Source organism: Nocardiopsis sp. MT53, assembly GCF_019598965.1.
Classification (GTDB): Bacteria; Actinomycetota; Actinomycetes; order Streptosporangiales; family Streptosporangiaceae; genus Nocardiopsis; species Nocardiopsis changdeensis.
The window spans coordinates 2735723-2959058 of record NZ_CP080599.1; the positions used below are offsets into that span (position 1 = coordinate 2735723).

Below are 223336 nucleotides of genomic sequence, written 5' to 3' on the forward strand. Positions count from 1 at the left end.
GCGAGCTGGCCCGCGCCATGATCGCCGACGGTGCCGACCGCATCGTCGCGGACGCCTTCGCGGAGAGGGACGCCCCGCCCGCACCCTGAGCCGGAGCCCGCCGACGGGCACGCCCGCCGTTCCCGCCCGCGTCCCGGGACACGGGCGGGAACGGCGGCGGCACGGTCCAGTGGCAACCCCATCCAGTGGCAGCACAGAGGAGTCACGTGAACGCCAACGCCAATCCTTCGCCGGAGGAGCGCGCAGCCGTCCGACCCGGGCACGTCGCCCTGGTCGGTGCCGGGCCGGGCGGGGCCGGGCTGCTGACCCTGCGCGGCGCCGAGCTGCTGCGCGACGCCGACGTGGTCATCACGCCGCGCGAGCCCGCCGCCGAGGACCTGGCGGGCTTCCGAGAGGAACTCCTCACCCACTGCCGCGAGGACGTCACCACCGCCCGGGCCGAGGACATCGGCGACGTCGACGCCTTCGCCCTGGCCCGCGCCCGAGAGGGCCTGCGGGTGGTGCGGCTCTACTCCGGCGACCCGTTCTTCGGCTGCCGCGGCGCCGAGCTGGTCCTGGCCTGCCGGGAGGCGGGCGTCGAGGTGGAGGTCGCCCCCGGCGTCTCCTCCGTCACCGCCGTCCCGGCCTTCGCCGGCATCCCTCTGATGGGCCACGGCACCCCCGAGGTTCGCATCCTCAACGCCCGCGCCCGCGGCGCCGAGGTGGACTGGCACGAGGCCGCCGCGAGCGACGCGCCCCTGCTGATCCTGGGGGGCGACGCCCCCGCGGAGGAGCCCGCCGAGTTCCAGGGCCCCGGGTTCGACGTGCTGTGCAAGACCCTCATCGCCGGGGGGCGGCCCGCCACCACGCCGGTCGCCGTCGTCCGCGCCGGGGGCACCACCCGCCAGACCACCGTGGCCTCCACCCTGGGCCGCCTGGTCGCCGAGCTCAAGGCCAAGGACGCCAAGGGCCACCACCTCACCGCCCCGGCGATGATGGTCGTCGGCGCCCCGGCCGGCCGCCACGCCGAGCTGTCCTGGTACGAGGGCCGCCCGCTGTTCGGCTGGCGGGTGCTGGTGCCCCGCACCAAGGAGCAGGCCGCCGCCCTCTCCGAGCAGCTGCGCGACCACGGCGCCGTGCCCGAGGAGGTGCCCACCATCTCGGTGGAGCCGCCGCGCACCCCGCAGCAGATGGAGCGCGCCGTCCGCGGCCTGGTCACCGGCCGCTACCAGTGGGTGGCCTTCACCTCCGTCAACGCGGTCAAGGCGATCCGCGAGCGGCTGGAGTCCTACGGCCTGGACGCGCGCGCGTTCGCCGGGGTCAAGGTCGCCGTCGTCGGCGAGGCCACCGCCCGCGCGGTCCGCGAGTTCGGGATCCAGCCCGACCTCGCCCCGCCCGACGACGCCCAGTCCAGTGCCGGGCTGGTGTCGGTGTGGCCGCCCTACGACGCCGAGATCGACCCCATCGAGCGGGTGCTGCTGCCGCGCGCCGACATCGCCACCGAGACCCTGGCCGCGGGCCTCACCGACCTGGGCTGGGAGATCGACGACGTCACCGCCTACCGGACCGTCCGGGCGGCGCCCCCGCCCGCCCCCGTCCGAGAGGCGATCAAGGGCGGCGGTTTCGACGCGGTGCTGTTCACGTCCTCCTCCACGGTGCGCAACCTGGTGGGGATCGCGGGCAAGCCGCACAACACCACCGTCATCGCCGTGATCGGCCCCGAGACCGAGAAGACCGCCATAGAGTTCGGACTGCGGGTCGACGTCGTGGCACCCAAAGCCTCCGTTTCGGCCCTCGTGGACGCGCTTTCGGAGTACGGTGCGGCCAAGCGCCGTGAGGCGATCGAGGCGGGCAAGCCCGTTCTCAAGCCGAGCCAGAAGCGCCGCGGACGCCGCCGCAAGCTCTGAGCCGCCCCCGTCACCAGCACGAACCAGCCTTCCTCAGGAGTACCCATGGACACCACCGGTCGCGAAGCGGCCTACCCCGCCGCCCGGCCGCGCCGCCTGCGCCGGGGCCCGGCGCTGCGCCGCCTGGTCGCCGAGACGCGGGTGCTGCCGGAGAACCTGGTCCTGCCGCTGTTCGTCAAGGAGGGGATCGACGAGCCGGTCGCGATCTCGTCCATGCCGGGCCAGTTCCAGCACACCCGCGACAGCCTGCGCCGGGCCGCCCACGAGGCGGCCGAGGCCGGGGTCGGCGGCGTCATCCTGTTCGGCATCCCCGCGCACAAGGACGAGCGCGGCTCCGCGGCCGACGACCCGCACGGGATCGTCCAGGAGGCGCTGCGCGACCTGTCCAAGGACGTGGGCGACGCCCTGGTGGTCATGGCCGACCTGTGCCTGTGCGAGTACACCTCGCACGGCCACTGCGGCCCGCTGGAGGCCGACGGGCACGTGGACAACGACCTGACCCTGGAGCGGTACGCGTCCATCGCCGCCGCCCAGGCCGAGGCGGGCGCCGCCGTGGTCGCCCCCAGCGGCATGATGGACGGCCAGGTCGCGGCGATCCGCGCCGGGCTGGACCGGGCCGGGTTCGCCCAGGTACCGATCCTGGCCTACGCGGCCAAGTACGCCTCCTCGTTCTACGGCCCGTTCCGGGAGGCCGCCGAGGGCGCGCCGCAGTTCGGGGACCGGTCCGGGTACCAGCAGGACCCGGCCAACGCCCGGGAGGCGCTGCGCGAGGTGGCCCTGGACGTCGCCGAGGGCGCGGACATGGTGATGGTCAAACCGGGCCTGGCCTACCTCGACATCATCGCCAAGGTGGCCGAGGCCTCCCCGGTGCCCGTGTCGGCCTACCAGGTCAGCGGCGAGTACGCCATGATCGAGGCGGCGGCGGAGCGCGGGTGGATCGACCGCGAGCGGGCGATCCTGGAGACCCTCACCTCCTACCGGCGGGCGGGGGCCGAGCAGGTGCTCACGTACTGGGCGACCGAGGCGGCACGCCTGCTCCGGTAGCGCGACCGGTTCGCCCACCCCGGTCGCGGTCGCCGGGTGCGGGTCCGGGTTCAGGACCGCACCTGGAACACCGAGAACACCGGGGAGGGCTCCATGGCCGATGTGTTGTACCGACGGAAGCGGCGTCCGGCGATGGACGGCATGGTCGACGCCGCGCTGGGCTACGCCGCACTGGGCTGGCCCGTGGTGCGGGGCGCCGCACCGGGCGAGGACCGCGCCTGCAACTGCGAGCGGCTGGGCTGTCCGGACCCGGCGGCCCATCCGGCGACCATGGCCTGGGGTGTGGAGGCCAGCACCGACACCGACACGATCCGCCGGTGGTGGGCGGCCGACCCCGAGGCCAACGTGATCCTGCCGACGGGGCGGGTCTTCGACGTCTTCGACGTGCCGCGCGAGGCCGGCGTGATGGCGCTGGCGCGGATGGGCCGGGCGGGCGTGCCCGCGGGCCCGGTGGCGGCGCTGGGGTCGCGGTACCTGTTCTTCGTGGCGACCCGGTCGCCGGTCGACGAGGACGAGTGGTGGTCCTGCCACCTGGACTGCGTCCCCGAGGCGATCGAGGACATGCCGGGCCTGCGCTGGCACTGCCGGGACAGCTTTGTCCTGGGTGCCCCGTCCCGGCTGCCGGGCGGGGGCCGGGTGAGCTGGATCCGCACTCCGCGCGACTCCGGCGGCTCGGTGGTGCTGCCGGACCCGATCGCGGTCCTGGGCATCCTGGCCGACGCCAGCGAGGAGTTCGGCGACACCGGCCGCTGACGGCCGGCGGGCGGGAGCGGCGCGCTCCCGCTCCCGTGCGCGGCGCCCCGGCACGCGGTACCCCCGGGGGCGGTGCTCCTGTGCAGGGTGGCGGCGGAGGACGGGCGACGGGCCCGGCCGCGGGCGGCGGGCGCACACGGTCCCGGGAGCCCGCGCGGCCGCGGACTTTCGCTTTCTTTCGGTGTTTTCGGGGTCTTGACAATCCACGCGCGACCCCTATCGGTAACACCATTGTTCGGGCAGTTGTTCACTTGTGTCACACGGTTCACGCCATTATCGCGTCGACCTGCGAGCTTAATGCCCGTTCACCTGGAGTTTCGCGATGGGCTGCCGTCCCATCCGGCACGAAATCTCTTTTTCATTCGCTGTTTACATATCACCATTGCGTGGCTACTCTCGTGGGAGCGCTCCCGAACAGAGCGCTACCGCCCTCCCTGGCCCCAGCGGCCCGCCTGCCCCCGACCGCTCCGTCGCCCGACCGGGATTCCCGCCCTTCATGGGAGCGCTCCCGGACCCGGGTCGTCCCCGCCGGAGAAAAGCCATGCCCCGCTCCCCGCCATTCCCACGGCCATGCCTCGGATTCCCCGCAGTCGTCGCGTCCCGCGCGACACCATCTTTCCTTTCCCTACGGATCACCCCCCTCCGCAAGGAAGAAGCAGAAGATGAGAAGAATCCACAGTGCCGTGACACCCGGACCGTCGCGCGCACGCAGAGGGCCGGCCGCCCTGTCCGCCCTTGTGGTGGGCACCGCTCTGGCCGTCGTCCCCGCCTCCCCCGCCAGCGCCGAAGCCGGCTGTGCCGTCGACTACACGGTCAGTGACTGGGGCTCGGGCTTCACCGCGAACGTCGAGATCACCAACCTGGGCGACCCGGTCGACGACTGGACCCTGGAGTGGTCCTTCCCCGGCAACCAGCAGATCGGCAATCTGTGGGGCGGCACCCACACCCAGAGCGGGGCCAACGTCTCCGTCTCCGACGCCGGGTACAACGCCGCCATCGCCACCGACGGCTCGGTGTCCTTCGGGTTCAACGCGAACTACAGCGGCTCGAACGCGGCCCCGCTCGCGTTCGAGCTCAACGGCGTCCTGTGCGACGGCGCGGTCGACCCCGACCCGGATCCCGACCCCGATCCCGACCCGGATCCGGACCCCTCCGGCCGCGTGGACAACCCCTACGTCGGGGCCGACGTCTACGTGAACCCGATCTGGTCGGCGAACGCCGCCGCCGAGCCCGGCGGTGAGGCGGTGGCGGACCAGCCCACCGGTGTGTGGCTCGACCGCATCGGCGCCATCGAGGGCAACGACAGCCCCACCACCGGTTCCATGGGCCTGCGCGACCACCTGGACGAGGCCGTGGAGCAGGCGGGCGGCGAGCCCCTGGTGTTCCAGGTCGTCATCTACAACCTGCCCGGCCGCGACTGCGCCGCCCTGGCCTCCAACGGCGAGCTCGGCCCCGACGAGATCGACCGCTACAAGAACGAGTACATCGACCCGATCGCCGACATCCTCGCCGACTACGAGGACACCGAGCTGCGCATCGTGACCACGGTGGAGATCGACTCGCTGCCCAACCTGGTCACCAACGTCACCCCGCGGCCCACCGCCACCCCCGAGTGCGACGAGATGCTGGCCAACGGCAACTACGTCGAGGGCGTCGGCTACGCCCTGGCGACCCTGGGCGCCATCGACAACGTCTACAACTACGTGGACGCCGGCCACCACGGCTGGATCGGCTGGGACAGCAACTTCGTCCCGTCCGCCCAGATCTTCTACCAGGCCGCCAACGCCGCCGGGGCCACCCCCGACGACGTGCACGGCTTCATCGCCAACACCGCCAACTACTCGGCCCTGGAGGAGGAGAACTTCTCCGTCGACCAGACCATCGGCGGCGTCCCGGTCCGCCAGTCCGACTGGGTCGACTGGAACTACTACGTCGACGAGCTGAGCTTCGCCCAGGCACTGCGCCAGGAACTGGTCTCCCAGGGCTTCTCGTCCGACATCGGGATGCTCATCGACACCTCCCGCAACGGCTGGGGCGGTCCCGACCGGCCCACCGGCCCGGGGCCCGAGACCGACGTGAACGCCTACGTGGACGGCGGCCGCTACGACCGGCGCATCAACCCGGGCAACTGGTGCAACCAGGCCGGGGCCGGACTGGGTGAGCGCCCGCAGGCCGCACCCGAGGCCGGGATCGACGCCTACGTGTGGATGAAGCCGCCGGGCGAGTCCGACGGTTCCAGCGAGTTCATCGAGAACCCCGAGGGCAAGGGTTTCGACCGGATGTGCGACCCCACCTACGAGGGCAACGTGCGCAACGGCAACAGCATGAGCGGGGCGCTGCCCGACGCCCCGATCTCCGGCCACTGGTTCTCCGCCCAGTTCCAGGAGCTGCTGGACAACGCCTACCCGCCGCTCGACTGACCGGAGGCGGCCACCGGCCCCGCGGCCGGTGACCGCCCCTCCCGACTCCGGCGGCCCCCGGGCACCCTCGAGCGGACGCACCGCCCGGGCCGTCGGTCCCCACCCGGTCCCCTCCGCCTCTCGGGGACCGGACGCCGGGCGGGGATCCCGGAACGATCCCCGCCCGGCCCCACACCACCCGAACCCCCCTCTCGGTCCCGCCGCGTGCGGGTGGCGTGGCCCCGCCATGCCCGCCCGCCCCCGGGGCCGGTGAGGGGGACCCACCCAGGAGACGCACGTGCACACCCCCCGCACGCGCCGCCGATGGCGCAGACCCCTCTCCCTCCTCGCGGCCACCTCGCTGGCGGCCGCCCTGCTGCCGGCCTCGGCCGCGCACGCCGCCCCGCTCTGCACGGTCGACTACACCGTCACCAACGACTGGGGCAGCGGCTTCACCGCCGACGTCACCCTCACCAACCACGGCCCCGAGGTCTCCCCCTGGAGCCTGGGCTGGGACTTCCCCGGAAGCCAGCAGGTCACCAACGCCTGGAACGCCACGGCCACCCAGTCCGGCGCCTCGGTCACCGCCACCGCCCCCGCCTGGTCGCCCGGGCTGGCCACCGGCCAGAGCGCCTCCTTCGGCTTCCAGGGCACCGGCTCCGGGGCCGCCCCCACCGAGTTCACCCTCAACGGGACCTCCTGCGAGGACGGCGGCGAGGAGCCCGGGCCGGAGGACGGCGAGATCGTCGTCTCCCCGGCGAGCGTCGCCGTGGACCCGGGCGGCTCGGCCTCCTTCGACGTCCACCTGTCCGCCGCCCCCGAGGACGACGTGGCGGTGGCCGTCGAGCGCACCTCCGGCTCCGACACCCTCTCCCTCACCGCCGGGAGCGCGCTCACCTTCACCGCGGACGACTGGGGCGAGGCCCAAGAGGTCACCGTGGCCTCCTCCGGGAACGGCGAGGGCGAGCCCGCCCAGGCCGTGTTCACCGTGGCCGCCGAGGGCTACGACCCCGTGACCGTCACCGTGCGGGAGCGCTCCGGCGCAACCAACGCCTACGAGGCCGAGTTCCTCGAGCAGTACGAGAAGATCAAGGACCCGGCCAACGGGTACTTCCGGGAGTTCGACGGACTGCTGGTCCCGTACCACTCCGTGGAGACCCTGATCGTGGAGGCGCCCGACCACGGGCACGCCACCACCTCCGAGGCGTACAGCTACTACCTGTGGCTGGAGGCCACCTACGGCCGCGTCACCGGTGACTGGGAGCCCTTCAACGCCGCGTGGGCGTCCATGGAGGCGTTCATCATCCCGGGCACCGCCGACCAGCCCACCAACGCCTCCTACGACCCGTCCTCGCCCGCCACCTACATCGCCGAGTCCACCGACCCCGCGGACTACCCGATGCCCCTGGACCAGGGCGTCCAGGTCGGACAGGACCCGCTGGCCGACGAGCTGAGCAGCACCTACGGGACCGACGAGGTCTACGGCATGCACTGGCTGCTGGACGTCGACAACACCTACGGGTTCGGGTTCTGCGGCGACGGCACCGACGACGCGCCCGCCTACATCAACACGTTCCAGCGCGGCTCCAACGAGTCCGTCTGGGAGACCGTCCCGCACCCCTCCTGCGAGACGTTCGAGCACGGCGGCACCAACGGGTACCTGGACCTGTTCACCGACGACTCCACCTACTCGGAGCAGTGGCGCTACACCAACGCCCCCGACGCCGACGCGCGCGCCGTCCAGGTCGCCTACCAGGCGCACACCTGGGCGAGCGAGCAGGGCAACGAGGGCGCCATCGCCGACAGCGTCGCCGACGCCGCCCGCATGGGCGACTACCTGCGGTACGCCATGTTCGACAAGTACTTCAAGGAGGTCGGCGACTGCGTCGGGCCCCAGGCCTGCGCCCCCGGCAGCGGCAGGGAGTCCGCGCACTACCTGATGTCCTGGTACTACGCCTGGGGCGGCGCCCTGGGCAGCGCCCAGTACCCCTGGGCCTGGCGCATCGGCGGCTCCTCCGCCCACCAGGGCTACCAGAACGTCATGGCCGCCTACGCCCTCTCCGAGGTCGACGCCCTCACCCCCGAGTCGCCCACCGGCGCCGACGACTGGGGCACCAGCCTCGACCGGCAGCTGGAGTTCCTCCAGTGGCTCCAGTCCGCCGACGGCGGCATCGCCGGCGGCGCCACCAACAGCTGGGAGGGCGACTACGGGCAGCCGCCCGCGGGCACCCCGACCTTCTACGGGATGTTCTACGACGAGAAGCCCGTCTGGCACGACCCGCCGTCGAACCGGTGGTTCGGGTTCCAGGTCTGGGACATGGAGCGCGTCGCCGAGTACCACCGCATCACCGGCGACGAGCGCGCCGGGGAGATCCTCGACGCCTGGGTGCCCTGGGCCATCGCCAACACCACGGTCGGCGCCGACGGCGAGTTCGCCATCCCCGCCGACATGGAGTGGAGCGGCGCCCCCGACACCTGGACCGGCACCTCCACCGGCAACCCCGGCCTGCGGGTCGAGGTGGTCTCCCACAACCAGGACGTCGGCATCGCCGCCGGGCTGGCCAAGACGCTCATGCACTACGCCGCCGCCACCGGCGACGCGCAGGCGCGCGAGGTCGCGGAGGGCCTGCTGGAGGCGCTGCTGCACCACCAGGACGACCTGGGCGTGGCGGTGCCCGAGGTGCGGGCCGACTACCAGCGGTTCGACGACCCGTACGACTCGCCCGACGGCGGGGTGTACGTCCCCGACGGCTGGACCGGCACCATGCCCAACGGCGACGTGATCGACTCCGACTCCACGTTCGCGTCCATCCGTTCCTTCTACGAGGACGACCCCGACTGGCCCGAGGTCCAGGCCTACCTGGACGGCGGCCCGGCGCCCGAGTTCACCTACCACCGCTTCTGGGCGCAGGTGGACGTGGCGACCGCGCTGGCGGTGCACGGGGAGCTGTTCGGCTGACCCTCCCGTCCCGCTGATCCGTCCCACCGACCCCCGCGGCGGCCGTTCGACGGCGGCCGCCGCGGGACCACACGGGGGAGGGGCCGGGTCCGGCCCCGGTCCCTCCCCGCTCCCCGACCCCCTCCGAAGAGTTCCCGCCGCCCCGAGGAGCGACCGATGAAGACGACCACGCGGCGCCGCACGGCGAGATTCCTCGCCCCGGTGTTCGCCCTGGCCCTGGCCCTGTCGGCCGGGTCCCCCGCCCAGGCCGAGGACCCGTCCCTGCGCGACCTCGCCGACCGGCACGGTCTGCGCATGGGTGTGGCGGTCTCCGCCCACCTGCTCGACAACGCCCGCTACGCCGAGATCGCCGCAGAGCAGTACAACTCCGTCACCCACGAGAACGAGCTGAAGTGGGAGACCGTCCAGCCCCAGCGCGGGCAGTTCAACTGGAGCGGCGGCGACCGCCTGGTGGACTTCGCGCAGGCCAACGGCCAGGACGTGTACGGCCACACCCTGGTCTGGCACAGCCAGCTGCCGTCCTGGGTGGCCGACGGCGGGTTCAGCGCCCCCGAGCTGGAGGGGGTGATGGAGGAGCACATCTCCACGGTCGTCGACCGCTACGCCGACGACATCAGCCACTGGGACGTGGTCAACGAGGCGTTCAACGAGGACGGGAGCTTCAGGGACACGGTGTTCTACCGGACCCTGGGCGAGGACTACATCGCCACGTCCCTGGAGATGGCGCACGCGGCCGACCCCGACGCGCGGCTGTTCATCAACGACTACAACGTCGAGGGGATCAACGCCAAGAGCGACGCCCTCTACGAACTGGCGTCCTCCCTGCTCGACCGGGGCGTGCCCCTGCACGGCGTGGGCCTGCAGTCGCACCTCATCGTCGGACAGGTGCCGTCCAGCATGCAGGCCAACATCCAGCGGTTCGCGGACCTGGGCCTGGAAGTGGTCGTCACCGAACTGGACATCCGCACGAACACCCCGGCCTCGGAGCAGCAGCTCCAGGCGCAGGCCGCCGACTACACGCGCGTGTTCCAGGCGTGCATGGCCGTGGACGGCTGCGGCGGCGTCACCGTGTGGGGCGTGGGCGACGCCAACTCCTGGATCCCGGACGTGTTCCCCGGGCAGGGCGACGCGCTGCCCTACGACCACCAGTACCAGCCCAAGCCCGCCTACTGGGCGATGCACGAGGCCCTGGGCGGCGACGGGGGCCCCGGGCCGGGGCCCGGCCCCGGCGACGGGGACTGCTCGGTGACCTACACCGTGGTCAACCGGTGGAACCAGGGCGCCGTCATCGACGTGACCGTCCGCAACACCGGGACCGCGGCCGTGGACGGCTGGAGCCTGGCCTGGACCCGGCCCGCCGGCCAGCAGATCACCTCGGCCTGGAACGCCACCGTCACACAGGACGGGAGCGCGGTCACCGCCGAGGGCGTGTCGTGGAACCGGACGCTGCCGCCCGGCGGCAGCGTGACGTTCGGGTTCCAGATCGCACACCAGGGACAGGCGGACGCGCCGAGCGGGTTCGAGCTCAACGGCGCCGCCTGCGACTGACCGGCCCCCCGACCCCCGGGGCCCCGCCCCCCACCACGGGCGCCCCGGGCCCGGCGCCCCGGGGGCCGGACCTCCTCCACCCGGCCCCCGGGGACCCACCCCCCGACTCCGCCCCAGACCCCGCCACCAGCCCCCCGGAGAACCCCATGCGACCGTCCCCGCCGACCGCGCGCCCCCGGGCCGCACTCGCCCTCGCCCTGGGCACGGCACTGACACTGACCCTCTCCCTGGTCCTCGCCCTGCTCGCCCTCGCACCGTCCGCCGCCCGCGCCGACACCGGCTTCCGGGTCGAGGACGGGCGCCTCGTCGACGCCGCCGGGAACGACTTCCTGATCCGCGGTGTGAGCCACGCCCACACCTGGTACCTCCAGGAGACGGGCTCCTTCGCCGACATCAAGGAACAGGGGGCCAACACCGTCCGCGTCGTCCTGAGCAGCGGACAGCGCTGGACCGAGAACGGGCCCGCCGACGTGGCCAACGTGGTCTCGCTGTGCAAGGCCAACCGCCTGATCTGCATGCTCGAGGTCCACGACACCACCGGCTACGGCGAGCAGTCCGGGGCCGCCACCCTCGACCAGGCCGTCGACTACTGGCTGCGCGTCCAGGACGTCCTGGAGGGCGAGGAGGACCACGTCCTCGTCAACATCGGCAACGAGCCCTACGGCAACAACGACGCCGTCAACCAGGGCTGGGCCGACGACACCATCGCCGCCGTCGGGCGGCTGCGCGACGCCGGGTTCGAGCACACCCTCGTCGTGGACGCGCCCAACTGGGGCCAGGACTGGCAGGGCATCATGCGGCGCGACGCGCCGCTGGTGGCGGCCGCCGACGACAACACCGTCTTCTCGGTCCACATGTACGGCGTCTACCAGCAGGAGTCCACGGTGGTCTCCTACCTGGAGCACTTCGCGAACGCGGGGCTGCCGCTGATCGTCGGCGAGTTCGGCCACGACCACAGCGACGGGAACCCCGACGAGGACGCGATCATGGAGCACACCCGGCGGCTGGGGCTCGGCTACATCGGCTGGTCGTGGAGCGGCAACGGCGGGGGAGTGGAGTACCTCGACATGGTCGAGGACTTCGACCCGGCCCGGATCACCCCCTGGGGCGAGCGGATCTTCCACGGGCCCGACGGCATCGGCGAGACGTCGGTGGAGGCGCCCGTGTACGGCGGGGGCGGCGAGCCCACCGACCCGCCCACGGACCCGCCGACCGACCCGCCCACGGACCCCGAGGGCGAGTGCACGGCGGAGTTCCGGATCACCAACGAGTGGCAGGGAGGGTTCCAGGCCGAGGTGGAGGTCACGGCGCACACCGCCCTCACCGGCTGGACCGTCGCCTGGACCGCGCCCTCGGGGCAGAGCGTGTCCCAGTCGTGGAACACCGACCTCACCGCCTCCGGCGGCACCGTGACCGCCCGCAACGCCCCCTACAACGGCGGCCTCGCCGCGGGCGCCGCCACCACCTTCGGACTCATCGGGAACGGCCCCGCCGTCGTCCCCGATCCGACGTGCGCCGCGGCCTGAGCGGCCGCGCCGCCCCCGGCCGGGTGCCCGCCCGGCCGGGTCCCCCACCCGAAAGGAAGAACACCGCAGTGGAAAGGACCCGTATCCGCAACCTGCTGACCGCAGGGGTGGCGCTCGGAGCGCTCGCCGTCGGCTACTCGGTGGTGGTCGCGCCCGAGCCCGCCCAGGCGCACGGCGCGTTCACCTACCCCGCCTCCCGCACCTACGCCTGCTTCCAGGACGCCACCGGAGGAAGCTCCGGCGGTGCCCTGGACCCCACCAACCCGGCCTGTGAGGACGCGCTCGCCGAGGGCGGCGACTACCCGTTCTGGAACTGGTTCGGCAACCTGATCAGCAACTCCGACGGGCGGCACCGCGAGTTCGTCGCCGACGGCGAGCTGTGCGGGCCGACCCCGCAGTTCAGCGCGTTCAACGCCGCCCGCGACGACTGGCCGGCCACGCAGCTGCAGGCCAACACGACCGTGGAGTTCCTCCACAACGCCTGGGCCCCGCACCCGGGCACGTTCTTCACCTACGTCACCGAGGCGGGCTGGGACCCGAACCAGCCGCTGACCTGGGACGACCTGGAACTCATCGACACGGCCGTCAACCCGCCGCTGCGCAGCGGCGGCGAGGCCGGGGCCGAGTACTACTGGGACGTGGACCTGCCCGACCGGTCGGGACGCCACGTCGTGTACTCGGTGTGGGAGCGCTCGGACAGCCCGGAGGCGTTCTACAACTGCTCCGACGTGGTGTTCAGCGGCGGCGGGGACCCCGGTCCCACCGATCCGCCGGACCCGACCGACCCGCCCGAGCCCACGGACCCGCCCGAGCCGACGCCGGAGCCGACGGACCCGCCCGAGGGCGAGTACTGCACGGCCGAGTACCGGATCCTCAACGAGTGGTCCGGCGGCTTCCAGGCGGAGGTCGAGCTGACCGCCGGCGAGGAGGGCGTCGACGGCTGGATGGTGGACTGGGTGTTCGCCAACGGCCAGACCGTCTCCAGCCTGTGGAACGGCACGGTCGTGAACCACGGATCGCACCACGAGGTGCGCAACCTGCCGCACAACAGCCTGTTGGAGCCGGGCGAGAGCACCACGTTCGGGTTCACGGCGAACCACCCGGGCGGCGTGAACATCGTCCCCCTCCCGGATTGCGGTCCCGACTCCTGACCCCCGACCCCTGACCACCGCCACCCGCAGGGCCCGGACCGCCGCAGCGGTCCGGGCCCTGCCCGGTGCGGAGGCCGGCCGCCGCACCCGTTCCGGGCCGCGCCCGCCGGCGGCTCAGAAGCCCCCGCCGCCGCCTCCGTCACCTCCTCCGCCCCCGCCGTCCCCTCCGCCGTCGCCGCCGCCCCAGCCGCTCTCGCGGTCGCCGTGGTGCGCGCCGGCGAAGTTGAAACCGCCCCCGTCGCCGCTGCCGCCACCGCCGCCCCTGCGCCGGGGGGCCGGGGCCGTCTCGTACATGCGCAGGTCCCGCCACTGGGGCAGGCCGCTCTCGCCGAACAGGGCGCAGGCCATGACCACGGAGTCGGGGTCGCGGACGTCCCACCTGAAGCTGCGGCCGGGGTCCAGCGCGGCGTGCTCGCGGCGGGCGCGGCGCAGCCGGGCCGCCCCGGCCCGGCTGACGTACCGGCCGCCGGCGGTGAGGACCGCGCCCAGCGTGGTGGCGGCGACGAGGACCAGCGAGGCCTCCAGCAGGTTCCCGGTCGCCTCCGCCGGGAGGTTCATGACCGCCGCGACGGCGACGGGCACGGAGAGGAAGGCGAACACACAGGGCCAGAGCTTCAGGGGGCGCTGCCACCTCTGCCACAGGTGGCCGCGCCGCCGCAGGCTCCGCTCCATGCGCTCCAGGACCGCGGCGACGGCCGCGTCGTCCACGAGGAGCCCGAGACAGTGGCGGGAGGGCACGCGGCGCAGCGCCTCCAGGGCCGCGGCGTCGAGCGGGTGGCCGGGGGCACCGGCCGCCTCCGGGAAGCGCAGCCCCGAGTCCCCGGCGCCCTCGGCCGCGGACGGCCCGACGGCGACGTGTCCCGAGGCGAGCAGCGCGGTGACCGCCGTGGCGACGGCCCGCGAACGGCCCCGGAGGAGGGCGAGCTCGCGCGCGTCCGGATCGGGGGAGAGGCGGCGGTTCCGGGGGACGGCGACCAGGCCCTGGTACAGGCCGAGGACGGTGAGGACGAGGGTGGCGACGATGACGGGCAGACCAGGGGACACGGGGGACCTCCGCAACGCGGGGAACGTCGGTGGAGGCGGGACAGGGCCTGTCCCGTATGTTCCCCGCCCGCACCTCTTCCAGGCCCCGCCGCCCGGCACGATCCGGCCCGGGCCCGGGCCCTCGGGGTCCTGGACCCGGGTCAGCCCTTGAGGGCGTAGAAGTGCAGGGGGGAGTTCGGCGCGAACCCGATCCGCGGGTACATCGGCGCCCCCGCCGCAGTCGCGTGCAGGGTGGCGCGGACCAGCCCGGTCGCCCGCGCGCCCTCGTACAGGGCCTTGCGCGTCACCGCCTCCCCGTACCCCCGGCGCTCCCACTCCGGGGCGGTGGCGACCAGCACCACGAAGAGGCGCCCGTCCGTCTCCACCGCCCCCGCGCAGGTCACCGGGACACCGTCCCGCAGCCCCAGGTAGGCGTACACCCCGTCCTTCCACAGCGCCGACCCCAGCAGCCCGTCCCGGCCGTCCTCCAGCGGGAACCCGTAGGCCCGCGAGTTCAGGTCCGCGTACGCCCGCAGGTGCTCCTCGGTGCCCACCCGGACGAACTCCAGCTCGGGGTGGGACGGCGCGGGCAGTGACGGCAGGTCCCCGGCCATCCCGGTCCCCGGGAAGGCGAACTCCAGCCCCGCCCGTTCGACGGCGCCCCGCAGCCCGGCGCGCGCCTGCTCGGACAGCAGGTCCTCGAAGAGCCACAGGAACCCCGGGCGCCGCTTCGCGCGCATGACGCCGGCCGCCCGCGCCAGCCGCTCGTCGAGCAGCCCCGGGTCCGCGTCGACCTCGGTCAGCGTCACACAGTTCCAGAAAGCGAACCGGCTGTCGGCCCAGCGGACCGCCACACCCGGCAGGTCGCGCACGTCGGCCCCCGGATCGCGGTCGAGCACCAGCGCGCGCCACCCCGCGGTGAGCTGCTCCATCGACTCGACCGACTCCGCACGACCCGCCATCCCGGCTCCTGACACTTCGAGGGCATTCCACGGAACACGATCGCGCGGGGAGGGAGGGTTACCGGCCGGTTCCACCGATCCGTGACCCGGCGCGCCGGGGGACCCGGGACGGCCGACCGGGGGCATGAAAAAGGAGGGGGTCTCAAGGACGCTTCCCTCCACTCTCAATGTATAGCGCACCCCCGGCCTTGCGGCAAGACCCCCCTCATGCCCCACAATCGACCTTCGTGACGACACGCCATGTTCCGGGGGACCACGTGAATCCGCAGGCCACGAGCCTTTTCGAGCTGCCAGAGAACCTGGCGGCCAAAGCCGATCCGGCGCTCATCGCCGACGACGAGCGCCACTTCGCCGACATCACGCGCAGCCTGGCCGAGACCATCGCCGACCTGTCCGCCCGCCTGGACGCCGTGCGCCTCGCGCCCGGCGGTAAGGGCCGCATGGTGATGGACCGGGACATGGAGGTCCACCGCCTCTCCAACCGGCTGCGCACCCTGCGCCGCTTCGGCCTGGACCTGTGCCTGGGCAAGGTCGTCCCCGCCGACGGCACCGAGCCCGTCTACATCGGCCGCCTCGGCCTCACCGACCCGGACGGCCGCCGGCTGCTGCTGGACTGGCGCTCGCCCGCCGCCGAGCCCTTCTTCGCCGCCACCCACGCCGACCCGCGCGGCCTGGAGAGCCGCCGCCGCTACCGCTGGACCCGCGGCCGGGTCACCGACTACTGGGACGAGGTGTTCACCGAGGAGGGGCTGGAGGGGCACCACGCCGCGCTCGACGACCAGTCCGCGTTCATCGCCAGCCTGGGCGCCACCCGCTCGTCCCGGATGCGCGACGTCCTGGGCACCATCCAGGCCGACCAGGACGCCATCATCCGGGCCGGGTCCGCCGGGGCCCTGGTCGTCGACGGCGGCCCGGGCACCGGCAAGACCGTCGTCGCCCTGCACCGCACCGCCCACCTGCTGTACTCCGACCCGCGCCTGGGGCACCGGCGCGGCGGCGTGCTGCTGGTGGGCCCGCACCAGCCCTACCTGTCCTATGTGGGCGACGTCCTGCCCAGCCTGGGCGAGGAGGGCGTGCAGACCTGCACCATCGCCGACCTCGTCCCCGAGGGCGGCGCGGTGGCCGGGGAGAAGGACCCGGAGGTGGCGCGGCTCAAGGAGTCGGCGCGGCTCGTGGACGCGATCGAGCCCGCCGTCCGGTTCTACGAGAGGCCGCCCAAGGAGGGCCTGGACATCAGGACGCCGTGGGCGCAGGTCCGCCTCACCGCGCAGGACTGGGAGGAGGCGTTCGACGCCGTCGAGCCCGGCACCCCGCACAACGAGGGGCGCGAGCCGATCTTCGACGCCCTGGTCGCGATCCTGCTGGACAAGCACGACCGGGACGAGGAGGGGGTCTCCCCGGAGATGCTGCGCCGCGTGCTCCAGCGCGACCGGGAGCTGATGACGGCGCTGTACCGGGCGTGGCCGCTGCTGGAGTACACCGACATCGTCGGCGACCTGTGGTCCGTGCCCGCCTACCTGCGCATGTGCGCCCCCTGGCTGGAGGCGGACGAGGTGCGGGCGCTCCAGCGCGCGGACGCCCAGGCCTGGACGGTGTCCGACCTGCCGTTCCTGGACGCCGCCCGGCTGCGCCTGGGCGACCCCGAGGCGTCCCGGATCCAGCGCGGCCAGCGGGCGGCGGAGGCCGCCCAGCGCGAGCGCATGTCGACCGTCATCGACGACCTGGTCGCCGCGGACGACGACGGCGAGGGCGTGGTGACGATGCTGCTCCTGGGGGACATGCAGAACAGCCTGGTGGACGACTCCGTCCTGCCGACCGCCGACCGGGACGCCCTGGCCGGGCCGTTCGCGCACATCGTGGTGGACGAGGCCCAGGAGCTGACGGACGCCCAGTGGCGGATGCTGCTGCTGCGCTGCCCCTCGCGCAGCTTCACGATCGTGGGAGACCGCGCCCAGGCCCGGCACGGGTTCACGGAGTCGTGGCGGGAGCGCCTGGAGCGCGTCGGCCTGGACCGGGTGGAGATGGCCTCGCTGAGCATCAACTACCGGACGCCGGAGGAGGTCATGGCCGCCGCGGAGCCGGTCATCCGCGAGGCCCTGCCGGACGCGAACGTGCCGACGTCCATTCGCGGCTCGGGCGTGCCGGTGGCGTACGGGGCCCTCGCGGAGCTGGACGCGCGGCTCGAGGAGTGGGAGGCGCGGAACCCGGAGGGCGTCGCCTGCGTGATCGGCGACGCGGCGTTCCAGGCGGCCTTCCCGGAACGCCCGCGGGTGCGGTCCCTGACCCCGGAGCTGGCCAAGGGCCTGGAGTTCGACCTGGTGGTGCTCGTGGACCCGGACGGGTTCGGCGAGGGCGTCGCGGGGGCGGTCGACCGGTACGTGGCCATGACCCGCGCCACCCGGGAACTGGTCGTCCTCACCGGCCCCTGACCGGGGCCGGCGGGCCCCGGGTCAGGCGGGGGAGGGGCGCAGCAGCACGAACGGGTTCCCGTCGGGGTCGGCGCAGGCGGACAGCCGGCCGACCCCGGGGGCGTCCTCGGGCGCCATGTCCACCCGGCCGCCGGTCTCGGGGACCAGGGCGGCGGTGGCGTCCACGTCCTCGACCTGGAACACGGGGTGCCAGTCCCCGCCGCCCAGGGACTCCGCCGTGCCGGGGTCGACCTGCGCGATGCCGCTGTGCGCGCGGTCCTCGTCCAGGCCCTCGGGCCTGACGGTCAGGTAGGTGTCCCCGCCGGGCAGCTCGAAGGGGCCGAACTCCCAGGGGAAGAGCCCGCCGTAGAACCTCCGGGCGCCCTCGGCGTCCGGGGTCCACAGCTCGGCCCAGACGAGGGTCCCGGGCTCGTCCACGGTCTCCATGCCGGGGAAGGAGAGCGGCTGCCAGAGGGCGAACCGCACCCCCTGCGGGTCGGTGCACTGCGCCATCACGCCCATGCCCATGACGTCCATCGGGGGGAGGTCGACCGTGCCGCCCAGCTCGGCGACGCCCCGGACGTACTCCTCGGCGTCGGGGGCCTGGAAGTAGAGCGTCCAGGAGGGCCGCTGCCCCTCCTCCATGAGCGGCCCGGCGCCGCCCACGGTCCGCCCCCCGGACTTCAGGAGCAGGTAGCCGCCGGTGTCCGGGCCCGCGGACTCGGCCTCCCAGCCGAACAGGCCGCGGTAGAAGGCCAGGGACCTGTCGAGGTCGGAGGCGCTCAGCTCGATCCAGCAGGGGGAGCCGGGGCGGTAGTCGGTCGTGATCATGGCGGTGGCCTCCGGTGGTCGGGTGCGTTGCGCGGTGCCACCTGCGAGTCTCACCCGGACCGGCCACAAGGCGGGGGAGGTCGGCGGCAAAGTTCGCACAAGCCCGGGGAGGGTTCCCCCGCGGCCGTGCTCAGTTCCCGTCCGCGCCGCCGGACCCCTCCGGCCGGGGCGGGTACGGTCCGCCGCAGGTCCCGCGCCGTTCCACCGGGCCCGGGGGAGGAGCGGGGGTCAGCGCCGGTAGAGGGCGAACAGCGGTTTCAGCCACAGGAGCTCGCCCGGCCGGTGGTCCCGCGCGGGGCGCAGCCGGGCGGCGACACCGGGGGCCTGCCTGCGCAGGTAGCGGCGCCCCTTGCGGGCGTGGAAGGTGGTGGAGGCGATCTTGACGACGGGGAAGGAGTCGATCATGGGGAGGGTGAGGGCGATGTTCTCCCAGGTGCTGGTGGCCTTCTCCTCCAGGAGGACGTCGCCGGGGTCCACGCCGAGGCGCCCGACGGCGTAGTCGGCCATGACGGCGGCCTCGGAGCGCCCGGCCCGGGGACGGCGGGGGCTGGTGCCGGTGAAGACCAGGACGCTGCGCCCGGCGCGGGGGTCGCGCGAACGCAGGGCGATCCGCGTGCGGTAGCGCTGCACCAGGCCGGGGCGGTCGCCGCGCCGGCTGGGGAAGCCCAGGACGACGATCGCCTCGTCGGCGCCGGGGGAGACGGGGGGAGCGGCGGCCGGGTAGTCCTGCCGGGAGACCCGCCACAGGGTCCATTCGCTCCAGAGGAGGACGGCCCCGGCGGCGGCCGCGGCACCGAGCAGCAGGCGTGTGCGGTTCATGGGAGGGAACCTACCGGTGCCGCCCGGGCCGTCGGCTCAGCCCTGCGCGTTCGCCTTCCACTCCTCGGCGAGGAGGCCGAACAGCACCTGGTCCAGGAACTCGCCCAGGACCCAGGACGAGGAGCGCAGCACGCCCTCGCGGACGAAGCCGTTCTTCTCGGCGGCGCGCATCATCGCGAAGTTGTCCTCCAGTGTTTCGATCTGGAGGCGGTGCAGGCCGCGGACCGCGAAGCCGTAGTGGCAGAGCACCGCGACCACGTCGGTGCCGTAGCCCCTGCCGCGGGCGGAGGGGCGCAGGCCCATCCCCAGGTGCGCGGAACGGCTGTGGCCGTCGATGCCCCACAGGGTGGCGGTGCCGAGCAGTTCGCCGCCGTCCAGGTCCACGACGGAGAACGTGGCCATGTCCTGCGCCGTGTCGTCCACGTTGACCAGGGAGTGCTTGGAGCCGGGCATGACGGGGCGCCATGGGCTGCCCTGGACCCGCGAGTGGATGACCACGTCGTCGTAGAGTTCGGCCTGGAGGACCGGGTTGTCGTCCTCGTGCCGGGCCCGCAGCCCGACCTTGGTACCTGTGAGCATGGGGGACTTCCTACCGGAGCGCCTCGGGCGGCCGCAACCGTATTAGACCTCTGTGTCCTTTTCGGGTGGCGCCGCGTCCGCCCTCCCGCCCCGGGCGCCGGTCACGTCACCTTTGCCCTGACGTTCTCCTACCTTGGCGCCGAACCGGGCAGTGGCATCCGACCGGCAACGAAAACGGGAGGCATCATGATCGCGAAGCTGTCCGAACTCGGCGTCACCTCCGAGATGGCCTACGCCGCCGGCGTCGCCAGCATCGGCGCGTCCGTCCTGAGCTGGGTCGTGTCCAAGAAGAAGGAGGACGCCGGCACCGACCGGGCGGACCGCTGGGGACTCTTCGTCGGCGAGTGGGCACCGACCTTCTTCGCCCTGGGCATCGCCCTGCGCCTCGAAGAGAACAAGTGACCATGGCACCTGTTCCCGGGCGCGGCCCGTCTTGACGGGCCGCGCCCTCCGTGCGCCCTCCATGCGGGCCCCGGGCCCGGAGCGGCTCAGATGATCCCGCGCTCCCAGCCCACCCGCACGGCGGCGGCGCGGTCGCCCACCCCGAGCTTCTTGTAGATGTGCAGCAGGTGCGTCTTCACCGTCGCCTCGCCGATCCCCAGGTGCCTGGCGACGGCACCGTTCGTGAACCCCTCCGACACCAGCCGCAGCACGTGCACCTCCCGGTCCGTCAGCTCCGCCTCGTACCTGCGGCCCGCCAGCGCCGCGAGCGCCGCCGCGGTGAGCACCGGCCTCCCCGCCGCGACGTCGTGCACGGCGCGGACCAGCTCCGCGCGGCGCGCGTCCTTGAGCAGGAACCCGTCGGCGCCCGCCGTCATCGCCCGCCGCACGTCCCGGTCGGTGTCGTACGTCGTCAGCACCAGGATCCGGGGCCGCGTCGGATGGGCCCCGCGCAGCTCGGCGATCGCCTCCACCCCGTCCCCGCCGGGCATCCGGAGGTCCATCAGCACGACGTCCGGGTCGCTCGACCGCACCACCGCGACAGCCTCCCGCCCGTTCGCGGCCTCGCCGACGACCTCGATGCCCTCCTCGCCGCCCAGGATGCCGGCGAGCCCGTCCCGGACGATCGGGTGGTCGTCCGCCACCACGACACGCACCGCGCCCACCCCGCTCACACCGGCACCGCCGCGACCACCCGGCACCCCTGTCCCGCCCGGCTCTCGACCTCGAACGCCCCGCCCACGGCGGCGACCCGGCCGGCCATCCCCGCCAGCCCCTGCCCGCGTCCGCGCGCGGCGGCCGCGGCCGGGTCGAACCCGGCCCCGTCGTCGGTCACCGTCAGCTCCACCCATCCCTCCCGTTCCCCGCGCCGCCCGAGCACGAGCCGCACCGTCGAGGCCCCGCTGTGCCGGGCCGCGTTCGCCAGCGACTCCTGGGCGACCCGCAGCAGCACGTCACCGTGCCGGGCGGAGTCCGGCGCCCCCTCCACGTCCAGTTCCGCGACGATCTGGTGCGTGCGCGCCCAGTTCCTCGTGAGATCGTGCAGGGCCTCGGTCAGCGTGTGCCCGGACAGCTCCCGCGGCGCCAGCGCGCGCACCGCCCGGCGCGCCTCCACCAGGCAGTCCCTGGCCGCGGTCTCCGCCCGTTCGATCCGCTCCCCGGCGGGCGGGTCCACGGGGCCGATGGCCTCCAGTTGGCTGATCACACCGATCAGCCCCTGCGCGACGGTGTCGTGGATCTCGCGGGACAGCCGGGCGCGCTCCTCGCCGACCCCCGCCTCACGCGCCTGTTCGAGGAGCCGGTGGTGCAGCGCCAGGTTCTCCTCGTGCACCGCGGCGAGTTCGAGCGCGACGCGCTCGCGCTCCGCCACCTGCCGCTCCCGCTCCCGGGCGAAGTGCAGCATGAGCATGCCGATCCCCACGTTGACCGCGGCCAGCGCCAGGTACAGCCACGGCAGGTCGGACACCCCCGGAATGCCGCCGCCCTGGCCCACCGCGGTGACCAGCCCGGTCGCGACCGCGGCGACGACGACCTGGCGCCGGCGCAGGTACCGGTCCGCGTCCAGGTACCCGGCGAACGCGGCGATGCAGACGAACGGGTTGAGCAGGGACGCCACCAGCGTGACGGCGAGGTTCGCCGCCACCGCCACGACCGCGACCCTCCCGCCCTGCGCGATCCGGTCCCCGTAGCGGAGCTCGCCGAGGCGGGCCGCGAACAGCACCGCGGTGGGGACCAGCGACCAGGCGAACACCGCCGGTTCGATCACCGGGCCGGTGATCGCGGCGCCGAAGAGCGCCGACACCACCGGGAGCGCCGAGGGGACCAGCCGGACCAGGGACGCCCACCTCGGGAGCGGGCCCCCGGGCCCGGCGCTGTCGCCGTGGCCTGTCGGGTCCGCCGCACCGACGGCACGTGACGCGGTGTTCATGGCAGCATTCTCCCCGCTCCCGGCGCCGCCCGGAAGCGCCCGCGGGTCCACCGATCGGTGGATGCCGCGGACGCCGATCGGCCGAACCGGGCGGGCGTTCCGGCTCCTAGCGTCGTGTGCATGACCCCTCACACGGCGGGCGCCGGGTCAGGCTCGGCGCGAACCCGCATCCACGGCCTCGACGCGCTGCGCGCGTTCGCCCTGCTGCTCGGCATCGTGCTGCACTCGCTCCTGCCCTTCGCGCCGGAGATGCCCTGGCTCGTCAACGACACCCGCACCTCGCCCGCCGCGTTCGTGGGCGTGTACGTGATCCACCTCTTCCGCATGGCGCTGTTCATGATGCTGGCGGGCTACCTCGGCCGCATGGTCCTGACGCGCCGTGGAACCCGGGCCTACCTGCGGGACCGCACGGTCCGCATCCTCCTGCCGCTGTTGGCCTTCTGGCCGGTCTCGGTGTTCTCGCTCGGCGTCCTCGCCACCGTGGCCGCGGCGCAGGGCGGGGGAGCGGCCCCCGAGCCCCCGCCGAGCGACGCGCCGCCGGTGCTGCTCATGTTCACCCCGGGGCAGCTGTGGTTCCTGTTGGTCCTGTTCGAGGTCGTCCTGATCGTCCTCGCCGCGCGGGCCGCCCTGCTGCGGCTGCTGGGCCCGGACCGCGCCGGGCGGTGGTCCGCCCGGATCGGCGGCCTGCTGGCCGCTCCGGGCGGCGTCCTGCTGGCGGCGGTGCCGTACGCCGCCGCGCTCATGGTCCAGGGGACCGACCCGGCCCAGGGGATCAACGCGCCCGTGACGGTCCTGCCGGAGGCCGCGCCGCTGATCGGGTACCTCGGCGCCTTCCTGGCCGGCTGGTTCCTGCACGCCTCGCCGGGCTCGCTCGCCCGGCTGGCGCCGCGCTGGCCGCTGCTGCTGGCCGCGGCGGTCCTCGGCACGGTGTCCATGCTGCTGCCGGTCGCCGCGGGCCTGCCGCTCGCGGTCGGGTCGGGGCTCGTGGCGCTCACCGGCCTGCTGTGGACCTACGGCCTCACCGCGCTCATGGTCAAGGTGTTCTCCCGGGAGCACCCGGCGATCCGGTACCTCGCGGACGCGTCGTACTGGATGTACCTCATGCACCTCCCGCTGCTGGTCGCCATCGAGGTCCCGCTGGCCGGCCTGGACTGGCCGGTCGCGGCCAAGCTCCTGCTGAACTGGGTGGTGACGACGGCGCTGCTGCTCGGGAGCTACCACCTGCTCGTCCGCCGCACCGCGCTGGGCCGCTGGCTGAACGGCCCGCGCCGGCGTCCCGCCGCCGTACTCCCGACGGGCTCCCGCGGTACGTGAACCGCCGCCCCCGAACGCGGATCACACCGGTCACGAACCCTCCGGCCGGCGTCGTCCCGGCCTCCCCGGGGCCTGCCGGAGGGGACACCGGGCGGATAGGATGCGGCGAATCGAGAGTGCACGGCGCCGTGAACCCCGTCTCCGGTTCCCGGAACGAGAACGGAGAAACGTGGCCAGCAGTTACGACTACCAGCTTCCGTTCCACATCAACCAGGTGTGGGACATGCTCCCCCACGCGGTGCAGCGCACCAGGGGGTCCTCGACCCGGGGCAACCCGATGCCCGGCGGCGGTTACCGGTACACGTTCTCCACCGACTTCAACCTGGTCAGCTACGGGCACAACGTGTACATCGAGCTCTCGCCCCACCCCCAGGGCACGAACCTCCGGGTCACGCCCAAACTGAAGTTCGGCCTCGTCGACTTCGAGGGCTCCGACATCGCGGCCAGCCTCCGCGACCACCTCTTCAACATGCTCCGGCACCAGGGCGGCAGGCCGCCCGGCCCGGGCGCGCCCGGCCAGGCCCCGAACGGCCAGGGCCGTCCCGGACCCCCACCCGCGCACGGCGGCCACGCCCCGCCGCCGCCCGGCCACGGCCGGCCCGGGCCGCCGCCCGCCCAGGGCGGCTACGGCCCGCCCCCGGGTACGGCCACCCCGGCCCCCCGCCCGGGCACGGCGGCTACGGGCCTCCCCACGGCCAGGGCGGGCACGGCCCGCGCCGGTAGCGGAACGGGACACGGCCGCGGCGCCCGCCGCGGCCGTTCGCCGGTCCGGTCCCGGGAACGCCGGCGGCGTCAGCCGCCGGCGCCGAGGCCGCGCGCCCAGCCCTCCCCCGACGACCGCCCGGCCGCGTCCGGGTCGTCCCCGGCGGCCCGGTAGAGGCGTGTCAGCCCCGAGGTCACGATGGGCTCGACCTGTTCGAAGGACAGGACCCCGGTCGCGAAGAGCATGCACGCGCCGTGCCCGAGCATCCACAGCTCATGGGCGAACGCGCGCGGTTCGACACCGGCGTCGAACCGCCCCGCCGCCACAGCCCGTTCCACCGCGTCGACGAGGTGGCCGAGCGTGGCGTCCGCCGCCCGGTCGTCCGGCAGCGGCAGCGAGCCGTCGAACATCAGCGTGTACAGGTCGGGGTTGTGCCGGGCCGAGGCCGCGTAGGCGGCTCCCGCCGCGGCCAGGTCGCCGACGGGGTCGTCCGTGGCGGGAAGCGCCGCCAGGCGGGCGGCGAGACGGCCGAACCCCTCCTGGCGCACCGCCCCGAGCAGGCCGGGCATCCCGTCGAAGTACGTGTAGACGGCCATGGTGGAGACCCCCGTCCCTGCGACGAGGCCGCGCAGGCTGACGGTCTCGCGGCGGGCGAGCATGCCCGCGGCGCGCTCGATCAGCAGGCGGCGGACTTCGGGGCGGGCGGGACGGACCACTTGCCCATTCTATATCAGTGCTATTGAATAGCGCTGTTATCGAATGAGGAGGACACCGTGCCGGTCCAGCTGCTCAACCCGTCCGCCCTGCCCCGGCCCGAGGCCTACGCCCAGGTCTCGATCGCCGAGGGCTCCAGGCTGGTGTTCGTCTCCGGGCAGGTCGCGCGCGACGCCGACGGTAACCCGGTGGGGGAGGGCGATCTGGCGGCGCAGAGCGAACAGGCCTACGCCAACGTGCACGCGGCCGTCACCGCAGCGGGCGGGACCTTCGCCGACATCGCCAAGCTGACGGTCCACGTCGTGGACTGGAAGCCGGAGAAGACGGCCCCGCTCGTCGAGGGCGCGATGCGTGCGGCGCGGCGCCTGGGCTTCGACCCCGTCCGACCCATCACCCTGCTGGGCGCCGCGGCCCTGGGCGAGCCCGATCTGCTGGTCGAGGTCGAAGCGGTCGCCGTGCTGCCCTGACCGGGGGAGCGGACGGTCCGGCGGGCGCGCCCGGGTTCAGCCCCGCAGGCCCTCGTCGAGGAGGCGGCGGAGCACGCTCTGACGGGTGCGGCCGCCGAGGTCGCCCGCGGGGAAGCGCCGTGCGACCTCGCGCAGCCCCGGCGGCGCGTGCCCGATCGCCCAGCGGACCTCCTCCTCGCCCACGGTCGGGTCCCCGCCGGCGGCGGCCTCCCGGGCCAGCGCCAGGTACAGCGCGGGCCCGTGGATGTGCTTCACCTGGTGCGGCGTCGCCAGCGCGTGGATGTACGGCGCGCCCACGGCGGCCACCGCCGCGCGTGCCGCGGCCGCGGCCGCCGGGTCACCCGCCTCGCGCGCCGCGGCCAGGGACGCCCAGGCCGCGGTCCGCAGCCGCTTCGTCCGCCGCTCCCCGAGCGCGTACGCCCGCGCCGCCTCGACCGCCTCGCGCGGACGGCCGTCGTCCGGCGCCCCCGCCTCGAACAGCGGCAGCGCCCGCTCCGCGCAGTCGGCCGCCCACCGGGTGAGGACACGGCGCTCGTCGTCGCCCAGTTCCACTTCCCGGGGCCCGTTCCCCATCACCCGTCACCCCTGTCCGTGCCGGGGCCGGTCGGTGCGGCCGTTGCGCTGCCCTGAGAACCATGGGTCATGGGATTCGATCGTATCTTTGAAAGTCCGGTTGAGACCTGGCACGCCCCCGCCTGGGCTTTCCACGGCGAAGTCTCGAACCGGGGTGCCGGTCAGCGGTCGCCGTCCCCCCGTTCCCGGACCCACAGGGCCAGCCGGGTCCGGTCCCGCAGCCCCAGCTTGCGCAGGATGTTCGTGACGTGGTTGCGCGCGGTGCCGTCCGTGATGAACAGGCCCCGGGCGATCTCCCGGTTGGTGGCCCCCGCGCCGATCATCCGCGCCACCTCCCACTCCCGCTCCGACAGCGGCGGCCGCGCCGGCTCCGCCCCCCGGGGCGGCGCCTGTGCCTCGGCGGCCTCCGTCCCCCCGCCCAGGGACGCCACCAGCCGCTCCGCGGCCGCCGTCCCCAGCACCGTCTCCCCGCGTGCCACGCGTTGCAGCGCCGACACCAGCTCCTCCGGCGGCACGTCCTTGAGCAGGTGGCCGCGTGCCCCCGCCCGCAGGCACCCGAAGACGATGTCGTCGTCGTCGAACGTGGTCAGGACGAGCGCCGGCACGTCCGGGTACTCCTCCCGCATCCGCCCGATCAGCGTCGGCCCGTCCATCCGCGGCATGCGCGCGTCCACCAGCGCCACGTCCGGCAGCGCGCCCGCCGCGGCCCCTGCCAGGAACTCCAGCGCCTCCAGCCCGTCCCCGACGTCCCCCGCGACCTCGATCCCGTCCTCGAACTCCAGCAGTTTGCGCAGACCGCGCCGCAGCAGCACCTGGTCGTCCACGATGAGCACCCGCATCAGGCACCGCCCGCATCGCGCGTGCCGTGGACGGCGGCGCCCGCCACGGGCACCTCCACACGCAGCCGGAACCCCGCCCCGGTGTTCTCCGCCGCCAGCCCCCCGCCCACACGCCCGACCCGTTCCGCCAGGCCGCGCAGCCCGAACCCGCCGCGCACCTCCTCCACCGGAGCCCCCCTCCCGTCGTCGGTCACCGACACCGCCACCGTCTCCGGAGCCACCTCGACCTCCACCAGGACCGCCTCGCCGCCGGAGTGCCGCATCGCGTTCGTCAGCCCCTCCTGCACCGCCCGGTAGCACACCAGCTCCGCCTCCTCCGTCAGCTCCGGCCACTCCCCGCCCCGCTGCTCGAACCCGATGTGCATCCCCCCGCCCTGGAACGACTCCGCCAGCGACCGCATCGCGCTCGCCCCCGCCCGCCCCTCCAGCGCCAGCGGCCGCAGCGCCCGCACCCAGCGGCGGGTGTCGGTCAGCGCGTCGCCGGCCAGCGCCCGCGCCTGCGCGACCTCCTCCCACGCCTCCTCCGTCCTCCCGGCCCCGCGGAACCGGAGCGCGTTCGACAGGCACAGCGACAGGGCGGTCAGGTGGTGCCCGGTGCTGTCGTGCATCTCCCGGGACATGCGGGCGCGCTCCTCGGACACGGTCAGCTCCCTGATCCGGTCCGTGCTGCGCCGCAGCTCCCCGTGCGCCGCGGTCAGCTCCCCGTGGGTGCGCTCCAGCTCCTCCAGCAGCTCCCGGGTGCGCCCGGCCCGCTGCGCCGACACCAGCAGGCCCACGGACACCAGTCCCGACGCCACCACGACGAACAGCAGGCCCACCGCCATGATCGCCCCCGCCAGGAGGGGCGTCCCGGGCACGAGCAGTGTCAGCAGCAGGCTGAAGCCGACGACGAGCGCGCCGTAGACGATCCCGCCGGGGACCCCGAAGACGATCACCGCGTTCACCGTTCCCACGCACAGCAAAAGGAAAAGCGCGTGATTGCTGGTGACGAAGGAGGTGAGGGTGAAGACCATGAACGAACCGCTGGCCATTCTTCGCGGCCACGGGGAATGCGGGGACCACGCGAGGAAAGGCCACAGTGCCGCGCAGACGACCAGGGAACCGATTCCCGTCACGACCAGGGAGAGGGTCAGCGGGTCGGCGAGCCCGTCGCCGTCCAGGGGGGCCGCGCCGGTCGTGAACACGGCGTAGACGGCCAGGGTGGACAGCACCGAACCCCAGAACAGCAGCCCCACCGCGCGCGGCGGGCGGTCGTCGGCCAGGCTCACCCAGCGGGACAGGTCGGGGAGGGGGGACGGTGCTCTCATCGTCCGGATACTATCCCCGGCCGCCGGTAAAAGGGGATTTCCGGCTGTCATGGATTTCCGGAGCCGCATACATGACTCCTGTCATATGAGGACCCGCGGAAATTCGGTGACACCGGCATGACGGCGGGTGGATGTGCCCGTGCGCGGCGTTTTCCTAGGGTCCTTCCCAGAGGACGAAGAAGGAACAGGGAGGAACCCATGGAGAGCACGATCGGCGGCACCGCCGCCGAGACCCCCCGCCCGCCCGTCGTCGGCATGGCCGCCGCGGGCCTCGCGATCGCGGGGATGGCCGCCGTCTCCTGGACGGTCTGGCCGGACCTCGCGGAGATGGTGCACGGCGGCAGGTACAACCTGGACGGCAGCCCGAACATGGTGCCCCGGTGGCTCCTCGCGGGCGCCATCCCCTTCACCACGGCCCTCATCGCGGTGATCCTGAGCGCCGCCCCGGCCCTGAGCGCCAGGATCCAGGAGGCGCTGGACCCGCCGGTCCGCCGGACCGCGCGCAGCACCACCCGGGCCATGAACGCCGTCCTGGTCCTGCTCTCCCTCTTCATGCTGGCGGTCCACGCGATCATGGTGTTCAACGGCGCCGGCCGGGACATCCCGACCACGAAGCTCGCGGGCGCCTCGGTGGGAGTGCTCCTCGTCGGGCTCGCGCTGGTCGTGCCCATGGTGGAGTCCGCCGGGGACCGGAACTCCGTTCTCTCCCGCTGGTGGGCGGACACGCGGTGGCCGACGGCGGCGGGGATGGCCGCCGTGGGGGTCGTCCAGACCGCCGCCGCGCTCCTGGTCGACAACGGCCTCCTGGTCGCGATGGTCCCGCTGCTGCTGCTCCCGGCGATGGTGCTGGGAGCGGTGTCCCCCCTGCTGAAGCGCCGCAGGCGCGACTGACGGGAACGCCCTGGCACGGGCGCGGAGCGAACGGCGGGGCCCCACCGACGGGCACCGCCGTTCGCTCCGTCGCGCGTGCGGGCCGGGCCGTGCCGCGGCCGCGCGTCCTCCCCGCCGCCCGGGTCAGATCCTCTCCGCGTTCACGACGATGCCGTCCTCGTCGCTGTACAGCCACTCCCCGGGGACGAACGTGACGTCCCCGAAGGTCACCGGCACGTCCAGCCGCCCGGCGGCGTCCTTGGCGGACTTGCGCGGGTTGGAGCCCAGCGCCTTGACGCCCAGCTCCAGCCCCGCGAGCGCGACCGTGTCCCGCACCGCTCCGTGGACGACCACCCCGGCCCAGCCGTTGGCCACCGCGGCCTCGGCGATCATGTCGCCCATCAGGGCCGAACGCAGCGACCCGCCGCCGTCCACCACCAGTACGGCGCCCCCGCCGGGGGTGTTGAGCACCTGCTTGACCAGGCCGTTGTCCTCGTGGCACTTGACGGTGCGGATCGGGCCGGAGAACACGCTCCTGCCGCCGTACTGCCGGAACTGCGTGGAGCAGCTGCGCAGGGTGTCGCCGTGGTCGTCGATGAGGTCCGCCGTGGTGAAGTCCGCGGCGCTGTGCTCGGTCATGTCGGCTCCGATCCGGGGTGAAGCGGGTGGACGCCACTCAAGCTACCCAGGAGTAGTCCCCCGCCCCCGCCCGGCACCCCGGATGGGCGCCGAGGTGGGCGCCCCGGCGCTCCGGTGGTGCCGACGGCCCCTTTCGGCGATGGCCGCCTCCGCCCGCCCACCCCTTCGTGCCGGTCCGTCCATGTCCGGTTCATCCTTTCGTGGGGAACACCCGTCTCTTTCGTCGATCCCGGCCCTCACGGGCCTTGAGGCCCCCGTTCCGGTGTCAGGATGGAACCTCGGAAGTCACCGAATCGTGGAGATACCGTCACCTTTCGGTCGACCCACCGACCCCACGTCGCGAATCCTCCCCCGCACTCGCGCGACCCTCCCCGACGACACCCCTGGAGAGAGATGGTCTCCGAGATCTTCGACATCAGTGCCGCCTGGTCCCGGGCCGTGATCGGGTTCGCCGCCGGACTCGACCCCCGTGTGCAGGAGGCCGCCCACATCGGCACCGACCTGTTGCTCGCGGTCTTCGCCGTCCTGTTCCTGGCCGCCTGGTGGCGCGCCCGCTCCGTCGACTCGCGGCTGGTGGGCCTGGCGCTGTTCGCGCCGGTCGCCACCGTCATCGCCTACGGCGTCAGCCGCACCGTCAAGTCGTTCGTCGAGCAGCTGCGGCCCTGCCAGGCCATGACGGACCTGACCACCATCGCCACCTGCGACCCCGTCGGCGACTGGTCCTTCCCGAGCAACCACGCCGCGATCGCGGGCGCCGCCGCCGCGGCGGTCGTCATCGCCTGGAAGCACATGGCCCCGGTCGCCGCGGCCGTCGCCGTCCTGGAGGCGTTCTCCCGCGTCCTGGTCGGCGCCCACTACCCGCACGACGTCGCCGTCGGCCTGCTGCTCGGCGCGACCGTCGCCACCGCGGTCTCCCTGGCCATGGCCCGCCCCCTGACCGCCCTGGTCGACAGGGCCGCCGGGATCGCGCTCCTGCGCCCCCTGGTCCGCTCCGCCGCCGCCGACGCGCCCCGCCCCGGCGGTACGGACGACGACACCTCCTCCACCGGCCCCCGCTCCTACGCCGGCGTCTGACCCGCCCCGCCCCGCACCCCCGGCGCCCCGGCCCCTCCCGGCCGGGGCGCCCGGCGTCCCCATGTTTGCGGCCATGGGGTCGTGGCATTCTTCCTGTGTGCGGTTTTTCCGCATACAAGGCAGTGAAGCCTTCTGTTGATGGGGGAGAAGACCGCGATGCTGTTGAGTTTCCGCGTGGAGAACCACAAGTCCATCCGTGAGGAGCAGCAACTCCTTCTCACCCCGGTCTACGAGGACGCGCGCCCACGGACGGCCGACTGGGAGGCGGTCACGGTCGCCGGGATCTTCGGAGCCAACGCCTCGGGCAAGTCCAACCTTCTGGACGCCCTCGCGCTGATGCGGAACACGGTCAGGTGGTCGATGCGCGACAACGAGCCGGGCGGAGGGATGCCGAGGTATCCCTTCGCGTTCGAGGCGGAGGCCCGGAAGGAGCCGTCCGCATTCGTGGTGGACCTCGTCCTCGACAGGGTCAGGTACACCTACGGCTTCGCCATCGATGACGAACGTGTGGTCGAGGAATGGCTCTACTCCTACCCGAAGAGGAGAAAACGGGTGGTCTTCGAGCGAGAAGGCGATGCCTTCTCCTTCGGAGAGCAGGCGTCGGCGAAGCTCCGTCAGGTGGAGTCCATCACCGCCGAGAACACGCTTTTCCTGACGGTCGCCGCCCGTGCTTCGAACGCGGAGGTGGAACCGGTCTACCACTGGTTCTCCCGTTCGCTTGTATTCGCTTCGGAGCGCCGCGGCGATCTTCCTTCCTGGCTCGGCGCCGGGAGCGTGTCCGAGGATTCTCTGGAATCCCTGGCACGTCTACTCGGATCCGCCGGTACCGGAGTCCAGGCGATCGAGCTCGCAGAGCGGCCGACGAACCGCGCGGCCTTCAGGACGGTCACCGTGGAGAAAGCACGCGGATCCGCCGAGGGGGAGGGCGGTTCCGGTGGTGATCGTCCTTCCGCGCCTTCTGTTGAACCCGACATGGATGAATTCCTGCACGGTCGGATTTCGATGGATTCCCAGACTCGAAGATTGCTCCTCGAAACACTCCGCAGGTCATGGACGAAGCCGGGAGGACCGAGGTTCGCTTCGAGTGGCGAAACCCTCCTGTTCCACCATTCCGGGAGCGACGGTACGTGCCCCTTGAACTGGGACCAGGAGTCCTCGGGCACAAGGACCCTGGCCACGCTCGGTTTCGAGGCCCAGCGTGTTCTGGAGAGCGGTGGTGTGCTCGCCGTCGACGAGATCGACGCGAGCCTCCACCCGTACCTCTCCGCCGCGCTCATCGCGCTCTTCCGGGACGAACAGCGCAACCCCGAGGGAGCCCAGATGGTTTTCACCAGTCACGACGCCGCCCTGCTGGGGGACATCCGCGGTGAGGAGGTCCTCCAGCGGGACCATGTCTGGTTCGTGGAGAAGGACGAGCGGTCCCGGACCTCGCTCTTCTCGCTCAGCGATTTCAAGCCCCGGAGCGACGAGAACCGTGCCCGCCGTTACCTCGTGGGACGTTACGGCGCGGTCCCCGATGTGAACGACGAACTCTTCCGGGAGGCCCTCCGCCGCCGGACGGCGAAGCCCGGGCCCCTTCCGGAGGCGACGGAGGAGAGCCTTCGATGAGCAGGCGCGCCAAGCGCGAGAGCCGGCTCGACCGCCGATCCCGGTTCCGGGAGGAGAAGCAGGTCCACCTCGTCGTCTGCGAGGGGGAGACCGAGAAGGGCTACTTCGACTCCCTGCACCGGCACCCGGACGTGCGGGTGCACACCGTCCGTACGCGCAAGGCCAAGCATCCCCAGCGCGAGGCGGTGGTCGCGACCGCTGCTCGAGCGTCGGGTGACGAGTACACCCGGGTCTGGGCCGTCTTCGACACCGACGGCGCGGATGTGCGTGATCTGGTGGCCCGCGCCCGTAAGAACGGCGTCGAACCCGTCCCCTCCACCCCCACCTTCGAGACCTGGCTCATCCTCCACATCGACGATCACCGTTCCCCGCTCCTCTCCGGGGACAAAGCGGAGAAGAGACTCAAGGCCCTCATGCCCCGCTGGAGCAAGGGCGCGACCGACTTCGCGGATTTCGCCGACGGCCTCGACCACGCCTGCGCCCGGGCCGGGAGACTTCCCGAGGGCCATGATCCCTGTACCTCTGTGCACCTCCTCATTCGGGCGGTACTCCGCGGCGGGTGAGGCGGGGCGGATGGCCGAAGGCGGCCGCGCCGGTGCGGGGCGGGTCACGGTTCCGCCGCAGTACACAGCTGACACACTGGTGAGGTGGGTACTCAACAGACTTCAGCAGAGCTCTTCGAGCGGGCCACCGCCGTCGTCCCCGGCGGGGTCAACTCCCCGGTGCGCGCCTTCGGCGCCGTCGGCGGCACCCCGCCGTTCTTCGTCAAGGGCGAGGGGCCCTACCTCATCGACGCCGAGGGCCGGCGCTACGTCGACCTCGTCTGCTCGTGGGGGCCGCTCGTCCTCGGCCACGCGCACCCCGACGTCGTGGCCGCGCTGCACGGCGCGGTGGACTCCGGCACCTCCTACGGCGCCCCCACCCCCGGCGAGGTCGAGCTCGCCGAACTGATCGTCGAGCGCACCCCCGTGGAGAAGGTCCGCCTGGTCAACTCCGGGACCGAGGCCACCATGTCCGCGATCCGCCTGGCCCGCGGGTTCACCGGGCGCAGCAAGATCATCAAGTTCGCGGGCAACTACCACGGCCACGTGGACTCCCTGCTGGCCGCCGCCGGGTCGGGCCTGGCCACGTTCGCGCTGCCCGACTCCCCGGGCGTCACCGGGGCCAGCGCCGCCGACACCCTGGTGCTGCCCTACAACGACATCGAGGCCGTCGAGCGGGCCTTCGCCGAGCACGGCGAGGACATCGCCTGCGTCATCGCCGAGGCCTGCCCCGCCAACATGGGCGTCGTCCCGCCGCGGGCCGGGTTCAACGAGCAGCTCAAGGGCATCGCCCACTCCTACGGCGCGCTGCTCGTCCTCGACGAGGTCCTCACCGGCTTCCGGGTCAGCGCCTCCGGCTGGTACGGCCTGGAGGGCGTCGCCCCCGACCTCATGACCTTCGGCAAGGTCATGGGCGGCGGCCTGCCCGCCGCCGCGTTCGGCGGCCGCGCCGAGATCATGGACCGCCTCGCCCCCGGCGGCCCCGTCTACCAGGCGGGTACCCTTTCCGGGAACCCGCTGGCCACCGCCGCCGGACTGGCCACCCTGCGCGGGGCCACCCCGGAGGTCTACGCGCACATCGACCGGGTGTCCGCCCAGGTCGCGTCCGAGGTCTCCAAGGCCCTGAACGAGGCCGGAGTGGCGCACCGGGTCCAGGGCGGCGGCAGCCTGTTCACGGTGTTCTTCACCGACGCCGACGTCGTGGACTTCGACACCGCGCGCACCACCGACACCGCGGCCTTCGCGGCCTTCTTCCACTCCATGCTCGACCAGGGCGTCTACCTGCCGCCCGCGGCCTTCGAGGCGTGGTTCTTCTCGGCCGCCCACGACGAGGCGGCGGTCGGGAAGGTCCTGGAGGCGCTGCCCGCCGCGGCTCGGGCCGCGGCACAGGCACAGGGCTGACCCGCCGGGTCCGCACCGAGACCCCCGGCGCAGCCCCGCACACAGGCCCGCCGGGCCCCACCAGATCCCCGAAGGAAAGACATTCGACCATGACGACGACCACCGTCGTGCACCTGCTCAGGCACGGCGAGGTGTACAACCCGGACAAGGTGCTCTACGGCAGGCTCCCGGACTTCCACCTCAGCGAACGCGGGCAGCAGATGGCCGAGATGGCCGCCGAGTGGTTCGAGGGCCACGACATCGCGGCCCTGTACTCCTCGCCGCTGGACCGGACCCAGGAGACCGCGGTCCCGCTCCAGAAGATGCTCGACCTGCCGGTCACCCTGGACGACCGCCTCATCGAGGCGTCCAACAAGCTCCAGGGCATGTCGCTGTCCCGCAGCTCGGTGCGCGACCCGCGGGTGGTCAGCCGGATGTACAACCCGTTCCTGCCGTCCTGGGGGGAGCCGTACAAGGAGATCCTCGCGCGCATGGTCTCGGCCATCAAGGTCGCCCGCCGCGCCGCCTGGGGCCGGGAGGCGGTGTGCGTCAGCCACCAGCTGCCCATCTGGATGTCGCGCCGCGCGGCCGAAGGAAGGCGCCTGTGGCACCGCCCCGACCTGCGCGAATGCAACCTCGCCAGTGTCACCTCGCTGACCTTCGTCGACGAGCGGCTGGCCAGTGTCAGCTACGCGGAGCCCGCGGCGTCCCTGTACGTCGAGGGCCCCTCCGTCCCCGGGGCCTGACCCGGAGCGCACACCCGGAGCGGTAAGCTGGGCCTTCGGGTGCGGTGGGCGCACGTCCGTCGGCGGCCGTCCCAGGACGGGCCCCCGACCCCGCGGTCCGCGCACTGCGCGCGATCCCGGGGCCCCGCGCACCCGGACCCCTTGCCGGATCCGCCACGGCGGTGCGGCATGCTCTGTATCCATCGTCAGCGAGAGGGTGATCCCTGATGGGTTCCGTCATCAAGAAGCGTCGCAAGCGCATGGCGAAGAAGAAGCACCGCAAGCTGCTCAAGCGCACGCGTATCGCGCGTCGCAACAAGAAGTAGTACCGTCGCGGCGATCGTCGTCTCTCCGCGGGCGTGGGCGTGCCCCGGCATGTCCCGGACGCGGAGAAATTCCCTATTTCGGCGATGCCTCGACCAACGTGACGGAATTTTCCGGTCGGGACATCGTTGTGTCTCACGGGTCGCGGTCACCGCTTCACCTCCGCGGTGAACGGTCCGCGCACCGTCACTCATCGTCTCCTTCCAAGGAACGTGTCGCCATGGCTCGTGTCGTACTCGTCACCGGGGTGTCCAGCCCCCTGGCCGCCAGGGTCGCGCAGGCCCTGGGTGCGGAGCCCGGTGTACGCCGGGTGATCGGCGCCGATTCGGCGCCGCCCGCCGCCACGACGGGCTTCGACTACACCCATGTCGACCTGCACGACGAAAGCCTGGGACAGATCGTCACCGACTCCGGTGCCGATCTCGTCCTGCATCTGGGGCTGGACAACGCGCACAGCGCCCACCGCGAGGAGAACGTCCTGGGGACGATGCGCGTGCTGACCGCCGCGCAGCGCTCCACGACGGTCCGCCGCCTGGTGGTCCGCTCCAGCGCCACCCTGGACGCCGACGACGCGGCCGAGGTCGAGCGGCACACCCGCGGCCTGCAGCGCCGCCGCCCCGACCTGGAGGTGGCGGTCCTGCGGTTCGCCAACCTCATCGGGCCGGGCGTGGACACCCCGCTCACCCGCTACCTCGACTCCCGGGTCGTGCCCACGGTGATGGGCAGCGACCCGCGGGTGCGCTTCCTGCACGAGGACGACGGCGTCGAGGCCCTGGTGCGCATGGCGCTCAGCGACGGCACCGGGTTCTTCGACGTGGCGGGCAAGGACAGCGTCCCGCTCTCCCAGTGCCTGCGCCGCATCGGCGGGCACCGGTTCCCGGTCCCGGCCTCCGGGCTGCGCGTGCTGCGCGGCGTGGCCCGCCGCGGCCGCATCGACTACGCCACCGCCAGCGCCGCGCGCGCCGTCACCGCGGGCCTGGCCGCCTCCCTGAACACCGGTGAGCTGGAGCGGGTCCTGGAGTGGATCCCGGCGCACAGCTCGGCGGAGGCCTTCGAGTCCTACGCCGACGCCCGCGGCCCCCGCCGGTCCCCCCGCCGCCGCGACGGTGGCCGCCCGCGGAGCGCCCGCCTGCGGCCGGTCCACGTGCTCGCCCTGGCCAAGACCACCCTGGGCCGCTGACCCGGACTCCCCGCCCCGTTTTCCCGCCCCGCCGTACCGCGCCGTCGCGTGTCCGCCCCGGCGGGTCTGCGCACCGGTCGGCGCCTCGCCGTGCGCGGGGGTTCCGGTCCGGTGGCGGTCACCGAGGTTTCCCCGGTCCGCCGCCCGGAGGTCTTCGAACCTTCCCCGGATCTTCCACGGGCCCCCGGCCCGCGACCCGCCGTCCCCGCGCGTCCCAGGGGCCCCACGGCCCCCGCGTTCCCCGGTCCCGGCCCCTCCCGGCCGCGCGGCCCCGCCCGGCTCCCCAGGAGGCCCCTCAGGCCCCCGGGAGGGCTCTGCGCTGGCGGGCGGCGCGGATGGCCACGGCGCCCACCGCCGCGCCCACGGCCGCCGCGGGGACGGCCACCTTCAGCGCCCGGCGGTGCGTGCGGAAGTCGTGCACCGGCCACCCGTGGGTGCGCGCGTACCGGCGCAGGTCCCCGTCCGGGTTGACGGCGTTCGGGTCGCCCACGAGCGACAGCAGCGGGAGGTCGTTGGAGGAGTCGCTGTAGGCCGAGCAGTCCGCCAGGTCCCAGCCGTGCTTGACGGCCAGCTCCCGCACCGCCACCGCCTTGGCCGGGCCGTGCAGCAGGTCGCCGTTGAGCCGCCCGGTGTACACCCCGTCCACGCTCTCCGCCTCCGTGCCCAGCGCCCCGGTCAGCCCGAGTCTGCGGCGGATGATCTGGGCCAGCTCCACGGGGGTCGCCGTGACCAGCCACACCGGCTGGCCGGCGCTCAGGTGCCGCTGCACCAGGGCCCGGGTGCCCTCCCAGATGCGGTCGGCCATGGTCTCGTCGTAGATCTCCTCGCACAGGCCCACGAGGTCGTCGACGTCGTGTCCGGCGACGAACGCCAGCGCCGCCTCCCGGGCGGCGTTGATGTGGTCCGGCTGCTCGCTCCCGGTGACCCGGAAGACGGTCTGGCCCCACGCGAAACGCAGGAGGTCGCGGGTGGTGAACAGGTCGCGCGCGGCCAGGCCGCGGGCGAAGTGGTAGATCGACGCCCCCCGCATCAGGGTGTTGTCCACATCGAAGAAGGCGGCCCCCGCCGGAGTCGGGGACACGACGTCGTGTGACACGGTTCTCTCCTGGCTCGGGTGGGGAGTCGGCGGCACCGTCCTCGACGGCCTGATCCCCCTGTGGATGCGAGCCTACGACCCCCGGTGAGCAGGACGGAGCCTCTGGGACACGGCGGTAATTCGCGTGATGAAGGTCACAGTAGGGAAAGCGGGTTTGCCCGTCATTCTGCGGGATCTTCCCCGAAAAGGTCCTCACGTACCAGTAGGGAGTGCACACCCACCCGCTCACGTGCATCATCATTGTCGGGATGGTGATCGTAGGACTCGCATTCATGAGCGCGCTGGTGGGTTGGAGTGCCACCGCCGCGCTCGCCGCCTACGCCCAGCGGCGCCCCGGAGTGACCGTCATCGCGTGGCTCATCGCGTCCCTCGGGCTGACCGTGGGGCTGAGCGCCGCCGTGGTCGGCGCGCTGTTCGACTTCAACAACGCGACCTTCCGCCTGCTCCACATCGGCATCAGCCTGCTGGGCCCGCTCTACATGGCCTGGGGCGCCCTGGAGTACGGCGTCCGCTCCGCGCAGGGGCGGTTCGCCTCGCGCCTGGTCCTGAGCGCCTTCACCATCGTCCCCCTCGTGGTCCTGAGCATGGACCGCATCAGCGGCCGGTTCGGCGACACCTTCCCGCCCCTGGGCGACCACTACGACCTCATCCCGCGCTCGCTCACCAACATCACCCAGGTCGTCGTCGCGGCCTTCCTCGTCGCGGCCCTCGTCGCGGTCGCCCGCCGCCCCGCCGACCGCGTCCACCACCTGCGGATCCTCGGCCTGGTCGCGCTGTCGGCGCTCCTGTCGATCCTGGTGGGCCGGCTGGGCCTGGGCTTCGGGGGTCCGCTGCTCATGCTCGGCGCGGTCGCCGCGCTCTGGGGGGCCGCCGCGCTGGCGGCGCGCCCGCGGCGCGACGCCTACGACGAGGACGACGACTACTACGACGACTACGGTGACGACGCCGCCGGGGACCCCGAAGACGAACTCCTGGAGGAGCCCGTGCGCCGCAAGCGCCGCAACGCCGACCCGTACGACGACTACTACGACGGCCCGCCGGTGCGCCAGGCGCCGCCCGCCAAGCTGCGCGGCGTCATCACCATCTACACCCTCGCCGAGGGGCAGGGCGCCGGCTTCGACCGGATCGCCGACGCCGTCGTCGAGGAGGTCGCCTCGCGCGAGCCCGACACCCTGCTGTTCGCCTGCCACACGGTGCCCAGCGCGCCGCTCCAGCGCATCGTCTACGCGATCTACCGCGACGACCTGGCCAAGGAGGAGCACGAGCAGCAGCCGCACGTGGTCGAGTTCGGCCGCCGCGCGGGCGCCCACGTGGTCGCCACGAACGTGATCGAACTCGCTCTCTCCGGCGCGGCCGCCAGCGACGGCCTGGCCGCCCTGCTGATGCCCCGCTGACCTCGGGGATCTCGGAGGAACCCGCCCCGGGCGAGAACCGTTGTACGCTCCGGGGCGTCCTATGGACGGTGAAGTACCCTTCCCTACAGGTTCCCCATGAACGGTGTCCCCCGGACACCGGTGGCGTGTGACGATGACCGGCCGAGTCCACGGGCCGAGAGCCGCGCCGGAGCGAAAGAAAGTGTGCTGGGATTCCAGATGCGTAAGTTTCTTGTCGTCCTCCTCATCCTCCTGGCGGCCCTCGTCGTTGGCGCCGACATCGGGGGACGCTCCCTGGCGCAGAACATGATCGCCGGCCAGGTGCGGCAGCAGTTCGAGATGGAGCAGGAGCCCACGGTCGAGATCGGGGGCTGGGCCTTCCTGCCGCAGGCCTTCGGCGGCACCTACGAGGAGATCGTCATCTCCGCGCCCTCCGCCACGTTCGGCGAGTACCCGGTGGAGCAGATCGAGGTCCACGCCCTGGACGTCGACGCCCCGCTGTCGGACCTCATGTCGGACCCGCAGGTGACGGCCGGCCGGATCGACGGCTCCGCGGTCCTGCCCTACTCGATCCTCAACCCCTTCCTGCCCGAGGGCATCACGGTCTCCACCGAGGGCGGCAAGCCCTACGCCAGCGGCGAGCTGGCCGTGGCCGACCTGGGCATCAGCGTTCCGGTGTCGGCCGCCCTGGAGATCTCCGTCCAGGACGGGGTCGTCTCGGCCACCCCCACCGACATCCAGGTGGAGAACGCGCCCACCGACGTCAGCGGCCTGGTCTCCAGCATGATGACCGTGTCGTTCCCGGTGCCGCAGATGCCCTACGGCATGACCGTCACCGACGCCGAGGCCGTCTCCGGCGGCCTGCGGGTCGACGGCACCGCCGAGAACGTCCCGCTGATGGGGGCCGAGGCCGCCTGATGGACCCCGTAGGCGCGTCCGTCCTCGCCGCCACCCTGGCCGCGGCCACCGCGCTGGGGCTGCTGTGGCGGCGGGGTCAGGGGCGCTTCCGCGGACGGGGGCCGACCACCCCCGCCGCGGCGACGGGCGTCGGGGGAGCCGGCGCAGGAGGAGAAGGAGAGGAGGGGGCCATGGCGGCCGAGACCGAGGACGCCACAGTCCTGGATGCCCGGGACATCGGCGCCGGGCTGGGGGAGCGGGCCACGCTCGTCCAGTTCTCCAGCGCCTTCTGCCAGCCCTGCCGCGCCACCCGCCGCGTCCTGGAGGAGGTCTCCGGGATGGTCGGGGGCGTCGCGCACGTCGAGATCGACGCCGAGGCCCACCTGGACCTGGTGCGCCGCCTGAACATCATGCGCACCCCCACGGTCCTGGTCCTGGACGCGCGGGGCACGGTGGTGCGCCGCGCGAGCGGGCAGCCCCGCAAGGCCGATGTGATCGCCGCCATCGGCGCCGCGGTCTCCTGACCCCGCCGACCGAGCCCCGTCCTATTCCCGACCGGTTGACCAGGGAATACGTCGGGCCCCGCCGGCGGATCGGCCCCCCGGACGCGGGGCACACCCGTCCCGACCGGCCCGAATGCACCGTTCTGTGATCCAGGCCACCCGTGACAAACACGTTAAGGGGCCTGTAGCGTCAAGGACGTGACTTCCTTGACGAGCGCGTATCTCACGAAGCGACGGGCGGTGGACTTCTGCCGCGTCGCCGCCGCGCTCTGTCCTTGTCCCTAGGGCGTTCGGGCCGGAAGCCCCTCGCCCCCTCGCGCGACCGACCCCCCTTCCCGTGCACGCAGGGACCACCAGTCATGCAGGTCGATCCTCGCGGACAGCGCTTCGCCGCTGCTCTGACCACCCTCGTCCTGGCCGCCGCCCTCGCCTTCGCCCAGCCCTGGATCCTCGGACTCCAGGCCGCGGTGTTCGCGGTCGGCGTCCTGGCGGGTGTCCGCTACTCGCCCTACGCCCTGTTGTTCTCCGCCGTCGTACGGCCCCGGATCGGGCCGCCCTCCGAGACGGAGGACGCCCGGCCGCCCCGGTTCGCGCAAGGGGTGGGGCTCGCCTTCGCCGCCCTCGGACTCACCGGATACCTGGTGGGCCCCGAGTGGCTCGGCGCGGCCGCGACCGCCCTCGCCCTGACCGCCGCCTTCCTCAACGCCGCCTTCGGCCTCTGCGCCGGATGCGAGGCGTACCTCCTCGGCCGCCGCCTCGCGGCCGCGGGGAAGCCGGCCTGAACCCCCGTCCCCGGACCCCGCGCTCCGGCGGGCACACACACGCGACACCGCACGCAGCAGAAGAATCGATCAGGAGGTTCCCCATGAGCCGCTCCGACGTCCTTGTGGACGCCGACTGGGTGGAGGCTCACCTGGACGACGACAACGTCGTTCTCGTGGAGGTCGACGAGGACACGTCCGCCTACGACAAGGGACACATCCCCGGAGCCGTCAAGATCGACTGGAGGACGGACCTCCAGGACCCGGTCCGCCGCGACTTCGTGGACAAGACCGGGTTCGAGAAGCTGCTGTCCGCCAAGGGCATCGGCAACGACGACCTCGTCGTCCTCTACGGCGGCAACAACAACTGGTTCGCGGCCTACGCGTACTGGTACTTCAAGCTCTACGGCCACCAGAGCGTCCGCCTGCTCGACGGCGGCCGCAAGAAGTGGGAGCTGGACTCCCGCGAGCTCGTCGAGGAGGTCCCCGAGCGGGCCGCCACCGAGTACCGGGCCCAGGACCAGGACCTGACCATCCGCGCGTTCCGCGACGAGGTCGTCGAGGCCATCGGCACCAAGGACCTCGTGGACGTGCGCTCGCCCGACGAGTTCGTCGGCAAGCTGCTCGCCCCCGCGCACCTGCCGCAGGAGACGTCGCAGCGCCCGGGCCACATCCCGACCGCGCGCAACATCCCGTGGGCCAAGACGGCCAACGAGGACGGCACCTTCAAGACCGCCGAGGAGCTCCGCGAGCTCTACACGGAGGCCGGTGTCGACCTGGAGAAGGACATCATCGCCTACTGCCGGATCGGCGAGCGCTCCTCGCACACGTGGTTCGCCCTGCACGAGATCGTCGGCCTGGAGAACGTCAAGAACTACGACGGCTCGTGGACCGAGTACGGCTCCCTGGTGGGCGTGCCGATCGAGCTGGGAGAGGCGGAGGCCAAGTGAGCGACAGCTGCGGAGCGCCGGTCGGCGGGGTCGCCCTCGCCGACGTCGACGCCGGGAACCAGGCGGTCATCCAGGGCACGGTGACCCGGGACGGGCAGCCGCTGCGCGGGGCGTACGCGCGCCTGCTCAACGCCTCCGACGACTTCGTCGGGGAGGTCGCCACCGGTGACGAGGGGACCTTCCGGTTCTTCGCCGCCGACGGCGACTGGAAGGTCCGCGTCCTGGCCTCCAAGGGCTTCACCGGCGAGTACCCGGTGACGGCCGAGGTCGGAAAGGTCGTGGACCTCCAGGTCCAGGCCTGACCGCCGGACGGGCGCACGACGACACGGGGCGCCGGGGAGAACGGTTCGTTCTCCCCGGCGCCCCGTCGTGTTCTCCTTGTGGCATACGGCACGTTCCGTCAGTGGACGACCGCGAAACCGCCGAGGCGGGCGTTTCGTCCCACCCCCTGTAGCAGAACAGGGACGCGGCGACGGGGCCGTGCGGAGAAGGGGAGCCGACAGGTGCGTTACACGGGGGTGTGGGGGCTCGCGGGAGCGGTGGTCCTCCTGGTCACGGGGTGTTCGGCGTTCCTCCCGCAGCAGGCGCCGCAGGACCCGGGCGGCGCGTCCGCGATCGAGTGGGAGCCCTGCCACGACGGGGGCGGGCGGGAGGAGGTCCCCGAGGACGGCGACCCCGAGTGGACCGCCGCCCTGGAGTGCGGCACCCTGTCGGTGCCGCTCGACCACGACGACCCCGACGGTGAGACGATCGACATCGCGCTGGCCCGGGTGCCCGCCTCCGGCGGCCCCGACGAGCGGATCGGATCGCTCGTGCTCAACCCGGGCGGGCCCGGCGAGTCCGGGGTGGAGATGCTGGCCTACCCGCAGTTCTCCGACGGCATCCGCTCGGCCTTCGACCTGGTCGCCTTCGACCCGCGCGGGGTGGGCGACAGCGGGGGGTTCGCCTGCGGGAACTGGGACAGGTTCGCCGAGGCCCAGCTGCGGGTGCAGGATCCCACCGCCGTCACCGACGCCGAACTGGAACGCCTGACGTCGTCGGCCCGGTCCTACGCCGACGCCTGCACCGAGACCATGGGGGCCGGGTTCCTGGCCGAGATCGGGACCGTCAACGTGGTCCGCGACCTCGACCTGATCCGCGAGGCGCTGGGCGACGACGCCCTGAGCTACGTGGGCTACTCCTACGGCACCTACATCGGCGCCCTGTACGCGGAGATGTTCCCCGCGACCACCCGCGCCCTCGTCCTGGACGGAGCCGTGGAGACCGAGCGGCCCAACCTGGAGGTCGCCGAGGACCAGGCGGCCGCGTTCCAGGAGACCTGGGAGCTGTTCGTCGCCGACTGCTCCGCCGCCGGGACCTGCCCGTTTAGCGGCCCCGAGGCCGCCGACACGGAGATGACGCGGATCCTGGACCGGCTCGACGCCGAGCCGGCCACCGCCCGCGACATGCCCGTGGACGGCCCCACCCTGCTGGGGATGGTGGGCCTGGCGCTGTACGACGAGACCTCCTGGCCGGAGCTGGCCCGCACCCTGACCGCGCTGGCCGAGGGCTCCGCCGAGTCCGGCGAACTGCTGGACGCCCTCTACGACACCACCTACGGCGTCGGGGAGGAAGAGGAGGAGGCGGCCACGGCCGGGGAGGAGCCGGCGGGCGACCCGTACGCGGACACCGAGGCCGCGCTCACCGCCGTCAACTGCGCCGACCGGGTGGACCCGACCGACCCGGAGGCGTACCGGGAGGCGGCCGAGGCGATCGCCGCCGAGACCCCGTTCTTCGGCCCGGACCTGGTGTGGGGCCAGCTGCCCTGCGCCTACTGGACCGACACCGAGACCGCCCCGACCGGGTTCGCCGCCGCCGACGCGCCGCCGCTCGTGGTGGTCGGCACCGTCGGCGACCCGGCCACCCCGTACGGCTGGGCCCGGGAGCTGGCCGGCCAGCTGGAGACCGCGACCCTGGTCACCTACGAGGGCTCGGGCCACACGGTGTACGGCTACGGCCTGCCCTGCGTGGACGACCCGATCGACGCCTACCTGCTGACCGGTCAGGCCCCCGAGCCCGGCCTCAGCTGCCCCGCGTTCTAGCCCCCGGCCCCGGCCGCCCGGGGGCCGGGGGCCGGACGTGCGCCGTCGCCGTCCACAGGCCGCGGGTCGGGCGGTGACAAGGCCGCCCGGCGGTGACACCATCGTCCAGAAGCGCGAGGCCCCGCCCGCGCGAGTCCCGAGTGGATCCCGACCCCGGCCGCCCCGCGGGCGGCCGCCCAGGAGGTGTTCGGACGGTGCCCCCCACCCCTCGGCCGGACGGCGCGGCCGCGCGCACCTATCTCGGCTGGCGGTACGCGGTGCTGCTGCCCCCGCCCGGGCCGCCGCCGCGCCGGCCGGCGCCCGGGGAGGCCGCCGACCCCGCCGCGGAGGCGGAGGAGGCCCGGCGCGAGGCCGAGGACCGCACCGACCGCCCCCTGTACCTCGCCCTGGCCGGGCTCGGCGCGTTCGCCCTGCTGTGCCTGGTGCTGTGGCCGATGCGGGTGCTGCCCGCCACCCTCGCCGTCGCCGGGGTGCTGGCCTGCGCCGCCATCACCGTCCCGCTCGGCATCGCCCTGGTGCAGAACCGGCAGGTCGCCGCCCGGCGGCTGGAGCTGGTCCGGGAGCGGCAGGAGGCCGAACGCGCGGCCCGCGAGCGCGAGCTGCACGACCGCCTGGACGGGCACGCCCGCGCGCACGCCGCCTGGCAGGCGGCCTGCCGGGCGTTCGAGGCCCAGCCGCTCTGGCACGGGGTCACCGCCCCGCCCGACACCGACGCCGTCCTCGTGGCCGGCGGGGCCGACGCCGGCTGGTCGGCGCTGCTCACCACCATCGGCGTCTCCAGGCTGCGCGAGGGCGGCGACCTGACCGTGGTCGACCTCACCGGCCGCTCCGTCACCCGCGACCTGGTCCGGCTGGCCCGGCGCTGCGCCGTGGCCCCGCGCCGCTGGGTGCTCCCCGCCGACCTGCCCGGCATGACCCTGGGCACCGACCTGGACGCCGGGCAGCGCGCCCGCATCCTCTCCGCCGTCGCCGCCGCCTCCGGGGGCGCCGACGACCCCGACGCCGACGAGACCCTGCTGCTGCGGCTCATGGAGGTGCTCGGCCCCCGCGCCGGGATCGCCGAGCTGATCGGCGGCCTGCGCGCCCTCATCACCCCCGAGGACGACGCCGCCGAGGACGACGCGGCGCTCGCCCTGCTCACCCCCGGCCAGCGCGCCCGGGTCCGCGAACGCTGCGCGGACGACCCCTGGGAGCGCGCCTGGGAGCTGGAGCGCCGCCTCTCCCCGTTCGAGGCGGTCGGCACCCGGGCCGAGGAGGGCGGGTACGCCCAGGTCAAGATCATCTCCACCGACCGGGCCTCGGGCGGGGTCGCCGCCCGGGTGTACGGCACCTACGCGGTGGCGGCGCTCAGCGAACTGCTGGAGGTGCCCGGCGGGCCGGACGCCCTCCGGCGGCCGCGCGGCCCGCGCGGGCGCACCGTGGTGGTGTGCGGGGCCGAGACCCTGCCGGAGGGCGAGCTCGACCAGGTGCTGTCCGCGGCCGGGACCGGCGGCGTGGAGGTCGTCCTCATGTTCCGCGACGCCGTGCCCGCTGCCCTGGACCGGTTCTCCTCCCCGGGCCGGCTGCCCGTGGTGATGCGCCAGGAGACCGCGGCGGGGGCCGCCGCCGCGGCCACCGCGGTCGCCGCGGCCGGTGGCGGCGGCCTGACCCTGCACCGGCTCACCGAGGCGGTCGCCGAGGAGGTCGGGGACACCGCCATCACCCCCGAGGAGGACCCGGATGCCGAGGTGGTCGCCGACGACCGCTACTTCGCCTCCCCGCACACCGAGTCCGGCGCGGTCATCCGCAGCGCGGCCGCCGCCGTCGCCCCGCTGGACCTGGTCCGCCATGTGAGATCGGCCACGGTGTGGGGGGAGGCCACCTCCTCCCAGGAGTGGGCCGCCGCCCCACTGGACGCGGAGGGCGACGCCGCCCGCCACACCCGCGCGCTCACCCCCGACGCCGAGGCGCTGCTCGCCCTGCCGGCCACCGCCGCCGTGGTCCTGGGCCCCGGCGGTCCTGTCCTCACCGACACCAATCCGGGTATTCTCACCCTGTCCACGGCAACACTGGCCACAATGGACGACTCCCGGACCAGTGGCCACGAAAGTGACGGCGCGCCCGGTACGGGAGCGGGGGAGCACGACCGGCCGGAACCGGTCCGGCCCCGCATTCTCCCCGCCGCCGCCGTCCCCGACACACCCGCCGGGACCGCACCGGCACCCGTGGGGAACGACGGCGCACCGGGCCGTGTGCCGCCCAATCTCGGGCCACCGCCGGAGCGGCTGGACTGGCGGGTCCGATAGCCGGTGGACAATAGGCTTGGCCCGACACATCGCCCGCCGCCGCAACGCATCGGCGCAGGTGATCAAGCGATCGTGGAGAGTACATGAGCGAGCTTCCCTTGCGCGCCCAACTGGCATCGGTACTGGGGAGGAGTGCGGCCGGCCTGTCCCGTGCCACGGGGCGCGGCGACGGCTCCGTGATCGGCGGCAAGATCGCGCTCAAGGTCGAACCCGACCTGCTCGCCAAGCTCGCCAAGGGGCGCAGGCTCGCCCTGGTCAGCGCCACCAACGGCAAGACCACCACCACCCGGCTCATCTCCCACGCGCTGCGCGAGCTCGGCGAGGTCGCCACCAACGAGCACGGCGCCAACATGCCGACCGGGCACATCACCGCGCTGTCCAACAACCGGTCCGCCGTCAACGGCGTCCTGGAGGTGGACGAGAAGTACCTGCCGCAGGTCCTGGTCGCCACCCAGCCCGCGTTCGTGGTCCTGATGAACCTCAGCCGCGACCAGATGGACCGCGCCTCGGAGATCAACCTCCTCGCCAAGCGCTGGCGCACCGCCCTGGGCAAGAGCAACACCCACGTCATCGCCAACGCCGACGACCCGCTCGTCGCCTGGGCCGGCATGGGCGCCCCGCACGCCACCTGGGTCTCCGCCGGGCAGCGCTGGAAGGAGGACTCCTGGTGCTGCCCCGAGTGCGGCGGCCACCTCCGGCGCGACCAGGACCCGCACTGGGCCTGCCCCGAGTGCGGGCTCGCCCGACCGCAGGCCACCTGGGGCGCGGACAACGACTCCGACGTGCTCATCACCCCGGAGGGCCAGCGCATCAAGCTGCGCCTCAACCTCCCCGGCGACGCCAACCGCTCCAACGCCGCCATCGCCGCCGCCACCGCGGCCGGGTACGGCCTGCACCCCGAGCGCACCGTGGAGCGCCTGCGCGAGATCACCTCGGTCGCGGGCCGCTACACCTCCGTGGTCACCATGGGCGTGGAGGTCCGCCTGCTGCTGGCCAAGAACCCGGCGGGCTGGCTGGAGTCCTTCGCCGTCCTGGACCCGCCCACCACCCCGGTGATCCTCTCCGTCAACGCGCAGGTCCCCGACGGCAAGGACACCTCCTGGCTGTGGGACGTCGACTACACCGTCCTGCGCGACCGCCGCGTGTTCGTCATGGGCGAGCGCCGCACCGACCTGGCCCTGCGCCTGGAGACCGACGGCGTGCGGTTCGAGGTCGCCGACCGGGTGGACGAGGTGCTGGCCAAGCTGAGGGCCGAGCAGCCCGGTCTGACCAAGGTCGACCTCATCGCCAACTACACAGCGTTCCAGCAGATCCGCACGGCCTACGGCCGCGTCCAGTAGGAGACACCCATGACGAACACCAGCGCACTGCGGATCGTGTGGATCTACCCCGACCTGCTGAGCACCTACGGCGACCGCGGCAACGTCCTCATCCTGCAGCGGCGGGCCGAGCTGCGCGGCATCCCCACCGAGATCGTGCACGTCCACTCCAGCGACCATGTGCCCGAGCAGGGCGACATCTACCTGCTCGGCGGCGGTGAGGACCGCCCGCAGATCCTGGCGGCCGAGCGCCTGCGCGCCGACGGCGGCCTGGCCCGCGCCGCCGCCCGCGGCGCCTGCGTCTTCGCGGTCTGCGCCGGGTACCAGATCATCGGCGAGAGCTACGGCGACGACGAGGCCAACCCGCTGCCGGGCATCGGCATCCTCGACATCCGCAGCGGCCGCGGCCAGACGCGCGCCGTCGGCGAGATCGTCGCGGACGTGGACCCGTCCCTGGGGGTGGGCCGCATCACCGGCTTCGAGAACCACCAGGGCCGCACCGCGATCGGGCCGTCGGCCCGGCCGCTGTCCACCACGGTCCGCGGTATCGGCAACGACGACCGCACCGAGGGCGCCTACCAGGGCCAGGTGCTGGGCACCTACCTGCACGGTCCCGCGCTGCCGCGCAACCCGCAGCTGGCCGACCTGCTGCTGCGCTGGCGTGTGGGCCAGCTGGCGCCGCTGCCCCCGGCCTGGGGCGAGCGCCTGCACGAGGAGCGCCTCGCCGCCGCGCTGTCCTGACGGACGCCACGCGGCACCGACGGCCCGGCGGGTCTCCCGCCGGGCCGTCCCCGTCTCCGGGCGGCGCGCCCGGGCGGGTTCGCGGCCGCGGGCGGCTAGGGTCGCCTCCATGAAGGCGATGGCGTTGCAGCAGTACGGCACGGAGGACTCCCTGCGGGAGGTGGAACTGCCCGAGCCCAAGGTGGCTCCGGCCGAGGTCCTGATCGGCGTGCGGGCGGCGGGGGTCAACCCCGTCGACTGGAAGCTCGCCGCGGGCGGGCTGGACCCGGTCATGGAGGCCGGGTTCCCCATGGTCCCGGGGTGGGACGTGGCCGGGGTGGTCGAGGCGGTTGGTTTCGACGTGCCCGAGTACCGGGTGGGCGACGAGGTCTTCGGCTACATCCGCAAGGACTGGGCGCAGAACGGCGCCTACGCCGAACGGGTCTCGGCGAGCGTGCGCCTGCTCGCCCCCAAGCCGGCGTCGATGTCCTGGACGCAGGCGGCCGGGGTGCCCCTGGCGGGCCTCACCGCCCTCCAGGCGCTGCGCCGGGCGGAGGTCCGCGAGGGCGACACGGTGCTGGTCCACGCGGCCGCGGGTGGCGTGGGCTCCCTCGGGGTGCAGATCGCCCGGGCGCTGGGCGCCCGCGTCCTGGGCACCGCGAGCGAGCGCAACCACGACTTCCTGCGCTCGCTGGGGGCGGAGCCGGTGACCTACGGGGAGGGACTGGTGCGGCGGGTCCGCGCGCTGGCCCCCGCCGGGGTGGACGCGGTGATGGACTTCGTCGGCGGGGGCGCGGCCGAGCAGAGCCTGCCCCTGACCGAAGGCGCCGGGCGGGTGGTCTCCGTCGCCGACGCGGAGGTGGAGCGGTTCGGCGGCCACTACCTGTGGGTGCGGCCCTCCTCCGAGGATCTGGTCGAGTTGGCCGGCATGGCCGACGCCGGTGTCCTGACCGTGCACGTCGAGCACGAGCTGCCCCTGGCGGAGGCCGCCCGGGCGTGGCGGCTGAGCAAGGAGGGGCGGACCCGCGGCAAGATCGTGCTGACCGTCTGAGACCTTGATGGCCGGAAGCGGCCGGAATGAACAAAATGTGTTGCGTGTCACATTGGTATGGATGCCAATGACCGGCGACGGGGATCGGGCGGCGTACTCCGCGTCGCCGCGATCCCCGTCGCGGTGCTCATCGCCGGAGCGGGCTGCACCGCGACCGTGGCCGCCCTCACCGCCTCAACGCTCCCGACCGTGCGGGTGACCGTGGGGGAGGAACCCGCTCCGCGGGATCCCGGCCCGCCCGCCGCCGAGGAGAAGCCCGACGGGCCGCCGGACCCGGAGTCCGCCGACCCCGGTCCGCCGGAGCCCGGAACGGAGGGCTCCGGGCCGCAGGGGGCCGAGGAAGGACAGGACAGCGCGGGCCCGGACACGGAGAGCGTCCCGCCGTCGGCCTACACCGGGGCGTCCACGGCCTTCGGCCCGTTCCACGTCGTGGTGGACACCTGCTACACGGACACGAGCATCACGGACGGCATGGGCACCCACGCCACCGCGCCGTCCGGGATGGAGTACCACGTCTACCGGCTCCACGTCACGAACGAGGGAAGCGGTCCGGCGGTCTTCGACACCGCGGGGACCACCGCCCTGACCACGGACGGCAAGGAGTTCGTCAACGACGCCGAGGCGGAGTTCACGGTGGCCTGGGACTACCTGTGGGACGAGATCAACCCCGGTACCACCGTCACCAGCTACGTCGTCCTCACGGCGCCCGTCGGTACGGAGTTCTCCGAGGTGATGCTCGGCGGGGTCGCCCCCATCACCCCTGGCTGAGACCGTTGCGGGAGGCGGGCTCCCGCAGGGCCAGCAGCCACAGGACCCGGTCGTAGGCGCACAGGTGGTACACCACCAGCACCCCGGTGAGCGCCAGCGCCGCGGTCGCGGCCCCGGCGGCCGCCAGCGCGGCGGCGGCGCCGAACAGCACCGCCCACTCCACCAGCAGCCGCACCGGCCGCGGCACCGCGACCGGTGCGCGGCCCGACCTGGACGGGTCGCCGGGAACGGCGAACACCCCCCAGGCGACGGCCGCCAGCAGCGGAACGGCGAACGGCGCGACCCAGCGCAGGTCCGGCAGCAGGGCCCACATCGCGCAGCCCAGCGCCACCAGGGCGGTCAGCTCCAGCAGCAGCCGCACCACCAGCATCCACGGTCTCAGGGACAACGTCCCTACCTCTCGGGGGGAAGAAGGTACTCGGGGGAAGAGGGGGGCCGGCGCCTAGCGGGGGCGGCGGCGCAGGTCGATCTTGGCGTTGGCGCCGGTGTCCGGGTCCACCACGACCTCCTGGCCCGCGGCGATCCCCTCCACCAGCAGGTCGGCGTCGGTCGGCGCGGACCGCTTGACGACCCCCAGGGCGATGGGCCCCAGTTCGTGGTGGCGGGCCGAGGTGCCCACCCGACCGACGGTGCGGCCGTCCAGCTCGATGGGCGAGCCCACCGCCGGCAGCCGCTCGGCGGTGCCGTCCAGGTGCAGCATGACCAGCCGCCGCGGCGGCCTGCCCAGGTTGTGCACGCGGGCCACCGTCTCCTGGCCCGGGTAGCAGCCCTTGTCCAGGGCCACCGGCCGCGCGTCGCCCACCCAGTCCACCTCGTGCGGGATGGTGCGCTCGTCGGTGTCCAGTCCCGGGCGCACCCGGTGGTGCTCGATCCGGTACGCCTCGTAGGCCCACATCCCGGCGGGCCGGGTCCCGGCGGCCGTCAGCGCCTCGGCGACCGCCGTCAGCCGCTCGGCGGGCAGGAACAGGTCGGTCCCGTCCGGCGAGACGCGCACCGGGACGCCGTCCAGGTCGACGGACTCCAGCGCCCGCGCCGCCTCCGGGCCCACCAGGGTCAGCACGGCGCGCTCCCCGCCCAGGTCCGCCACCTCGACCCGCAGCATGAACCGCATCGAGTCCAGGAACTTCGCCAGGGCCGCGCCCTCGCCGGGCTCGGTGTGGATCCACGTCGTGGTGCCGTCGTCCACCAGCGACAGGTGGTGGCGCAGGTGCCCCTGCGTGTCCAGGACCAGCGCCTCGGTGCCGGTCCCGGGGGCCAGCCCCCGGGTGAGCTGGCTGGTGAGGTCGTTCAGCCAGGTGAGCCGGTCGGGGCCGGTCACCGTCACCACACCCCGGTTGCTCCGGTCCACCCACGCGCTCGACCGCTCGATGGCGCGGCCCTCGTGGGCCGGGTCGCCGTAGTGCGCGGCGACCCCGGAGTCGGGGGAGTCGGCGCCCACGGCGCCCGGTGTGCTCAGCAGCGGCGAAGTCATACCCCGAGACTATCCATCCGCCGGGGCGACCGAAAACAGGTCTCTGACCTGCGATTTCTCCGACAGAAAAAACATTTGCCCCGAGGGTCCCACAGGACGTACCTTCGGTGTCACGCAGGAAAGGAGGTGGTCCAGAAGATGAAGTCTTTTAGGACTGGCGAGGTGGCCGTCCGCTAGGACGAGCTCGCGTTCGCGCGACGTTCGTTCGCAGCGAATCCCAACGGACACCCGGATCCCGGGCCGCCGGAGATGGTCCGACCGGCCCCGCCCACACCGGCGGGAAGTGGCCCGGGGTCCGTTTCTCTTCTTCCGGGCCCCGGCCCCGTGTTCCGCTAGCCCTCCTCGGCGCCCTTGGCGACCTGCTTGAGCTGGGCCGACATGTACGAGCGCAGCGAGTGGCCGCGCGCCGCCAGGTCCCAGGCGTAGCCCAGGGTCTCCCGGTTGTCGCCGAACAGGCCGTAGAGCCGGTGCGAGGCCGTCACGTCCAGGCCGGTGGAGGTGTGCAGCACCGCGTCCGTGGCCATCTCCACCCGGTTCGCGAAGACGTTGCCCGCGTACGACTCGAGGAAGCCCTCGTTGTGCGTGATGAGCACCTCCAGGTGGATCACCGGGGCGCCCTCCTCGCGGTTCGCCGTGTCCTCCTCCGACAGCGCCCGCCAGTAGCCGGACTCCTCGGTGACCAGGTCGCCCAGGGTCCCGTCCGCGTTCATCCGCCAGGCCGAGCTGCGGTACTCCAGGTAGGGCAGGTCCGGCCGGTGCTCGAACACGATCTCCTGGCCGAACTGGAACTCCTCCTCGTCGGCGTATCCGGCGACGCCGACGCCCTCCCAGCGGCCGAGCAGGAAGGACAGTTTCGCCAGATCGGGGTGTACATCAGCGTGCATGACACCAGAGCGTAGCGGCCCCCGGCAGTGGGGCCGCCACCGCCATTCCGGGGTAGCCGACTGGACATGCCCAATTGGCCCCGCTTTCTCGGAGAACTGGTAAAGATGGTGGACGACGCGGCGTGTCCACGGGGCGCGTGACGACCCGCCCGCGTCCCTACCTCCGAAGCGCGTCAAAGGGGCGGCCTGTGTTACTGGTGATCGGTTCTGTGCTGCTCGTGGCCGCTCTGGTCCTGCTTCCGCTCGCGGCCCTGGCCCTGCGCCGCTGGCGTCGCCAGCTGGGGCTGGCCAGGCTGGAGCCGGCGGCCCTGGCCGCCCGGAACGGGCAGCGCGTCACGCTCACCGGGATCGCCGCCCCCGGGCCCGCCGGGGCGGTCGCCTCCGGGCTGGCCGGCGTGGAGTGCGTCTGGCACGGCCACGAGGTCCTGCGCCACTACCTGCCCCTCCAGCAGGAGGGCGCGGTGCAGGAGCGCACCTGCGACTCCATCGCCGACTACGGCTCCGAGGACCTGTTCGGCCTGGTCGCCGAGGGGCGGCCGCTGGACGGCGAGCGGATCTTCGTCGACCCCCGCGACGCCCCCCGCCCGCGGGACGCCGAGCTGTGCCTGAAGCGCGTCGTGGGCCGCCCCCAGCCCGGGGTCGCCTCGCCCGCCGACGACCTGCTGCCCCGGGTGCGCGGGCGCATCTCCGGGGTGTTCCGCGGCGAGACCATCGAGTTCGAGTACCGCGAGTGGGTCGTCCGGCCCGGCGCGCGCGTGCGCGTCACCGGCGAGCTGCGGGCCCGGGACGGCCGCATCGTCCTGACGGCGCCGAGCGACGGCGCCCTCACCGTCGAACACGGCGTGGTCGAGGGGCCCCGGCACGCCTCCCCGCGCCGCCGCGAGGCGCTGCTGGTCACGGTCGCCTTCGCGGTGACGGCCCTGTCCGGGGTGCTCCTGGTCCTGCTGGGGCTGTGAGCGCCCGATAGGCTGACGGCCATGCCCCCTTCCCTAGTGATCAAGGTCACGGCCGGCGCCGACGACCCCGAACGCTGCAACCAGGGCTTCACCGTCGCCGCCACCGCCGTGGCCTCCGGCGTGCCCGTCTCCCTCTGGCTCACCGGCGAGGCCTCCTGGTTCGCCGTCCCGGGCCGGGCCGAGGAGTTCTCCCTCCCGCACGCCGCCCCGCTCGCCGACCTGCTGGCGGGCGTCCTGGCGGCCGGGAGCGTGACCGTGTGCACCCAGTGCGCGGCCCGGCGCGGCCTCACCGAGGACGACCTCCTGGAGGGGGCCCGCATCGCCGGGGCCGCCGCCTTCGTGGAGGAGATCACCGCAGACGGCGCCAGGCCCCTGGTCTACTGAGCCCGCCGCGGGGCCCGGACACGACGGTGCCCGCGCCCCTCGGGGGCGCGGGCACGGGAAACGGTGGGTGCTACTTCTTGCCCTGGTTGGCGACCGCCTCGATGGCGGCCTTCGCGGCCTCCGGGTCGAGGTAGGTGCCGCCGGGGACCTTCGGCTTGAACTCGTCGTCCAGGTCGTACACCAGCGGGATGCCCGTCGGGATGTTGAGCCCGGCGATCGTGGCGTCGTCGATCCCGTCCAGGTGCTTGACCAGCGCGCGCAGCGAGTTGCCGTGCGCCGTCACCAGCACGGTCCCGCCGGCGGCCAGGTCCGGCACGATCTGGTCGTACCAGTACGGCAGCGCCCGGTCGAGCACGTCCTTGAGGCACTCGGTGCGCGGCAGCAGCTCCGGCGGCAGGTCCGCGTACCGGGCGTCCCCGGCCTGCGAGTACGGGTCGTCGTCGGCGATCGGCGGCGGCGGGGTGTCGTACGAGCGGCGCCAGATCATGAACTGCTCGTCGCCGTACTCCTCGCGCGTCTGCGCCTTGTCCTTGCCCTGGAGGGCGCCGTAGTGGCGCTCGTTGAGCCGCCAGCTGCGCCGCACCGGGAGCCAGTGCAGGTCGGCGGTCTCCAGCGCGAGGTTCGCCGTGCGGATGGCCCGCTTGAGCAGCGAGGTGTGCAGGACGTCCGGCGTCAGGCCGGCCTCCTTGAGCAGCTCGCCGCCGCGGCGCGCCTCGGCCTCGCCGGCGGCCGACAGGTCCACGTCCACCCAACCGGTGAACAGGCCCTTCGCGTTCCAGACACTCTCACCGTGTCGGAGCAGTACCAGAGTTCCCATGGGGCAAAGCCTAGTGCCTGGCGGTGAACGCGCCCCGGCCCGGGGGAGGCGGTTGCCCCACGGCCCCGGGATCCCGCGGGTGCCGCGCCGCCCCGCTCAGCCCGCGCCGCCCGCGTGGTCCTCGGGGGCGAGGTGGGCGAACGCGCGCAGGTTGCGCATGTCGTGGCCGCGTTCCGCGCGCCAGCGCCACTCCTTGCGGATCGCGGACGCGAACCCCCGCTCCAGCGCGCCGTTGAAGTTCTCGTCGGAGTAGGTGAGCACGCAGCCCAGCAGCCGGTCCACCTCGTCGGGGGTGACCCCCTCCAGCGGCAGCCGCCCGCGGATGTACACGTCGCCGACCTCGTCGGCTGCGAACGCCATCCCGTACATGTCGGAGTTCTTGCGCATGAGCCACAGGTAGAACCCGGCGTGGTTCTCGTCCGGCTGGCGGCAGAAGAACGAGGTGAGGGTGAGGCTGTGCGGTCCGGCCTCCAGCCACACCAGGGTCTTGAGCCTGGCCTTACCCGGCAGGGTCACCAGGAACGACCCCTCGCGGGGGCGCTCCACCTCCAGGCCGGCCTCCGCCACCGCGAGGGCGATCGCCTCGATCGCCGCCGTGCGCGCCGTTCGTTCTCCCACGTCGTCCCGTTCCTCCCGTTACCGCGCCGCGCGTCAGCGCGCGGCGGCCAGCGACAGCCCCGCGGGCGCCGTGTACGGGGTGATGCTCGCGCGGTACACGTCGAGCAGGTCGTCCACCGTCCGGTCCCAGCCCAGGGTGGCGGCGTGCGCCGGGGCCGCCTCCGCCAGCCTGTCACGCCGGGCGGGCTCGGCGATCAACCGGTGCAGCACCGCCGCGTAGTCGGCCGGGTCGTGCCCGTCCACCAGGATCCCCGACCGGTCGCCGACGGCCGTGGTCAGCCCGCCGACCCGGGCGGCCACCACGGGGGTGCCGCAGGCCTGCGACTCCACCGCCACCAGCCCGAACGACTCCGAGTGCGAGGGCACGACCGTCGCCGTGGCGGCCCGGTAGTAGTCGGCCAGGCGCTCGCGCGACTGCGGCGGCTCCATGCGGATCACGTCGGCGACGCCCAGGGACCGCGCCAGGTCGGCCAGCATCCGGGGTTCGCGCATGCCGCCGCCGGACAGCCCGCCGACCACGCCCACGACCAGGCGCGAGCGCAGCGACGGGTCGCGTTCGATCAGGTGGGCGGCGGCGCGGACGAGCACGTCCGGGGCCTTGAGGCGCTGTACCCGGCCCACGAACAGCAGCAGCTCGGTGTCCGGGGCCAGCCCGATCCGCTCCAGGGCGGCGCGGCGCGGTCCCGGGGTGAACACGTCCAGGTCCACGCCCGGGGGGATCACGCTGATCTGGGGGTCCCGGGCCCCATAGTGGTCCTTGAGCTGGCGGGCCTCGTCGTAGGTGTTGGCGATGAGCCGGTCGGCCTGGTGCACCAGCTGGTCCTCGCCGTGCACCCGGGCCTCCGGCTCGGGCAGGTCGCCCTCGGCCAGGGCGGCGTTCTTGACGCGCGCCATGGTGTGCATGGACTGCACCAGCGGCACGTTCCAGCGGCGGGCCGCGGCCACGCCGGCCTTCCCCGACAGCCAGTAGTGGCCGTGTACGAGGTCGTAGCGGCCGGGCTCGTCGTCGGCCTCCGTGCGCAGCATTCCGAAGATGAACGGGCACAGGTACTCGGCGAGGGTGTTCTTGTCGAGGTGGCCGTAGGGTCCGGCGGCCAGGTGGCGCACGGACACGCCGGGGGCCAGCTCGACCACCGGGGGCAGCTCGGGGGAGGTCGCGCGGGTGAACACGTCGACGGCGACGCCGCGCTCGGCCAGCCGCCGGGCCACCTCGACCACGTAGACGTTGAGGCCGCCGGCGTCGCCGGTACCCGGCTGGTCCAGCGGAGAGGTGTGCAGGCTGACCGTCGCCACCCGGGACGGAAGCGCCGCAGATCCTCCCACGGGAACGATTCCTGACACCGCCGGTCCTCTCAGGTCGTGTTCACACCTTTGTCATCAACAGCGACGAAGGTACACAGTGTTCCTGAGCGGACGGTCCGAGGGGGCGGGTGTTGACGGCCCGGGTCCTAGGGTGTAGTGGTCCAGCCCGACACGAGGAAGTCGACGGTTCCGGGCAGTGCGGTCCCCCACGGGTCGGCGGCGCGGCGCCCGGAGTGATCCGCGTCCGGGGTGTGGGTGGCGACCGTCATACCCCGCTCGGCCAGGGAGTCGGCCAGGGGGCCGGTGCCCCCGCCGACCAGTAGGAGGCGGGTGGCCACGGGCTCGGCGACCTCGCCGCCGGCGGGGTTCCACAGCACCGCCTGGGAGACCTGGCGGGAGGCGGCCGCGGCCGGCGCCGCGTCGTCGGCGCCGCCGACCGCGCGCAGGGTGCGCGGGCGCTCGTGCGCGCCCTCGACCGCGCGTACCGCGGCACGGGTGAGGACGGTGGGCGCCCCGTCGGTGCGCTCGGGCACGGCGACCACGAACTCCACCCCGGTGCGGCACATCTCGCGGTCCAGCGCGGCCCGGGCGTCGCCGTCCACCGCGCCGCGGTGGTCGGTGCCCGCCCCGTGCAGCAGGTAGAGCACGGGCAGGTCGGCGCTGTCGGGGCCGACCGGTCTGCGTATCCACAGCTCCCGTTCGCCCGCGGGCGCGGTCTCGTCGGGGATCGTGACGACCTCCGCCGGCGCGGACTGGACGCAGGCGGAGACCTGGCCGGGCCGGGGGAGCGGGGCGGGCAGGCCGCCCTCCCGCGGCGGCAGCAGGGCGCTGCCCGCCAGGGCGGGGTCGGGGCCCAGGTGGGCGCCGACCCGTTCCACGAGTCCTTCGGGCGGCAGGGCGGCGAGCGCGGCGGCGGCCGCGGCGACCAGGCCGGAGGAGACGAGTACGAAGGCGCGCTGGGAGAACGTGGAGAACACCGGTGGCCTCGGAGGGGCTCGGGGGTCAGGGGCATCCCGCTGAAGAACCAGGGGTGTCACCCATGGTAATCACCCGTGTGTCCTCCGTGTGGGAAATGCAGACGCCCGCCCACGGAGGCACCCTCCGCGGCGCCCTCGGCCACGGTGGTGTCACACCGTCAGCGCGTGCCGCAGCCGCAGGTCCTCCGGGTAGGGGCGCAGGTAGGTCTGCACGCGCAGCCACTCCGGCCCGTCCGCCTCGCCGTGGTGGCGCAGCAGCGCCACCGGTAGGCTGAGCGGGGCCCGTTCCTCCCGGTAGTCCTCGATCGCCGCGAGCAGGTCGTGCCTGCGCGCGTCGTCCAGGCCGGCGCTGATCATCCCGAACGCGTGCTGGAGCGCGTTGGCGTGCCTGCCGCGGCTCACCCGCACCGAGAGCGCCCGGTTGAACGCCTCCGTGTAGTCGCGCCGCGTCGCCTCCGGGTCGGCGCTCCCGGCCCCGGCCGCGATCCGCCCCGTCTCCCGGTACCCCTCGGGGGAGTGGGCCATCAGCTGGAGCTTGTGCCGCGTCTGGAAGGCCACCAGGTCGCGGGGCCGCCAGCCGGACTCCCACAGCGTGCGCAGCCGGGCGTGCGCGAAGACCCTCTCCACGAACGCCTCGCGCAGAGCCGGATCCGAGAGCCGCCCCTGCTCCTCCACCGGCAGGTCGGGCAGCAGCTCGGTGAGCCGGGCCGCAAAGGCCCCCCGCCCCTTGCCGTCCACCCGCTGCTTGTCCTCGTTGAACACCGGAAGGCCCAGCAGTCCGCAGCTGGGCGACTTGTTCTTGAGGACGTATCCGTCCAGGCCGCGCAGCTCCTCCAGCCGCGCGTCGGCGATGCCCGCCAGCTCGTCGGTGCGGTCCGAGCCGTCTCCGCTGGAGATCACCCGGTCCCCGCCGTCGCGGCGCTGGAGGTGCAGGGTGGGCCGCGGGGTGCCCAGGCCGATCTCGGCCTCCGGGCACACCTCGGTCCACTCCACGTAACGGTCGAGTTCATCGGTGAGGAAGCGGTACCGCGAGTGGCCGCCGTTGTACCGGACGGGAACGCCCAGCAGGCAGCTCGACGCCCCGATCCGGGGCCTGACCCCGGCCTTCTCCGCTTCGGGAGTGACAGTGTCCATGTACTTCCCCTGCCCGTTTCCGCGGCGGACCGTCACCGGCCGCCGACCTGTGCACTCACTGTGTCATTCGTTCGCGGAGAGTGAGAGGATGGTGTGTCATGGAACACGCCGTCGTCCTGTTCACGCAGGACCTGCGCCTCCACGACCACCCCGCCCTGACCGCCGCCCTGCGCGACGGCCGGCGCGTGCTCCCGGTGTTCGTGCTCGACCCCGTGCTCCTGGGCCGCTCGGCCCGCAACCGGGTCCGTGCCCTGCCCGGCATCCTCCGCGGGCTGCGCGGGGACCTGCGCGCCCGCGGCGGCGACCTGGTCGTGCGGCGCGGCGACACCGCCGCGGAGGTCGCGGCCCTGGCGGCGGAGGCGGGGGCCCGGAGCGTCCACCTCACCGAGGGTGTCTCCCGGGCCGCTGTCCGGCGCGAGGAGCGGCTGCGCGCCGTCGGGCTGCGCGTGGTCTCCCACCCGGGCCTGACCGTGGTACCGCCCGGGGACGTCACCCCGGCCGGAGGCGACCACTACAAGGTGTTCACGCCCTACCTGCGCGCCTGGGAGGCCCACCCCTGGCGGGCGGTCCTCCCGGCCCCGGGGGCCGTACCGGTCCCCGGCGGGGTGGACCCCGGAGAGATCCCCGCCCGACTGGACGAGGGGCGCGGACAGGCCGCCGAACGGCCGATCACCCTGGGGGAGGAGGCCGCCCGGCGGCGGCTGCGCGCCTGGCTCGACGGCGGCCTGGCGCACTACGCGCAACGGCACGACGACCTGCCCGCCGGGGCGACCTCGCACCTGTCCGCCGACCTGCGCATGGGCTGCCTCTCGGCGCTGGAGGCGGCGACGCTCGCCCGGGACGAGCCGGGCGGCGCCGAGTTCGTCCGCCAGCTCGCCTGGCGCGACTTCCACCACCAGGTCACCGCGGCCTTCCCCGACATCGCCGTGCGCGACTACCGGCCCCGCGGCACCCGGTGGCGCGACGACCCCGCGGCGCTCGAGGCGTGGAAGGAGGGCCGCACCGGGGTGCCCATCGTGGACGCGGGGATGCGCCAGCTGCTGAGCGAGGGGTTCATGCACAACCGCACCCGCATGATCACCGCCGCGTTCCTCACCCGCACCCTGGGGATCGACTGGCGGGCCGGGGCCGGGCACTTCGCCGACCACCTGCTGGACGGGGACGTCGCGAACAACCACGGCAACTGGCAGTGGGTGGCCGGGACCGGCAACGACACCCGGCCCAACCGGGCGTTCAACCCCCTGCGCCAGGCGCGGCGGTTCGACCCGGAGGGCGTGTACGTGCGCCGGTACGTGCCCGAACTGGCCGGCCTGCCCGGCCGCGCCGCGCACACCCCGTGGGACTCGCTCCCCCCGGGCGCCGACTACCCGCCGCCCATCGCCTCCCCGGGGACCTGAGCCCCGCGGGTCACTGGACGCAGAACTCGTTGCCCTCGACGTCCAGCATCACCACGTGGTGCGTCCCCGGCTCCCGGACCGTGCGCACCACCGTCGCGCCCAGCCCCACCAGGCGCTCGACCTCGGCGTCGAGCCGCTCGGGGCCCGCGTTGACGTCGATGTGCCAGCGGTTCTTGACGGTCTTGGGCTCGGGCACCTGCTGGAACAGCAGGCGGCGGCCGCTGGGCCGGTCGCGCACGGCGGCCGCGGTGACCCACGCCCGCCGGCCGCCGACCAGGGTGGTGTGCTCCTCCAGTTCGATGACCCCGTCGGCGGCCAGCCGCTCGATGAGGTCCTGGTGGTCCTCCACCTCGTAGCCCAGCGCCGCCGACCAGAAGGCGGCCATCCGGTGCGGTTCGGCGCAGTCAACGGTGAGCTGCCAGTCGTGTGCCATGTTCGCCCTCCTCCGGTGCGGGTCCCCGCCACCTTCCTACCGCGCGGCGGCGACGATCGGGCCGCCGCGCGCCGGGCCGCGCTCAGGAGGGGTCGAAGGCGTCCCGGAAGGCCGCGAGCGCCGCGTCGTCGAACAGCACGACCCGGATCAGCGGCACCCGCACCGGAGCGGTGTGCAGGGCCTCGGCGGTGATCCGGGCGGCGTCCCGCATCGGCCACCGGTACACCCCGGTGGAGATCGCCGGGAAGGCCACCGATTCGGCGCCCAGCTCGGCGGCCACACGCAGGGACTCGGTGTAGCACGAGGCCAGCAGGGCGGAGCGGTCCTCGGTGGCGCTGTACACCGGGCCGACGGTGTGGATCACCCAGCGGGCGGGCAGCAGTCCGGCGGTGGTCGCCACCGCCCGCCCGACGGGCAGGCCGCCGCCGTACCGGGAGGCCCGCAGCGCCCGGCACTCCTCCAGGATCGCCTTGCCGCCCTTGCGGTGGACGGCACCGTCCACCCCGCCGCCGCCCAGCAGGGAGCTGTTGGCGGCGTTGACGATCGCGTCCACCCGCTGCTCGGTGATGTCGCCCCCGACGACGGTGATCCGGCTGCGCTCCTGGGTGCCCATGGCCCTCGTTCCCCCGGTTCCGGGACGGTCCTGTGCGGGACGGCAGTATCCCATCCCGCGGCGGCCGCACGGCGGCCCGGAGGCGAATCGCCTCACAGATCCCTCAGGTCACGTCGGTGCAGAAGGGCGGTATCGGGACGCTGTCCTCCCGGTTCCGGGGACGGAGAACCCTTGCCCTGCGGGACATCACGATTTAACGTGGGGGTACGACAGCGTGTAGTACGACCGCAAGTAGACTCGAGGGCATGAATCGGCTCGGCGAACTTGAACGTGCAGTGATGGATGTACTGTGGGCACGAGATGAACCAATGACGGTTCGTGAGGTCGGTCGAGAGCTCGCCGAACGGGATCTCGCTCACACGACCGTCATGACCGTGCTCGACCGACTGGCCAAGAAGAAGGTCGTCTCCCGGGCACGCGAAGGTCGCGCGTGGCGGTACCGCCCGGCAGCCAGCCGGGAGGCCTACGTGTCCGAGCTGATGTTCGACGCTCTCGGGCAGACCGGTGATCGTGACGCGGCCCTGGCCGCCTTCGTCCAGTCGATGGACGGCAAGGAGGCGGACGCGCTCCGGCGCGCACTCGCGGAAATCGATCAGCCAAGGAACTAGTCCGTATGGTCAGTGCCGCCCTCCTCTCACTCGTCGCGGTAGGCTGCCTCGTCGCCATGGCGCTCCTGCACCGGGCGAAGTGGCCCTCGCGCGGGCCCTACACGGCCGTGATCACCTGGCAGGCACTCGGCCTCGCCTGGGGCGTGTCCACCATCGGGGCGCTCCTGGCCTTCGGACTCTCCTCGTACCGGCTCGGCGCCGCGGGCGGCCTGCTCGCCCTGGCCACCGACATCGTCACCGGGCGCCTGGTCCTCGCCGAACTCGCCCAGGGCGTCCAGGGCGTGCTGCACCTGCTGGCCGTCGTGCTCGCCGCCGTCCTCACCCTGGTGCTCTTCTACGGCCTGGTCTCCTCCTTCGTGCACGTGGTACGGGTTCGCCGACGCCACCACGACCTGCTCGAACTCGTGGCCCGCGACCACCCGGACGTCCCCGGCGCACGGGTCATCGAGCACCCGGCCGCCGCCGCGTACTGTCTTCCGGGCGTGCTCCGCTCCCAGGTCGTGATCAGCGAGGGCGCCCTCGCCGTCCTCGACAACCGCGAGCTGGCGGCCGTCCTGGCCCACGAGCACGCCCACCTCCGCGAGCGCCACGACCTGGTGCTGCTGCCGTTCTCCTCCCTCAAGCGCGCCTTCCCGCGGGTGCGGCTGGTGCGCACCTACTACGAGACCGTCGCCCTGCTCATCGAGATGTGCGCCGACGACCAGGCCCGCCGCACCAGCTCGTCCCGCGAGCTGGCCATGGCGCTGCTGCGCTTCGGCGCCGCCGGGCCCGCCCCGGTGCCCGCCGGGGCCATGGCCGCGGTCAAGGATGCCGAGCCCGGGGTGGTGCGCCGGGTCAACCGCCTGCTGCGGCCCGACGACGAGCTCTCCTACCACGCGGGCGCCGTCATCATGGGCGCCTCGGCCTTCCTGCTGGCCTCGGTCACCTGCCTGTGGCACATCACCATCTGAGCGGCCTTCGGGCGGACGGCGCCTCCCCGGCGCCGGTGTGACCTTCCCCTGGCGGGGCCGCCTCCGGGCACGATTCGCGCCTCCGGGCCGTTTACCGTGGAGGACGGGCGGACCTGCCGTTCCTCACGAGCGTCGTCGGGAGTGTGTTGTGGCAATGATCTGGTACGTCATCTACCTGGTCACCTTCGTGGCCAGCCTGTACGCCCTGATCGAGGCACTCCGGACACCGGCCGCGGCTTTCGAGATCATGGACAAGCAGACCAAGAAGCTCTGGGTCACCCTCACCGGCGTCGCCACCGGCCTCTCCGCGCTGGCGGTGTTCTTCAACGTCTCGCTCTTCATCCTGCTGTGCCTGGTCGCCACCCTCATCTTCCTGCTCGACGTGCGCCCCGCCGTCAAGGGCGTGGGCGGCGGCCGCAACGAGGGCCCCTACGGCCCCTGGTAGGCCTTCTCCAGCTCCGTGAGCATCCGGCGCAGCGCCTGGGAGTAGGCCGGGTCGTCCGTGTAGCAGGAGTGGCCCAGGATCTCCGGGCGCCGGGCCTCTCCCGGCAGCGCGTCGTAGGAGCGGGGGTCGGGCAGCGGCCGCTCCGGCTCCACCACGGCGGTCTCCGTCCCCGAGCGCATCCGCACCGGCCCCGCGATGGCGTCGGTGGTCCGCCACAGGTTGCGCCACCCCGCCACCCGGCCGTTCAGGTCCGCGAACGGCTCCGGCCCGAAGAACGCGGGGAAGTACCGCGCGTACAGCCGGTCCAGCGGCGAGCCGTGCGTGATCAGCGCGACCCGGCCCAGGCAGTCGTCCGGCAGCTGCCACACCGTGGCCGCCGCCAGCACCGACCCCTGCGAGTGGCCCGACAGCACCACCGCGGTGCCCTCGCGGGCCATCCGCGCCACCCGCGCCACCAGCTGCGGCACCGCCCGCTCGGCGTAGGACGGCGGGGCCAGCGGGTGCGCCACCCGCGGCCAGAACGTGCCCACGTCCCACACGGCGCCCACCGCCTGCCGGGTCGGCCGGTCCCGGTAGGCGCTGCGGCCGATCCACACCAGGGCGACCAGCGCCGCCCCGCCCAGCAGCGACCCGGCGCCGATGAGCACCGACACCGCCCCCTGGGCGACCACCCGCACCCGCCCGGCCACCGCCGCCGCGGCCGGCTCGGGGCCGCCGGGGGTCAGGTGCCCGGACAGGATCGAGTACAGCACCAGGGCGCCCAGCGCCACCGCCGGGAGCAGCAGCGCCACCAGCACCCCGGGCACCGCCTCGGTCATCCGCCCCAGGGCCCGCGCCCGGGCGATGTCCCAGGTCCGCCGGTCGCGCACGCTGCGCTCGTAGTCCTCGGTGACCGAGGCCACGTGCGCGCGGGTGTCCCGCCGCAGCCGCACCGCGAGCACCGCCGCCGCGGCCACCGCCAGCACCGCCTCCAGCGCGATCGCCAGTTGCAGCCAGGAGTACACGGTGGGGGTCTCCAACGGCAGGCAGTCCGCCCCGGGGGTGGACAGCGCCCGGCAGCCGCTCAGCCACTGCGCGCCCTGGTACACCACCGCGGCCGAGAACGCCCCGCCGGTCAGCGCGCCCAGCGCCGCCGTGGCCGGCCCGGCCATCCCGCGCATCGCCGCCCCCCGGTGCGCCCGGGCGGAGGCGTACAGCACCACCGCGGCCGCCAGGGTCAGCAGCACCAGCGCCACCTGGACGGTGAACAGGGCGTTGAGCACCGACGCGTGCCCGGGCAGCCGCCCCTGGGCGGACCACCCCGGGCGCGGCCACAGCACGTACACCGCGGTCGCGGCGAGCAGCACCAGGGTGGCGTCGCGCAGCAGCCGGCACAGGCGGTCGGCCCGCGCGTTCCACCGCGGGTCCACCCCGGGGACGAGCACACTGGCCGCGCTCACCAGCGCGACCGCCCCCAGCGCCCCGACCAGCACCGCGCCCCAGGCGCGGGCCTGGCCGCCGGCCGCGTCGTACAGCAGAGCGGGCACCGACACCAGCAGCGCCAGCACGCCCAGCGACACCGCGATGTGCGCCGACCGCAGCCGCGCCATGATCTCGCTGTTGCGCCACAGGTCGGGGTGGCTCAGCGGGGCCCCGGGGTCGTACACGGGCGGCGCCGGGGCGGAGACCACCTCGTAGTCGGCCGCGGTGCGCCGCGACAGCCGCCACAGCACCGCCACCACCGCCAGCGGGACCAGCGAGCCCACCGCCAGGGCCGGACCGGTCGCCGACAGCACCGAGTCGGGCGACGCCCAGAAGGACAGCCACGGCCGCGCCCGCGCGCACTCCTCGCCCAGCCCGGCGGCGCACTGCCACCCGAGCAGGTCCACGCCGATCCCGGCGGCGGCCACCGTGATGAGCACGGTCAGGGACAGCGCCAGCAGCCGCATCCCGGCCCCGTACACGTTGTCGGCGACCCGCGCCGCCCCGCGCAGGTTGCGGGTCGCCCGCCCCGGGCGCATCCAGTACGCCACGTTGACCAGCATGAACGGCAACAGCAGCAGCCAGAAGGCGCGGGAGGAGCTGCCCGAGGTGAGGTTGCCCCAGGCGAAGATCTCCCGCCGCACCCCGGGCACGGTCTCGGTGTCCGCGCCCCGGCGCCAGCGGAAGAACCCGGCGAGCCGGTCGCCGCCCACCCGCATGGCGGGCTCGACGTCCAGCAGTTCCTCGGCCTGGCCGCCGCTGACCCCGTGTACGCGCAGCTCCACCCGCCCGCGGACGGGCCCGGCGGCGGGTCCGCCGCCGGGGTCCGCGCCGGGGTCGGTCGCGGGCGGCGGCTCCGCCGCGGCGGGGGAGCCGGCAGGCGGGTGGACGGGAGGGGCGGCGGCGGGGAGGGGGTCGAGGGATCGGAGGGGCTCGACGTGATCCGTCATGCCAGCATCCTGCCACGCTCCGTGGCCGCGTGACAGCGCCTCTTCCCGTCCTGTGGACGACCGGGGTCCGGCGCCGCCCTCCGGCGGCGCGCGGCCGCCCCGGCCGGCGTCAGTCGACCAGGGAGAGGTCGTCCACGGCCCAGGTGTTGCAGGCGCCCGGGGTCTGCTCCTCCCAGCCGGTGAGCATCCAGTGCACGCTGTTCTCCGCCGAGCCGTGCGTGCGCTCGCTCTCCGGGCCGCCCTCCCGGTCGGCGGTGGCCTCCGCGTCCGTGAGCAGGGTGTCCAGGTCGTCGTCGGTCAGCGGGTAGCCCACCCGTACCGATCCCAGGAACGCCCCGGCCAGGCAGTTCGCCTGCAGCTCGCCGCGCCGCGTCCAGCCGTTGCGCGCCGCGTGGCCCTGCTCCAGGTCCCGCTGCTCGTGGTAGTACTCCAGCAGCCCCGACTCGCCCTGGACGTGGTGCCCGTACTCGTGGGCCAGCAGCGAGGCGTACACGACGCCGTTGCGCGCCCCGTTCCACTTGTCCACCACGTCGGCGACCCCGATGTAGATGCTCGCGCTCGCCCGGCAGTAGAACGCCCCGGCCTGCGACGGGTAGCTGCGGCAGGGGCTCACCCCCGGCTCGTCCCAGAACACCCGGCGCGGCGGCGTGAACGGGATGCCCGCCCGCGCGAACTGGGTCTCCCAGGCGTCGTCCAGGCAGTCCGCGACGGAGTGCAGGAACGCCTCCATCGACTCGGGATCGTCCACGTCCAGCGCCGGGGCCGGGCACGGGCGCGGGCTCAGCCGCCCCGTGCCGTACAGCGGGTTGGCCACCAGCGCCGCGTGCCCCGCGGGCCGGTCCGGCACCTCAGCCGCGCCCGGCAGCGGCCCCGAGCGGTCACCCCCCGAGGGCTGCCACCCGCTCCCGCCGTCGGACACGGACGGGGCGCCGGACGCGTCCGCCGCGTCCCCGCCGCCGGTCTCCTCGACGGTCGTCCACGACAGCAGGGTGAGCGCCAGCAGGGCCACCAACAGACCGGTGACCATCGTGAACACGCGGCGGTCGGTGCGCCGCGCCCGCTCCGCCGCGGCCGCCTCACCCGAATCCGGCACCGCCGACCGTCCCGTCCTCACCACGCAGACCGGACCGGTCCGCGCACCGCCGCCGTCACCGCACCAGCTCCTCGGGGGCGTCCCAGGTGTTGCACGCGCCCGGGTCCACCCGGTCCATACCGTGAGCGGTCCACAGCCGGCCGTTCTCCCCGCTGCCGTGCGTGTGCCCCAGGCCCCGGTCCGAGCGCCGGACGACGTCGTCGAGGATGTTCTCCCGGCCCCGCGGACCGAATCCCAGGTGGTCCTCGGCCGCCCCGAAGAACACCCCGCCCAGGCAGTTGGCCTGGAGCTCGTTGCGGCGGGTCAGCTCGTCGGCCGCGGCCCGCGGCACCCCCGCCCGGGCCGAGTGGAACTCCGCAAGGATCCGCGACTGCCCCTGCACGTGGTGCCCGTACTCGTGGCTGATGACGAACGTGTACGCCTCCGGGCGGTCGCTGCCCGCCGACGCCTCCACGATGTCCTCCACCCCCAGGTAGAGGCCCCGGTTGGCCTGGCAGTAGAACGCCGCCGTGTTCCCCGTCGGGAACGCCCCGCAGGGGCTGTGCCCCTCGGTGTACCAGTACACCCGGTTGGGCGCGGTGAACTCCATCCCGGCGTCCGCGAAGTAGGAGCCCCAGGCCCGGTCCAGGCAGTCCGCGAGGGCGTGCACGAAGCCCTCCACCGACTCCGGGTCCTCCTCGTCCAGCGCTGGGGTCTCGCAGGTGACCTCGCCCAGCTCCCCGGCCAGGTAGAGCGGGTTGTCGGTGAGCGTCGACGCCCCCGTGGACGGGCCCGCGTCGTCGGCCTCGGCCGTCACGTCCCCCAGGGCCGCCGGGTGCGACCAGGCGGTGTCCGCCCCCGGCAGCATCGCGGAGATGGCCAGGAACCCGGTCAGGGCGACCGCCGCCAGCCCGGTGCCCAGGGTGAGCGACACCCCGATCCCCATCCGCTGGAAGAACCCGGGCCGCTCCGACCAGTCCCCGACCGGGGGTCCGCCCCTCACCGGCCGGACCCTCCCGCTCTCCTCCCCCGCCGGTACGCGGGGTCCGTGCGCGGACCGCCCGGGGACGTCGCGGGCCGGGGGGACCGGATAGGCTCTCGCATCATGTGGTGGGTCGGCTCCTGGCGCCAGGCCGTCGCGGCTGCGGCGGCCCTGTTCGTGTTCTCCTCGTTGCCGGCGGCGCCCGCCGCGGGGGCGGTGGACGCGGCCCGCGCCGCGACGGTGGCGACACCGGCCACCACAGTACCGGCCGCCGGTGCGAGCGTCACCGGGCCCCGGAGCGCCGACGACCCCCTGATCACCAACACCGTGGAACTCGAACTGGACGCGCTGGGCGTCCTGCACGCCGAGGAGACCATCGCCTTCGAGGGCGGGGCCCCCGACGTGTTCGTGCGCGGCCTCACCGAGACGATGCTCTACGACACCGAGCACGACCGCCGCTTCGAGGTCAACGGGGTGAAGGTCGCCGGCCCCGACGGGCGGGCGCTCGACGCCGTGGTGGAGCACCGCGACGGCGCGCTCGTGGTGGAGATCCCCACCCGCGGCCTGGACGAGGTCGTCCTCACCTACCGGGTCGGAGGGACCGTCAGCAGGGTGTCCCAGGGCGTGCAGATGGAATGGCGCGCCATCGGCGCCTACAGCCACACCGTCGACGCCACCGACGTCACCGTCACCGCCCCGCTGCCGCCCGAGGCGCTGTCCTGCCTGGCCGGAGAGCCGCGCAGCGCCATGTACTGCACCGCCTCCGACATGGGGCCCGAGTCCGCGGTCGCGCACTTCCTCCAGGCCGACATGGAGCCCGCCGACCGCCTCGACATCGTCGTCAACTACCCGCCCGGCACCGCCGAGGGCGAGCCCATCCTCACCCGCCGCTGGTCGCTGGCCTCGGCCTTCAAGGTCACACCCGCCACCGCGAGCGTGTTCGGGGTGCTGCTGGTCGTCCTGGTCGGCGGCCTGGCCGTGCTCGTCCGGGTCCGCGGCCGCGACGAGCGCGCCCTGCGCAGGGAGGCCGCGGCGGGAGACCACGCCCCCGTCACGGAGGAGGACGGCCGGGTGCGGTTCGCCCCGCCCGACGACGTCCACCCCGGCCAGATCGGCACGCTGATCGACGAGCGGGTGGACATCGCCGACCTCACCGCCACCGTCCTGGACCTGGCCGTGCGCGGCTACATCCGCCTGGAGGAGCAGCCGCACGAGCACTTCACCTCCGTGGACTGGCGGCTCGTCCGCCTGGACGGCCCGCCCGGCGAGACCCTGCTGGCCTCGGAGTGGCTGCTGCTGGACGCCCTGTTCGGCGACCGCCCCACGGTGAAGCTGTCCCAGCTCGGCTCGCCCCGCGCCTCCGCCGACTTCCCGGCGCGCATCGACCGGGTCCGCGAGGAGCTGTACCGCGACATGGTGCGGCTCAAGTGGTTCGTCCGCTCGCCCAGCCGGGTGCGCACCCTGTGGAGCACCGCCGGGATGGCGGTCACCGCGATCGGCGTGGTCCTCACCGTGGTGCTGGCGGTGTTCACCACCGCCGCCTTCACCGGCCTGGCGGTGGTCATCGCCGGCGCCGCCATCACGGCCGGGGCCCAGTACATGCCCGCCAAGACCCGGCTGGGCAGCTCGGTGTACGCCCACACCATGGGCTTCCGGAGGTACCTGCTCAGCCCGCGCGCCCAGACGGCCCCTCCCGGTCAGCGCGTCGAGCTCTACTCGCGCTACCTGCCCTACGCCGTCATCTTCGACGACGTCGACCGCTGGTCGCACATCCTGGCCGAGGCGGCGCTGAGCGACCTCACCCCGGAGGAGCTGACCGGCGACGGCCTGGCCTGGTACACCGGGCCGCGCGAGTGGCGGATCGAGGACTTCTCGGACTCCATCAGCGCGTTCGTGGTGTCCCTGACCGGCATCATCACCAACACCCGCAGGATGCGGGTGCTCAACCAGCTCCAGCGTTCCGAACGCCGGTAGGAGAGAAGAGGGGGAGCGGCCCATGCGCTCGGTCGTGCAGCGGGTGTCGCACGCGTCGGTGACGGTGGACGGCGAGGTGGTCGGGGAGATCACCTCGCCCGGCCTGATGGCCCTGGTGGGGGTGACCCACACCGACACGGAGGCCGAGGCCGCCAAGCTCGCCCGCAAACTGTGGACGCTGCGCATCCTGGAGGACGAGCGGTCGTGCTCCGACATCGACGCGCCGCTGCTGGTCGTCAGCCAGTTCACCCTCTACGGCGACGCCCGCAAGGGCCGCCGCCCCACCTGGCAGGCGGCGGCGCCCGGCCCGGTGGCCGAGCCCCTGGTGGACGCGGTGGTCAAGGAGCTGCGCGAGCTGGGCGCCACGGTCGCCACCGGGGTGTTCGGGGCCCGGATGTCGGTCGGCCTGACCAACGAGGGCCCCTTCACCGTCCTCCTGGAGGTCTGACCCCCGCGGGCCCCGTCACACGGCCTCGCAGCGCACCAGCACCGAGCGGGGCGCCACCGAGGACCCGGACTCCGCCGGCGGGGTCGTGTCCAGCTCCTCGACGACGCGCAGGCCGGACCGCTCCAGCTCCGCGCGCAGCTCCTCCGCGTCGGTGTAGGTGACCGTTTCGCTGGACAGGAACCGGCGGGTCGCCCCCTCGGCGTCGATGATCTCGGAGTACATGTTGGTGATCTGGGTCCCCTCCTCCGGGGTCTGGAACACCGACAGCACGGTGAAGGCGCTGCCGTCCTCCCCCGGGAACGGGAACGTGTGGTAGGCCGGGTCGCCGGCCTTCTCCGGGGCCGGGAAGTGGTCGAACAGCAGCGTCCCGCCCGGGCGCAGGTACGAGCGCGCCGCCTCCAGCAGCGCCCGGCGGCCGGAGGCGTCGAAGGTGTTGACGGACAGCCCGCCGATGAGGACCGCGTCGAAGGGCTCCCCGGGCTCCAGCGCGGTGGCGTCCGCCGCCTCGAAGACGACCTCCCCGGGGGCGTCGGCGGCCAGCGGCCGCCACATCTCCTCGGCCTGGGCGATCATGTCCGCCGACAGGTCCACGGCCGTGACGGTGTGCCCCTCGGCGGCCAGGGCCCGGGCGAACCGGCCCATCCCGCAGCACAGGTCCAGGACGCGCAGCGGACCCGACCCCAGCCGCGCCCGCACCAGGTCCAGGTCGGCGGTGTTGGCCTCGGCCAGGCTCCCGTAGATGTAGCCGTGGAAGCCCTCGTAGATGGGGATCACCTCGGTGCCGGGCAGGTCCAGGCTGTGCACGGCGGCGGTCATACCGATGAAGGTCATGGGGCGGGACGCCTTTCTGCGCGGGTCCGGTGCTGGCCCGGGAGGCGCCCTCGATCCGGACGCCCCCCGTGCTCGGATCCTGGGCGAACCGCCTTTCCGGCGGTTATCCGCGGCTTATCCCGTGCTCCCGCCCTCAGCGGCGCCCGCGCGCCCGGCACCCGCCCGGCCCCGGGAACGGGCACGTCCCGGCCACCGGGCGGGAGGCCCGGAACCGGGACGCGAGGGGGCGGTGGTCCCCGGGAGGGGGGACGGTCGGTCCGGAGAGGGGCACAGGCCCCCCGGAGAGAGGAACGGGGATCAGACGTCGGCGGTGACCGGCTCGAACTTGTAGCCCAGCCCGCGCACGGTGACGATGTACTTGGGGCTGCCGGGGTCGTCCTCGATCTTGGCGCGCAGCCGCTTGACGTGCACGTCGAGGGTCTTGGTGTCGCCGACGTAGTCGGCGCCCCACACGCGGTCGATGAGCTGCATCCGGGTCAGCACCCGGCCGGCGTTGCGCAGCAGCACCTCCAGGAGCTCGAACTCCTTGAGGGGCAGCTGCACGTTGTCGCCGCGCACGGTCACCACGTGGCGGTCCACGTCCATCCGGACCGGACCCGCCTCCAGTGCCGTGGGCAGCCCGGGCTCGTCGATGACCTCCCCGCCGCGGCGGCGCAGCACCGCGCGGATGCGGGCCACCAGCTCGCGGGAGGAGAAGGGCTTGGTCACGTAGTCGTCGGCGCCCAGCTCCAGACCGACGACCTTGTCGATCTCGGAGTCCTTGGCGGTCAGCATGATCACCGGGACGCTGGACTTCTGCCGCAGGCTCCGGCACACCTCGGTGCCCGACAGGCCCGGCAGCATCAGGTCCAGCAGGACCAGGTCGGCGCCGGTGCGGTCGAAGGTCTCCAGGGCCACGGTCCCGGTGGGCGCCACGGCGACCTCGAAGCCCTCCTTGCGCAACATGTAGGACAGGGCGTCGCTGTAGGACTCCTCGTCCTCGACCACGAGTACACGAGTCACTGTGCCGCCTCCTGACGGTCGGTGTTCCGGGCGGCGTCCAGCCCCCGGTCGTCGGGTCTGGGCAGACGCAGAGTGAACGTCGACCCGGACCCCTCCTTGCTCCACACGGTCACTTCTCCACGGTGGTGGGTCATGATGTGCTTGACGATCGCCAGGCCCAGTCCGGTACCTCCGGTGGCCCGGCTCCGAGCGGCGTCCACACGGTAGAACCGCTCGAAGATCCTTTCGAGGTCCTGCTGGGGGATGCCGATCCCCTGGTCGGCGACGCTGATGTCCACGGTGGAACGCGTCAGCGCGACCGAGACGGCGACCCGGGTGTTCTTGGGGCTGTAGGAGACGGCGTTCGCGATCAGGTTGCGCAGCGCCGTGCCCAGCAGCCCCTCGTCGCCCAGGACGGTGATGCCCTCGGCCCCGCTGCCCACCAGCTCGATGCCCTTGGCGTCGGCGGGCATGCGCACCGCGTCCAGGGCCTCCTCCACCACACCGCCCAGGTCCACCCGGGTGGGCTCGGCCATCGGCTCGGCGCCCTGGATGCGCGAGAGCGTGATGAGGTCCTGGATGAGCGCGGTCAGCCGCGACGCCTCCGTCTGCATGCGGTCGGTGAACCGGCGCACGGCCTCGGGGTCGTCGCTCGCGTCCTGTACGGTTTCGGCCAAGAGCGACAACGCACCGACCGGCGTTTTGAGTTCGTGGGAGATGTTCGCCACGAAATCGCGGCGCACCGCCTCCACCCTCCGGTGCTCGGTCTGGTCCTCGGCCAGCACCAGCACCAGCCCGGTGCCGCCCAGCGGCGCCACCCGCACGGCGAAGGACGTCGCGTCGGGGCCGAACTTGCGCACGGCCACCTCGATCTCGGTCTCCCGGATGACGCCGTCGCGCCGCACCCGGCGGGCGAGCGAGAGGAGCTCGTCGATGACCAGCTCCTCGCCCCGGACGATGCCGAAGGCCCTGGCGGCCGAGGAGGCGCGCAGGACCCGGTCGGCGGAGTCCAGGACCACGGCGGAGGAAGGGAGTGCGGAGAGGACCTCGGCGATGCCCGGCGGCAGTGTGGTGCCGTCGTTCCGCTGCGGGACGGGCGCCGGTCGCTCGGTGGCCCCGGCACGGAAGAACGAGCCCGCCAGAACGCCCACGACGACGCCCGCGACGAGTCCGATGATGCCGGTCAGAGCGGCGAGAAGTTCCCCTTGCACGTTTCGATCGTAAACGTGCGGACTGGACCTTTACCCGGTCAGGGCCTGTGTCATGGCCTAGGTTCTTCCAGCGTTCACCGACTCTTGGCCGACTCTTCAGAAAACCACTGGGAGCATTGACACCATGCGCGATACGTACCACGAGGACCTCGACAGCCTGAGCGAGCGCCTCATCGAGATGACCCGCCTGGCCAGGCACGCCATCGCCCGGGCCACCACGGCACTGCTGGACAGTGACCTGGACGCGGCCCAGGAGGTCATCTCCGGTGACGAGAGGATCAACCGGCTCGACCAGGAGGTCGAGGAGACCGCGTTCAGTCTGATGGCCCGGCAGCAGCCGGTCGCGTCGGACCTGAGGACGATCATCACCTCGCTGTACATGCGCGGGGACCTGGAGCGGATGGGCGACCACGCCGTCCACCTGGCCAAGATCGCCCGCCGCCGGCACCCCGACTCGGCGATCCCCGAGCCGGTCCGCTCCATCGTCCTGGAGATGGGCCACCAGGCGGAGATGCTGGTGACCAAGGCCGGGGAGGTCATCCGGCACCGCGACCCCGACACCGCGCTGGAGCTGGACGAGGACGACGACCGGATGGACCGGCTGCGCCGCAAGCTCCTCCAGCGCATCCTCACCCCCGGCTGGGAGTACGGGGTGGAGGCCACCATGGACGTCACCCTGGTGGGGCGGTTCTACGAGCGTTTCGGTGACCACGCGGTGCACGTCGCGGACAACCTCGTCTACATGGTGACGGGGGAGCGGCGGGAGGACTACGAGCCGGAGAGCTGACCGGGTGCGCGCCGCCCGCGGGAGCCGTCCGCCGGAGGGCGGTCCCGGGGCCGGCCCCGGAGGGCGCGCACGGCCCCCGGGATGGTGATACGAATCTCTTCCGGGGCGCTCCGGCGGTGTTCGCGACCGTGTCCGCCGCCCCCCGCGCGAGCGGCGCCGATCCCTTCCGCTAAAGGGCCGCGGGCCCTCCCGGACCTGCGCGGATCGGCCTCTCTTGACCGGTCGGGTAGACTTTGTCAAGCCCTAAAAAGTGGTGCTTGACCTGCGTGTTCGCAAACCTAATAGGTACGTTAAGTCACAGATTCATGGTATCCTTGTGGTAGCGGAAGGGGTACCTGTCACATGGCTTTCAAGGTCGGCGACACTGTTGTCTACCCCCATCATGGGGCTGCTCGTATTGAAGCGATCGAGACTCGCACCATTAAGGGCGAGGACAGAACCTACCTCGTTCTGAGGGTCGACAAGGGCGATCTGACGGTGCGCGTGCCGGCCGCGAACGCCGAGGACGTCGGCGTTCGCGACGTGGTGGGGCAGGAGGGCCTGGACAAGGTCTTCGAGGTGCTCCGGGCACCGCACACCGAAGAGCCCACCAACTGGTCGAGGCGCTACAAGGCCAACCTGGAGAAGCTCGCCTCCGGCGACGTCAACAAGGTCGCCGAGGTCGTGCGCGACCTGTGGCGGCGCGACAAGGAGCGCGGTCTCTCCGCCGGTGAGAAGCGGATGCTCGCCAAGGCGCGCCAGATTCTCGTCAGCGAGCTGGCCCTCGCGGAAAAGACCAACGAGGACAAGGCGGAAGCCCTCCTCGACGAGGTTCTCACGAACTGAAGCACGGTCGCGGAATCGCATAATTCATGACGAAAATTCCTCGGGTGGGCGTCGGCACCGACGTCCATCCGTTTTCTCCTGGACGGACCCTTTTTCTGGCCGGTTTGGAATGGCCGGGAGAGGAAGGCGTCAGCGGTCATTCCGATGGCGATGTCGCCGCGCACGCCGCGTGCGACGCATTGTTCTCGGCGTGCGGCCTGGGCGACCTGGGGTCCAACTTCGGCACCGCCGAGCCGCGGTGGAGGGGCGCCTCGGGCGCCGCTCTGCTCACCGAGACGGTCGCCCGCGTGCGCGCGGCGGGCTTCGAGGTCGGCAACATCGCGGTGCAGATCATCAGCAACCGGCCCAAGTTCGCGCCCCGGCGCGCCGAGGCCGAGAAAACGCTCACGGAGATCGTCGGGGCACCGGTGACGGTGTCGGCCACCACCACCGACGGTCTGGGCCTCACCGGGCGCGGCGAGGGCATCGCCGCCATCGCCACCGCCCTGTGCGTCCCCGTGGACTGACACCTGCCGGACACATCGACGCCCCGCGGCCCCGGCCGCGGGGCGTTCGCCGTTTCCGGGGCCGCCGCCGGGCGGCTCCCGAGGGGCGCACCGGGCCCGGGGAGGTGCGTGGCGGCCGCCGGTCAGGCCGCTCCGGCCGTCCGGCCCGCGGTGCCGGAGCCCGGGCGCAGCGCGGCGCTCACGGCGCCGGCCGCCGCCCGGCCGCGGGCGCCGGGGCCGGTCACTCGTCGGGGCGCAGGGGTTCGCTGCGCACCCGCCGGGAGGGCGGGCCGGAGGCGAAGTCGGGCATCGGCGGCCGCGGGGGCTTGAGGACCATGGGCCGCTTCTCCAGCGCCGGGCGCCGGCGCAGGGGCTCGGTCGTGCGCTCGGCGTCGTCGTCGGCGTCCTCCCGGGGGCGGGCCGCTCCGGGCGGCACGGCGGGCGCGCCGAACCCGCTCCTCCGGGTCCGCCCGGGTTCGGCGGCGGGCGGGGAGGCCGCGGGCACCCGGTCGCCGCCGTCCCCGGCGGCACGGGCGGGCGCGGGCCACAGGAGCTCGTCCTCGTCGGCGGGTTCGGGCGCCGGAGTGGACGGGGCACGGTCCCCGGTGGGCTCGTCGGTCGCGGGTTCGGCCGCCGGGCGGTGGGTGCGCGGCGTGGCGGGCCACAGGGTCCCGTCCTCGTCGGTGTCGGCGGGCTCGTCCGGCTCGCGGTCCTCGGAGCGTTCGCCAGACCGGGGCGCGGCAGGCCACAGGTCGTCGTCGGAGGCGTCCTCCGGGCGCGGATCGGCGGCAGGGATGTTCGGTTCACGGTTCTCGGAGGGTTCGCCGGTCACGGGTTCGGCTGCCGGGCGGTGGGCGCGGGACGCGGCGGGCCATAGGGTCCCGTCCTCGTCGGTATCGGCGGGTTCGCCGGACCGGGGCGCGGAGGGCGGCAGGGGGCCGCTCCTGACCGTGCCGGTGGGTCCGGGTGCGGGGGTGGCCGGTTCGCGGTCCCTGGCGGGCTCGTCGGTCGCGGGTTCCGCCGTTGGGCGGTGGGTGCGCGGCGTGGCGGGCCGCAGGGTCCCGTCCTCGTCGGTGTCGGTGGGCTCGTCCGGCTCGCGGTCCTCAGAGCGCTCACCGGTCCGGGGTGCGGCGGGCCACAGGTCGTCGCTGGAGGCGTCCTCCGGGCGCGGGTCGGCGGCGGGCGGGGACCAGAGCGGGCGGTCGTCGGCGAGGTCGTCCGACAGGGCGGAGCGGGAGGCGGCCATCGGGTCGTCCGGAATGCGGAAGGCGGCGCGCACAGCAGGTCCGGTGTCGTGGTCCAGCGCGGGCGCGGGCACCTCCTCCGGCACCTCCGGGGTGTCGTCCTCCGGCGGCGTCCAGACCGGCGGCACGTAGTCGGCGCGGGTCCAGGTGTCCTCGTCGTCCTCCGGCGGCTCCCAGCTGACGCCGAAGGCGGGCGTCTCCGCGGAGTCCTCCTCCGGGGCCTCGGGGGTCTCCTCCTCCAGCGGCTCCGGAGCGTCGTATTCAGGGGCCTCGGGCGACTCGGGGACCTCGTCATGCCCGGGCGCCTCGGCGGCGGCGGGCTCCGGGGCCGGTGCGTGCTCGGGTGCCTCGGCCTCGTCGGTGACCGGGTCGCCGGGCAGCGGGTCGTGCTCGAAGCCCTCGTCCGGGGCGCCCGCGGGCACGGGCTCCGGAACGGGGGCCGGCACGGGCTCCGGGTCCGGAATCGGAGCCGGTACGGGCTCGGGGGCCGGTACCGGGGCGGCCGGAGCGATCGGGACCAGCGGCGGGTTCTCCGCGGCCTCCTTGATGGGGTTGCCCCCGCGGCCGCCGCGGCGCGGCAGCGGCAGGGTCGGCACCGAGGCCTCCGGCTCCGGGTCCTCCTCGGCGACGGGCTCCGGGTCGGCCTTCCCCGAGACGGGTTCCGGGGCCGCTTCCTCTTCCTCGGCTTCCTCGGCGGCGGGCCCGGGTACGAGCCGCACCGTTTCGGGCCCGTCCGGCTCCACGGCAGGGGTCGCCGAGGGGCCCAGCCCCAGGCCCATCAGGCGCTCCTCCAGCGAGCGGCCGTCCTCCTCGACGGACCGCGGCTCCCCGCCGTGCACCACCGCGCGGGCGCGCAGCACCGTCGTGCGGTCGTCCGCCGGTTCGGGGCGGCGGACGCCGGTGCGGCGCCTGCGCCGCAGGTGGGCGCGGGCCGCCATCCACAGCAGCAGGGCCACCAGCAGCGCCACCAGCGGGGCCACCGCCACGATCACGTTGGCGACCCGCTGCGGGATCGACTCGATCAGCCCCAGGTTGTTGAGCACCATGACCACACCGGCGAAGAGCACCAGCAGCGGGATCAGCACCAGGTCCACCCAGGCGCGGCGGCGCGGCGGCGCGTCGCGCAGCAGGTAGCTGGTCCAGCACGCCATGAGCAGCAGCAGCGTGTACGTCACCGGGAACACGTGGACGAGCAGACCGCCGCGCGGGTGACCGTACTCGGCGAGCCGGAAGACACCGTTATAGGAGATCAGAAGGGCGCACAGACCGATCAGACCGACGAACAGGGCTCCGCCGGCGAGAGCGCCGACTCCCGTGCCGCGGCCCGTGGGGCTGCCGTTGCGTGTTCCTGCGCCGGGGGAATCGTTGTAAGGGGCCATCGCCTTCGCAGCGTAGTCGAGGAGATGCCGTTAACACGAGATTCCGTCCGATTCCGGTGGCTTCGGGACCGCATGCGCCGACGGCGTTCCGTGGTGTTATGTCGGAATATGCAGCATCTCGTGACCTGCCGTTCCGTGGTCACGACGCTTTGTCCCGGGCTATCTCACACGGCAGGTGCCCGAATACGGTTCTCCATATATGAGCACTTCGGGATGTCCGATGAGGAAAACACGGGTACCGGGCCCCACTCGCGCCCCCGTATCAGCCCGACCGGTGGAGGCGGTTTGTGACGCCGGTGTGAGGGGAAAGACGATACGCTTGACAACGTGAGTCTGCGCTTCTATGACACCAGTGCCCGACAGGTCCGCGACTTCGTCCCCCTGCGCGAGGGACACGCCTCCCTGTACCTGTGTGGTGCCACGGTGCAGGCGCCGCCCCATATCGGACACATCCGGTCCGGGGTGAACTTCGACATCCTGCGCCGCTGGCTGACCTACAAGGGCTACGAGGTCACCTTCTGCCGCAACGTCACCGACATCGACGACAAGATCATCAGGGTCGCCGCCGATGAGGGCGTGCCCTGGTGGCAGGTCACCGAGCGCAACCAGCGCGCCTTCACCCACGCCTACGACGTGCTGGGCTGCCTGCCGCCCACCGTCGAGCCGCGCGCCACCGGCCACGTGCCGGAGATGGTCGAGCTCATGCAGCGGCTCATCGACGCGGGGCACGCCTACGCCGCCGACGACGGCTCCGGCGACGTCTACTTCGACGTGCGCTCCTTCCCGCCCTACGGGGACCTGTCCAACCAGCGGCTGGAGCAGGTGCAGCCCGCCGCCGACTCCGACCCCGACCGGGACAAGCGCGACCCCCGCGACTTCGCCCTGTGGAAGGGCGCCAAGCCGGGCGAGCCCACCTGGCCCACCCCGTGGGGGCGCGGCCGCCCGGGCTGGCACCTGGAGTGCTCGGCGATGGCCACCAAGTACCTCGGGCCCGCCTTCGACATCCACGGCGGCGGCCTGGACCTGGTCTTCCCGCACCACGAGAACGAGATGGCCCAGTCCCGCGCCGCCGGGGACGCCTTCGCCCAGTACTGGCTGCACAACGGTCTGCTGAAGATCGGCGGCGAGAAGATGGCCAAGTCGCTGGGCAACTCGATGCGCATCCCGCAGATGCTGGAGAAGGTGCGCGCCGTCGAGCTGCGCTACTACCTCGGCCAGGCGCACTACCGCTCCACCATCGACTACTCCGACGAGGCGCTCCAGGAGGCCGCGGTCGCCTACCAGCGCGTCGAGGGCTTCCTCACCCGCGCCGTCGAGGTGCTGGGCGAGGTCGTCCCGGCCGAGCGGGTGCCCGCCGAGTTCGCCGCCGCGCTCGACGACGACCTGGGCGTCTCCCAGGGGCTCGCCGTCGTGCACGGGCACGTCCGCGAGGGCAACACCGCCCTGGCCGGGGGCGCCAAGGAGAGGGCCGCCGAACTCGCCGGAGAGCTGCGCGCCATGCTCGACGTGCTGGGCCTGGACCCGCTGAGCGGGCAGTGGTCCTCCGGCGACCAGGGGCTGCGCGAGGTCGTCGACGCGCTCGTGGCCGTCGCCCTCCAGCAGCGCCAGGCCGCCCGCGGCCGCAAGGACTACGCGGCCGCCGACGCCATCCGCGACGGGCTCGCCGACGCGGGCGTGGTGGTGGAGGACACCCCGCAGGGGCCGCGCTGGGACCTGCGGCGGGGTTGACGGCAGCGCACATGGTCAGGGGTGGGGTGGCCCCCCGGTTTCCACGGTAGGCCGCCCCGCCGTCCGCCGCCACGGGGGCGCCGGGGCCTGTGGACAACACGTTCGGTACCGGCTCGGCGGTACCCTGGGGGTTTGCCGCCGCCATCGGCGACGCGGCACCCCAACGGCCGGAGAACGCTTCCGGCATGCTCGCGATACGTAGCGGAGGGACGGCGACCATGCCGGCGAAGAAGAGCAAGAAGGGCCCCACCAAGGGCAGCGGCGGCAAGGGCCGCCGGTCCCTGGAGGGCAAGAAGGGCACCCTGCCCGCCGAGCAGCGGCACTGGTACGACGGCAAGCAGCGCTCCAAGGCGATCCGCCGGGCCAAGGAGGTGGAGGCCTCCGGGGGCGCTCCGCGGTCGTCCCGTTCGGCCGAGCCCGAGCGCCGCCGGATCGACTCCGACCTGCTGGTGGGCCGCAACCCCGTGCTGGAGGCGCTGCGCGCGGGCATGCCCGCCAGCCGCCTCTTCCTCTCCAACAGCCTCGACGCCGACGACCGCGTCAACGAGGCCGCCCGCCTCGCCGGCGAGCAGGGCGTGGAGGTGCTGGAGGTCACCCGCGCCGAGCTCGACCGGCGCTGCGACAGCAACGGCCAGCCGGGCGCCGTCCACCAGGGCATGGCCCTGCAGGCGCGGCCCTACCGCTACCTGCTGCCGGAGGACCTCCTGGAGCGGGCGCTGGACGGGGACGAGCCGGCGCTCATCGTCGCCCTCGACGGTGTGACCGACCCGCACAACCTCGGCGCGATCGCCCGCTCCGCGGCCGCCTTCGGCGCCGACGGCCTGCTCATCCCCGAGCGCCGCTCCGCCGGCGTCACCACCACCGTGTGGAAGACCTCGGCGGGCACCCTGGCCCGGCTCCCGATCGCGCAGGCCACCAACCTCACCCGCGCCCTGGAGGCCTTCAAGAAGGCGGGCGTGTTCGTCGTCGGCCTCGACGCCGACGGCGACGCCGCCATCCCGGGCCTGGACCTGGCCACCGGCCCGCTGGTCGTGGTGGTGGGCTCCGAGGGCAAGGGCCTGTCCCGCCTGGTGCGCGAATCCTGCGACGTGATCGCGAGCATCCCGATCCGCAACGCCGAGTCGCTCAACGCCTCCGTCGCCGCCGGGGTGTCCCTCTACGAGGTCGCCCGCCTGCGCGCCGAGCAGCGGGACTCCTGACCCCCGCCGCCCCCGGGTCCGCCACGGACCCGGGGGCGGGCTTTTCCGAGTAGGCCGAAACGCGCCTCACCCGGTACCATTCGGGTGGACGCGGCTCCCCTCGCGGAGCCCGACGCCCCGCCGGCGTAGCTCAATTGGCAGAGCAGCCGCCTTGTAAGCGGCAGGTTAGGGGTTCAAGTCCCCTCGCCGGCTCTCACCTTTCCCGCCCGGGGACATTTTCGGGGCGGATACGTCAGCGTGCGCCGCCCCCGCGCGACCCGGCCGACGTCCGGCCGGGGCCGTGCGCCCCTTGGTCCGACGTCGGCCTCGCGTTCGCTTCTCCTCGTTCGGGCCGCGCTGCCTGTGGGTGCGGCGGGGCCCGTGGACGCGAGCGTCCGCTCGCGTCCACGGGCCCGTGCGGTCGGGGCCGGGTCCTAGCCGGCGCGGCCGGACCGGGGCAGGCCCAGGCGGCCGCGGGTGACGACCACGAGGGCCACCGCGACGAGGCCGACCAGCGCCACCTCGACCGCCCCGGCGGGGGAGCCCGCCACGACCGCCTTGAGGCCGGAGACGACGTTGATCGCGGCGTGGGCGAGCACCGGGGCCAGCACCCCGCCGCGGGCGGAGTTGAAGACGTTGCCCAGGATGACGGTGAGGCCGACGCAGAGCAGCGCGTAGGCGGGGAAGTACATGTCCGCCTGGAGGGTGCCGGCCATCGCGAACAGCGGCGCGTGCCACACGGCCCAGATCGCGCCGAGCATCACGTTGGCGGCCGTCGGGGACAGGACGCCCTGGAGTCGCGGCAGGGCGAACCCGCGCCAGCCCAGCTCCTCGTTGCCGCCGCCGGCCAGCGCGATGAGCACGAACTGCGCGGGCACCGTCATCAGCGCCGTGCGCAGCAGGTCCCGGTCCAGGGCGGTGTCGCCCAGATAGATCGGGATCGCGGCGGCGCCCGCGATGGCCAGCAGGGCCAGGAGCGCGATCGCGTAGGGCAGGAGCGCGCCGCGGCGCCCGATCGAGTAGCGCCGGAAGAGGGCGCCGACCCCGGCGCGGCCCTGGGTGGCGGCCGTGACGACCACCGCCGCCACCATCGGCCCGAATCCGCCCGCGATCACCGCCGGCATCGGGTCGCCGCCCTGGAGCAGGAGGCCGCCCGCCCACCAGGCGGTCCAGGAGAAGGCGAAGGCGATCACGAGGAACGCGCTGAGGCCGCGGGGTTCGACGGCCGTCGTGCGCGCCGCGTCGACGGGGGCCGTGTCGGCGGAGGGCGCGGGGGACTGGGGGCGGGTCTGCGTGACCGGGGAGTGGGTGTCCATGGCCGGAAACATACACTGTTTGAGAACGACATACAACGTAGGATTCCCGCTAGGCTGTAGGTCATGACCGACACCGCACCCGAACGGCAGTTCGACAGCGTCTTCCACCGTCCCGAGCGCCGCCGGAGATCCCAGCCCGCGCTCAGCCGCGAGCGCATCGTCGCCGCGACCATCGCCCTGCTGGACCGCGAGGGCGCCCCGGCGCTGACCATGCGCAAGGTCGCCGCCGAACTCGGCGTGCACGCGACGAGCCTGTACTGGTACGTCGAGCGCCGCGAGGACCTGGTGGACCTGGCCGTGGACGAGATCCTGGCCGCGGCCGCCGCGGCGCTGCCGGGCCCGGACGAGCCGTGGGACACCGCCGTCAAGGAGACCGCCCGCCGGTTCTACGCGGCTCTGACCGCGCACACCTGGGCGGCGGAGTTCGCCGGCTCCCGGCCGCTGATCGGCCCGAACGCGGTCGCCCTGTCGCGCCGCGTCATCGCGGCCCTGGAGAGGAGCGGGGAGAACGAGGAGGCGCAGGCGGTCGCGATCCGGGCGGTCGCCAACCAGATCCTCGGCGCCGCCACGACCACCGTCGCGATGCGCGCGACCCGGTCGAGTGCCCCCGAGGTGCACGAGGAGGCGCGCGCCGCCGCGGTGTCGGCCTCGGACGCCCTCGCCGTGGAGAACGCCTACTTCGACCAGGGGATCGACCTGCTGCTGGAGGGGATCAGGGCACGCCGCGGCCCGTCCCCGTCCTAGGCGTGCCGGGCCCGCCCGGTGGAGTGCGGGGAGGCCCTCCGCCGGATCGCGTCGCGCCGGACCGCCGCCGCACGTCCCGGGGCGGGCCGCGGAGCCGCACCGCCCGGCGGGACCCCGTGCGGAGCGGTGGGACCGCGGCGGCGGGCCGCGGGTGGCAGGATGCTGCCGGGCGGAACCCTTCCGGCGGCGCGAGGCCGCGGGTAGGGTCGTCGGCCATGGACACACTCTCCGCGGCGGGGCCGGCGCGGCCCTGCGGCGTGCGCCCCGGGCGGACCGGGTGAGCGGCGGCGGGGAGCGCCCGGACCGCGTGCGCATCAGCGTGGACCTGGACCGGGACGACTACCGGCTCATGCGGCGGCTCGTGCTGGAACTGGGGGAGGCGGCCGACCGCCCGGCGCTCACGCACTCCTCCGTGTGGCGGGCTCTGCTGGCGGAGCTGGGCGAGGACGACGCCCTGGCGGCGCGGGTCGCCCGGCGCCTGCGGCGCGGCCCGGACCGCTCCCGCGCGCCCGAAGGCCCCGGCGCATCCGCCGTCACTCCCGGACCAGCCGCAGACCGATGAGTTCGAGGCCGTAGCGCAGCCTGCGGAAGTACGTGGCCCGGCTCAGGTGGAGGCGGATCGCGAGCCGTTCGTGGCCGCGCACCCCGTCCAGGTAGTAGTGCTCCAGGATCCGGCCGGCCTCGGCCTCCTCCGCCGAACCGCTCGCGGCCAGGGCGCGCACCTCCTCGCGCAGCCGCGCCCGCAGGTCGGCCGGGGAGGCGGCGCCGCTGAGGGCCAGCAGCGGGGTGCCGCGGAGCCGCCCGGGCGAGTCGATGTGGGTCAGCGCGTGGCGGACCTCGCGCCCCAGCGCTCCCGCGCCGCCCGCGTCCGCGACGGGCGCCGCCAGGCGCTCGGCCCATTCCAGGAACGCGTCCGAGCCGAAGTCCTGGCCGTGGACCTCCGGGCCGCGGCCGCAGCGGTAGACGTCGTCGACGGTGCCGCCGTGGTGCCGGAACCTCAGCGCGTGCAGGAGCCGCTGGTAGCCGGGGTTCACCGTGGAGACCGTCAGGTACAGGCCGAGCGCCATCACCCGGTGCAGGATGGACCGCAGCAGTTGGGCGTGCAGCCCCCGGTCCGGGCAGAAGGCGGCCCCCAGGAGCAGGCTGTGGCCGGCGCCCGCGTACCGGGTGAGCAGGGTGTCGGTGTGCTGTTGCAGGAGCGGCTCCACGGAGTCGATCGTCCGGTCCTCCACGCGCAGCAGGCCGCTGACGCCCACGGGCTCCCCCCGCGCGTCGTGGACGAGCAGGAAACCGTCGGGATCGGTGCGCATCCACCCCTCCACGAGCCGGTCCGTGCGCCGCGGGTCCAGCCCGCTGTGCCCGGCCCACCGGTTCATGAGCTCGCCGACCGTGTCGGCGTCGTCCGCCGAGGCGGGCCGGACGAGCCCGTCCTCGGGGCTGCCGGGGAAGAGGGTCGCCTGCACCGCCTCCTCGTCGGAGAGGGCGATGATGCCCTCCAGGATCCGGCCGCGCCGCGGTCCGGCGGGTTCCTCCAGCAGCATCCTGCGGCGGTGGGCGGCCGCGCGGCCGCGGGTCTCGCGGTGGCCCGAGGGCTGCCGGGTCCGGCGGGCCAGCGCCAGCACCCGGCGGAAGGGCTCGGACAGGACCAGGCCCGCCTCGGTGCCGTAGACCACGCTCAGCCCGGCGAGGGCGGCGAACGCCTCGCCGTCGACGCCGATCGTCTCCTGGTCGCCGCCCCACACGCTGGCCAGGTCCTGGAGGGCGTCGGCCCAGGCGCGGCCGGGCGCCTCGCGGTCCAGCCGGTCCAGGATCTCGGGCGCGACCCGGACCGCCACCGCGCCCGGCTCCGCGGCCGCGCCCCCGTGCAGCGCGCGGCAGGCGGCCTCGGCGATGAGCGGGTTGCCCGCGGCGAGGTCGGTGACGACCCCCAGGGCGCGCGGGTCGTGCACCTGGGCGCGCTCGGCGATGCCGCGGACATCCTCGTCGCGCAGTGTGCGGAACGGGACCACCCGGGCCCCGGACAGCGCCCACCCCGGGCGGGACAGGAGGGAGCGCCGCGACACGACCAGTACCGGGCGGCCGCCCGGCGCCCGGTCCCGCAGCGCGTCCAGCGCGGCCAGGCCGGCGGGCCCGTCGGCGCCGTCCGCGACCAGGGGCCGTGCGGTGTCCTCGGCGAGCGCGCTCCGCAGGGCGTCGGCGGCGCCGGGCGACTCCAGGTCCACGACGGGCAGGGGCGCAAGGCGCGCGGCCAGCGATGACTTCCCGCAGCCCAGGGGGCCGACGAGGTTCACCAGGGGATGGCGCTCCAGGGCGCCCAGCAGATCCTCCGGTGTGGTCTGCCGTGGGGGAGCGGCGGCCGGTGGGGCGTGCATGGGATCTCGCGTTGCCTTCCGGGGGAGGGGGCGCGGTGAGGGGCCCATTGAAGCAGGGGCCCGCGGCGCCGGGAACCCCCCTGTTCCCCGTGAGAGAGGATGAGACGTTCATGAGACCGCGACCGAGCGGGCCTCGGTTAGCTTTTCCCCGTGGTTCCGGTGCGTGGCCGGGACCGGACTCGGAGAGAGCGCCATGGAGACTCGCACCATGTCCGTGCTCGGGCTGAACGGTGTCGAAGAGGACGTCTACCGCCATTTCCTCCGCAACCCCGGTTCGCCCGAGGCGACCGCGCGCCCGGCCGTCCCGCGGGGCGGGGCGGAGGTGGACGCCGCGGTGGCCAGGTTGCGGGGGCTGGGCCTGCTGCACGGGGACGGGGACGGGGTGTGGGCCGCCGACCCCGCCGCGGCGGTCGCCCGGCTGTCGGAGGACCGGCTGGAGCGCGTCCACTCGACCATCCGGGAGATCGCGGACATCGGCCCCATCATGAGGTCGTTGCAGCAGGACGGCCCGTATCCGCCGCGGGGGCGGGCGCCCGCCGCCGGAGCGGGGGGAGCGCTGGTCAGGCTGGAGACCCTGCCCCTGGTGCGCACGCACATCGACCAGCTCGCGTTCACGGCCCGCACCGAGATCCTGGCCAGCGAGCCCTACGACGTCCTGTCCCCGGAGAACATCCGGCACGCCCGCCCGCTCGACCTGCGGTGCCTGCGCCGGGGCGTGGTCCTGCGCAACCTCGTCCGCGCCGACGCGGCCGGGGACGCGGCGACGCTGGAGCACCTGCGGGTGCTGAGGGCGGCCGGGGCGCAGGTGCGGGTGGCCGACCGGCTCTCGGATCTGATGCTGGTCTACGACCGGCGGACGGCCCTGGTCCCCCTGGACCCCCGGGATTCGGGCCGGGGGGCCTTCCGGGTCGAGGAGGCGAGCCTGGTGGAGAGCCTCGTCCGCTACTTCGACCGGCTGTGGGACGACGCCCGCGACTTGGGCGAACTCCTGGGCGAGGGCTCCGAGACCGCCGCGCCGACCGAGGCCCAGCTGCGGGTCCTGGAGCTGATGTGCACGGTCAGCAAGGACGAGACCGGGGCACGGCGCGCGGGCATGTCGCTGCGCACCTACCGGCGGCACATCTCCGACCTCCTCACCCTGCTCCAGGCCAACAACCGGGCCCGGGCCGCGCTGGAGGCCCGGGAGCGCGGCTGGGTCTGACCCCCGCGCCCCGGGCCCCGCGTGCCGGGCCCCGGGGCGCGGCACGCGGCCGCCGGGGCGGGCCCGCGCTCAGCGCGCCGGTCCCCGCGCCCCCTCCGGGGCGAGCGACGGGACCCGCAGGCCGAACTCCCGGCGCAGCGCCGAGCGGGCCGCCAGGAACCCGCTCATGCCGTGCACGCCCGGCCCCGGCGGAGTGGCGGCCGAGCAGAGGTAGACGCCCCGTAGCGGTGTCCGGTACGGGTCCCACCGGGGGACCGGCCGCAGCAGGCTCTGCCGCAGCGAGATCAGGCCGGTACCGATGTCCCCGCCCACGTAGTTGGGGTTGTAGCGGGCGTAGTCGGCCCCCGACATGCCGCGCTCGGCCACGACGGTGTCGGTGAACCCCGGCGCGTACCGTTCGATCGCCGCCCTGACCACGGGCAGGGGGTCCTCCTCGGAGCCCGGGGGCAGGTGGGCGTACGCCCAGACGGGCCGCAGGCCCCCGACCGCGCGCCCGGGGTCCGCGACCGCGGGGTCGACCACGAGCACGAACGGCTCCTCCCCCCGCCTCCCGCGCGCGTTCGCCGTCTCCTGGCGGAGGATCCGCGCGGCGGTCCCCCCCAGGTGCACGGTCCCCGCCCGCCCGACGCCGGGGGCCGCCCAGGGGATCGGCTCCGACACCAGGAAGTCGGCCTTGCCCGCGGCGGGCCCGTACCGGTAGCGGCCCAGGGCGCGCAGGTAGCCCGGGGGCAGCCGTCCCGGCGCCAGCCGCGGCAGGGCGGTCGGCGCCGTGTCCAGCAGGACGGCCCGCACGCCGCCGAGCCGGCGCAGGTCGGTGACCTCCTCTCCGGTGACCAGGGTCCCGCCGTGCGCCCGGATGTCGTCGGCCAGCGCCGTGACGATGCTCCGGCCGCCGCCCTCGGGCAGCGGCCACCCGGGCCCGTGGGCGAGCTGGGCCAGCAGCAGGCCGACGGCGGCCCCGGGCAGCGAGGGCAGCGGCCCCATGACGTGGGCGGCGGTCCCGGCCAGCAGCGCGGGCGCCTCCTCCCCCCGGAAGAGCGAGTAGCCCGCCCGGGTCCCCATGAGGAGCGTGCGCACCGCGGTGGCCGGGGCCGCCCGCAGGCCGCCGGGCAGGCGCATGTCGGAGAGCAGCAGCTCCACCATGTCCCGGCCGCGGGCGAGCAGGGGCTCCATCAGCGCGCGCCAGCGCGGCCCGTCCGGGCCCAGGCCGGCGCAGGTCGCGTCGAGGTCGTGCCAGGCCAGGGCGGCCCGGTCCCCGCCCAGGGGGTGGGCGTAGCTGACCTCGGGCCGCAGCAGGCGCACACCCCGCTCGGCGAGGCCGAAGCCCCGGAAGAACGGCGAGGCGGCGGCCATGGGGTGCACCGCGGAGCAGACGTCGTGGACCACGCCGGTGCCGAACAGGTCCGCGCCGCGCAGCCCGCCGCCGAGCTGCTCGGCGGCCTCGTACACCACGACGCGCAGTCCGGCGCGGGCCAGGGTGACCGCCGCGGCCAGGCCGTTGGGCCCGCTGCCGACCACGGCGGCGTCGAACTCGCTCACGTGCGGTCCTCCCGGACGGTCATGTCACTGCCACCCGTTGCCCCGGGGCAGGGGCGCGGGGCCGGTCGCGGCCCGGGTCGGGACGGCGGGATGCGGGTTCATACCGAGACTCCTGAACTGTGGGAACCGGTGGGTTCTGGTGTACCCGGTGCCTCCCCGGAGGGGTCGTGCACCAGGGCCGCGGTGGCCAGGCGGCGGTACAGGCCGTCCTCGCGGAGCAGGTCCGTGTGGCGGCCGACGGCCCTGACCCTGCCCCCCTCCAGGACGACGATGCGGTCGGCCTCGGCCACGGTCGAGATGCGGTGGGCGATGGCGACCACGGCGCACCGGCGCGCGATGCGCCGCAGGCTGTCGCGGAGCGCCCCCTCGGCCTCCGCGTCCAGGTGGGCGGTGGCCTCGTCGAGCAGGACGACCTCGGGCCGCCGTACCAGGGCGCGGGCCACGCACAGCCGCTGGCGCTGGCCGCCCGACAAGCCGTTCCCCTGGTCGCCGATGAGCGTGTCCAGCCCGTCGGGCAGGGACGCGACCACTTCGGCCAGCCCCGCCAGCTCGACGGCCTCGCGGACGTCGTTGTCGGTGGCGTCCGGCGCCCCGTACGCGATGTTCTCCCGCAGCGTCCCCGTCATCGCCACACTGTCCTGCTGGACGTAGCCGACCCGGCCGCGGACGTCGGACGTGGGCAGGCGCGCGATGTCGCGGCCGTCCAGCAGCACGCTCCCGCCGCTCGGCCGGTAGAACCGCTCGATGAGCTGGAACACCGTCGTCTTCCCCGCGCCCGAGGGGCCCACCAGGGCGGTGAGGCCGCGGGCCGGGACGGTGAAGGAGACGCCGTCGAGCACGGGGCGGTCCCCGTAGGCGAAGACGACGTCGCGCAGTTCCACGGCGGGGCGGTCGCCGCCGGCCGGGACCGGCGGGGCCGGCGCCGCGACCGCCCCGACGCCGGCGTCCTCCTGCGGGAGCCGGCTCAGCTCGTCCACCCGTTCCAGGGCGGCCCGGCCCTGGAGGTGGGTGCCGATCGAGATGAACACCACGACCAGCGGCGACACGAGGTAGAAGAGGTACATGGTGAACGCGGTGAAGGCGGCCGGGTCCACCGTCCCCGTGGCGACGCGCACCATGCCGATGCCCAGCACGGCCGCCAGCGACGCCTGGAGCCCGACGTTCAGGACCGGGGTGAACAGGGCGTTGAGCACGGTGACGCGGTTGCCGGAGGCGCGGGCCCGGTCGGCCAGGCCGGCCAGCCGCTCCTGCTCGGCGTCCTCGGCGCCCGCCCCCTTGACCGTGGGCAGGGCGGTGAGCACGCGCTGGAGGTCGGCGCCGAACGCGCCGGTGTCCTCCCGGTTGGCCAGGGCCGCGCGGCGCAGCGCCCGCGCCAGCCCGACGCCGCCGAACGCCGCGACGCCCAGGCAGGCCAGGGTGAAGAGCATCAGGCCCGGGTCGGTCCAGGCCATCATGGCCACGCACCCGAGCACGACCATCCCGTTGAGGATGATCTGCGCGAGGCTCTGGGTCAGGGACACCTTCATCAGGGAGGTGTCCCCGACCAGCCTGGTGTGCACGTCGCCCATCCTCTGCCGGTCGAGGTGGGCGAGGTCGGCGCGCAGGACCCTGCCGGAGAGCAGGACCCGCGTGTCGCGGACGATGTTCTCCCCCGCCCGGCCGATGAGCACGCCCTGGGACGACGACAGCACCGCGTCCGCCAGGAACAGGGCCACCAGCAGGACGATGGGGCCGGTGAGCGGCCGGCCCTGCCCGGCGGCCTGGATCAGTCCGGCCAGGAGCGCGGGCTGGGCCAGCGTGGTGACCACCCCCGCGGCGCCCACGGCGATCCCCGCCCCGAGCAGGCGCCGCTGCCCCCGGGCCAGTCCCGCGATGATCCCCTCACCGCGCGGCGCCGTCACCGGCCGCCCCCGTTCCCGGCCGCCGTGTAGCGGCTGATGTGGACGGGGCTGGACGCCTCGTCGAACGCCCCGCCCGACCAGTCGCCCCACCGGGAGACCGGGACCAGCCCGGCCTGCTCCGCGTAGCGGTCCACGTCCTCGGGGGTGGTGAGCCGGGTGATCTCCGTGCCCGGGTGCACGTTCCCGCCCTCGTGCCACAGGTGCGTGGTGTGCCACAGCGTCTGTTCGGGGATGAGGGTGGAGTAGGTCTGCACCCCGGTTCCGGGCTCGGGGTAGGGGATGTAGAACGAGGCCCGCAGGCGGCCCTCGTGCAGGGCCGCCACGAACCCGGGGTTGTGCGTCTCCACGACCAGCGTGCCGCCGGGGGCGAGCCGCCGGGCCGCGCGGAGCACGGCCGCCCGCTGCTCCTCGGGGGTGAGGATCTGGGACAGCGTCCCGCAGACGCAGTAGACCAGCCCGTACCCGGCGCCGTCCTCGTAGACGCGGATGTCCCCGTGGACGGGCCGGACCCGCGCCCCGGTGGAGGCGACCGTCTCCCGCAGCCGGTCGAGCATCTCCGGCGAGGAGTCCACGCCGGTCACCTCGCCGACGAGCGCGGAGAGCGGCACCGCGATCCGGCCCGTCCCCACGCCCAGCTCCAGGGTGGCGCCCCCCGGGTGCAGGCCGGCCAGGGCCGCGGCGGTGACCCGGTCGGAGCCGTCCTGGGGGAAGAGCCGGTCGTAGAAGCGGGCGAACGCGCGCCCGTAGCCGCAGTCCGCGACGGCGCCGGACTCCTCGGTGCCGGTCGCCCATCCGGTGTCGGCGGTCATGCGGGGACTCCTTCCACCCCGCGCGCCGGGGGCCGGCGCAGGGGCGTGTAGGGCGAGACGAAGAGGACCTCGGGCTCCTCGGAGTCGTCGTATCCGGCGTTGCGGGTCAGGGAGAACTGGAAGCCCTTGACGGGGGCGCCCCCGGAGGCGGCGATCACGTCGCCCAGGTGGGAGCACAGGATCCGGTAGGAGGGCAGGGTCCCGGCCGGGCCGAACCCCTTGTCGAGGTGGCGCAGCACCTCGGTCCCCAGGTCGAAGACGGCCTTCTCCGAGCGCCGCTCGGGGTACCAGGCGAACTGCCGCAGGCGGCGGCCGACGATGACCTCCAGCGGGACCCACTCCGACGTCTCGTCGGCCTCGGAGAGCGTTCGGTAGTAGAACTGGAAGTCGTGCCGGGCCGGGGTCGGGGCGAAGAAGCACCAGTTGGGGAAGAGCGTGGACAGCGGGTCCATGCGCCGCACCCGGTTGAACGAGGGGTGCGGGTGCTGGGCGCACATGGTGCCCACCAGCAGGGCCGCGGCGGCCAGGCGGACGAAGCCTCCGGTGCCCCCCAGGAGGGGGCGGCGTGCGGTGGTGCGGGGGGTCATCGCTCCTCCGTCGTGGTCGGTGCGGGGGCGGTCCCGGTGCTCTCGGCCAGGAAGTCCAGCAGGAGCCCGGCCGCCCGGGCCGCGTGGTAGGGGTCGGTCAGCAGGTCGTCGTGGTCGCTGCCGGGGATGACGGCGCAGCGGACGGTCCGGTCGGCGGAGTGCGCGGCGGCGAGTTCGCGGTGCAGCTCCAGGTGGTCGGGGTCGCGCTCCACGGTGTGCTGGGCGGACAGCACCAGGGCGTGCGCGTCCAGGGGCTCCAGCGGGCCGGAGAAGTCGCCGAAGTCCCGCTCCACCGCCTCCCACTCCCGGAGCGCGGCGTTCCACACCCGGGAGTCGACGGTCTCGGTCAGCGCCCGGGCCCGTACCTGGTCGGGCAGGCTGCGCACCCAGGAGGGGGTGGACATGAGCACGCCCATCCCCAGCCGCAGGCTGACCGCCACCGTGCGCAGCGCCCCGCCGACCTTGGCGGAGTTCTCCGCCTGCTGGTTCGACCGGTGCAGCTGGTCGGGGTGCGAGCTGTCGAGGTACACGACACCGTGCACGCGCTCCCCGAGGACGGCCGCGGCCCGGCGCGCGATCTCGCCGCCCAGGGAGTGCCCGGCCAGGACCACCCGGCGCCCTTCGGGCACCGCCCCGGAGACGAGGTCCACCAGGTCGTCGACGGACTCGTCGAGGGTGTAGGGCCCGGTCGCCCCCCGGCGGCTGGCGCCGTAGCCCGCCCTGCCGGGGACGAGCCACTGCCGGCCCTGCTCGTTGAGGGCCCGGGTGTACCAGCTGAAGTGCAGGGGGATCGCGCCGAGGCCGTGCACGAAGACCACGACCGGGTCCGTCCGGTCCGCGGAGGCGGTCCCGTGGTAGGCGATGGTGTTGCCGTGCCGGGTGGTGACCCGGCCTCCCGGTGCCGGGTGGTCCAGGACGGTGGCGCGCCGGTGGGCGGCGACCGCGGCGGACGCGGCCGCGGTGCCCAGCGCCAGCAGCCCCGCCACCGCGGGCAGGCGGTCGTCGCGGTCGGCCGTGGCGGGCAGGGAGCGCGGGGCGCTGGTGTACATCACCATCGGGTACATGGCGGCGAAGGCGGGCAGGAACCGGCCCAGGCCCATGACGACCCCGTTGGCCACGTGGAAGAGGAGGACGGACCCGAGCACCGGCCGGACCAGCGCGCCGCCCCTGGCGTAGAGCACCGGGAAGAGGCACTCCAGGGCCAGGACGCCGTGCGCCACCAGGCGGGAGGCCCGCGGGAACCTCCGGGTCAGCCTCCAGACGCCCTCGTGGCCGTAGGTGCGCGTGCGCATCACCCCCGACAGGGCGTCGCCCGTCCGCCATTCCCGGCCCAGGAGCTTGACCCAGCCGGAGAACAGGTACGAGAGGGCGCACTGCCCGGCCACGTACCACATCAGCGCGTCCTTGACGGCGGGCGAGGAGGAGATCCGGGCCAGGCCGGTCGCGGTCTGCACCACGATCGCCGCCTGGTCCGACCCGTCGGTGCCGTAGCGCAGGGAGGGGTAGAGCAGCGTCCCGCTCACCCCGAGGAAGAGGGCGCCCGCCCCGCGCCAGCGGCCGCGGCCGGGGAGCAGCAGCGCCGAGCCGACCGCGACGCGGGCGGCGTGCAGGGCCGTGGCGGTGCGCCGGTCGGAGGCGAGGTCCAGCACGGCCCGCAGGGGGCGGCCGTAGCCGGCGTACCCGTCGCGGGAGATGGCCCACTCGTTCAGCCGGGAGGGGCCGTGGCGGTGCTGGTCGAACAGGTACTCCGCGCTGGAGACCAGGGAGGTGAGGGCGGAGATCCGCTCGGAGGCCCCGAGGGCCTGGTCGCGGGTGAGGGGGACGGGGCCCAGGAGGGCGGACAGGGCGCGGCCCGCGAGCCTGCGGACTCGCCGGGTTCTGCCGGAGGCGGGCATGGGGGACCTTCCTGTGGGGGAGGGGCGGCGGGGCGGCGCGGTCCGGGGCGTCCGGACGCCCCGGACCGCGGTTCCCGATCGCTACGACATGGGCAGGGTCGGGTGGGTGCTGTTGACGCCGGCGTTGAACGCGTAGATCAGGGCGTAGCCGATGGCGACCCCCGCGGTCACGGCGGGGGTCGCCGTGACCGGGGCCTGCGTGGACACGGACCGGCCGCGGGGGTCGCGGATGTCGATGTCGGCCAGCGAGCCCGGGCGCGAGAGGAAGGAAACGTCGTTCACTGTGGCTCCAGGGGTCCGGACTAGCTCTGAGGCAGGGTCGGGTGGGTGCTGTTGGCGAGGGCGTAGCCCAGGGCCACACCGGCCGCGAGGCCCGCGGTCACGGCGAGGGGGGTCGCCGTGACGGGCGCCGCGCCGAAGCGGATGCTGCCGCCGTCGGTCTCGCTCAGGGCGTCCGCGCCGACAAGGGAGGCGGGGGGAGTCAGGGGGATCACTGCGTCTCCTGGTCTCTAGGAGTGGGGGAGGGTGGGGTGGGTGCCGCCGAGGGCGTTGACGAGGGCGCCCGCGGCGTAGGCGACGACGATCGCCCCGGCCGCCCCCACGACCACGGGGGTCGCCGTGACGGGAAGGCCGGACCGGAACACCCGGCCCTCGGCGTCCTCTTCCAGGGCACCGGGGACGATGCCCCAGTGCGGTCGGACCTGTGTCTGCATGCTCGCTCCTCACCACCGCGCCAGCGCGGTGCGACGTGTTCCGGGGCGCGCCCGGAAGGGGAACGGCCCCCGGGGGTTCCGCGGGGGCCGTTCTCACGATCGCAACGCTCGGTGCCGAAGTGAAGGCGGAACGTCGGCACGAGGCTGCCGCGCGCGGTGCAGCATGATGCAAGGGAGGAGCGCGGTCCCGCTCGGGCTCCGGTGCGGCGGTCGGGTGCCGGGCCGCGGCGGAGGAGGGGGAATCGGCGGGGACGCGGGGCTGTTGTCCACCGACATGACCGAGCCGTGGCTGGACCAGAAGACCATCGACCACCTCCTCGACGAGACCGGGACCTGGGCCGTGGTGGGCCTGTCGAACGACACCGGCCGCACCGCGTACGGCGTCGCCCGGGTGCTCCAGGCGAAGGGCAAGAGGATCGTCCCGATCCACCCGGGGGCCGCGGCCGCGGGGGAGGAGGTCCTGGGCGAGAAGGCCTACGCGACGCTCGCCGAGGCGGCCGACGCCGTCGGCGGCATCGACGTCGTGGACGTCTTCCGCCGGTCCGAGGCGGCCGGGGAGTTCGCCGACCAGGCCGTGGCGATCGGCGCCCGGGGGGTGTGGTTCCAGCTCGGGGTGGTCGACGAGGAGGCGTTCCGGCGGACGGCGGAGGCCGGTGTGCCGATGGTGATGGACACCTGCCCCGCCATCGAGTGGGGCAGGCGCGGCGCCTGACCGGGCCGGGGCCCGGGGCGCGGAGCGGCGCTTCGACGGGGCGGACCCGGGTTCCCGGGGGCGCTCGCAGCCGGCCGCGCGCCGGGGTCAGCGGACGACGTCGAACACCTGCTTCTGCATGCCGTTGGAGTACGCCTCGTGCTCCACGAGCCTGAGCTTGGTCATGTCCTTGTCGGCGTCGCTGAACAGCCGCTTGCCCGCGCCCAGGAGCACCGGGAAGACCAGCAGGTGGTAGCGGTCGACCAGGCCCGCGTCGGCGAGTCCCTGAGCCAGGGTGGAGCTGCCGTGGACGATGATCGGCCCGCCCTCGGTCTCCTTGAGGGCGGCCACGTCGTCCAGCGAGCGCAGGATCGTGGCGGGCCAGCGCTCGTCCTGTTCGGTGAGGGTGGTGGAGACGACGTAGCGGGGCATGGCGTTGTAGCCCTTGAACTCCTCGGTCATCGAGGGCCACACAGGGGCGAAGGCCTCGTAGCTGCGGCGGCCCATCAGCATGGCGGTCGCCTCGTCCTGCTCGGTGGCCTTGATCGCGTAGGCGGCCTCGTCGAACTCGACGGAGTTCACGGTCCAGCCGCTGTTGCGGTAGCCGGACTCTCCGCCCGGGGCCTCCATGACGCCGTCGAGGGAGATGAAGGCGGTGACGATCAGGGTGCGCATGATGTGTTCCTCGTTTCCGTTCGCACGTACACCCTCTCGTCGAACGGCTCCCGCGCGGATCGACACCGCGCCGGAATTTTTTTCCGGAGGTCCTCCTCCCCGGCGCGGACGCACCCCGGTGCCGCCGTACGCGGGGGAGGAGGACCCTCCCCGACCAGGCCCTGCGCGGGCGCGGACGCTCAGGCGGGGTGCGCGGCCGGGGCGGGGAGGCGTGCGGTGAGCAGGGAGATGCCGTAGGCGCAGCCCGCGGCGGCCAGCACCGCCGGGACGAGGCCGATCGGGCCGCCGAGGAAGGACTCGCCCATGAAGGCGATGGCGACGAAGGACGCCGCGACCGGGTTGACGACCGTCGTCACACCGAGCGGCGATCCGAGCTCCATGCCCTGGTAGGCGGCCTGGGCGAGGAACATCCCCAGGACGGCGACGACCGCTGTGCCCGTGGCCGCCGGGTGGGCGAGCGCGGCGGCCCCGTCGGTGCCGATGACGGTGACGGTGGTCTTGGCCAGGGCGGAGGAGACGCCGAAGGCGACCCCCGCCACGGCGGCGAGCAGGTGGCTGCGCCAGGCGGCCGGGCAGCGGCCGGCCGCCCAGGCCCCGGCGGTGAGCAGGGCCAGGGTGCCCAGGGTGACGGCCCACCCGTCGGCGACGGTGAGGGGGTCGCTGCGGCCGTCGGTCACCGACAGGGAGAGCAGGACCGCGACCGAGGCCACGACCAGGACCGCGCCCCCGGTCTGGCGGCGGGTCAGCCGCCGCCCGCCGAGGCGGGTCGCCCAGGGGATCGCGAAGACCAGGGCGAGGACGCCCAGCGGCTGCACCACGGTGAGCGGGGCGAAGGCCAGGGCCGCCACCTGGAAGGCGGCCCGGCCCCCGTTGAGGAGGATCGAGGTCCACCACAGGGGCCGTGCCAGCAGGGACGCGAGGGGGCCGCGTTCGATCAGCGGCTCGGGCACCAGGACGGCCAGCCGCCACTGGGAGACCGCGGCCGCGGCGTAGGCGACGCAGGACAGGGTGCCCAGCAGGGCACCGAGCCATACGTAGGGATCCATATCGGTCATCCTTGCGCGGACGCGCGGACGGTGTCGTCATACCGGGGGATGGTCCCGTGCGTCTTCGGTAGCGGGTCGGGCGGCGGACTCGGGGGCGGGGCGGGCGCCGGCCTCCCCGGGGGTGCGCGGGCCGCGTCGGCGGCCGCGCCGAGGATGCCGGCGTCCGGTCGGGGGAGGCTCGACCTCCCCGCGTGAAAGGTACCCCCGCCGCGGGCTCCGGACTCCGGACGCCGCGCGGCAGTCGGCTAGGATGCGCGGCATGCCCTGCACAGCACCCCTCGGAGCCCGCCGATGAACGCCGCCTCGATCGTGTCCTGGGTGCTCTTCGTCGCCGTCTTCGCGCTGGCGCGCGCGCTCACCCGGGAGCCGTACGCCGACCTGCTCGGCTCCGGGATCTCCGCGTCGCTCGCGTCCTTCGGTACCGCCGCGGCCCTGGGCCTGCTGGTCCTCTTCGCCGTCCAGAGGTTCGCCGCCCGCTCCCGCCGGGAGTGAACCCGGACACCGCGTCCGCGGGCGGCGGGACGGGGCGCGGGAACGCGTCCGAAGACCCCCGCCGATCCGTCCACCGGGTGGCCGGGAGGTAACGGAAGAGCCGCAGCACCAAGGGTTGTGGGTCTTTCCACGGCCGCGGGACCGTAGACTCCTGCGGGTGAGCAGAACGAGTCCGGGTCGGCGCCGGGCACCGCGGGGCGAGGGCGGCCGGCGGCGTGAGGGGATCCTGCGGATCGCCGTCGGGGCCGTCGCGGCGCACGGCCGCGACAGGGCGTCCTCCGCCGGGGCCTGTAGCCGGGCCGGGCTCACCCGGGCGGGCGCCCACTCCTTCGGACATGGTCCGCTCTCCACCGCCACGGACCCGCGCGCCGCCGTCCGCTCCCCCCGCCGTCCGGCCGACGCCGGCCCGTCCACCGGGGAGGGGGAGCGGTGAGGGAGGCGGTCGAGCGCCTGTACGCCGTGTTCGCGCGCCACCGCCTGGCCGCCCGCATCGACGGCTGCCCGCACTGCGTCACGGACGAGGACCAGCGCCTGCTGCGCCGCTCGCCCCTGCGCGAACTCGGCGAGGACGACCTGCGCCGGTTCGTGGCCAAGGTCCTCACGACCTGGGGCGGCGTCGACGACCTGCGCCACTTCCTGCCGCGCATCCTCGACCTCGCCCTTCCCGGCGGCGGGCACATCGACATCGACACGGTGGCCGCCAAACTCGACCTGGCCCGCTGGTGGCAGTGGCCCGCCGACGAGCGCGCCGCCGTCCGCGCCTGCTTCGCCGCCCTGTGGCTGCACACCCTGGACCGCGAGCCCGAGGAGCGCCCCGCCGTCCTGATCCTGGACACGCTGGCCACCGCCTTCGACGACCTGTCCCCGTTCCTGGAGGCCTGGTCGGACCGGCTGCGGCGCTGGGCCGACCACCCCCGGGCCCTGCGCCAGTTCGCCGACACGGCGGGGACCGTGGTGGCCACCTCGCCGACCGTGCGCCACCCCCAGGTGGTGATCTGGCTGCTCGACCTGATCCCCCTGATGGAGACCCTGTTCAAGGAGCTGGAGGACGTGGACGTCGGCCTGGCCGAGTCCGTCCTGGACACCCACGACCAGCTCGTCCTGCTGCGCGCCGCCCTCCGGTCCTGACGGCCCGCGCACGCGTGCCCGCGTGCCCGCACACGAACGGGCCCCGCCCCCCGGAAGGGGACGGGGCCCTGCCTACCGGCCGACCACCGCCGCGGCCACCGCGTCGGGCGCCTGCGCGTAGGAGTCGAACTCCATCACGAAGGACGCCCGGCCCGAGGTCCGGCCGCGCAGGTCGCCCACGTAGCCGAACATCTCCGCCAGCGGCACCGCCGCCGAGACCACGCGGGCCCCGCGCCGCTCCGCCAGCGACCGCACCCGGCCGCGCCGGGCGTTGAGGTCGCCGATGACGTCGCCCATGCAGTCCTCGGGCGTCGTCACCTCCACGGCCATCACCGGTTCCAGCAGCGCCGGGTCGGCCTGGGCCAGGGCCTCCCGCATGGCGTCCAAAGCCACCGTCCGGAAGGCCAGGTCGGAGGAGTCCTCGGTGTGGAACGCCCCGTCCAGCAGGCGCACCCGCACCCCGGTCACCTCGTACCCGGCCAGGACGCCGAGCCGCAGCGCGTCCCGGCAGCCCCTGTCCACGGCGGGGACGAACTCACGCGGCACCCGGCCCCCGGTCACCTCGTCCACGAACTCGTACCCGCCGTCGAACGGCTCGACGGCGATCCGCACCCGGGCGAACTGGCCCCGGCCACCGGTCTGCTTCCGGTGCGTGCGGTCCACCGCCGCGACCGCCCGCCGGATGGTCTCCCGGTAGGCGACGCGCGGACGGCCCACCCGGGCCTCCACTCCGAACTCGCGCAGCAGGCGGGCGACCTGGATCTCCAGGTGCAGCTCGCCCATACCGCCCAGGATGGTCTGGCCGCTCTCGGCGTCGGTGTGCACCCGCAGGGACGGGTCCTCCTCCGACAGCCGGACGACCGCCGACGACAGCCGGTCCCGGTCGGACCGGGACCGCGGCTCCACCGCGACCTCGATGACGGGGTCGGGGAAGTCCATGGAGTCCAGCACGATCGGGTCCGCCGCGTCGCACAGGGTCTCCCCGGTGCCGGTCCGGCGCAGCCCCATGACGGCGACGATGTCGCCGGCGACCGCCGTGGGGACCTCCTCGCGGGTCGCGGCGTGCATGCGGTAGATCTTGCCGATCCTCTCCTTCTCTCCCCGGAGCGGGTTGTACACCCGGTCGCCGGTGTCCAGCCGGCCGGAGTACAGCCGGACGAACGTCAGGCGGCCCAGGTGCGGGTCGCCCGTGATCTTGAAGGCCAGCGCCGCCAGCGGCGCGTCCTCGGACGGAGGGCGTGCGACCGCCGCGCCCGCGTCCCCGGGGCGGACCCCGACCGCCTCCCCCGCGTCGAGCGGGGAGGGCAGGTAGCGGACCACGGCGTCCAGCAGCGGCTGCACCCCCTTGTTCTTGAACGCGGTGCCGCACAGCACCGGCGTCACCGTCACCGGGCCGTCCACCGATCCGACGGTCAGCCGCCGGACCGCCGCGTGCAGCTCCGCCTCGGCGGGCTCCTCGCCCCGCACGTACAGCTCCATCAGCGCTTCGTCGTGCTCGGCGACCGTCTCCAGCAGACGGGCGCGCCAGCGCCGCGCCTCCCCGGCCAGCTCGTCGGGGACGGCGGCGACCTCGTACGCCTCGCCCGGGCCGGCGTCGGCCGGCCACACCAGGGCGCGCATGCCGACCAGGTCGACCACGCCCCGGAAGCCCGCCTCCGCGCCGACCGGCAGGTGCAGCACCAGCGGGACCGCGCCCAGCCGGTCGCCGATCATCTCCACCGTCCGCGCCATGTCCGCGCCGACCCGGTCCATCTTGTTGACGAAGCAGACGCGCGGGACGCCGTAGCGGTCGGCCTGGCGCCACACCGTCTCGGACTGGGGCTCCACGCCGGCCACCGCGTCGAACACCGCGACCGTGCCGTCCAGGACGCGCAGGCACCGCTCCACCTCGACGGTGAAGTCGATGTGGCCGGGGGTGTCGATGAGGTTCACGGTGTGGACCGCGCCGTCGACCGTCCACCGGCAGGTGACCGCCGCCGAGGCGATGGTGATGCCGTGCTCGCGCTCCTCCGGCAGGAAGTCGGTGGCGGTGGTGCCGTCGTGCACCTCGCCGACCTTGTGGGAGGTGCCGGTGTAGTACAGGATGCGCTCGGTGGTGGTGGTCTTGCCCGCGTCGATGTGGGCCATGATCCCGATGTTGCGGACCGAGGCCCGTCCCATCCTTGTGGTGGTGGCCATGTGTCCGTTCCTTTCTGCTCCGTCGGGGCGACCATCGGGCGGTGCGCGCATGCCTGTGCGGCCGTGGGTACGGCCTGCCGCCTGTTGGGAGCGTAGGCGCGGGGGCCCCGGCGGGCCACCGGTTTTCGGACACGCGAAGGGCGGCGGACCCGCGTGGTCCGCCGCCCCCGTGGACGCTCCGTCAGTCGACCGGGCGCCGGGGCTCCACTACCGTGTCCGGCCCCGGGTAGATGAGGCGTTCCGCCCCGTCCGGGAAGCGCACCAGGTAGGGAGGGCCGTCCTCGGCCCCGCGCACCTCGATGATCTCCCCGAGGTGCCGCCCGTCGCCGCTGGTGACCCCGTGCGTGCGCAGGTGGTCGCCGACCTTCGCGTGCATGGTCCTCCCCCGTTTCCGCCGGTCCCCCCGACCGGCCCGTACCGGGGGTCTACCCGGACCCCCTCCCACCCGAACCGGACCCCGGGGCGACCCCTACGCACAAAGGGATAGCCGGGTCCCGACGAACCTCCGATGCGCCGGCGGGCCGGCCGGACGGACGCTGTACGGGACCGACGAGACGAGGAGGCCGCACATGCTGACGGTGCGGGAACTGACCAAGCGCTACGGGGACAGAACGGTGGTGGACGGGCTCACCTTCACGGTGGAGCCCGGCCGCGTGACCGGCTTCCTGGGTCCCAACGGGGCCGGCAAGAGCACCACCATGCGGGTGCTGCTGGGGCTGGCCGCGCCCACGTCCGGAGAGGCGCTGGTCGACGGCCGCCCCTACCGGGACCTGGACCGGCCCGCGCTGCGGGTGGGCGCCCTGCTGTCCACGGGCTCCGCCCACCCCGGGCGCACCGCGCGGGCCCACCTGCGGGCCAAGGCGGTGGGCACCGGTGTCCCGCGGAGCCGGGTGGAGGAGGTGCTGGAACAGGTCGGGCTGTCCGACGCGGCCGACCGGCGGGTGGGCGGCTACTCGCTGGGCATGCGGCAGCGGCTGGGGGTGGCCGACGCGCTGCTGGGGGACCCCGGCGTGCTGGTCTTCGACGAGCCCGTCAACGGACTCGACTTGGACGGGGTGCGGTGGATGCGCGCGCTGGTGCGGCGGATGGCCGACGAGGGCCGCACCGTGTTCGTCTCCAGCCACCTGATGAGCGAGATGGAGGCGGTCGCCGACCACCTCGTGGTCATCGGGCGGGGACGGCTGATCGTCGACGCCCCGCTCACCGAGGTCATCGGCGCGTGGTCGCGCACCCACGTGGAGGTGCGCACTCCCGACCCCGGGACCCTGCGGGAGCGGTTGGAGCGGCGCGGCCCCGCGGTGCGGGTGGAGGACGGGCCCGGCCTGCTGCGGGTGTTCGGCGCCCCGGCGGCCGAGGTCGGCGACCTGGCGTACGAGGCCGGCGTCCGCGTCCACGGCCTGCTGACCAGGGAGGCGTCCCTGGAGCAGGCCTACCTGGAGCTCACCGGCGAGGCCGTGGAGTACGGGTCGACGGGAGGAGCCCGATGAGCGGGACCAGGGGCCGGTACCCGGCCGAGCTGGGCCGGGAGTCCGCCGCGGAGTGGATCCGCCTGACCTCCCTGCGCTCCACCTGGTGGGCGGTGGCCGCGGCCCTGCTCGGGATGGCCGTGTTCGCCGCGCTCATGGGGTTCACCGAGCTGTCGCGGATCGCCGAGAACCCCGACGAGGCCGACTCCCTGGCCTACGCCCGGCTGCTCTCCCAGGGGCACTTCTACCTGGTGCAGTTCACGGTGCTCACCCTGGCCGCGCTGGCCGCCACCGGCGAGTTCGGGGACCGGGGCGTCACCGGGACGCTGCTGGCCCGGCCGGACCGCTCCCTGGTCCTGGCCGCGCGCACGCTGGTGGTGGCGGTCCTGGCCGGGGTGGTCGGTGTCCTGGCCACCGTTGCGGGGGCGGCGGTCCTGGCCGGGTTCATCGGCCGGTACGCGGCCCCGGACCCGGCGGCGCTGGCCGGGACGGCGCTGGGGGCGGGGCTGTGCATGGCGCTGTTCGGTGTCCTGTTCACCGGGGTCGGAACGGCGCTGCGCAGCGCCCCGGGCACGTTCGTGATCGGGTTCCTGCTGCTCCTGGGGCTGCCGATGGTCCTCCAGCTGTCCGGGAACCCGGTGCTGGACGACCTGGCGGCCCTGGCCCCGGGCACCGCGGGGATCGAGTTCTACGCGGGCGGCGATGTCGGTTTCTACACCGCGCCGCACGACGGGCCGGTGAACATCGTCGTGGTGGCGGGGTGGGCGGCCGCCGCCTGGATCGTCGCCCGCGCGGAGTTCCGGGTCCGCGACGTGTGACCGACCGCCGGCGCCCGGCCCGCACGGGCCGGGCGCCGACGCGTTCCCGTCAGTGCTCGGTGACCTCGGTCACCGCGGGCGCCGGGTCCGGCAGCGGGGACGCCCCGCCGCGCAGGTGGTGGTCGAAGAACGCCGCCAGGTGCGCGCGCTGGGCGGCGACCGACTCCTCCGGGTCCACGGTGCCCAGTCCGCCGCGCACCGCGTTCCGCCAGGCCGCCGAGGACGGGGAGAAGGCGTCCTCCAGCTGCGGGGCGATCCACTGGAGGTCCGTGGACGCCATGTGCTCCCCGTCGGACATGTACACCTCCAGGACGGGCGCGCTCGACGCCTCGACGAACAGCCGCCAGTCCGGGGAGTGGTCGGAGTGGTGGGGCAGCCCCTCGTCACCGCTCGCCCCGGCCCCCATCAGGGCGAACGGCCGGGAGGCCCCGGCCAGGGTCGCGTCGGACCACTCCTCGTCGCCCACGTGGTAGGCCAGGCTGCCGTCCATGTTCACGCCGGCGTCGACCCGGTCGTCCACGAGCATCGTCTCCGCCGTCGTCACCCCGCCCAGGGAGTGGCCGAACATGCCCACCCGCTCCATGTCCAGGGCGTCGGCCAGCCCCCGGGGCAGCGGGTGCCCGGAGTCGTCGGCGGCGCCCTCCCCGGCGGCGAACCCCTCCAACCGGTCCAGCACGAACCGGGCGTCGGCCAGGCGCACCCCGCCGGCCAGCCTCCGGTTCCCGGTGTCGTTGGTGGGCAGGGCGGTGCGCAGCAGGCGCCCGTCGGGCAGCTCCACGACGAGTGCCTCGTAGGGGTGGTCCATGGCCGCCACGACGAACCCCTGGGAGGCCAGGTCCTCGCCCAGGGCGGTGTACTGGTGCCGGGACATGCCCATCCCGGGGGAGAAGAGCAGCACCGGCAGGCGCGCGTCCACGGCCTCGGCGTCGAGCCGGGAGGCCGTCCGCGCCCCGGCCGCGTCGACGGCGTCGCGCGGGATCCCGTACTGCTCGAAATCGCGCTTCATCGTCTCGGCGAAGGACGCCGGGACGTACGGCGCGGGCTCCCCGCCGCCCCGGGCCGGGTACCAGACGTCGACCACGACATCGCGGTCCTCGGCGGCCGGGACCCAGGGGTGGCCGCGGTCCGGGTCGACCAGGTGCAGGGTGGTGCGGCCGGTGGGGTGCGGGCCCGTGGGCGCAGGGGGTTGGAGGACGACCGGCTCGGGGTCCGTGACGGCGGACAGCGCGGTCGGCGCGGACAGGGAGGCCGCCAGGACCAGCGCGGCGCACAGCAGGGCGCGGGTCCGGACGGCACGGGGTGTCTGTGAACGTGTCATGCCCGCATGCTCCGCCGCCCCGGCCCCCGGGCGCATCGCCCGGACGGCGGCGGCCGCCTAGGCACAAAGGGGTAGGGGGAGTCCCGGGGTCAGAGCAGCCCGGCCTCGTAGGCCAGGATCGCGGCGCGCACCCGGTTGTCCACGCCGAGCCGGGTCAGGATCGACCCCACGTGCACCTTCACGGTCCCGGCCGCGATGTCGAGCCTGCGGGCGATCTCGTCGTTGGAGCAGCCCTCGCCGACCAGCGCCAGCACCTGGCGTTCGCGGGCGGTGAGCCGGTCCACCCGCTCCCGGGCCCGCGTGCTGCGGGACCGCCGCGGGGAGGAGGCGTCGAGCAGGCCGACCACCCGCCGGGCCACATCGGGGGACAGGTAGGCGCCGCCGTCGGCCACGGCGCGCAGCCCGGCCACCAGCTGGTGCGGGTCGCCGGTCTTGAGCACGAACCCGTCGGCGCCGCCGGACAGCGCACGTTCGATGTAGGCGTCCTCGCCGAACGTGGTCAGCACGACCACCGACGTCGCCGGGTGCGCGGCCGCGATGGCCTCCGCCGCGTCCAGGCCGTTCATCCGCGGCATGCGCACGTCCATGAGCACCAGGTCGGGCTGGTGCTCCGCGGTCAGGGACACCGCCTCGGCGCCGTCGGCCGCCTCGCCCACCACCTCGAACCCGGAGGCGGCGGACAGGATCGCGCGCAGCCCGGCGCGCATCATCGCCTCGTCGTCGGCCAGCAGGACGCGCAGCGTCCGGGTGCCGTTGCCCGTCTCCACGCGCACACCCTACTCGTCGGCCGAGGCCTCCCGGTCGATCTCCTCCTTGGACACCAGGACCCCGTCGGCGAAGCACAGCCGGTACACCGGCGGCAGTCCGTTCTCCTGGTGCACCAGCTGGTACCGGCAGTCGGCCCCGGGCGGCTCCGGCGGCGCGCCGTCCACGGACCGCTCGGGGTAGGCGTACCGGGGCAGCAGCTCCTCGACCTGCGCCCGGGTGTCGCCCACGTGGATCCGCTCGTAGTCCTCGGGGGGCAGCACCGAGTTGCTGCTGTTCCACCACAGCAGGGCGAACCCGGCCCCGACGGCGGGCAGCGCGATGGCGACCGGGATCGCGACCGCGGCGAGCACGCTCCGGCGGGCCCCGGCGCGGGCCTCCTCCCGGGCCAGCCGGATGACGGAGTGCGCGGGGCCCCCGTCCCCGGGTTCGCCGTCGGGGACCTCGGCGCGGACCGCGAACCCGGAGCCGGGGCGGGGTGCGGCGTCCAGGGTCCCGCCCAGGGCGGCCACCTCGGCGCGCAGTGCGGCCAGCCCGGTCCCGGCGCCGGGCACCGCGGGGGCCCCGCCCGGACCGGCGCCGGTGTCGTCCACCTCCACCCGGGTCGGCCCGCCGTCCCGGACGACCCGCACGGTCACCTCGGCACCGGGGGCGTACCGGGCGGCGTTGGTGAGCGCCTCGCGGACCAGCCGCCCCACCGCCCGGCCGCCGGGGGTGCGGGGGTCGGGGTCGGGGCCCTCGCGCAGCAGGCGGACGCGCATGCCCGCCTCGACCGCCCCGGAGACCAGTTCGGCGACCGTCTCCACGTCCTCGCCGGCCGGCCCCTCCCGCAGCACGCCGATGGCCTCGCGCAGCCGCAGTGTGGTGGCGTGCGCGGCCTCGCGCAGCCCGGCGGCGGCCTCGGCGCGCTCGGGGGAGTCCTGCGAGGCCATCTCCAGGGCGGCGGCGCGCACCGCGAGCAGGGCCAGGTCGTGGCCGAGGGAGTCGTGCATGCGGGCGGCGATCCTGGCGCGTTCCCGCAGCCGGGCGCGCTCGGCCTCGGCCGCCCGGGTGCGCTCCATGTGCTCGGCGATCTCCCAGCCGCCCCGGATCAGCCGCGCGCGCTGTTCCAGGTACCGGCCCAGCAGCCAGGGGACGAGCAGCATCGCGACCAGGCCGAGTACCAGGCCGAGCACGTCCACCAGGCCGGACAGCAGGTCGCGGGTTCCGACCCCGGCCATCACGGCGGCGCCCGTGTACAGGGTGAGGACGATCAGGGCAGCCGTCACCGCCATGGAGGCGAAGGGCCCGGGGCGGCCCGAGCGCCGCCCCGCCAGCAGGGCCAGGACCCCCAGGGAGACGAACGGGGAGAGCGGCAGGGACTCGGGCAGGGTCGCCGCCTCCGCGGTGGCGGCCGCCAGGGCGACCGCCGTCGCCGCGTCGGGCCGGCGCCGGGACAGGACCACGGCCGCGGTCAGGGCGAGGAGCAGGGCCCCCGCCTCCCACCACGGGAATCCGCCGTCGAAGCCGGAGAGCTCGGTGACGGTGAGGCCGGCGAGGGCGGCCCACAGCGCCAGGTCGGCCAGGGCGCGGCGCGGGACGGCGGAGCGGTCGGCGGGCGTGCTCATGGCTCCGAGACTAGGCCCCGCGCAGGCGGGCGGTCTCCTCCTCCAGGAGCCGGCGGGTGAGGGCGATGTAGTCCAGGACCGCGTGGCGCTCGTCCTCTCCGAGGCCGGCCATGAAGGCGGCGGTCTCCCGGCCCAGGCGCGCGTAGGCGTCGCGTTCGGCGGGGGCGGCGCCGGAGAGGGGGCGGACCAGGACGCGGCGGCGGTCGCCGGGGTCGCGGAAGCGCTCGACCAGCCCGGCGGCCTCCAGCCGGTCGACGACGGCGGTGGCGGCCCCGGCGACCACCCCCAGCCCGGCGGCGATCGCGCTCAGGGTCATCGGCCCGTCGCGGCGCACCAGGCCCAGGGCCTTGTGGTCGGTGGCGCCCACGCCCAGGCGGGCGCCGAGGGCGTCGTGGAAGAGGACGACGGCGGTGCTGAGGTCCCAGCCCGCGCGGTCGCCCGCGGGTTCCTGCGGTGCGGCGGTCACGGGCCCACCCTACCGCGATCCTTCATCGCATCGTATAGTTCAAAACAATGAACTATTCAATGAGGTGAAATGATGATCGCCGTCGCCCGCGCCGCTCTCCTGTGGGCCCTGCGCGCCTACGCCCGCCACGCCCCGCTCGTGCTGGGCCTGTCCCTGGTGCCCACGATCCAGCGGTTCGCGCTCATCGTCCCGGGCAGCCCGCTCACCGGCGGCCCGGGGATCGCCTCCGAGGCCGTCGCCCAGGGCTCCCGGCTGGTCCTGTTCGCGGCCCTGCTGTGGATCGCCGCCCGCGAGGTCCTGCCCGCGGACCGGCGGACGCCCGCCGGGGCGTGGGCCGCCTTCGCGGCCGGCATCACGCCCCGGCTCGGCCTGTTCCTCGGCCAGTTCGCCTTCCTGGCCGCGGCCTTCGCGGTCTTCGACCTGGTGCCCGACGCGGCGATCGGCCTGTGGGTGCCCGCGGCCGAACGGCCCTGGGTGACCGCGACCGTGGTCGCCGCCAAGAACCTCACCGTCATCGCCCTGACCTTCGCCTGGCTGGCCGGGCTCTTCCGCGAGTTCGCCCTGCTGGGCGAGGCCGACCGGGCGGACGGCGCCCCCGCGCCGCGGTGACCGCCCGCCCCGGGGTCCGCACCGTTCCGGCCCCGGCCTCTGTCCTGGGCGGGCGGTAGCCTGCGGCGGACCGACGATGTTCAGGAGCGCACATGGCCCGCACCGCAGACCGCCTGCCCCACCCCGAGACCCTCTGGTCCTTCGCCGCGGCCAAGGCGGCCGTCGCCGCGGGGATGGGCTCCTTCTGGCCCGAGGGGCGCCGCATCGCCGAGGACGGCTCGCTGGTCCTGGAGGACGGGGGCGGCAACTGGTGCCGGCTGGTCCGCGTCGAGGGCGGCCGGTTCCTGCTGGTCGGCTGGGACCGGTCGGGCGAGACCACCAACCCGTACCGGACGCCGACGAACCTCTTCGCCGACGCGCCGGCCTGGCTGCCCTGGGAGTGGATCGGGCGCGCCGAGGAACGGAGCGCGCTCGGGTTCGCCTACTGGTGGGACGGCCGGGAGTGGGCGCGCTCCGACTACCCCGGGGACGTGAAGGAGGACGGCGTCGGCTACCACACCGGCCCGTACCGCGACGCGGCGAGCGCGACGGAGGGGATCGGCGGCCTGCTGGAGGACGGCCACCTCACGGAGCTGGAGGAGTGGGAGGACGCGGGGCAGGAGGAGTTCGACGCCTTCCGCGCCCGCGTCGGGGAGCTCATGGAGGCCGTCGGACACCGCGCCGTGACCGGCGCGGACCTGGGGTTCCTGTCCGACATCCCCTTCGACGCCGACGCCGCGATGTCCGTGCTCCGCCGGGCCGGGGTCGCCGCCGGGACGTCGCCCGAGGCCGTCCCGGTGCCCGCCGGGACGGAGGTTCCGGCCGAGCGCCTGCGCGTCCGCAGGCTCTCCGACCGGGAGTGGTGCCTGCTCGTCGAACCCGTGATGCGGGCCTGCCGCGAGCGGGAGCGCCCCGCCCCGCCGGAGACCGGACCCCTGCGGGAGCTCTCCGACGCCCTGCGCGCCCTGGCCGCCGACCACGGCGGCGCGGTCACCTACACGGTGTCGATGGGGGAGTGGTCGGCCTCCCCGTCCCTGGCCGCCGCCGACGGCTCCCGGCTGGACGTGCCCCCGGGCCTGCCGGACTTCACGCTGCGCCGCGCCGAGGCCCACCCCGAGCACGGGCGCTGGTTCTTCCTGCGGGTCCGGGCCACTCCGGAGGCGGTGGAGGTCGACCGCGCCTACGACCACTGGCCCGAGTGGGCCGGCGAGCACTTCGCGATCGGCGGCGGCGTGCCCGTCGGCGACGTCGCCGCCGAGATGGAACGCCGCGACCCCCGCTGGCGGCCCGACTGGGTGTGGCTGCTGGACGAGGAGGTCGTGTACGACCCGCCGGCCGACCCCTTCGCCCGGCCGGAGCGCTGACGGCCCGGACCGCCGCCGTCAGCGGGGGAGGAGGCCGGAGGCCAGCACGTCGATGACCCCGGGCAGCAGGGCGTCGGCCTCCTCGGGCGCGGTGGTGGAGTTGAACGCCGCGAACCCGTGCAGGGCCGCCGCCACCGTGAACGCGACGACCTCGGGATCGCCCGCGGTGATCTCCCCGGCCCGCTGGCCCTCGGTGATGATCCCCATCATGGTGTCCAGCAGGCGCCCGACCGCCGCCGTCAGCTCCTCGGGGGCGTCGGGTTCGTGCTTGCGCGAGTACATGAGGTCGAGCAGGGCGGCGTTGCGCAGGGCGAACGACACGTACACCCGGGCCAGGGCGAGCAGTCCGTCGCGGGTGTCGCCCGGCTCCGCGGCCGCCGCGGCCAGCTGAGAGGTGAGGCGCTCGAAGCCGTTGAGCGCGAGGGCGTCGAGCAGGGCCGACTTGTCCCGGAAGTGGCGGCCGGGCGCGGCGTGGCTCACCCCGGCCTCCCGCGCGAGTTCGCGCAGGGACAGTGCGGCGGGGCCCCGCGCCGCCAGGGCGCGCTCGGCCCCCGCGAGCAGGGCGGCCCGCAGGTCGCCGTGGTGATAGGGACGATCGGTCATGGGTCCAGCATAAACGGATGTTGTCGACGCCATCATTGTTGTCATTGACAACTTTGCCGACCGGCGCCTACCGTGGGGGACATGAACAGCACACCGGTCGCACTCCCCGACCTCACCGGCACCACGGCCGTCGTCACAGGCGCCAACAGCGGCCTGGGCCTGGAGACCGCCCGCGCCCTGGCCCGCCTGGGCTCCCGTGTCGTCCTGGCCGTGCGGGACGAGGACAGGGGACGGGCCGCCGCCGCGGACATCCCCGGCGAGACCGAGGTGCGCCGCCTGGACCTGGCCGACCTGTCCTCCGTGCGCGCCTTCGCGGAGGCATGGAGCGGCGACATCCACCTCCTGATCAACAACGCCGGGATCATGGCCGTCCCCAGGGGCCGCACCGCCGACGGGTTCGAGCTGCAGTTCGGCACCAACCACCTGGGCCACTTCGCCCTCACCAACCTGCTGCTGGAGCACGTCACCGGGCGGGTGGTCACGCTCTCCTCCGGGCTGCACGCCTCGGTCCGGGGGATCCGCTTCGACGACGTGGACCTCGAACGCGGCTACACGCCCTACCGGGCCTACGGCCAGTCCAAGCTGGCCAACCTCCTGTTCACCCTGGAGCTCCAGCGCCGCCTCACCGAGGCCGGCTCGCCCGTGCTGTCGGTGGCCGCCCACCCGGGCTACGCCGCCACCAACCTCCAGAGCCACGGCGCCGGCGTGCTGTTCCGGACGCTCCTCACCCGCGTCGGGAACCGGCTGTTCGCCCAGAGCGCCGCGGTCGGGGCCCTGCCCACGGTCTACGCGGCCACCCAGGAGATCCCCCCGGCCGGGTTCGCCGGGCCGCGGGGGGCCATGCGGGGCGCGCCCGGCCTGTCCTGGCGCAGCCCGGCCGCCCGGGACGGGGCCGCCGCCCGCCGCCTGTGGGAGCTGTCGGAGGAGCGCACCGGCGTCTCCTTCCCCCTCAAGGCCTGACCGGGAACGGAACGGGGCCCGCGCCGTCGGCGCGGGCCCCAGGGCGTGTTGGGCGGATCGTGCCCGCTCCCGGCACCCGGCGCAAGCGCCGGGCCACACGAAAGCATCCACCGAACACGCCCTCGTCCGTCCTCCCGCGGGACGCCTACGGCACGAGGGTCAGCTCGTCCACCGCGGCGGCGCGCACCGCGTCCTCGCCGAACACGAACGGCATCGTCTCCCCGCGGGCCCACGGCTCCAGCTGGTCGTCGTAGTTCGGGTGGAACGCGTGCCCCGAGTTGCCGGTCAGGTGCACCCAGGTGGACGCGTCCCGGTCCGACAGGTCGACCACCATCCGCATCGACGGCACCGCGGTGATCGCGTACCCCTCCTTGTCGTCCCAGCCGGTGGCGTTGACGATCGCAGACCCGCCGGAGCTCTCCACCGGGCCCCGGTTGAACAGCCACTCGACCACCCCGATGCCCGAGGTGCCGAACGACTGGTGCGTCGCGGTCAGGGTGTGCAGGTCGCCCCAGCGCCAGTCGGCGGGGTCGTCGCCCAGCAGCTCCGTCAGCTCCTCGGCGGCGGCCTCCATCGCGGCGGCCAGCACCGCGTCGCGGCCGTCCGCCTCCTCTCCCGCCCACCAGGCGGAGCCGGGGTCCTCCAGCAGGGTGCCCACCACGTACATGCCGCGCGAGTTCCCGGTCATCTGCACCGGGTCCAGCTCGTCGAACAGCAGCGGCAGCAGGTGCCGCCAGGTCGCCTGGTAGAAGGCCGCCCCCGCCGAGTCGGGCTCGGTGTACAGGTCCCAGTCGCGCAGCAGGTCCTGCCCCTGCGCCGCGACCCCCGCCACCTCGACGTCCAGCAGGTGGGGGACGATCGCCTCGGCACCCAGGTGGTAGGAGTCCATGTGGATCTCCGACATGTCCCCGCCGGTCACGGGGCCCTCGGCCACGGCCTCCTCCAGCAGGTCGTTGATGCGCTGGGAGCGGTAGCCGTAGTCCCAGTCGTCGGTCAGGAAGTGCGGGTAGTCCGCGTCCACGCCGGACTGGTTGGCGGTGACGACGAACCCGGACTCGGGGTTGTACACGCTGGGCAGGTCCTCGAAGGGGATGTACTCCTCCCAGTCGTAGGCGGAGTCCCAGCCGGGCGCCGGGTAGCGGCCGTCGCCCTCGCCCCGGACCGGGACCGTGCCGGGCGCCTGGTAGCCGATGTTGCCCTCGTTGTCGGCGTAGACGAGGTTCTGCGCGGGGACCGAGAACCCGCTCGCGGCCCGGCGGAAGTCCTCCCAGTCGCGGGCGCGGTTCATGACGAACAGGGCGTCGGCGGTGGTCCCGGGCGACAGCGCGGTCCACTGGAGGGCCACCGCGTACCCGGCCCCCTCCTCGGCCCCCTCGACCTGCGGGTCCTCGGCGATCCCGGTCAGGTCGGCGCCCGCGGCGGTGTCGGACAGCAGCGGGCCGTGGTGGGTGGAGCGGACGGTGATCTCCACGTCCTCGCCCCCGGCGACCTTCACCGTCTCGGTGCGGGTCTCCAGCGGGCGCTCCTCACCGTCGACGATGTAGGAGTCGCCCTCGATCCGCTCGACGAACAGGTCCATCACGTCGGGGTTGAGGTTGGTGAAGCCCCAGGCGATCGACTCGTTCTGGCCGATGACCACGCCGGGCAGCCCGGAGAACCCGAACCCGGCGACGTCGAACGGGCAGGTCTCGCTCAGCTCGGTGCAGTGCAGGCCCACCTGGTGCCAGGTGGAGGGCATGGCCGCGCCCAGGTGGGGGTCGTTGGCCAGCAGGGGCAGGCCCGACTCGGTGTGCTCGCCGCCCACGACCCACGAGTTGGAGCCCAGGTCGGGGCTGCTCCGCGGGCCGAGCATCTCGGGCAGGGCCAGCGCCCCGTCGTACACGGCGCCGACGGCGGCCACGGCCTCCCCGGGCAGTTCGGGGGCGCGCCGCGCGTCCTCGGGGTCGCCCTCGGGTGCGGTGTCCAGCAGCTCGTCGGTGTCGGTGATCGGCCGGTGCTCCTCGTAGGGGTACTCGGGGTACAGCTCGGCGATCTGCTCCTCGGTGAACCCGAGGCCGAGCAGCTGCGCGCGCTCCGTCTCCTCGCGCATGTTGCCGCCCAGGTCCCAGGCCATGGCCTTGAGCCAGGCCAGGCTGTCGACCGGGTCCCACTCCTCGATGGTGTGGCCGCCGTTGAGCACGCCGAGCAGCGCGTACTCCAGGCTCGCCGCGGCCCCGTCGTTCTCCGCCAGCCAGGCGTTGACCCCGGCGGCGTAGGCGTCGAGGTAGCCCCTGGTCTCGGGCTCCAGCAGCTCGTACTCCTGCTCGGCGACGTGCCGCCAGCCCATGGTGCGCAGGTAGACGTCGGTCTCCACCTGGGCCTCGCCGAAGAGCTCGGCGGTGCGGCCGGACGTCACGTGGCGGCGGAAGTCCATCTCCCAGAACCGGTCCTGGGCGTGCACGTAGCCCTGGGCCATGAAGAGGTCGTGCGCGTCGCCGGCGTACACGTGGGGGACGCCGTACTCATCGCGCAGCACCGTGACCTCGGCGTTCAGCCCGGGGAGGGCGATCTCGCCGGAGGTCTGCGGGAACGACCTGCGCACGGTCCACACACCCAGTAGCGCGCCGACCAGGGCGAGTACCACCACAGTCGACAGAACACCCAAAAGCACACGAAAAAGGACACGCTTCCGCAATACACCCATGGCGGAACCTTAGGGTGTGGCAGGTCACAGGCTCTAGGGCCGAGCGGCCGGAGAACCCAATTGTTACCTGCGGGTAAAAGAATCCGGTCCCGTAGGCGGCGCGCCGGTGTCGGCCGGCGCCGCGAACGGGCCCCGGCCGGTCCCCGGGCCGGACGCGCACGGGGGCGGAGGGCCCGCCCCCGTGCGGGGCGGTCCTCAGGAGGGGAGGACCTCGGTCAGGCGCTCGGCCAGCAGGGGGACGCTGTAGTAGTCCATCCGGAACGACGACGGGCCCAGGGTGAAGGCGCGCTCGTCCTCCCAGGCGGGCAGGCTCTCCAGGATGGGGGCCGTCTCCAGGTAGGAGTCGAGCTCGTCGCCCTGCGGGTTCACGAACAGCAGGGTCGCGTCGCCCAGGGCGTCGGCGTTCTCGGGGGCCACGCCGACGATGTCGGTGCGCGCGCCCTGGGTGCTGTCGGCCGCCGCGTCCTCGGGCAGCTCCTGGAGGGTCAGCCCCAGGTCGGTGGCCAGGCGCCCCTGGGCGGACTCGGCGGTGAACACGTTGAACCCGTTGGGGGTGACGCTGAGGACGGCCACCGGCTGCTCGGTGGAGATCCGCGCCGCGGACTCCTCGACCAGGGCGTCGTACTCCCCGGTGATCTCCTCGAACCGGTCGGTGCGGTCCAAGGCCCGGGCGTACTGCTCGGTCAGGTCCACCCAGGAGACGTCGCCCTCGCCGTAGACGACGGTGGGCGCGATCTCGGAGAGCTTCTCGTAGGTCGCCTCGTCGACGGCGTCCGCCCCGAAGCCGTTGCCGACGATGAGGTCGGGCCCGGCGGCGGCGACCGCCTCCAGCGAGATCTCGGGGCCGGGCAGCGGTTCGACACCGCGCTCCTCGGCCACCGGGGCCCACTGGGCGAAGAAGCCGTTGTCGTCGGTGAGGGCGCTGGGGGTGGTGGTGCCGGCGGCGACCACGGGGACGTCCAGGCTCAGCAGGACCGGGGCCGCGGTGACGCTGACGGCGACCACGCTCTGGGGGTCGGCGGGGATCTCGGTCTCGCCGTAGATGTGGGTGACGGCCCGGATCTCCCCGGTGTCCGTGTCCTGCGCCCCGGCGGCTTCGGAGCCGCCCCCGGTTCCACAGGCGGTGAGGGCCATGGCCAGGGCGGCGCCGACGGCTAGGCTGTGCAGGAGCTTTACTTGCTTCATGACAAGCATATTTAGGTATGGCTATCCTAAATGTCAACTTCCGGGAAGTGAGGGACGGATGACGGCGACGTCGCCGACCGGTCAGAACGCACCCGCCGGGACCGCACCCCGCAGGCCCTCGACACGGGACGCGGGCGAGGCGCTGCTGCGCGTCGCCCACCGGGTGGAGGGACTGCTGTCCGAGCTGGCCGCGGAGCACGGGCTCACCGCGTTCCAGGCCCGCGCCCTGCGCGCGCTGCACGACGTCTCCTCCCAGGGGGCGCTGGCCAGGCAGCTGGGCTGCACCGCCTCGCGGATCTCGGTCATCACCCGGGAGCTGGAGGAGCGCGGCCTGGTGAGGAAGACCGCCTCCATCAGCGACCGGCGCATGCGGATGGCGCGGCCCACGGCGGAGGGCACCCGGATCGTCGAGGCCATCGGCGCGGGGCTCACCGCCCGGTCCCCGCTCAGCGCCCTGTCCGAGGACCGGGTCGCCGCGCTGTTCGACCTGATGTCCGAGGTGGAGGGCGTTCCTGAAGCCTGAACCCGAGTACGACCGAGGAGGGGGCCGCATGCGGACCCACACGATCCCCCCGCGCCTCAAGCGCACCGTCCGTCCCGAACGGGTGCCCACACCCTGCGCGGCGGAGGCCGCCCGGGACACCGCGGGGTTCTGGGAGTCCGTCCGGCGCACCGGCACCCCGCTGGTGGGCGAGGCCGACGCCGAGGGCCGCCGCACCGTCACCTTCCTGTGGCGGGGCGGCGACGAGCTCGCCGACGTCCTGCTGGTGGCCAACAAGATCGCCGACGCCGACTCCTACGACCACAACCGCATGGAGCGGATCCCCGGCACCGACGTCCGGCACCTCACCTACCGGATGCGCGGCGACTGGCGGGCGTCCTACACCATCGCGCCGATCCCCGCCGGCGCCGGGCCGGGCGATCCCGCCGCCCTGCCCGAGATGCTGCGCATCCGCCGCGAACGCGCCCTGGCCGTCTCCGACCCGGAGGACCGGCCGGCCGTCGCCCGCTGGTTCGCCGCCCTGGCCCACGCGGTCGCCGACCCGCTGGCCCGCGAGCAGTCGGACGGGGGCCACTCCGTGGTGTCCCTGCCCGAGGCCCCCGTCCCACCGGCCGGCGACCCCGGCGCGCCCGCGGGCCGGGTGGAGGAACGGGGGTTCGCCAGCGCCGTCCTCGGCGACAGCCGCCCCGTGTGGGTGCACGAACCCGCCCGCAGGCCCCCCGGCGGCCGCCCCTGGCCCGTCGCCCTGCTGCTGGACGGCCGGGACTGGCACGCGGACCTGCCCCGGGTCCTGGACGGGCTCGTCCACGCCGGGACCCTGCCGCCGATGCTCACCGTCATGGTGGACTCCCTGGGCTTCGCCTCCCGCAGCGAGCAGCTGGCCTGCTCGGACGACTTCGTCCGCGCCCTGGGCGGCGAACTCCTGCCCTGGCTGGGCGAGCGGTACCGGATCACCGCCGACCCCCGGCGCACCCTCGTCGCCGGGCAGAGCCTGGGCGGGCTCACCGCGATGCACGCCGCCCTCACCGACCCCGACCGGTTCGGCCGGGTGGCCTCCCAGTCGGGCTCGTTCTGGTGGCCCAACGTGGCGGTGGCCGGAGGGGAGAGCGAGCGCACCACCGCCCGGGTCGCCGTCGCCGACCGCCTCCCGGACCGCGTCCACCTCTCCGCGGGCACCCACGAGTGGTCCCTGCTCGACCCCAACCGGCGGCTGCGCGACGCCCTGGCCGCCCGCGCCGCGGACCTGGGCGGCGACCCGGGCGCCGTGCTGCTGGAGGAGTACCACGGCGGACACGACCGCGCCTGCTGGCGGGCCGGGCTGCCGGCCGCCCTGGCCTTCGCCACCGGCGACTGGGAGCGCTGACCGGTCAGAGGCGGGCGCCCGCCTGGGCCGCCTCGCGGCGCAGGCGCGCCACCACCTCGGCGGCCGGGTCGTCGGTGGCCCGCCGGAAGCCGGTCCCGGCCCACAGCGCCATGCCGCCCGTGTCGGAGGCCCGCGCCGCGGCCGCCCGCAGCGGCCGGGTCATGTGGTGCAGCTCCGGGTAGGCGTACGGGGCCTTGGGGTGCTCGATGATGAACCGGTTGACCAGGCCGCGCGCGGGACGCCCGGTGAACGCCCAGGTCAGGGTGGTCTCGGTGAAGTCGGGGTCGATCAGCGCCAGCTTGTGGGCGGGCTGGGCCCCGCTCTCGGGGCAGCGCAGGAACGCCGTGCCCAGCTGCACCGCCGCCGCGCCCGCCTCCAGCACCGCGGCGGCCTCGCCGCCCGTCATGATCCCGCCCGCGCCGATCACCGGGACCTCGACGGCCCCGGCCAGCGCCGCCACCAGCTCCGCGGTCGGCAGTTCGCCGCCGCGCGTCGGGTCGAACGCGGCCCGGTGCCCGCCGGCCTCCGCCCCCTGAGCGCACAGGCCGTCGGCGCCGCGGGCCACCGCCAGCAGCGCCTCGTCCACCGAGGTGACGGTGACGACCACCGCGGACCCGGCCTCCTGGAGGCGGCGCAGCACGTTGCCGTCGGGGCAGCCGAACGTGAAGCCCACGACCGGGACGCCCAGCCGCTCCAGGAGGTCGATCTTGGCCTCCCATGCGTCGTCGTCGTGGACCGGCTCGCCCGGGGCCGTCCCGTGGCGTTCGGCCTCGGCGCCCAGCTCCTCGCGGTAGTCCCGCACCGCGGCGGGGTCGCCGGCGGGCCCGGGCACGAACACGTTCACCCCGAACGCCGCCACCCCGAGCCCGCGCACCCGGGCGACCTGCTCCTCCACCTGCTCCGGCGCCAGGTACCCGGCGGCCAGGAACCCCAGGCCCCCGGCCCGGGCCACCGCGTCCACCAGCTCCGGAGTGGAGGCCCCGCCCGCCATGGGCGCCTGGACGAGCGGCCGTTCCCGCAACAGATCCGACAGATGGCTCATGATCCCCCCGCTCTTCCGACCACGTACACGGGCAGGGTAGACGACGCCGCGGCGGGGGACCGGGGCCGGACGGTCATTCCGCGGGTTCGGACTCCTGCGCCCGTGCTCCCTCCCGAGGGTCGAAGAAACGGCGCGATTCGGGAAAGGCGTACGCCAGCGGTATCACCGCCAGGGAGCCGGCCGCGGAAACCGCCAGAACGGCGACCATCGCGGATTCCAGTCCCCACACATCCCACGCCCATCCGAAAACGGCGTACGTCGCACCGATCACGGCCAATCCGAGGAACGACATCACCGAGAAAAGCGTATTCCGCGCCTCGTCGCTGTACATGAGGTGCTCCCACGCCACGAACAGCGCCTGGGCCAGCCCGAGCAGGAATTCGGCCAGCACCAGCCCCACGAGCAGCGGCAGCGCGCCCCAGGCCACCAGGAACAGCGGAACGGCGGTGGCGACCGCCGACGCCGGGGCCCACAGGTGCGGGTTGCGCGGGTCGACGAAGCGGGAGCAGGCCGCCCCCAGCGCCAGGGCCAGGGTCATGCCGAGCAGGACCAGGCCGTTGAACCGGACGTCGCCCCCGTACTCCCGCGCCACCAGGGGCTGCCAGCAGATGACCAGCACCACCTTGGCCGGGGTCGAGCACAGGACCAGGGCGACCAGCGGCACGTAGCGCCGCCCCGCCAGGGCCGCCACCGACTCCCGGAGCAGCCCGGCGACCGAGACGTCCGGCCGTCCGGGGGAGCGCGGGAAGACCAGCGGCGCCACCGCCCCCAGGCCCACCAGCAGCACGCCCGCGGCCAGGATGAGCAGGTCGGCGGAGAGCCAGGTCCCGGCGACCAGCACCGAGGCGGCGCCCGCGACCCCGCCCAGCCGCGAGGAGACCTGCCCCCACCGGGTCAGCCGGGCGACCCGGGCGGTCCGGTCGCGGTCGCCGACCCGGTTGACCACCAGCGCGGTCAGGGTGCCGGTGTGCAGGTGGAAGCCCACCGACCACAGCACCGATCCGACCATGGTCGGGAGCAGTTCGTCGGCCCAGCCGAACAGGGCGAAACCCGCTCCCCAGACCACCAGGCCCAGCGACAGCAGCCGCCGGTGGCCGTAGCGGTCGCCCAGCGCCCCGCTGGGCGCCTCCGCCGCCAGCCCGAACAGGGTGCCCGCGGCGACCATGGCCCCCAGCATCCCGGGGTCGAGGCCGCGGCCGAGCAGAACGGTGATGAAAACCGCGCCGAAAGCGAAGTCCGCGGTGGTCGCGGCCAGGGAGAAAAGGGCGTATCGGCGGAGCAGGGGCGGTCGTGGGGGCGGTTCTCCCGAGTCCACACGGGTCCTTTCCGGAGGCGCGGTGCGCGCGGAAAAGGAAAAGGCCGTCGAGGGGCTTTCGATTCCGCGGCGGGCGTCCACGCTAGCACGCGGGAATTTCTCCGGACCATGGATTTTCGGGTGCCGCGCGGTCGGTCCGGGGCGGCGCGTGGAACAGCGGCGGGGACCGCGGCCGGGGGCCGTCCGGCCGTCCCGGCGCGGGGGGCGCGGCGACCCCCGGCGCGCGAATGTGCCGGAGGACACCGGGGGCGGCCGGGACTCCGCCCGGCGGGCCCGGATACGCTCGGCGCGACAGCGAAACCGCAGGAGGATGACCACATGACAGCGACCGCCGTCGTCACCGGTGCCAGCAGCGGTATCGGCGCCGCCACCGCCCGGGGCCTGGCCGCCCGGGGGTACGACGTGGTGCTCGTGGCCCGCCGCGCCGACCGCGTCGAGGAGCTGGCCGCCGAACTCGTCAAGGAGGGGCACAGCGCCCGCGCGTACGTCCTCGACGTCACCGACCGCGACGCCGTGGACGCCTTCGCCGCCGGGCTGCCCTCCTGCGACGTCCTGGTGAACAACGCGGGCGGCGCCATCGGGACCGAGACCGTCGCCGCCGCCGACCCCGCCGACTGGCGCGCCATGTACGAGGTCAACGTGCTCGGTGTGCTCAACATGACCCAGGCCCTGCTGCCGAAGCTCATCGGGAGCGGCGCGGGCACCGTCCTGGTGGTCAGCTCCGTGGCCGGACACGTCGTCTACGAGGGCGGCGGCGGATACGTCGCCGCCAAGCACGGCGCCCACACGCTGGCCGCCACCCTGCGCCTGGAGCTGTGCGGGCAGCCCGTCCGGGTCCTGGAGATCGCCCCGGGCATGGTCAAGACCGAGGAGTTCTCCCTCAACCGGCTGCGCGGCGACGCCGACGCGGCGGAGGCCGTCTACGAGGGCGTGCCCGACCCGCTCAGCGCGGAGGACGTCGCCGACACCATCGTGTGGGCGGTCACCCGGCCGCCGCACGTCAACATCGACCTGATGGTGGTCCGCCCGCGGGCCCAGGCCGCCCAGCACAAGGTCCACCGGGTGAAGCGGGAGGGCTGACCCGGCCCCGTACACGGCGGCGCCCGCCGCGCAGGACCCTGCGCGGCGGGCGCCGCCGTGAGCGTTCCGGGGTTCAGGCGTCCAGTTCGGAGGCCAGCAGCTCGGCCAGGGAGTCCAGGGCGGCGTCGGCGCCCTCGCCCTCGGCGGCGATGGTCACCTCGTCTCCGTGCCCGACCCCCAGGGTCATCACGGCGAGCAGGCTGCCCGCGTTCACCGGGTCCTTGCCCGCCGCGGCGACGGTCACGGGCAGGCCGGTGGCGGTGGCCGCCTGGACGAAGAGGGTGGCGGGTCGCGCGTGCAGTCCTTGGGCGGAACCGACGGCTACGGTGCGCTGGGGCATCTGCTGCTCCTTGTGAGGGGTGGACGGACCGGTCAGGGCCGGTCGGCGAGCGAGTCGAGGGGCCGGGAGGGGTCGGGTTCGGACACCACCTCGACGGCGTCCGGCTCGACGTCGTCGGGGGCGGGGATGGTCGTTCCGGGCAGGGACACCGCCGCGGTCCCCCAGGCCACCGCGTTGCGCAGGCGGTCGACCGGGGAGTCGGCGGGGGTGAGGAACCCGGCGAGGGCGCAGTCGCCCGCGCCCACGGTGCTGCGGGTGCGGACCCGGGGGCCGCGCGCCCACCACGTGTGTTCGGGCCCCACGAGTATGGCACCGTGCCCGCCCAGGGTCACGAGGGCGGAGCCGTTGCCGTGGGAGAGGAGCTCCCGGGCGGCGGCGGCGACCTCGCCGACGGTGGCGGGGGTGCGCCCGGTCAGCTCCGACAGCTCTTCCAGGTTGGGCTTGGCCAGGCCGATCGACCCCGCGCGCACCGCTGCCTCCAGGGGTTTGCCGGAGGTGTCCAGGGCCAGGGGCACCCCGTACCCGGCGGCCAGCCCGGCCACCCGCACGTAGAAGTCCTCGCCCGCGCCCGCCGGCAGGCTTCCGCTGGCCACGATCCATTCCGGGCGCTGCGCCAGCTCGTCCTCCAGGACGGCCAGCAGGGTGTCGGCCTCGGAGGGGGAGAGGGTGGGGCCCGGGGCGTTGACCTTGGTGGTGGTGCCGTCGGCCTCGGTGATCGCGATGTTGGCGCGGGTCTCGCCCTCGATGGGGACGGTGAGCCGCGGCAGGTCGCCGAGCAGGGCGGTGAGTTCGGCACCGCCGCCCCCGCCGACCGGGAGGATCGCACGCGTTTCCACGCCGGCCAGGTGCAGGGCCCGGGCGACGTTGACGCCCTTTCCGCCCGCCTGGGCGCGTGTGGCGTCGACCCGCAGGACCTCGCCCCGGATGAGGCGGTCCACCTCCAGGGTGTGGTCCACGCTCGGGTTGGGGGTGAGGGTCAGGATCATGGGAGCTCTTTTCGCGGTCGCTGCGCCCGGCCCGGTCCGGATGTTGGACTGCCTTTGATTATGTGTGTTCGTCTGCGTGTGTCAACACGGTTGTCCTCTGGTTTCCGGTTCGATGACCGGCTCCGGGGCGTGGCCGCCGAGGGTGCCGAGGCGTGCGGCCAGTGGCGATAGGGGTTCCGTGTCCTGGCGGCGGTGGCCGGATGTGGTCGTGGGGCCTTACTGGGATATTGGAGGAAGGTACCCCTTGTGTGTCCCAGGCAACACGATTAAACTCACCGAAAACCACACCGAAACACAGGTGATCCAACATGTACGCGGAAGAGCGCCAGCAGGCGATCCTCGAACGCGCCCGCCGGGACGGCCGGGTCGACGTGACGGGGCTCGCCGCGGAGTTCGACGTCACCTACGAGACCATCCGGCGGGACCTCACGGCGCTGGAGCGCCACGGGGTCCTGCGGCGGGTCCACGGCGGCGCGATCCCCGTCGAGCGCCTGGGCTTCGAGCCCGCGCTCAACGTGCGCGACTCCGTGATGACCCAGGAGAAGGAGCGGATCGCCAAGGCCGCGATCGAAGAACTCCCGGAGGAGGGGGCGATCCTCCTCGACGCGGGGTCCACCATCGGACGCCTCGCCGAGCAGCTGCCCGCCGACCGGGAACTCACCGTCGTCACCAACTCCCTCTCCATCGCCCTCACCCTCACCACGCGCACCAACATCAACCTGATGTTCCTCGGCGGCCGCCTGCGCACCCGGACGCAGGCCACCGTCGACGCGTGGGCCCTGAGGTCGCTGGCCGAGTCCTTCGTGGACGTCGCCTTCATGGCCACCAACGGCATCTCCGTCGAACGCGGGCTCACCACGCCCGACCCGGCGGAGGCCGAGGTGAAGCGCTCCATGATCGCCTCGGCCCGGCGCGCCGTCCTCCTCGCCGACCACACCAAGGTCGGCAACGACCACTTCGCCCGATTCGCCTCCGTCGAGGACCTGGACCTGGTCATCACCGACCAGGGTCTCGCCGGGGGCCTCGCCGACGAACTGGAGGCCGCCGGACCCTCGGTCCGGGTGGTCTGACCAGGACCGGCGCCCGTCCGACCGAGGTGCGCGGCCCCTCCCGCCGCACCTCCCCGTCCAGCCGGCCGGGCGCCCCGCCCACACCACACCACCGCAGGCGCGGCCCAGGCCCGCCGCACCTCCCAGGAGGTCCCCCAACATGTCCACCGAACAGCGGCAGAGCACGGCGCTCGCCTCGGCCCGGTCCGGAGTCCAGCGCTTCGGCGGGTTCCTCTCGGGCATGGTCATGCCCAACATCGGCGCGTTCATCGCCTGGGGCCTGATCACCGCCCTGTTCATCCCCACCGGCTGGTGGCCCAACGAGTACCTGGGCCAGCTGGTGGATCCGATGATCAAGTTCCTGCTCCCGCTGCTCATCGCCTACACCGGCGGCACCATGGTGCACGGCCAGCGCGGCGGTGTCGTCGGCGCGGCGGCCACCATGGGCGTGATCGTCTCCGCGGACATCCCGATGTTCCTGGGCGCGATGATCATGGGCCCGCTCGCCGCGTACCTCATGAAGCAGGCCGACAAGCTGATCCAGCCGCGCATCAAGGCCGGCTTCGAGATGCTCGTCAACAACTTCAGCGCGGGCATCCTCGCCGCCCTCCTCGCGGTGGTGGGCGCCTACGCCGTCGGCCCCGTCGTGGGCCGCATCGCCGACGCGCTCGGCGCCGGGGTGCAGTTCCTCATCGACAACAGCCTGCTGCCGCTCGTCTCGGTGATCGTCGAGCCCGCGAAGGTGCTGTTCCTCAACAACGCCATCAACCACGGCGTGTTCACCCCGCTGGGCACCGCCCGCTCCGCCGCCGACGGCAGCGCGATCGAGTTCCTCATCGAGACCAACCCCGGCCCCGGCCTGGGCATCCTCATCGCCTGCATGCTCTTCGGCCCGCGGATCAGCCGCGCCACCGCGCCCGGCGCGATCATCATCCACTTCTTCGGTGGAATTCACGAGATCTACTTCCCGTACATCCTCGCGCAGCCCAAGCTGATCCTGGCCGCCATCGCCGGCGGGATGTCGGGTGTGGCCACCTTCATGGTGATGGACGCGGGCCTGATCTCGGCGGCCTCCCCGGGCAGCATCATCGCCCTGATGGCCGTCACCCCGCCCGGCGGGCACCTGTCCGTCCTGGCCGGCGTCATCGTCGCCACCGCGGTGTCCTTCGTGGTCGCCTCGCTCCTGCTCGGCTTCGGCCGGGCCGAGCGCAAGGCCGCCCGCGAGGAGGCCGCCGCCCAGAAGAACTCCGCGAGCACTGAGGAGAACGTCGCATGAGCAGCATCAAGGGTTCCGATGTCAAGAAGGTCGTCGTGGCCTGCGACGCCGGGATGGGCAGCAGCGTCCTGCTGACCACCCAGCTCAGGGGCAGCCTGGGCAAGTACGGGGTGTCCGTCGAGCACGCCCCCGTGGACCGCATCCCCGAGGACGCCGACCTGGTCCTGACCCAGGAGGGCCTGGCCGCCCGCGCCCGCACCCGTGTTCCGGGCACCGTGGTCAAGGGTTTCCGGATGTTCCTGGGCGACCCCGTCTTCACCGAGGTCGAGAGCGCCATCAGGGACGGTGGCACCCTTGCCGACTGAACCCGCCCGGCTGGTCCTGACCGAGGACGCCGTCCGACTGGGCCGCACCGCGAAGGACCGGGCCGACGTCATCGACCAGTGCGGGGAACTGCTCCTGGAACTCGGCGCGGTCGACCCCGGCTACCTGCCCGCCATGCACGAGCGCGAGGCGTCGGTGTCCACCTTCCTCGGGGAGGGGGTCGCCATCCCGCACGGGACCGACCCGTCCCGGGTCCACGTCAAGAGGACCGGGCTGGCCGTGATCCAGTTCCCCGAGGGGGTCGACTGGGGCGGGTCCACCGTCCACGTCGCCATCGGCATCGCCGCGACCGGTGAGGAGCACCTGGGCATCCTCACCGCCCTGGCCGGGGTCCTGACCGACCCCGAGAAGGCCGCCCGGCTGCGCGGGGCCACCGACCCCGCCGACGTCGTCGGGCTCCTCGACCCGCCCGCCGCGGACGGCTGACCCGGCGGGCCGCCGGGGCCCGGCCGTCCTCCCCGCCCGTCCGACCACTCCCCGGACGGGCGGGGACCGTCCGTCCCACCGGCCGCCCGCCGCCCACCACCCGGACGCCCACGGCGCGGCGTCCCCGCTCACCGAAACCCACCGGTGCGGTCGTTCCCGCGCGGACGACCCCGTGCCGGACCGCATCCTGAAAGGCCGAACATGCTCGTCGCCCGCTTCTACGCACCCGGTGACCTCCGCCTCGAACAGGCACCTGAGCCCACCGCAGGACCCGGGCAGCTCAAGATCGCCGTCGTCAACTGCTCCACCTGCGGTACCGACGTCAAGATCTTCCGCCACGGGCACCACCACATCGACCCGCCCCGGGTCATCGGCCACGAGATCGCCGGCCGCGTCGTCGAGGTCGGCGACGGGGTGGAGGGCTGGGCCGAGGGCGACCGGGTCCAGATCATCGCCGCCATCCCGTGCGGCACCTGCGCCGAGTGCGGCGACGGCCGGTTCACCGTGTGCTCGCGCCAGCAGTCCATGGGCTACCACTACGACGGCGGCTTCGCCGAGTACATGGTCGTCCCCGAGGCGGTGCTGGCCGTCGACGGCGTCAACCGCATCCCCGAGGGCCTGGACTACGCCGAGGCCTCCGTCGCCGAACCGCTCGCCTGCGTCCTCAACGGCCAGGAGATCGCCGGGGTCGGCGAGGGCGACACCGTCGTGGTCATGGGCGCCGGGCCCATCGGCTGCCTGCACGTCCGCCTGGCCCGCGCCAAGGGCGCGAAGAAGGTGTACCTGGTGGACGTCAACCGGGGCCGCCTGGACATGTCCGCGCGGATCGTCGGGCCCGACGCCGCCATCTGCGGCGAGGAGGTCGACGCGGTGGAGGAGGTGCTGCGCCTGACCGACGGCCGCGGCGCGGACGTGGTCATCACCGCCGCCGCCTCCGGCCGCGCCCAGGAGGACGCCCTGAAGATGGTCGCCCGCAGCGGCCGGATCAGCTTCTTCGGCGGGCTGCCCAAGGACAACCCGATCATCTCCCTGGACTCCAACCTCGTCCACTACCGGGAGATCTCCATCTTCGGCGCCAACGGCTCCAGCCCCGAGCACAACAAGCGCGCCCTGGAGCTCATCGCCTCCGGCGCCGTGCCCGTCGCCGACCTGATCACCGAGCGGATGGCGCTGTCCGACGTGCACAAGGCCATCGAGACCGTGGCCGCCGGGACCGCCATCAAGGTGACCATCCAGCCCTGACCCGTCCACAGGCCGGGAGTAGGGGCTACCGAGATCGGCCCCGCTGGGGTTCCCTGTTAGGGGGACCCCTCCCGGCCCGCCCCGGCCCACCCACTCACCGACCCACGGAGCGACCATGGCGCACACCCGATCCCTCTCCTCCCTCGGCGGCATCCCGGCGGCGCCGGGCGCGGCGGTCGGCCCGGTGGCGCGCATGGCGCCCCCGCCGCGCCTGCCCGACCACCGCCCCGCGGCGGGGGACCCCGGCGCCGAGGCGGAGGCCGCCCGCGCGTCCCTGGAGGAGGTGGCGGCCGGGCTCGACGCCCAGGCCGCCGGCCTCGGCGGAGAGGCCGCGGCGGTGCTCGGCGCCCAGGCCCTGATGGCCCGCGACCCCGAGCTGGCCCGCCGGGTCGGCGAGCGGGCCGCCGCGGGCGACCCGGCCGCCTGGGCGGTGCACGCCGCCTGCGAGACCTACCGCGACCTGCTCAAGGCCGCCGGCGGCTACCTCGCCGAGCGCGCCGCCGACCTCGCCGACATCCGCGACCGGGCGGTGGCCCTGCTGCTGGGGCTGCCCATGCCGGGCCTGCCGGACCCGGGCGTCCCGCACGTGCTGGTCGCCGACGACCTCGCCCCCGCCGACACCGTCCACCTGGACCCGGCCAGGGTCCTGGGGATCGTCACCCGGTACGGCGGGCCCACCAGCCACACCGTCATCCTCTCCCGCTCGCTGGGCATCCCGGCGGTGGTCGGCTGCGGGGGAGCCGACACCCTCGCCGACGGCACGGTGGTGGCGGTCGACGGCGACACGGGCTCCGTGGTCGCCGACCCGGACGAGGCCCTCGTGCAGCGGGTGCGCCGGCGCGCCGAGCAGCGGCGCGCCCTGGCGGAGTCGGCCACCGGGCCGGGGGCCACCGCCGACGGGGTGTCCGTCCCGCTGCTGCTCAACATCGGGGAGGGGGACCCGGAGTCGGCCGCCGCCCACGACAGCGAGGGGGTGGGGCTGCTGCGCACCGAGTTCCTGTTCCTGGACCGCACCGAGCCGCCCACCCGCGAGGAGCAGACCGCCTCCTACATCCGGCTGTTCTCGGCCTTCTCCGGGCGCCCGATCACCGTGCGCACCCTGGACGCGGGCTCGGACAAGCCGCTGGCCTTCGTCCCGATGGGCGCGGAGGACAACCCGGCTCTCGGGGTGCGCGGCTACCGCACCGCCCGGATGCACCGCGAGCTGCTGGTGGACCAGCTCGCCGCCATCGCGGCGGCGACCAAGGAGACCGGGGCCGACGTCCGGGTGATGGCGCCGATGGTGTCCACGCCCAGGGAGGCGGGGGAGTTCGCCGACCTCGCCCGCGCCCAGGGGGTGACCCGGGTGGGGGTGATGATCGAGGTCCCCGCCGCGGCGCTGCTCGCCGACCGGCTGCTGTACGAGGTGGACTTCGTGTCCATCGGCACCAACGACCTCGCCCAGTACACGATGGCCGTCGACCGCACCCTGGGCTCGCTGCCGGACCTGCTGGACCCGTGGCAGCCGGCGCTGCTGTCCCTGATCGGCACCGTGGGCAAGGCGGGCGACCACCTGGGCGTCCCGGTGGGCGTGTGCGGTGAGGCCGCCGCCGACCCGCTGCTGGCCCTGGTCCTGGTGGGCCTGGGGGCGACGAGCCTGTCGATGTCGGCCCCCGCCCTGCCGGGGGTGCGCCACGCCCTGGCCGGCCACAGCCTGGACGAGTGCCGCCGCCTGGCCCACCTCGCCCTGGCGGCCGCGGGGGCGGGCCAGGCCCGTGAGGCCGTCCGGTCGGCCGCCCGCACCGAGACGCCGTGACCGCCGCTGCGGCGGGGGAGCGGGCCCCGTCGCAGCGGCCGGACGCTGTGGCCGTGCCCCCGCCGCAGCCCCGCCCCCCGCGCCCGGACGCCGGACCGCTCCGGCGGTCGTGTCGGCGGCCTCCGCCCGGGGCGGTGTCCCGGGGCCGGACCGCACCACGGCCCGTTCCGGTGAACGTGCCTGCCGCCTCTGCCCGGGGCGGTGGTCCGGTCGTGCCGTGGTGAACAGGGCGCCGGGGACGTTCCCCCGGGGCCGGACTGCACCACGGCCCGTTCCGGCCGCCTCCGCCCGGGTGGGCGCGCGGTGGTGAGGAGGGCTCCGGCAACGGGCCACCGGGGGCGTGTCCCGGACGCCGGACCGCTCCGGCCTCTCCGCGCGGGGAGGAGTCCCGGGGGCGGACCCTGCCGCGCGCCGTTCCGGCCGCGGAGCCCCCACCGCCCCCGATGGGCGGTGGACCCCGATCGTCGCGGTGGTGCGACCCGGCCGTGGGACCGGCCCGGGGCACCGGCCGCGACCCGGGGCGCCGTTCGCCTGACCGGGCGGCGCCCCCGCGGCGGGGGCGGCCTGGAAACCGCTCCCGCCGCCTCTGATCAGCGGTTCGGCGGGGAACGGCGGGCCGGATGGGAGTATCAGGAGAACCAATAGTCCGGGGGGAAATGGTACTCGGTTCCCTGTGTCGAGGGTTACACCCTGTTTTTGGGTGTATACGCGTTTTGTATCCTGCGTAACACCAGCCCCAGCGACAACTTTATACGGGAGCGAATCCGCATGCTCGACACGGACATACGTCTGGAATGGTTCGTATCCTTCCTGGCCGTGATCGACACCGGGAGTTTCGTCGCCGCAGCCGAGTCCACCCGGCGGTCCCAGCCCCGGGTGAGTCAGCACGTGGCGGCACTGGAACGGGAGATCGGACAACCCCTCTTCGACCGAAAGAAGCGCCCGGTCCGGCTCACCGAGGCGGGCGCGGCCCTGGCCGTGCAGGCCCGCAACGTCCTCCACGCCCTGGAGGAGGCGGAGTCGGCGATGGCGCCCTGGCGCGGCGGCGCCCTGGGCATCGTCTCGCTGGGCTCCTACCCCAGTGTCAGCGCGGCCTTCGTCCCCGACCTGCTGCGCGACCTGGCCGACCGTGAGCCCGACATCAGGGTGATCCTGTCCGAGCGCGCCACCCTGGAGCTGGACGAGGCCCTCATCGCCGGCGACGTCGACCTCTACCTGCGGCCCATGCTCCCCCGGCCCGCCTCGGAGTCCGTCAACTGCCTGCCCCTGTGGCGCGAGCCCCTGGTGGTCGTGCACGCCGAGGGCCACCCGCTGGACCTGGTCCCCGACCCCGTCCCGCTGGACGAGGTGGCCGCGCACCCCATCGTCTCGATCGGCCGCCTGGACGCCCCGGAGACCTCCGAGTTCGAGACCTACCAGGTGTTCCGCGACCACGGGCTGGCCATAGAGCCGGTCCAGGCCACCAACCAGCCCCAGACGCTGGTGTCCCTGGTCGCCCGGGGGATCGGCGTCGGCGTCACCAACTGGCTGGCGGCCCACACGGCCGACACCACCGGGGTCCGGGTGCGGTCGCTGGCCGGGGCGCCCGAGCGCGGCGTGGCCGTGTGCTGGGACTCCACCCGGCCCCTCACCCCCGCCGCGCGGATCGTCCTGAAGGAGATCTCGGAGAGGAAGGTTCCCGAGGGAACCATTCGTATCCCGAATAAAGCGGGTGTCCGGCGCGAGGTCCCCAGGCCCCGCTGAGCCCCTCTCCGCAGGTCCGCGCCGTCAGTATTCGGCTTGCTGATATCCCCATAAGGGAATTGCTCTTAACGGTCCCCCCGATATCTCGGTACGGTCGTGGGCGACGGCGCGAGGAGGATTCGCCAGGTCACCACCCTGACCCGCCCCCCGCACCTAAACCCACCCCGTCCCTTCCCCGACCCCCTGCGTTCCGGCCCTGTCGCGTTCTCCGAGCCGGGCGACCTCCCCAGGTCCCCCGCCCGTTCGCGGACGCGTCGTCCCCGTGCGCCCGCGCGAGGGTGTTCGGTCGAGCGAACCGGAAGTTGTCCCATGCCCCGACCCCTTCTTGCCCCCCTCGCCCTCGCGAGCACGCTCGTCCTACTGGCCACGGCCTGCTCCGGAGGATCCACCGTCGACGACGCGGTGGAGGGCGCGGCCGAGCCCGTCAGCGGCTCGCTGAACGCCGGCTACGTCTCGGCCATCGACCAGATCGGCCTCCCCGTCGGCACCGAACTCGGCCTGTTCGAGGAGCAGGGCCTCGACGTCACGCTCGCCGACCCGTTCCCCACCGGCGTGGACGCCATCAACGCCCTGTCCGCGGGGGAGGTCGACATCATCCAGGTCGGCGTCCCCGCCCTGGCCGCCGCCCAGGAGGGCGTGGAGCTGGCCCTGGTCGGCAACTACACCGGCTCCGCGGTCCAGCGCAGCGTGGACGAGACGGCCGCGATGGTCGCCGTCGAGGACTCCGGCATCGACCCCGAGGACCTGAGCACCCTCGAGGGCGCCACGATCGCCACCACCTTCGGTTCCATCAACCACCTGTACCTGCTGGGCCTCCTCAAGGACCTGCGGATCGACGTGGAGGACGTGGAACTGGTCAACACCGCCCCGCCGGACATGCCGGTCGCCCTGGAGACCGGCGGCGCGGACGCCGCGGTCATCTGGGACCCCTGGCCGATCACCATCCAGGACCAGGTCGAGGGCACCTACGAGGTGGTCCGCGGCGGCGGCTACATCCCCTTCATCGGGTACATCGTCACCACCCCGCAGTACCTGGAGGAGAACCCGGAGCTGGTCGAGGCCTTCCTCACCGGCCGCGCCGCCGCCGACCAGTGGATCCGGGAGAACCCCGAGGACGCCGCGGACTCCGCCTCCCGGTGGCTGACCGGCACCGACCCCGAGGTCGCCCTGGCCGCCATGGAGTACAACGTCGAGCAGCTCGACGCCCGCTTCTCCTCCTGCAACTACCTGGCGATGGACACCGTCGCCCTCCTGCTGGAGGAGCAGGAGGCCCTGGAGTACGCCTTCGACATCAACGAGCTGTTCGTCCCGGGCCCGATCCTGTCGGTGGAGGAGAAGAACCCGGAGCTCTTCTCCGACCTGGCCGAGGTGCCCACCGACGCCCGCATCGAGGCCGACTACACGTTCATCCGCGAGGTAGCGCAGAACTCGTGCGCGGTATGAGCGAAACCCCCGTCCGGGGCACCGCCCCGGCGGCGCCCCGTCCCGGTGCGGCCGTTCCACGCCGCGGCCGCACCGGGTCGTGGGCCGCGGACCTCGCCTGGTTCGTGGTCCCGCTGGCGGTCCTGGTGGCCCTGTGGGCGGCGGCCGTCGCCGCCACCGGGGTCCCCCCGCGGGTCTTCCCCCAGGTCACGGATGTGGCCCGGGCCCTGTGGGACATGGCCGTCAGCGGCGAGCTGGCCCGGCACCTGGGCGCCAGCCTCTACCGGGTCATGGTGGGCTCGGTGATCGCCGTCGCCACCGCCCTGCCCTTCGGGATCGCCCTGGGCGCCAGCCGCGCCCTGTCGGCGTTCTTCTCGCCGCTGCTGCGGTTCTCGGTGGCGCTGGCGGGCATCGCCTGGATCCCCATCGCCACCCTGTGGCTGGGCTACGGCGACGGCGCGGTGATCTTCATCGTCTGGAACGCGATGTTCTTCGCGCTCGCCTACAACACCATGCTGGGCGTGCGCCGCATCCCGACCTCGCTGCTGCGCTCGGCCCGCTCCCTGGGGGCGGGTCCGTGGCGGCTCTTCTGGGAGGTGCTGCTGCCCGGGGCGATGCCCAGCGTCATCTCGGGCCTGCGCATCGGCCTGGGCTACGGCTGGCGCGGCCTGGTCGCGGCGGAGATCATCGCGACCCACGCCGGCCTGGGCTACACGCTCTTCCTGGCCCAGACCTCGTTCTCGACCGACGTCATCATCGCCGCGATGGTGATCATCGGCGTCCTGTGGCTCTGCACGGACCGGCTGCTGCTCGCCCCGCTCGAACGGCGCACGGTCCGGCGCTGGGGCATGACCTCCGGGGAGGGGTGATGGCGGTGCGCTCCGCCGAACGCACGCGGCCGCCGGGTCCCGGCCGGCCCGCCCGCGCCCCGGCCCCGCCGCTGAGGCGGCTGTGGCTGCGGCTGACCCGCAGCCCGGTCTTCCGCACGCTGGGGCCCTTCGTCCCCGTGGTCGCCCTGTGGTGGCTGATCGCGGAGCTGGAGGTGTTCCCGCCCGCGTTCTTCGTCGGCCCCGACAGGGTGGTCGCCGAGTTCGCCGAGCTGCTCCGCAAGGGCGTGCTGCCCGGCTACCTGTCCGACTCGCTGGAGCGCCTGGGCTACGGCGCCGGGTTCGGCCTGCTCATCGGCATCCCCATGGGGTTCCTGACGGCGCTGTCCCTGCGGGTGCGCAAGGCGCTGTGGCCGGTCCTGCTGTTCTTCCAGGCGATCGCCGACATCGCCTGGCTGCCGATCGTCATCGTCTGGTTCGGGTTCAGCCTGACCTCGGTCACGTTCGTCATCGTCTACACGGTCGTGTTCCCGCTCATGCTCGCCGTGGTCTCCGGGGTCGAGCAGGTGCCCCGGGAGCTGGTGCTGGCGGCCCGCTCGCTGGGCGCCGGACGCCTGCGGGTGTTCTGGGAGGTGACCGTGCCGGGCGCGCTGCCGTCCATCGCCACCGGTGTGCGCACCGGGCTGGGCTACGGGTGGCGGGCGCTGGTGGCCGCCGAGATCATCGTCGGCACCAGCGGAATCGGGTTCATGATGTTCGACGCCCGCCGGGTAGGGGACGTGAGCCAGGTCTTCCTCGGCATGGTCGTGCTGGGGATCCTCTGGTACATGCTCGACGCCCTCATCCTGGCGCCGTTCGAGAAGGCCACCGTGGAACGGTGGGGATTGGTGCGCGGCATGGAGGACGACGGATGACCGCCCTGGTGATCGACCACCTGGAGAAGACCTACACCGACGCCTACACCGGGGACGAGGTCGTGGCCATCGGCGACGTCTCCTTCTCGGTGTCCGAGGGCGAGTTCGTGTCCGTCCTGGGCCCCAGCGGCTGCGGCAAGACCACCGTCCTGAACACGGTCGCCGGGTTCGTCCGGCCCACCTCGGGAACGGTGTCCGTGGCCGGGAACCCGGTCACCGGACCGGGCCCCGACCGGGGCGTCGTCTTCCAGAACCACGCCCTGTTCCCGTGGAAGACCGTGCTCGGCAACGTGGTCTTCGGCCTGCGCATGAAGGGCATGTCCCGGCGCGAGCGCGAGGAGCGCGGCCGCGAGCACCTGGCCCTGGTCGGCCTCGAGGGCTTCGAGCGCCGCTACCCGCACGAGCTGTCCGGCGGCATGCGCCAGCGCCTCGGGGTTGCCCGGGTGCTGGCCACCGAGCCCGCCGTGATGCTCATGGACGAGCCGTTCGCCAGCATCGACGCCCAGACCCGGCGCCGCCTCCAGGAGGACCTCACCCGGATCTTCGAGTCCCGCCGCCCCACGGTGTTCTTCGTGACCCACGACATCGACGAGGCGGTGTTCCTCTCCGACCGGATCGTCGTCCTGTCGGGGCGGCCCAGCACGGTCCGGGAGATCGTCGACGTCGAGCTGCCCCGGCCCCGGTCCTGGGACGCGGCCGTGGACGACCCGGGGTTCCGTGCCACCGTCGCCCACGTCAACGGCCTGCTGGCCGAGGGCGAGGCGGCCGATGTGGAGTAGAGCGGCGGCCTCGCCCACCCTGCGCCGGATCGCCGTCCTCGTCCTGGCGGTCCTGCTCTACCAGGGCTGGCTCACCTTCCAGGCGGTCGGCAAGGCCGAGCCCGGGCTGGGCGACAGCCCCGACGAGCGCGGCCGCTTCCCGGTGGACGTGGTCCTGGGCTTCCCGCCCGAGCGGTACCACATCCTGCGGTTGCAGGACCACGGCCGGATCGCCGGGACCGACGGCACCACCGTCCACCTGCGCGGGGTGTCCCCCGCCGGGGTGGACGCCCTGGCCCGCGAGTACTGGATCGACGCGCTCGCCATTCCCGAGGAGGAGCGTTGACCCCCGACGCCCCCCACCACCCCCGAGAGGAGCCCATGGCCGAGAACCCCTCCCCGGCCGTCGTCGTGGTCGGCGGGACCAGCGGCATCGGGGCGGCCGTCGCCGCCCGGTTCGCCGCCCGCGGCCACCGGGTCGCGGCCTGCGGTCTGCGCGCCGCCGACGCACCGGCCGACCTGCGCGGGAACGCCGAGGTCACCGAGCTCGACGTCACCGCGCCCGGTGCGATCGAGGAGTACCTGGCGGCCTTCGCCGAGGTCTCGGTGCTGGTCAACGCGGTCGGCGTGATCCGCCGCCGCGAGGAGTTCGACCCGGCCGTGTTCGCCAGGGTCATCGAGGTCAACCTCGTCTCGGTCATGCGGGCCTGCACCGCTGCACGGCCCGCCCTGGCCGCGGCGGGCGGCAGCGTCGTCAACGTCGCCTCGATGCTGAGCTTCTTCGGCGGCCCCCTGGTGCCCGGCTACACCGCCAGCAAGGGCGGCGTCGCCCAGCTCACCCGCTCCCTGGCCGTGGCCTGGGCGGCCGACGGCATCCGGGTCAACGCCGTCGCGCCGGGGTGGATCAGCACCGACCTGACCGGCGGCATCCGCACCGACCCCGCCGCCGAGGCCCGGATCCTGGACCGCACGCCCATGGGCCGCTGGGGGACCCCCGCCGAGGTCGCGGGCGCGGTGGAGTTCCTGTGCGGGCCCGACGCCGGGTTCATCACCGGCATCGTCCTGCCCGTCGACGGCGGCTACCTGGCCGCCTGACCCCCTTCAGAGAAAGGCGCAGCCGTGCCCGACAACTCTCCCGTCATCTCCCAGTCCGTCGGCATCCCCGACGAGATCGCGGTCGCCGCGGTCCCGGAGGACCCGCGCGTATGGGTGCCGCAGGCGCCCAACGTGTGGTTCCGGCCGCTGATGCTCAACACCGTCACCGGGCAGTGGTGCAACCTGCTCAAGGTCACCGCCTCGGGGATCGTCTCCCGCCACCGCCACCCCGGCGCCGTGTTCGGGTACGTCATCGAGGGCCGCTGGCACTACTACGAGCACGACTGGGTGGCCGAGGCCGGGCACTTCGTCTACGAGCCGCCCGGCGAGATCCACACCCTGGCGGTCCCGGAGGACTGCGACCACATGGTCACCTTCTTCAACATCACCGGCGCGATGGTCTACGTCGACGAGAACGGTGCCCAGACCGGGTACGAGGACGTCTTCACCAAGATCGAGATGGCCCGCGCCCACTACGCCTCGGTGGGGCTGGACGGCTATCTGGAGCCGTTCATCCGTTGAGCCGGGGGCGGTCCGGGGGCGGGTGGGATCCCCCCGGGCCGAGGACCGGTTCCGGGGTGGTGGGATCCCCCGGAGCCGGTCATCTCCGCATGCCCGGAGTGAGCGCGTACACCGCCGCGCACGCGGCCGCGCACAGCAGTCCGCCCACGGCCATCGCGGCCCCCGCGCCCAGCAGCGGGGCGACCAGCCCGGCGCGGAAGTTCCCCAGGTCGGGGCCGGCCACACCGACCGCCTGCTCCAGGGCGCTCACACGGCCGCGGACGCTCTCGGGGACGGAGGCCTGCACGAGGGTGCCCCGGCTCACCACCGACCAGGTGTCGGCGGCGCCCGCCACCGCCAGTGAGGCCAGCAGCACCGCCAGGTGTCCGCTGAGCCCGGCACAGGCCAGGGCCAGGCCCCACACGCACGCGCTCACGGCCATCGCCGTACCGGGGCGGCCGTACCGGGTGACGGCCCCGCTGAACGCCAGCCCCGCCACACCGCCCACCGCGACGGCGCTGCCGAACAGGCCCAGGGTGGCCGGGTCGCCGCCGAACCTCTCCTGGTTGATCGCGGGGAACAGCGCCACCGGCATCGCCAGCACGGTGGCGGCCAGGTCCGTCAACAGGGCTCCGCGCACCGGCGGTGTCCGCACCGCGTACCGCAGCCCCTCGGCCATCGCCCCGAACCCCCGCGAGCGGCCCGCGGGAGGGACCGACAGCCCGCGCAGCCCGTACAGGGAGGCCGCGCTGCCCGCGATGTTGACCAGGAAGCACACTTCGCCCCCCGCCGCCGAGGCGAGCAGCCCGGCCAGGGCGGGTCCCGCGAGCATCCCCAGCTGGAGGGCCAGGCCGTTCAGGGCGATCGCGGGGGCGATGAGCCGGTCGCCGACCAGGGCGGGGACCATGGCCTGGCGCGCGGAGCGGCCCACTGCCAGGAGGACGGCGTTCAACCCCATCATCGCCAGGACCGCCGCCGCGGACCCCAGGTACGCGGCCGTCGCCAGGGCCACCGCCGCCGCGCACTGCGCGACGAGCGCGGCCCGGGCCAGCCGGGCGCGGTCGACGGTGTCGATGAACGCCATCCCGACGGGCACGGCCACGAACCACGCCACCGCGCCCACCAGGCCCAGCGCGCCCACCATCACCGTCGAGCGGGTCAGCTCCCACAGTGTGAAGGTCGCGGCGAACATCGTGAACTGGAGGGTCAGCGACGCGAGGGACGACCCGATCCAGAACCGGCGGAAGGGCGGTGCCTCCCGCAGCGGCGTCACGTCCAGCAGGAACCTCATCGCGGCGCCGAGGTGAGGCCGGGGGAGGCCAGGGGGGAGGGCATGCGCTCATCGTAGGAGCCCGCGCCGCCCCCCGGAAGGCGCTGCTAGCCTTTCCCGGCCGCCGGCGCCCGGTCGGCGGACCATCCTCCCACCCGATGGGGAATCGCCCGTGCGCGAACCCGTCCCGGTGGTCGAGCCGGGGCCGCTCACGACGGGGGCCGGGAGCCCCCTGTTCGGCCGGGGCGCCGCCTTCGACCCGCGCGTGTGGAAGCCGGTGGACCACACCGTCCTGGACAGCGGCGCGCTGTTCCCCACCTACGACCGGGCCTGACGCGCGGCGGTCCCCGCCCCCGGACCCCGGGCGGATCCGGTTTCCTCATTTCTCTTTATCCAGAGTGTTGACGAAGTCGTGTGACGTGGGCAACGTGGAGCACGTCGGCCAGGGACGTGACCGAGGAGGTCCACCGTGCACGATGACCGCAAGCTGACCGAGGCGCGCCTGGAGAGGGTCCTGCGCGAACGCGTATGGCCCGCCGTCCACAGCCCGCACGTCCCCCTGGAGGTCTCCCGCTGGGACGCCCCCGGGGAGCCCGTCCCCGCCCACGAGGGCATCAGCGCCCCCCACACCCCCGCCGCCGCGGGCGACGCCTGGGGTCCCGCCTGGGGCACCACCTGGTTCCGCCTCCGGGGCCGCGTACCGCGGGGGTGGGCGGGCCGCACCGTCGAGGCCGTCATCGACCTCGGGTTCGACTCGGCCATGCCCGGCTTCCAGGCCGAGGGCCTGGTCCACCGCCCCGACGGGACGGTGGTCAAGGGCCTCAACCCCCGCAACGCCTGGGTCCGCCTCCCCGCCGCCGAGACCGAGGTCGACCTCCACGTGGAGGCCGCCGCCAACCCCGTCATCATGGGGAACCCGCCCTTCCAGCCCACCGGCCTGGGCACCGCCCCCGCCGGACCCGACGGCCCGCCCCTGTACCGGCTGGCCCGCGCCGACCTGGCCGTCTTCCAGGAGCAGGTGTGGGACCTGGCCATGGACCTCGACGTCGTCGGCGGCGTCATGCGCGAACTCGACCCCGGCGACCCCCGCCGCTGGGAGCTGCTGCGGGCCGCCGAACGCGCCCTCGACCTGCTCGACCTCCAGGACGTCCCCGGCACCGCCGGGCGCGCCCGCGAGGCCCTGGCGGGGGTGCTGTCCTCCCCGGCCGCGCCCGCCGCCCACCGGCTCTCCGCGGTGGGCCACGCCCACATCGACTCCGCCTGGCTGTGGCCGCTGCGCGAGACCCGGCGCAAGGTCGTCCGCACCGCCGCCAACGTCGTGGACCTCATGGACGGGCACCCCGAGCTGGTCTTCGCCATGTCGCAGGCCCAGCAGTGGGCGTGGCTCCAGGAGCACCGCCCCGACGTGTTCGCGCGGGCGGTACAGGCCGCGAAGGAGGGCCGGTTCGTGCCGGTGGGCGGCATGTGGGTGGAGTCCGACACCAACATGCCGGGCTCGGAGGCCCTGGCCCGCCAGTTCGTGTACGGCAAGCGGTTCTTCCGCGACGAGCTGGGCATCGACACCCGGGAGGTGTGGCTGCCCGACTCCTTCGGCTACTCCGCGGCGCTGCCCCAGCTCATCCGCCTGTCGGGTTCGCGCTGGTTCCTCACCCAGAAGATCTCCTGGAGCCGGACCAACACCTTCCCGCACCACACGTTCCGCTGGGAGGGCCTGGACGGCACCCGGGTCTTCACCCACTTCCCGCCGGTGGACACCTACAACTCCGAGCTGACCGGCCACGAGCTCGCCCACGCCACCCGCAACTTCCGGGAGAAGGGCCGCGCCACCCTCTCCCTGGTCCCGTTCGGGCACGGCGACGGCGGCGGCGGCCCCACCCGCGAGATGCTGGGGCGGGCCGCCCGGCTGGCCGACCTGGAGGGCTCCGCGCGGGTGGAGATCCGGCGCCCGGACGCGTTCTTCGCCGAGGCGGAGGCCGAGTACCCGGACGCCCCGGTGTGGTGGGGCGAGCTGTACCTGGAGTTCCACCGCGGCACCTACACCAGCCAGGCCCGGACCAAACAGGGCAACCGCCGCTGCGAGCACCTGCTGCGCGAGGCCGAGCTGTGGTGGACCACCGCGGCGGTGCGCCGCGGCGCCGACTACCCGCACGAGGCGCTGGACCGGATCTGGCGCACCGTGCTGCTCAACCAGTTCCACGACATCCTGCCGGGCAGCTCCATCGCCTGGGTGCACCGGGAGGCCGCCGAGACCTACGCGGAGGCCGAGGCCGAGCTCGGCGAGCTCATCGACCGGGCCCAGCGCCTGCTGGTCGGCCCGGGCGACGACGTGATCGAGTTCAACGCCGCCCCGCACGACCGCGACGGCGTCCCGGCGCTGGGCGCCGGGCCCCGGGTCGCCCCCGCGGGACGGACCGCCGTCACGGCCTCCGACGGCGGGTACCTGCTGGACAACGGCCTGCTCGCCGTGCGGGTGGACGACCGCGGCCTGGTCACCTCCGTGGTGGACGCGCGGACCGGCCGGGAGGCGCTGGCGGGACCGGCCAACCTGCTCCAGCTCCACCAGGACCTGCCCAACCAGTGGGACGCCTGGGACGTGGACTCCTTCTACCGCAACACCGTCACCGACCTCACCGGAGTGGACGGCATCGAGCCCGTCGACGCGGGCCTGCGGATCTCCCGCTCCTTCGGCGCCTCCTCGGTCGTGCAGACCCTCACCCTGGCCCCCGGCTCCCGGAGGCTGGACGTGGACACGGTCGTGGACTGGCACGAGAGGGAGAAGTTCCTCAAGGCCGCCTTCCCGCTCGACGTGCGCGCCGAGTCCTCCGCCTCGGAGATCCAGTTCGGGCACGTGCGCCGGCCCACCCACACCAACACGTCCTGGGACGCCGCCCGGTTCGAGATCTGCGCCCACCGCTGGGTGCACGTGGCGGAGCCGGGCCACGGGGCGGCGCTGGTCAACGACTCCACCTACGGCCACGACGTCACCCGCGACGTGCGCGTGGACGGCGGCACCACCACGACGGTCCGGCTGTCGCTGCTGCGCGCGCCCCGCTTCCCCGACCCCGACACCGACCAGGGCGAGCACCGGTTCCGGTACGCCCTGGTGCCGGGGGCGACGGTGGCGGACGCGGTCCGCGAGGGGTACCGGCTGAACCTCCCGCCGCGCGAGGTCGGCGGTTCCGGCACGGTGGAGCCGCTGGTGCGGGTGGAGGGCGGGGGCGTGGCCGTGGAGTCGGTCAAGCCCGCCGACGACCGCTCCGGCGACGTGGTGGTCCGCCTGTACGAGTCCCTGGGCGCCCGCACGCGCGCGGACGTGCGCTTCGGGTTCCCCGTGTCGCGGGTGCGCGCGGTGAACCTGCTGGAGGAGGAGTACGAGGGCGCCCCGGAACTGGAGCCGGGGGAGGGGGGAGTGGCGTTCCCGCTGCGCCCCTTCCAGATCGTCACCCTGCGGCTCACCCGCTGAGCCCTCCGCACGCGCGCGGGGCGCCCCGGGGAACCGCCGGGGCGCCCCGCCCGTGCGGGCTCAGCCCTTCATGGCGCCGCCCAGGGCGAACCGGCCGCCCATGGCCCGGGACACCGCGACGTACAGCGCCACCACCGGCAGCGTGTACAGCAGCGAGTACGCCGCCAGCTCCCCGTAGCGCACCGACCCGTACTGCCCGAAGAACGTGAACACCCGCACCGCCGCGGGCATCTTGTCCGGGCTGGTCAGCAGGATGAACGGCACGAAGAAGTTCCCCCACGTGCTCACCAGCGTGAAGATCCCGACCACCGCCAGCCCCGGGGCGAGCAGCGGCGCCACCAGGTAGCGGATGGACTGCCAGGTGGACGCCCCGTCGACCCAGGCGGCCTCCTCCAGGGCGATGGGGATGCCGTCGATGAAGTTCTTGGTCAGCCAGATCCCGAACGGCAGCGTACTGGCGGCCAGGAACAGGGTGGTGGCCGGCAGCGAGTTCAGCAGCCCCGCGTTCACGAACAGCCCGTACACCGGCACCATGATCGCCGTGATCGGCAGGCCGGTGGCGAACAGCACCGTGTACAGGAACGGCCGCTTGAACCGCAGCGTGTACCGCGACAGCGGGTACGCCGCCAGCACCGAGCAGAACGCGGTGATGACCGCCGCCCCGCCGCAGGTCAGCACGCTGTTCCAGAGCGGACGGTAGACGATCTCGGGTGTGAGGACGGCCCGGAAGTTGTCCAGCGTGGGCACGCCCGGCAGTCCCGCCCGCAGCGTGGCCTCCCCGTCCACCGACGCGAACAGCATCCACAGCAGCGGCAGCAGGAACAGCAGTGCCAGCACCGCCAGGATCAGGTGCACCAGCACCGCACCGGCGGCCCTGCCGGGCGAGGCGACCGGGGCGACCCGCCGGCGCGGCCGCCCCGGGGCGCCCGGACGCGGTCTCGGAGCGGTCATGCCTGTTCCTCCCTGCTGAGCATCCGCACGTAGACGACCGAGAACAGCCCGGCGACCACCAGCAGCGCCAGCGCGATCGCCGTGCCGTACCCCAGGTCGCCCAGGGACAGGGCCTCCCGGTACATCAGCAGCGGCAGGGTCGTGCTGCGCGAGCCGGGACCGCCCGCGGTCATCACGTAGACGAGCGTGAACACCTGCACGGTCTGGAGGGTGATCAGCAGCAGCGTGGTGGCGATCGTGCGCCGCAGCAGCGGCAGGACCACGTACCAAAGCACCTGGGGGCCCGACGCCCCGTCCACGCGGGCCGCCTCCTCCAGGTCGCGCGGCACCTCCGACAGCCCGGCCCCGTAGGTCATCATCGAGAAGGCGGTGCCCTTCCAGACGTTGGCCAGGACCACCGCCAGCAGCGGCGCGGTGAACAGCCAGTTCTGCGCACCGATCCCGACGGAGCCGAGCAGCGCGTTGAGGGTGCCCTCGCGTTCGAGGAACGCGTACCACACGAACCCCGCCACCACCTCGGGCACCACCCACGCGCCCACCACCACCGTGCCCACGGCGCCGCGCACGGCCCCGTGCCGGTTGCGCAGCAGCAGCGCCAGCGCCAGGCCCAGCACGGTCTGGCCCAGGATCGAACCCAGCAGGAACAGGGCGGTGAGCAACGTCGCCGCCCGGAACCCGGGGTCCCGCAGCAGCCGCTCGAAGTTGTCCAACCCCACGAACCGGGTGTCCGCGGCCTGCGCCCCCGTCAGTGCCTCGTTGGTGAACGAGGCCCACACCGTCCACAGGATGGGGCCGGCGAAGAACGCCAGCAGCAGGAACAGCGCGGGGGCCATCGGGATCACCCAGCGGGCGGCCCCGCCCCGGGCGCGGCCGGAGCGGCGCGCCGGGGACGGGACCCGGGGCGCCCGGCCGGGGGCCCGGGTCGTCGACACGGTCCCCACGGCTCAGGAACCGCTCGTGACGTTGTCGGGGCCGACGATGCCCTCCACCTCCTGGGCGTAGAGCGCGGCGGCCTCCTCGGGCGTGGCCTCGCCGAGCATCACCGCCTCCATCGCCTCCTGGACCGCGATGGAGACGCGCGGGTACTCGCTGTAGGCCGGGCGGAACCCGGTGATGTCCACCAGCGCCGCGAACTCCTCGGCCATGGGCGCGTTCTCCAGGAACGCGGGGTCCTCGGCGACGTCGGTGCGGACCGGGATCTGGCCGCCCTCGACCGCGAACTTGACCGCGTTCTCCTGGGACAGGGCGTAGGTCATGACCTCCCAGGCCAGCTCCGGGTCGGTGGCCCGGCTGCCCATCGACAGCGCCCAGCCCCCGGACATGCTGGTCGCCCCGGCGCCCTGCCCGTTCTGCGTGGGCATGGGGGTGAACGCCATGACGTCCTCCCAGCCGTCCCAGGGCCGGTTGGCCTCGGGGATCCACGACTGGGTGGCCCAGGAGCCCTCCAGGCTGATCGCCAGCTCGCCGGCGGGGAAGCGCTCCTCGTTGTTGACGGTGCCGACGTTGGTGTCCAGGGCGTCCTGCACGTCCAGGCCCAGGCCCTCGTCGAACACGGTCTGCACGAACCCCAGGGAGTCGGTGAACCCCCGGCTGCCGGTGACCCACTTCTGCGACCGGTCGTCGAAGAGGGCGTCCTCGGTGCCCGAGAGCAGCATCTGGAAGCCCTGGAGGGACGCCGCCTCCCCGGCGGGCGTGCCGGAGTAGACGTTGAGCGGGGTGACCTCGTCGCCGAACTCGGCCTTGACCGCGCGGGCGGCGTCCAGCACCTCGTCCCAGGTGGCGGGCTCCCAGGGTGTCTCGACGCCCGCCTGCTCCAGGAGTTCGGTGTTGTACCAGAGCCCGCGGACGTCGGTGCCGAGCATGACGCCGTACCGCTCCCCGGAGAGGGAGGTCACGGCCTGCGCCTCCTGGGTGCTGAACTGTTCCGCGTCCTCCCAGGAGTCGAAGTACTCGTCCAGCGGCATCAGGTACCCGGCGTCGGCGTCCTGGTTGATGGTGAAGGAGTCCTGGTAGATGAGGTCCGGCGCCTCGCTCGCGGAGCCGTTCATGAGGTTGACCTGGGTCTGGTAGTCCTCGGCGGGCGCCTCGACGGCCTGGAGTTCGACGGTGACACCGGGGTTGTCCGCCTCGAACTCCTCCTTCACCTTGCGCATCAGCGAATCCATCGCGATGAAGGTGCCGAACTTCTGGTAGGCGATGCGGACGGTGTTCTCGTCCCTGTCGGCGGCGCCTCCGCCGCAGCCGGTGGCGACGAGCGCCAGCGCGACGGCCGCGGCCGTCGCGGCCGCCGCTCTCGTGGTGTGGGGTCCGGTTCCTTTCATCGTGCGCTCCTGGGGCGATGAGGTGGGGGAACGGTCGACCTTGCCTTTGCGGTGCCTTGCTGCGGAGTGATGTAGGACACATCATTACTCAAAAGCTTGGATAAAGACAATGGGGTAAGTCGGTGCTTCCAGGGCGGTTACGCTCATGTGGGACCACGAAACCGGAGGGGAGAGGCCCATGGGCACCAACCTGGCCTGGCTCGGCGGGCTCAACCAGAGCCGCGTGCTCGACGCCGTGCGCTCCGCCGACGGGATCAGCCGCGTCGAACTGGCCGCGCAGACCGGGCTGACCGCCCAGACCGTCTCCAACATCGTCCGCCGCCTGCTGGAGGACGGCCTGGTCCGCGAGGACGGCCGGGCCACCTCGCGCGGCGGCAAGCGCGCCACCGTGCTGCGGCTCAACGCCGACGCCTACTACGCCGTCGGCATGCACATCGACCCCGCCTCCACCACCCTCGTCGTCACCGACCTGGCCGGGCACGTGGTCGCCCGCACCCGGCGGCGGACCCCCTCCTCCCAGGGGCCCGGCCGGGTCATCGACGCCCTGTGCCGTTCGGTGCGCGCCATCGTCGAGGAGGCGCCCGCGCCCGACCGCATCCTCGGCCTGGGCGTGGCCACCCCCGGGCCCATCGACACCTCCGGCGCCGTCACCCCGCCCCACCTGCCCGGCTGGCGGTCGGTACCGCTGCGGGAGGTGCTGGAGGAGGGCACCGGGCTCACCACCGTCCTGGACAACGACGCCACCGCCGCCACCATCGGCGAACGCTGGGCGGGCGCCGAGCGGCGCTCGTCCGACATGGCGTTCGTGTACGTGGGCACCGGAGTGGGCGGCGGGTTCGTCCTGGACGGGCGCGTGTACCGGGGCGGCAGCGGCAACGCCGCCGAGATCGGACACCTGGTGGTCGACCCCCGCGGGCCCGAGTGCCCCTGCGGGAGCCGCGGCTGCCTGGAGACCTACCTGGCCCCGCACGCCGTCGCCGCCGAGGCCGCCCGCCGCCGCGGTGAGGACGCCGCATCCTACGAACGCGGGCAGGCGCGCACCGTCGCCGCCTACCGCCGGGTGTGCCGCGAGGCCCGCTCGGGCGACCCGGTCGCGCTGGAGGTCATCGGCGAGGCGGGGCGGCGGCTGGGCGACGCGGGGACGGCGCTGCTCAACATCATCGACGTGCCGCTGCTGGTGCTGGGCGGATGGGGCGTCCCGCACGTCGGCGGCCTCTACCGGGAGGCGCTGTCCGGGGCCATCGCCGAGCGCACCCTGGCCCGGGGCGTGCGCCGGGTGCGGGTGGAGACCTCGGTCATCGGCGAGGACGCGGGCGCCATCGGGGCGGCCTCGCTGGTGCTGCACTCGTCGTACTCGCCGACGGTCGGGGGCGTGTGAGCGCGGGCCCCGGCCGGGCCCGCCGGCCGGGGCCCGCCCGCGGGGAGCGGGCCGCGCTCACCCGGTGAGGTCGGTGTACCTCTCCCCGGCGGCGGCCCTGAGCCCCTCCCTGGCCTCGGCGAGCCGACGGGCGGCGACGGTCCCCGTGTGCGACATCAGGCCGAAGAGGGGGATGGAGACGCTCCCGTCCTCCCGCTCCTTCCCCGGGAGCCCCTCGGGCATCCGCGCGCCGGGGACGGGCCGGAATTCGAGTTCCCCATTGCGTTTCAGGCCGACCCGCTCCACCGCGTTCCAGGGGATGGCGTGGGCCGACCCCATCGAGGAGCCGCTCCAGTGGACGACGGTCATCCCGTCGGGGTCCAGGGTCAGCGCCTCGCGCCCGCTCGCCCACCACGACAGCAGCGTGAACGCGACCGCCGACCCGGCCACGGTCAGCACGACCCACCTGTTCGTGTAGAACCCCAGCAGGGTGTCCGGGGAGACGAAGAACAGGGAGAGCAGGGAGAGCAGGCCCGCGGGGACGAGCACCAGCAGCCACAGCAGGACGGTCACTTCGACGCACGTGACGAGGTGCTCCCACCGCGTGGAGTCGTAGGTCCTGCGCCAGTCCGGGGGGAGGAGGGCGGCGGGGGCGGCCACCGGCTCCGCCGGGGCGGGCTCCGCGACGTTGCCGGCTGCCGGGGCACGGTCGGCCCCGAGAGCCTCCGGGGCCCGCGCGGCCCCGTGGTCCGCCGTGCCGACGGTCTCCGGAGCCCGGGTGCCGCCGGTCACGGCCGCCTCCGGCGCTCGCTGTTCCGGGACCCGCGCGGCCACCGCGTCCGGGGCCGGGGCCGGCGCCTCCGGGACGGCGGAGGCCGCGCGCTCCAGGACCGAGGCGATGGAGGGCCGGGCGGCGGGGTCCTTGGCCAGGCAGTCCGCGACCAGGCCGACCAGCTCGTCCGGCACCCCCGACAGGTCCGGCTCCCCGTGCACGATCCGGTACACCAGGGCGGCGATCTCCCCGCCGCGGAAGGGCGACCGCCCGGTGGCCGCGAACACCAGCACGCACCCCAGCGCGAACACGTCCGTCGCCGGGCCCGGGACCTCGCCGCGGATCTGCTCCGGGGCCATGAACGCGGGGGTGCCCATGATCCCCGTCGAGGTCATGCCGTCCCCGGAGTCCAGCGCCCGCGCGATGCCGAAGTCGATCAGCCGGGGGCCGTCCCCGCCCATGATCACGTTGCCGGGCTTGAGGTCCCGGTGCACGATCCCCTGTTCGTGCACGGCCGCCAGCCCCTCGGCCAGCCCGGCGGCCAGGGACAGCACCTCGGCGGCGGGCAGGGGGCCGCCGCCGTGCACCGCCTCCGACAGCGACGGCCCGGGAACGTACGCGGTGACCAGCCAGGGCGGGTCGGCGGCGGGGTCGGCGTCCACCACCTGCGCCGTGTAGAAGCCGCCCACCCGGCGGGCCGCCTCCACCTCCCGGGCGAAGCGGCGGCGGAAGCCCTCGTCCCCGGCCAGCTCCGGCCGCACCACCTTCACCGCGACCGTCCGGCCGCCGGGGGATCTGCCCAGGTAGACCCGTCCCATACCGCCGCCGCCCAGGACGCCTTCGAGGCGGTAGCGGCCGACGGTGCGGGGGTCGTCGGGGAGCAGGGGGTCGATCACGGGTCTGTTCCTTCCGGTGCTCTGCCGGTCCTCACCGTGCTTCGGAATCCTCGCAGACGGCGGTGGTTCTGAGAACACGGGCCTTTCCGGCCGGAACGGAAAAGCGCGTGCGCGGACGGCCGGGCCCGGGTTAGCGTCGCGCCCATGAGCGATGCGAACGGAGCACGGACCGGACCGAAGCCGAACCACTTCGACACCGATGTCGCCGAACACTACGACACCCCCGGCGAGGGCATGTTCGCCCCCGACAAGGTCGACCCGGCGGTCGACCTGCTGGCCGGACTGGCGGGGGAGGGGCGGGCCCTGGAGTTCGCCGTCGGGACCGGGCGCATCGCGCTGCCGCTGGCCGCGCGCGGCGTTCCGGTGCACGGCATCGACCTGTCCCCGGCCATGGTGGAACAGATGCGCGCCAAGCCGGGCGGCGGGGACATCGACGTGGTCATCGGGGACTTCGCCACCACCCGGGTCCCGGGGGAGTTCTCGCTGGTCTACCTGGTCTTCAACACCATCAACAACGTGACCACGCAGGACGAGCAGGTGGAGTGCTTCGTCAACGCGGCCGCGCACCTGGGGCGGGGCGGGCGGTTCGTGGTGGAGGTGGGGGTGCCGGAGCTGCGCAGGCTCCCCAAGGGCCAGAACATGGTGCCGTTCCACGCGGGCGAGGAGGAGTGGGCGTTCGACCTGTACGAGCCCGCGACGCAGCTGTTCAGCTCCAACTACGTGTCGGTCGCGGACGGCAGGGGGAGCCTGCGGTCCGTCCCGTTCCGGTACGTGTGGCCGGCGGAGCTGGACCTGATGGCGCGGATCGCGGGGATGCGGCTGGTGGAGCGCTGGCAGGACTGGGACCGCACGCCCTTCGGGGACGAGAGCGAGAAGCACGTGTCGGTCTGGGAGAAGGTGCTGGACTGACGCCTCCGGGGGCGGGCGGCGGGACGACGGCCCCGGACCGGGGCCGGAACCGGCCAGGGGTCGGGGACGTCCGGGTATGGTCCGCGACCCTGTGTCTCCGTTAGGGTGCGGTGCGTGCTCGGGCCGAGGCGCCTCGGTTCCGTACCGGGCACGGACCGGACCCCGCCCCCGTCCGCGGTCGCTGTTCCGGAACAGCCGAACGATGGAGGTCCGATGCCCGACCCCGCCGCCCTCGCCGCGCACGCCATGCCGCCCGTGGTGCACGCCGTACGGACCTACGGTCCGGGGGCTCCGGACGCGGACCCCGCGCACCACCCGGGGGTGCGGCTCCTCGCCCTCCTCGCCTCCCACCAACGGTTCGGGCCGGGGATCCGCGGCGCCGTCGCGGAGCTCGCAGCGGCGCCCGCCGACCCGGCCCGCCTGAGCGCGTTGAACGCCCGGATCGCCGAAGCCCTGGCCGGGGACGCCGGGCTGGCGGCCGGGGCCGCGGCCGTGCCGCTGCCGTCCGCCGCCCCGCCGGGGGCGTGGGGGCCGCCGGCCGGAACCCCGGCGCGGCCCGCCCCGGCGTCGGGGCGTGTGGGGGGAATGGCGATCGGCGCCGCGGTCCTGGGCGGACTCGGGTTCCTGCTGGTGCCGATCCCCTTCGCGATCGTCCTGTCCGCCATCGTCCTGACCCGGGCCCTGCGGCGCCCGGCGGCGGACGCCGCCGACCCCTCCGGCGCCGCGCCCCCGACCGGAACGGCACCGGGAGGCCCGGGAGCCGGCCCCGTCGGCGGCCCGCCCCCGGCGGGCGAGTTCCCGGGGGCCGCCGCGGCCGGAGGACCGCCTCCCCGGGGGACGGCCCGGCAGCGGGCGCCGCGGGCGGGCCGGTCGAGGCCGGGGCGTTCCCCGGGCAGGCCCCCGCCTCACCGGCGGGCTCGGCCGCCCCCGAGCTGGCTGTCCGCCGCGACCGGAGCGCCCGGCTCCCCGGCCGGGGTGTCCGACGCCGGAGCGGTCCCCCCGCCCGGCGCCGCCCCGTCGCCGGCCGGATCGCCCGGTGGCGGTGCGGCACCGCCCGCCGGCCGGCCCGGCTCCCCCGCCGAGTCCGAGGGCGGCCCAGCGCATGGCCAGGACCCCCTCGCGGACCCCCCGGGAACCCCGGGGAACGCCCCGTTCGAGGACCGGACCCGGTCCGCGTCCGCCGAGGCCCAGGGCTCCCCGGCACCGGCCGACGCGCCCGCGGAACCGGCGGCGCACACGGCCGGCGCCCCGCCGGCCACGGAGGCGGCCACCGCGGGCCCGAGCCCCGCGGGCGCCTCACCGGGTGCCGGTGCGCAGCCGCACGCGGCGCCCGCTTCCCTGCAGTCGCACGCGGCACCGGCCTCCCCGCAGCCGCACGCGGCGCCCGCCGACCCCGGGACGGGCGCGGGTGCCCGCACGGCCGGGCCCTCCGGGGCGGAGCCGCCGCCGGGCGGCCCCCTCCCCCGTCCGGCGGCGGGGGCGTCCCGGCGGCCGCGGGGGCGGGCGCCGCGGCCGGGGGGACGGCGGTCGTCCAGATCGTCCTGGCGATCCTCGCCCTCGTCCTCTCCGGGGTGTGGGGGCTGGGGTGGACGGGCGTCGCCGTCGTCGCCGCGAACTACGAGGAGCCCACCTACGCCGCCACCTGCGAGCCGCCGCCCGGGTACGCCAACGCGTGCACGCTGGAGCCGGGGGACTGCTTCATGCTGCCCTCGTTCGAGGAGGAGTTCCCGGAGGTGGAGCTGACCTCCTGCGACGAGTCCCACGACGCCCAGGCGATCGGCGCCTTCACCGCGCCCGCGGGGGACTGGCCGGGTATGGCCGGGTTCGCCTCGGCCAGCGAGACCGAGTGTTCGCCCATCGCCGACCGCAACGTCGACGCCTCCCTGATGTCGCCCTCGGACCAGCTCGGCTTCATCGCCCCCAACCGCGCCTCCTGGGACTTCGGCGTCGACCACGTCACCTGCATCGTCTTCACGGAGGACGCCTCGTGGACCTCGTCCGTCCTGGTCCCGGGAGCGGACCTGTCGATCCCCACGGGGTACTGAGATGCCGGGCAGGCGCGCACGGCGCGAGCGCGAGCGCGGGCGTGCGCGCGAGCGCTCGGAGAGGCACGCGGCGGGGCGGTGGGAGGTGCTCTTCGAGACCTCGGACCAGGCGGAGATGCGGACCTACCGGGAGCGCGAGCGGGAGGTGCTGCGGCGGTACCGGGAGGACGACCTGAGGATCGACGTCCTGTGCGGGCGGACGCGGCAGGAGACGTGGTACCGCCTGAGCGCCTTCGTGCCGGGGCGGCCGGGGGAGTGAGGCGCCCGCGCCCTCCCCGCGCGCCCGCGGGCCGCCGGCCGGGCCGGTGCGCACGGGGCGGGCCCGCGCCGAGAGGGGCGCGGGCCCGAGCGGGACGGTCGTTTCACGGGCGGGTTCAGCCGGTCTCGTCCCCGGGACGGCGGCGGCCCAGGATCAGCGCGGCGACTCCGGCGAGCGTGGCCAGGAGGCCGCCCACGGCCGGAACGGCGGCCGAGGCGCCGGTCTTGGGGAGTTCGGGCTGTCCGGGCGCCTCCGGGCCCGGGTGCTCTGGCACCCCCGGCCCCCCGGGTTCGCACGGCTCCCCCGGCTTTCCGGGCTCCCCGGGTTCCCCGGGTTCGCACGGTTCCGTGGGTTCACCCGGTTCGCACGGCTCTCCGGGCTTCCCGGGCTCTCCGGGTTCTCCTGGTTCGCAGGGCTCTCCCGGCTCCCCGGGTTCTCCCGGTTCCCCGGGTTCGCACGGCTCTCCGGGTTCTCCTGGTTCGCAGGGCTCTCCCGGCTCCCCGGGTTCTCCCGGTTCCCCGGGTTCGCACGGCTCTCCTGGTTTCCCGGGTTCCCCGGGTTCGCACGGTTCTCCAGGTTCTCCCGGTTCTCCGGGTTCTCCCGGTTCTCCGGGTTCACCCGGTTCGCACGGCTCTCCGGGCTTCCCGGGCTCTCCGGGTTCTCCTGGTTCGCAGGGCTCTCCCGGTTCCCCAGGTTCTCCCGGTTCCCCCGGCTCACCAGGTTCCCCCGGCTCACCAGGTTCTCCCGGTTCCCCGGGTTCGCACGGCTCTCCTGGTTTCCCGGGCTCTCCGGGTTCACAGGGCTCTCCCGGCTCACCGGGTTCCCCAGGTTCACCTGGCTCTCCGGGTTCTCCGGGTTCTCCGGGCTCTCCCGGTTCCCCAGGTTCACCCGGCTCTCCCGGCTCACCGGGCTCCCCAGGTTCTCCCGGTTCCCCCGGCTCACCAGGGCCCGGGTAGCCGGGCTCCGGGTATCCACCGCGCTCCGCGGACTTGTACACCTGCTCCACGGCGATCTCCGGCAGGAGGACCTGTGGCTGATCGCTCAGCGCGCGCTCCACCGCCTGTTCGATGTCCACCGCTGTGCCGGCCTCCGGCTCGGCGAGAACGGGAGACGTGCTCCACAGGAACGGGGCGACGAACACCGCGCCGGTGAAGGCGGCGGCCATCCGTACGAGGCTGCGGGCACTGATGGACTGGGCGGCCTTCGGGGCCGACTTCGGGCAATGGTCCATGTCCGAATCGTCGACAATTCATCGCTTAAAGTCACCGATAGCCACTCTCGGTAACGGCAAAGCGATCACAAAACCCGCGTAAACAGGTGGATCGTTCTGCTGTGTCGGTCCTCCGCCCGCTTATCGACCGCCTACGCGTCGAAGATCGACGTCCCCCTCGTGCAGTCGTCGAGCACGCCGCCGTATCGGACGTCGATCCCCGGGGTGTCCGGGGGTGGTCCCGTCGGCCCGCGGCTAGCGTTCATCCTTCGCTCATTGCAAGGATTCGAAGTGGCGGCGTTGCGTTAGATTTAGAACCATTGCAACGATTTCAAAGAATCTAACTGCGATAACAAGACTTGCTCGCAACATTGATATTGCCCAATCTATGAATGCAACGTAGCGTTTCCATCAACAGAAACACACCGACAAGGAGTGGACCATGCAGAGCTTCGACACCCCCGCCCCCGTCTCCGTCATCCTCGACATCCCCGCCGGCCGCATCGGCCTCATCGCCGCCGAGCGCCCCGACACCACGGTCGACGTCCTGCCCGCCGACCCCGCCAAGGGCCGCGACGTGAAGGCCGCCGAGCAGACCACGGTCTCCTTCGCCGACGGTGTCCTGCGCATCCAGGCCCCCGAGGCCCGGAACCGGATCTTCGGCGACTCCGGATCGGTCGAGGTGACCGTCCACCTGCCCGCCGGCTCGCGCGTCGAGGCCAGGGCGGCCGCCGCCGGGTTCCGCGGCGTCGGCCGACTCGGCGAGGTCTCCTACGAGGCCGCCCAGGGGCCGGTCGAGATCGGGGAGGCCGCCGGCGCCGGCGTCGCCATCCAGGACGGCGGCATCACCGTCGGCCGCCTCACCGGCCCCGCCCGGCTCGGCACCGCCAAGGGCGACATCCGTGTCGACGAGGCGGTGCGCGGCGAGCTCGTGCTGAGCACCCGGGACGGTGACATCTCGGTCGCCGCGGCCGCCGGGGTCTCCGCCTCCCTGGACGCCGGCACCTCCTATGGCCGCGTCGACAACGCCCTCAAGAACGACGGCACCACCGGCCTCGACATCCGCGCCACCACCACCCGCGGCGACATCGCCGCCCGCAGCCTCTAGCCCGACCGCCCCCCGATCCACCCCCCGGCACTGAAGGAGCACACCATGACCGACACCCCGACCGTCCACGCCGAACCCACCCCGCCGAACACCCCCGACCCCGCCGGGCCGGACCGCCCGGAACTCCGGAAGGCCGTCGAAGAGGTCGTCGCCCGCGGCTTCGCCGGATTCCAGCTGCGGGTGCACGACGAGCAGGGAGCCTGGACCGGCAGCGCCGGAGTGCGCGAGCTGGGCGGGACCGAGGAGCCGCCGACCGACGGCCACTTCTGGATCGGCAGCACCACCAAGACCTTCGTTGCGACCCTGGTCCTGCTCCTGGTGGCCGACGGCCTGATCGGGCTGGACGACCCGGTGGCGGACCGGCTGCCCGCGTTCGGCCTGGATGGGCGGATCACGGTGCGCATGCTGCTCCAGCACACCAGCGGGCTGTACAACTACACCGGCGAGCTCGAACCCGACGGGACGATGGTCCTCGGCATCGACGCGGTCGGCGAGGTGTGGGCGCGCAACCGGTTCCGGTCCTACCGGCCCGAGGAGCTCGTCTGGTTCTCCCTGGAGCGCCCGGCGCGGTTCGAGCCGGGGGCGGACTGGAGCTACTCCAACACCAACTACACGCTGGCGGTGCTGCTGATCGAGGAGGTCACCGGCCGCACGTACGCCGAGGAGATGCGGCGGCGGATCCTGGACCCGCTCGGGCTGTCGGGCACCGCGGTCCCCGGCGACTCGCCGGACCTGCCCGCGCCCCACGCCCACGGCTACCTCTCCTACGAGGCCGACGGCGAGCGGACGACGGTCGACGTCACCCGCCAGAACCTCTCGCTGCTGGTCGGCGCCGGCGACATGTACTCCACCACCCGGGACCTGCACCTCTTCTTCTCCGCGCTGCTGGGCGGCGGGCTCCTGCCGGAGCCGCTGCTGGAGCAGATGTGCGACCCGCACCCGAAGATCGGCTACGGGCTTGGGCTGTTCGTGCAGGACCTGGGGCCGGACCGCGGCACGGTCCTCCACCACAACGGCAGCCCGCCCGGGGGCTACGGGGCGCTGATGGTCGCCTCCCCCGACGGGAGCACGACCCTGACCGCCTCGCTGACCATGGGCGACGCCGACATCGACCCGGCACAGGTGTTCCCCGGCGTGCTGGACCTGCTCTTCACGGCGGTGTTCCCCGCGGGGCGGGCCTGATAGCCGTCCGGGACGCGCCGGGCCCGTCGGGTCCGGCGCGCCCCGCGCGTGCGCGGACGCCCGGCCGGGCGTCCGCGCACGTCGCGTGAGGGGCCGCGGGGCTCCGGGAGGCGATCCCGGAGCCCTCCCTCACACACGGGACCCGGCCTCCGCGGCCGCGGGCCGGGGCGGGCCCAGGATCGGGCGCACCCGGTGCCAGTCCCAGCAGAGCAGGTACACGGCTCCCAGGAGCATCAGCGACGTGATCAGCGGGGTCCCGAGCCCGAAGTCCAGCGACACGGTGATCACGACGATGCCGGTGATGATCGGCAGGTACACCGCGGCGCCGAGCGCCGCCGTGCGCGGGACGAGCAGCAGCAGCGCCGCGCCCACCTGGCACAGGCCGATGAAGACGTACAGCGCTCCGAAGTCCTGGTGCAGCGCCGTGAACATCACGTAGACCTCGCCGAGCGACTCCTCCATGGTGAAGGGCTCGTCGACGACCTTGCGGTACCCCGAGGGCAGGAACCCGAGGGCCAGCAGGATCCGGACGCACCAGGTGAAGTGGGACAGCGCCCGGATCCCGCGCACGCGCGCGTGGAGCCCGTCGAGCGCGGACAGCGGTCGGTCCATGGGGGCCTCTCCCTCCGGAGGGTGGAACCGGTCCCCGCCATCCTCGTGCCCGCGGCCGCGGGGCGCGTCCGTCCACGGGCCGATTCCCGCCACCGACGAAGGTCAGCCCCCGCCCGGTCCCGCCCCGACGGAAGTCGGCGCCGTCACTCGTGGAAGGGCTCGCCGGTCACCACGTGGTCCGCGTGGCTGAGGGCCTCCAGGACCAGTCTGCGCAGGTGGCCGTCGGCCAGGCTGTAGATCACGTTCCGCGAGCGCCTGCGCGACTCCACCAGTCCCGCCAGGCGCAGCTTGGCCAGGTGCTGTGACACCGCCGTCCGCGAGGCCCCGCAGGCCTCGGTGAGGCGGCCGACGTCGGCCTCCTGCTCCGCCAGCAGCCACAGCAGGTGCAGGCGGGTCGGGTCGGAGAGCAGGGCGAACACCCCCGCCGCCACGGCGAGCCGCTCGGGTTCGGGTGGGGCCGGGTGGGACAGGCTGGGCGCCCGCCGTTCGTCGCTGGTCCGCATGTGCGCAGTCTAGGCGGGCGAACGTTCCATCAACATGTGCGTACTTGCGCACATATATGATCCGGGAGAACCACCCGTCCCCGATCCCCTCGGAGGTGCCCCGTGTGGCGTGCTCTCGTGGACTTCCCCGCCTACCGGCGCATGTTCGCCGCGCAGGTGGTCGCCCTCGCCGGAACGGGCCTGGCCACCGTGGCCCTCGGGCTGCTCGCCTTCGCCCTCGCCGGTGACCGCGCCGCCGCGGTCGTCGCCACCGCCCTGACCATCAAGATGGTCGCCTACGTCGGTGCGGGCCCCCTGCTCACCGCCGCTCTGGTGCGGGTCCCCCGGCGCGCGGTCCTGGTGGGCGCCGACGCGGTGCGGGCGCTCGCCGTCGCCGCGCTGCCCTGGGTCGACCAGGTGTGGCACGTGTACGTCCTGATCGCCGTCCTCCAGTGCGCCTCCGCCGTCTTCACCCCCGCCTTCCAGGCCGTCATCCCCGAGCTGGTCGACGACCGCGGCTACACGGGCGCCCTCGCCCTCTCCCGCCTGGCCTACGACCTGGAGGCCCTCGCCTCGCCCCTGCTCGCCGCCGCGCTGCTCGCCCTCGTCCCGTTCCACGGCCTCTTCGCGCTGACCGCCGTCTCCTTCGCCGCCTCCGCCGCCCTGGTGCTCACCACCGAGCTGCCGCGGGACACCGGCGACCCCCGCCGGGCCGCCGCCTCCTGGAGGGTCTTCGCCACCGACCCCCGGCTGCGCGCCGTCGTCCTCCTCGACCTCGCCGCCGCCGTGGTCACCGCGCTGGTCCTGGTCGACACCGTGGTCCTGGTCCGCGCGCACCTGGGCGGCACCGACGCGGGGGTGGCGGTGGCGCTGGCGTTCTTCGGCGCGGGCTCCATGGCGGTCGCCTTCGCCCTGGGCCGCCTGGTGGACCGGTTCGGGACCCGGGCGCTCATGGTCGCCGGCCCCGCCGTGCTGGCCGCCGGGTCCGCCGTCCTGGCGGCCGGCTGGGTGCTCGCCCCCGGCTTCGCCGTGCTCGCGGCGGGCTGGACGGTCCTGGGCCTGGGCTGCTCGCTGATCGCCGCCCCCTCCGGGCGGGTGCTGCGGGACGCCGCCCCGGAGGGCGGCCTGGCCGGGGTGCTGGCCGCGCGGTTCGCGCTCTCCCACGCGTGCTTCCTGGCCACCTACCCCCTCGCCGGATGGGCCGGCGGCCTGGACCCCGCGGCGGTGTTCGCCGGGGCGGGCGCCGCGGTCGCGGTGTGCGGCGCGGCCGCGGCGCTGCTGTGGCGTCCGTGGACCGCGAACCCCTAGGGGGCACCCCCGCTCGTCCCGGATTTCGGTCGTGGCCGTTTGAAAAAAGGTCGCGGATGACCCGAAAAAATGTAGGTTCGTGTAACAGGCCCACGGCGGTCCACGGCCCCGGGCGGCCCCCGCGGCCACACGGAACCCGACCGTCCTCGGCTCCGGGTGCCGGGGCGCCCCCGACCACCCGGGGGACGGCGTCCGAACAGGAGAGACGGGGACCGCGGACGGGTAGGGTCCCCTTGCCGGGCCCGTGTCCCGCCCGCCGCACCGGCGCCCACACACCAGGAGGTAATGCGTGCCCACCCGGAACAGGACCGTTCTCGTCGTCGGCGCAGGCGTGGCCGGTTCCGCCTTCGCCCACTGGGCCGCCCGGCACGGCTTCGCCCCCACCGTCGTGGACCGGGAACCCCGGCTCTCCTCCCGGCTGTCCCGCCTGGAGATCGGCTTCGGCGGCATCGGCGTCCTCGAACGCATGGGCCTGCTCGACCGCCTCGCCGGCGAGGTCGGCCCCCCACCCGCCGTCGAGTTCCGCTTCGGAGAGGACGGCGACCCCGTCCGCTGCCCCGCGCCCCCGGCCGAGCACTCCCTGGTGGTCCGCCGCGACCCCCTGCTGCGCGAACTCCGGGACCTGACCGGCTCCGACGCCGAGTTCCTGTTCGGGGACTCCGTCACCGCCCTGCGGGAGACGCCCGACGGCGTCGACGTGGAGTTCGAGAACGGCCCGCCCCGCCGGTTCGACCTGGTCGTCGGCGCGGACGGCCTGCACTCGACCGTGCGCGACCTCGCCTTCGAGGGGACGGCCGCCGACCACATCCACGATCTCGGCGTCACCGTCGCGGTGTTCACCGTCCCCGACTTCACCGGCCAGCACGCCCTGTCCACCGTCCTGGTCAAGCCCGGCCGCGGCGCCATGCTCACCGACATCCCCGGCGAGGACGCCCTGGAGGCCGTCCTGCTCCGCCGCAGGCCGTACGGCGAGCGCGACGCCGGGCGGGAGACCCCCGAGGACCTGGCCCGGGCCTTCGCCGGCGACGGCGGGGAGATCCCGCGCATCCTCGACGAGATGTCCCGCGCCGACGTGCAGATCGCCCCGACCCGGCAGGTCCGGCTGGACACCTGGAGCCGCGGCCGGGTGGTGCTGCTCGGCAACGCCGCCTTCTGCTCCGACCCCATGTCCGGCATGGACACGGTGCTGGCCCTCAAGGGCGCCATGTCGCTGGCCGGCGAGCTCGCCCGGGTCGACGGCGACCACCGGGCGGGGTTCTTCGCCTACGAGGCCGCCATGCGCCCGCACGTGGAGCACGCCCAGCGGATGGGCGAGGACACCGTCGACGGGGCGGCGCCCTCCGGCGGGTCGAGCGGCCTGCGGGTGATGCGCACGGCCCTGCGCGCGGAGCTGCTGGCGAGCAAGGTGATCTCGCTCTTCACCGGCGGGAACGGCATCGCCGAGACGGGCCCGGAGTTCCCCTTCGAGCGCTACCTGCCCGCGGGGGAGCGCGGCACCGTCTGACGCCTCAGCCCGCGGCCGGGGTGCCCCAGCCGGAGCCGATCGCCTCGGGGACCAGCTCCAGCTGGCGCATGAAGCAGTCCAGCAGGCCGGAGAGCCCGGCGGCCCCCGTCCTCTCCCACTCCTCGTGCCCGTTGGAGAGCGCGGCGAAGAAGACCGCCGACACCAGCTCGGGCCGGAGGTCGCCGGGCGCGGCGCCGGTGCGCAGCGCGATCGCCTCCGCGAGCCGGGACTGGCGGCGCCGGCAGTAGGTCATGCCGGTGCGCACCAGCTCGGGGCTCTCCGCGATGATCTCGGCCGCGCCGCCCTTGAAGTGGTGCATCGCCGTCCGGCTCAGCGTCTCCCAGTGGTCGCGCATGGCGTTGCGCAGCGCCTCGAAGGGCGCCTCTTCGGCGGGGCGGGCCAGCAGGTGCTCGACGAGGACGTCGTCGACGCTCTCCATCGCCTCCAGGACCACGTCCTCCTTGGTGGGGAAGTACCGGAAGAACGTGCGCTGGGAGACGCCGGCCCTGGCGGCGATCTCCTCGGTGGTGGTGTTCCCGTAGCCCTGCTCGTGGAACAGGCGCAGCCCCGTCTCGATGAGCGCTCTGCGCGTGCGCGCCTTCTTGGCCTCGCGCAGCCCCGGGCGGCAGTCCCCGGTGACCTCCCCGACGGCGTCGGGGCTCGTCGTGCTCATGGACGCGCCTCCTGTCCCCATGGTGTCGCCACGGTTTCCCTCCGGTGTCCCCCCGGAGGCCCTTCCCTGGAGGATACCTCTGCGCCCATGTGGTGTCAGTCACTGTAAAAAGTCAGTGGCTGACAAGTGGCAGTGGCTGTCATAATCTCGGAGCACAGTGGCCCGGGGCATCCGGAAGACCGTTCAGGGGGATCACATGACCGCGCAGACCACACCGCCCGCGACCGCCGCGCCGCCCGACCGGCCGGCGTCCGCCTGGACGCGCAGCCCCTGGGCGACGCTGGTCGCCATCGCGTTCGGCGTGATGATGGTGGCGCTGGACGGCACGATCGTGGCGGTCGCCAACCCCGCCATCGGCGCCTCGCTGGGCGCCTCCCTGGCCGAACTCCAATGGGTCACCCACGGCTACCTCTTGGGCCTGGCCGTCTTCCTCATCACGGCGGGCAAGCTCGCCGACAGGTTCGGCCACCGCCGCGTCTACCTGGTGGGCGTGGTCGGGTTCGTCGCCTCGTCGGTGGCGATCGCGCTGTCCTCCGGCGTCATCATGCTGGTGGCCTTCCGCATCGCACAAGGCGTTTTCGGCGCGCTGCTGCTGCCCTCCGCCATGGGCCTGCTGCGCTCGGTGTTCCCGCCCAGCAGGCTCGGCCGGGCCTTCGGCGTGTTCGGCAGCCTCATCGGCGCCTCCACCGCCGCCGGGCCGATCGTCGGCGGCCTGCTGGTGGGCTCGTTCGGCTGGGAGGCGGTCTTCTACATCAACGTCCCGGTCGGCGCGGTCGCGCTGGGCCTGGGCCTGTGGCTGCTCGCCGCCAACCGCCCCACCGACGCCGGCGGCCGCCTGGACCTCCCCGGCATCGTCCTGGTCAGCGTCGCCGTGTTCGCCCTGGTGTGGGCGCTGGTCGAGGCGCCGGTGGTGGGCTGGACGCACCCGGTGACCCTGGTCTCGCTCGGTGCCGCCCTGCTCCTGGGCCTGGCCTTCGTGCTGTGGGAGCGCCGCCCCGAACAGCCGCTGCTGCCGCTGTCCCTGTTCGCCGACCGGTCGGTGTCCATCGGCGTCGTGCTCACCGTCGTGATGGCCGTGAGCCTCATGGGATCACTGTTCTTCGTGACCTTCTACCTCCAGGGCGTGCGCGGTCTGACCCCCGCGCAGACCGGGATGCAGCTCATCGCGATGACCGCCACCATGGCCGTCACTTCGCCGCTGGCGGGACGCCTGCTGGACCGGGTCGGCGCGAAGCCGCCCACCACGGCGGGCCTGCTGTCCGGATCGGTCGGCATGTTCCTGCTCTCGGGCATGGACGCCGACACCGGCGTCCTGTACACCTCCGCCGCCTTCCTGCTGCTGGGCGCGGGCCTGAGCCTGGTCATGACCGGTGCGACCGCAGCGATCATCGGCAACGCGCCCGTGCGGCTGGCCGGGGTGGCCTCGGCGCTCCAGCAGGCCGCCATGCAGCTGGGCGGCTCGCTGGGCACGGCCGTCCTGGGCGCGGTCATGTCCGGGACGATCCTGGCCACCCTGCCCGGGCACCTCGCGGCGGCCGGGCAGGACGTCCCCTCGGCGGCCGGGCTCGCCGCCGTCCAGAGCACCGTCGCCCAGGGCGGGGCGGTGGTCCCCGAGGGGGCCGCCGCGGACGTCGCCGAGGCGGTCACCCGCGCCAGCAACCTGGCCTTCCTGGACGGGCTCCAGCTGGCCTTCCTCATCGCGTCCGGACTCCTCATGGCCGGTGCGGTCCTGTCGCTGTTCATGCGCGCCGGGCGGATGGAGGACGACCAGGAGGCCCCCGTCGTCCACGTGTGATCGCGCCGGGCGGGGGAGCGCCCACGAAAAGGGGGAGGGGCGGGGCCGCACGGCCCCGCCCCTCCCCTTCCGGGCCGGATCAGGTGGTGTAGTCCGCGTTGATGCGGATGTACCCCTCCGTCAGGTCGCAGCCGTAGGCGGTGAACGCGCCCCCGGCGATCCCCAGGTCCACCGAGATCACCACCTCGTCGCCCTTCATGTGCTCGGCCGCCCGCGCCAGCACCTCGTCGGTCGACTCCGCGGGGTAGGTCTCCACGTCGCCGAAGAGGATGCGGGTGTTCTCCGGCAGGATGTCGGTCTCGTCCGAGCACTTGCCGACGGCCATCGCCACCCGGCCCCAGTTGGGGTCGGCGCCGTGCACGGCCGTCTTGACCAGGGGCGAGTTGACGACCGCCTTGGCGACCCGCTTGGCCTGCGCGTCGTCGCGGGCCCCGGTCACCCGCACCTCCAGCAGCTTGCTCGCCCCCTCGCCGTCGGAGGCGATCATCCGGACCAGCCGCAGGGCCACCTCGAACAGCGCCGCCTCGAAGTCGGCGAGGTCCACCGGCCCCGCCAGGCCGTTGGCGAACAGCGCCGCGGAGTCGCTGGTGGAGGTGTCGCTGTCGATGCTCAGGGCGTTGAAGGTGCGGTCCACCACCCGGCGGAACACCTCGTCCAGCACCGGCCGCTCGATCTCGGCGTCGGTGAAGAACCACGCCAGCATCGTCGCCATGTCCGGCTCGATCATGCCCACGCCCTTGGCGATGCCGGTCAGGGTCGCGTTCCCCACCCGCGCCGAGGCGATCTTGGGGTGGGTGTCGGTGGTCATCATCGCCGCCGCCGCCCGGTCCAGGTCGGCGGGCGGGAACTCCTCGGGCAGCCCGTCCAGGTGGGCGCGGACCTTCTCCATCGGGTACGGGCGGCCGATCACGCCGGTGGACGCCACCAGGATCTCGTCGGCCGGCACCCCGGCCGCCGCCGCCACCCGCTCCTGGAGCTCGCGCGCGTTCTCCTCGCCCACGCCCCCGGTGGCCACGTTGGCGTTGCGGGCGATCACCGTGACGCCCCGCGCCCGCCCGTCGGCCGCCGCGCGACGGCTGAGCACCACGCTGGGCCCCGCGAACCGGGACCGTGTGAAAACGGCCGACACGTGCGCGGGCACCTCGGACACCACCGCGAAGAAGTCGTCGTTGGGGTCCTTGATCCCGATGTTCCCGGCGACACCGCGGAAACCGGCGGGAACGGGGGTCTTGCTGCTCAATCGTCCTCCTCGGGGTCGTGGGCGCCAGACTACTCCGCCCGGGAGCAAGGCCCTGATTACGGCCCTGACCTGCGAGGGTTTCGTCCTGTGCGGAGTCCGGAACGGTGTGACAACGAGCAGATAACGGGGTATCCGCGGGGGTGAGTGGAGAACATCGGGGGGAGGCGTGTGGTGCGTGACGGAGACTGGCTCACCGAGACGGGGGCGCGGATACGCGGTGTCCTGAAGGTGATGGTGGACGCGGGCTGGCTGCCCGGCGGCGCCGCCGTCATCGGCACCGGGGGCATGTGGGAGTTCGTCGCGGTCGGCCGGATCGACGAGGACAACGACACCGCCCCCGACGTCGCCTACGACGTCGCGAGCCTGACGAAGGTGATGGCGACGTGGCCGCTGGTCGGCCAGGCGGTCGTCGAGGGGATGCTGGATCTGGACGCCCCGATGTCCGAATACCTCCCCGCGGACGGGCTGCCCGGAGCGGCCGTCACCACCCGGCAGATCCTCACCCACACCAGCCGCCTCAACCAGGTGACCTGGCTGGAGAGGTACGTGGGCACCGACCAGGACCTGGCCGAGGCGATCCTGGCCGATCCGCTGGAGGAGCCCGGGTACCGGTACATCGACCGGGGGTTCATCCTGCTCGGCCTGGTGCTGGAGCGGCTGTACGGGACGGGGCTGGACCGGCTGGCCGCGGACCTGTGGGACGAGCTGGGCATGCGGTCCACGGCGTTCGGACCGCTGGCGCGCTCGCCCGGGGTGGCGCCCACCGAGCGCCGGCTGCCCGGCGCCGCCCCCGCCTGGGGCGTGGTGCACGACGAGGCGGCGGCGCTGATGGGCGGGGTGGCCGGTCACGCGGGCGCGTTCACGACCGCCATCGACCTGGGCGCTTTCGCCCGGGAGCTGCTGCGCATCCACGAGGGCGGGGACGGGCCGGTGCCCTCCTCGTTCGTGCGGGAGAGCTGGCGGCCCCACGTGGACGCCGGGCAGCGGCTGTGGCGCGGGCTGGGGTGGCTGGTGACCCCGGAGGGGGTGGTCTACCACAACGGGTTCACCGGGACGAGCCTGTTCATGCACCCCGAGACCAGCAGGTACGTGGGGGTGCTGACCAACGCGGTCTACTACGGCCGCGCCCGCACGGGCCTGGCGGACCTGCGCTCGGCGGCCCGGTCGGCGGTGTCGCCGCAGGCGCACGACTCCACCCCGTAGGGCGGGGCGGTCGTCCGGTGCGCGGTGCGGCCCCGCCTCAGGGCCGGGCCAGGGCCCGGGCGAGCGACCCGAGGAACTCCGCCAGTCCGGCCGGGCCCGGCACCACCAGGTCGGCGGCCTCGACGACCCTGGCGGCCTCGCTGGAGGCCGCGCACACGGTCAGCCCGGGGAGCCCGTCCGCGCGCAGCCGCGCCACGGCGTCGAAGGCGGGCAGGTCGCCCAGGTCGTCGCCCGCGTACAGGACGGACCCGGCGGCCCGCTCCGCCACCAGCGCGGACAGGGCCGCGCCCTTGTCCACGCCCGGAGGGCGCAGCTCGATGACCATGCGGCCGGGCTCCACCCGGAGCCCGGCCCGCTCCGCCAGCGCGGACAGGTGCGGGGCGAGCAGTGCCAGCGCGGCGTCCGGTTCGGCGGTGCGGCGGGTGTGCACCGCCAGCGAGCGGCCCTTGTCCTCGATCCAGGTGCCCTCGGGCGCCTGGAGGGAGTCGATCAGGCCGGGCAGTTCGGCGCGGACCAGGGACACCCCCGGCGGCGGGTCGGCGGCCAGTACGCGGCCGTCCGCCCAGCGTTCGGCGCCGTAGTGGCCCAGCACGATGATGCCCGGGACGCGGTCCAGCCCGCCCAGGCCGACGGCGGTGGCGGCCGGGCGCCCGGTGACGACCGCGACCGTGCCCAGCCGCCCGGCCAGCTCCGCGAGCAGTTCCACGATCCCCGGCTGGGGGGCGGAGGTGCGCGGGTCGTCGACGATGGGGGCCAGGGTCCCGTCGAAGTCGAAGGCGACCAGGGCCTTGGCGGGGTCGGTCAGCAGGGCGTCGAGCGCGGTGCGCCCCTCGGCCGTGCTCGGTTCGGGCGGTTGCATGGCGGACCTTTCCGGACGGGCGGCGCCTCCAACCTACCCGGGGCGGACAGGGGGAGTCCGAGGACGTCGCGGAACCGGCGTCCGATGTCCGTGCCGTGTTCGGCCGCCGTTCACCGGTGCCGGTGCACGATGGGGATTCGTGTGGGATGAGAGAGGCGGGTGCGCACCTGAGGGTGCGCACCCGCCTTGTTGTCTGGTTTCGGACCTGCGGTCGCGTCCGTGGTTCTTCGGGCAGAGAGCGACCGAAAAGGGGCCTCAGAGTCGGATGCCCAGCCGCCGCGCGTTGCGTTGGCGCTGGCGGTCGGCGCGCACCCGGCGCAGCCGCTTGACCGTCATGGGGTCGAAGGCCAGCGCCTCGGGGCGGTCGACCAGCCCGTTCAGCAACTGGTAGTACCGCGTGGCGGAGAACCCGAACTCGTCGCGGATCGCCTGCTCCTTGGAGCCCTCGAACTTCCACCACTGGCGCTCGAAGGCCAGGATGCGCTGATCGCGTTCGGCCAGTGCCGACTGACCGTCTTCGGTCCGACCGATATTCGGCATGGGACACCCCCTGGGCGGGAAATTGGTTTGTCCGGATCGGCCCGACTCATGCTAGCGACTCGACATGCCGGATGCGGAGCGGAAAACCCAGGACTGGCAGCGGGGATACAGTTACCTTTCCTACCCCCGCGGCCACTTGTCCACGCCGGAAACCTGTGCTCATGACAGAATTACGGTGGTACAGGGGAGCAACATTAGGGAGCCTGTCGTGCTCGGGGGCATCAGCCGTCACAGGGAACACACCGGGATCGTCGCCATCGCCGCGACCGTCGTCCTCGGTCTGGCCGCCGCCCCCGCGGCGGCCGACGGGGTCCCCGATTTCCGCCCCGAACAATGGGGACTCCAGTCGATCAACGCCCAGGAATTGTGGCCGGAAACACAGGGTCAGGGCATCACCGTGGCCCTGCCCGGGGCCTCCGTCCACGCCGACCACCCGGACCTGGTCGACAACCTGACCGTCGACGAGGAGTTCGGCGGCAACGACGGCGACGCCGATACGGGCACCGCCGCGGCCGCCCTGGTGGCGGGCCACGGGCACGGGATGGACGCCGACGGCGGCGTGCTGGGCGTGGCCCCCGACGCCGGGCTGCTGGTCCTCCCCACCGGGGACCGGCTGGCCGGCGCGGTGCGCCACGCGGTCGACGCCGGGGCGCAGGTCGTCCTGTTGCCCGAGATCCCCGACGGGACCGACCTCACCGGGGCCACCCGCGACGCCGTCGCCGCCGGGGTCCTGGTGGTCGGCCCGGCCGACAACCCGGCCGACCCCAACGTGCTGGCCGTCGGCGGGATGGACGAGAACGCCGAGCTGATCCCCGGATCGCCCGACGCCGGGGCGATCGAGCTGGTCGCGCCCGGCGCCGACCTGGAGACGGCCGGGCCCGACATGGGACAGGTCCAGGTCACCGGCACCGAGTACGCGGCGGCGATGGCCGCCGGGGCCGCCGCGCTGCTGCGCTCGGCCCACCCGCAGCTGCGCCCCGAGCAGATCCGCGAGGCCCTGGTGGAGGGCGGACAGCAGGGGCCGGACGGGCTGCCGAGCCTGCACCTGACCGGTGCCGAGGCGCTGGCCTCCGGGACCGCCCAGGACGTCCCGCTCTTCGACGAGGAGCTGGCCGACCGGGCCGACGAGGGTCCCGCGGTGCCGGTGTGGGTGTGGTTCGCGCTGGTCGGCCTGGTCCTGGTGCTGGGTGTGGCGCTGGTCGTGGTGTGGGTGCGCCGCTCCTCCGCCGACCCCTACGGGGTCAAGGCCGAACGCGCCCTGGAGGAGGCGGAGATCGCCGAGCAGCGCGCCGCCGAGGCTCCGCCCGCCTCCCGCCGGAAGAAGGGCGGCCGCCGCCGCAAGGGCTGACCGCGCCCGGGCGGCGGGAGCCGTCCGGCACCGGGCGGGCGCGGCCGCGCCGGGGGAGCGGTGGCGGGCGGGACCGCGGCGGGCTATACAGGGGGGCCGGATTCCCGCGACCCCTGGAGGGACCGTGCCACGCATGTCCGACGGCAGCGCCGGCGACGCCGACTACGCCGTGATCTCCCGTTCCTACACCGACCACCGCGTCCCCGAGCCCCGGATCGCGCGGATCGTGCACGAGGCCCTGGGCGGCGCCCGGACCGTCCTCAACGTCGGCGCCGGGGCGGGCTCCTACGAGCCCGCCGACCGCGAGGTGACCCCCGTGGAGCCCTCGGCGTCGATGCGCGCGGCGCGGCCGGCCCACCTGCCCGCGGCGGTGGACGCGGTCGCCGAGGACCTGCCGTTCGCCGACGGCGCGTTCGACGCCGCGATGACGACCTTCAGCGTCCACCAGTGGGGCGACCTCCCCGCGGGCCTGGCCGAGCTGCGGCGGGTGACCGCCGGACCGGTCGCGGTCCTCACCTGCGACCCCGGCCTGGTGCGCGACTTCTGGCTGTACGAGTACGCGCCCGAGGTCCTGGACACCGAGGCCCGCCGCTACCCGTCCCCGAAGTCCCTGGCGGAAGGGCTGGGCGGGAACGTGCGGACCATTCCCGTGCCCATTCCCCTGGACTGCTCCGACGGATTCAACGAGGCGTACTACGGCCGCCCGGAGCGGCTGCTGGACGAGGGGGCGCGGCTGTCCTGCTCGGCCTGGAGTTTCGTGGGGGAGGAGGTCGAGCGGCGTTTCGTCGAACACCTGTCCCGCGACCTCGCCGACGGCACCTGGGACCGGCGGCACGGACGGCTGCGCGCACTGCCCGAGCTGGTCGGATCCCTGGTCCTGGTGGTCTCTTCGCCGGAGTGAGGGGTTTCGGAAGGAAAGATACGCGCAAAAGGGAGAATCCGAAGAAAAAGGAGCACGAATTCTCTCCATGTGTATCTGCCGTGTTGCTCTCCGTGGCGATTTGTCCCCTGGTGGTGTTACGAATACACGTGCATATGTAAGCGACGCCGGATGCTCTTGACGCGGGCGGGTCAACGGAGAAATCTTTGTGGAATGTCTCCCCTCGAAGCATCACCGTTGCCCTCCCGCGGGGAAACGCGGATCGATCCGGCCCCCCAGCACCGCAACCTCATCAACGGTCGGGTCCACATCCTGGACTACGACCCCAAGTGGCCCTACCTGTTCGAGCGTGAGGCCGACCGGGTGCGCGGCATCCTCGGCGACCGCGTCCTGCTCTTCGAGCACGTGGGCTCCACCGCTGTCCCCGGCCTGCCCGCCAAGGCCTGCGTCGACCTGCTGCTGGTCGTCGCGGACTCCGCGGACGAGGACTCCTACCTCCCCGACCTCGCCAGGGCGGGGTACACGCTGGTCATCCGCGAACCCGACTGGTACGAGCACCGCGTGTTCAAGGGCCCCGACGTCAACCTCAACCTGCACGTCTTCAGCGAGGGCTGCGAGGAGATCGAGCGGATGCGCCGGTTCCGCGACCACCTCATCGCGAACCCCGGCGCCCGCGAACGCTACGTCAGGGTCAAGCGGGAGCTGGCCGAGCGCACCTGGGAGAGGATCCAGGACTACGCCGACGCCAAGAGCGCGGTGGTGCGCGAGATCCTCGCGGAGGCCGGGGCGCCGCTGCCCGAGGACTGACCGGGGCCGCTCAGCCGCGGGCCCGGGCCAGGCCCACCAGGACCTTCGCGGACAGGACCGCCCACACCAGGCAGTACAGGCCGAAGACGGTACCGCCGGACCCCTCGGCCAGGTCCCGGTAGACCATGCCGACCGCTCCCGCCAGCGCCATGAGCGCCACCGCCCCCAGCGGCGGCAGGGACAGCCACCGGGGCACCCGGCGGGCGACGGGCAGGGCCGCCAGGAGGAAGAGCAGGGCCACGGCCAGTCCGACCCCGGTGTTGGCCCACTGGGCGGCGGCCACCCCGCCGGGGCCGAACCCGGTGTAGGAGTCGGCCGGGACCGCGGGGCCGCCGGTCACCCCCAGCCGGTCGGCCAGGGCGTACTGGACCTTGGAAGCGACGTAGAGCAGGGACCACAGCGCCGCGGCCACCGCCCAACGGGCGGTGTGGCGCGGTGGCCGGGCGGTGGAGGGGTGCGGGGTCCGGGTGTCCATGGGCCCAGCATCGCGCACGGCGCGGCCGCGTCCCTCCCCCGCGCGGGGGAGCCGGCTCCCCCGGCGGCGGGGTTCCGCCGGGGGGAGGACCCGGGCCCGGGGACGGGATCAGCCCAGGGAGCGCAGCTGGTCCTGGAACCACCGGCGCGGCGGCAGCGCCACCGCCGCCTCCGCCAGGCGCTCCCGCCGGGCCCGCCGCTCGGCCGCGGGCATCGACAGCGCCCGGTGCAGCGCCTCCGCCGTCTCCACGGTGTCGTAGGGGTTGACGGTCAGGGCGTCCCCGCCCAGCTCGTCGGCGGCTCCCGCCTCCCGAGACAGCACCAGCACCGAGTCCCGCTCCGACAGCACCGGGCCCTCCTTGGCGACCAGGTTCATGCCGTCCCGGATGGGGTTCACCAGCAGCACGTCGGCCAGCTGGAACGAGGCCAGCGAACGCGGGTAGTCGTCGTTGACCTCCAGGACCAGCGGCGTCCAGTCGGCCGTCGCGAACTCCTCGTTGATCTCCTTGGCCACCCGCAGCACCGTGTCGGTGTACTCGCGGTACTCGGGCACGTCGCCGCGGCTCGGGTAGGCGAACGCCAGGTGGGTCACCCGCCCGCGCCATTCGGGGTGCGCGAGCAGCAGTTCGCGGTACGCCTCCAGGCCCCGCACGATGTTCTTGGACAGCTCGGTCCGGTCCACCCGGACGATGAGCCTGGTGTCCCCGACCAGCTCCTCCAGGGTCTCCCGGCGGACCGCCACCAGCGGGTCGGCGGCGCTCTCGCGCAGCCCCTCCTCGTCGGCGCCCAGCGCGTGCACGCCCACCCCGACCACCCGTCCGCCGTACTCCACGGTCCGGTTGCGGAAGTCCACGTCCGCGCGCAGGATCTCCGCGCAGCAGCGCAGGAAGGCGTCGGCCCAGCGCGGGCTGAGGAAGCCCAGCCGGTCGGCGCCGAGCATCCCCGACAGCAGCTCCCGGGCGATGTCGTCGGGCAGCATCCGGAAGTACTCCGGCGGGGCCCACGGGGTGTGCGAGAAGTGCGCGATGCGCAGGTCGGGGCGGCGGGCCCGCAGGATGCGCGGCACCAGCGCCAGGTGGTAGTCCTGCACCGCCACCCGGGCGTTGTCCGCGGCACCCGCCACCAGAGCCTCGGCGAAGGCGTTGTTGTAGGCGGTGTAGTCCTCCCACCGCCGCCGGAACCCCGAGCCGAAGGACGGCTTGTTCGGGGTGTCGTACATCATGTGCTGGAGGAACCACAGCGTCGAGTTCGCGACCCCGGTGTAGGCCCCCTGGAAGGTCTCCTCGGGGATGTCCAGCATGTGCACGCGCATGCCGCCCAGGTCGTGGTCGCGGTCCAGCCGGGCCCCCGGGGCCTCGGCCGCGGCCCGCCGGTCCCCCTCGGACAGGGCGGCGCACACCCAGATGCTGTCGATCTCGGTGGCCACCGAGATCATGCCGGAGACCAGGCCGCCGCCGCCGCGGCGGTGTTCCAGGGAGCCGTCCTCGTTGATCGAGAAGGACACCGGTCCTCGGTTGGAGGCGATGAGGATCTGTGCCTTGTCCACGTGGTCTCGTCCTCTCGGGTGCGCGGGATCCGGTCGAGCGCAGGATACGGAAACGGCCCCCGTGGCCGGTGCCGACCCGGTGCGGAAGGGACGGAGGGCGGAGGGCGCACCCTAGGTCTCGCCGGTCGACGTACGCCCCAAACCCGCCCCAGGTCACGGGCGCACGATGTCACGCAGTGGAAACAGGGCCCACGCGCGCGACCGGCCCCGACCTGTGCCGTCTCACCATGTGAGTCGGTTCGTGTTACCCGGATCACGCCCCGTGGAAAACCGGCCGACACGTCCGTTACAGTGACCTTGCCGGTTCCGGGAGGAGCCGGCGGCCACACCACGACAACTTCATATTGCTCATCCAGAGGGGTGGAGGGACCGGCCCTGCGAAGCCCCGGCAACCATCTCGGCGTACATCGCTCGCGGACACGCGAGGCGGCCGGGACAGGTGCCAACTCCGGCCTGGGGACAAGGTGTCCGCCAGGGAAGATGAGGGGAGACGCCTCGCCATGGCGATTGCCGCCACCGAACCCACCTCCGTCCGCGCCTTCGGCCCCGCCGCCGCGCTGTCCTGTCGCGAATGCGGTGAGCGCTACGACCTCACCCCCCGGTTCGCCTGCGAGTTCTGCTTCGGCCCGCTGGAAGTGGCCTACGACTTCGGCGCCGTCACCCGGGCCGACATCGAGAGCGGCCCCGCCAACATCTGGCGCTACCGGCACCTGCTCCCGGTCCCGGAGAACGTGGCCGAGCTGCCCAACATGAACCCCGGCCTCACCCCCCTGGTCAAGGCCGACCGCCTCGCCGCCGAACTGGGCCTGGCCTCCCTGCACATCAAGGACGACTCCGGCAACCCCACCCACTCCTTCAAGGACCGGGTGGTGGCCATCGCCGTCGAGGCGGCCCGCAACTTCGGGTTCACCACGCTGTCCTGCTCCTCCACCGGCAACCTGGCGGGCGCCGTCGGCGCCGCGGCGGCCCGCGCGGGGTTCCAGTCCTGCGTGTTCATCCCCGCCGGGCTGGAGGAGGCCAAGGTCGTCATGGCCGCGGTCTACGGCGGCCGGGTCGTGGCCATCGACGGCAACTACGACGACGTCAACCGGTTCTGCTCCGAGCTCATCGGGGACCCGGCGGGCGAGGGCTGGGGCTTCGTCAACGTCAACCTGCGCCCCTACTACGGCGAGGGCTCCAAGACGCTGGCCTACGAGATCGCCGAGCAGCTCGGCTGGCGGCTGCCCGAGCAGATCGTCATCCCGATCGCCTCCGGCTCCCAGCTCACCAAGATCGACAAGGGCTTCCAGGAGCTGATCAAGCTGGGGCTGGTCGAGGACCGGCCGTACAAGGTCTTCGGCGCGCAGGCCACCGGCTGCTCCCCGGTGGCGCAGGCGTGGGACAAGGGCCTGGACGTCATCCAGCCGGTCAAGCCCGACACCATCGCCAAGTCGCTGGCCATCGGCAACCCGGCGGACGGCCCCTACGTGCTCGACATCGCCCGCCGCACCGGCGGCTCGGTGGAGCACGTGGGGGACGACGAGGTCGTCGAGGCGATCTCGCTGCTGGCCCGGACCGAGGGGATCTTCGCCGAGACCGCGGGCGGCGTCACCACCGGCGTGCTGCGCAAGCTGGTCCGCGAGGGGCGGCTCGACCCCGGGGCCGAGACCGTCGTCCTCAACACCGGCGACGGGCTCAAGACCCTGAACGCCGTGAGCGCCGGGGTGACGGCCACCGTCAAGCCGTCCCTGAAGGCGTTCGCCGAGGCCGGACTGGCCTGACCCCCCACTCCCCGGGGCGGCGCCACGCCCCGGGGCCCACTCCCTCCACGACCACCACCACGGAAGAAGGACGCCATGAGCGCCAGCGTTCGCGTGCCCACCATCCTGCGCACCTACACCGACGACGCCGCGGAGGTCACCGCGCAGGGCGGTACCCTCGCCGAGATCCTCGACGACCTGGAGGCCAACCACCCGGGCATCCGGGCCCGCATCCTCGACGAGAACGGGAAGGTGCGGCGCTTCGTGAACGTGTACGTCGGCGACGAGGACGTGCGCTTCGCCCAGGGGCTGCAGACCGAGGTCGCCGAAGGCGCGCAGGTCTCGATCATCCCGGCGGTCGCGGGCGGCTGCTGACGGCCCCGTACCGCACGACCCCCCGAACCCCGCCGGCCCACGAGGCCGGCGGCTCCCCGGCCCCGCGTCCAATGGACGCGGGGCCGCCCTCGTCCCCGCGCCGCCGCGGCCGTCCCGCCTCCGCCCCGGGCCCGCCGCGGGGGGCGGTAAAGCCTTTGTCCGGGCGCGGAGCGGCTGAGTACGGTTCCGGTATGGGTATCGAGATCAGGGATTTCCGGGACGGCGACCGCGACGCGGTGCTGGAGCTGTCGCTGCGGGCCTGGGAGCCGGTGCACGCGTCGCTGCGGCGGGTGCTGGGCGGGCGCATCTACGACCGGATGATCCCGGATTGGCGGGAGAGCCAGCGGACGGAGGTCGGCGGCGCGCTCGACGACGCGGACACCGCCGTGCGGGTGGCCGTCCGGGACGGCGCGGTCGCCGGGTTCTACGCCGTGGTGATCCGGCCCAAGGACGACACCGGCGAGGTCACCCTGCTGGCCGTGCACCCCGACCACCAGCGGGCCGGGGTGGGGGAGGCGCTCACCCGGCACGCGGTGGACTGGATCCGCGGCCAGGGCATGGGCATGGCCGTCGTCGAGACCGGCGGGGACGAGGGGCACGCCCCGGCCCGGCGCACCTACGAGAAGGCGGGCCTGACCGAGCTGCCGGTCTCCCGCTACTTCCAGGCCCTGTGACGGCGGCCGGGCCGGGTGCCGCGCGCCCGACACCCGGCCCCCGGCGGCGGCCGGGCGCGCGCGGACACGGGCCGTAACCTGGAGTCCCACCGGGGGCGGTCCCCGGGGAGCTCCGGATGAGGCGGCGATGTCGGCGACGCGGTTGTTGGTGCTGGGTGTGGTGCGCATCTCGGGGCGCGCCCACGGGTATCGGGTCGGCCGCGAGCTGATGGACTGGGGCGCCTCGGAGTGGGCCAACGTCAAGTGGGGGTCCATCTACCACGCGCTGCGCAAGCTCACCGCCGAGGGCAGGCTGCGGGAGGTCGAGGCCGAGGGCGACGATGTGGTGGAGCGCGTCTCCTACGAGATCACCGGGGAGGGCGAGGCCGAGTTCCACCGGCTGCTGCGCAAGGCGCTCTCCCACGCGGGCGACGACCACGCGCTGCTGTGCGCCGGGGTCACCCTGATGACGGCGCTGCCGCGGGCCGAGGTGGTCGAACTGCTCCGGAGCCGGATCGCCGACCTGGAGAAGAGCAGCGCCCAGGCGCTGGAGATCGGCCGGCTGAGCACCGAGGAGTGGAACAAGCCCGAGCACGTGCGCCCGCTCTTCACCCTGTGGGAGCTGACCGTGGGGGCGGCCGTCGAGTGGACCCGAAGGCTCATCCGCGAGCTGGAGGAGGGGCGCTACACCATGGCCGACGACGGACCGCAGGCCTTCGGCCTGCCGCCCGCGGGGGCCCCGCGCGGGTAGGCGCGCGGAGCGGGGCCGGTGCCCGCGCACCCTCGTATTAAAACTTGAATATGGGCGGGGGGTGGGGCAGACTCTCCATATTCAACTTTGAATAAGGAGTCGCGGATGATCCGTACCCGGGATCTCACCAAGCACTTCCGCGTCGGCAGGGAGACCGTCGAGGCGGTCCGGGGCATCGACATCGACGTCGCCGCAGGCGAACTCGTCGCCCTGCTCGGCCCCAACGGCGCGGGCAAGTCCACCACCCTGCGCATGCTCACCACCCTGCTCGAACCCACCTCCGGCACCGCCGTGGTCGCCGGGCGCGACGTGCGCGCCGAGCCGGCCGAGGTGCGGCGCCGCATCGGGTTCGTCGGCCAGGGGCACGGCGCGGGCGAGGACCAGCGCGCCGGGGAGGAGCTCTACACCCAGGGCCTGCTCTACGGGCTGGACCGGGCGACGGCCGGGGCGCGCACCGCCGAGCTGCTCGACATGCTCGAACTGTCGGGGGCCGCGGACCGCGAGGTCACCAAGCTGTCCGGCGGGCAGCGGCGCCGCCTCGACATCGCGATGGGGCTCATCCACCGGCCGCCGCTGCTGTTCCTCGACGAGCCGTCCACCGGCCTGGACCCGCACAGCCGCGCCAACCTGTGGGACCACATCGCCCGCCTGCGGGCGGAGTTCGGCACCACCATCGTCCTGACCACCCACTACCTCGACGAGGCCGACGAGGCGGCCGAGCGGGTCCTGGTCATCGACCACGGGCGGGTCATCGCCGACGGCACCGCCGACGAGCTCAAGGGCGGGGTCTCCGGCGACCTCGTCACCTTCACCGTCGCCGACGCGGAGGCCGCGGCCGCCGGCGCCGCGATAGCGGAGAAGCTGCCCACCGCCCGGGAGGTCGAGGTCGTCCCCGGCCGCGAGACCGGGGTGCGGCTGCGGATCGAGCGCGGCGACGCCGTCCTGCCCGAGCTGCTGCGCTCCCTGGACGGCTCCGGGATCGCCCTGACCACCGTGCGGGTGCAGCGCCCCACCCTCGACGACGTCTTCCTGACCCTCACCGGCCGCAGCCTGCGGGAGGAGAACCCGTGACCACCGAGACCACGACGGCCGACACCGCCGCCGACACGCCCAGCACCGCCGCCGCGCGGCGCTCGTCCCTGCCCAGGGACACCTGGCTGATGTTCGTCCGCCAGTTCCGCCCGCTGCTGCACCGGCCGGCCTTCCTGCTGTTCGGCATGCTCCAGCCGGTCCTGTACCTGGTGCTGTTCGCGCCGCTGCTCACCGGGCTGGCCGGGGCCCAGGGCGAGAACCCCTGGCAGTGGTTCGTGCCGGGGCTGCTGGTCATGCTCGCCCTGTTCACCGCGGGCTTCGCCGGGTTCGGGCTGCTGCCGGAGATCTCCTCGGGGGCGCACGAGCGGCTGATGGCGACCCCGGCCTCCCGGGTGGCCCTGCTGCTGGGACGGGTGCTGCGCGACGTGGCCGTCATGGCGCTGCAGATGGCGCTCATCGTCGTCCTGGTCGTGCCATTCGGGTTCCGCGTCCCGGTGGCCGGCTTCGCCGCCGGCCTGCTGCTGCTCATCGTGCTGGGCGTCGGCCTGTCGTCGCTGTCGTACCTGGTCGCCCTCAAGGTCCGGCAGACCTACGTGTTCGCGCCCATCGTGCAGACCGCCGTGATGCCGCTGATGCTGCTGTCGGGCGTGCTGCTGCCGATGGACCTGGCCCCGGACTGGCTGTACGCGCTGTCCCGGGCCAACCCCGTCGCCTACGTGGTGGACGCGGAGCGGGCGCTGTTCGCGGGCGAGTGGAACGCGGCCGTGGGCATCGGCTGGGCGGTGGCCCTGGCGACCACCCTGCTGGTCCTGGGACTGGGGTCGCGGGCGATGCGCCGGATCTCCGCCTGACCCCCGCCCATGCTCGGCCGGTCTCGTCCGCCGCGAGCGGAAAAACCTGTCACATGGGGGGTTTGCGCAGGTGAACGCGTGTCGAAGAGGTGGTGGAATCGTGACCGCATCGTTTGCACTCTCCCATGCCGAGTGCTAAAAAGGGATCTGGTTAGCACTCGCCCCGGCTGAGTGCTAAACCGGATCGAGGCTGCGAGACCGCGGCCGCCGGCAACAGGGTCGCCGGCGGATCCGCGGTCGTCCGTCGCGGGCGCACGCCTCGTCCCACCGCGTATCAGCCCGGTCACGGGAGGACAAGAACTCAATGGCAGCCAAACTGATCGCGTTCGACGAGGAGGCCCGTCGCGGCCTCGAGCGCGGCATGAACCAGCTTGCGGACGCCGTCAAGGTGACGCTCGGCCCCAAGGGCCGCAACGTCGTCCTGGAGAAGAAGTGGGGCGCCCCCACCATCACCAACGATGGTGTCTCCATCGCCAAGGAGATCGAGCTCGAGGACCCGTGGGAGAAGATCGGGGCCGAGCTGGTCAAGGAGGTCGCCAAGAAGACCGACGACGTCGCGGGTGACGGCACCACCACCGCCACCGTCCTGGCCCAGGCGCTCGTGCGCGAGGGCCTGCGCAACGTCGCCGCCGGCGCCAACCCGATCAGTCTCAAGCGGGGCATCGAGGCCGCCGTCTCCCGCATCAGCGAGGAGCTGGGCAACCTCTCCAAGGAGATCGAGACCAAGGAGCAGATCGCCTCCACCGCCTCCATCTCCGCCGGCGACACCCAGATCGGCGAGACCATCGCCGAGGCGATGGACAAGGTCGGCAAGGAAGGCGTCATCACCGTCGAGGAGGGGCAGACCTTCGGGCTCGAGCTGGAGCTCGCCGAGGGCATGCGCTTCGACAAGGGCTACATTTCGCCCTACTTCGCCACCGACCTGGAGCGCATGGAGACGGTCCTGGAGGACCCGTACATCCTCATCGCGAACCAGAAGATCTCCAACAACAACGAGTTCCTCCCCATCGTGGAGAAGGTGCTCCAGGCCGGCCGTCCGCTGGTCGTCATCGCGGAGGACGTCGAGCAGGGCGCGCTGCAGACCCTGGTCGTCAACAAGATCCGCGGCACCTTCAAGTCCGTCGCCGTCAAGGCCCCGGGCTTCGGTGACCGCCGCAAGGCCCAGCTCGGCGACATCGCCGTGCTGACCGGCGGCCAGGTCATCACCGAGGAGGTCGGCCTCAAGCTGGAGAACACCGAGCTCGACATGCTCGGCCGCGCCCGCAAGATCGTCGTCACCAAGGACGAGACCACCATCGTCGACGGTGCCGGCGACGCCACCGCCATCGCCGGTCGCGTCAACGAGATCCGCAACGAGATCGAGCGCACCGACTCCGACTACGACCGCGAGAAGCTCCAGGAGCGCCTCGCCCGCCTGGCCGGCGGCGTCGCGGTCATCAAGGCCGGTGCCGCCACCGAGGTGGAGCTCAAGGAGCGCAAGCACCGCATCGAGGACGCCGTCCGCAACGCCAAGGCCGCGGTCGAGGAGGGCATCCTCCCCGGCGGTGGTGTGGCGCTGCTGCAGGCCAGCGTCCCGGCGTTCGAGAAGCTGGAGCTGGAGGGCGACGAGGCCATCGGTGCCGACATCGTCCGCCGCGCCATCGCCGAGCCGCTGAAGCAGATCGCCGTGAACGCCGGCCTCGAGGGCGGCGTTGTGGCGGACAAGGTCCGCAACCTGGAGCCCGGGTTCGGCCTCAACGCCGCCACCGGTGAGTACACCGACCTGTTCAAGGACGGCGTCATCGACCCGACCAAGGTCACCCGTTCCGCTCTGCAGAACGCGGCCTCCATCGCCGGTCTGTTCCTGACCACCGAGGCCGTCATCGCCGAGAAGCCGGAGAAGGCGGCCCCCGCGGCCGACCCGACCGGCGGCATGGGCGGCATGGACTTCTAGTCCCCAGGAGTTCGGGGTCGGGATACGCGACCTCAACCCGCGACGACCGGGCGGCCCCCTCGGGGCCGCCCGGTTCCGCTTTCCGGGCACCCGTTCGCGGACACCCGGTCCCGGGAGGCGTCAGTCCCAGGAGATGAGCGAGAGGTCGACCGCCGCGCGCACCGCCGCGGTGCGGGTCTCCACGCCGAGCTTGGCGTAGATGCGCTGAAGGTGGGTCTTGACCGTCGCCTCGGTGACGAACAGGGTCCGGGCGATCTCCCGGTTGCCCGCCCCCTTCGCCAGCAGGCGCAGGATCTCCAGTTCGCGCGGGGTCACCGCGGGCCGCGGGTCGCGCACCCGCCGCACCAGCCGGGCCGCCACGTGCGGCGACAGCACCGTCTCCCCGCGGGCCGCCGCCCGCACCGCCTCGAAGAGCCGCTCCGGCGGGCTGTCCTTGAGCAGGTACCCGGAGGCGCCCGCGTCCAGCGCCCGCATGATGTCCCCGTCGTTCTCGTAGGTGGTGAGTACCAGCACCCGCGGAGGGGCGGGCAGCGCCAGCACCCGCTCGGTCACGGCCACGCCGTCCAGGCCGCCCTCCAGGCGCAGGTCCATCAGCACCACGTTGGGCGAGCGCAGCCCGATCAGGCGCACCGCGTCGGTCCCGTCGGCGGCCTCGCCGACGATCTCGATGTCCTCCTCGCCCTCGAACAGGGCGGCCAGCCCCGCCCGCACGATCGGGTGGTCGTCCACCAGGAACAGTTTCACGCGTCCTCCCGTACGGGGATCGAGACCGACAGCCCGGTGCCCTCGCCGGGCGCGCTCTCCACGGTCACCTCGCCGCCCAGCCCGGCCACCCGGGCGCGCACCGCCTCCAGGCCGAACCCGCGCCCGCCGCCCGGCCCCGGGGCGCCGGGGTCGAATCCGCGCCCGTCGTCGCGCACGTCCAGGGTGACCCGGTCGCCGATCCGGGCCAGGGACACCGCCGCCCGGTCCGCCCCCGAATGCTCGCGCACGTTGGCCAGAGCCCCCTGGGCGACCCGCAGCAGCGCGGCCTCCACCTCGCCCGGCAGGCCGTCCAGCTCGCCGTCGCAGGTCAGGGCGGCCTCGATCCCGGTCTCCTCGGACAGCGACCGGCACAGGTCCGCCAGCGCCCGGCGCAGCGTGCCCCGGCTCAGCGGGGCGGGCGCGCCGCCCTGCACGAAGGCCCGCGCCTCCGCCAGGTTCTCGTGCACCCCCTCGGCGGCCCGGCGCACCAGGTGGCGGGACCGCTCCGGGTCCGACTCCCACGACAGGTCGGCGGCGCGCAGCAGCATCCCGGTGCTGGACAGGCCCTGGGCCACGGTGTCGTGGATCTCCCGCGCCAGCCGCTCCCGCTCCTCCAGCACCCCGGTGCGGCGGTGGGACTCGGCCAGGGCGTCCCGGGCGCGCAGCAGGTCGGCGATGACCCGCTTGCGGCGGTCGCCCTCCCGGCGCAGCTCCACCACGGTGCCGACCACCATCGCCGCCAGCGCGGGCGGCACCACGAACGCCATCGGGTCGCCGAACCCGGTCAGCACGCCCCAGGCCGCCGCGGTGGCGGCGGTCAGCACCGCGGCGACCGCGACCACCGCCGCCACCGGCAGCAGCCGCAGCGCGACGAACAGCAGGGGGATCCCGGCGAACCCGAACGACGGGGCGGCCCACACCAGCGCGACCCAGCACACGATCACCCCGGCCAGCCAGCCGAAGAGCACCGGCCGGGGCGCCCGGTTCCACAGCAGCACGCCCGCGGAGTACAGCAGGCCGACCACGGCGGCCAGCTCCAGGGCGGCCACGGTCCCCTCGTCGAGTTCGTGCCGGATGAGCAGCCGCACGGCGGACGCGGCCAGCAGTACCAGGAAGCCGACGTGCATCACCGCGTTGAGCAGCGGTCCGCCCAGGCCGTCGTCGCGCGTTCGTGTCCCCATATCCCTCCCATGGTGCCCCCGCGCGCCCCGGCCGCCGTCATCCGATCGGATGACACGGCGCGTCGTCCCTTCGCATCCGCCGGTTCGTCCGGGAGCCCGACGCCGGGAGGGCGCGTCACGGCGAGAGTGGAGGACGTCGGAACGGACATCCACGAACGGAGTCGCACCATGAAGCGCAACCACCTCATCTCCACCATCGCCGGCGCCGGGCTGGGCCTGGCCGTGGTCGGCGGCGTCGCCGCCACCACCCTGCTGCCCGCCGACACCCCGGGCGGGCCGAGCACCGCCGCCGCGGCGGTCGCCCCGCAGGCCGTCGCCCAGCGCGACGTCCTGAGCGCCGACGCCCTGGTCGCCGCCGCAGAGGCGGGCCTGGCCGAGGCCCAGGACCAGGGCCAGCAGGTCACCATCGCGATCGTCGACCGCTCGGGCGCCACCCGCCTGGTCCTCAAGACCGACAACGCCGGCCCGCAGACCCAGGAGTCGGCGGAGCAGAAGGCCTACACCTCCGCGGCCATGGGGCAGCCCACCGGCGCCCTGGCCGAGAACGCCACCGGGGACGGGCCCACCATCGCGGACCTGCCGGGCACCCTGTTCCTCGCGGGCGGCGTCCCGGTCCTGTCGGGCGAGACCCCGATCGCGGGCATCGGCGTGGGCGGCGCGCCCTCCGGCGACATCGACGAGGAGATCGCCCAGGCCGCCCTGGAGGCCCTGGAGAACTTCGAGGAGTAGCCCTCCCCGCACCGGACCGGCCGGGCGCCCCGTCAGGGGCGGCCCGGCCGCCGTCGTTCCCGGGGGCCGGGCCGGGTCAGGAGTCGCCGTGCCAGGCGTGCCAGAGGGCGGAGTAGGAGCCCCCGGCGGCGAGCAGTTCGTCGTGGGAGCCCAGCTCGGAGATGCGGCCGTCCTCGACCACCGCGACGCGGTCGGCGTCGTGGGCGGTGTGGAGGCGGTGGGCGATCGCGACCACCGTGCGCCCCGCGAGCACACCCGCCAGGGAGCGCTCCAGGTGGCGGGCCGAGCCCGGGTCCATCAGCGAGGTCGCCTCGTCCAGCACCAGCACCTCCGGGTCGGCGAGCACCACACGGGCCAGGGCCAGCTGCTGCACGTGGGCCGGGTCCAGGGCCAGGTGCCCCGAGCCGACCCTGGTGTCCAGGCCGTCGGGCAGGGAGCGCACCCAGTCGTCGGCGTCCACCGCGGCCAGCGCCCGCCACAGGGCGTCGCGGTCGACCTCGTCGCGGTCCAGGGCCAGCGCCAGGTTCTCGGCGACGGTCCCGCGGAACACGTGGCTCTCCTGGCTGAGCAGGATCGCCTTCTCCCGGCGGTCCTGCGGGGCGAGCCCCGTCAGGTCCTCGCCGCCCACCCGGACGGCACCGGAGGTGGGCGTGTGGATGCCCGCGATGAGCTTGCCCAGCGTGGACTTGCCCGCCCCGCTGGGGCCCACCACGGCCAGCCGCTCGCCCGGGGCCAGGGACAGGTCGACCCCGTGCAGGACCTCGGTGCCGGTGTAGCCGAAGCGCAGCCCGGAGATCTCCACGGTGCCCGGCGTCCCCGGGGCGTCGGACGGGGTCCTCCCGGCGGGGTCCTCGACCATTTCCACGCCGATCAGGCGGCGCAGGCTCGTGAACCCCATCATCAGGCTGTCCACCTGGTCGATGAGCAGGTCCACCGGCCGCACCACCTGCACGGTCAGGAACACCGCCGTGGCGATCTGCCCGACCGTCAGCTCCCCCTGGGCGTGCAGGTACGCCGCGGCCAGGAACGTCACCGCGGTCGGCAGCAGGTAGGAGAACTCCAGGGTCGGGTACCACACGGTGCGCAGCCACAGCGTGTACCGCTCGGCCAGGTAGGCGCGGCCGATCCGCTCGTCGGTGCGCCGCCGCTGGCGGTCCTGGCGGCCCAGCGCCTCCAGGGTGTGCGCGCCCTCGACGGTGTCGGTCACCCCCTGGGTGAGCTCGGAGTAGGTGTCCAGTTCGCGCAGGTAGCCGCCCGGAGCGCGGCGGGCGTACCAGCGGGTGGACAGCCAGACGATCACCGCCGACGGCAGCCACGCGAGCAGCAGCACGGGGTGCAGCACGGTGAGCGCGCCGAAGATGACGACCACCGTCACCCCGCTCACCACCATCACCGGGATCGAGTGGCGGACCGTGTGGCTGAGGTGGCCGACGTCGCGGCCGGTGCGCGCCATCAGGTCGCCGCTGCCCGCGCGCTCCACGGTGCCCAGCGGCAGGCGCAGCACGGCCCGAACGAAGCCCTCGCGCAGCTCGGCCAGGACCGCCTCGCCGAACCGGATGGACAGCGCCACCGATACCAGGGTGAGCACGGCGTGGCAGACCAGGGCGCCGACCACGATGACCGCCATCGTGTCGATCCGCTCCGGGGCCGCCGACGCGCGCACCGCGTCGATGATCCGCCCCAGCATCCACGGCGGGGCCAGCGCCGCCAGCGCGGCCAGCCCGTACAGGCCGACCACCGCTGCCAGGACGCCGCCGTGGCTGCGCAGCAGGCCGGACAGCCGGTTCCACACCATCGGGGACGGGGCGACCGGTAGCAGGCCCCGGCGTTCATCGGTCGTGGTCACGGCTGTTCCTCCAGCACGGTGCGCAGAACGGTGGCGGCGTAACCGGGCTCGGACGCCAGCAGGTCGTGGTGCGTGCCCTCGGCGGCCACCCGGCCGCCGCTGACGAACCGCACGTGGTCGGTGCGGTCCAGCAGCAGCGGGCTGGTGGTGACCAGCACCGTGGTGCGGCCCGAGCGCTCGGCCGCAAGCCGGGCGCCGATGGCGGCCTCGGAGTGGGCGTCCACGGCGGAGGCCGGCTCCACCAGGACCAGGACGTCGGGGTCGTGGGCAAGCGCCCGGGCCAGCCGCAGCCGCTGCTGCTGGCCGCCGGAGTACTCGCGGCCGCGCTCGGTGAGCAGGGCGTCCCACCCGTCCGGGGACTGGCGGACCACGTCCTCGGCGGCGGCGACCCGCACCACCTCGGCCAGCCGCTCCTCGGACAGGCCGCCGTCGGGCGAAAGCTCGTCGCGCAGCGGCCCGGAGAACAGGTGGGCGTCGTTGGCGGCGACCAGGACGCGGCGGCGCACCTCGCGCAGCGGCAGGTCGGACAGCGGGACCGAGCGGCCGGTGGCCTCCTCCACCAGGTGCCCGCCCTCGGCGTAGCGGCCCAGGCGGGCGGAGATCGCGGTGGCGTCCGCGGTGTCCGCGCACACCACGGCGGTGAGCAGCCCGGCCGGGACGCGCACCCCGCTGGCCGGGTCGTGCAGGCCGCAGGGGCCGGTCGGCGCCTGGGCGGGCGACTCCGGGTCGGGGTGGTCGTGGGCCAGGGACAGCACCCGGGCCACCCGCCCGGCGGCGACCCGCGCGGAGATGTACAGGGTCACGCTCTGCATCAGGTGGCGGACGGCCACCGCCAGGTTGGTGGTGAACCCGTAGAACGCCACCAGCTGTCCGACGGTGAGCTCCCCGTTCAGGGCCAGGCGCGCGCCGTACCAGACGATCCCGACCAGCAGCAGTCCCGGGTACAGCTCGCGCAGGGCCTGGAGGGCGGCGTCCATCCAGCCCACCCGCACCCCGGCGGCCCGCACCTCCTGGGACTCCTCCCGGTAGCGCTCGCCGACGGTGCGCTCGCCGCCCACGCCGCGCAGCACGCGCAGCCCCGCGACCAGGTCGGAGGCCTGGGTGGTGAGCTCCGCCTTGCGGGTGCGCTGGTGTTCCTGCCGCCTGGCCAGGGGGCGCAGCACCGGGGCGATGCCGAGCATGATGAGCGGGACCGCGACCAGCACGATGAGCCCGAAGGTCAGGTGGGAGGTGAGCATGAGGGCGGCCACGACCACCATGGACACAAGGGAGGCGACGAGCATCGCCGACCGCTCCCAGAAGTCGCCGATCTGCTCGATGTCCTCGGTGCCCACCGCGATGACCTCGCCGGAGGGCAGCCGCCGCGTCAGGGTGGGGCCCAGGTCGGCCGCCCGCGAGCAGATGACCTGCACGGTGCGGTAGGCCGAGGCGTACCAGTTGAAGCATTCGGCCCGGTGCGCCAGCGGGATGAACACGGTGCAGGCGACGATGACGGCGGCCAGGACCCCGGTCCAGTACAGCACCGACCGGGTGTCCAGCCCGGAGTCCAGTGCCGCGCCGATGACGGCGGACAGCAGGACGGAACCGGCGCTGTACGCGCTCGCGAGGACTCCCGCCCACAGCAGCGGCCGCCACTCCTTCCGCGCCATCCACAGGAGGAAGCGGTCGGCGGAGCGGTGGTCGGGTTCGCCCGGAGGCTGGGGTAGATCTCGCACACACGGACTGTAATCACGAGCCCGACGCCGGGGCCACTCATTTTTCGGCGGCGAACGCGCTGCTCAGCGCACCGCCCCGGCGGCGTGCAGCCGCTCGATCAGGCGCTGGGTCGCGGGTGCGCAGCGGCCCCGGTCGGCGTGGCCGACCCAGGCGATCTCGGAGACCTCGGCGCTGGGGCGCGGCTCGCCCTCGTGGTCGGCGGCGTAGCAGGCCATCCGCACACGGGTGCCGGGCGCCTGGTCGTGGGCGACCTCGTCGACGACGGTGACGAGGCGGAAGGTGTCGGGGACGAGGGTGACGCCGACCTCCTCGCGGGCCTCGCGGGCCACGGCCTGCTCGTCGGTCTCCCCGGGCTCGCGCTTGCCGCCGGGGGAGTAGAGGACGTCGCGCCCGCGGGAGCGGACGCACAGGACCCGGCCGTCGCGGACGTGGACCCAGGCCAGGGCGTCGATGACGGCGGGCGGTGTGGTGGAGGCGGACATGGGTCCCAGGGTAGGCGGACCGGGGCCCGGCGGTGCGGCGCGGGCCGGAACGGGACGGGGGGCCGCGGCCGCGGGTCGCCCGGCGGGCGGGCTCCGGGGCGGCCCGAGGTAACCATTGGGAAACGCCGCCGTTGCCCCCCTGTGCGGGCGCGGTGGCCCCGGGTTACGTTACGTCCGGACTGGGAGCGCTCCCAGGTGGTGGGGACCATCCGAAGAACGAGCCGTCCGAGGAACACACATGTCCCGCACAACCCGCTTGCGCGCGGCGCTGGGCGCCGCGGCCGGATCCGTCGCGGTCCTGGCCGCCGCGGTCGCGTTCGCCGCGGCCGGAACCGTCGCCCCGGCCGCCGCCGACACCGGCTTCTACGTCAACCCCGACACCTCCGCCGCCCGCTGGGCGGCCGACAACCCCTCCGACCCCCGGGCCGCCGTCATCGAGGAGCGCATCGCCTCGGTCGCCCAGGGGACCTGGTTCACCCGGCACAACCCCGCGACCGTCCGCGGCGAGGTGGACGCGCTGGTCGGCGCCGCCGACGCGGTGGGCCAGGTGCCCATCATGGTCGTCTACAACATCCCGGGCCGCGACTGCGGCAACCACAGCGGAGGCGGGGCGCCCTCCCACGAGGCGTACCGCCAGTGGGTGGACGAGGTCGCCGCCGGGCTCGGCGGCCGTCCCGCCTACATCATCCTCGAACCCGACGCCCTGCCCCTGGTGAGCGGGTGCAGCGAGCCGGAGGACACGCAGGCGCTGCTGGACTCCATGGCCTACGCCGGCAGGGCGCTCAAGGCCGGGTCCTCCCAGGCCCGGGTCTACTTCGACATCGGCCACTCGGACTGGCTCACCCCGTCCCGGGCCGCCGAGCTGCTCAACGGGGCCGACGTCGCCGGCAGCGCGGACGGGATCTCCACCAACACCTCCAACTACCGGCGCACCGAGGACGAGGTCGCCTTCGCCAGGTCCGTCATCGCCGCCACCGGGGTGCCGGGGCTGGGCGCCGTGATCGACACCAGCCGCAACGGCAACGGTCCCTCCCCCGACGACGAGTGGTGCGACCCGCGGGGGCGCGCACTGGGCACGCCGAGCACCACGGACACCGGCGACCCGGCCATCGACGCGTTCCTGTGGGTCAAGCTCCCCGGCGAGGCCGACGGCTGCGCCGGGCCCGCCGGGTCGTTCGTCCCCGACCTCGCCTACGAGATGGCCCTCAACGCCGGAGAGCCCTCGGAGGAGCCCACCGAGGGGCCGACCGAGGTGCCCTCGGGCGAGCCCTCCGAGCCGCCCGCCGACGGCGACTGCACCGCCGCCTACCGCGTCGACAACGACTGGGGCAGCGGTTTCCAGGCGACCGTCACCGTCACCGCGCACGTGCCGGTGGACGGCTGGCGGGTCGAGTGGGAGTTCGCCGACGGCCAGACCGTCACCCAGGCATGGAACGCCCGGGTGACCTCCTCCGGGGGCGCGGTCACCGCGCTGAACCCGGAGTGGGGAGGCGCCCTCGGGCAGGGCGCCACCGCCGAGTTCGGGTTCACCGGGGCCCGCACGGGCGCCAACACGGTGCCCGAGGTGACCTGCTCGGCGGCCTGATCCCGCGGTCCGGGCGGACACCCCCCGCCGCCCGGCCCGCGGCCCCCTGAGGACACGGATCCCGAGGACACGGGTCTGTGAGGTTCCCGGGACCCGTGCGTCCCCTGAGGCGCACGGGCCTCCCGGGGCCGCACGGCGTCCGGTACCGGCCGCCGAAACCGCCCACCGGCTCCGCGGGAACGCACTACGATCACCCTGTGTCAGCGGTAGCGGGGCCGCCACGGGCCCCGGAAGGGTGACGACATGGCGACGGACACGACCCCGGCCCCCGGGGCGCTCGAACCCGGGGCGGCCGCCCCGGCCGCGGAGCCCCGCCCGGCCTCCACGGCCTCTCCCCTCCTCGCGGAGAGCCCCACGGGAGGCGTCCCCCCGCAGACCGCGGACCGGCGGCTGGCCCGGGAACGCGTCTACAACCTGTTCAGCGCCGCCATCGGCGCCTGCACGGCCCGGGGCCTGCGCGACCGGGCCGCCGACCTGCTGGCACGGGAGGCCCGGCTGCCCTTCCTCTCCCCGGACGAGCTCGAACGCACCGCCGACGAGCTCGCCCGGACCCTGGCCGGGCTGCGCGCCGTCCCCGTCCCGGACACCGGCGACGAGGTGCGCCCGCTCTCCGGTGCCGACGCCGCCGACCTCTTCGACCTGGGGCTGCGCGACCGCCTCACCGGGAAGGCGCGCGAGCACCCGCGGCTGCTGCTGTTCGGCGGCCAGCCGGGCTCGGGCAAGTCCACCCTCCAGCGGCTGCTGCTGCCGGTGCTGCCCGAGGGCACCGTGAGCTACGACGGCGACGACCTGATGCGGCTGTCCCCGGACTACGAGAGGGCGATGCGCCGCGACGACCGGGCGGCCTCGCACGCGGTCGCCGCGCAGGTCGGGGTGCTGCACGCCCCCGCCATGGAGCACATCCGCTCCGGCCGGGCGGACGTGCTGTGCAGCCACCCGCTGGGGCGCGCCGACTGGGCGGCCGAATGGGTGCGGGGCTTCCGCGGGGCCGGCTACCGGGTGGAGGTCGCGTTCCTGGCCGTCCACGCCTCCGCCAGCGGGTTCGCGATCGCGGACCGCTACCGCCGCTCCCGCGAACAGCAGGGGTTCGGCCGCTGGCTGCCCGAGCACCTGCACGACCGCTTCTACCAGGGCGTGCCCAACACGGTCGAGTTCCTGGAGACCCACCGGCTCGTGGACTCCCTCTACGTCCTCTCCCGCGAGGGAGAGGTCCTCTACGCCAACCACCTGGACGCCGGCGGCGACTGGCGCGCGGAGCCCTTCGGACGGATCGCCCTGGAGGCGCAGCGCGGCCGCCGCGAGCTCTGGCACGAGGAGGACCCGGTGCCTCAGGGAGCCCCGTAGAGCCCGGCGAGCTCCGCGGCCAGCTCCGCGAGCCGCCGCCGGGCCGCCTCCGGGGCCAGGACCTCCACCCGGGAGCCCAGTCCGGCCAGCTGCGCCGCCACCACCTCGGGCGAGGGGCCGTCGGCCTCGAACCGCGTCCAGCCGTCGCCGTCGCGCCCTCCCAGGCGCAGCCGGCCGCCGAGGAGCCGGTCCAGCAGGGCGGCCGTCCCCGGCGCGGCCCGGCCCCGGACGGTCGCCGCCGCCATGCGCTCCTCCATCGGCCCGGCCAGCCCGCGCCAGGCGGCGGCGAGGTCGAACCCGGCGGGGGGCTCGAAGACCTCCCCGGTCCGCTCGACCGAGGTGACGCGGGAGACCCGGAAGGTGCGCAGCCCCCCTTCGGTGCCGGCGACGAGGTAGCGGGCGCCCGCCTTGGACACGAGCCCCAGCGGGTCCACCGCGCGCACGCGCGCCGCCCCGCCCGGGGAGGCGTATCCCAGCCGCAGCCGGGCCCGGTCCAGCACCGCCCGCTCCAGGTCGGCCAGGTGCGGACCGCCCTCCGCGGCGCGCGCCCAGTCCGTGCCGTCGTCCAGGCCCACCCGGGACGCGGCCTTGGCGTCCGTCCGCAGCGTCGAGGGCAGCGCCCGGACCAGCTTGCGCAGCGCCGTGCGCATCCGCGGCGTGTCCGACACCGGCCCCAGCAGCACGAACAGGGAGCGGATCTCCTCGGCGGTCAGCCCGGTCAGGTTCGTCCGGGCCCCGCCGACCAGCGTCCAGCCGCCGCCCCGGCCCTGCCGCGAGTACACGGGGACGCCGGCGGCCATGAGCGCCTCCAGGTCACGGCGCGCGGTGCGCTCGGACACCTCCAGTTCGGCGGCCACCTCGGCGGAGGTCACCCGCCCGCGCTCCTGGAGGAACAGAAGGGTCGCCACCAGGCGATCGGCTCTCATGTCCTCGATTCTCCTCCGGAAACCGGTCAGGAGATGACCGGTTAGGCGACCACGATGGTCTTCGACCGCGGCGGCGCACTTGCGCCGGAGCCTCCGGCCGGCCGCCGCGGAACGAGGGGGACACATCGTGATCGTTGTGACGGGAGCCACCGGGAACGTCGGCCGTCCGCTGGTCCGGGCGCTGGTCCGTGAGGGCGAGCAGGTGACGGCGGTGGCCCGCCGCCTCCCCGGCGCCGACCGGGTGGCGGGCGCGCGGTACCTGTCGGCCGACCTGGCCGACCCGGAGGGGCTGGCCCCGGCCCTGGAGGGCGCCGACGCGCTGTACCTGCTGGTCTCGGGGGCCGGGGAGGGCCTCGACCCCGACCGGATCCTCAAGGCGGCGGCCGGGGCGGGGATCGGCCGGGTGGTCCTCCAGTCCTCCCAGGCCGCCCGGACCCGTCCGGACTCGCCCTCACACGACCACCTCAGGGTGTTCGAGGAGGCGGTGCGGGGCTCGGGCCTGGAATGGACGGTCCTGCGGCCGGGCGGGTTCGCCTCCAACGCCTTCGCCTGGGCGGGCCCGGTCCGCGAGCGCCGCGAGGTCCGCTCCCCGTTCGGGGACGTGGGACTGCCGGTCGTCGACCCGGTGGACATCGCCGAGGTGGCGGCCCGGGTGCTGCGGGACGGCGCCCACTCCGGGCGGGCCCTGGAGCTGACCGGCCCGGCGGCGGTGACCCCGCGCGAGCGGGCCGGGGCCATCGCGGACGCCGTCGGCGCACCGGTGCGCTTCGTGGAGCAGACCCGGGAGGAGGCCCGGGCGGCGCTGCTGGAGTTCATGCCCGAGGTGGTCGCCGACGGCACGCTCGCCATCCTGGGCGAGCCCTCGCAGGACGAGCGGAGGGTGAGCCCCGACGTGGAGCGGGTGCTCGGCCGCGCCCCGCGCGCCTTCGCCGAGTGGGCGCGGGACAACGCCGCCGCGTTCGGGGGCCCGGCGGGGGATTGACCGGTTCCGGTCCCGCCCGGCCCGGGCGGGACCGGAACGTACGCCCTAAAGTGCCCGCATGGACTTCTTCTCCGCGAACCCCCTGCTGGTGAGGCAGCCGAAACGCTTCCTCGTCGACGAGTCCGAATACCACTGCTTCGACGGGCACGGCCGGCGGCTCGCGCACGTCCGGGAGGAGGGCCTGGACACCGGCAGGCGGATCGCCCGCCACCTGGCCGCGTCCTACGGGGTCTCCTCCAACCGCCGGGTCGTCGTCCACGACGGCCGCGGCCCGCGCCTGGTCATCGAGAAGCAGTGGTCGTGGATGACCGCCACGACCACCGTGCAGTGGCCGGACGGGCGGCCGGTCGGCAGCATCGAGCAGGACGTGGCCTTCTTCAAGGCGAAGTTCGGCCTGCTGGACCCGTGGAAGCGGCCGCTGGGGTCGATCGAGGGCGACTTCCTCGCCCGCGACTTCCGGATCAACGACACCGGCGGCCACGAGGTGGCCCGGGTGGACCGGCGCGTCCCCGACCTGGGCGAGCTGTTCACCTCGGCCGACTCCTACGCCCTGCACCACCGCTACCCGGCGCTGCCCGAACCGCTGCGCACCATGGTGGTCGCCTCGGGCATCGCCATCGACCTGGTGCTGCTGGAGGGGCGCTGACCGCGGGGCCGGGCCCCCGCCCTCACAGCCTCTCCATCGCCGCCCGGTCCTCCTCGCCGAACTCCTCCTCCAGGCGTTCGGGGGAGGCGTCCAGGTCGATCCGCGCCACGGGCACGCCGCGGGCGGACTCGATGGCGCCCAGGCGGCGCAGCGCCCGGTCGGAGGCGTAGCGCACCAGCTCGCCCGGGGGCAGCTCGTACCTCGCGCTCTCGGGGGTGGCCTCCGAGGCGCTCTCGCCCCGCTCGACGGTGGACATCACGTGCGGCAGCAGCTCCTCCAGGCGCTCGCTCACCACCGCCCAGTTGGAGTCGTCGGCGGCCACGTGTCGGCGGCAGGTGAACGTCCCCCACGCCATGTGGCGGCGCTCGTCGTCGCCGATCCGGCGCACGATCTCCCGCATCCCGGGGAAGATGTCGCGCACGGTGCAGATGTGGTTCCAGGCGTAGTACCCGGTGAGCGCCAGGGAGCCCTCGACGATGTGGTTGTAGGTGACCGAGGCGCGCACCTGGTTGCGCGGGCTCGGGTCGTCCAGCAGCGCCTCCAGGGAGGAGGGCAGCTCCTCGTAGAACAGCGCCCGGTAGCCCGGGTTCTCCTCCACGTACCCGTGCAGGTCGTCGTACACGCCGACGGCGTCCAGCCACAGCCGGAACGCCTGGACGTGCTTGGCCTCCTCGAACGCGAACTGGGTCAGGTACATCTCGTCGCCCAGCCGCCCCTCGGCGGCCATCGCGCGCAGGAACGGCTGGAGGTCCTCGGTGACGGCCTCCTCGCCCGCGGCGAAGAACGCGCACAGCCGCAGGATGCGCTTCTGAGCGGCCTCGCCGATGGTCTTCCAGTCCTCGGCGTCCCTGCTCAGGTCGATGGAGGCGGGGTCCCAGAACCTGGCGTTGCCCTTGACGAACAGCTTCAGGGGCAGCGATTCCCAGTTCAGGCCGCCGTTGCTCAGGGAGTGGAAGCCGGTGCGGTCGGACACGGGTGGACCTCCGAGGGGGTGCCGGGGGGCTCTCTCCCGCCCATGATTGGACACGAAGCGGGTTCGTGTAAAGAGGGGCGGTGGTCCAGATCACGAAAACCGCGCACCCCGGATACGGTCGGCATGGACCGGTCTGGGGTCTCCGCCGAAACGGTACGGTCGGGGTGTCCCGTCCGCACTGAACGATCCGATCGGGGTACGACGTGTTCTGTGGTGATCCCGGCACCTCCGGCTACACCGCCTGTGCCGCCCAGACCCAGCTCTTCTCGCTGGCCTCCGCGATCCCCGCACTGCTCGGCCTGGCCCTGCTGGTCGCCGCCTTCGCCGCCCCGGGGGTGCGCGACGACCGCGCGCTGCGCACCCGGACCCTGACCTACTCCCTCATCGCCTGGGCCATCGCCGCCGGGACCTACGTCATCGGCGGCCTGCCCTCCTTCTAGGGGTGCTCGGCGGACGCCCCCGCGCGGTCCGGCGGATCCCCCGCAGGACGACGGGCCCCGGGCGGCCCGGGGCGCGGGGCGGAATGATCCACCGGACACGCCCTCGCCGGGCGGACCCCCGCTCCGGCCCGCCGCCGCCCTCTGCAGACGGCCCGCTCCCGTCGGCGTCCCCGGGGGACGGCCGACACCGCGCGGACCCCCGCGGTGCGGGGGAGCACCCGGGAACGGGCTCCGGACCCGGGCCGCCCCGCCCCCTCAGACCTCGCCGCCGGCCAGGATGTCGGCGGCGTCGGTGATCCGGTAGGCGTACCCCTGCTCGGCCAGGAACCGCTGCCGGTGCGCGGCGTAGTCCTGGTCCAGGGTGTCGCGCGCGATCACCGCGTAGAACCGCGCCGACCGGCCGTCGGACTTGGGCCGCAGCACCCGGCCCAGCCGCTGCGCCTCCTCCTGTCGGGACCCGAACGACCCCGACACCTGGATCGCCACACCGGCCTCGGGCAGGTCGATCGAGAAGTTGGCGACCTTGGATACCACCAGGGTCCGCAGCTCCCCGGACCGGAACGCGGCGAACAGCCGCTCCCGCTCCGCGGTGCGGGTCTCGCCCTTGATCACCGGGGCGCCCAGCGCCTCGCCCAGTTCGTCCAGCTGGTCGATGTAGGAGCCGATCACGAGCACCTGCCCGTCGGCGTGCCGCTCCACCAGCTCCCGCACCACCGCCGTCTTGGCCTCGGAGGACGCGCAGAACCGGTAGCGGTCCTCCGGCTCGGCCGTCGCGTACGCCAACCGCTCGGACTCCGACAGGTCCACCCGCACCTCGACGCAGTCCGCCGGGGCGATCCAGCCCTGGTTCTCCATGTCCTTCCACGGGGCGTCGTACCGCTTGGGCCCGATGAGGGAGAACACGTCGCCCTCGCGGCCGTCCTCGCGCACCAGCGTCGCGGTCAGCCCCAGCCGCCGCCGGGCCTGGAGGTCCGCGGTCATCCGGAAGATCGGCGCGGGCAGCAGGTGCACCTCGTCGTAGACCACCAGGCCCCAGTCGCGGGCGTCGAACAGCTCCAGGTGCGTGTACACGCCCTTCCGCTTGGCCGCCATGACCTGGTAGGTCGCGATGGTGACCGGCCGGATCTCCTTGCGGGTGCCCGAGTACTCGCCGATCTCGTCCTCGGTGAGCGTGGTCCGCCGCAGCAGCTCGGCCTTCCACTGGTGCACCGACACGGTGTTGGTGACCAGGATGAGCGTGGTCGCGCCGGTCATCGCCATCGCGGCGGCGCCCACCACGGTCTTGCCCGCCCCGCAGGGCAGGACCACCACGCCCGAACCGCCCGCGTGGAAGCCCTCGGCGGCGGCGCGCTGGTAGTCGCGCAGCTCCCAGCCGTCCTGGACCAGGTCGATCCTGTGCGCCTCGCCGTCGACGTACCCGGCCGCGTCCTCGGCGGGCCAGCCGATCTTGAGCAGCGCCTGCTTGAGGTTGCCGCGCTCGCTGGGGTGCACCGCCACGGAGTCGTCGCCGAGCCGCTCGCCCAGCATGCCCCTGAGCCGCTTGGAGCGGACCACCTCCTCCAGCACCGGCCGGTCGGAGGAGCGCAGGACGAGCCCGTGCACCGGGTCGCCCTCCAGCCGCAGCCGTCCGTAGCGGTCCATGGTCTCGGCGATGTCCACCAGCAGCGAGTGCGGCACGGGGAACTTCGAGAAGCGGATCAGGGCGTCCACGACCTGCTCGGCGTCGTGCCCCGCGGCGCGCGCGTTCCACAGCGCCAGCGGGGTGATCCGGTAGGTGTGCACGTGCTCGGGGGCGCGCTCCAGCTCCGCGAAGGGGGCGATGGTGCGGCGGCACTCGTCCGCGGACTCGTGGTCGACCTCGAGCAGGAGGGTCTTGTCGGACTGGACGATCAGGCAGGACACACGGAACCTTCCGTCGGGAGGCGGGCGTCGGGAGGGGGCGGCCCCAGGTGCAACACCCCGGGGGCCCCGATCATGCCCGGGTCAGGCCGACGAGGCGATGGCGAACACCACGAGGGCGATGTAGCCCACGATGATGACGCCGAGGATCCCGAAGTTGATCCACACCGAGAGCCAGGCGTTCTTGGTCAGCCGCTCCCCGCGCTCGGGGTCGTACTTCTCGCCGAGGGCCAGGGCGCCGAACACGATGCCGGGGATCGCGGTGACGCCGCAGCACAGGACCAGCTGGACGCACGACAGGATCAGCGCCGTGATGGCCCGGCCCTCGTGCTCGGGCCTGGGCGGCGGAGGCGTGTAGCCGTAGCCGGGCGCCGGGCCGTAGGGGCCGCCGCCGTAGTGGCCGGAGGGCCGGCCGTAGGGGTCGTGGCCGGGGGCCGAGTAGCCCCCGGTCGCGTCCTTGTAGGGGTCGTACGGGTTGTCGCTCATGGGGAGATCCTTCGAGGGGGAGGGGCCGTGGCGGCGGGACCGGCTCAGTAGCCGAGGGTCAGGGCCATCACGAAAACGAACAGGACGACGATGATCACGGGCACGCCCAGCAGGCCGTAGGCCAGGTTGCAGGCCCAGGTGTACCGCAGGTACCGCTCGACCTCGGGCGCGTCGGGGACCTTGGTCAGCGCCACGATGGCGAGGGCGATCCCCGGGATGTTGGCGCCCAGGAGCAGGAACCACAGGCCCAGGTAGGCGCCCAGCAGCGGCGGGGCCAGTGACAGGACCGCCACCACCAGGGCGGCGACCGTGCCGCCCACCCGGGCGGGCGGGCCCGTCGGGGCCGGGGCGGCGGCCGGGTGGACGGGGGGAGGGGCGTACGCGGCGGGCGCCGCCGGTGCGGCGGCGCGCACGGGGGCGGCCGGGCGCAGGGCCCCGCCCTGCTCCCGCTCCCAGAAATCCCTGGGACCCCCGGATCTCCCCGGCATGCGCTCCCCCTCCCGCGGGCCCTCGGCCCTCCCGACCACAGGTGTACCCGCCCGTACCCGGTGGGACGCGGGGGACCCGGCGGAGGTTCCCCGCCCCGCGGCCACGGTGCGGTCCCGGCTCGGAGCCGGGTCAGTAGTGGGTCAGTAGTTGGTCACCGGCACGATGCCCTGGATCCACGACCCGCTCTGCGTGAACACCACGAAGGTCAGCACCAGCATGACGAACAGCATCACCCCGGCCGCCCCCAGGCAGTACCAGGAGTACCGGGTGAGCATCTCGGCCCGGCCGGGCAGCCCGCGGTCGCGGGCGTGGGCGGCCCGGATCGCGAACACGATGCCCGCGACGCCGAAGATCCAGTTGCCGCAGCACAGCAGCGTGAACGCGTGCAGGATCAGCGCCATCGTGGAGCTGTTCGCCGCGCCGGAGGCGGACGGGCCGGGCGCGCCCCCCTCCCCGCGCGCCGGAGCGGGGTCCGCAGCCCGGCCGCGCCCGCCGTCGTGCCCGTCGTCGCGGCCGTGCTCACGGGGGGACGAGGCTCCGGGGGGCAGGGACGCATTGCTCATGGGGGTGTCTCTCGCTTGTCCGAGGGCCGACTGGCAACCGCGTCCCAGCCTACGGCGTGCCGCCCCGATCGTCCTCCTCCAGCTCGGCCACGGCGGTGATCCGGTGGACCGCGAAACGCTGCACCGCGCCCCGGGTCTCGTCGTGGGCGGTGACGAACCCGCCGTCGACCGACGAGGGGCCGATGATCCGGCCGCCCTGGCGGCCGTCGGTGTCGGTGTAGCCGATCCACAGGCGCCGCCCGGCCGCGGCGGCCCCGGACAGCGCCTCCAGCACCGCCGCCGCCCGGGAGCCGGGCGGGCCGTCCTCGGGCAGGGGGACCGCGCGGCGGGCCGCGATGGCGGCCTGGTCGCCGGCCCGCACCGCCCGCACGATGTCGCGCAGCCGCTCGGCGTCGGGGGCGGCGGACGGCGGCTCGGGCGGGACCTCCACGGGCTCGGCGCGGCGCGCCTCGGGGCGGGAGAGCCGCATGGCCCCGTCCCCGCCCTCGGCGACGGGGTGGTGGCCGAGCCTGCGCAGCCCGTCCACCAGCGCCGCCCGGCCCACCCCGGCGGCCACCACGGTCGGCGCCAGCCGCACCAGCCCCAGCGCCTCGGTGCGCCGGTCGCCCATGACCTCGTCCAGCAGGGCGGGCTCGTCACAGCGCAGGTAGGAGGAGGCCGTGCCGGCGCGCAGCCGTCCGTGCCGCCGCCCCACGTCGGACACCAGGTACCGAAGCGCCTGCGGCAGGGGGGTGCGCGAATGGCGTTCCAGCAGGGTGAGGATGTCGGCGATGCCGCGTCCGGCGTCCAGCCCGCGCCGCACCGAGTCCTCGGTGAACCGGTACACGGTGGCGCCGCCGGTGGACTCCACGTCCGCGACCAGCGCCAGCTCCCGGGCCAGCTCGGCGACCAGCGGGCCGGGGGCGACGGCGGTGAGGTCGCCCTGCACCAGGACGTGGTCCAGGGGCCGGGGCAGGTACCCGGCCAGCAGCCCGGCGGCCGCCTCGGGGTCGCCCTCCAGCAGCGGGCGGACGTACCCGGCCAGAGCGCCCCGGCCGGTGAACCCCAGCGCGGCGGCCTCCGCCCCGGCGGTCTCCACCAGCTCGGTGTACACGGGCGAGCGGCGGCGCGGCCGCCGCCAGGAGAGGCGCGCCGACAGCGACCCCGCCGCCGGGGAGAACCCGGGCTCGGCGGTGGCCAGCTCGGCGAGCAGGTCGCGGCGGGCCTGCGGGGCCGCGGGGCGGGCCAGCCCGGGGCCGAGCACGTTGCGCACCCGCCCGCCGGAGTCCCGGGAGCCGCTCAGCGCGGGCACCCGGTCGGTGTCCAGCCACGCCTGCGCCAGGCGCAGCCAGCGGCGCTCGGGCGGGCTCTCCCGCCACAGGTCGTACTCGCGGGTGGGCAGCCACTCGCCCTCCACGCGGTCGTCGGCGCCCAGCAGCCCGGCGGCGTGGGCGACCTCGACGAGCAGCGCGGCGGTGGTGTCGTCGGTGTCCATGGTGCGCGCGGCCCGGCGCAGGTCCCGCACGCCCAGGCCGCCGTTGCGCAGCACCGCGGCCGGCTCGCCGGACCAGGACTCCAGCAGCTCCTCGACGGCGCGCAGCACCGTGAACGCCTGCCCGGCGGCGAACCGGGTCACCCCCTCGGGGTCGTGGGCCGTGCCCGCGAACTCCGGGGGAGCGGCCGCGACCTCGCGGAACAGCGTCCCCGAGCGCAGGTGCGCCCCCACCTCCCGGGGCAGCGTGAGCGTGTCGTCGCCGCTGGGCAGCAGCAGGGCGCGGGCCAGCAGCTCCTCCACCGGCGACCCGGCGTCGGCCAGCCCGACGTCGCGGCGGGCGTCGGTGACGGTGCCGTGCGGCGGACCCCAGGTCATCCCGTCCAGCAGGCGGCGGGCCTGTTCGCCGACCTGGGACAGCAGGGTGTCGAGCCCGGCGGGGTCGGACAGCAGGCGGGCCAGCGCCTCGACCGGCGCGGACGCGGAGGAGTCGGGGGCCAGGTCCCCGGCCAGCCGCTTGAGGCGGCCGTGCGGCAGCGCGGCCAGCAGCACCCGGGCGGGCGGGCCCAGCCGCGCCGGGGCCGGCAGCAGGTCGCGCAGCACCTGGACGGGGCGCAGCCGGTCCCGGTCGGGCCAGACCAGCGCCGAGCGCAGCAGGCCGTCCAGGGCGGCCGCGACGGCTTCCCGGACCTCCCCGCCGTCACCGGCGGGCTCCAGCGCGGCGGTGAGCCCGGCGGCGGTGACGCCCACGGGCTCGGACATCCGGTCGTCGCCCAGGGCGACGACGGCCTCCAGGACTTGGAGGGTGAAGGAGTCCAGCCCCTCCAGGGCCCGCAGGACGGTGTTGCGGGTGGTGGCCCGGGCGGCCAGCGAGCCGATGCCGTCGGGGACGGGGCGGCCCAGGTCGGGGCGGGCGGACAGCAGGGCGGCGAGCTCCTCGTCGGAACGCTCGCGCAGCCAGGAGGTGAAGGTCGGGGGGCGGCCCGGCCCGGCGGTCCCCGTGTCCGGTCCGTGCAGGTCGGGAGGTGCGTTCTCGGTCATCACCGTCAACGCTAGGCGATACCTGTGACGAGGTGGGAGACCCGGGGACGAGAGAAGCGTCCCGGTTCCGCGGGCCGGTCCGGGAGGGGACGGGAGCGGTCACGGGCACGCCCCGGGGAACCCCGGTCACGGACTCCCCCCGCGCCCCCGGGAACGCGCCCGTTTCCGCGTGACAGGCCGTATACGGTCCGAATCAGACGACCGAAATAGGAAAGGGGGCTTAAAAGGCAGGTCATCCTCCGTCACTATGGGGGCATGACCCAGCGCTCGGAACAATTGGTACTCGACTATCTGTCCGAGGTCGGCTTGGTCCTGCACGGTCGGCTGACCGCCAGGGAAAGGACCGCCTACCTCACCTCCGTGCGCGCCCGGATCGACGCGCGCCGGGCCGCGGCCCCCGACGACGGCGTGGACGCCGTCCGCGACATCCTGCTGAGCCTGGGGTCCCCCGGGGACCTGGTGGAACGGGAGCTCGCCGGCCGCGACCTCGACATCGAGGACGAGGAGCTCATCCCGCCCCGGCCCCGGCACGCCGACCGGCCGCCGCCGCCCTGGCGGGGCGGCCCCAGCCGCGGGATCATGGGCCTGCTGGAGGGGCCCGGCCGCACCGAGATGCGGCTGGAGCGCGGCGGCCGCCGGGGCGGGGCCGGACGCGAGGCCGGCGCGCTGCGCGGGCTGGTGCTGTGCCTGCGCCACCACCCCGCCGAGATGGCCGCCCTGGCCCTGCTGCTGGCCACCGTGCCCTGGGGCTGGGGGCTGTCCTTCCTGTGGGTGCTCGGTGTCGCGTTCGTGGTGCTCAGCCGGGTGTGGAGCGCGAAGGACAAGTGGCTCGCGGTGCTGGTGCCGCTGCTGGGCTGCCTGGCGGGCATGGCGCTGTGGAGCGGAGAGGCCGACTTCGTGGACCAGTACGTCCAGCACTCCCTGGCCGACTACGGCGTGATCGGGCTGGGCCTGGCCTCCCTCGTGTCGGTCGCCTACCTCTACCCGCGGACCGCCCGGTCGGCGCGGGTGGCCGAACGGCAGCGCGCCTCCGCGGGGCCCGCCGGTCATCGGTAGGCAAAAGCAGGGGAATAACCTTTTCCGGTCGGCCCGTTACCGCGCGTTCCGGCATGTGATCTCGGGTACCCAAGGGTGTACACCGCCGTTCTCGCTTCGGCGGCGGCCATGTCGGTGAGTCGGCCCGGCGTCCAGCCCGGTCTCCACACCACGTTCCCGGCGGCCCGGCATCTCCGCCGAGTCCCGTCCCGTACTCCGCACCCGCGGGGAGGGGCCGCCGGAACACACGAGGCCCGGATGAGCCGCATCCGGGCCTCGTTCCGTGCGCCGGGGGCGGTTTTTTCCCTCGCCTTCCGTCACCACCGGGCATTAGCCTGGCATTCAGGCTGACGGCAACGAGTGAAAGCATGAGGTCCTACGTGCCCACCGGCAAGGTCAAGTGGTACGACGGCGGCAAGGGTTTCGGTTTTCTCACACGCGACGACGGTGGAGAGGTCTTCGTCCATTCCACCGCACTGCCCCCCGGCACCGAAGCGCTGCGCCCCGGCCAGCGGGTCGAGTTCGGGGTGGCCGAAGGACGCAAGGGCGCCCAGGCGCTCCAGGTCAAGCTGCTGGACGCCCAGCACTCGGTGGTCAAGGCCCGGCGCAAGAAGCCCGAGGAGATGGTGGTCATCACCGAGGACCTCATCAAGCTGCTCGAAGGACTCTCCAACGGGTACCGGCGCGACCGCCACCCCGACCGCCGCGAGGCCGCCCGTGTCGCGGCCGTGCTGCGGGTCGTCGCCGACGACCTGGAGGCCTGATCCCCCGGTGCGCAGCGGCCCCGGCCCTCCGGCCGGGGCCGCTCCGCGTTCCCAAGGGCCCACCAAGAGGGTGTATCGGACGAACCTTGACCCGCGTTGTGGTCAAATCGGTGCCGTGGATCAGTGAGAATGGGGGACGTGAGCCCTTCTCGACGTTCTCCTGTACCCGACAAGGCGTGTATCGAGGCGGTGGACCTGGCCCGCTCGGTGGCCGCCGAGGTCGGGCGACCCGAGTGGGTGGGTGAGCACCTCGCTCCCCAGGTCGAGGACACCCGTCTGATCACCCACTACTTCACCTGCCTCGACCCGGCGTACCCCGGCTGGACCTACGCCGTCACCGTGGTCCGCGCATCGCGCGCCAAGGAGGTCACGGTCAACGAGGTCGTGCTGCTCCCCGGCGAGGGGGCCCTCGTCGCACCCGAGTGGGTGCCCTGGAAGGAGCGGCTGCTCCCCGGCGACCTCGGCCCCGGCGACCTGCTGCCCACCGACGAGGACGACGAGCGCCTCGTGCCCGGCTACGCCCAGGTCGCCGACAGCGAGCTGGACGAGGAGGGCGTGGACCGGCAGATGGTCTGGGAGCTGGGCCTGGGCCGCAAGCACGTGCTCTCCGAGACCGGCCGCGAGCAGGCCGCCGAGCGCTGGTACAACGGCGAGGCCGGGCCCCGCGCGCCGATCGCCGAGGCCGCGCCCGCCCGCTGCATCACCTGCGGCTTCATGACCCCGCTCGCCGGGGAGCTGCGCCAGATGTTCGGTGTGTGCACCAACGGGTTCGCGCCCGACGACGGCCGCGTGGTCTCCCTGGACCACGGCTGCGGCGCCCACTCCGAGGTCCGCATGCCGCAGTCGCGCAACGAGCCGGTCGCCCCCGTCGTCGACGAGGTCGGCTACGACCACATCGTCTTCGACGACACCGCGGAGCTGGAACTGGTCTCCTCCGACTCCTGACGGCCCGGCCCGGGCACGTCCCGACACCCGCCCGGCGAAGGGTGGGCTAGGGTCTGATGTGCATCGTGCCGGGCCGTGCCGGCAGCCAGGAGGGACCGTCAATGGCCGAGCCGCTCGCCACCGGGATCGACCCCTACGACACCGCCGAACTGCGCCGCCGCGTACTCGCGGCGTGGGCGGACGCCCCCGCCCGGTTCCGCGAGGACGCCAACGCCGAGGAGGACTTCGCCCTCGGCGGGTACCGGGACCGGGTCGTGGTCGAACTGGCCCAGAACGCCGCCGACGCCGCCCGCCGCGCGGGCGTCCCCGGCCGGCTGCTGCTGTCACTGGAGGGCCGCCGCCTCGTCGCCGCCAACACCGGGGCCCCGCTCACCGCGGAGGGCGTGGAGTCGCTGGCGACCCTGCGGGCCTCCACCAAACGCGGCGGGGACGACTCCGTCGGCCGGTTCGGGGTGGGGTTCTCCGCCGTGGCCGCCCTCAGCGACGACGTCACCGTGACCTCGGCCGGCGCCGCCGTCCGCTTCAGCGCCGACCTGGCCCGCGCGGCCGTGGCCGAGCTGCTGGCCGGGACCGGCCCCGACGGTCTGGCCGCCGAGATCGAGCGCCGCAGCGGGCACGTGCCCATGCTGCGCCTGCCCTTCGCCGCCGACGCGGCCGCCGGAGGCGCGGCGGACACCCGGGACTACGACACCGTCGTCTCGCTGGAGCTGCGCGACGACACCGCCCGGGAACGGGTGCGCGACCTGCTGTCCGGGACCGGCGAGGCCCTGCTGCTAGCCCTGCCCGGCCTGGCCGAGATCCGTGTCCTGGTCGACGGCGCCGAGCGCGTCGCCACCCGCCAGGCGAGCGGCGGGGACCCGGTCACGACCCTGCGCGACGCCGAGGGCACCCGCACCACCCGCTGGCACACCCTCACCCGCACCGGGGAGTTCGACCCGGCCCTGCTCGCCGACCGGCCCACCGAGGAGCGCGGCCGCACCGCGTGGTCGCTCACCTGGGCGGTGCCCGTGGACGACGGCGGCGGCGTGGCCCCGCTGCCGCCGGACGTGGAGCCGGTGGTGCACGCGCCCACCCCCACCGACACCGGGCTGGACCTGCCCGCCGTGCTCATCGGCACCTTCCCCCTGGGCAGCGACCGCCGCGCGGTGCAGCCCGGGCCGGCCACCGACCTGCTGCTGTCCGAGGCCGCCGAGGCCTACGCCGCCCTGCTGCGCCGGTTCGACGCGGCGGCCGCCCTGGACCTGGTGCCCGGCACCCGGGTGGGCGGCGGGCACGTCGACGCGGGGTTCCGCGCCCGGGTCGCCGAGCCCCTGCGCTCCACCCCGTTCCTGACCACCGAGACCGGGGCGCCGGTGGCCCCGCGCGACGCGGTGCTGCTGGACACCGGGGGAGCCGGGCTGTCCGCGGTCCTGGCCGAGCTGATCCCCGGGCTGCTGCCCGGTCGCCTCAACCCCCGCCACCCCGCCCTGGCGGCGCTGCGCGTCCACCGCCTGGGCTCCGCCGACATCGCCGACCTGCTCGCCGACACCGACCGGCCGCCGTCCTGGTGGGCGGGCCTGTACGCGGCGCTGGCCGCCGGGGCGGACACCGACGAGCTGGGCGCGCTGCCCGTGCCGCTGGCCGACGGTCGCCTGGTGCGCGGCCCCCGGTCCCTGCTGGTGCCCCAGGAGGGACCGGTCCCGATCGACGCCGAGGCCCTGGCCGCCCTGGGGGTGCGGCTGGTGCACCCCGAGGCCGTCCACCCGCTGCTGCTGCGCCTGGGCGCGGTGGAGGCGGGCCCGGCCGCGGTGCTGGCCGACGCGCGCACCGAGGCGGCGGTGCGCGGCTCCCTGGACGCCGACGACCCCGAGCCGCTGGCCGAGGCCGTGCTGGGACTGGTCGCCGCCTCCGGGACCACCGCGGCCGACCTGCCCTGGCTGGCCGAGCTGGCGCTGCGCGACGACGAGGACGGCTACTCGGTGGCCGCCGAGCTGCTCGTCCCCGGGGCCCCGCTGGGAGAGGTGCTGGCCGACGACGCCCCCTTCGGCACCGTGCACGCCGACCTGGTGGACCGGTACGGCACCGACGTGCTGCGGGCGGTCGGCGCGCTGTGGGAGTTCACCCTGGTGCGCGCCGAGGAGGCCGCCCTGGGCGAGGACGTCCTCGACGTGTTCGAGGAGGCCCCCGACGCCCTGGACGAGTGGGCCGACGAGGTCCTGGAGCGGGTGGGCGACCCCGAGCTGCCGCCGGTGGTCCCCGAACTGGTCTGTGTGGCCGACCTCGACTACGTGGCCGACGACCGCTGGCCGCAGGCCCTGGAGATGCTCTCCCGGGGCGCGCTGCGCGGGGCCGTGACCGAACCGGCCCGGGTGCTCCTGCCCGACGGCCGGGTGGCGGACGTGCCGTCCTACACCGCCTGGTGGCTGCGCACCCGCGCGCTGGTGGGCGGCGCCGCCCCGAACGAGCTGCGCGCCGCCGAGGCCGAGGCCGCGCTGACGGGGCTCTACGACGAGGCGCCCGCCGACGTCGACCCGGAGTTCGCCCGGGCGCTGGGTGTGCGCACCACCCTGGCCGAACTGCTGGCGGACCCGGAGGGCCCGGACGACCTGCTGGCCCGGCTGGCCGACCCGGAGCGGCATGTGGACCGGTCGGCGCTGCTGCGGATCTGGACGGCGCTGGCGGGGGTGGACGCCGACCTGGTCACCCCGCCCACGCGGGTGCGCGCCGTACTCGGCGGGGCGATCGTGGTGGCCGACGCGGAGGACGCCGTGGTGGTGGACTCCCCGGACCTGCTCCCGCTGTTCGCGGAGCGGCCGCTGATCCTGACCGCCGCTCCGGAGGAGCTGGCCGACGTGCTGGACCTGGAGCTGGCGAGCGAGTCGGTGGACGGGGAGGTCTCCGCGGGGGGCACGCTGCGCCAGGTGCCGGCGGTCGCCGACCTGTTCCTGGACCCCGAGGGGGAGCAGCCGGACCGTACCTATCTGCACCACGCGGAGCTCGTCGTGGACGGGGTCGAGGTGGAGTGGTACGCGGGGGACGGCGTCGTGCACGCCTCCACCAGCGACGGCCTGGCCCGCGCCCTGTGCTGGCGCGCCGAGCAGTGGGACCGCCGCCACCTGCTCGCGGCCGCGCTGCGCGAGCCGGAGGCGGCCCCGCTCCTGCTCGCCGAGGCCGACCTGGAGCAGTAGGCCCGCACGGGGCGGTTAGAGCACGGCGGCCAGCCGGTCGCCCAGGCCGAGTTCGGCCTCGCCCCAGGCGGTGACCTCCAGCTCGTCGCCGACGGCCAGCACGCCCGGCCGGGTGACGGCGAACTTGGCGCCGAAGGAGACGCCGCCCCCGTCGGCCCGCCGGTACCCGGCCAGGGTGCGCAGCGGCTCCGGGCCGCGCTTCTCCCCCGTCTCCTGGTCCACGGTGGTGACCGCGCAGCGGATGCACACCTTGGCGTAGCCCAGCTCGGCCGTGCCCAGGCGCACGGCGCGGACGAGGTCCTCGGTGTGCGGCTCGGCCCAGCCGGACACCACGATGTTGGGGCGGAACCGGCGGATCGGCACGGGTTCGGCGCCGCGCTCCAGGATGCGCGCGTTGAGCAGGTCCAGCGAGGAGGCCGAGGCCATGAGCACGGCGGTGCTGTCGGCGAAGCCGCTGGTGCCCGGGGTGAGCCCGCCGGTCTCCCGGCCGTGCTCCGCGGGCACCCGGACCAGGCGGCTGGGGGCGCCGAGCACCTCGGTCAGCCAGGCGGCGGCGGACGCGCCCTGGTCGACGCCGACGAACGGCTGCCTGTGCAGGGTGACGTCGAGGCGGGGGCCGTCGGGGTCGACCTCCAGCTCCAGTGGCTCGACCCCGTCGAACGACAGCCGCAGCGTGCCCTCGCCCGCCTCGGGGAGGATGCGGGCCATCCGCGGGTCCACGCGCTGGCTGCGGAAGCCGCCCGAGTCGTCCACGACCATGAAGGAGCGGTCGTGGCGGATCCCGGCCGGGGTGAGTTCCGCGGTGTCCAGGGAGATCCCCGCGCACCCCTTGACCGGGTAATGGACGAGTTCGGAGATTCGGGCCATGCCGAGCACGTTAGCGCATGGAAGTGGTGCCCCCCGGTTTGCCCCCGGGCGCCGTACCCGCTGTACTTCTCATCGAGGCCTGGAAGGAACCGGGGCACGATCCGGTGCGTCCTCCCTGGCGTAACGAACCCCGCCGACATCCGAACCGACAGGACCCCTCCATGCGCACGATCCCCATCGCCCTGTTCGCGGCCGCCGCCCTCGTCGCGGTGGCGGGCTGCTCCTCCGACGACCCGGGCTCCTCCCCGGGCAACGGCGGAGTCGAGGAAGGCGCCCCGCCCGCGGGCAGTGAGCAGACCTTCGAGCCCGGCCGGCAGATCACGGTGGAGCTCACCATGGCCACCTCCGAGGACGGCGGCCGGAGCACCTCGTTCTTCTCGGGCTACCGCCCCACCGTCGAGTTCGAGTACCAGGAGCAGTCCACGACGTGCTACGCGCAGCTCCCGGTGGAGCTGCGCGAGTTCCCGCCGGGGGAGACGCACCGCATCGGCCTGGAGTGCGACGACGAGGTCGCCGCCCACCCGGACACGCCGGGCTTCCGGCTCGTCGAGGGCGACGCCGAGGTCGGCGCGGGAGAGATCGTCTTCAACGGCTGACCTCCGAGGATTCCACGACACAACTAGATCAGCCTTGGCTTATATAGCCTGATGCTTATATGGTGGTCCCATGCACGCCTTCGACGTCCTGGGCGACCCCGTACGGCGGCGTCTGCTGGAGCTGCTCAACGAGGGTGAGCGCGCCTCCGGCGAGCTGACGGAGGTCGTCCGGGCCGAGTTCGGCATCTCGCAGCCGGCCGTCTCCCAGCACCTGCGGGTGCTGCGTGAGAACGGCTTCGCCACCGTGCGCAGGGACGGCAACCGGCGGCTGTACGCCGTGGACGCCGCGCCCCTGCGCGACGTCGACGCCTGGCTGCGGCGCTTCGCCGCACGCTGGGAGCCGCACCTGATGGCGCTGGAGACCGAACTCGCCAGAGGCGCCCGCGAGCGCCGCGCCTCCGCGGACGAGGAGGACGGACGGCGTTCGCGGTGACCCGGTCCGGACGACGCCGGACCGGCAACCGACCCGACAGGGGAGTGGACCATGGATGTTCAGCGGCGGATCGACGAGGTCGGGCGCACGGTCGCCATCAGCGGGGAGGGGGACGAGAGCACCGTCACCATCTCCCGCGACTACACCACCGGCGTCGACGACCTCTGGGACGCCTGCACCAACCCCGAACGCCTCCCGCGCTGGTTCGCCCCGGTCAGCGGGGACCTGGAACTCGGCGGCGCGTACCAGGTGGAGGGCAACGCGAGCGGCACCGTGCTGGCCTGCGACCCGCCCGAGTCGTTCCACATCAGCTGGGAGTTCGGCGGCGCGCGCAGCGACGTCCACGTCACGCTGACCCCGCTGCCCGCGGAGGGCGGCAGGGAGCGCACCCGGTTCGAGCTGGCGCACGTGGCCCCGCTGAGCGAGTTCTGGGAGCGGTTCGGCCCGGGCGCGGTGGGCGTGGGCTGGGACCTGTCCGTCCTGGGCCTGAGCCTGCACCTGGAGACCGGGTCCGACATCCCCGCGGAGCTCGAGGAGTGGGGCACCTCGCCCGAGGCGATCCGCTTCATGGAGTCGAGCGCCCGCGCCTGGGAGGCCGCGCACCTGGCCGCCGGGGCGGACCCGGAGGCGGTGCGCGCCTCGGCGGAGCGGACCATCGGGTTCTACACCCAGGCGCCGGACGAGGCGCCCGGGGACGCCCCCGAGTAGGACCCGGGCGGGGGCACCGGGGCGGTGGCGGGCGGGCGGCGCCCGGTCAGCGGGTGACGGTGAAGAAGCCCTCCGAGATGAGCGTCCGCAGGGCTTCGGGCACCCGCTCGCGCACCCGCCCGGGGTCCTCGTTGATGAGCTGGGCGATGGCGTCCAGCAGCGGGCCCACCGGCATCGTCCCGTCGCAGACCCCGGCCAGCGCGGCCTCCACGGTGCCCACCCGGGCCACCCGGTGGAGCCCGCCGCGCTGGCGCAGCACGATCTTCTCCGGGTCCGGGGCGCCGGGGACGCCGATGCGCTCCTCCACCACGCCCGGGGCCAGCGCCACGTGCGCCGACAGCAGCGCGGCGTCGGTCAGCCGGTGCGCCGTCATCGCCCCGTCCACCACGGACGGGAGGTAGGGGCCCACCGGCTGCTCGATGTCGTGGCGCAGCTCCTCCACACGCACGGTCGCGTCCTGGGCGACGTCGTTGCGCAGGCTGATCCACCCGAACCCGATGCCCTTGATGCCCTCGCGCTCGAAGTAGTCCAGCCAGGCGTCGTAGCGGCGGGTGTACTCGGGGGTGCCGTGCTCGCAGGAGTCGCGCAGCCACAGCTCCACGTACTCCGCGGGGTCCTGCACGTCGCGCTGGACCACCCAGCCCGAGCAGCCGGTCCCGGTGACCCAGCCGCCGACGCGGTCTTCCCAGTCGTCGCCGTCGGAGTGCACCCAGTTGGCCAGGATCTGGCACCAGCCGCCCTCGGTGAGGTGGGCGGGCGCCCGGCGCACCAGCTCCGCGCAGACCGTGTCGCCCGGCAGGTCGGACTCCCGGTAGGTGTAGCGGGAGGCGTCGGGCGTGATGACGAACGGCGGGTTGGACACGATCAGGTCGAACCGCTCGCCCGCGACCGGCTCGTACAGCGACCCCGGGAGCAGGCGGACGTCGTGGACCCCGGACAGGGCCAGGCTGATCGCGGCCATCCGCAGGGCGCGCGGGTTGAGGTCGGTGGCGGTGATCTCCCGGGAGCGCGAGGCCAGGTGCAGGGCCTGCACGCCGCAGCCGGTGCCCACGTCGAGGGCGCGCTCGACCGGGCCGTCCACGATCAGCCGGGACAGGGTGGCGGAGGCGCCGCCCGCGCCCACCACGTGGTCGGGCCGGGGCACCTCCCCGCCGCCGGGGCGCACCTTGGGGTCGGAGACGACGAAGCCGGGGCGGCCCTCCTCCAGCTCCCAGGGGCCCAGGTGGACCAGGGAGCGCACGACGGTCCCGTCGGCGCGTTCGTCCACGGCGACCAGGCCCGCCTCGGCGAGCTCGTCCACGGGGAGGATGGCGCGGGCCGCGCGGACGGGGATGGGGGTGCGCAGCCACCACAGGCGCAGCAGCAGCCCGAGGCGCTCCTCGCCGCCGGTGGCGCGCAGTGCGGGGACGAGCTCCTCGCGGGCCAGCGCGCGGGCCGCGGCGTCGCCCAACCGGTCGCGGACGCCGGACACCGTGTAGTCGGCGTCGATGAGGATGGCGCGCAGTCGTTCGGCGAGTCCGCGCGGGAAGGCTGTCTCTGGCACCCGTTCATTATCGGCCACCCGACCCACCAGGGCGTTCGGGGCGGGCCGTGCGCGGTGCCGGGTCAGGCGGCGGGCCGGTCGCGGCCCGCGCCCCGTTCGGAGGCCTCGGACCGCTTGCGCAGCAGGCGGGGGATGTAGAGGAACCCGAAGACCCCCAGGCCCATGCCGGTCGCGCACACCCAGATCCACCAGCGCTCGGACTCGGGGAGCGCGTCGCCCATGAACAGCAGGACGACCAGCGCGACCGCCCAGGCGAGGGTGCCGAGCGCCGCGGGGACGCGGTAGTCGCTCTCGTGGACTTCGGGATCCGGCTGTCGGGGTTTGCGCACGCCTCCAGGCTAGCCGTACACCCCCGGCCGCTCCACGGAGCGGTGGCGGTGCGCGCGCTGATCAGGGAAACCTTCGTCACATCCGACCACCGGATCATCCGGGCAGATGGTGTTTTCTACGAAACCCGTGTGGAAGACGTGTCGGACGTTGTATGAAGATGCAACTAATCTGGCCCAGAATCCTAGTTGTCCGGTAACACGACCAGGTCAGGCTGACATCGTGAGCGCTACAAGCAAATCCCCCGTTACGAAGGGTCCCAGCGGACCCCTCGACCGCTTCTTCCACATCTCCGAGCGCGGTTCCACGCTCGGCACCGAGATCCGCGGCGGTCTGGCGACCTTCTTCGCCATGGCCTACATCATCGTCCTCAACCCGCTGATCCTCGGCAACGCCGCGGACGTCAACGGCGACCAGCTCGGCATCCCCCAGCTGGTCGCGGTGACCGCCCTGGTCGCGGCCATCAGCAGCATCCTCATGGGCTTCGTCAGCCGCTACCCGTTCGCGCTCGCCGCGGGCATGGGGCTCAACGCGGTCGTGGCCTACACCATCGCCCCGATGATGACCTGGGCCGACGTCTTCCTGCTGCTCATCCTGGAAGGCATCATCCTCACGATCCTGGTGCTGACCGGATTCCGCACCGCGGTCTTCGCCGCCATCCCCGGCGGCCTCAAGATCGCCATCGGCGTCGGCGTGGGCCTGTTCCTCACGATGATCGGCATGGTCAACGCCGGCTTCGTGGGCGGGGGCGGCGGCACCATCGTCAGCCTGGGCAACAACGGCCTCACCACCCTGCCGCTGCTGATCTTCGTCATCGGCCTCCTGGTCACCATCGGCCTGTACGTCCGCAAGGTCCGCGGCGCGATGCTGCTGGGCATCATCGTCTCCACCGTCCTGGCGATCGCCGCCCAGACGCTGGCGGGCGAGCGGGTCCTCGCCTGGCAGCTGGCCGGAGCCGAGAAGCTGGGCCCGATCCCGGCCCTGCCGACCTCCGTCGGCGACATCGTCGCCCTGCCGGACTTCTCCCTGATCGGCCTGTTCGCCGAGGGCGGCCTCAGCGGCCGCTGGGCCGACGTGGGCATCGCGACCGTCGTCATGCTGCTGTTCACGCTCATGCTGGCCGACTTCTTCGACACCATGGGCACCATGGTGGGTGTCGCCCACCAGGCCGGCCTGACCGACGAGAACGGCAACCTGCCCAAGACCCGCGAGGTCCTGGCCGTCGACTCCTTCGGCACCATCTTCGGCGGTCTGACCTCCTCCTCGATCGCCACCGTGTACGCCGAGTCCGCGGCGGGCGTCGCCGAAGGCGCCCGCACCGGCATCGCCCCGATCGTCACCGGTCTGATGATGATCGTCGCGACCTTCTTCGCGCCGCTGGTCACCATCGTGCCGTTCGAGGCCGCCACCCCGGTCCTGGTCATCGTCGGCTTCATGATGATGGTGCCGGTCGGCAAGATCGACTTCATGGACCCGGCCGTGGGCCTGGCCTCGTTCTTCGCGATCGTGATCATGCCGTTCACCTACTCGATCGCCAACGGCATCGGGATGGCGTTCATCGTCTTCACCTTCGTCCGCCTGGTCGAGGGCAAGGGCCGCCAGGTCCACCCGCTGATGTGGATCATCTCGGTCGTGTTCCTGATCCACTTCGCAGAGCACCCGATCTACATGCTGATCGGCTGACGAGGCGCACCACCCCGCACGGCGGGAATTCCCGCCACCGTGAACGGCGTTGACCCGAGTGATGAGTCAACGCCGTTTACCTTTTCTCGCCCGGAACGCTCCGATGACCGCATCAGTCCTTCTCCTCTCCCCGGGGAGGGACTGATGCGGCGTATCGCCATGTTCCGCTCACTGTCCGTGCGCAACTACCGCCTGTACGCGCTCGGCCAACTGCTCTCCAACCCCGGCACCTGGATGCAGCGCATCGCCCAGGACTGGCTGGTCCTCCAGCTCAGCGGCGGCAGCGGCATCGCACTCGGGATGACCACGGCGCTCCAGTTCCTGCCCATGCTGTTCCTCGGGCTGTGGGGCGGGGCCCTGGTGGACCGGCTGGACAAGCGCCGCCTGCTGGTGTTCACCCAGAGCACCATGGGCCTGCTCGCCGTCGCCCTCGGCGTGCTGGCCACCCTGGGGGCCGCCCAGGTCTGGCACGTGTACCTGTTCGCCTTCGGGCTCGGGCTGGTCACGGTGCTCGACAACCCCGGACGCCAGGCCTTCGTCCCCGAGATGGTCGACCGCGACCTGCTGACCAACGCGATCGCCCTCAACAGCGCCAGCTTCCAGCTCGGCCGGGTCACCGGGCCGGCCGTCGCCGGGCTGCTCATCGCCTGGATCGGCAGCGGGCCGGTCTTCCTCATCAACGGGGCCTCGTTCGGGTTCACCATCGTGGCGCTGCTGCTCATCCGCACCGCCGAGCTCAACCCCACCGAGCCGGTGCCGCGGGGCAAGGGGCAGATCCGCGAGGGCCTCGCCTACGTGAGCGGGCGCCGGGACCTCGTGCTGCTGCTCCTGCTGGCCGCGTGCACGCAGTTCTTCGGCGCCAACGGGCAGACCCAGATCGCCCTGATGGTCAACAACGTCTTCGAGACGGGGGCCGCCGCGTTCGGCGTGGCCGCCGCCTGCCTGGCCGTGGGAGCCCTCATCGGCGCGCTGCTGGCGGCGCGCCGCGAGCGCCCGCGGCTGCGCCTCATCCTGGTCGGGTCGATGGTGTTCGGCGCCGGCCAGGTCGCCGCCGGGCTGATGCCGGCCTACGCGGCGTTCGTGGTGGTGCTGGTGCCCATGGGTATCGCCTTCATGACCTACGTGACGACGCTCAACGCCACCTTCCAGCTCACCGTGGAACCGCACATGCGGGGGCGCGTCATGAGCATGTTCCTGCTGGTGTTCATGGGCGTGGCCCCGATCGGCGCCCCGGTGGTGGGCTTCCTCGCCGACGCCTTCGGGCCGCAGACCAGCATGGTCATCGGCGGCACGTTCACGATGCTCGTGGTCGCGGTGCTCGCCGTGCCGCTCTTCCGGGTCAAGGGCGTGCGCGTGCGCGACCTGCTGCCGCGCCGCCGCCGCGGGGCACCGGTCGCGGCGCCCGCGGAGGAGCCGGACCCCGGCGGACCGGTGTCCGCCGCCACGGCCGTCGCCGCCGTCGAGGAAGGCGCGGCCGGTGCCCCGGCCGCACCCGGACGGCTCGCCGCGGCGCGCGGACCGGGCCCCGGTGGCGCTGCTGGCACGGAGCGGTGAACTGGGGGCCGGGCCGGGGGAGACCTCGACGGTCCGTTGGGAGCGGTGAGCCGAGGATTCCACGAAGGAGCGCGGCGGCTCCCCGCCCTTGCCCGGTGCGGGTTCCGGTGGCACCCTCTTCGTCGAGGGAACCGGACCGGTGTTCCCGCCGACCGACCGATGGGGTGTGCGCATGGATCCCGATGAGGACGCGTCTCCGATCTCTGATCTCCGGAACGCGACGTGGGATGCCGAGCGGGAACTCGAGTACGACCTCCTGAAGGACATGGTGCGGGACGCCGTCGGGGTGCTCTCGGCCATGGCGCATGACGAAAGGAGGTCCGAGGCCCCCCGGGACGACGTCATCCGGAGGATCGACGAGCAGAAGGCCCGGCTTGCGCAGGAGCTTCGTGGGCTCCGGATCTCCGACACGGAGGGTTCCGTCCGCCTGAGGGCCGAATGCCTGGAGATCATCAAGGGCTACGGGGGTTAGCCCTGCCGGACATATCCCCCGAAGAGTTCGACAGGGTGCGCCTCAGCGAAGCGGACAACCAGAGGATCTTCCTGGACGAGATCGTGCCGTTTCATCTCGAAGGTGCCGCGGTCCAGTCCGCCCCGCACCTGGTCGTCGTCGGCGGGGCGACCGGGTCCGGGAAGAGCAGTGTGACCGACCTGGTGCGCTACGCCTTCGACCGGCGCGGCGGCGCGCTCCACATCAACATGGACGACTTCAACCCGCACCACCCGAACTACACGATGCTTCGAAGGTCCGCCCCGGAGAAAGCCGGAGCGCTGTTGTGGAGTGATGGGCTCTCCTGGTGGAACAAGGCCCAGGAATACGCTCATCACCCCGATCGCCGGAACGATGTGGTCATCGAGTCCGCGCTTCGCGGTCCGGACGAGTTCGAGAACATCCTGGAGCGTTTTGGAGAGCGGGGGTACCGCCTCAACACCGCGCTCATGGGAGTCCCCGAGGCCGTGAGCCTCCAGGGCGGACTGCACCGGTACGTGGCGGCGATGGAGAAGTACGGTGTCGGTCGCTACGTGGAACCGGAGATCCACCGGGAGTGTTACGAGGGCGTCGAGCGCGCGGCCCGGGCGATCGACGCGGGGCGGCCGAGCGGGGTCGGAGTGGTGTTCTTCCAACGGGGCGGCATATCGAACACCCCGTCGGGAGGGATGCCCGCCGTGGAGCGGCTCACCGTCGAACGCGGACTGCCTCTCGGTGAGACACAGGCCGGCCTGTTCAAGGCGACCCAGGAAGGGATGCGGTCGTCCATCGTCCGCAACGACGCCTTCAGCGCCCGCGAGAAGCGGAAACTGCTCTCGGAGGTGGATGAGATCGACCGGCTGGCGCAGCCTCTGATGGTGCCGAGCGCCGCCGCTCTGCTGGTGAGGGGAGGGGCTCGCCGCCCTGGCCCCCGGGGGGCGGTTGCCCCGAGGGCCAGGGGCGGGCCCGGCGTCGGTCCCGACAGGGGCACCGAGCGCTAGATCGTTGATGGGGGTGTGGTGTCCTGGTCAGTGGTCGTAAGCGATTAATGACCGCTTGACCGGGGCATCCACCAAACAGTTGTGCCGGATCGCGGCGTTGAGCGCGCAGATGCGCTGTCCGAATGACGGCCTCGATCCGCTGCCGCGACCAGAACGGGAACACCTCCACCCCGGGCTCGGGCTCGTCCCCGCGTACCGGACGGATGAGCGGGTGATCCGGCTTCGCCGCGGCGGCCCCGAGCCCGGCCCCGGCGAAACCCTCGTCGCACACGATCGGGCACGGACCGGGCGCAGGAGATTGGACGTGGAGCAGGTGCAGGGTCTGCTTGCGCTCGTCCAACTCCTTGGGACGGGTCAGGCTGAACGCGCACACCGCCCCGTCACCGGTGGTGATGAGTATGGGCTCGGCGCCCCGGTAGAAGGCGTGGTGCGACTTGTCCATGCCGTACCCGGCGATCTCGCCCGGTCCGGACCGGGCGACCGTGGTACGCGAAGCGCCGCAGCGCACGGGGGTGTCATCCATCAACCGCAGGTTCTCCCACCAGGTCGGGGTCTGGCGGGCCAGCCACATCGCGGCGGTGAGCAGGGCCGAGCCAGAGCGCGCACGTGGCGGTTGTACTCCGATTGGTCGGGCAGGGATCCGGTGCCTCTCGAGGGCGGGGACCCTCGGCACTACAGGCCGTCCTCGTTCCTCGGACGTCTCCTCTGGTCCTTCCGAACCCCCGTCTGCGCCTCACCGCCCCCCGCGGAACAGGCCGACGTCCAAAGGACAGGACCTGGCCCGCCCTGTCCGGGCGGGATCGTGGTGGATGCGAGGATGCCCGCATGAGACTGTTCGTCGCACTGACACCGCCCGCCGCGGTCGTCGACGCCGTCCTCGGCGCCCGCGAACCGGGCCTGCGCCACACCCCCGACCTGCACTGGACCCGGCCGGACGGGTGGCACCTCACCCTCGCCTTCCTCGGCGAGGTCCCCGACGACCTGCTGCCAGGCCTCACCGGAGCACTGGGCGCGGCGGTCGGTGAACACGACCCCTTCGACCTCACCGTCGACGGCTGGGGCGTCTTCCCCCACCCCCACCGCGACCGGGCCGCCGTCCTGTGGGCCGGGGTCGGCGGCGACACCGGCGCCCTCGCCGCCCTGAGCGCCGACCTGCGCGCCGCGGCGTCCGCCGCCGGCCTTCCCGGCGAGGACCGCATCTACGTGCCGCATCTCACCGTCGCCCGCAGCCGCCCGCCCCGGGACCTCACCGGCCTGCTCTCCGAGCTGGGGAACGGCCCGCAAGCGCCCTGGCCCGCCCGCGACGTGCACCTCGTCGAGAGCAGGCCCGGACGGGAGGACCGCTACCGAACCGCCCGGACCTGGGCGTTAGGCTGGAAAACCGACCCGGGACGACCGCCAGAGCGGAGCACGGCATGAGCATGCTCACCAACAACCACAAACAGCGGTGGCTGCTGCCCGTGGTGCTCGGCGCCATCATGCTGATCGTGCTGGTTGGCGCCCTCCTGGACTGAGCCGGCCGGACCGGCCGCCGCGGCCCGCCTCAGGCGGCCGCGGACGCCAGCCGCACCGCGTGCGCGACCAGCGCCGCGTTGTCCTCCGCCTCCGACCCGTCCGGCATCCGCATGGTGTCCTCCAGGCCGATCCGGACGTCCGCCCCGACCTCCAGGGCGTCCTCCAGCATCGGCCAGGCGGTCGCGTCCGAGCCGTGCAGCAGCCGCGGCGCCTCCACCCCGGCCCGCTCCAGCAGCGACAGGATCGACCGCGCGTTGCGCCGGGCGTCCTCCACCGCCACCTGGGTGGGCTCCACCAGCACCGCCGCCACCGGCACCTGCGTGGCGACGAGGATGCGGGCGGCGTCCACCGTCCACAGCCCCGCCTCCACGGCCACGCGGCGGTCCTCCAGCAGGTGGATCAGGTCCACCGACCCCGCCTCGTGCAGGTTCACCGTCACCGCGTCGGGCAGCGCCGACGACGCCCAGCGCTGCACCAGGTCGTAGCGCCGCCAGGGGTCGGACTCGGCTGACAGGGCCGTGGTGAGCGACACCGGGACGCCGGGTCCCTCGGCGCGCAACCGCTCCATGAGCGGGCCGACCGCCTGCGGCTCCAGCGATTCGGCGCCGCTCCGGTCGCGCGGGTGGATGTGCAGGTCGGTCGCCCCCGCGGCCACCGCGGCGTGGGCGTCGGCCAGCAGCTGGTCCACGGAGACGGGAAGGGCGGGGTGCGCTCCGGGACGGCGGTCCCCGTTCAGGCAGGCGACGATCCTCATGGGTACTCCTCACGGCACTCCGTATGCCGAATGTGCCCGTTCATCCCGGTCCGCAAAAGCCGTCCCGGCTGCGCGCCCGAATCCGCGCCCCCTGGCAGGATGTCCGTCATGAGACGACCGCTCGTGTGCGCCCTGGCCGCGCTGTCCGTGTTCCTCCCGGCGCCCGCCCTGGCGGAGCCGACGGTCCCCGACGGGGGCACCGGGCCCGACTACCCGCGCGGCGGAGAGGGGCCGGAGGGGTCGGAGGTCGCCTTCACCTTCCAGGACCCGCGGATCTCGGAGTCCAGCGGCCTGGCCCCCTCGCTGCGGCACGAGGGTGTGTGGTGGACCCACAACGACAGCGGAGAGCACCTCAGCGAGGTGTACGCGGTGGACGAGGAGGGGAACACGCTCGCCACCCTCACCCTGGCCCTGGAACGGCGCGACTGGGAGGCCGTCTCCGTCGCCCCCGGGCCCGACGGGGAGCCCGCCGTCCATATCGGCGACATCGGCGACAACTTCGGCGGGGGCTGGACCGAGGTGCGGGTGTACCGGTTCGCCGAGCCGGAGGTGCTGGCGGACGCCGTCGTCGAGCCGACGGTGCTGACCTTCTCCTACGCGGACGGGGGCCGCGACGCCGAGTCGATGATGATCGACCCGCGCGACGGGCGGCTGTACGTGGTGTCCAAGGAGTTCTCGGGCGGGCTGTACGCCGCGCCGGAGGAGATCGACCCCGAGGGGGTCAACACCCTGGAGCGGATCGACTCGGCGCCGCTGTTCGCCACCGACGCCGCGTTCGGCCCGGACGGCACCCGCTACGTGATCCGCACCTACTGGGGCGCGACGGTCTACGACTCCACCGACGGGGTGCCGGGCAGGTCGCTGGGCGGGTTCGACCTGCCCGAGTCCGACCAGGGCGAGTCCATCGCCTTCACCCCCGACGGTACGGAGCTCATGGCCGGGACCGAGGGCCTGAACGCCCCGGTCTGGCGCATCCCGCTGGAGGAGCGCTACCGGTCCGGGCAGGCCGAGGAGGAGAGCGCGTCCGCCTCCCCGTCGGAGTCCGCCGGGGAAGCGGCCGAGGACACCGGCGGGCGGGGGAGCGCGGTGCCCTTCCTCGTGGGCGGCGGGGCGGTGGCCGTCCTGCTCATCGGCGGCATCGTCCTGCTCGCCCGCCGCTCCTAGGGCGGGCCCGGCCGACGACCGCGGTCGCCGGGCCGCCTCCACGGCGGCAGTGACGGCCTACCAGTGCCCGCGCCGGACGGCGCGCTCCTCCGGGGTGCTCGGCTTCTCTTAATGGAAGGTGAGCGGGGTGTGGGAGACGCCGACCCGGGTGAGACCGACCGGTCGACCGGTCATGGCGTCTCCTCCTAATGTCGGTGGGACTCGCGCCGGATGCGCAGTTCCCGGATCTTGTGTCGGTTGCCGCAGCGCCCCATGGCGCACCAGCGGCGCCGCCCGGGCCGGGGGCTGTCCACGAACACCCATCGGCGGTCCTCGGCGCCGCACTCGCGGATCCGGTCGGCCCAGGGAAGGAAGATCCTCGTTCGGTCCCTCGGGGTGGAGACGGCCGGTCTGCCCGGGCCGGCCGGAACCGGCCACAGGGCCCCGGCGGGCTGTCGGACCACCTCTTCCGCGCCGATGCCCGGACTGTTCATGTCTCGGGCTCCTGATGCAGGAGGGGGCATGAGTGGTCCTGATGTGCCTTTGACCAAGGTGGAAGAGGACGTTCCGCTTTCTTTGAATGCTCTACCGCATGAGTTCGGGGGGATGGAGAACTTCTTCGGGCCTGAGCGAACCGCCGGATACCCCGACCTGACGTCGGACGAGGATCTCATCGGTGAGGCGGCTCCGGTGGCCAGGGTTTTTATTTCGCGTTCCTCGGTCCGGTAATCAAGTTCGCATCCGAGGCATTTGCCGGTGTTGTTCGTGATGAGCCGCCCGGTGACTTCACCGCCGTTCTCGCGGCACCAGTCGAGTACCGGGTCCAGGACCTTGGGTGCCCGCGCCACACGCCCTGGACAGGCGACGTAGGCGTCACCGGTGAGACCCGCTGCGTGAAAACGGATAGAACCGTCAGGAGCATGAGACGTTTCCACCGATTCGAGTCGAGCTTCGTGAACCGAAAGTCTGCCGTCTCCGCCGTGGTCCCGGTCGTGCTTCTGCCGTAGCGTCAGGTACTGCGCGTCGTTCGACAACACCCAGGGAGCCTGACCGCCGACCATGGTCACCCGAGCGTTGGGGTTCGCCTCCAGGATGATCTCCGCATTGGCGATCGCCGCTCCTCCCGCCCCACCGAACAGCCACTCGTCGGTGGTGTCGGCGGTCGATTCGGGCTCGACGCCACAGTCCCGGAGCGGTTCGCTCTCCACAACGGCGAGCACGTTGAATCCCGACGACCTACCGCCTCGGGCTCTCGATGCGACCGGTCGGCCGGAACACCGCAAGCGCGCCGCAACGCCGGGGACGCGGTGGCCGCATGCGGCCACACCGGTCCCTACCGCTCGATGTCGGGCCCCTTGCCCCGACCGTGATGGCGGCCAGGCGGGGCGGAGGGTCCCGACGAGGGCGACGGCCGACTCGTCGGCGGGGCCATGCCCTGTTGAGCCAGTCTCACCGCTTCCTCGGAGCCGGTCGTCATGTTCGGAGGTGAATGGCCCGCTGCGCGCATCGTCGCCATGAAGCGGGTCTTCTTCGCTTCATCGGCGTTGAGGAACTCCTCCGGGTGGCGTGGAAGATCGGAGTTCGACGCGCCACGACCAGCTGCCACGAACACCGCCTTCTGTACCTGCTGCCACTCCTTGTGCTGGGCGAGCCGCTCTGGATCGCCCGCATAGGCGACTTGGGCCACCCGATCGGCGCGCTCGTGCAGAGAGAGCATCGTCGGCGTGGTCCTCGGCCCCAACTCCTCGCGTGTGATGAGCTTTTCAGCGTGCTTCCAATACGAGGACACCCAGGCGGACGCCTCCTCCTGGCTGAACGGCACCCGACCTTCTCCGCGCACGTCACGCAAGGCCTGGCCACCTCGGGCCTCTTGACCCCACCGGCCATCGGCACCGCGCGAGTTGTCGTAGTGGATGGCCCCGGAACGGTCGGTGACGATCACCCGGTGAACATGGGGGCTGCCCTCCAGCGCGTCCACCGTTATGGGCAACTGGTCGTAGGAGGAATCGTGCCCTTCGACATCGGCCCATCGCCCCTGCCCCGGGGGGTCTGCCAAGTACCGACCGACCATGTCCAGGCAGCTACGGTCGCCGGGGGTGGCGACCACCACGACCTCGGTGGCGAACCCCGGGTGCCGACCCGGTACCGGGTCGGCCATCTCCGCGGAATACCCCAGGAGGTCTTCGGTCCGGCGAAAAGTGGATTCGGTGACGATGCCGAGGCCATGGAGGTGCGCGTGTTCCCGAACCATGTCCGACCAGGCGTACATGGCCTGGGCGGTGAGTGCCATCATCTCCTGGGGGCGCTCGCGCATGATCTCCGAGTACCGGGGGTGGTACGCGCGGAAGTCGTCAGGACTGACCAGAGCGACCCGGCCCTGATGGCGGTTGATGACGCCCTTGAGAGCGTGGGACTTGCCGGCGGCGAGCTGACCTCCCAGTTGCACCATCACCGGGCGCTGTCCAGGCGGTGCGGGTTGCGCGTCGCCGAAGACCAAGTCCTTGATGTACTCGTCGAAAATCTCGCGGAGTTGTTCCGGGCCGACGTCATAAGGCTCGGGCGACAACCTCAAACCTCTTCCATCTCGGCGAGCATCTCCCACATGCGAACGATGGTCTCGGTCATCTCCTGGCGCGACATGTCCAGGTCGTTCTTGATCGCCCAGTACTCCTTCATCCGAGCCTTGGCCTCCTCCTTCTCCTGGGCGGTAGAGGCGTTCTGGGCCATACGCATGTATGCGGCCACTACGCGATTGGCTGTTCCGGCCATCGCCTCCCGGATGACCTCGTCGGGGGTCTCGGGATCGAACAGAGTGCTGTCGTTCACTGCGCTCTCCTAGGCCGGGGGCGGCATTCGGGATCGTGAATACGGTAGGAGCATATATCCCGGTCGTGTCACGACCCGCGGGTCATTGCCATGGTCCGAACCATGCTCGAAGCGCGCTCGATTGCCGAAGCCCACCTCTACCTGGAGATTCAGGTCTGCCAGACGTGCAATCTCAGGTGGGACGGGGTGAGGCACGCTTTGAGAACCCTCGAGGACCGCCCCGTGGCCGTCTATTCGCTTTCGTGCTCTTCCTGCGGTGCCCGGGATCAGCTGGAGTTCCTGATGCCGCGCGAACCCCTCCCGCCCGGCCCCCTGGGCGGGAACGAGCCGTCCAAGATCATGGACCCCGGAGAGTTCCACGCCGCCTCGGACGTGTACTTCGCCCTTGCCCGTGACGCCGTTGAACAGGCGAATCCCGGGAATCGTGAAAAAGTCGCGACCCTTCTCCGGCGTTCGATCTACGCGCTCGCCGAAGTCCCGAAGTTCATCCCGCCGTCCGAGGACCGGGTCCCCCCGGAGCTGATCGTTTCGGAGATCGGCAGGGCGTCCTATCAGAGGAACCCCGACAGGTTCGTCCGAGATCGGATCGAGTACGAGATCCAGGACCTCCTGAACCTGATGCAGCGCTACCTTCCCGATGCCGGTCCGGTGAACTGACCCCTCCCCGGAGAACACGCCGCGGGCACGGTCCGAGCCGCGGCACGGCACCCCGCGCCCTCCAGGGCGTCCTGCCCGGCCGGGTCCGGCCGGGGCGGCGCGGTTCCACGGACAGGTGGACGCCGGGACCGCGCGGACACGGGTCCGAGGCCTCCGACGGCGGACGCCCGACTCCGCGCCACGGACCGGAACGCCTCCGACTCCCCGCACGGCCGACGGCGAGGCGTCCTCCGCGCGCCGCATCCCACCGGAGCCCTCTCCGAGGCGCCGTTCCCTCCGATTTTTTGAACTCCAGGGCTGCCACCTGCAGTGATGGTGTGCCGTTCTGGTCCGGAAATGAAAACGAACCGGAACGCCCCCGTGCGAATCACACAGGAAGAACACTCACAATCCCTGTCTCAGGGGTGGAGTACTGTACCTCCGGTGGCAACACCTGTCCGAATTGACCTTTTTCAACAGGTGAACGGGGTCGTCGACACCAGGGAAAAGAGGACATGCGCAGAGACCACAGTACGGTCCCCTCGTTTCCGAAGATCTCCGCGGAGATCCTCGACGAGGTGACGGCCAAGGTCACCGTGAGCGGAATCGTCAGCTCGGTGACCGGTACCGACCTCAACGCGACGCGTGCCGAGGTCGTCCGGCTGATCTCGCTCACCGCGAAACGACTCGGCCGCCCGGTCCGCGCACTCACCGTCGAAGGCGGAGAGGAATGGCCTCTCGTCATCTACCCGGACGGGGTCGTCGAGAGCGACACGACCGCCGACCCCGGCAAGCGCAAGGGGAGGAAGAAGCAGACGGGCCGGGGGGCGAAGGCCAAGGGCGGTACCGCGCCGCGGATCCCTGACGAGACCCCCGCGCCGAGCGGCCCCTCGGCGGCCGACGCGTTCGTCTCGGGCGGGGTCCCCCATGCCACAGCGGTCTCTGGAGAGCGGCCTCCCGCGCCCGAGGTGCGCGTGGACGAGAACACCGGGGCGGAGCCGGTCCGGCCGGGCCCCGCCACTCCTTCGCTTTTCGAGATGGTCGTACAGAGCCTGGAGGAACGTGACCGGGCCCTGTCCGCCGAGCAGAACCGGAACCCGGCCCCGGAACCCCCTCCGACCGTCCCGCAGGGCGGGGCCGTGCGCTCTTCGGCGGACGCCTCCGCCCCTGCGCCCCCCTCCGCGCCGGGTTCCCGGTTCCCCGGTCCGGGGCCGGTGACGGTCGGAAGCGACGATGCCCCGGGCCCGGAGCCCCACGGGCCGTCCGCGCCGACTCCGGCGGCCTTCACGCCGTCCGGGCGGTTTTCTCCGGAGCCCGCTCCCCGGGAAGGGGGCGGGGCGATGCCGCCCGTGCCTTCCGTACCCGCTCCGCAGCCCCCGTCGGGATACGCGCACGGCGTTCCTTCCCACAGCGGTCCCACGGGGGGACCCGCACCCGATTCCACGCCTCCGGTGTCGGGGCCCACGCCGGACCCCCACGCCCCCCGGCCCGCCCAGGGAGGCCGCCGGACGCCCTCTCCCCACGGTGTTCCCGCGGGGCAGCCGACACCTCCTGCCCCCGTTCCGCAGCCTGCGCCGGGGTATGGGCACGGCACCCCTGCCCACGGTGTTCCCGCGGGACCGCTTCCGGGCGTCCCGGTTCCGCCCGTCCCCCGGCCCGGTCCGGACCCCGAGGCGGAATCCCTCCCGGCGGACCTCGGGAGCGGGGCCGGCCAGGGCGGCGCCCCCGCCGCACTCACGGGTCCCTCGGAAGCGGCCGAGTTGTGGAACACGGTCATCCAGGAGATCAACAGCGAACGCGGCGCCCACCCGGGGACGGTGCCGCCCGTGCATCCCATCCCCGCTCAGGAGGCGGCCGGCCCGCCCATCTCCGCACCGCCCTCGCGGCGCCGCAGATTCGGCCTCGGTGGGCTCCTGGGCCCCCGTGTGCCGGAGTGGTCCGCCCCTCCGGAGAACTTCCACGCCCGTATGCAGGTACCCATCGCGGGACACCGCCGTATCGCCGTCCTGAGCCTGAAGGGCGGCGTGGGCAAGACCACCACCAGCGTCCTCCTCGGATCCCTCATGGCCTCCCAGCGGGAGAGCAGGGTGGTGGCGGTCGACGTCAACCGGGACATGGGGACCCTGCGTGACCGGGTACCCCTGCAGACCGGGCTCACCGTCCGCGACCTCTTCCGGGACGCCGCATCCATCAGGGGTTTCACCGAGCTGCGGGGTTACGTCTCCGCGAACGAGGAGAGGATGCACGCCCTGGTCGGCGACCAGGTCTTCGGTTTCCGGGAGGTCGAGGGACGGAACGGCTACGGTGTGGTCGCCGATGTCCTGGAGCGGTACTACGACATCGTCCTCAACGACTGCGGCACCGGTATGGGCAACCCCGGGATGCAGCGGGTGCTGGATCTCGCGGACCAGGTCGTGGTCGTTCTCGAACCCGCCTCCGACGCGGTCCGGGCCGCGGAGGCGACCTTCGACTGGCTGGGCAGGAACGGCTACGCGGATCTCGTCTCCGGAGCCATCGTCGTCATTTCCAAGGTCGACCGGAGATCCGCGTCGTCCCCTGACATCGACACCCTCGAAGCCCGTTTCAGCGGGACGGTGAGGGCCGCCGTCCGGATCCCCTTCGACGAACACCTCGCGTGGGGGAGGGTCATCCGGTTCCAGGAACTGCACGAGTCCACGCGCAACGCGTGTTCCCATCTGGCGCTGCTGAGCGTGGAGGGGCTCGCGAACATGCAGAGGTCGGGTGTGTGAACCGCCGGCCGGGCGAACCCCGTTCGAGGCCGCGGAGCGCTCCCGGTGACCGGGGTGTCCCAGGGGACACCCCGCCCCCGCCAACCCGCCACGAGGAAGAGTAGAGGTCCAGGGTGGAGATAGACCAGAGATCGGACGGAGCCCAGGAGGCCCTCCTCCAGGCCGTCCACCTCCAGATGCGTATCGCCCAGACCTTCGGCCGGGCGGCGAACCGCCATGTCATGGACAGGTTCCGTGGTCTTCCACGGGTGAACGAGGCTCCCACCCGGACACCGCCCCAGACCCGCGGGGAGCGGCGTGCCCAGTGGCGCGAGGACCGCGGGAAGTTCGCCGGGGTCGGTCGGGCATCCTGGTGGCGCGACGCCACCCCCGCCAAGATCGCGGACGCGTCGGCGGCGGTCCGGCGCCAACGGGGCAACAGCCTGCGGGCGCGGCTGGCCGGTTGGCTGCTGAACCGGGGATACCGGCGGCTCACCGGTGTGAACCTGGACGAGACCGTGCAGGTCTTCGGCCCGCAGTCCCCGCACCAGGCGGTGGGGAACCAGGGCATGGCCCAGGGGTTCGCCGAACTGGTTCCGCGCACCTTCGAGGAGCAGCGCGGCCTGGAGGAGCTGCGGCGCGAACTCGAGCGCATGTCGCGCGAGATCGACTACCTCCGTGAGCGGTTGGGGCTTCCCCCGCTGAGCCCGGAGGAACGGCAGCAGAACGGAACCGCGGCCGAGCAGGAGGGCGGCACCCCCCACCGTGAGGCGGAGGAGGAGTCCGACCGTGAGGCCGCCGCCGAGGCCCGCGAGGCGGAGACCGGGCCCGGACAGGACGTTGAGGAGGAGCGGGAGGAGGCCGCCGAACGCCCTGAAGCGGAGGCCGGGCAGGACCGGGAGGCCGAGCAGGAGGCCGTCGGGCGTCCCGAAGCCGAGGCGGAGGCCGAGCCCGAGCGGGATGAGGCCGCCGAGCGGTCCGAGCCGGGGGCCGAGGAGGAGCGGGCGGAGGAGAGTCCCGAGACCGAGGCCGGAGAGGATCGCGAACCCGCCGAGAACGTCCGGGAGGAGGCGGCGGACCGTCCCGGCGCGGAGACCGAGGGGGACAGGGAGGCCGAGGGGCCCGCGGACGGGGCGCCGACGACCTCCGGAACGGACCAGGAGTTCGACCACCGGGAGACGGCGGAACACACCGGAACGGAGGCTTCCGCACCCGAGGCGAACGGGACCGCTCCGGCGGAGGAACGCCCTCAGGCCGCCTCCGAGGCGGTCACCGGTGGAGAAGGCCGGGTGGACGAGCCCTCCACCGCCGCGGAAACGGACCACGGGCGACCGGCGTCGACGGCACCGGGGACGGACAGCCGTCATCTGCTCACCCGGACCACGGGGGCGACGCGGCCGGGGGCGGCCACCGGACCTCAGGACCCCGCCCCGGCCCGGGGCGGGGCCGGAAACCATCTGGACCGCGGTCCCGGGAAGGACAACGGCATGGGCGGTCGCTGACGCCCCCGTATGAACGGAACGCCCGGTCGGGGACTCCGACCGGGCGTTCCGCTCGTGTGGCCTCAGACGTGGGCCCGGGTACGTCAGTATTCGGGGAAGTACCCCGGCGGCGGTGGGTCATGGGGTAGGGGATCGCCGTGCCCGTTGCCGTCCTCCGCCGTGGCCATGGGGCCGTCCGGGGAGAGCAGGATGCCCATGTGGTAGTCCGCGTGGTCGCGCAGCCAGGTGCTGATACCGGTGGAGGGGTCGTTGCGCAGGCTCTCCCACGACCGCCAGACGGCGTCGATGCGGATGAGCGCCTCGGCGTTCTCCCACCAGCGCGCGGACCACCGGTATTGGTTGCGGACCCCCACCCGCCGTTTGTAGACGTGGCGGAAGTAGTTCTCGAAGAAGTCGACCGCGTTCCTGTAGTGGAGGCCTTCGGCGTCGTCGGCTTCGCCACCGCTGTTGGCGTATTCGTTCAATTCGTTCAGCCAGTCCTCGTTGCCGGCCATGCCTCCGATCCTTTCCTTGTTCCGGGGCCGGTCGCCTTCACCAGTGGATCGGGAAGATCTCGCTGTGCTCGGGGGCGACGGCACCGATCTCGGTGGGCTCGGCACTGCCGTCGACGGGCACGGAGTACCAGCCGCTGGAGCCGTCCGGGGCGGTGGAGCGGAACAGGACCCGCGTACCGTCGGAGGAGAGGACCGGGGTGGTGTTGGTCCGGTCGCCGCCCTGGATGAGGTGGCGGACCGGTTCCGGCTCCAGCTCGAGGGTCTGGGGGTCGAAGCCCACGATCGTGAGGTTGTCGCCTTCCACCAGCAGTTCGTGCTCGCCGACCATGAAGACGGGCCGCTGCCCGTTCAAGGCTGATTCGGAGTCCTCGTAGTCTTCAAGGGTTTGCACCCAACCCTCCGGCGGATCGAAAGTGGCCGCCGGCAGCTCAGTGGACACCGGGGCCTCGGTCGCGGAATCCCTTGCCCGGGTCCACAGGAAGCCCGTGGAAGTCTCCACGTAGAGGTGCCCGACGAGAGTGCCTTCACGGTTGGAGAAATGCCTGACGTACTCCCGGCCCCCGGTGACGCTTCGCTCCCAGGAACCCTCGTACTCCGGCGAATCGACCGGAAGGAAGTTCGTCGCGTAGACGTGGCCGCTGTAGGGGTCGAGGATGATGCGGTCGCAGTCGGTGCAGGAGCCGACCTCCTGGACGTCTCCGCTCGCGGGGTCGACGCTTTTCACGGTGCCCTCTTCACCGTCCGGGACCTTTTCCAGGTAGTAGACGCGACCGTCGTTGTGGTTGTAACGGGGGGAGAACTGGCCGACGGTGTCGCTGAATCCGGAACCCTCGTTGCCGGGCAGGAGGGCTTCCACCGTGCCGTCGGAGGACATGGCGCCGATGGTGGTGATCAGGGCGCTGTCGACCTGTTCGTCGAGGGTGACGAGCAACTGTGAGGTCTCGGGGATGAACAGCCCGGCCAGCTCGTGAGCCTGATTCCGGCTCAGCGGCCACCACGAATCGGACCCGTCCTGGCCGTCCTCGTAGTTGATGTCGCAGTCGGGGAGGGCGGTGGTGAACTCGCCTTCGGGCGTCCGCCCGCCGCCCTGCCGGGGCTCTGCGGCGGCGGTGGCGCTGAGGAGGTCGTAGGAGTGCTGTGCCAGGAGGCTTCCGTCCTGATCGGAGAAGCGGTAGGCGTTGATGGCCCCGTCTCCGCAGTCCATGGCGAGGAAGCCCTCTCCGGCGAGGGGCTCCTGGGCCGCGGCCTCCCCGGGGGCCTCACCGCCTTCGCCGTCCCCGCCCTCTCCGCCACCGCCACCGCCGCAGCCGGTGGCGAACATGACCACGGCGGCCAGAGCGGCCCCGTGTTTCCAGAGGGAGGGGTGTGAGCGTTCTTCGGGCATGACCGGTCCTCGTTCTTCTGAAGGTCGGGATGAAGGGAGATCAGGGCTCGTAGGTCTGCAGGGAGGAGAGCACCTTCTCCTTGTGCTTGCCGGACATCCACGGCACCGTCTCCACCAGCGTCGGCGGGGTGCCGGAGGCGATCACCACGGCCCTGCCCGGCGGCATCGAGCCGAGGTCGGAGACCTCCATGGTCCGCTGCCTGTCCACCTGCCAGGAGACGGACCGCCCCTGCCTGCCGCCGGAGACCGAGGCCCTGTCGACCTCGTGGTCGCCGATGAGCTGGGAGAGCTCGTTGAGGAACTCCACCTCGGAGACGCCGCCGCCGTACATCTTGATGTTGGAGGCCGACCAGAGCTTGCGCATGCCGCTCTGCCCCCACACGTCCACACCCTGGGACCAGGACTGGAGGATCGTCATCAGGATGATCCCGCGGGAGCCGTAGTGGGAGTACAGGGACGGGAGGTCGTTCCAGCGGCACACGTTCGCCGCCTCGTCGAGCACCCCCAGCAGGGGTGTGCTCAGGCGTCCGCCCCGCTGGGTGGTGGCCAGTTCCTCCGCCGCCTCCACCACCGCGACCGTCAGGGCCGTCACCAGCGGCCCCGCGCTCCCCTTGCCCTCCTTGGACAGGGAGTACAGCGTGCCGCCCGCGGCCACGAACTCGTGCGGGTCGAAGGGCGGCCGGGTCTCTCCGCCCTCGCCCTCCTGCGCCGAGATCCACGGCGCGATCTGTCGGCTCGTCAGGCACGAGACCATCTGCATGGCGGTCCCGTACACGCCCCCGCGCTGCTTCTCGGGGGAGTTGACCACTCCGGAGATGTTGTCCGCCACCAGGTTGTACTCGTGAGCCGAGAGGATGCCCACGGCCTCGTCGTCGTGCGGGCGGGTGAGCCACGTGTACACCTGGAGGATCGACCGGCCGTCCAGGGCCGCGGCGAGCAGCAGACCCGCGAGCAGGTCCTGGGCCGCCCCGTCGAAGAAGGCGTCGGTCTTGGCGTCGGCGTCCCGTGACCCCGCCACGAAGTGGCCCGCGAGCCGGGCCGCCCTCACCTCGTCGGTGACGTAGGACAGGGGGTTCCACCACCACTCGGGCCTCTCCAGGGCGATGCCCTGGGGGTCGAAGACCCACACGGGGCCCGAGCTCTGGCGCACTCCGCGGGTGGCGTCGACCACGTCCCGCTTGTTGCTGGTGACCAGGACGGCGCCGGGCGCCTCCAGGATGGCCGGGATCGCCCGCGAGGTCGTCTTGCCCGTGCGGGGGCCCCAGATGTCGACGTGCATGTCCTCCCAGGAGCCGTACAGCATGCGGCCGTCCCGTACGGAGCGCCCGAGGGGCACCCCGGGGGAGCCCCGCACACCGAGCCGCTCGGCCTTGGCGCGGGCGCCCTTCTCCGACAATCGCTCCAGGTCGTCCCCGC

General features: G+C 73.9%; 212 protein-coding genes, 1 tRNA gene and 1 riboswitch (2 of these 214 cut by a window edge). Of the genes, 122 read left to right on the forward strand and 91 right to left on the reverse strand.

What is annotated here, in order from left to right; genetic code table 11:
* The 9 genes from hemC to K1J57_RS12205 form a co-directional block, all read left to right on the forward strand.
* Positions 1–89: the 3' portion of a hydroxymethylbilane synthase gene (gene hemC / locus K1J57_RS12165; RefSeq protein WP_220564547.1), read on the forward strand. The gene continues 889 nt to the left of window position 1, outside the view; the window shows 89 of its 978 coding nt (coding positions 890–978); its start codon lies beyond the left edge, outside the window; the stop codon is at positions 87–89.
* A 117-nt stretch (positions 90–206) separates the two neighbouring features.
* Positions 207–1886, forward strand: coding sequence for a uroporphyrinogen-III synthase (locus K1J57_RS12170; protein ID WP_220564548.1), 1680 nt, complete (start codon positions 207–209; stop codon positions 1884–1886).
* A gap of 45 nt (positions 1887–1931) precedes the next feature.
* Positions 1932–2930 (forward strand): porphobilinogen synthase, encoded by a 999-nt coding sequence (hemB, locus tag K1J57_RS12175; RefSeq protein ID WP_220564549.1) that lies wholly within the window; start codon positions 1932–1934, stop codon positions 2928–2930.
* A 93-nt stretch (positions 2931–3023) separates the two neighbouring features.
* Entirely contained in the window at positions 3024–3683 is a 660-nt protein-coding gene (locus K1J57_RS12180) for a bifunctional DNA primase/polymerase (protein ID WP_220564550.1), read from the forward strand.
* A gap of 683 nt (positions 3684–4366) precedes the next feature.
* Entirely contained in the window at positions 4367–6103 is a 1737-nt protein-coding gene (locus K1J57_RS12185) for a glycoside hydrolase family 6 protein (protein ID WP_255646994.1), read from the forward strand.
* Positions 6104–6380: 277 nt separating this feature from the next.
* Positions 6381–9041: a glycoside hydrolase family 48 protein gene (locus tag K1J57_RS12190; RefSeq protein WP_220564552.1), complete on the forward strand. Its 2661-nt coding sequence runs from the start codon at positions 6381–6383 to the stop codon at positions 9039–9041.
* Positions 9042–9197: 156 nt separating this feature from the next.
* Positions 9198–10589: an endo-1,4-beta-xylanase gene (locus K1J57_RS12195; protein WP_220564553.1), complete on the forward strand. Its 1392-nt coding sequence runs from the start codon at positions 9198–9200 to the stop codon at positions 10587–10589.
* A gap of 146 nt (positions 10590–10735) precedes the next feature.
* Positions 10736–12115, forward strand: coding sequence for a cellulase family glycosylhydrolase (locus K1J57_RS12200; RefSeq protein WP_220564554.1), 1380 nt, complete (start codon positions 10736–10738; stop codon positions 12113–12115).
* A gap of 68 nt (positions 12116–12183) precedes the next feature.
* Positions 12184–13266 carry a lytic polysaccharide monooxygenase gene (locus K1J57_RS12205; RefSeq protein ID WP_255646995.1) on the forward strand — a complete coding sequence of 361 codons (1083 nt, stop codon included), beginning with the start codon at positions 12184–12186 and terminating at the stop codon, positions 13264–13266.
* 114 nt (positions 13267–13380) lie between these two features.
* Here K1J57_RS12205 and K1J57_RS12210 read toward each other — a convergent pair whose 3' ends face one another.
* Entirely contained in the window at positions 13381–14310 is a 930-nt protein-coding gene (locus tag K1J57_RS12210) for a TIGR04222 domain-containing membrane protein (RefSeq protein ID WP_220564555.1), read from the reverse strand.
* Positions 14311–14450: 140 nt separating this feature from the next.
* Entirely contained in the window at positions 14451–15251 is an 801-nt protein-coding gene (locus tag K1J57_RS12215) for a GNAT family N-acetyltransferase (RefSeq protein ID WP_220564556.1), read from the reverse strand.
* Positions 15252–15508: 257 nt separating this feature from the next.
* On the opposite strand from K1J57_RS12215, the gene helR reads away from it, so the two are divergent.
* Positions 15509–17680: an RNA polymerase recycling motor ATPase HelR gene (helR, locus tag K1J57_RS12220; protein ID WP_220565479.1), complete on the forward strand. Its 2172-nt coding sequence runs from the start codon at positions 15509–15511 to the stop codon at positions 17678–17680.
* A gap of 21 nt (positions 17681–17701) precedes the next feature.
* Here the strand turns inward: helR and K1J57_RS12225 are convergent, their stop codons facing one another.
* From K1J57_RS12225 to K1J57_RS12235, 3 genes are all read right to left on the reverse strand, one after another.
* On the reverse strand, positions 17702–18490 hold the full coding sequence (locus tag K1J57_RS12225; protein ID WP_220564557.1) for a VOC family protein: 789 nt from the start codon (positions 18488–18490) through the stop codon (positions 17702–17704).
* A 228-nt stretch (positions 18491–18718) separates the two neighbouring features.
* On the reverse strand, positions 18719–19309 hold the full coding sequence (locus K1J57_RS12230) for a YdcF family protein (RefSeq protein WP_220564558.1): 591 nt from the start codon (positions 19307–19309) through the stop codon (positions 18719–18721).
* Between the two features lie 36 nt (positions 19310–19345).
* Positions 19346–19888: a GNAT family N-acetyltransferase gene (locus tag K1J57_RS12235; RefSeq protein ID WP_220564559.1), complete on the reverse strand. Its 543-nt coding sequence runs from the start codon at positions 19886–19888 to the stop codon at positions 19346–19348.
* 186 nt (positions 19889–20074) lie between these two features.
* Between K1J57_RS12235 and K1J57_RS12240 the strand changes: the two genes are divergently transcribed.
* On the forward strand, positions 20075–20290 hold the full coding sequence (locus tag K1J57_RS12240; protein WP_220564560.1) for a hypothetical protein: 216 nt from the start codon (positions 20075–20077) through the stop codon (positions 20288–20290).
* Positions 20291–20376: 86 nt separating this feature from the next.
* Here K1J57_RS12240 and K1J57_RS12245 read toward each other — a convergent pair whose 3' ends face one another.
* On the reverse strand, positions 20377–21003 hold the full coding sequence (locus K1J57_RS12245) for a response regulator transcription factor (protein WP_255646996.1): 627 nt from the start codon (positions 21001–21003) through the stop codon (positions 20377–20379).
* Complete coding sequence (locus K1J57_RS33460; protein WP_255646997.1) at positions 21000–22256, reverse strand: sensor histidine kinase; 1257 nt, start codon at positions 22254–22256, stop codon at positions 21000–21002. Before K1J57_RS33460 ends, K1J57_RS12245 begins: the two co-directional genes overlap by 4 nt.
* Before the next feature lie 120 nt (positions 22257–22376).
* Between K1J57_RS33460 and K1J57_RS12250 the strand changes: the two genes are divergently transcribed.
* A complete protein-coding gene (locus K1J57_RS12250; RefSeq protein ID WP_220564562.1) occupies positions 22377–23570 on the forward strand; it encodes an acyltransferase family protein in 1194 nt (397 codons plus the stop codon).
* A gap of 169 nt (positions 23571–23739) precedes the next feature.
* The gene (locus tag K1J57_RS12255) at positions 23740–24447 is read left to right on the forward strand and encodes a hypothetical protein (RefSeq protein WP_220564563.1); all 708 of its coding nucleotides are present in this window, start codon (positions 23740–23742) and stop codon (positions 24445–24447) included.
* On the opposite strand, the gene K1J57_RS12260 is transcribed toward K1J57_RS12255, so the two are convergent.
* Complete coding sequence (locus K1J57_RS12260) at positions 24363–24989, reverse strand: TetR/AcrR family transcriptional regulator (RefSeq protein ID WP_220564564.1); 627 nt, start codon at positions 24987–24989, stop codon at positions 24363–24365. The two genes, K1J57_RS12255 and K1J57_RS12260, sit on opposite strands and share 85 nt — an antisense overlap.
* A 57-nt stretch (positions 24990–25046) precedes the next feature.
* Here K1J57_RS12260 and K1J57_RS12265 point away from each other — a divergent pair, with 57 nt between their 5' ends.
* A complete protein-coding gene (locus K1J57_RS12265) occupies positions 25047–25454 on the forward strand; it encodes a RidA family protein (protein WP_220564565.1) in 408 nt (135 codons plus the stop codon).
* A gap of 36 nt (positions 25455–25490) precedes the next feature.
* Here K1J57_RS12265 and K1J57_RS12270 read toward each other — a convergent pair whose 3' ends face one another.
* The 3 genes from K1J57_RS12270 to K1J57_RS12280 form a co-directional block, all read right to left on the reverse strand.
* Positions 25491–26027 carry a putative immunity protein gene (locus K1J57_RS12270; protein WP_220564566.1) on the reverse strand — a complete coding sequence of 179 codons (537 nt, stop codon included), beginning with the start codon at positions 26025–26027 and terminating at the stop codon, positions 25491–25493.
* Positions 26028–26188: 161 nt separating this feature from the next.
* Positions 26189–26866 (reverse strand): response regulator transcription factor, encoded by a 678-nt coding sequence (locus K1J57_RS12275; RefSeq protein WP_220564567.1) that lies wholly within the window; start codon positions 26864–26866, stop codon positions 26189–26191.
* The gene (locus tag K1J57_RS12280) at positions 26866–28173 is read right to left on the reverse strand and encodes a sensor histidine kinase (protein WP_220564568.1); all 1308 of its coding nucleotides are present in this window, start codon (positions 28171–28173) and stop codon (positions 26866–26868) included. The genes K1J57_RS12275 and K1J57_RS12280 overlap by 1 nt, the downstream gene beginning before the upstream one ends.
* Positions 28174–28371: 198 nt before the next feature.
* Between K1J57_RS12280 and K1J57_RS12285 the strand changes: the two genes are divergently transcribed.
* Positions 28372–29064, forward strand: a complete 693-nt coding sequence (locus K1J57_RS12285; RefSeq protein ID WP_255646999.1) for a hypothetical protein — start codon at positions 28372–28374, stop codon at positions 29062–29064.
* Between the two features lie 123 nt (positions 29065–29187).
* Here K1J57_RS12285 and rraA read toward each other — a convergent pair whose 3' ends face one another.
* Complete coding sequence (rraA, locus tag K1J57_RS12290; RefSeq protein WP_220564569.1) at positions 29188–29682, reverse strand: ribonuclease E activity regulator RraA; 495 nt, start codon at positions 29680–29682, stop codon at positions 29188–29190.
* Positions 29683–30075: 393 nt separating this feature from the next.
* On the opposite strand from rraA, the gene K1J57_RS12295 reads away from it, so the two are divergent.
* The 7 genes from K1J57_RS12295 (at position 30076) to K1J57_RS12325 (ending at position 36515) form a co-directional block, all read left to right on the forward strand.
* Positions 30076–30756: a phosphatase PAP2 family protein gene (locus K1J57_RS12295; RefSeq protein ID WP_220564570.1), complete on the forward strand. Its 681-nt coding sequence runs from the start codon at positions 30076–30078 to the stop codon at positions 30754–30756.
* A 156-nt stretch (positions 30757–30912) separates the two neighbouring features.
* Entirely contained in the window at positions 30913–32364 is a 1452-nt protein-coding gene (locus K1J57_RS12300; protein ID WP_220565481.1) for an ATP/GTP-binding protein, read from the forward strand.
* Complete coding sequence (locus K1J57_RS12305; protein WP_220564571.1) at positions 32361–32927, forward strand: RloB family protein; 567 nt, start codon at positions 32361–32363, stop codon at positions 32925–32927. Before K1J57_RS12300 ends, K1J57_RS12305 begins: the two co-directional genes overlap by 4 nt.
* Positions 32928–33011: 84 nt before the next feature.
* The gene (gene hemL, locus K1J57_RS12310; protein WP_220564572.1) at positions 33012–34307 is read left to right on the forward strand and encodes a glutamate-1-semialdehyde 2,1-aminomutase; all 1296 of its coding nucleotides are present in this window, start codon (positions 33012–33014) and stop codon (positions 34305–34307) included.
* Between the two features lie 89 nt (positions 34308–34396).
* Positions 34397–35032, forward strand: coding sequence for a histidine phosphatase family protein (locus K1J57_RS12315; RefSeq protein ID WP_220564573.1), 636 nt, complete (start codon positions 34397–34399; stop codon positions 35030–35032).
* A gap of 206 nt (positions 35033–35238) precedes the next feature.
* Positions 35239–35337 (forward strand): 30S ribosomal protein bS22, encoded by a 99-nt coding sequence (locus tag K1J57_RS12320; protein ID WP_017621272.1) that lies wholly within the window; start codon positions 35239–35241, stop codon positions 35335–35337.
* 218 nt (positions 35338–35555) lie between these two features.
* On the forward strand, positions 35556–36515 hold the full coding sequence (locus tag K1J57_RS12325) for an NAD-dependent epimerase/dehydratase family protein (RefSeq protein ID WP_220564574.1): 960 nt from the start codon (positions 35556–35558) through the stop codon (positions 36513–36515).
* Positions 36516–36810: 295 nt separating this feature from the next.
* On the opposite strand, the gene K1J57_RS12330 is transcribed toward K1J57_RS12325, so the two are convergent.
* A complete protein-coding gene (locus K1J57_RS12330) occupies positions 36811–37611 on the reverse strand; it encodes an HAD family phosphatase (RefSeq protein WP_220564575.1) in 801 nt (266 codons plus the stop codon).
* Positions 37612–37883: 272 nt separating this feature from the next.
* Here K1J57_RS12330 and K1J57_RS12335 point away from each other — a divergent pair, with 272 nt between their 5' ends.
* From K1J57_RS12335 to K1J57_RS12390, 13 genes are all read left to right on the forward strand, one after another.
* Positions 37884–39005, forward strand: coding sequence for a putative quinol monooxygenase (locus K1J57_RS12335; RefSeq protein WP_255647002.1), 1122 nt, complete (start codon positions 37884–37886; stop codon positions 39003–39005).
* A 198-nt stretch (positions 39006–39203) separates the two neighbouring features.
* Positions 39204–39902, forward strand: a complete 699-nt coding sequence (locus tag K1J57_RS12340) for a DUF2993 domain-containing protein (RefSeq protein WP_220564577.1) — start codon at positions 39204–39206, stop codon at positions 39900–39902.
* A 170-nt stretch (positions 39903–40072) separates the two neighbouring features.
* On the forward strand, positions 40073–40405 hold the full coding sequence (locus tag K1J57_RS12345; RefSeq protein ID WP_220565482.1) for a thioredoxin family protein: 333 nt from the start codon (positions 40073–40075) through the stop codon (positions 40403–40405).
* 219 nt (positions 40406–40624) lie between these two features.
* The gene (locus tag K1J57_RS34140) at positions 40625–40669 is read left to right on the forward strand and encodes a hypothetical protein (protein ID WP_370634678.1); all 45 of its coding nucleotides are present in this window, start codon (positions 40625–40627) and stop codon (positions 40667–40669) included.
* Between the two features lie 74 nt (positions 40670–40743).
* The gene (locus tag K1J57_RS12350) at positions 40744–41166 is read left to right on the forward strand and encodes a DUF4395 domain-containing protein (RefSeq protein WP_220564578.1); all 423 of its coding nucleotides are present in this window, start codon (positions 40744–40746) and stop codon (positions 41164–41166) included.
* Between the two features lie 83 nt (positions 41167–41249).
* Entirely contained in the window at positions 41250–42095 is an 846-nt protein-coding gene (locus K1J57_RS12355) for a sulfurtransferase (RefSeq protein ID WP_220564579.1), read from the forward strand.
* Complete coding sequence (locus K1J57_RS12360) at positions 42092–42397, forward strand: DUF1416 domain-containing protein (RefSeq protein ID WP_220564580.1); 306 nt, start codon at positions 42092–42094, stop codon at positions 42395–42397. Before K1J57_RS12355 ends, K1J57_RS12360 begins: the two co-directional genes overlap by 4 nt.
* 201 nt (positions 42398–42598) lie before the next feature.
* Positions 42599–44176: an alpha/beta hydrolase gene (locus tag K1J57_RS12365; protein WP_220564581.1), complete on the forward strand. Its 1578-nt coding sequence runs from the start codon at positions 42599–42601 to the stop codon at positions 44174–44176.
* A 194-nt stretch (positions 44177–44370) separates the two neighbouring features.
* On the forward strand, positions 44371–46461 hold the full coding sequence (locus K1J57_RS12370) for a hypothetical protein (protein WP_370634651.1): 2091 nt from the start codon (positions 44371–44373) through the stop codon (positions 46459–46461).
* An 83-nt stretch (positions 46462–46544) separates the two neighbouring features.
* Positions 46545–47801: a MurT ligase domain-containing protein gene (locus tag K1J57_RS12375; protein WP_220564582.1), complete on the forward strand. Its 1257-nt coding sequence runs from the start codon at positions 46545–46547 to the stop codon at positions 47799–47801.
* Positions 47802–47810: 9 nt separating this feature from the next.
* Entirely contained in the window at positions 47811–48521 is a 711-nt protein-coding gene (locus K1J57_RS12380; RefSeq protein ID WP_220564583.1) for a type 1 glutamine amidotransferase, read from the forward strand.
* A 109-nt stretch (positions 48522–48630) separates the two neighbouring features.
* Positions 48631–49551, forward strand: coding sequence for an NADP-dependent oxidoreductase (locus K1J57_RS12385; protein ID WP_220564584.1), 921 nt, complete (start codon positions 48631–48633; stop codon positions 49549–49551).
* 57 nt (positions 49552–49608) lie between these two features.
* A complete protein-coding gene (locus K1J57_RS12390; protein ID WP_255647003.1) occupies positions 49609–50319 on the forward strand; it encodes a DUF4352 domain-containing protein in 711 nt (236 codons plus the stop codon).
* Here the strand turns inward: K1J57_RS12390 and K1J57_RS12395 are convergent.
* The 3 genes from K1J57_RS12395 to K1J57_RS12405 all read right to left on the reverse strand — a co-directional run bounded on the left by K1J57_RS12395 (position 50306) and on the right by K1J57_RS12405 (position 52674).
* Positions 50306–50707, reverse strand: coding sequence for a DUF2568 domain-containing protein (locus K1J57_RS12395; protein ID WP_220564585.1), 402 nt, complete (start codon positions 50705–50707; stop codon positions 50306–50308). The two genes, K1J57_RS12390 and K1J57_RS12395, sit on opposite strands and share 14 nt — an antisense overlap.
* 54 nt (positions 50708–50761) lie before the next feature.
* On the reverse strand, positions 50762–51790 hold the full coding sequence (locus tag K1J57_RS12400) for a folate-binding protein YgfZ (RefSeq protein WP_220564586.1): 1029 nt from the start codon (positions 51788–51790) through the stop codon (positions 50762–50764).
* Positions 51791–52122: 332 nt separating this feature from the next.
* Entirely contained in the window at positions 52123–52674 is a 552-nt protein-coding gene (locus tag K1J57_RS12405) for an FABP family protein (RefSeq protein WP_220564587.1), read from the reverse strand.
* 188 nt (positions 52675–52862) lie between these two features.
* Between K1J57_RS12405 and K1J57_RS12410 the strand changes: the two genes are divergently transcribed.
* Both K1J57_RS12410 and K1J57_RS12415 read left to right on the forward strand, forming a co-directional pair.
* Complete coding sequence (locus K1J57_RS12410) at positions 52863–53630, forward strand: E3 ubiquitin ligase family protein (protein WP_220564588.1); 768 nt, start codon at positions 52863–52865, stop codon at positions 53628–53630.
* A 21-nt stretch (positions 53631–53651) separates the two neighbouring features.
* Positions 53652–54014, forward strand: coding sequence for a DsrE family protein (locus K1J57_RS12415; protein WP_220564589.1), 363 nt, complete (start codon positions 53652–53654; stop codon positions 54012–54014).
* Between the two features lie 70 nt (positions 54015–54084).
* Here the strand turns inward: K1J57_RS12415 and K1J57_RS12420 are convergent, their stop codons facing one another.
* The 5 genes from K1J57_RS12420 to K1J57_RS12440 form a co-directional block, all read right to left on the reverse strand.
* Complete coding sequence (locus K1J57_RS12420) at positions 54085–54831, reverse strand: phosphoglyceromutase (protein WP_220564590.1); 747 nt, start codon at positions 54829–54831, stop codon at positions 54085–54087.
* A gap of 96 nt (positions 54832–54927) precedes the next feature.
* Positions 54928–55449 carry a YbjN domain-containing protein gene (locus tag K1J57_RS12425; protein WP_220564591.1) on the reverse strand — a complete coding sequence of 174 codons (522 nt, stop codon included), beginning with the start codon at positions 55447–55449 and terminating at the stop codon, positions 54928–54930.
* 33 nt (positions 55450–55482) lie between these two features.
* The gene (gene mshA / locus K1J57_RS12430) at positions 55483–56790 is read right to left on the reverse strand and encodes a D-inositol-3-phosphate glycosyltransferase (protein ID WP_220564592.1); all 1308 of its coding nucleotides are present in this window, start codon (positions 56788–56790) and stop codon (positions 55483–55485) included.
* A 107-nt stretch (positions 56791–56897) separates the two neighbouring features.
* Complete coding sequence (locus K1J57_RS12435) at positions 56898–57728, reverse strand: esterase (protein WP_220564593.1); 831 nt, start codon at positions 57726–57728, stop codon at positions 56898–56900.
* A 150-nt stretch (positions 57729–57878) separates the two neighbouring features.
* Positions 57879–58862, reverse strand: coding sequence for a DUF523 and DUF1722 domain-containing protein (locus K1J57_RS12440; protein ID WP_220564594.1), 984 nt, complete (start codon positions 58860–58862; stop codon positions 57879–57881).
* Between the two features lie 98 nt (positions 58863–58960).
* Between K1J57_RS12440 and K1J57_RS12445 the strand changes: the two genes are divergently transcribed.
* Entirely contained in the window at positions 58961–60259 is a 1299-nt protein-coding gene (locus K1J57_RS12445; RefSeq protein WP_220564595.1) for a deoxyribodipyrimidine photo-lyase, read from the forward strand.
* Between the two features lie 10 nt (positions 60260–60269).
* Here K1J57_RS12445 and K1J57_RS12450 read toward each other — a convergent pair whose 3' ends face one another.
* Positions 60270–60692 (reverse strand): VOC family protein, encoded by a 423-nt coding sequence (locus tag K1J57_RS12450; RefSeq protein WP_220564596.1) that lies wholly within the window; start codon positions 60690–60692, stop codon positions 60270–60272.
* 82 nt (positions 60693–60774) lie between these two features.
* Entirely contained in the window at positions 60775–61305 is a 531-nt protein-coding gene (locus K1J57_RS12455; protein ID WP_220564597.1) for an O-acetyl-ADP-ribose deacetylase, read from the reverse strand.
* 245 nt (positions 61306–61550) lie between these two features.
* On the opposite strand from K1J57_RS12455, the gene K1J57_RS12460 reads away from it, so the two are divergent.
* The 3 genes from K1J57_RS12460 (at position 61551) to K1J57_RS12470 (ending at position 63308) form a co-directional block, all read left to right on the forward strand.
* A complete protein-coding gene (locus K1J57_RS12460; protein WP_220564598.1) occupies positions 61551–61913 on the forward strand; it encodes a BlaI/MecI/CopY family transcriptional regulator in 363 nt (120 codons plus the stop codon).
* A 5-nt stretch (positions 61914–61918) separates the two neighbouring features.
* Positions 61919–62863, forward strand: a complete 945-nt coding sequence (locus tag K1J57_RS12465) for a M56 family metallopeptidase (protein WP_220564599.1) — start codon at positions 61919–61921, stop codon at positions 62861–62863.
* A gap of 154 nt (positions 62864–63017) precedes the next feature.
* Entirely contained in the window at positions 63018–63308 is a 291-nt protein-coding gene (locus K1J57_RS12470; RefSeq protein WP_220565485.1) for a DUF2516 family protein, read from the forward strand.
* Here K1J57_RS12470 and K1J57_RS12475 read toward each other — a convergent pair.
* The 3 genes from K1J57_RS12475 to K1J57_RS12485 all read right to left on the reverse strand — a co-directional run bounded on the left by K1J57_RS12475 (position 63293) and on the right by K1J57_RS12485 (position 67737).
* Positions 63293–65719: a hypothetical protein gene (locus K1J57_RS12475; protein WP_255647004.1), complete on the reverse strand. Its 2427-nt coding sequence runs from the start codon at positions 65717–65719 to the stop codon at positions 63293–63295. The genes K1J57_RS12470 and K1J57_RS12475 overlap by 16 nt on opposite strands.
* A gap of 109 nt (positions 65720–65828) precedes the next feature.
* On the reverse strand, positions 65829–66746 hold the full coding sequence (locus K1J57_RS12480) for a neutral zinc metallopeptidase (RefSeq protein WP_220565487.1): 918 nt from the start codon (positions 66744–66746) through the stop codon (positions 65829–65831).
* A gap of 121 nt (positions 66747–66867) precedes the next feature.
* The gene (locus tag K1J57_RS12485; RefSeq protein ID WP_220565488.1) at positions 66868–67737 is read right to left on the reverse strand and encodes a neutral zinc metallopeptidase; all 870 of its coding nucleotides are present in this window, start codon (positions 67735–67737) and stop codon (positions 66868–66870) included.
* Between the two features lie 159 nt (positions 67738–67896).
* Between K1J57_RS12485 and K1J57_RS12490 the strand changes: the two genes are divergently transcribed.
* Complete coding sequence (locus tag K1J57_RS12490) at positions 67897–69747, forward strand: DUF2207 domain-containing protein (protein WP_220564600.1); 1851 nt, start codon at positions 67897–67899, stop codon at positions 69745–69747.
* A 22-nt stretch (positions 69748–69769) separates the two neighbouring features.
* Positions 69770–70195 carry a D-aminoacyl-tRNA deacylase gene (gene dtd, locus K1J57_RS12495; RefSeq protein ID WP_220564601.1) on the forward strand — a complete coding sequence of 142 codons (426 nt, stop codon included), beginning with the start codon at positions 69770–69772 and terminating at the stop codon, positions 70193–70195.
* A 15-nt stretch (positions 70196–70210) separates the two neighbouring features.
* Here the strand turns inward: dtd and K1J57_RS12500 are convergent, their stop codons facing one another.
* From K1J57_RS12500 to K1J57_RS12510, 3 genes are all read right to left on the reverse strand, one after another.
* Positions 70211–71026 (reverse strand): cyclopropane-fatty-acyl-phospholipid synthase family protein, encoded by an 816-nt coding sequence (locus K1J57_RS12500; RefSeq protein WP_220564602.1) that lies wholly within the window; start codon positions 71024–71026, stop codon positions 70211–70213.
* 297 nt (positions 71027–71323) lie between these two features.
* Positions 71324–72028, reverse strand: a complete 705-nt coding sequence (locus tag K1J57_RS12505) for a response regulator transcription factor (RefSeq protein WP_220564603.1) — start codon at positions 72026–72028, stop codon at positions 71324–71326.
* On the reverse strand, positions 72025–73218 hold the full coding sequence (locus K1J57_RS12510) for a cell wall metabolism sensor histidine kinase WalK (RefSeq protein WP_255647007.1): 1194 nt from the start codon (positions 73216–73218) through the stop codon (positions 72025–72027). Before K1J57_RS12510 ends, K1J57_RS12505 begins: the two co-directional genes overlap by 4 nt.
* A gap of 124 nt (positions 73219–73342) precedes the next feature.
* On the opposite strand from K1J57_RS12510, the gene phoU reads away from it, so the two are divergent.
* From phoU to ispF, 3 genes are all read left to right on the forward strand, one after another.
* Positions 73343–74005, forward strand: a complete 663-nt coding sequence (gene phoU / locus K1J57_RS12515; RefSeq protein WP_220564604.1) for a phosphate signaling complex protein PhoU — start codon at positions 73343–73345, stop codon at positions 74003–74005.
* 342 nt (positions 74006–74347) lie between these two features.
* Positions 74348–74830 carry a CarD family transcriptional regulator gene (locus K1J57_RS12520; RefSeq protein WP_026129182.1) on the forward strand — a complete coding sequence of 161 codons (483 nt, stop codon included), beginning with the start codon at positions 74348–74350 and terminating at the stop codon, positions 74828–74830.
* 26 nt (positions 74831–74856) lie between these two features.
* On the forward strand, positions 74857–75336 hold the full coding sequence (ispF, locus tag K1J57_RS12525; RefSeq protein WP_220564605.1) for a 2-C-methyl-D-erythritol 2,4-cyclodiphosphate synthase: 480 nt from the start codon (positions 74857–74859) through the stop codon (positions 75334–75336).
* A gap of 220 nt (positions 75337–75556) precedes the next feature.
* Here the strand turns inward: ispF and K1J57_RS12530 are convergent, their stop codons facing one another.
* Entirely contained in the window at positions 75557–77938 is a 2382-nt protein-coding gene (locus tag K1J57_RS12530; protein ID WP_220564606.1) for a Yip1 family protein, read from the reverse strand.
* Positions 77939–78265: 327 nt separating this feature from the next.
* Here K1J57_RS12530 and cysS point away from each other — a divergent pair, with 327 nt between their 5' ends.
* From cysS to K1J57_RS12545, 3 genes are all read left to right on the forward strand, one after another.
* The gene (gene cysS, locus K1J57_RS12535) at positions 78266–79666 is read left to right on the forward strand and encodes a cysteine--tRNA ligase (RefSeq protein ID WP_220564607.1); all 1401 of its coding nucleotides are present in this window, start codon (positions 78266–78268) and stop codon (positions 79664–79666) included.
* Between the two features lie 218 nt (positions 79667–79884).
* A complete protein-coding gene (gene rlmB / locus K1J57_RS12540; protein WP_220564608.1) occupies positions 79885–80865 on the forward strand; it encodes a 23S rRNA (guanosine(2251)-2'-O)-methyltransferase RlmB in 981 nt (326 codons plus the stop codon).
* Between the two features lie 119 nt (positions 80866–80984).
* Positions 80985–81057, forward strand: a tRNA-Thr gene (locus K1J57_RS12545).
* 221 nt (positions 81058–81278) lie between these two features.
* On the opposite strand, the gene K1J57_RS12550 is transcribed toward K1J57_RS12545, so the two are convergent.
* Entirely contained in the window at positions 81279–82160 is an 882-nt protein-coding gene (locus K1J57_RS12550; RefSeq protein ID WP_370634652.1) for a CPBP family intramembrane glutamic endopeptidase, read from the reverse strand.
* 63 nt (positions 82161–82223) lie between these two features.
* On the opposite strand from K1J57_RS12550, the gene K1J57_RS12555 reads away from it, so the two are divergent.
* Entirely contained in the window at positions 82224–82904 is a 681-nt protein-coding gene (locus K1J57_RS12555; protein ID WP_220564610.1) for a TetR/AcrR family transcriptional regulator C-terminal domain-containing protein, read from the forward strand.
* Positions 82905–83211: 307 nt separating this feature from the next.
* The gene (locus K1J57_RS12560; RefSeq protein WP_220564611.1) at positions 83212–83466 is read left to right on the forward strand and encodes a hypothetical protein; all 255 of its coding nucleotides are present in this window, start codon (positions 83212–83214) and stop codon (positions 83464–83466) included.
* Here K1J57_RS12560 and K1J57_RS12565 read toward each other — a convergent pair.
* Positions 83438–85276, reverse strand: coding sequence for a hypothetical protein (locus tag K1J57_RS12565; RefSeq protein ID WP_220564612.1), 1839 nt, complete (start codon positions 85274–85276; stop codon positions 83438–83440). The genes K1J57_RS12560 and K1J57_RS12565 overlap by 29 nt on opposite strands.
* Before the next feature lie 193 nt (positions 85277–85469).
* Between K1J57_RS12565 and K1J57_RS12570 the strand changes: the two genes are divergently transcribed.
* A complete protein-coding gene (locus tag K1J57_RS12570) occupies positions 85470–86477 on the forward strand; it encodes a phospholipase D family protein (protein WP_220564613.1) in 1008 nt (335 codons plus the stop codon).
* A 69-nt stretch (positions 86478–86546) separates the two neighbouring features.
* Here the strand turns inward: K1J57_RS12570 and K1J57_RS12575 are convergent, their stop codons facing one another.
* The 8 genes from K1J57_RS12575 to K1J57_RS12610 all read right to left on the reverse strand — a co-directional run bounded on the left by K1J57_RS12575 (position 86547) and on the right by K1J57_RS12610 (position 93921).
* Entirely contained in the window at positions 86547–88016 is a 1470-nt protein-coding gene (locus K1J57_RS12575) for an NAD(P)/FAD-dependent oxidoreductase (protein WP_220564614.1), read from the reverse strand.
* Positions 88017–88114: 98 nt separating this feature from the next.
* Positions 88115–89917 carry an ABC transporter ATP-binding protein gene (locus K1J57_RS12580; protein WP_220564615.1) on the reverse strand — a complete coding sequence of 601 codons (1803 nt, stop codon included), beginning with the start codon at positions 89915–89917 and terminating at the stop codon, positions 88115–88117.
* Positions 89914–90726: a class I SAM-dependent methyltransferase gene (locus K1J57_RS12585; protein ID WP_220564616.1), complete on the reverse strand. Its 813-nt coding sequence runs from the start codon at positions 90724–90726 to the stop codon at positions 89914–89916. The genes K1J57_RS12580 and K1J57_RS12585 overlap by 4 nt, the downstream gene beginning before the upstream one ends.
* Positions 90723–91313, reverse strand: coding sequence for a hypothetical protein (locus tag K1J57_RS12590; protein WP_220564617.1), 591 nt, complete (start codon positions 91311–91313; stop codon positions 90723–90725). The genes K1J57_RS12585 and K1J57_RS12590 overlap by 4 nt, the downstream gene beginning before the upstream one ends.
* Complete coding sequence (locus K1J57_RS12595) at positions 91310–93208, reverse strand: alpha/beta fold hydrolase (protein WP_220564618.1); 1899 nt, start codon at positions 93206–93208, stop codon at positions 91310–91312. Before K1J57_RS12595 ends, K1J57_RS12590 begins: the two co-directional genes overlap by 4 nt.
* An 81-nt stretch (positions 93209–93289) precedes the next feature.
* Positions 93290–93490, reverse strand: a complete 201-nt coding sequence (locus tag K1J57_RS12600; protein WP_220564619.1) for a hypothetical protein — start codon at positions 93488–93490, stop codon at positions 93290–93292.
* A gap of 20 nt (positions 93491–93510) precedes the next feature.
* Positions 93511–93702, reverse strand: coding sequence for a hypothetical protein (locus K1J57_RS12605; protein WP_220564620.1), 192 nt, complete (start codon positions 93700–93702; stop codon positions 93511–93513).
* 15 nt (positions 93703–93717) lie between these two features.
* Positions 93718–93921, reverse strand: a complete 204-nt coding sequence (locus tag K1J57_RS12610) for a hypothetical protein (RefSeq protein ID WP_220564621.1) — start codon at positions 93919–93921, stop codon at positions 93718–93720.
* A gap of 274 nt (positions 93922–94195) precedes the next feature.
* Here K1J57_RS12610 and K1J57_RS12615 point away from each other — a divergent pair, with 274 nt between their 5' ends.
* The gene (locus K1J57_RS12615; protein ID WP_220565490.1) at positions 94196–94633 is read left to right on the forward strand and encodes a CoA-binding protein; all 438 of its coding nucleotides are present in this window, start codon (positions 94196–94198) and stop codon (positions 94631–94633) included.
* Between the two features lie 87 nt (positions 94634–94720).
* Here K1J57_RS12615 and K1J57_RS12620 read toward each other — a convergent pair whose 3' ends face one another.
* A complete protein-coding gene (locus K1J57_RS12620; RefSeq protein ID WP_220564622.1) occupies positions 94721–95287 on the reverse strand; it encodes a dihydrofolate reductase family protein in 567 nt (188 codons plus the stop codon).
* A gap of 179 nt (positions 95288–95466) precedes the next feature.
* Positions 95467–96333: a DMT family transporter gene (locus K1J57_RS12625; RefSeq protein WP_220564623.1), complete on the reverse strand. Its 867-nt coding sequence runs from the start codon at positions 96331–96333 to the stop codon at positions 95467–95469.
* A gap of 291 nt (positions 96334–96624) precedes the next feature.
* Here K1J57_RS12625 and K1J57_RS12630 point away from each other — a divergent pair, with 291 nt between their 5' ends.
* A complete protein-coding gene (locus K1J57_RS12630) occupies positions 96625–96825 on the forward strand; it encodes a hypothetical protein (protein WP_220564624.1) in 201 nt (66 codons plus the stop codon).
* 429 nt (positions 96826–97254) lie between these two features.
* The gene (locus K1J57_RS12635; RefSeq protein ID WP_220564625.1) at positions 97255–97953 is read left to right on the forward strand and encodes a hypothetical protein; all 699 of its coding nucleotides are present in this window, start codon (positions 97255–97257) and stop codon (positions 97951–97953) included.
* A 72-nt stretch (positions 97954–98025) separates the two neighbouring features.
* Here the strand turns inward: K1J57_RS12635 and fusA are convergent, their stop codons facing one another.
* A complete protein-coding gene (gene fusA / locus K1J57_RS12640) occupies positions 98026–100131 on the reverse strand; it encodes an elongation factor G (RefSeq protein WP_220564626.1) in 2106 nt (701 codons plus the stop codon).
* Between the two features lie 181 nt (positions 100132–100312).
* A complete protein-coding gene (locus K1J57_RS12645; protein WP_220564627.1) occupies positions 100313–100507 on the reverse strand; it encodes a DUF1918 domain-containing protein in 195 nt (64 codons plus the stop codon).
* Between the two features lie 193 nt (positions 100508–100700).
* Here K1J57_RS12645 and K1J57_RS12650 point away from each other — a divergent pair, with 193 nt between their 5' ends.
* Both K1J57_RS12650 and K1J57_RS12655 read left to right on the forward strand, forming a co-directional pair.
* On the forward strand, positions 100701–101618 hold the full coding sequence (locus K1J57_RS12650; RefSeq protein ID WP_220564628.1) for an ABC transporter ATP-binding protein: 918 nt from the start codon (positions 100701–100703) through the stop codon (positions 101616–101618).
* A complete protein-coding gene (locus K1J57_RS12655) occupies positions 101615–102415 on the forward strand; it encodes an ABC transporter permease (protein WP_220564629.1) in 801 nt (266 codons plus the stop codon). The genes K1J57_RS12650 and K1J57_RS12655 overlap by 4 nt, the downstream gene beginning before the upstream one ends.
* Before the next feature lie 49 nt (positions 102416–102464).
* Here the strand turns inward: K1J57_RS12655 and K1J57_RS12660 are convergent, their stop codons facing one another.
* The 4 genes from K1J57_RS12660 to K1J57_RS12675 form a co-directional block, all read right to left on the reverse strand.
* Positions 102465–103733, reverse strand: coding sequence for an alpha/beta hydrolase (locus K1J57_RS12660; protein ID WP_220564630.1), 1269 nt, complete (start codon positions 103731–103733; stop codon positions 102465–102467).
* Positions 103734–103822: 89 nt separating this feature from the next.
* Entirely contained in the window at positions 103823–104443 is a 621-nt protein-coding gene (locus K1J57_RS12665) for a response regulator transcription factor (RefSeq protein ID WP_255647163.1), read from the reverse strand.
* 66 nt (positions 104444–104509) lie between these two features.
* Positions 104510–106105: a sensor histidine kinase gene (locus K1J57_RS12670; RefSeq protein WP_220564631.1), complete on the reverse strand. Its 1596-nt coding sequence runs from the start codon at positions 106103–106105 to the stop codon at positions 104510–104512.
* Between the two features lie 10 nt (positions 106106–106115).
* On the reverse strand, positions 106116–106571 hold the full coding sequence (locus K1J57_RS12675) for a MarR family transcriptional regulator (protein WP_220564632.1): 456 nt from the start codon (positions 106569–106571) through the stop codon (positions 106116–106118).
* Between the two features lie 69 nt (positions 106572–106640).
* Here K1J57_RS12675 and K1J57_RS12680 point away from each other — a divergent pair, with 69 nt between their 5' ends.
* Positions 106641–107180 (forward strand): hypothetical protein, encoded by a 540-nt coding sequence (locus tag K1J57_RS12680; protein ID WP_220564633.1) that lies wholly within the window; start codon positions 106641–106643, stop codon positions 107178–107180.
* A 92-nt stretch (positions 107181–107272) separates the two neighbouring features.
* Complete coding sequence (locus K1J57_RS12685; RefSeq protein ID WP_220564634.1) at positions 107273–108523, forward strand: hypothetical protein; 1251 nt, start codon at positions 107273–107275, stop codon at positions 108521–108523.
* 18 nt (positions 108524–108541) lie between these two features.
* Here the strand turns inward: K1J57_RS12685 and K1J57_RS12690 are convergent, their stop codons facing one another.
* A complete protein-coding gene (locus K1J57_RS12690) occupies positions 108542–109126 on the reverse strand; it encodes a TetR/AcrR family transcriptional regulator (protein WP_220564635.1) in 585 nt (194 codons plus the stop codon).
* Positions 109127–109207: 81 nt separating this feature from the next.
* On the opposite strand from K1J57_RS12690, the gene K1J57_RS12695 reads away from it, so the two are divergent.
* Complete coding sequence (locus K1J57_RS12695) at positions 109208–110086, forward strand: oxidoreductase (protein ID WP_220564636.1); 879 nt, start codon at positions 109208–109210, stop codon at positions 110084–110086.
* A gap of 145 nt (positions 110087–110231) precedes the next feature.
* On the opposite strand, the gene K1J57_RS12700 is transcribed toward K1J57_RS12695, so the two are convergent.
* On the reverse strand, positions 110232–112769 hold the full coding sequence (locus K1J57_RS12700) for a penicillin acylase family protein (protein WP_220564637.1): 2538 nt from the start codon (positions 112767–112769) through the stop codon (positions 110232–110234).
* A gap of 195 nt (positions 112770–112964) precedes the next feature.
* Positions 112965–113954, reverse strand: coding sequence for a Fe2+-enterobactin ABC transporter substrate-binding protein (gene fepB / locus K1J57_RS12705; protein ID WP_255647013.1), 990 nt, complete (start codon positions 113952–113954; stop codon positions 112965–112967).
* A gap of 58 nt (positions 113955–114012) precedes the next feature.
* On the opposite strand from fepB, the gene K1J57_RS12710 reads away from it, so the two are divergent.
* Together K1J57_RS12710 and fes are read left to right on the forward strand one after the other, a co-directional pair.
* Positions 114013–114477, forward strand: a complete 465-nt coding sequence (locus K1J57_RS12710; RefSeq protein WP_220564638.1) for a MarR family winged helix-turn-helix transcriptional regulator — start codon at positions 114013–114015, stop codon at positions 114475–114477.
* Positions 114478–114505: 28 nt separating this feature from the next.
* The gene (gene fes, locus K1J57_RS12715; RefSeq protein ID WP_220564639.1) at positions 114506–115819 is read left to right on the forward strand and encodes an enterochelin esterase; all 1314 of its coding nucleotides are present in this window, start codon (positions 114506–114508) and stop codon (positions 115817–115819) included.
* 4 nt (positions 115820–115823) lie between these two features.
* Here fes and K1J57_RS12720 read toward each other — a convergent pair whose 3' ends face one another.
* Positions 115824–116861: a nitronate monooxygenase gene (locus tag K1J57_RS12720; protein ID WP_220564640.1), complete on the reverse strand. Its 1038-nt coding sequence runs from the start codon at positions 116859–116861 to the stop codon at positions 115824–115826.
* Between the two features lie 73 nt (positions 116862–116934).
* Positions 116935–118176 carry an MFS transporter gene (locus K1J57_RS12725; protein ID WP_255647014.1) on the reverse strand — a complete coding sequence of 414 codons (1242 nt, stop codon included), beginning with the start codon at positions 118174–118176 and terminating at the stop codon, positions 116935–116937.
* Between the two features lie 318 nt (positions 118177–118494).
* Between K1J57_RS12725 and K1J57_RS12730 the strand changes: the two genes are divergently transcribed.
* Entirely contained in the window at positions 118495–119256 is a 762-nt protein-coding gene (locus tag K1J57_RS12730) for an SDR family NAD(P)-dependent oxidoreductase (RefSeq protein WP_220564641.1), read from the forward strand.
* A 73-nt stretch (positions 119257–119329) separates the two neighbouring features.
* Here the strand turns inward: K1J57_RS12730 and K1J57_RS12735 are convergent, their stop codons facing one another.
* A complete protein-coding gene (locus tag K1J57_RS12735; protein WP_220564642.1) occupies positions 119330–119596 on the reverse strand; it encodes an HPr family phosphocarrier protein in 267 nt (88 codons plus the stop codon).
* Between the two features lie 32 nt (positions 119597–119628).
* Positions 119629–120582: a 1-phosphofructokinase family hexose kinase gene (locus tag K1J57_RS12740; RefSeq protein WP_220564643.1), complete on the reverse strand. Its 954-nt coding sequence runs from the start codon at positions 120580–120582 to the stop codon at positions 119629–119631.
* Between the two features lie 308 nt (positions 120583–120890).
* Between K1J57_RS12740 and K1J57_RS12745 the strand changes: the two genes are divergently transcribed.
* The 14 genes from K1J57_RS12745 to K1J57_RS12810 all read left to right on the forward strand — a co-directional run bounded on the left by K1J57_RS12745 (position 120891) and on the right by K1J57_RS12810 (position 133975).
* On the forward strand, positions 120891–121652 hold the full coding sequence (locus K1J57_RS12745) for a DeoR/GlpR family DNA-binding transcription regulator (RefSeq protein WP_220564644.1): 762 nt from the start codon (positions 120891–120893) through the stop codon (positions 121650–121652).
* Positions 121653–121791: 139 nt separating this feature from the next.
* On the forward strand, positions 121792–122907 hold the full coding sequence (mtlA, locus tag K1J57_RS12750; protein ID WP_220564645.1) for a PTS mannitol transporter subunit IICB: 1116 nt from the start codon (positions 121792–121794) through the stop codon (positions 122905–122907).
* On the forward strand, positions 122904–123212 hold the full coding sequence (locus K1J57_RS12755) for a PTS lactose transporter subunit IIB (RefSeq protein ID WP_220564646.1): 309 nt from the start codon (positions 122904–122906) through the stop codon (positions 123210–123212). Before mtlA ends, K1J57_RS12755 begins: the two co-directional genes overlap by 4 nt.
* On the forward strand, positions 123202–123657 hold the full coding sequence (locus tag K1J57_RS12760) for a PTS sugar transporter subunit IIA (protein ID WP_220564647.1): 456 nt from the start codon (positions 123202–123204) through the stop codon (positions 123655–123657). The genes K1J57_RS12755 and K1J57_RS12760 overlap by 11 nt, the downstream gene beginning before the upstream one ends.
* Positions 123658–123858: 201 nt before the next feature.
* Positions 123859–124899 (forward strand): zinc-dependent dehydrogenase, encoded by a 1041-nt coding sequence (locus K1J57_RS12765; RefSeq protein WP_220564648.1) that lies wholly within the window; start codon positions 123859–123861, stop codon positions 124897–124899.
* Between the two features lie 115 nt (positions 124900–125014).
* The gene (ptsP, locus tag K1J57_RS12770; RefSeq protein WP_220564649.1) at positions 125015–126694 is read left to right on the forward strand and encodes a phosphoenolpyruvate--protein phosphotransferase; all 1680 of its coding nucleotides are present in this window, start codon (positions 125015–125017) and stop codon (positions 126692–126694) included.
* A 768-nt stretch (positions 126695–127462) separates the two neighbouring features.
* On the forward strand, positions 127463–128437 hold the full coding sequence (locus K1J57_RS12775) for a LysR family transcriptional regulator (RefSeq protein WP_220564650.1): 975 nt from the start codon (positions 127463–127465) through the stop codon (positions 128435–128437).
* Between the two features lie 309 nt (positions 128438–128746).
* Positions 128747–129880, forward strand: a complete 1134-nt coding sequence (locus tag K1J57_RS12780; RefSeq protein WP_220564651.1) for an ABC transporter substrate-binding protein — start codon at positions 128747–128749, stop codon at positions 129878–129880.
* Positions 129877–130728, forward strand: coding sequence for an ABC transporter permease (locus K1J57_RS12785; RefSeq protein ID WP_220564652.1), 852 nt, complete (start codon positions 129877–129879; stop codon positions 130726–130728). The genes K1J57_RS12780 and K1J57_RS12785 overlap by 4 nt, the downstream gene beginning before the upstream one ends.
* Positions 130728–131600 (forward strand): ABC transporter permease, encoded by an 873-nt coding sequence (locus K1J57_RS12790; protein ID WP_255647017.1) that lies wholly within the window; start codon positions 130728–130730, stop codon positions 131598–131600. The genes K1J57_RS12785 and K1J57_RS12790 overlap by 1 nt, the downstream gene beginning before the upstream one ends.
* A complete protein-coding gene (locus K1J57_RS12795; RefSeq protein WP_220564653.1) occupies positions 131597–132379 on the forward strand; it encodes an ABC transporter ATP-binding protein in 783 nt (260 codons plus the stop codon). The genes K1J57_RS12790 and K1J57_RS12795 overlap by 4 nt, the downstream gene beginning before the upstream one ends.
* Complete coding sequence (locus K1J57_RS12800; RefSeq protein ID WP_220564654.1) at positions 132369–132704, forward strand: hypothetical protein; 336 nt, start codon at positions 132369–132371, stop codon at positions 132702–132704. Before K1J57_RS12795 ends, K1J57_RS12800 begins: the two co-directional genes overlap by 11 nt.
* Complete coding sequence (locus K1J57_RS12805) at positions 132701–133453, forward strand: SDR family NAD(P)-dependent oxidoreductase (protein WP_255647018.1); 753 nt, start codon at positions 132701–132703, stop codon at positions 133451–133453. The genes K1J57_RS12800 and K1J57_RS12805 overlap by 4 nt, the downstream gene beginning before the upstream one ends.
* A gap of 24 nt (positions 133454–133477) precedes the next feature.
* The gene (locus tag K1J57_RS12810; protein ID WP_220564655.1) at positions 133478–133975 is read left to right on the forward strand and encodes a 2,4'-dihydroxyacetophenone dioxygenase family protein; all 498 of its coding nucleotides are present in this window, start codon (positions 133478–133480) and stop codon (positions 133973–133975) included.
* 79 nt (positions 133976–134054) lie between these two features.
* Here the strand turns inward: K1J57_RS12810 and K1J57_RS12815 are convergent, their stop codons facing one another.
* A complete protein-coding gene (locus tag K1J57_RS12815) occupies positions 134055–135245 on the reverse strand; it encodes an MFS transporter (RefSeq protein WP_220564656.1) in 1191 nt (396 codons plus the stop codon).
* 151 nt (positions 135246–135396) lie between these two features.
* On the opposite strand from K1J57_RS12815, the gene K1J57_RS12820 reads away from it, so the two are divergent.
* Together K1J57_RS12820 and K1J57_RS12825 are read left to right on the forward strand one after the other, a co-directional pair.
* A complete protein-coding gene (locus K1J57_RS12820; RefSeq protein ID WP_220564657.1) occupies positions 135397–135558 on the forward strand; it encodes a hypothetical protein in 162 nt (53 codons plus the stop codon).
* Between the two features lie 135 nt (positions 135559–135693).
* Positions 135694–138687 (forward strand): glycoside hydrolase family 38 C-terminal domain-containing protein, encoded by a 2994-nt coding sequence (locus tag K1J57_RS12825; RefSeq protein ID WP_220564658.1) that lies wholly within the window; start codon positions 135694–135696, stop codon positions 138685–138687.
* A gap of 60 nt (positions 138688–138747) precedes the next feature.
* Here K1J57_RS12825 and K1J57_RS12830 read toward each other — a convergent pair whose 3' ends face one another.
* The 3 genes from K1J57_RS12830 to K1J57_RS12840 all read right to left on the reverse strand — a co-directional run bounded on the left by K1J57_RS12830 (position 138748) and on the right by K1J57_RS12840 (position 141959).
* Complete coding sequence (locus K1J57_RS12830; RefSeq protein WP_220564659.1) at positions 138748–139638, reverse strand: carbohydrate ABC transporter permease; 891 nt, start codon at positions 139636–139638, stop codon at positions 138748–138750.
* A complete protein-coding gene (locus K1J57_RS12835) occupies positions 139635–140471 on the reverse strand; it encodes a carbohydrate ABC transporter permease (RefSeq protein WP_220565496.1) in 837 nt (278 codons plus the stop codon). The genes K1J57_RS12830 and K1J57_RS12835 overlap by 4 nt, the downstream gene beginning before the upstream one ends.
* A 111-nt stretch (positions 140472–140582) precedes the next feature.
* Entirely contained in the window at positions 140583–141959 is a 1377-nt protein-coding gene (locus K1J57_RS12840) for an extracellular solute-binding protein (protein WP_220564660.1), read from the reverse strand.
* Between the two features lie 178 nt (positions 141960–142137).
* On the opposite strand from K1J57_RS12840, the gene K1J57_RS12845 reads away from it, so the two are divergent.
* Complete coding sequence (locus K1J57_RS12845; RefSeq protein WP_220564661.1) at positions 142138–143337, forward strand: ROK family transcriptional regulator; 1200 nt, start codon at positions 142138–142140, stop codon at positions 143335–143337.
* A 57-nt stretch (positions 143338–143394) separates the two neighbouring features.
* On the opposite strand, the gene K1J57_RS12850 is transcribed toward K1J57_RS12845, so the two are convergent.
* Positions 143395–144984: a serine/threonine-protein kinase gene (locus K1J57_RS12850; protein ID WP_220564662.1), complete on the reverse strand. Its 1590-nt coding sequence runs from the start codon at positions 144982–144984 to the stop codon at positions 143395–143397.
* Between the two features lie 144 nt (positions 144985–145128).
* On the opposite strand from K1J57_RS12850, the gene K1J57_RS12855 reads away from it, so the two are divergent.
* The 3 genes from K1J57_RS12855 to K1J57_RS12865 all read left to right on the forward strand — a co-directional run bounded on the left by K1J57_RS12855 (position 145129) and on the right by K1J57_RS12865 (position 148197).
* Positions 145129–145893, forward strand: coding sequence for a class I SAM-dependent methyltransferase (locus K1J57_RS12855; RefSeq protein WP_220564663.1), 765 nt, complete (start codon positions 145129–145131; stop codon positions 145891–145893).
* A 1571-nt stretch (positions 145894–147464) separates the two neighbouring features.
* Complete coding sequence (locus tag K1J57_RS12860) at positions 147465–147938, forward strand: septum formation family protein (RefSeq protein ID WP_220564664.1); 474 nt, start codon at positions 147465–147467, stop codon at positions 147936–147938.
* 1 nt (position 147939) lies between these two features.
* Positions 147940–148197, forward strand: a complete 258-nt coding sequence (locus K1J57_RS12865; RefSeq protein ID WP_220564665.1) for a hypothetical protein — start codon at positions 147940–147942, stop codon at positions 148195–148197.
* A gap of 115 nt (positions 148198–148312) precedes the next feature.
* Here K1J57_RS12865 and K1J57_RS12870 read toward each other — a convergent pair whose 3' ends face one another.
* Complete coding sequence (locus K1J57_RS12870) at positions 148313–148471, reverse strand: LPXTG cell wall anchor domain-containing protein (protein ID WP_220564666.1); 159 nt, start codon at positions 148469–148471, stop codon at positions 148313–148315.
* Here K1J57_RS12870 and K1J57_RS12875 point away from each other — a divergent pair.
* From K1J57_RS12875 to K1J57_RS12885, 3 genes are all read left to right on the forward strand, one after another.
* Positions 148460–149482: a hypothetical protein gene (locus K1J57_RS12875; protein WP_220564667.1), complete on the forward strand. Its 1023-nt coding sequence runs from the start codon at positions 148460–148462 to the stop codon at positions 149480–149482. The genes K1J57_RS12870 and K1J57_RS12875 overlap by 12 nt on opposite strands.
* Positions 149483–149849: 367 nt before the next feature.
* Complete coding sequence (locus K1J57_RS12880) at positions 149850–150515, forward strand: DUF4097 family beta strand repeat-containing protein (protein ID WP_220564668.1); 666 nt, start codon at positions 149850–149852, stop codon at positions 150513–150515.
* Positions 150516–150560: 45 nt separating this feature from the next.
* Positions 150561–151697, forward strand: a complete 1137-nt coding sequence (locus tag K1J57_RS12885) for a serine hydrolase (protein ID WP_220564669.1) — start codon at positions 150561–150563, stop codon at positions 151695–151697.
* A gap of 129 nt (positions 151698–151826) precedes the next feature.
* On the opposite strand, the gene K1J57_RS12890 is transcribed toward K1J57_RS12885, so the two are convergent.
* Both K1J57_RS12890 and K1J57_RS12895 read right to left on the reverse strand, forming a co-directional pair.
* Positions 151827–152309, reverse strand: coding sequence for a hypothetical protein (locus K1J57_RS12890; RefSeq protein WP_220564670.1), 483 nt, complete (start codon positions 152307–152309; stop codon positions 151827–151829).
* Between the two features lie 143 nt (positions 152310–152452).
* Positions 152453–152812, reverse strand: a complete 360-nt coding sequence (locus tag K1J57_RS12895; protein WP_220564671.1) for a metalloregulator ArsR/SmtB family transcription factor — start codon at positions 152810–152812, stop codon at positions 152453–152455.
* 102 nt (positions 152813–152914) lie between these two features.
* Between K1J57_RS12895 and K1J57_RS12900 the strand changes: the two genes are divergently transcribed.
* Both K1J57_RS12900 and K1J57_RS12905 read left to right on the forward strand, forming a co-directional pair.
* The gene (locus tag K1J57_RS12900) at positions 152915–154099 is read left to right on the forward strand and encodes an MFS transporter (RefSeq protein ID WP_255647020.1); all 1185 of its coding nucleotides are present in this window, start codon (positions 152915–152917) and stop codon (positions 154097–154099) included.
* A gap of 289 nt (positions 154100–154388) precedes the next feature.
* The gene (locus tag K1J57_RS12905) at positions 154389–155603 is read left to right on the forward strand and encodes an FAD-dependent monooxygenase (protein ID WP_220564672.1); all 1215 of its coding nucleotides are present in this window, start codon (positions 154389–154391) and stop codon (positions 155601–155603) included.
* 4 nt (positions 155604–155607) lie between these two features.
* On the opposite strand, the gene K1J57_RS12910 is transcribed toward K1J57_RS12905, so the two are convergent.
* Positions 155608–156276, reverse strand: a complete 669-nt coding sequence (locus K1J57_RS12910) for a TetR family transcriptional regulator (protein WP_220564673.1) — start codon at positions 156274–156276, stop codon at positions 155608–155610.
* 196 nt (positions 156277–156472) lie between these two features.
* Between K1J57_RS12910 and K1J57_RS12915 the strand changes: the two genes are divergently transcribed.
* Complete coding sequence (locus tag K1J57_RS12915) at positions 156473–158071, forward strand: MFS transporter (RefSeq protein ID WP_220564674.1); 1599 nt, start codon at positions 156473–156475, stop codon at positions 158069–158071.
* Between the two features lie 79 nt (positions 158072–158150).
* Here K1J57_RS12915 and argJ read toward each other — a convergent pair whose 3' ends face one another.
* Positions 158151–159311, reverse strand: a complete 1161-nt coding sequence (gene argJ, locus K1J57_RS12920; protein WP_220564675.1) for a bifunctional glutamate N-acetyltransferase/amino-acid acetyltransferase ArgJ — start codon at positions 159309–159311, stop codon at positions 158151–158153.
* A gap of 171 nt (positions 159312–159482) precedes the next feature.
* Here argJ and K1J57_RS12925 point away from each other — a divergent pair, with 171 nt between their 5' ends.
* Positions 159483–160514 (forward strand): serine hydrolase, encoded by a 1032-nt coding sequence (locus K1J57_RS12925; protein WP_220564676.1) that lies wholly within the window; start codon positions 159483–159485, stop codon positions 160512–160514.
* 37 nt (positions 160515–160551) lie between these two features.
* Here K1J57_RS12925 and otsB read toward each other — a convergent pair whose 3' ends face one another.
* Both otsB and K1J57_RS12935 read right to left on the reverse strand, forming a co-directional pair.
* Positions 160552–161373 carry a trehalose-phosphatase gene (gene otsB, locus K1J57_RS12930; protein WP_220564677.1) on the reverse strand — a complete coding sequence of 274 codons (822 nt, stop codon included), beginning with the start codon at positions 161371–161373 and terminating at the stop codon, positions 160552–160554.
* 255 nt (positions 161374–161628) lie between these two features.
* Positions 161629–161913, reverse strand: a complete 285-nt coding sequence (locus K1J57_RS12935; RefSeq protein ID WP_220564678.1) for a DUF3263 domain-containing protein — start codon at positions 161911–161913, stop codon at positions 161629–161631.
* Between the two features lie 208 nt (positions 161914–162121).
* Between K1J57_RS12935 and K1J57_RS12940 the strand changes: the two genes are divergently transcribed.
* The 3 genes from K1J57_RS12940 to K1J57_RS12950 all read left to right on the forward strand — a co-directional run bounded on the left by K1J57_RS12940 (position 162122) and on the right by K1J57_RS12950 (position 164948).
* Positions 162122–163261, forward strand: a complete 1140-nt coding sequence (locus tag K1J57_RS12940) for a S8 family serine peptidase (RefSeq protein WP_255647021.1) — start codon at positions 162122–162124, stop codon at positions 163259–163261.
* A 124-nt stretch (positions 163262–163385) separates the two neighbouring features.
* Positions 163386–164162, forward strand: coding sequence for a class I SAM-dependent methyltransferase (locus tag K1J57_RS12945; protein ID WP_220564680.1), 777 nt, complete (start codon positions 163386–163388; stop codon positions 164160–164162).
* Positions 164163–164354: 192 nt separating this feature from the next.
* Positions 164355–164948, forward strand: a complete 594-nt coding sequence (locus tag K1J57_RS12950; protein ID WP_220564681.1) for a GrpB family protein — start codon at positions 164355–164357, stop codon at positions 164946–164948.
* Positions 164949–164958: 10 nt separating this feature from the next.
* Here K1J57_RS12950 and K1J57_RS12955 read toward each other — a convergent pair whose 3' ends face one another.
* Both K1J57_RS12955 and K1J57_RS12960 read right to left on the reverse strand, forming a co-directional pair.
* Positions 164959–165423, reverse strand: a complete 465-nt coding sequence (locus K1J57_RS12955; protein ID WP_220564682.1) for a hypothetical protein — start codon at positions 165421–165423, stop codon at positions 164959–164961.
* A 108-nt stretch (positions 165424–165531) separates the two neighbouring features.
* A complete protein-coding gene (locus tag K1J57_RS12960) occupies positions 165532–166968 on the reverse strand; it encodes a trehalose-6-phosphate synthase (RefSeq protein ID WP_220564683.1) in 1437 nt (478 codons plus the stop codon).
* 345 nt (positions 166969–167313) lie between these two features.
* A riboswitch (SAM riboswitch) is annotated at positions 167314–167455 on the forward strand.
* Between the two features lie 13 nt (positions 167456–167468).
* Between K1J57_RS12960 and thrC the strand changes: the two genes are divergently transcribed.
* The 7 genes from thrC (at position 167469) to groL (ending at position 174302) form a co-directional block, all read left to right on the forward strand.
* Positions 167469–168728 (forward strand): threonine synthase, encoded by a 1260-nt coding sequence (thrC, locus tag K1J57_RS12965; RefSeq protein WP_220564684.1) that lies wholly within the window; start codon positions 167469–167471, stop codon positions 168726–168728.
* A 75-nt stretch (positions 168729–168803) separates the two neighbouring features.
* Positions 168804–169082 (forward strand): ubiquitin-like small modifier protein 1, encoded by a 279-nt coding sequence (locus K1J57_RS12970; RefSeq protein ID WP_220564685.1) that lies wholly within the window; start codon positions 168804–168806, stop codon positions 169080–169082.
* A 191-nt stretch (positions 169083–169273) separates the two neighbouring features.
* Positions 169274–169756: a GNAT family N-acetyltransferase gene (locus K1J57_RS12975; protein ID WP_220564686.1), complete on the forward strand. Its 483-nt coding sequence runs from the start codon at positions 169274–169276 to the stop codon at positions 169754–169756.
* A 127-nt stretch (positions 169757–169883) separates the two neighbouring features.
* Complete coding sequence (locus K1J57_RS12980; protein ID WP_220564687.1) at positions 169884–170486, forward strand: PadR family transcriptional regulator; 603 nt, start codon at positions 169884–169886, stop codon at positions 170484–170486.
* Between the two features lie 105 nt (positions 170487–170591).
* The gene (locus K1J57_RS12985) at positions 170592–171557 is read left to right on the forward strand and encodes an ATP-binding cassette domain-containing protein (protein ID WP_220564688.1); all 966 of its coding nucleotides are present in this window, start codon (positions 170592–170594) and stop codon (positions 171555–171557) included.
* Complete coding sequence (locus tag K1J57_RS12990; protein ID WP_255647023.1) at positions 171554–172369, forward strand: ABC transporter permease; 816 nt, start codon at positions 171554–171556, stop codon at positions 172367–172369. The genes K1J57_RS12985 and K1J57_RS12990 overlap by 4 nt, the downstream gene beginning before the upstream one ends.
* Before the next feature lie 304 nt (positions 172370–172673).
* Positions 172674–174302 (forward strand): chaperonin GroEL, encoded by a 1629-nt coding sequence (gene groL / locus K1J57_RS12995; protein ID WP_220564689.1) that lies wholly within the window; start codon positions 172674–172676, stop codon positions 174300–174302.
* 120 nt (positions 174303–174422) lie between these two features.
* Here groL and K1J57_RS13000 read toward each other — a convergent pair whose 3' ends face one another.
* Together K1J57_RS13000 and K1J57_RS13005 are read right to left on the reverse strand one after the other, a co-directional pair.
* On the reverse strand, positions 174423–175046 hold the full coding sequence (locus K1J57_RS13000) for a response regulator transcription factor (protein ID WP_220564690.1): 624 nt from the start codon (positions 175044–175046) through the stop codon (positions 174423–174425).
* Entirely contained in the window at positions 175043–176227 is a 1185-nt protein-coding gene (locus tag K1J57_RS13005; protein WP_255647024.1) for a sensor histidine kinase, read from the reverse strand. The genes K1J57_RS13000 and K1J57_RS13005 overlap by 4 nt, the downstream gene beginning before the upstream one ends.
* A gap of 168 nt (positions 176228–176395) precedes the next feature.
* Between K1J57_RS13005 and K1J57_RS13010 the strand changes: the two genes are divergently transcribed.
* Complete coding sequence (locus K1J57_RS13010) at positions 176396–176956, forward strand: heme-binding protein (protein WP_220564691.1); 561 nt, start codon at positions 176396–176398, stop codon at positions 176954–176956.
* A 76-nt stretch (positions 176957–177032) separates the two neighbouring features.
* On the opposite strand, the gene K1J57_RS13015 is transcribed toward K1J57_RS13010, so the two are convergent.
* The 3 genes from K1J57_RS13015 to K1J57_RS13025 form a co-directional block, all read right to left on the reverse strand.
* Positions 177033–178751, reverse strand: a complete 1719-nt coding sequence (locus K1J57_RS13015) for an ABC transporter ATP-binding protein (protein WP_220565500.1) — start codon at positions 178749–178751, stop codon at positions 177033–177035.
* Positions 178752–178798: 47 nt separating this feature from the next.
* A complete protein-coding gene (locus K1J57_RS13020) occupies positions 178799–180517 on the reverse strand; it encodes an ABC transporter ATP-binding protein (RefSeq protein WP_220564692.1) in 1719 nt (572 codons plus the stop codon).
* Between the two features lie 63 nt (positions 180518–180580).
* On the reverse strand, positions 180581–181000 hold the full coding sequence (locus K1J57_RS13025) for an NUDIX domain-containing protein (RefSeq protein ID WP_220564693.1): 420 nt from the start codon (positions 180998–181000) through the stop codon (positions 180581–180583).
* Between the two features lie 238 nt (positions 181001–181238).
* Between K1J57_RS13025 and K1J57_RS13030 the strand changes: the two genes are divergently transcribed.
* Positions 181239–182585, forward strand: coding sequence for a glycoside hydrolase family 6 protein (locus tag K1J57_RS13030; protein ID WP_220564694.1), 1347 nt, complete (start codon positions 181239–181241; stop codon positions 182583–182585).
* Between the two features lie 243 nt (positions 182586–182828).
* Complete coding sequence (locus K1J57_RS13035) at positions 182829–183929, forward strand: zeta toxin family protein (RefSeq protein ID WP_220564695.1); 1101 nt, start codon at positions 182829–182831, stop codon at positions 183927–183929.
* On the opposite strand, the gene K1J57_RS13040 is transcribed toward K1J57_RS13035, so the two are convergent.
* On the reverse strand, positions 183914–184855 hold the full coding sequence (locus tag K1J57_RS13040; RefSeq protein ID WP_220564696.1) for a YafY family protein: 942 nt from the start codon (positions 184853–184855) through the stop codon (positions 183914–183916). The genes K1J57_RS13035 and K1J57_RS13040 overlap by 16 nt on opposite strands.
* A gap of 127 nt (positions 184856–184982) precedes the next feature.
* Between K1J57_RS13040 and K1J57_RS13045 the strand changes: the two genes are divergently transcribed.
* Together K1J57_RS13045 and K1J57_RS13050 are read left to right on the forward strand one after the other, a co-directional pair.
* Entirely contained in the window at positions 184983–185837 is an 855-nt protein-coding gene (locus tag K1J57_RS13045; protein ID WP_220564697.1) for an NAD(P)H-binding protein, read from the forward strand.
* A gap of 58 nt (positions 185838–185895) precedes the next feature.
* The gene (locus tag K1J57_RS13050; protein WP_220564698.1) at positions 185896–186483 is read left to right on the forward strand and encodes a phospholipid scramblase-related protein; all 588 of its coding nucleotides are present in this window, start codon (positions 185896–185898) and stop codon (positions 186481–186483) included.
* A gap of 22 nt (positions 186484–186505) precedes the next feature.
* Here the strand turns inward: K1J57_RS13050 and K1J57_RS13055 are convergent, their stop codons facing one another.
* The gene (locus K1J57_RS13055) at positions 186506–187456 is read right to left on the reverse strand and encodes a R2-like ligand-binding oxidase (protein WP_220564699.1); all 951 of its coding nucleotides are present in this window, start codon (positions 187454–187456) and stop codon (positions 186506–186508) included.
* A 203-nt stretch (positions 187457–187659) separates the two neighbouring features.
* On the opposite strand from K1J57_RS13055, the gene K1J57_RS13060 reads away from it, so the two are divergent.
* Positions 187660–187896 carry a hypothetical protein gene (locus tag K1J57_RS13060; protein WP_220564700.1) on the forward strand — a complete coding sequence of 79 codons (237 nt, stop codon included), beginning with the start codon at positions 187660–187662 and terminating at the stop codon, positions 187894–187896.
* 255 nt (positions 187897–188151) lie between these two features.
* Here the strand turns inward: K1J57_RS13060 and K1J57_RS13065 are convergent, their stop codons facing one another.
* From K1J57_RS13065 to K1J57_RS13085, 5 genes are all read right to left on the reverse strand, one after another.
* Complete coding sequence (locus tag K1J57_RS13065) at positions 188152–189798, reverse strand: DNA repair helicase XPB (RefSeq protein ID WP_220564701.1); 1647 nt, start codon at positions 189796–189798, stop codon at positions 188152–188154.
* Positions 189799–189879: 81 nt separating this feature from the next.
* Positions 189880–190281: a DUF4190 domain-containing protein gene (locus K1J57_RS13070; RefSeq protein WP_220564702.1), complete on the reverse strand. Its 402-nt coding sequence runs from the start codon at positions 190279–190281 to the stop codon at positions 189880–189882.
* 44 nt (positions 190282–190325) lie between these two features.
* On the reverse strand, positions 190326–190769 hold the full coding sequence (locus tag K1J57_RS34145) for a hypothetical protein (protein ID WP_338151203.1): 444 nt from the start codon (positions 190767–190769) through the stop codon (positions 190326–190328).
* Between the two features lie 141 nt (positions 190770–190910).
* Positions 190911–191333, reverse strand: coding sequence for a hypothetical protein (locus tag K1J57_RS13080; RefSeq protein WP_220564703.1), 423 nt, complete (start codon positions 191331–191333; stop codon positions 190911–190913).
* Between the two features lie 49 nt (positions 191334–191382).
* On the reverse strand, positions 191383–193845 hold the full coding sequence (locus tag K1J57_RS13085; RefSeq protein WP_220564704.1) for a helicase-associated domain-containing protein: 2463 nt from the start codon (positions 193843–193845) through the stop codon (positions 191383–191385).
* A gap of 255 nt (positions 193846–194100) precedes the next feature.
* Between K1J57_RS13085 and K1J57_RS13090 the strand changes: the two genes are divergently transcribed.
* From K1J57_RS13090 to K1J57_RS13105, 4 genes are all read left to right on the forward strand, one after another.
* The gene (locus tag K1J57_RS13090) at positions 194101–194901 is read left to right on the forward strand and encodes a hypothetical protein (RefSeq protein WP_220564705.1); all 801 of its coding nucleotides are present in this window, start codon (positions 194101–194103) and stop codon (positions 194899–194901) included.
* Positions 194902–195260: 359 nt separating this feature from the next.
* Entirely contained in the window at positions 195261–195644 is a 384-nt protein-coding gene (locus tag K1J57_RS13095) for a cold-shock protein (RefSeq protein WP_220565502.1), read from the forward strand.
* Positions 195645–195833: 189 nt separating this feature from the next.
* The gene (locus K1J57_RS13100) at positions 195834–196589 is read left to right on the forward strand and encodes a DUF3027 domain-containing protein (protein ID WP_220564706.1); all 756 of its coding nucleotides are present in this window, start codon (positions 195834–195836) and stop codon (positions 196587–196589) included.
* Between the two features lie 101 nt (positions 196590–196690).
* Complete coding sequence (locus K1J57_RS13105) at positions 196691–199756, forward strand: sacsin N-terminal ATP-binding-like domain-containing protein (protein WP_220564707.1); 3066 nt, start codon at positions 196691–196693, stop codon at positions 199754–199756.
* 15 nt (positions 199757–199771) lie between these two features.
* Here K1J57_RS13105 and K1J57_RS13110 read toward each other — a convergent pair whose 3' ends face one another.
* Positions 199772–200623, reverse strand: a complete 852-nt coding sequence (locus K1J57_RS13110; protein WP_220564708.1) for an MOSC domain-containing protein — start codon at positions 200621–200623, stop codon at positions 199772–199774.
* 161 nt (positions 200624–200784) lie between these two features.
* Here K1J57_RS13110 and K1J57_RS13115 point away from each other — a divergent pair, with 161 nt between their 5' ends.
* The 3 genes from K1J57_RS13115 (at position 200785) to K1J57_RS13125 (ending at position 202360) form a co-directional block, all read left to right on the forward strand.
* Positions 200785–201219 carry a hypothetical protein gene (locus K1J57_RS13115; RefSeq protein WP_220564709.1) on the forward strand — a complete coding sequence of 145 codons (435 nt, stop codon included), beginning with the start codon at positions 200785–200787 and terminating at the stop codon, positions 201217–201219.
* Positions 201220–201289: 70 nt separating this feature from the next.
* Positions 201290–201652 (forward strand): helix-turn-helix transcriptional regulator, encoded by a 363-nt coding sequence (locus tag K1J57_RS13120; RefSeq protein ID WP_220564710.1) that lies wholly within the window; start codon positions 201290–201292, stop codon positions 201650–201652.
* A 51-nt stretch (positions 201653–201703) separates the two neighbouring features.
* A complete protein-coding gene (locus K1J57_RS13125) occupies positions 201704–202360 on the forward strand; it encodes an SRPBCC family protein (RefSeq protein ID WP_220564711.1) in 657 nt (218 codons plus the stop codon).
* A gap of 46 nt (positions 202361–202406) precedes the next feature.
* Here the strand turns inward: K1J57_RS13125 and K1J57_RS13130 are convergent, their stop codons facing one another.
* The gene (locus K1J57_RS13130) at positions 202407–203903 is read right to left on the reverse strand and encodes a class I SAM-dependent methyltransferase (RefSeq protein WP_220564712.1); all 1497 of its coding nucleotides are present in this window, start codon (positions 203901–203903) and stop codon (positions 202407–202409) included.
* 62 nt (positions 203904–203965) lie between these two features.
* Positions 203966–204232 carry a DUF2530 domain-containing protein gene (locus K1J57_RS13135; protein WP_220564713.1) on the reverse strand — a complete coding sequence of 89 codons (267 nt, stop codon included), beginning with the start codon at positions 204230–204232 and terminating at the stop codon, positions 203966–203968.
* A gap of 220 nt (positions 204233–204452) precedes the next feature.
* Here K1J57_RS13135 and K1J57_RS13140 point away from each other — a divergent pair, with 220 nt between their 5' ends.
* The 5 genes from K1J57_RS13140 to thpR all read left to right on the forward strand — a co-directional run bounded on the left by K1J57_RS13140 (position 204453) and on the right by thpR (position 210356).
* Entirely contained in the window at positions 204453–205913 is a 1461-nt protein-coding gene (locus tag K1J57_RS13140; RefSeq protein ID WP_370634653.1) for an NCS2 family permease, read from the forward strand.
* 144 nt (positions 205914–206057) lie between these two features.
* The gene (locus K1J57_RS13145) at positions 206058–207467 is read left to right on the forward strand and encodes an MFS transporter (protein WP_220564715.1); all 1410 of its coding nucleotides are present in this window, start codon (positions 206058–206060) and stop codon (positions 207465–207467) included.
* A 172-nt stretch (positions 207468–207639) separates the two neighbouring features.
* On the forward strand, positions 207640–207939 hold the full coding sequence (locus K1J57_RS13150; RefSeq protein ID WP_220564716.1) for a hypothetical protein: 300 nt from the start codon (positions 207640–207642) through the stop codon (positions 207937–207939).
* Positions 207940–207974: 35 nt separating this feature from the next.
* Positions 207975–208937 carry a zeta toxin family protein gene (locus K1J57_RS13155; RefSeq protein WP_220564717.1) on the forward strand — a complete coding sequence of 321 codons (963 nt, stop codon included), beginning with the start codon at positions 207975–207977 and terminating at the stop codon, positions 208935–208937.
* Positions 208938–209762: 825 nt separating this feature from the next.
* Positions 209763–210356 carry an RNA 2',3'-cyclic phosphodiesterase gene (gene thpR, locus K1J57_RS13160; protein ID WP_220564718.1) on the forward strand — a complete coding sequence of 198 codons (594 nt, stop codon included), beginning with the start codon at positions 209763–209765 and terminating at the stop codon, positions 210354–210356.
* Positions 210357–210480: 124 nt separating this feature from the next.
* Here the strand turns inward: thpR and K1J57_RS13165 are convergent, their stop codons facing one another.
* Positions 210481–211206, reverse strand: a complete 726-nt coding sequence (locus K1J57_RS13165) for a 3-keto-5-aminohexanoate cleavage protein (protein WP_220564719.1) — start codon at positions 211204–211206, stop codon at positions 210481–210483.
* A gap of 108 nt (positions 211207–211314) precedes the next feature.
* Between K1J57_RS13165 and K1J57_RS13170 the strand changes: the two genes are divergently transcribed.
* Positions 211315–212370, forward strand: coding sequence for a hypothetical protein (locus K1J57_RS13170; protein WP_220564720.1), 1056 nt, complete (start codon positions 211315–211317; stop codon positions 212368–212370).
* Between the two features lie 185 nt (positions 212371–212555).
* Here K1J57_RS13170 and K1J57_RS33465 read toward each other — a convergent pair whose 3' ends face one another.
* The 3 genes from K1J57_RS33465 to K1J57_RS13185 all read right to left on the reverse strand — a co-directional run bounded on the left by K1J57_RS33465 (position 212556) and on the right by K1J57_RS13185 (position 215175).
* A complete protein-coding gene (locus K1J57_RS33465; RefSeq protein WP_255647025.1) occupies positions 212556–213569 on the reverse strand; it encodes a CGNR zinc finger domain-containing protein in 1014 nt (337 codons plus the stop codon).
* Between the two features lie 113 nt (positions 213570–213682).
* Entirely contained in the window at positions 213683–214915 is a 1233-nt protein-coding gene (locus tag K1J57_RS13180) for a zeta toxin family protein (protein ID WP_220564721.1), read from the reverse strand.
* A 2-nt stretch (positions 214916–214917) separates the two neighbouring features.
* On the reverse strand, positions 214918–215175 hold the full coding sequence (locus tag K1J57_RS13185; protein ID WP_220564722.1) for a hypothetical protein: 258 nt from the start codon (positions 215173–215175) through the stop codon (positions 214918–214920).
* Between the two features lie 102 nt (positions 215176–215277).
* On the opposite strand from K1J57_RS13185, the gene K1J57_RS13190 reads away from it, so the two are divergent.
* The 3 genes from K1J57_RS13190 (at position 215278) to K1J57_RS13200 (ending at position 220042) form a co-directional block, all read left to right on the forward strand.
* Entirely contained in the window at positions 215278–215832 is a 555-nt protein-coding gene (locus K1J57_RS13190) for a hypothetical protein (RefSeq protein WP_220564723.1), read from the forward strand.
* Positions 215833–217778: 1946 nt separating this feature from the next.
* On the forward strand, positions 217779–218561 hold the full coding sequence (locus K1J57_RS13195; protein WP_220564724.1) for a MinD/ParA family protein: 783 nt from the start codon (positions 217779–217781) through the stop codon (positions 218559–218561).
* A 113-nt stretch (positions 218562–218674) separates the two neighbouring features.
* Positions 218675–220042: a hypothetical protein gene (locus K1J57_RS13200; protein WP_220564725.1), complete on the forward strand. Its 1368-nt coding sequence runs from the start codon at positions 218675–218677 to the stop codon at positions 220040–220042.
* A gap of 83 nt (positions 220043–220125) precedes the next feature.
* On the opposite strand, the gene K1J57_RS13205 is transcribed toward K1J57_RS13200, so the two are convergent.
* The 3 genes in view from K1J57_RS13205 to K1J57_RS13215 are tightly spaced (at most 40 nt apart) and all read right to left on the reverse strand, a layout consistent with a single transcriptional unit that may run on beyond the window.
* The gene (locus K1J57_RS13205; RefSeq protein ID WP_220564726.1) at positions 220126–220536 is read right to left on the reverse strand and encodes a DUF4913 domain-containing protein; all 411 of its coding nucleotides are present in this window, start codon (positions 220534–220536) and stop codon (positions 220126–220128) included.
* Positions 220537–220573: 37 nt separating this feature from the next.
* Complete coding sequence (locus tag K1J57_RS13210; RefSeq protein WP_220564727.1) at positions 220574–221920, reverse strand: hypothetical protein; 1347 nt, start codon at positions 221918–221920, stop codon at positions 220574–220576.
* 40 nt (positions 221921–221960) lie between these two features.
* A protein-coding gene (locus K1J57_RS13215; RefSeq protein ID WP_255647026.1) for a type IV secretory system conjugative DNA transfer family protein crosses the window boundary here: on the reverse strand, positions 221961–223336 show its 3' portion. It continues 307 nt past the right edge of the window; 1376 of the gene's 1683 nt are visible here — the last part of the coding sequence; its start codon lies beyond the right edge, outside the window — the gene reads right to left on this strand; its stop codon occupies positions 221961–221963.

What these genes read in the sequence shown, in the direction of transcription:
- rraA (WP_220564569.1), bottom strand. Translation starts at nt 29,682, where the DNA reads ATGACCGAGCACAGCGCCGCGGACTTCACCACGGCGGACCTCATCGAC.
- K1J57_RS12355 (WP_220564579.1), top strand. Translation starts at nt 41,250, where the DNA reads ATGAGCCGCTCCGACGTCCTTGTGGACGCCGACTGGGTGGAGGCTCAC.
- K1J57_RS12795 (WP_220564653.1), top strand. Translation starts at nt 131,597, where the DNA reads ATGACCGCCCTGGTGATCGACCACCTGGAGAAGACCTACACCGACGCC.
- K1J57_RS12755 (WP_220564646.1), top strand. Translation starts at nt 122,904, where the DNA reads ATGAGCAGCATCAAGGGTTCCGATGTCAAGAAGGTCGTCGTGGCCTGC.
- K1J57_RS12570 (WP_220564613.1), top strand. Translation starts at nt 85,470, where the DNA reads ATGGAGACTCGCACCATGTCCGTGCTCGGGCTGAACGGTGTCGAAGAG.
- K1J57_RS13015 (WP_220565500.1), bottom strand. Translation starts at nt 178,751, where the DNA reads ATGGTGTGGAACCGGCTGTCCGGCCTGCTGCGCAGCCACGGCGGCGTC.
- K1J57_RS12790 (WP_255647017.1), top strand. Translation starts at nt 130,728, where the DNA reads ATGGCGGTGCGCTCCGCCGAACGCACGCGGCCGCCGGGTCCCGGCCGG.
- K1J57_RS13190 (WP_220564723.1), top strand. Translation starts at nt 215,278, where the DNA reads ATGCTCGAAGCGCGCTCGATTGCCGAAGCCCACCTCTACCTGGAGATT.
- K1J57_RS12845 (WP_220564661.1), top strand. Translation starts at nt 142,138, where the DNA reads ATGGGCACCAACCTGGCCTGGCTCGGCGGGCTCAACCAGAGCCGCGTG.
- K1J57_RS13040 (WP_220564696.1), bottom strand. Translation starts at nt 184,855, where the DNA reads ATGAGAGCCGATCGCCTGGTGGCGACCCTTCTGTTCCTCCAGGAGCGC.
- K1J57_RS12955 (WP_220564682.1), bottom strand. Translation starts at nt 165,423, where the DNA reads ATGGACACCCGGACCCCGCACCCCTCCACCGCCCGGCCACCGCGCCAC.
- K1J57_RS12565 (WP_220564612.1), bottom strand. Translation starts at nt 85,276, where the DNA reads ATGCACGCCCCACCGGCCGCCGCTCCCCCACGGCAGACCACACCGGAG.
- K1J57_RS12665 (WP_255647163.1), bottom strand. Translation starts at nt 104,443, where the DNA reads ATGATGCGCGCCGGGCTGCGCGCGATCCTGTCCGCCGCCTCCGGGTTC.
- K1J57_RS12590 (WP_220564617.1), bottom strand. Translation starts at nt 91,313, where the DNA reads ATGACCCCCCGCACCACCGCACGCCGCCCCCTCCTGGGGGGCACCGGA.
- otsB (WP_220564677.1), bottom strand. Translation starts at nt 161,373, where the DNA reads ATGCAACCGCCCGAACCGAGCACGGCCGAGGGGCGCACCGCGCTCGAC.
- K1J57_RS12520 (WP_026129182.1), top strand. Translation starts at nt 74,348, where the DNA reads ATGGCTTTCAAGGTCGGCGACACTGTTGTCTACCCCCATCATGGGGCT.
- K1J57_RS12530 (WP_220564606.1), bottom strand. Translation starts at nt 77,938, where the DNA reads ATGGCCCCTTACAACGATTCCCCCGGCGCAGGAACACGCAACGGCAGC.
- mtlA (WP_220564645.1), top strand. Translation starts at nt 121,792, where the DNA reads ATGTCCACCGAACAGCGGCAGAGCACGGCGCTCGCCTCGGCCCGGTCC.
- K1J57_RS12630 (WP_220564624.1), top strand. Translation starts at nt 96,625, where the DNA reads ATGAACGCCGCCTCGATCGTGTCCTGGGTGCTCTTCGTCGCCGTCTTC.
- dtd (WP_220564601.1), top strand. Translation starts at nt 69,770, where the DNA reads ATGCGCTCGGTCGTGCAGCGGGTGTCGCACGCGTCGGTGACGGTGGAC.
- K1J57_RS12335 (WP_255647002.1), top strand. Translation starts at nt 37,884, where the DNA reads ATGAGCGCGCTGGTGGGTTGGAGTGCCACCGCCGCGCTCGCCGCCTAC.
- K1J57_RS12270 (WP_220564566.1), bottom strand. Translation starts at nt 26,027, where the DNA reads ATGGGGAACGGGCCCCGGGAAGTGGAACTGGGCGACGACGAGCGCCGT.
- K1J57_RS12285 (WP_255646999.1), top strand. Translation starts at nt 28,372, where the DNA reads ATGGAGAGCACGATCGGCGGCACCGCCGCCGAGACCCCCCGCCCGCCC.
- K1J57_RS12620 (WP_220564622.1), bottom strand. Translation starts at nt 95,287, where the DNA reads ATGCGCACCCTGATCGTCACCGCCTTCATCTCCCTCGACGGCGTCATG.
- K1J57_RS12980 (WP_220564687.1), top strand. Translation starts at nt 169,884, where the DNA reads ATGTCGGCGACGCGGTTGTTGGTGCTGGGTGTGGTGCGCATCTCGGGG.
- rlmB (WP_220564608.1), top strand. Translation starts at nt 79,885, where the DNA reads ATGCCGGCGAAGAAGAGCAAGAAGGGCCCCACCAAGGGCAGCGGCGGC.
- K1J57_RS12625 (WP_220564623.1), bottom strand. Translation starts at nt 96,333, where the DNA reads ATGGATCCCTACGTATGGCTCGGTGCCCTGCTGGGCACCCTGTCCTGC.
- K1J57_RS12200 (WP_220564554.1), top strand. Translation starts at nt 10,736, where the DNA reads ATGCGACCGTCCCCGCCGACCGCGCGCCCCCGGGCCGCACTCGCCCTC.
- K1J57_RS12460 (WP_220564598.1), top strand. Translation starts at nt 61,551, where the DNA reads ATGAATCGGCTCGGCGAACTTGAACGTGCAGTGATGGATGTACTGTGG.
- K1J57_RS12500 (WP_220564602.1), bottom strand. Translation starts at nt 71,026, where the DNA reads ATGACCTTCATCGGTATGACCGCCGCCGTGCACAGCCTGGACCTGCCC.
- K1J57_RS12240 (WP_220564560.1), top strand. Translation starts at nt 20,075, where the DNA reads ATGATCGCGAAGCTGTCCGAACTCGGCGTCACCTCCGAGATGGCCTAC.
- K1J57_RS12680 (WP_220564633.1), top strand. Translation starts at nt 106,641, where the DNA reads ATGATGATCGCCGTCGCCCGCGCCGCTCTCCTGTGGGCCCTGCGCGCC.
- K1J57_RS12670 (WP_220564631.1), bottom strand. Translation starts at nt 106,105, where the DNA reads ATGAGCACGCCCGCCGACCGCTCCGCCGTCCCGCGCCGCGCCCTGGCC.
- K1J57_RS12950 (WP_220564681.1), top strand. Translation starts at nt 164,355, where the DNA reads ATGTCTCCCCTCGAAGCATCACCGTTGCCCTCCCGCGGGGAAACGCGG.
- K1J57_RS12340 (WP_220564577.1), top strand. Translation starts at nt 39,204, where the DNA reads ATGCGTAAGTTTCTTGTCGTCCTCCTCATCCTCCTGGCGGCCCTCGTC.
- K1J57_RS12400 (WP_220564586.1), bottom strand. Translation starts at nt 51,790, where the DNA reads ATGACTTCGCCGCTGCTGAGCACACCGGGCGCCGTGGGCGCCGACTCC.
- fepB (WP_255647013.1), bottom strand. Translation starts at nt 113,954, where the DNA reads ATGAAGCAAGTAAAGCTCCTGCACAGCCTAGCCGTCGGCGCCGCCCTG.
- K1J57_RS12385 (WP_220564584.1), top strand. Translation starts at nt 48,631, where the DNA reads ATGAAGGCGATGGCGTTGCAGCAGTACGGCACGGAGGACTCCCTGCGG.
- K1J57_RS13035 (WP_220564695.1), top strand. Translation starts at nt 182,829, where the DNA reads ATGGCGACGGACACGACCCCGGCCCCCGGGGCGCTCGAACCCGGGGCG.
- K1J57_RS12180 (WP_220564550.1), top strand. Translation starts at nt 3,024, where the DNA reads ATGGCCGATGTGTTGTACCGACGGAAGCGGCGTCCGGCGATGGACGGC.
- K1J57_RS12700 (WP_220564637.1), bottom strand. Translation starts at nt 112,769, where the DNA reads ATGGGTGTATTGCGGAAGCGTGTCCTTTTTCGTGTGCTTTTGGGTGTT.
- K1J57_RS12910 (WP_220564673.1), bottom strand. Translation starts at nt 156,276, where the DNA reads ATGAGCACGACGAGCCCCGACGCCGTCGGGGAGGTCACCGGGGACTGC.
- K1J57_RS12235 (WP_220564559.1), bottom strand. Translation starts at nt 19,888, where the DNA reads ATGCTCACAGGTACCAAGGTCGGGCTGCGGGCCCGGCACGAGGACGAC.
- K1J57_RS12475 (WP_255647004.1), bottom strand. Translation starts at nt 65,719, where the DNA reads ATGACGGATCACGTCGAGCCCCTCCGATCCCTCGACCCCCTCCCCGCC.
- K1J57_RS12405 (WP_220564587.1), bottom strand. Translation starts at nt 52,674, where the DNA reads ATGCACGCTGATGTACACCCCGATCTGGCGAAACTGTCCTTCCTGCTC.
- K1J57_RS12615 (WP_220565490.1), top strand. Translation starts at nt 94,196, where the DNA reads ATGACCGAGCCGTGGCTGGACCAGAAGACCATCGACCACCTCCTCGAC.
- K1J57_RS12720 (WP_220564640.1), bottom strand. Translation starts at nt 116,861, where the DNA reads ATGAGCCATCTGTCGGATCTGTTGCGGGAACGGCCGCTCGTCCAGGCG.
- K1J57_RS12320 (WP_017621272.1), top strand. Translation starts at nt 35,239, where the DNA reads ATGGGTTCCGTCATCAAGAAGCGTCGCAAGCGCATGGCGAAGAAGAAG.
- K1J57_RS12275 (WP_220564567.1), bottom strand. Translation starts at nt 26,866, where the DNA reads ATGCGGGTGCTCATCGTGGACGACCAGGTGCTGCTGCGGCGCGGTCTG.
- hemB (WP_220564549.1), top strand. Translation starts at nt 1,932, where the DNA reads ATGGACACCACCGGTCGCGAAGCGGCCTACCCCGCCGCCCGGCCGCGC.
- K1J57_RS12610 (WP_220564621.1), bottom strand. Translation starts at nt 93,921, where the DNA reads ATGCAGACACAGGTCCGACCGCACTGGGGCATCGTCCCCGGTGCCCTG.
- K1J57_RS12915 (WP_220564674.1), top strand. Translation starts at nt 156,473, where the DNA reads ATGACCGCGCAGACCACACCGCCCGCGACCGCCGCGCCGCCCGACCGG.
- fusA (WP_220564626.1), bottom strand. Translation starts at nt 100,131, where the DNA reads ATGGCCACCACCACAAGGATGGGACGGGCCTCGGTCCGCAACATCGGG.
- K1J57_RS12780 (WP_220564651.1), top strand. Translation starts at nt 128,747, where the DNA reads ATGCCCCGACCCCTTCTTGCCCCCCTCGCCCTCGCGAGCACGCTCGTC.
- K1J57_RS12295 (WP_220564570.1), top strand. Translation starts at nt 30,076, where the DNA reads ATGGTCTCCGAGATCTTCGACATCAGTGCCGCCTGGTCCCGGGCCGTG.
- K1J57_RS12685 (WP_220564634.1), top strand. Translation starts at nt 107,273, where the DNA reads ATGGCCCGCACCGCAGACCGCCTGCCCCACCCCGAGACCCTCTGGTCC.
- K1J57_RS12315 (WP_220564573.1), top strand. Translation starts at nt 34,397, where the DNA reads ATGACGACGACCACCGTCGTGCACCTGCTCAGGCACGGCGAGGTGTAC.
- K1J57_RS12325 (WP_220564574.1), top strand. Translation starts at nt 35,556, where the DNA reads ATGGCTCGTGTCGTACTCGTCACCGGGGTGTCCAGCCCCCTGGCCGCC.
- K1J57_RS12420 (WP_220564590.1), bottom strand. Translation starts at nt 54,831, where the DNA reads ATGGGAACTCTGGTACTGCTCCGACACGGTGAGAGTGTCTGGAACGCG.
- ptsP (WP_220564649.1), top strand. Translation starts at nt 125,015, where the DNA reads ATGGCGCACACCCGATCCCTCTCCTCCCTCGGCGGCATCCCGGCGGCG.
- K1J57_RS12985 (WP_220564688.1), top strand. Translation starts at nt 170,592, where the DNA reads ATGATCCGTACCCGGGATCTCACCAAGCACTTCCGCGTCGGCAGGGAG.
- K1J57_RS12415 (WP_220564589.1), top strand. Translation starts at nt 53,652, where the DNA reads ATGCCCCCTTCCCTAGTGATCAAGGTCACGGCCGGCGCCGACGACCCC.
- K1J57_RS13195 (WP_220564724.1), top strand. Translation starts at nt 217,779, where the DNA reads ATGCAGGTACCCATCGCGGGACACCGCCGTATCGCCGTCCTGAGCCTG.
- K1J57_RS12740 (WP_220564643.1), bottom strand. Translation starts at nt 120,582, where the DNA reads ATGATCCTGACCCTCACCCCCAACCCGAGCGTGGACCACACCCTGGAG.
- K1J57_RS13025 (WP_220564693.1), bottom strand. Translation starts at nt 181,000, where the DNA reads ATGTCCGCCTCCACCACACCGCCCGCCGTCATCGACGCCCTGGCCTGG.
- K1J57_RS12890 (WP_220564670.1), bottom strand. Translation starts at nt 152,309, where the DNA reads ATGGACCGACCGCTGTCCGCGCTCGACGGGCTCCACGCGCGCGTGCGC.
- K1J57_RS13030 (WP_220564694.1), top strand. Translation starts at nt 181,239, where the DNA reads ATGTCCCGCACAACCCGCTTGCGCGCGGCGCTGGGCGCCGCGGCCGGA.
- K1J57_RS12970 (WP_220564685.1), top strand. Translation starts at nt 168,804, where the DNA reads ATGAGCGCCAGCGTTCGCGTGCCCACCATCCTGCGCACCTACACCGAC.
- K1J57_RS12465 (WP_220564599.1), top strand. Translation starts at nt 61,919, where the DNA reads ATGGTCAGTGCCGCCCTCCTCTCACTCGTCGCGGTAGGCTGCCTCGTC.
- K1J57_RS13050 (WP_220564698.1), top strand. Translation starts at nt 185,896, where the DNA reads ATGGACTTCTTCTCCGCGAACCCCCTGCTGGTGAGGCAGCCGAAACGC.
- ispF (WP_220564605.1), top strand. Translation starts at nt 74,857, where the DNA reads ATGACGAAAATTCCTCGGGTGGGCGTCGGCACCGACGTCCATCCGTTT.
- K1J57_RS12975 (WP_220564686.1), top strand. Translation starts at nt 169,274, where the DNA reads ATGGGTATCGAGATCAGGGATTTCCGGGACGGCGACCGCGACGCGGTG.
- K1J57_RS12555 (WP_220564610.1), top strand. Translation starts at nt 82,224, where the DNA reads ATGACCGACACCGCACCCGAACGGCAGTTCGACAGCGTCTTCCACCGT.
- K1J57_RS13010 (WP_220564691.1), top strand. Translation starts at nt 176,396, where the DNA reads ATGAAGCGCAACCACCTCATCTCCACCATCGCCGGCGCCGGGCTGGGC.
- phoU (WP_220564604.1), top strand. Translation starts at nt 73,343, where the DNA reads ATGCGCGATACGTACCACGAGGACCTCGACAGCCTGAGCGAGCGCCTC.
- K1J57_RS12655 (WP_220564629.1), top strand. Translation starts at nt 101,615, where the DNA reads ATGAGCGGGACCAGGGGCCGGTACCCGGCCGAGCTGGGCCGGGAGTCC.
- groL (WP_220564689.1), top strand. Translation starts at nt 172,674, where the DNA reads ATGGCAGCCAAACTGATCGCGTTCGACGAGGAGGCCCGTCGCGGCCTC.
- K1J57_RS12840 (WP_220564660.1), bottom strand. Translation starts at nt 141,959, where the DNA reads ATGAAAGGAACCGGACCCCACACCACGAGAGCGGCGGCCGCGACGGCC.
- K1J57_RS12735 (WP_220564642.1), bottom strand. Translation starts at nt 119,596, where the DNA reads ATGCCCCAGCGCACCGTAGCCGTCGGTTCCGCCCAAGGACTGCACGCG.
- K1J57_RS13150 (WP_220564716.1), top strand. Translation starts at nt 207,640, where the DNA reads ATGGATCCCGATGAGGACGCGTCTCCGATCTCTGATCTCCGGAACGCG.
- K1J57_RS12855 (WP_220564663.1), top strand. Translation starts at nt 145,129, where the DNA reads ATGAGCGATGCGAACGGAGCACGGACCGGACCGAAGCCGAACCACTTC.
- K1J57_RS12195 (WP_220564553.1), top strand. Translation starts at nt 9,198, where the DNA reads ATGAAGACGACCACGCGGCGCCGCACGGCGAGATTCCTCGCCCCGGTG.
- K1J57_RS12595 (WP_220564618.1), bottom strand. Translation starts at nt 93,208, where the DNA reads ATGCCCGCCTCCGGCAGAACCCGGCGAGTCCGCAGGCTCGCGGGCCGC.
- K1J57_RS13105 (WP_220564707.1), top strand. Translation starts at nt 196,691, where the DNA reads ATGGCCGAGCCGCTCGCCACCGGGATCGACCCCTACGACACCGCCGAA.
- K1J57_RS12480 (WP_220565487.1), bottom strand. Translation starts at nt 66,746, where the DNA reads ATGGTCACCGGTCTGTTGGTGGCCCTGCTGGCGCTCACCCTGCTGTCG.
- K1J57_RS12690 (WP_220564635.1), bottom strand. Translation starts at nt 109,126, where the DNA reads ATGACCGATCGTCCCTATCACCACGGCGACCTGCGGGCCGCCCTGCTC.
- K1J57_RS12865 (WP_220564665.1), top strand. Translation starts at nt 147,940, where the DNA reads ATGCCGGGCAGGCGCGCACGGCGCGAGCGCGAGCGCGGGCGTGCGCGC.
- K1J57_RS13115 (WP_220564709.1), top strand. Translation starts at nt 200,785, where the DNA reads ATGCGCACGATCCCCATCGCCCTGTTCGCGGCCGCCGCCCTCGTCGCG.
- K1J57_RS12815 (WP_220564656.1), bottom strand. Translation starts at nt 135,245, where the DNA reads ATGAGGTTCCTGCTGGACGTGACGCCGCTGCGGGAGGCACCGCCCTTC.
- K1J57_RS12895 (WP_220564671.1), bottom strand. Translation starts at nt 152,812, where the DNA reads ATGCGGACCAGCGACGAACGGCGGGCGCCCAGCCTGTCCCACCCGGCC.
- K1J57_RS13110 (WP_220564708.1), bottom strand. Translation starts at nt 200,623, where the DNA reads ATGGCCCGAATCTCCGAACTCGTCCATTACCCGGTCAAGGGGTGCGCG.
- K1J57_RS12380 (WP_220564583.1), top strand. Translation starts at nt 47,811, where the DNA reads ATGACGAACACCAGCGCACTGCGGATCGTGTGGATCTACCCCGACCTG.
- K1J57_RS12730 (WP_220564641.1), top strand. Translation starts at nt 118,495, where the DNA reads ATGACAGCGACCGCCGTCGTCACCGGTGCCAGCAGCGGTATCGGCGCC.
- K1J57_RS13070 (WP_220564702.1), bottom strand. Translation starts at nt 190,281, where the DNA reads ATGAGCGACAACCCGTACGACCCCTACAAGGACGCGACCGGGGGCTAC.
- K1J57_RS12645 (WP_220564627.1), bottom strand. Translation starts at nt 100,507, where the DNA reads ATGCACGCGAAGGTCGGCGACCACCTGCGCACGCACGGGGTCACCAGC.
- K1J57_RS12800 (WP_220564654.1), top strand. Translation starts at nt 132,369, where the DNA reads ATGTGGAGTAGAGCGGCGGCCTCGCCCACCCTGCGCCGGATCGCCGTC.
- K1J57_RS12550 (WP_370634652.1), bottom strand. Translation starts at nt 82,160, where the DNA reads ATGGACACCCACTCCCCGGTCACGCAGACCCGCCCCCAGTCCCCCGCG.
- K1J57_RS12345 (WP_220565482.1), top strand. Translation starts at nt 40,073, where the DNA reads ATGGCGGCCGAGACCGAGGACGCCACAGTCCTGGATGCCCGGGACATC.
- K1J57_RS12765 (WP_220564648.1), top strand. Translation starts at nt 123,859, where the DNA reads ATGCTCGTCGCCCGCTTCTACGCACCCGGTGACCTCCGCCTCGAACAG.
- thrC (WP_220564684.1), top strand. Translation starts at nt 167,469, where the DNA reads ATGGCGATTGCCGCCACCGAACCCACCTCCGTCCGCGCCTTCGGCCCC.
- K1J57_RS12455 (WP_220564597.1), bottom strand. Translation starts at nt 61,305, where the DNA reads ATGGGCACCCAGGAGCGCAGCCGGATCACCGTCGTCGGGGGCGACATC.
- K1J57_RS12775 (WP_220564650.1), top strand. Translation starts at nt 127,463, where the DNA reads ATGCTCGACACGGACATACGTCTGGAATGGTTCGTATCCTTCCTGGCC.
- K1J57_RS12885 (WP_220564669.1), top strand. Translation starts at nt 150,561, where the DNA reads ATGACCGACACCCCGACCGTCCACGCCGAACCCACCCCGCCGAACACC.
- K1J57_RS13165 (WP_220564719.1), bottom strand. Translation starts at nt 211,206, where the DNA reads ATGAGGATCGTCGCCTGCCTGAACGGGGACCGCCGTCCCGGAGCGCAC.
- K1J57_RS13085 (WP_220564704.1), bottom strand. Translation starts at nt 193,845, where the DNA reads ATGACCGAGAACGCACCTCCCGACCTGCACGGACCGGACACGGGGACC.
- K1J57_RS12350 (WP_220564578.1), top strand. Translation starts at nt 40,744, where the DNA reads ATGCAGGTCGATCCTCGCGGACAGCGCTTCGCCGCTGCTCTGACCACC.
- K1J57_RS13170 (WP_220564720.1), top strand. Translation starts at nt 211,315, where the DNA reads ATGAGACGACCGCTCGTGTGCGCCCTGGCCGCGCTGTCCGTGTTCCTC.
- K1J57_RS12585 (WP_220564616.1), bottom strand. Translation starts at nt 90,726, where the DNA reads ATGACCGCCGACACCGGATGGGCGACCGGCACCGAGGAGTCCGGCGCC.
- K1J57_RS12230 (WP_220564558.1), bottom strand. Translation starts at nt 19,309, where the DNA reads ATGAACCGCACACGCCTGCTGCTCGGTGCCGCGGCCGCCGCCGGGGCC.
- K1J57_RS12485 (WP_220565488.1), bottom strand. Translation starts at nt 67,737, where the DNA reads ATGGGGATCGGGGTGTCGCTCACCCTGGGCACCGGGCTGGCGGCGGTC.
- K1J57_RS12445 (WP_220564595.1), top strand. Translation starts at nt 58,961, where the DNA reads ATGGAACACGCCGTCGTCCTGTTCACGCAGGACCTGCGCCTCCACGAC.
- K1J57_RS12280 (WP_220564568.1), bottom strand. Translation starts at nt 28,173, where the DNA reads ATGAGAGCACCGTCCCCCCTCCCCGACCTGTCCCGCTGGGTGAGCCTG.
- fes (WP_220564639.1), top strand. Translation starts at nt 114,506, where the DNA reads ATGCGGACCCACACGATCCCCCCGCGCCTCAAGCGCACCGTCCGTCCC.
- K1J57_RS12490 (WP_220564600.1), top strand. Translation starts at nt 67,897, where the DNA reads ATGTGGTGGGTCGGCTCCTGGCGCCAGGCCGTCGCGGCTGCGGCGGCC.
- K1J57_RS12305 (WP_220564571.1), top strand. Translation starts at nt 32,361, where the DNA reads ATGAGCAGGCGCGCCAAGCGCGAGAGCCGGCTCGACCGCCGATCCCGG.
- K1J57_RS12440 (WP_220564594.1), bottom strand. Translation starts at nt 58,862, where the DNA reads ATGGACACTGTCACTCCCGAAGCGGAGAAGGCCGGGGTCAGGCCCCGG.
- K1J57_RS12880 (WP_220564668.1), top strand. Translation starts at nt 149,850, where the DNA reads ATGCAGAGCTTCGACACCCCCGCCCCCGTCTCCGTCATCCTCGACATC.
- K1J57_RS13005 (WP_255647024.1), bottom strand. Translation starts at nt 176,227, where the DNA reads ATGGGGACACGAACGCGCGACGACGGCCTGGGCGGACCGCTGCTCAAC.
- K1J57_RS12300 (WP_220565481.1), top strand. Translation starts at nt 30,913, where the DNA reads ATGCTGTTGAGTTTCCGCGTGGAGAACCACAAGTCCATCCGTGAGGAG.
- K1J57_RS13090 (WP_220564705.1), top strand. Translation starts at nt 194,101, where the DNA reads ATGACCCAGCGCTCGGAACAATTGGTACTCGACTATCTGTCCGAGGTC.
- K1J57_RS13080 (WP_220564703.1), bottom strand. Translation starts at nt 191,333, where the DNA reads ATGAGCAATGCGTCCCTGCCCCCCGGAGCCTCGTCCCCCCGTGAGCAC.
- K1J57_RS12225 (WP_220564557.1), bottom strand. Translation starts at nt 18,490, where the DNA reads ATGATCACGACCGACTACCGCCCCGGCTCCCCCTGCTGGATCGAGCTG.
- K1J57_RS12785 (WP_220564652.1), top strand. Translation starts at nt 129,877, where the DNA reads ATGAGCGAAACCCCCGTCCGGGGCACCGCCCCGGCGGCGCCCCGTCCC.
- K1J57_RS13210 (WP_220564727.1), bottom strand. Translation starts at nt 221,920, where the DNA reads ATGCCCGAAGAACGCTCACACCCCTCCCTCTGGAAACACGGGGCCGCT.
- thpR (WP_220564718.1), top strand. Translation starts at nt 209,763, where the DNA reads ATGAGACTGTTCGTCGCACTGACACCGCCCGCCGCGGTCGTCGACGCC.
- K1J57_RS12215 (WP_220564556.1), bottom strand. Translation starts at nt 15,251, where the DNA reads ATGGCGGGTCGTGCGGAGTCGGTCGAGTCGATGGAGCAGCTCACCGCG.
- K1J57_RS12660 (WP_220564630.1), bottom strand. Translation starts at nt 103,733, where the DNA reads ATGACACGTTCACAGACACCCCGTGCCGTCCGGACCCGCGCCCTGCTG.
- K1J57_RS13145 (WP_220564715.1), top strand. Translation starts at nt 206,058, where the DNA reads ATGCGGCGTATCGCCATGTTCCGCTCACTGTCCGTGCGCAACTACCGC.
- K1J57_RS12695 (WP_220564636.1), top strand. Translation starts at nt 109,208, where the DNA reads ATGAACAGCACACCGGTCGCACTCCCCGACCTCACCGGCACCACGGCC.
- K1J57_RS33460 (WP_255646997.1), bottom strand. Translation starts at nt 22,256, where the DNA reads ATGAACACCGCGTCACGTGCCGTCGGTGCGGCGGACCCGACAGGCCAC.
- K1J57_RS12375 (WP_220564582.1), top strand. Translation starts at nt 46,545, where the DNA reads ATGAGCGAGCTTCCCTTGCGCGCCCAACTGGCATCGGTACTGGGGAGG.
- K1J57_RS12710 (WP_220564638.1), top strand. Translation starts at nt 114,013, where the DNA reads ATGACGGCGACGTCGCCGACCGGTCAGAACGCACCCGCCGGGACCGCA.
- K1J57_RS12390 (WP_255647003.1), top strand. Translation starts at nt 49,609, where the DNA reads ATGGATGCCAATGACCGGCGACGGGGATCGGGCGGCGTACTCCGCGTC.
- K1J57_RS12650 (WP_220564628.1), top strand. Translation starts at nt 100,701, where the DNA reads ATGCTGACGGTGCGGGAACTGACCAAGCGCTACGGGGACAGAACGGTG.
- K1J57_RS12250 (WP_220564562.1), top strand. Translation starts at nt 22,377, where the DNA reads ATGACCCCTCACACGGCGGGCGCCGGGTCAGGCTCGGCGCGAACCCGC.
- K1J57_RS13120 (WP_220564710.1), top strand. Translation starts at nt 201,290, where the DNA reads ATGCACGCCTTCGACGTCCTGGGCGACCCCGTACGGCGGCGTCTGCTG.
- K1J57_RS12450 (WP_220564596.1), bottom strand. Translation starts at nt 60,692, where the DNA reads ATGGCACACGACTGGCAGCTCACCGTTGACTGCGCCGAACCGCACCGG.
- K1J57_RS12935 (WP_220564678.1), bottom strand. Translation starts at nt 161,913, where the DNA reads ATGCCGAATATCGGTCGGACCGAAGACGGTCAGTCGGCACTGGCCGAA.
- K1J57_RS12835 (WP_220565496.1), bottom strand. Translation starts at nt 140,471, where the DNA reads ATGGCCCCCGCGCTGTTCCTGCTGCTGGCGTTCTTCGCCGGCCCCATC.
- K1J57_RS34145 (WP_338151203.1), bottom strand. Translation starts at nt 190,769, where the DNA reads ATGCCGGGGAGATCCGGGGGTCCCAGGGATTTCTGGGAGCGGGAGCAG.
- K1J57_RS12745 (WP_220564644.1), top strand. Translation starts at nt 120,891, where the DNA reads ATGTACGCGGAAGAGCGCCAGCAGGCGATCCTCGAACGCGCCCGCCGG.
- K1J57_RS12470 (WP_220565485.1), top strand. Translation starts at nt 63,018, where the DNA reads ATGATCTGGTACGTCATCTACCTGGTCACCTTCGTGGCCAGCCTGTAC.
- K1J57_RS13125 (WP_220564711.1), top strand. Translation starts at nt 201,704, where the DNA reads ATGGATGTTCAGCGGCGGATCGACGAGGTCGGGCGCACGGTCGCCATC.
- K1J57_RS12830 (WP_220564659.1), bottom strand. Translation starts at nt 139,638, where the DNA reads ATGACCGCTCCGAGACCGCGTCCGGGCGCCCCGGGGCGGCCGCGCCGG.
- K1J57_RS13205 (WP_220564726.1), bottom strand. Translation starts at nt 220,536, where the DNA reads ATGGCCGGCAACGAGGACTGGCTGAACGAATTGAACGAATACGCCAAC.